Annotated in this window: 198 protein-coding genes, 1 tRNA gene, 1 other RNA gene and 5 pseudogenes (2 of these 205 running past the window's edge); 99 read left to right on the top strand and 106 right to left on the bottom strand. The window is 67.7% G+C overall.

Annotation, left to right across the window (positions count from 1 at the left end; all coding sequences use genetic code 11):
• The 7 genes from IPI67_41815 to ysxC all read left to right on the top strand — a co-directional run.
• Positions 1–631 carry the 3' portion of a Crp/Fnr family transcriptional regulator gene (locus IPI67_41815; GenBank protein ID MBK7586712.1) on the top strand. It extends 80 nt beyond the left edge of the window, so 631 of the gene's 711 nt are visible here — the last part of the coding sequence; the start codon falls outside the window, past its left edge; it ends in the stop codon at positions 629–631.
• A 53-nt stretch (positions 632–684) separates the two neighbouring features.
• Entirely contained in the window at positions 685–1485 is an 801-nt protein-coding gene (locus IPI67_41810) for a tetratricopeptide repeat protein (protein MBK7586711.1), read from the top strand.
• A gap of 12 nt (positions 1486–1497) precedes the next feature.
• Entirely contained in the window at positions 1498–1929 is a 432-nt protein-coding gene (locus IPI67_41805; GenBank protein ID MBK7586710.1) for a helix-turn-helix domain-containing protein, read from the top strand.
• Between the two features lie 23 nt (positions 1930–1952).
• Positions 1953–2663: a DNA repair protein RecO gene (gene recO / locus IPI67_41800; protein MBK7586709.1), complete on the top strand. Its 711-nt coding sequence runs from the start codon at positions 1953–1955 to the stop codon at positions 2661–2663.
• 22 nt (positions 2664–2685) lie between these two features.
• Positions 2686–3207, top strand: coding sequence for a hypothetical protein (locus tag IPI67_41795; GenBank protein ID MBK7586708.1), 522 nt, complete (start codon positions 2686–2688; stop codon positions 3205–3207).
• Positions 3208–3428: 221 nt separating this feature from the next.
• On the top strand, positions 3429–5036 hold the full coding sequence (gene murJ / locus IPI67_41790) for a murein biosynthesis integral membrane protein MurJ (protein MBK7586707.1): 1608 nt from the start codon (positions 3429–3431) through the stop codon (positions 5034–5036).
• A 45-nt stretch (positions 5037–5081) separates the two neighbouring features.
• Complete coding sequence (gene ysxC / locus IPI67_41785; GenBank protein ID MBK7586706.1) at positions 5082–5762, top strand: ribosome biogenesis GTP-binding protein YsxC; 681 nt, start codon at positions 5082–5084, stop codon at positions 5760–5762.
• Here the strand turns inward: ysxC and IPI67_41780 are convergent.
• The gene (locus IPI67_41780; GenBank protein MBK7586705.1) at positions 5723–6439 is read right to left on the bottom strand and encodes a hypothetical protein; all 717 of its coding nucleotides are present in this window, start codon (positions 6437–6439) and stop codon (positions 5723–5725) included. The two genes, ysxC and IPI67_41780, sit on opposite strands and share 40 nt — an antisense overlap.
• A 196-nt stretch (positions 6440–6635) precedes the next feature.
• Between IPI67_41780 and IPI67_41775 the strand changes: the two genes are divergently transcribed.
• Both IPI67_41775 and IPI67_41770 read left to right on the top strand, forming a co-directional pair.
• Positions 6636–6710, top strand: a tRNA-Val gene (locus IPI67_41775).
• Positions 6711–6951: 241 nt separating this feature from the next.
• Positions 6952–7623 (top strand): metallophosphatase domain-containing protein, encoded by a 672-nt coding sequence (locus IPI67_41770; GenBank protein MBK7586704.1) that lies wholly within the window; start codon positions 6952–6954, stop codon positions 7621–7623.
• Between the two features lie 109 nt (positions 7624–7732).
• Here IPI67_41770 and IPI67_41765 read toward each other — a convergent pair whose 3' ends face one another.
• Positions 7733–8083, bottom strand: a complete 351-nt coding sequence (locus tag IPI67_41765) for a hypothetical protein (protein MBK7586703.1) — start codon at positions 8081–8083, stop codon at positions 7733–7735.
• Between the two features lie 116 nt (positions 8084–8199).
• The gene (locus IPI67_41760; protein ID MBK7586702.1) at positions 8200–9144 is read right to left on the bottom strand and encodes a LysR family transcriptional regulator; all 945 of its coding nucleotides are present in this window, start codon (positions 9142–9144) and stop codon (positions 8200–8202) included.
• Positions 9145–9236: 92 nt separating this feature from the next.
• Here IPI67_41760 and IPI67_41755 point away from each other — a divergent pair, with 92 nt between their 5' ends.
• On the top strand, positions 9237–9860 hold the full coding sequence (locus IPI67_41755) for a pyridoxamine 5'-phosphate oxidase family protein (GenBank protein MBK7586701.1): 624 nt from the start codon (positions 9237–9239) through the stop codon (positions 9858–9860).
• Between the two features lie 31 nt (positions 9861–9891).
• On the opposite strand, the gene IPI67_41750 is transcribed toward IPI67_41755, so the two are convergent.
• The 10 genes from IPI67_41750 to amrA all read right to left on the bottom strand — a co-directional run bounded on the left by IPI67_41750 (position 9892) and on the right by amrA (position 19347).
• On the bottom strand, positions 9892–11475 hold the full coding sequence (locus tag IPI67_41750) for a serine/threonine protein kinase (GenBank protein ID MBK7586700.1): 1584 nt from the start codon (positions 11473–11475) through the stop codon (positions 9892–9894).
• Between the two features lie 161 nt (positions 11476–11636).
• Positions 11637–13127 (bottom strand): TolC family protein, encoded by a 1491-nt coding sequence (locus IPI67_41745; protein MBK7586699.1) that lies wholly within the window; start codon positions 13125–13127, stop codon positions 11637–11639.
• Positions 13120–14325: an ABC transporter permease gene (locus IPI67_41740; GenBank protein ID MBK7586698.1), complete on the bottom strand. Its 1206-nt coding sequence runs from the start codon at positions 14323–14325 to the stop codon at positions 13120–13122. The genes IPI67_41745 and IPI67_41740 overlap by 8 nt, the downstream gene beginning before the upstream one ends.
• Positions 14322–15092 (bottom strand): ABC transporter ATP-binding protein, encoded by a 771-nt coding sequence (locus tag IPI67_41735; protein ID MBK7586697.1) that lies wholly within the window; start codon positions 15090–15092, stop codon positions 14322–14324. The genes IPI67_41740 and IPI67_41735 overlap by 4 nt, the downstream gene beginning before the upstream one ends.
• On the bottom strand, positions 15089–16369 hold the full coding sequence (locus IPI67_41730; protein MBK7586696.1) for an efflux RND transporter periplasmic adaptor subunit: 1281 nt from the start codon (positions 16367–16369) through the stop codon (positions 15089–15091). Before IPI67_41730 ends, IPI67_41735 begins: the two co-directional genes overlap by 4 nt.
• A gap of 67 nt (positions 16370–16436) precedes the next feature.
• Positions 16437–16847: a hypothetical protein gene (locus tag IPI67_41725; GenBank protein MBK7586695.1), complete on the bottom strand. Its 411-nt coding sequence runs from the start codon at positions 16845–16847 to the stop codon at positions 16437–16439.
• Entirely contained in the window at positions 16844–17110 is a 267-nt protein-coding gene (locus IPI67_41720; protein MBK7586694.1) for a hypothetical protein, read from the bottom strand. The genes IPI67_41725 and IPI67_41720 overlap by 4 nt, the downstream gene beginning before the upstream one ends.
• A complete protein-coding gene (locus IPI67_41715) occupies positions 17103–17645 on the bottom strand; it encodes a sigma-70 family RNA polymerase sigma factor (protein MBK7586693.1) in 543 nt (180 codons plus the stop codon). Before IPI67_41715 ends, IPI67_41720 begins: the two co-directional genes overlap by 8 nt.
• 67 nt (positions 17646–17712) lie before the next feature.
• Positions 17713–18741, bottom strand: a complete 1029-nt coding sequence (locus IPI67_41710) for a Spy/CpxP family protein refolding chaperone (protein ID MBK7586692.1) — start codon at positions 18739–18741, stop codon at positions 17713–17715.
• A gap of 84 nt (positions 18742–18825) precedes the next feature.
• Complete coding sequence (gene amrA, locus IPI67_41705) at positions 18826–19347, bottom strand: AmmeMemoRadiSam system protein A (GenBank protein MBK7586691.1); 522 nt, start codon at positions 19345–19347, stop codon at positions 18826–18828.
• A gap of 77 nt (positions 19348–19424) precedes the next feature.
• Here amrA and IPI67_41700 point away from each other — a divergent pair, with 77 nt between their 5' ends.
• The 5 genes from IPI67_41700 to IPI67_41680 all read left to right on the top strand — a co-directional run bounded on the left by IPI67_41700 (position 19425) and on the right by IPI67_41680 (position 21487).
• Complete coding sequence (locus tag IPI67_41700) at positions 19425–19748, top strand: hypothetical protein (protein MBK7586690.1); 324 nt, start codon at positions 19425–19427, stop codon at positions 19746–19748.
• Positions 19745–20140 carry a hypothetical protein gene (locus tag IPI67_41695; protein MBK7586689.1) on the top strand — a complete coding sequence of 132 codons (396 nt, stop codon included), beginning with the start codon at positions 19745–19747 and terminating at the stop codon, positions 20138–20140. The genes IPI67_41700 and IPI67_41695 overlap by 4 nt, the downstream gene beginning before the upstream one ends.
• Before the next feature lie 79 nt (positions 20141–20219).
• On the top strand, positions 20220–21005 hold the full coding sequence (locus IPI67_41690) for an enoyl-CoA hydratase/isomerase family protein (protein ID MBK7586688.1): 786 nt from the start codon (positions 20220–20222) through the stop codon (positions 21003–21005).
• Positions 21006–21068: 63 nt separating this feature from the next.
• Positions 21069–21338, top strand: a complete 270-nt coding sequence (locus tag IPI67_41685; GenBank protein ID MBK7586687.1) for a hypothetical protein — start codon at positions 21069–21071, stop codon at positions 21336–21338.
• Complete coding sequence (locus IPI67_41680; GenBank protein ID MBK7586686.1) at positions 21338–21487, top strand: hypothetical protein; 150 nt, start codon at positions 21338–21340, stop codon at positions 21485–21487. Before IPI67_41685 ends, IPI67_41680 begins: the two co-directional genes overlap by 1 nt.
• Positions 21488–21617: 130 nt before the next feature.
• Here the strand turns inward: IPI67_41680 and IPI67_41675 are convergent, their stop codons facing one another.
• Positions 21618–22049: a hypothetical protein gene (locus IPI67_41675; GenBank protein MBK7586685.1), complete on the bottom strand. Its 432-nt coding sequence runs from the start codon at positions 22047–22049 to the stop codon at positions 21618–21620.
• 98 nt (positions 22050–22147) lie between these two features.
• Here IPI67_41675 and IPI67_41670 point away from each other — a divergent pair, with 98 nt between their 5' ends.
• Positions 22148–23005 (top strand): DUF4349 domain-containing protein, encoded by an 858-nt coding sequence (locus IPI67_41670; GenBank protein MBK7586684.1) that lies wholly within the window; start codon positions 22148–22150, stop codon positions 23003–23005.
• Positions 23006–23032: 27 nt separating this feature from the next.
• Here IPI67_41670 and IPI67_41665 read toward each other — a convergent pair whose 3' ends face one another.
• From IPI67_41665 to IPI67_41630, 8 genes are all read right to left on the bottom strand, one after another.
• Positions 23033–25000, bottom strand: a complete 1968-nt coding sequence (locus IPI67_41665) for a sulfatase (protein ID MBK7586683.1) — start codon at positions 24998–25000, stop codon at positions 23033–23035.
• Between the two features lie 160 nt (positions 25001–25160).
• A complete protein-coding gene (locus IPI67_41660) occupies positions 25161–25412 on the bottom strand; it encodes a hypothetical protein (GenBank protein ID MBK7586682.1) in 252 nt (83 codons plus the stop codon).
• Positions 25413–25518: 106 nt separating this feature from the next.
• Positions 25519–27978 (bottom strand): hypothetical protein, encoded by a 2460-nt coding sequence (locus IPI67_41655; protein MBK7586681.1) that lies wholly within the window; start codon positions 27976–27978, stop codon positions 25519–25521.
• 119 nt (positions 27979–28097) lie between these two features.
• Positions 28098–29309: an MFS transporter gene (locus tag IPI67_41650; protein MBK7586680.1), complete on the bottom strand. Its 1212-nt coding sequence runs from the start codon at positions 29307–29309 to the stop codon at positions 28098–28100.
• A 667-nt stretch (positions 29310–29976) separates the two neighbouring features.
• Positions 29977–30828 (bottom strand): hypothetical protein, encoded by an 852-nt coding sequence (locus tag IPI67_41645; GenBank protein ID MBK7586679.1) that lies wholly within the window; start codon positions 30826–30828, stop codon positions 29977–29979.
• A 46-nt stretch (positions 30829–30874) separates the two neighbouring features.
• Positions 30875–33085, bottom strand: a complete 2211-nt coding sequence (locus IPI67_41640; protein MBK7586678.1) for a hypothetical protein — start codon at positions 33083–33085, stop codon at positions 30875–30877.
• A 57-nt stretch (positions 33086–33142) separates the two neighbouring features.
• Entirely contained in the window at positions 33143–34099 is a 957-nt protein-coding gene (locus IPI67_41635; GenBank protein ID MBK7586677.1) for a radical SAM protein, read from the bottom strand.
• Entirely contained in the window at positions 34096–34923 is an 828-nt protein-coding gene (locus IPI67_41630) for a PaaX family transcriptional regulator (protein MBK7586676.1), read from the bottom strand. Before IPI67_41630 ends, IPI67_41635 begins: the two co-directional genes overlap by 4 nt.
• 255 nt (positions 34924–35178) lie before the next feature.
• Here IPI67_41630 and IPI67_41625 point away from each other — a divergent pair, with 255 nt between their 5' ends.
• Complete coding sequence (locus IPI67_41625; GenBank protein ID MBK7586675.1) at positions 35179–35559, top strand: acyltransferase; 381 nt, start codon at positions 35179–35181, stop codon at positions 35557–35559.
• Between the two features lie 4 nt (positions 35560–35563).
• Here IPI67_41625 and IPI67_41620 read toward each other — a convergent pair whose 3' ends face one another.
• Positions 35564–35914 carry a four helix bundle protein gene (locus IPI67_41620; protein ID MBK7586674.1) on the bottom strand — a complete coding sequence of 117 codons (351 nt, stop codon included), beginning with the start codon at positions 35912–35914 and terminating at the stop codon, positions 35564–35566.
• A 448-nt stretch (positions 35915–36362) separates the two neighbouring features.
• Positions 36363–37901, bottom strand: a complete 1539-nt coding sequence (gene hutH, locus IPI67_41615; protein ID MBK7586673.1) for a histidine ammonia-lyase — start codon at positions 37899–37901, stop codon at positions 36363–36365.
• 121 nt (positions 37902–38022) lie between these two features.
• On the opposite strand from hutH, the gene IPI67_41610 reads away from it, so the two are divergent.
• From IPI67_41610 to IPI67_41590, 5 genes are all read left to right on the top strand, one after another.
• Positions 38023–39741 (top strand): hypothetical protein, encoded by a 1719-nt coding sequence (locus IPI67_41610; GenBank protein MBK7586672.1) that lies wholly within the window; start codon positions 38023–38025, stop codon positions 39739–39741.
• Between the two features lie 14 nt (positions 39742–39755).
• Complete coding sequence (locus IPI67_41605) at positions 39756–43478, top strand: hypothetical protein (GenBank protein ID MBK7586671.1); 3723 nt, start codon at positions 39756–39758, stop codon at positions 43476–43478.
• A gap of 139 nt (positions 43479–43617) precedes the next feature.
• Positions 43618–44199 (top strand): SurA N-terminal domain-containing protein, encoded by a 582-nt coding sequence (locus tag IPI67_41600; GenBank protein MBK7586670.1) that lies wholly within the window; start codon positions 43618–43620, stop codon positions 44197–44199.
• Complete coding sequence (locus tag IPI67_41595) at positions 44172–45278, top strand: hypothetical protein (GenBank protein MBK7586669.1); 1107 nt, start codon at positions 44172–44174, stop codon at positions 45276–45278. The genes IPI67_41600 and IPI67_41595 overlap by 28 nt, the downstream gene beginning before the upstream one ends.
• Positions 45275–46564, top strand: coding sequence for a M48 family metalloprotease (locus tag IPI67_41590; GenBank protein MBK7586668.1), 1290 nt, complete (start codon positions 45275–45277; stop codon positions 46562–46564). Before IPI67_41595 ends, IPI67_41590 begins: the two co-directional genes overlap by 4 nt.
• Before the next feature lie 51 nt (positions 46565–46615).
• Here the strand turns inward: IPI67_41590 and IPI67_41585 are convergent, their stop codons facing one another.
• The gene (locus IPI67_41585; GenBank protein MBK7586667.1) at positions 46616–47167 is read right to left on the bottom strand and encodes a hypothetical protein; all 552 of its coding nucleotides are present in this window, start codon (positions 47165–47167) and stop codon (positions 46616–46618) included.
• Between the two features lie 207 nt (positions 47168–47374).
• On the opposite strand from IPI67_41585, the gene IPI67_41580 reads away from it, so the two are divergent.
• From IPI67_41580 to IPI67_41570, 3 genes are read left to right on the top strand one after another with little or no spacing between them, the layout of a single operon-like run.
• A complete protein-coding gene (locus IPI67_41580; protein ID MBK7586666.1) occupies positions 47375–47902 on the top strand; it encodes a hypothetical protein in 528 nt (175 codons plus the stop codon).
• Positions 47902–48909, top strand: coding sequence for a D-cysteine desulfhydrase family protein (locus tag IPI67_41575; GenBank protein MBK7586665.1), 1008 nt, complete (start codon positions 47902–47904; stop codon positions 48907–48909). Before IPI67_41580 ends, IPI67_41575 begins: the two co-directional genes overlap by 1 nt.
• Positions 48910–48963: 54 nt before the next feature.
• The gene (locus IPI67_41570) at positions 48964–49944 is read left to right on the top strand and encodes a flippase-like domain-containing protein (protein MBK7586664.1); all 981 of its coding nucleotides are present in this window, start codon (positions 48964–48966) and stop codon (positions 49942–49944) included.
• 153 nt (positions 49945–50097) lie between these two features.
• On the opposite strand, the gene IPI67_41565 is transcribed toward IPI67_41570, so the two are convergent.
• From IPI67_41565 to IPI67_41540, 6 genes are all read right to left on the bottom strand, one after another.
• Positions 50098–52353 carry a sulfatase-like hydrolase/transferase gene (locus tag IPI67_41565; GenBank protein MBK7586663.1) on the bottom strand — a complete coding sequence of 752 codons (2256 nt, stop codon included), beginning with the start codon at positions 52351–52353 and terminating at the stop codon, positions 50098–50100.
• A complete protein-coding gene (locus IPI67_41560; protein MBK7586662.1) occupies positions 52346–53323 on the bottom strand; it encodes a tyrosine recombinase XerC in 978 nt (325 codons plus the stop codon). The genes IPI67_41565 and IPI67_41560 overlap by 8 nt, the downstream gene beginning before the upstream one ends.
• A complete protein-coding gene (locus IPI67_41555; protein ID MBK7586661.1) occupies positions 53320–53865 on the bottom strand; it encodes a hypothetical protein in 546 nt (181 codons plus the stop codon). The genes IPI67_41560 and IPI67_41555 overlap by 4 nt, the downstream gene beginning before the upstream one ends.
• Before the next feature lie 101 nt (positions 53866–53966).
• Positions 53967–54899 carry an ABC transporter permease subunit gene (locus IPI67_41550; protein ID MBK7586660.1) on the bottom strand — a complete coding sequence of 311 codons (933 nt, stop codon included), beginning with the start codon at positions 54897–54899 and terminating at the stop codon, positions 53967–53969.
• 62 nt (positions 54900–54961) lie between these two features.
• Positions 54962–55672, bottom strand: coding sequence for an SRPBCC family protein (locus IPI67_41545; protein MBK7586659.1), 711 nt, complete (start codon positions 55670–55672; stop codon positions 54962–54964).
• Positions 55673–55699: 27 nt separating this feature from the next.
• Positions 55700–57862, bottom strand: a complete 2163-nt coding sequence (locus IPI67_41540; protein MBK7586658.1) for a putative metal-binding motif-containing protein — start codon at positions 57860–57862, stop codon at positions 55700–55702.
• Positions 57863–57956: 94 nt separating this feature from the next.
• Between IPI67_41540 and IPI67_41535 the strand changes: the two genes are divergently transcribed.
• Together IPI67_41535 and IPI67_41530 are read left to right on the top strand one after the other, a co-directional pair.
• Positions 57957–59336, top strand: a complete 1380-nt coding sequence (locus IPI67_41535; GenBank protein ID MBK7586657.1) for a sensor histidine kinase — start codon at positions 57957–57959, stop codon at positions 59334–59336.
• A 64-nt stretch (positions 59337–59400) separates the two neighbouring features.
• Positions 59401–59778 (top strand): response regulator, encoded by a 378-nt coding sequence (locus IPI67_41530; protein MBK7586656.1) that lies wholly within the window; start codon positions 59401–59403, stop codon positions 59776–59778.
• Between the two features lie 77 nt (positions 59779–59855).
• On the opposite strand, the gene IPI67_41525 is transcribed toward IPI67_41530, so the two are convergent.
• From IPI67_41525 to hisF, 3 genes are all read right to left on the bottom strand, one after another.
• Positions 59856–60239 carry a TerB family tellurite resistance protein gene (locus IPI67_41525; protein MBK7586655.1) on the bottom strand — a complete coding sequence of 128 codons (384 nt, stop codon included), beginning with the start codon at positions 60237–60239 and terminating at the stop codon, positions 59856–59858.
• Between the two features lie 77 nt (positions 60240–60316).
• Entirely contained in the window at positions 60317–62428 is a 2112-nt protein-coding gene (locus tag IPI67_41520) for a hypothetical protein (GenBank protein ID MBK7586654.1), read from the bottom strand.
• Positions 62425–63192: an imidazole glycerol phosphate synthase subunit HisF gene (gene hisF / locus IPI67_41515; protein ID MBK7586653.1), complete on the bottom strand. Its 768-nt coding sequence runs from the start codon at positions 63190–63192 to the stop codon at positions 62425–62427. Before hisF ends, IPI67_41520 begins: the two co-directional genes overlap by 4 nt.
• Positions 63193–63393: 201 nt before the next feature.
• On the opposite strand from hisF, the gene IPI67_41510 reads away from it, so the two are divergent.
• The 3 genes from IPI67_41510 to IPI67_41500 are packed head-to-tail and all read left to right on the top strand — an operon-like array spanning position 63394 to position 68334.
• Positions 63394–64998 carry a zinc ribbon domain-containing protein gene (locus IPI67_41510; GenBank protein MBK7586652.1) on the top strand — a complete coding sequence of 535 codons (1605 nt, stop codon included), beginning with the start codon at positions 63394–63396 and terminating at the stop codon, positions 64996–64998.
• Positions 64995–67151, top strand: a complete 2157-nt coding sequence (locus IPI67_41505; GenBank protein ID MBK7586651.1) for a protein kinase — start codon at positions 64995–64997, stop codon at positions 67149–67151. Before IPI67_41510 ends, IPI67_41505 begins: the two co-directional genes overlap by 4 nt.
• A gap of 10 nt (positions 67152–67161) precedes the next feature.
• Positions 67162–68334: a hypothetical protein gene (locus IPI67_41500; protein ID MBK7586650.1), complete on the top strand. Its 1173-nt coding sequence runs from the start codon at positions 67162–67164 to the stop codon at positions 68332–68334.
• On the opposite strand, the gene IPI67_41495 is transcribed toward IPI67_41500, so the two are convergent.
• From IPI67_41495 to IPI67_41475, 5 genes are all read right to left on the bottom strand, one after another.
• Complete coding sequence (locus IPI67_41495) at positions 68328–69182, bottom strand: hypothetical protein (protein MBK7586649.1); 855 nt, start codon at positions 69180–69182, stop codon at positions 68328–68330. The two genes, IPI67_41500 and IPI67_41495, sit on opposite strands and share 7 nt — an antisense overlap.
• A 104-nt stretch (positions 69183–69286) precedes the next feature.
• The gene (locus IPI67_41490) at positions 69287–70117 is read right to left on the bottom strand and encodes a hypothetical protein (protein ID MBK7586648.1); all 831 of its coding nucleotides are present in this window, start codon (positions 70115–70117) and stop codon (positions 69287–69289) included.
• A gap of 140 nt (positions 70118–70257) precedes the next feature.
• The gene (locus IPI67_41485) at positions 70258–72291 is read right to left on the bottom strand and encodes a hypothetical protein (protein ID MBK7586647.1); all 2034 of its coding nucleotides are present in this window, start codon (positions 72289–72291) and stop codon (positions 70258–70260) included.
• A complete protein-coding gene (locus tag IPI67_41480; protein MBK7586646.1) occupies positions 72288–73118 on the bottom strand; it encodes a hypothetical protein in 831 nt (276 codons plus the stop codon). Before IPI67_41480 ends, IPI67_41485 begins: the two co-directional genes overlap by 4 nt.
• Positions 73115–75136, bottom strand: a complete 2022-nt coding sequence (locus IPI67_41475; GenBank protein ID MBK7586645.1) for a hypothetical protein — start codon at positions 75134–75136, stop codon at positions 73115–73117. The genes IPI67_41480 and IPI67_41475 overlap by 4 nt, the downstream gene beginning before the upstream one ends.
• Before the next feature lie 72 nt (positions 75137–75208).
• Here IPI67_41475 and IPI67_41470 point away from each other — a divergent pair, with 72 nt between their 5' ends.
• Positions 75209–76321 carry a radical SAM protein gene (locus IPI67_41470; GenBank protein MBK7586644.1) on the top strand — a complete coding sequence of 371 codons (1113 nt, stop codon included), beginning with the start codon at positions 75209–75211 and terminating at the stop codon, positions 76319–76321.
• Positions 76322–76332: 11 nt separating this feature from the next.
• Entirely contained in the window at positions 76333–78510 is a 2178-nt protein-coding gene (locus tag IPI67_41465) for a cobalamin-dependent protein (GenBank protein ID MBK7586643.1), read from the top strand.
• On the opposite strand, the gene IPI67_41460 is transcribed toward IPI67_41465, so the two are convergent.
• Positions 78493–79320, bottom strand: a complete 828-nt coding sequence (locus IPI67_41460) for a hypothetical protein (GenBank protein MBK7586642.1) — start codon at positions 79318–79320, stop codon at positions 78493–78495. The genes IPI67_41465 and IPI67_41460 overlap by 18 nt on opposite strands.
• 147 nt (positions 79321–79467) lie before the next feature.
• On the opposite strand from IPI67_41460, the gene erpA reads away from it, so the two are divergent.
• The 3 genes from erpA to rnpB all read left to right on the top strand — a co-directional run bounded on the left by erpA (position 79468) and on the right by rnpB (position 81396).
• Positions 79468–79791 (top strand): iron-sulfur cluster insertion protein ErpA, encoded by a 324-nt coding sequence (gene erpA, locus IPI67_41455; protein ID MBK7586641.1) that lies wholly within the window; start codon positions 79468–79470, stop codon positions 79789–79791.
• A gap of 303 nt (positions 79792–80094) precedes the next feature.
• Positions 80095–80976 (top strand): RNA polymerase factor sigma-32, encoded by an 882-nt coding sequence (locus tag IPI67_41450; GenBank protein ID MBK7586640.1) that lies wholly within the window; start codon positions 80095–80097, stop codon positions 80974–80976.
• A 48-nt stretch (positions 80977–81024) separates the two neighbouring features.
• Positions 81025–81396, top strand: an RNA gene (rnpB, locus tag IPI67_41445) — RNase P RNA component class A.
• 29 nt (positions 81397–81425) lie between these two features.
• On the opposite strand, the gene IPI67_41440 is transcribed toward rnpB, so the two are convergent.
• Complete coding sequence (locus IPI67_41440; GenBank protein MBK7586639.1) at positions 81426–83132, bottom strand: zinc-ribbon domain-containing protein; 1707 nt, start codon at positions 83130–83132, stop codon at positions 81426–81428.
• A gap of 70 nt (positions 83133–83202) precedes the next feature.
• On the bottom strand, positions 83203–84699 hold the full coding sequence (locus tag IPI67_41435) for a response regulator (GenBank protein ID MBK7586638.1): 1497 nt from the start codon (positions 84697–84699) through the stop codon (positions 83203–83205).
• Positions 84700–84982: 283 nt separating this feature from the next.
• Between IPI67_41435 and IPI67_41430 the strand changes: the two genes are divergently transcribed.
• The 5 genes from IPI67_41430 to IPI67_41410 all read left to right on the top strand — a co-directional run bounded on the left by IPI67_41430 (position 84983) and on the right by IPI67_41410 (position 92058).
• Positions 84983–86296, top strand: coding sequence for a sigma-54-dependent Fis family transcriptional regulator (locus IPI67_41430; GenBank protein ID MBK7586637.1), 1314 nt, complete (start codon positions 84983–84985; stop codon positions 86294–86296).
• 65 nt (positions 86297–86361) lie between these two features.
• Complete coding sequence (gene queA / locus IPI67_41425; GenBank protein ID MBK7586636.1) at positions 86362–87423, top strand: tRNA preQ1(34) S-adenosylmethionine ribosyltransferase-isomerase QueA; 1062 nt, start codon at positions 86362–86364, stop codon at positions 87421–87423.
• Positions 87420–88556, top strand: a complete 1137-nt coding sequence (gene tgt, locus IPI67_41420) for a tRNA guanosine(34) transglycosylase Tgt (protein MBK7586635.1) — start codon at positions 87420–87422, stop codon at positions 88554–88556. Before queA ends, tgt begins: the two co-directional genes overlap by 4 nt.
• A gap of 486 nt (positions 88557–89042) precedes the next feature.
• Positions 89043–89363, top strand: coding sequence for a four helix bundle protein (locus IPI67_41415; GenBank protein MBK7586634.1), 321 nt, complete (start codon positions 89043–89045; stop codon positions 89361–89363).
• A 700-nt stretch (positions 89364–90063) separates the two neighbouring features.
• Positions 90064–92058: a hypothetical protein gene (locus tag IPI67_41410; protein ID MBK7586633.1), complete on the top strand. Its 1995-nt coding sequence runs from the start codon at positions 90064–90066 to the stop codon at positions 92056–92058.
• Between the two features lie 326 nt (positions 92059–92384).
• On the opposite strand, the gene IPI67_41405 is transcribed toward IPI67_41410, so the two are convergent.
• Positions 92385–93350 carry a hypothetical protein gene (locus IPI67_41405; GenBank protein MBK7586632.1) on the bottom strand — a complete coding sequence of 322 codons (966 nt, stop codon included), beginning with the start codon at positions 93348–93350 and terminating at the stop codon, positions 92385–92387.
• A 54-nt stretch (positions 93351–93404) separates the two neighbouring features.
• On the opposite strand from IPI67_41405, the gene IPI67_41400 reads away from it, so the two are divergent.
• Complete coding sequence (locus IPI67_41400; GenBank protein ID MBK7586631.1) at positions 93405–94664, top strand: hypothetical protein; 1260 nt, start codon at positions 93405–93407, stop codon at positions 94662–94664.
• Positions 94665–94687: 23 nt separating this feature from the next.
• On the opposite strand, the gene IPI67_41395 is transcribed toward IPI67_41400, so the two are convergent.
• Positions 94688–96343, bottom strand: coding sequence for a serine/threonine protein kinase (locus IPI67_41395; GenBank protein ID MBK7586630.1), 1656 nt, complete (start codon positions 96341–96343; stop codon positions 94688–94690).
• A 188-nt stretch (positions 96344–96531) separates the two neighbouring features.
• Here IPI67_41395 and IPI67_41390 point away from each other — a divergent pair, with 188 nt between their 5' ends.
• The 4 genes from IPI67_41390 to IPI67_41375 all read left to right on the top strand — a co-directional run bounded on the left by IPI67_41390 (position 96532) and on the right by IPI67_41375 (position 100261).
• Complete coding sequence (locus tag IPI67_41390) at positions 96532–96978, top strand: hypothetical protein (protein MBK7586629.1); 447 nt, start codon at positions 96532–96534, stop codon at positions 96976–96978.
• A 182-nt stretch (positions 96979–97160) separates the two neighbouring features.
• Positions 97161–99032, top strand: coding sequence for a 2-oxoacid:acceptor oxidoreductase subunit alpha (locus IPI67_41385; GenBank protein MBK7586628.1), 1872 nt, complete (start codon positions 97161–97163; stop codon positions 99030–99032).
• A gap of 7 nt (positions 99033–99039) precedes the next feature.
• Positions 99040–100059 (top strand): 2-oxoacid:ferredoxin oxidoreductase subunit beta, encoded by a 1020-nt coding sequence (locus IPI67_41380; protein ID MBK7586627.1) that lies wholly within the window; start codon positions 99040–99042, stop codon positions 100057–100059.
• A gap of 61 nt (positions 100060–100120) precedes the next feature.
• A complete protein-coding gene (locus IPI67_41375; GenBank protein ID MBK7586626.1) occupies positions 100121–100261 on the top strand; it encodes a hypothetical protein in 141 nt (46 codons plus the stop codon).
• 20 nt (positions 100262–100281) lie between these two features.
• Here the strand turns inward: IPI67_41375 and meaB are convergent, their stop codons facing one another.
• Together meaB and IPI67_41365 are read right to left on the bottom strand one after the other, a co-directional pair.
• Positions 100282–101178, bottom strand: coding sequence for a methylmalonyl Co-A mutase-associated GTPase MeaB (gene meaB, locus IPI67_41370; protein ID MBK7586625.1), 897 nt, complete (start codon positions 101176–101178; stop codon positions 100282–100284).
• Positions 101179–101255: 77 nt separating this feature from the next.
• Entirely contained in the window at positions 101256–103232 is a 1977-nt protein-coding gene (locus tag IPI67_41365; GenBank protein ID MBK7586624.1) for a protein meaA, read from the bottom strand.
• Between the two features lie 144 nt (positions 103233–103376).
• Between IPI67_41365 and IPI67_41360 the strand changes: the two genes are divergently transcribed.
• From IPI67_41360 to IPI67_41345, 4 genes are all read left to right on the top strand, one after another.
• A complete protein-coding gene (locus IPI67_41360; protein ID MBK7586623.1) occupies positions 103377–104078 on the top strand; it encodes a zf-TFIIB domain-containing protein in 702 nt (233 codons plus the stop codon).
• A 107-nt stretch (positions 104079–104185) separates the two neighbouring features.
• Positions 104186–104539 carry an ATP-dependent Clp protease adaptor ClpS gene (locus IPI67_41355; GenBank protein MBK7586622.1) on the top strand — a complete coding sequence of 118 codons (354 nt, stop codon included), beginning with the start codon at positions 104186–104188 and terminating at the stop codon, positions 104537–104539.
• A complete protein-coding gene (clpA, locus tag IPI67_41350; protein MBK7586621.1) occupies positions 104536–106806 on the top strand; it encodes an ATP-dependent Clp protease ATP-binding subunit ClpA in 2271 nt (756 codons plus the stop codon). The genes IPI67_41355 and clpA overlap by 4 nt, the downstream gene beginning before the upstream one ends.
• Before the next feature lie 149 nt (positions 106807–106955).
• Positions 106956–107096, top strand: coding sequence for a hypothetical protein (locus IPI67_41345; GenBank protein ID MBK7586620.1), 141 nt, complete (start codon positions 106956–106958; stop codon positions 107094–107096).
• 90 nt (positions 107097–107186) lie between these two features.
• Here IPI67_41345 and ccrA read toward each other — a convergent pair whose 3' ends face one another.
• A complete protein-coding gene (ccrA, locus tag IPI67_41340; GenBank protein ID MBK7586619.1) occupies positions 107187–108449 on the bottom strand; it encodes a crotonyl-CoA carboxylase/reductase in 1263 nt (420 codons plus the stop codon).
• Positions 108450–108561: 112 nt separating this feature from the next.
• Here ccrA and IPI67_41335 point away from each other — a divergent pair, with 112 nt between their 5' ends.
• From IPI67_41335 to IPI67_41320, 4 genes and pseudogenes are all read left to right on the top strand, one after another.
• Positions 108562–110256, top strand: a complete 1695-nt coding sequence (locus IPI67_41335; GenBank protein ID MBK7586618.1) for an acyl-CoA/acyl-ACP dehydrogenase — start codon at positions 108562–108564, stop codon at positions 110254–110256.
• A gap of 2 nt (positions 110257–110258) precedes the next feature.
• Positions 110259–111350, top strand: coding sequence for a MaoC family dehydratase (locus IPI67_41330; GenBank protein MBK7586617.1), 1092 nt, complete (start codon positions 110259–110261; stop codon positions 111348–111350).
• Positions 111351–111405: 55 nt separating this feature from the next.
• Positions 111406–112362, top strand: coding sequence for a hypothetical protein (locus IPI67_41325; GenBank protein MBK7586616.1), 957 nt, complete (start codon positions 111406–111408; stop codon positions 112360–112362).
• 72 nt (positions 112363–112434) lie between these two features.
• Positions 112435–116039: pseudogene (locus IPI67_41320) on the top strand (hydantoinase B/oxoprolinase family protein).
• Here the strand turns inward: IPI67_41320 and IPI67_41315 are convergent.
• The 4 genes from IPI67_41315 to IPI67_41300 all read right to left on the bottom strand — a co-directional run bounded on the left by IPI67_41315 (position 116030) and on the right by IPI67_41300 (position 119168).
• Complete coding sequence (locus tag IPI67_41315; GenBank protein MBK7586615.1) at positions 116030–117208, bottom strand: hypothetical protein; 1179 nt, start codon at positions 117206–117208, stop codon at positions 116030–116032. The pseudogene IPI67_41320 and the gene IPI67_41315 overlap by 10 nt on opposite strands.
• 79 nt (positions 117209–117287) lie before the next feature.
• The gene (locus IPI67_41310) at positions 117288–117800 is read right to left on the bottom strand and encodes a biopolymer transporter ExbD (protein MBK7586614.1); all 513 of its coding nucleotides are present in this window, start codon (positions 117798–117800) and stop codon (positions 117288–117290) included.
• A 70-nt stretch (positions 117801–117870) separates the two neighbouring features.
• A complete protein-coding gene (locus IPI67_41305) occupies positions 117871–118431 on the bottom strand; it encodes a biopolymer transporter ExbD (protein ID MBK7586613.1) in 561 nt (186 codons plus the stop codon).
• Between the two features lie 77 nt (positions 118432–118508).
• The gene (locus IPI67_41300) at positions 118509–119168 is read right to left on the bottom strand and encodes a MotA/TolQ/ExbB proton channel family protein (GenBank protein MBK7586612.1); all 660 of its coding nucleotides are present in this window, start codon (positions 119166–119168) and stop codon (positions 118509–118511) included.
• Between the two features lie 612 nt (positions 119169–119780).
• Here IPI67_41300 and IPI67_41295 point away from each other — a divergent pair.
• From IPI67_41295 to IPI67_41275, 5 genes and pseudogenes are all read left to right on the top strand, one after another.
• A complete protein-coding gene (locus IPI67_41295) occupies positions 119781–120413 on the top strand; it encodes a MotA/TolQ/ExbB proton channel family protein (protein MBK7586611.1) in 633 nt (210 codons plus the stop codon).
• A 25-nt stretch (positions 120414–120438) separates the two neighbouring features.
• Positions 120439–120999 (top strand): biopolymer transporter ExbD, encoded by a 561-nt coding sequence (locus tag IPI67_41290; protein ID MBK7586610.1) that lies wholly within the window; start codon positions 120439–120441, stop codon positions 120997–120999.
• On the top strand, positions 120996–121592 hold the full coding sequence (locus IPI67_41285) for a biopolymer transporter ExbD (protein MBK7586609.1): 597 nt from the start codon (positions 120996–120998) through the stop codon (positions 121590–121592). The genes IPI67_41290 and IPI67_41285 overlap by 4 nt, the downstream gene beginning before the upstream one ends.
• Before the next feature lie 267 nt (positions 121593–121859).
• Positions 121860–124034: a sodium/proton-translocating pyrophosphatase gene (locus IPI67_41280; GenBank protein ID MBK7586608.1), complete on the top strand. Its 2175-nt coding sequence runs from the start codon at positions 121860–121862 to the stop codon at positions 124032–124034.
• A 44-nt stretch (positions 124035–124078) separates the two neighbouring features.
• A pseudogene (locus IPI67_41275) lies at positions 124079–127395 on the top strand (SNF2 helicase associated domain-containing protein).
• Positions 127396–127470: 75 nt separating this feature from the next.
• On the opposite strand, the gene IPI67_41270 reads toward IPI67_41275, so the two are convergent.
• Positions 127471–127968, bottom strand: coding sequence for a hypothetical protein (locus IPI67_41270; GenBank protein ID MBK7586607.1), 498 nt, complete (start codon positions 127966–127968; stop codon positions 127471–127473).
• Positions 127969–128047: 79 nt separating this feature from the next.
• Here IPI67_41270 and IPI67_41265 point away from each other — a divergent pair, with 79 nt between their 5' ends.
• Positions 128048–129925, top strand: coding sequence for a hypothetical protein (locus IPI67_41265; protein ID MBK7586606.1), 1878 nt, complete (start codon positions 128048–128050; stop codon positions 129923–129925).
• A gap of 300 nt (positions 129926–130225) precedes the next feature.
• On the opposite strand, the gene rodA is transcribed toward IPI67_41265, so the two are convergent.
• The 6 genes from rodA to IPI67_41235 form a co-directional block, all read right to left on the bottom strand.
• The gene (gene rodA / locus IPI67_41260; protein MBK7586605.1) at positions 130226–131347 is read right to left on the bottom strand and encodes a rod shape-determining protein RodA; all 1122 of its coding nucleotides are present in this window, start codon (positions 131345–131347) and stop codon (positions 130226–130228) included.
• On the bottom strand, positions 131334–133274 hold the full coding sequence (mrdA, locus tag IPI67_41255) for a penicillin-binding protein 2 (GenBank protein MBK7586604.1): 1941 nt from the start codon (positions 133272–133274) through the stop codon (positions 131334–131336). The genes rodA and mrdA overlap by 14 nt, the downstream gene beginning before the upstream one ends.
• Positions 133271–133798, bottom strand: coding sequence for a hypothetical protein (locus IPI67_41250; GenBank protein MBK7586603.1), 528 nt, complete (start codon positions 133796–133798; stop codon positions 133271–133273). The genes mrdA and IPI67_41250 overlap by 4 nt, the downstream gene beginning before the upstream one ends.
• Positions 133799–133805: 7 nt before the next feature.
• A complete protein-coding gene (gene mreC / locus IPI67_41245; GenBank protein MBK7586602.1) occupies positions 133806–134684 on the bottom strand; it encodes a rod shape-determining protein MreC in 879 nt (292 codons plus the stop codon).
• Positions 134685–134721: 37 nt separating this feature from the next.
• Positions 134722–135756, bottom strand: coding sequence for a rod shape-determining protein (locus IPI67_41240; GenBank protein ID MBK7586601.1), 1035 nt, complete (start codon positions 135754–135756; stop codon positions 134722–134724).
• Positions 135757–136015: 259 nt separating this feature from the next.
• Complete coding sequence (locus IPI67_41235) at positions 136016–136873, bottom strand: hypothetical protein (GenBank protein MBK7586600.1); 858 nt, start codon at positions 136871–136873, stop codon at positions 136016–136018.
• A gap of 201 nt (positions 136874–137074) precedes the next feature.
• On the opposite strand from IPI67_41235, the gene IPI67_41230 reads away from it, so the two are divergent.
• On the top strand, positions 137075–138001 hold the full coding sequence (locus IPI67_41230; GenBank protein ID MBK7586599.1) for a diacylglycerol kinase family lipid kinase: 927 nt from the start codon (positions 137075–137077) through the stop codon (positions 137999–138001).
• On the opposite strand, the gene IPI67_41225 is transcribed toward IPI67_41230, so the two are convergent.
• From IPI67_41225 to IPI67_41200, 6 genes are read right to left on the bottom strand one after another with little or no spacing between them, the layout of a single operon-like run.
• Complete coding sequence (locus IPI67_41225; GenBank protein ID MBK7586598.1) at positions 137985–138857, bottom strand: prolipoprotein diacylglyceryl transferase; 873 nt, start codon at positions 138855–138857, stop codon at positions 137985–137987. The genes IPI67_41230 and IPI67_41225 overlap by 17 nt on opposite strands.
• Positions 138854–139822: a hypothetical protein gene (locus IPI67_41220; protein MBK7586597.1), complete on the bottom strand. Its 969-nt coding sequence runs from the start codon at positions 139820–139822 to the stop codon at positions 138854–138856. The genes IPI67_41225 and IPI67_41220 overlap by 4 nt, the downstream gene beginning before the upstream one ends.
• Positions 139819–140220, bottom strand: a complete 402-nt coding sequence (locus IPI67_41215) for a hypothetical protein (GenBank protein MBK7586596.1) — start codon at positions 140218–140220, stop codon at positions 139819–139821. Before IPI67_41215 ends, IPI67_41220 begins: the two co-directional genes overlap by 4 nt.
• Positions 140217–140861 (bottom strand): hypothetical protein, encoded by a 645-nt coding sequence (locus IPI67_41210; GenBank protein MBK7586595.1) that lies wholly within the window; start codon positions 140859–140861, stop codon positions 140217–140219. Before IPI67_41210 ends, IPI67_41215 begins: the two co-directional genes overlap by 4 nt.
• Positions 140830–142125, bottom strand: a complete 1296-nt coding sequence (locus tag IPI67_41205; GenBank protein MBK7586594.1) for an aminopeptidase P N-terminal domain-containing protein — start codon at positions 142123–142125, stop codon at positions 140830–140832. The genes IPI67_41210 and IPI67_41205 overlap by 32 nt, the downstream gene beginning before the upstream one ends.
• A gap of 47 nt (positions 142126–142172) precedes the next feature.
• Positions 142173–142787: a hypothetical protein gene (locus IPI67_41200; protein ID MBK7586593.1), complete on the bottom strand. Its 615-nt coding sequence runs from the start codon at positions 142785–142787 to the stop codon at positions 142173–142175.
• Positions 142788–142877: 90 nt separating this feature from the next.
• On the opposite strand from IPI67_41200, the pseudogene IPI67_41195 reads away from it, so the two are divergent.
• From IPI67_41195 to IPI67_41180, 4 genes and pseudogenes are all read left to right on the top strand, one after another.
• Positions 142878–143276: pseudogene (locus IPI67_41195) on the top strand (hypothetical protein).
• A 65-nt stretch (positions 143277–143341) separates the two neighbouring features.
• On the top strand, positions 143342–143800 hold the full coding sequence (locus IPI67_41190; protein ID MBK7586592.1) for a hypothetical protein: 459 nt from the start codon (positions 143342–143344) through the stop codon (positions 143798–143800).
• A 47-nt stretch (positions 143801–143847) separates the two neighbouring features.
• Positions 143848–146559, top strand: a complete 2712-nt coding sequence (locus IPI67_41185) for a hypothetical protein (GenBank protein ID MBK7586591.1) — start codon at positions 143848–143850, stop codon at positions 146557–146559.
• Between the two features lie 39 nt (positions 146560–146598).
• Positions 146599–147231: a DUF2238 domain-containing protein gene (locus IPI67_41180; GenBank protein ID MBK7586590.1), complete on the top strand. Its 633-nt coding sequence runs from the start codon at positions 146599–146601 to the stop codon at positions 147229–147231.
• Here IPI67_41180 and IPI67_41175 read toward each other — a convergent pair.
• Genes IPI67_41175 through IPI67_41165 form a run of 3 tightly spaced genes read right to left on the bottom strand, consistent with a single transcriptional unit; the run spans position 147185 to position 149875 of the window.
• On the bottom strand, positions 147185–148363 hold the full coding sequence (locus IPI67_41175) for a pseudouridine synthase (GenBank protein MBK7586589.1): 1179 nt from the start codon (positions 148361–148363) through the stop codon (positions 147185–147187). The two genes, IPI67_41180 and IPI67_41175, sit on opposite strands and share 47 nt — an antisense overlap.
• A gap of 4 nt (positions 148364–148367) precedes the next feature.
• On the bottom strand, positions 148368–149132 hold the full coding sequence (locus IPI67_41170; protein ID MBK7586588.1) for a hypothetical protein: 765 nt from the start codon (positions 149130–149132) through the stop codon (positions 148368–148370).
• Positions 149129–149875 carry a hypothetical protein gene (locus IPI67_41165; GenBank protein ID MBK7586587.1) on the bottom strand — a complete coding sequence of 249 codons (747 nt, stop codon included), beginning with the start codon at positions 149873–149875 and terminating at the stop codon, positions 149129–149131. Before IPI67_41165 ends, IPI67_41170 begins: the two co-directional genes overlap by 4 nt.
• A gap of 255 nt (positions 149876–150130) precedes the next feature.
• On the opposite strand from IPI67_41165, the gene IPI67_41160 reads away from it, so the two are divergent.
• The 4 genes from IPI67_41160 to IPI67_41145 all read left to right on the top strand — a co-directional run bounded on the left by IPI67_41160 (position 150131) and on the right by IPI67_41145 (position 154964).
• Positions 150131–150337, top strand: coding sequence for a ribbon-helix-helix domain-containing protein (locus tag IPI67_41160; protein MBK7586586.1), 207 nt, complete (start codon positions 150131–150133; stop codon positions 150335–150337).
• 83 nt (positions 150338–150420) lie between these two features.
• Positions 150421–152229, top strand: a complete 1809-nt coding sequence (lepA, locus tag IPI67_41155) for an elongation factor 4 (protein MBK7586585.1) — start codon at positions 150421–150423, stop codon at positions 152227–152229.
• A 51-nt stretch (positions 152230–152280) separates the two neighbouring features.
• Positions 152281–153660: an insulinase family protein gene (locus IPI67_41150; protein ID MBK7586584.1), complete on the top strand. Its 1380-nt coding sequence runs from the start codon at positions 152281–152283 to the stop codon at positions 153658–153660.
• Entirely contained in the window at positions 153657–154964 is a 1308-nt protein-coding gene (locus IPI67_41145) for an insulinase family protein (GenBank protein MBK7586583.1), read from the top strand. The genes IPI67_41150 and IPI67_41145 overlap by 4 nt, the downstream gene beginning before the upstream one ends.
• 342 nt (positions 154965–155306) lie before the next feature.
• Here the strand turns inward: IPI67_41145 and IPI67_41140 are convergent, their stop codons facing one another.
• From IPI67_41140 to mazG, 4 genes are all read right to left on the bottom strand, one after another.
• Positions 155307–155960 carry a hypothetical protein gene (locus IPI67_41140; protein MBK7586582.1) on the bottom strand — a complete coding sequence of 218 codons (654 nt, stop codon included), beginning with the start codon at positions 155958–155960 and terminating at the stop codon, positions 155307–155309.
• 26 nt (positions 155961–155986) lie between these two features.
• Positions 155987–157720: a phospho-sugar mutase gene (locus IPI67_41135; GenBank protein MBK7586581.1), complete on the bottom strand. Its 1734-nt coding sequence runs from the start codon at positions 157718–157720 to the stop codon at positions 155987–155989.
• Between the two features lie 94 nt (positions 157721–157814).
• Positions 157815–158951: a 23S rRNA (adenine(2503)-C(2))-methyltransferase RlmN gene (gene rlmN / locus IPI67_41130; protein ID MBK7586580.1), complete on the bottom strand. Its 1137-nt coding sequence runs from the start codon at positions 158949–158951 to the stop codon at positions 157815–157817.
• A gap of 71 nt (positions 158952–159022) precedes the next feature.
• On the bottom strand, positions 159023–159868 hold the full coding sequence (mazG, locus tag IPI67_41125) for a nucleoside triphosphate pyrophosphohydrolase (protein MBK7586579.1): 846 nt from the start codon (positions 159866–159868) through the stop codon (positions 159023–159025).
• A gap of 84 nt (positions 159869–159952) precedes the next feature.
• Here mazG and IPI67_41120 point away from each other — a divergent pair, with 84 nt between their 5' ends.
• Entirely contained in the window at positions 159953–160738 is a 786-nt protein-coding gene (locus IPI67_41120) for an enoyl-CoA hydratase/isomerase family protein (protein MBK7586578.1), read from the top strand.
• An 18-nt stretch (positions 160739–160756) separates the two neighbouring features.
• On the opposite strand, the gene cysK is transcribed toward IPI67_41120, so the two are convergent.
• From cysK to IPI67_41100, 4 genes are all read right to left on the bottom strand, one after another.
• Positions 160757–161734: a cysteine synthase A gene (gene cysK / locus IPI67_41115; GenBank protein ID MBK7586577.1), complete on the bottom strand. Its 978-nt coding sequence runs from the start codon at positions 161732–161734 to the stop codon at positions 160757–160759.
• Between the two features lie 103 nt (positions 161735–161837).
• Positions 161838–162764: a folate-binding protein YgfZ gene (locus IPI67_41110; protein ID MBK7586576.1), complete on the bottom strand. Its 927-nt coding sequence runs from the start codon at positions 162762–162764 to the stop codon at positions 161838–161840.
• A 5-nt stretch (positions 162765–162769) separates the two neighbouring features.
• Positions 162770–163588: a PDZ domain-containing protein gene (locus tag IPI67_41105; GenBank protein ID MBK7586575.1), complete on the bottom strand. Its 819-nt coding sequence runs from the start codon at positions 163586–163588 to the stop codon at positions 162770–162772.
• Between the two features lie 48 nt (positions 163589–163636).
• Positions 163637–164392: an iron-containing redox enzyme family protein gene (locus IPI67_41100; GenBank protein MBK7586574.1), complete on the bottom strand. Its 756-nt coding sequence runs from the start codon at positions 164390–164392 to the stop codon at positions 163637–163639.
• A 173-nt stretch (positions 164393–164565) separates the two neighbouring features.
• On the opposite strand from IPI67_41100, the gene IPI67_41095 reads away from it, so the two are divergent.
• Both IPI67_41095 and IPI67_41090 read left to right on the top strand, forming a co-directional pair.
• On the top strand, positions 164566–165396 hold the full coding sequence (locus IPI67_41095) for a class II glutamine amidotransferase (protein MBK7586573.1): 831 nt from the start codon (positions 164566–164568) through the stop codon (positions 165394–165396).
• A complete protein-coding gene (locus IPI67_41090) occupies positions 165371–166033 on the top strand; it encodes a hypothetical protein (protein ID MBK7586572.1) in 663 nt (220 codons plus the stop codon). The genes IPI67_41095 and IPI67_41090 overlap by 26 nt, the downstream gene beginning before the upstream one ends.
• Before the next feature lie 167 nt (positions 166034–166200).
• Here the strand turns inward: IPI67_41090 and IPI67_41085 are convergent, their stop codons facing one another.
• From IPI67_41085 to IPI67_41065, 5 genes are all read right to left on the bottom strand, one after another.
• Positions 166201–167121: a patatin-like phospholipase family protein gene (locus IPI67_41085; GenBank protein ID MBK7586571.1), complete on the bottom strand. Its 921-nt coding sequence runs from the start codon at positions 167119–167121 to the stop codon at positions 166201–166203.
• Between the two features lie 97 nt (positions 167122–167218).
• Complete coding sequence (locus tag IPI67_41080) at positions 167219–167701, bottom strand: hypothetical protein (protein MBK7586570.1); 483 nt, start codon at positions 167699–167701, stop codon at positions 167219–167221.
• 112 nt (positions 167702–167813) lie between these two features.
• Positions 167814–169664, bottom strand: a complete 1851-nt coding sequence (locus IPI67_41075) for a 3-oxoacyl-ACP synthase (GenBank protein MBK7586569.1) — start codon at positions 169662–169664, stop codon at positions 167814–167816.
• Positions 169661–171835, bottom strand: coding sequence for a beta-ketoacyl synthase chain length factor (locus tag IPI67_41070; GenBank protein ID MBK7586568.1), 2175 nt, complete (start codon positions 171833–171835; stop codon positions 169661–169663). The genes IPI67_41075 and IPI67_41070 overlap by 4 nt, the downstream gene beginning before the upstream one ends.
• The gene (locus IPI67_41065) at positions 171832–172062 is read right to left on the bottom strand and encodes a hypothetical protein (GenBank protein MBK7586567.1); all 231 of its coding nucleotides are present in this window, start codon (positions 172060–172062) and stop codon (positions 171832–171834) included. Before IPI67_41065 ends, IPI67_41070 begins: the two co-directional genes overlap by 4 nt.
• Positions 172063–172377: 315 nt before the next feature.
• Here IPI67_41065 and IPI67_41060 point away from each other — a divergent pair, with 315 nt between their 5' ends.
• Positions 172378–173172 carry an enoyl-CoA hydratase/isomerase family protein gene (locus IPI67_41060; GenBank protein ID MBK7586566.1) on the top strand — a complete coding sequence of 265 codons (795 nt, stop codon included), beginning with the start codon at positions 172378–172380 and terminating at the stop codon, positions 173170–173172.
• 18 nt (positions 173173–173190) lie between these two features.
• Here the strand turns inward: IPI67_41060 and IPI67_41055 are convergent, their stop codons facing one another.
• The gene (locus IPI67_41055; GenBank protein MBK7586565.1) at positions 173191–174216 is read right to left on the bottom strand and encodes a MoxR family ATPase; all 1026 of its coding nucleotides are present in this window, start codon (positions 174214–174216) and stop codon (positions 173191–173193) included.
• 151 nt (positions 174217–174367) lie between these two features.
• On the opposite strand from IPI67_41055, the gene IPI67_41050 reads away from it, so the two are divergent.
• Positions 174368–174562, top strand: a complete 195-nt coding sequence (locus IPI67_41050) for a hypothetical protein (GenBank protein ID MBK7586564.1) — start codon at positions 174368–174370, stop codon at positions 174560–174562.
• Entirely contained in the window at positions 174559–175545 is a 987-nt protein-coding gene (locus IPI67_41045; protein ID MBK7586563.1) for a flippase-like domain-containing protein, read from the top strand. The genes IPI67_41050 and IPI67_41045 overlap by 4 nt, the downstream gene beginning before the upstream one ends.
• A 217-nt stretch (positions 175546–175762) precedes the next feature.
• On the opposite strand, the gene IPI67_41040 is transcribed toward IPI67_41045, so the two are convergent.
• From IPI67_41040 to maf, 5 genes and pseudogenes are all read right to left on the bottom strand, one after another.
• On the bottom strand, positions 175763–176590 hold the full coding sequence (locus IPI67_41040; GenBank protein ID MBK7586562.1) for an RluA family pseudouridine synthase: 828 nt from the start codon (positions 176588–176590) through the stop codon (positions 175763–175765).
• Positions 176554–176727, bottom strand: a complete 174-nt coding sequence (locus tag IPI67_41035; GenBank protein ID MBK7586561.1) for a hypothetical protein — start codon at positions 176725–176727, stop codon at positions 176554–176556. The genes IPI67_41040 and IPI67_41035 overlap by 37 nt, the downstream gene beginning before the upstream one ends.
• Positions 176728–176737: 10 nt before the next feature.
• Complete coding sequence (locus IPI67_41030; GenBank protein ID MBK7586560.1) at positions 176738–177001, bottom strand: hypothetical protein; 264 nt, start codon at positions 176999–177001, stop codon at positions 176738–176740.
• Between the two features lie 50 nt (positions 177002–177051).
• On the bottom strand, positions 177052–178395 hold the full coding sequence (locus tag IPI67_41025) for a glycosyltransferase family 39 protein (GenBank protein ID MBK7586559.1): 1344 nt from the start codon (positions 178393–178395) through the stop codon (positions 177052–177054).
• Between the two features lie 65 nt (positions 178396–178460).
• Positions 178461–179080, bottom strand: a pseudogene (maf, locus tag IPI67_41020) (septum formation protein Maf).
• A 75-nt stretch (positions 179081–179155) separates the two neighbouring features.
• Between maf and IPI67_41015 the strand changes: the two are divergent.
• A complete protein-coding gene (locus tag IPI67_41015; GenBank protein MBK7586558.1) occupies positions 179156–180217 on the top strand; it encodes a hypothetical protein in 1062 nt (353 codons plus the stop codon).
• Between the two features lie 514 nt (positions 180218–180731).
• Here the strand turns inward: IPI67_41015 and IPI67_41010 are convergent.
• The 10 genes and pseudogenes from IPI67_41010 to IPI67_40965 all read right to left on the bottom strand — a co-directional run bounded on the left by IPI67_41010 (position 180732) and on the right by IPI67_40965 (position 194895).
• Positions 180732–181358 carry a polysaccharide export protein gene (locus IPI67_41010; GenBank protein MBK7586557.1) on the bottom strand — a complete coding sequence of 209 codons (627 nt, stop codon included), beginning with the start codon at positions 181356–181358 and terminating at the stop codon, positions 180732–180734.
• Between the two features lie 83 nt (positions 181359–181441).
• The gene (locus IPI67_41005; GenBank protein ID MBK7586556.1) at positions 181442–182800 is read right to left on the bottom strand and encodes a hypothetical protein; all 1359 of its coding nucleotides are present in this window, start codon (positions 182798–182800) and stop codon (positions 181442–181444) included.
• Positions 182801–182867: 67 nt separating this feature from the next.
• On the bottom strand, positions 182868–183431 hold the full coding sequence (locus IPI67_41000; protein ID MBK7586555.1) for a hypothetical protein: 564 nt from the start codon (positions 183429–183431) through the stop codon (positions 182868–182870).
• A gap of 240 nt (positions 183432–183671) precedes the next feature.
• The gene (locus IPI67_40995) at positions 183672–185084 is read right to left on the bottom strand and encodes an AgmX/PglI C-terminal domain-containing protein (protein MBK7586554.1); all 1413 of its coding nucleotides are present in this window, start codon (positions 185082–185084) and stop codon (positions 183672–183674) included.
• A 99-nt stretch (positions 185085–185183) separates the two neighbouring features.
• A complete protein-coding gene (locus IPI67_40990) occupies positions 185184–185765 on the bottom strand; it encodes a hypothetical protein (protein MBK7586553.1) in 582 nt (193 codons plus the stop codon).
• A gap of 18 nt (positions 185766–185783) precedes the next feature.
• Positions 185784–186023: a hypothetical protein gene (locus tag IPI67_40985; protein ID MBK7586552.1), complete on the bottom strand. Its 240-nt coding sequence runs from the start codon at positions 186021–186023 to the stop codon at positions 185784–185786.
• A complete protein-coding gene (locus tag IPI67_40980; GenBank protein ID MBK7586551.1) occupies positions 186020–187414 on the bottom strand; it encodes a tetratricopeptide repeat protein in 1395 nt (464 codons plus the stop codon). Before IPI67_40980 ends, IPI67_40985 begins: the two co-directional genes overlap by 4 nt.
• Before the next feature lie 13 nt (positions 187415–187427).
• Positions 187428–191645 (bottom strand): tetratricopeptide repeat protein, encoded by a 4218-nt coding sequence (locus IPI67_40975; GenBank protein ID MBK7586550.1) that lies wholly within the window; start codon positions 191643–191645, stop codon positions 187428–187430.
• Complete coding sequence (locus IPI67_40970; GenBank protein ID MBK7586549.1) at positions 191642–194107, bottom strand: tetratricopeptide repeat protein; 2466 nt, start codon at positions 194105–194107, stop codon at positions 191642–191644. The genes IPI67_40975 and IPI67_40970 overlap by 4 nt, the downstream gene beginning before the upstream one ends.
• Positions 194108–194112: 5 nt before the next feature.
• Positions 194113–194895 (bottom strand): annotated as a pseudogene (locus tag IPI67_40965) (hypothetical protein).
• 580 nt (positions 194896–195475) lie between these two features.
• On the opposite strand from IPI67_40965, the gene IPI67_40960 reads away from it, so the two are divergent.
• Entirely contained in the window at positions 195476–196096 is a 621-nt protein-coding gene (locus IPI67_40960; protein ID MBK7586548.1) for an RNA polymerase sigma factor, read from the top strand.
• 14 nt (positions 196097–196110) lie between these two features.
• Positions 196111–197229: a hypothetical protein gene (locus IPI67_40955; GenBank protein ID MBK7586547.1), complete on the top strand. Its 1119-nt coding sequence runs from the start codon at positions 196111–196113 to the stop codon at positions 197227–197229.
• Between the two features lie 51 nt (positions 197230–197280).
• Here the strand turns inward: IPI67_40955 and IPI67_40950 are convergent, their stop codons facing one another.
• Together IPI67_40950 and IPI67_40945 are read right to left on the bottom strand one after the other, a co-directional pair.
• A complete protein-coding gene (locus IPI67_40950; GenBank protein ID MBK7586546.1) occupies positions 197281–197682 on the bottom strand; it encodes a TIGR02266 family protein in 402 nt (133 codons plus the stop codon).
• A gap of 68 nt (positions 197683–197750) precedes the next feature.
• Entirely contained in the window at positions 197751–200327 is a 2577-nt protein-coding gene (locus IPI67_40945) for a glycosyltransferase family 39 protein (protein MBK7586545.1), read from the bottom strand.
• A gap of 254 nt (positions 200328–200581) precedes the next feature.
• Between IPI67_40945 and era the strand changes: the two genes are divergently transcribed.
• Together era and der are read left to right on the top strand one after the other, a co-directional pair.
• On the top strand, positions 200582–201547 hold the full coding sequence (gene era, locus IPI67_40940) for a GTPase Era (protein ID MBK7586544.1): 966 nt from the start codon (positions 200582–200584) through the stop codon (positions 201545–201547).
• Positions 201544–202881 carry a ribosome biogenesis GTPase Der gene (der, locus tag IPI67_40935; protein ID MBK7586543.1) on the top strand — a complete coding sequence of 446 codons (1338 nt, stop codon included), beginning with the start codon at positions 201544–201546 and terminating at the stop codon, positions 202879–202881. The genes era and der overlap by 4 nt, the downstream gene beginning before the upstream one ends.
• A gap of 41 nt (positions 202882–202922) precedes the next feature.
• Here der and IPI67_40930 read toward each other — a convergent pair whose 3' ends face one another.
• On the bottom strand, positions 202923–204077 hold the full coding sequence (locus IPI67_40930; protein MBK7586542.1) for an ArsA family ATPase: 1155 nt from the start codon (positions 204075–204077) through the stop codon (positions 202923–202925).
• 121 nt (positions 204078–204198) lie between these two features.
• Here IPI67_40930 and IPI67_40925 point away from each other — a divergent pair, with 121 nt between their 5' ends.
• From IPI67_40925 to IPI67_40880, 10 genes are all read left to right on the top strand, one after another.
• Complete coding sequence (locus IPI67_40925) at positions 204199–204606, top strand: hypothetical protein (protein ID MBK7586541.1); 408 nt, start codon at positions 204199–204201, stop codon at positions 204604–204606.
• Between the two features lie 46 nt (positions 204607–204652).
• Entirely contained in the window at positions 204653–205375 is a 723-nt protein-coding gene (locus tag IPI67_40920) for a protein tyrosine phosphatase (protein ID MBK7586540.1), read from the top strand.
• The gene (locus IPI67_40915; GenBank protein ID MBK7586539.1) at positions 205372–206460 is read left to right on the top strand and encodes a flippase-like domain-containing protein; all 1089 of its coding nucleotides are present in this window, start codon (positions 205372–205374) and stop codon (positions 206458–206460) included. Before IPI67_40920 ends, IPI67_40915 begins: the two co-directional genes overlap by 4 nt.
• Before the next feature lie 83 nt (positions 206461–206543).
• Entirely contained in the window at positions 206544–207029 is a 486-nt protein-coding gene (locus IPI67_40910) for a hypothetical protein (protein MBK7586538.1), read from the top strand.
• A 17-nt stretch (positions 207030–207046) separates the two neighbouring features.
• Positions 207047–208249: a serine/threonine protein kinase gene (locus IPI67_40905; protein MBK7586537.1), complete on the top strand. Its 1203-nt coding sequence runs from the start codon at positions 207047–207049 to the stop codon at positions 208247–208249.
• Between the two features lie 55 nt (positions 208250–208304).
• Positions 208305–208922 carry a hypothetical protein gene (locus IPI67_40900; protein MBK7586536.1) on the top strand — a complete coding sequence of 206 codons (618 nt, stop codon included), beginning with the start codon at positions 208305–208307 and terminating at the stop codon, positions 208920–208922.
• Positions 208923–208926: 4 nt separating this feature from the next.
• Positions 208927–209892, top strand: coding sequence for an SUMF1/EgtB/PvdO family nonheme iron enzyme (locus tag IPI67_40895; GenBank protein ID MBK7586535.1), 966 nt, complete (start codon positions 208927–208929; stop codon positions 209890–209892).
• Positions 209889–210458 (top strand): RNA methyltransferase, encoded by a 570-nt coding sequence (locus IPI67_40890; GenBank protein ID MBK7586534.1) that lies wholly within the window; start codon positions 209889–209891, stop codon positions 210456–210458. The genes IPI67_40895 and IPI67_40890 overlap by 4 nt, the downstream gene beginning before the upstream one ends.
• Before the next feature lie 35 nt (positions 210459–210493).
• Positions 210494–211537, top strand: a complete 1044-nt coding sequence (locus IPI67_40885; protein MBK7586533.1) for an aminotransferase class I/II-fold pyridoxal phosphate-dependent enzyme — start codon at positions 210494–210496, stop codon at positions 211535–211537.
• A 2-nt stretch (positions 211538–211539) separates the two neighbouring features.
• A complete protein-coding gene (locus IPI67_40880; GenBank protein ID MBK7586532.1) occupies positions 211540–212616 on the top strand; it encodes a tetratricopeptide repeat protein in 1077 nt (358 codons plus the stop codon).
• Positions 212617–212637: 21 nt separating this feature from the next.
• Here the strand turns inward: IPI67_40880 and IPI67_40875 are convergent, their stop codons facing one another.
• On the bottom strand, positions 212638–213039 hold the full coding sequence (locus IPI67_40875) for a hypothetical protein (protein MBK7586531.1): 402 nt from the start codon (positions 213037–213039) through the stop codon (positions 212638–212640).
• Positions 213040–213200: 161 nt separating this feature from the next.
• Between IPI67_40875 and IPI67_40870 the strand changes: the two genes are divergently transcribed.
• The 6 genes from IPI67_40870 to trxA all read left to right on the top strand — a co-directional run bounded on the left by IPI67_40870 (position 213201) and on the right by trxA (position 219605).
• Positions 213201–213842, top strand: a complete 642-nt coding sequence (locus IPI67_40870) for a hypothetical protein (GenBank protein MBK7586530.1) — start codon at positions 213201–213203, stop codon at positions 213840–213842.
• Between the two features lie 213 nt (positions 213843–214055).
• Positions 214056–215222, top strand: a complete 1167-nt coding sequence (locus IPI67_40865) for an FHA domain-containing protein (GenBank protein ID MBK7586529.1) — start codon at positions 214056–214058, stop codon at positions 215220–215222.
• A 1-nt stretch (position 215223) separates the two neighbouring features.
• Positions 215224–216432, top strand: a complete 1209-nt coding sequence (locus IPI67_40860) for a Stp1/IreP family PP2C-type Ser/Thr phosphatase (protein ID MBK7586528.1) — start codon at positions 215224–215226, stop codon at positions 216430–216432.
• Between the two features lie 13 nt (positions 216433–216445).
• Positions 216446–217957 carry an ABC transporter permease gene (locus IPI67_40855; protein MBK7586527.1) on the top strand — a complete coding sequence of 504 codons (1512 nt, stop codon included), beginning with the start codon at positions 216446–216448 and terminating at the stop codon, positions 217955–217957.
• Positions 217954–218904, top strand: a complete 951-nt coding sequence (locus tag IPI67_40850; GenBank protein MBK7586526.1) for an ABC transporter permease — start codon at positions 217954–217956, stop codon at positions 218902–218904. The genes IPI67_40855 and IPI67_40850 overlap by 4 nt, the downstream gene beginning before the upstream one ends.
• 59 nt (positions 218905–218963) lie before the next feature.
• Positions 218964–219605 carry a thioredoxin gene (trxA, locus tag IPI67_40845; protein MBK7586525.1) on the top strand — a complete coding sequence of 214 codons (642 nt, stop codon included), beginning with the start codon at positions 218964–218966 and terminating at the stop codon, positions 219603–219605.
• On the opposite strand, the gene larC is transcribed toward trxA, so the two are convergent.
• Positions 219606–220934, bottom strand: a complete 1329-nt coding sequence (gene larC / locus IPI67_40840; protein ID MBK7586524.1) for a nickel pincer cofactor biosynthesis protein LarC — start codon at positions 220932–220934, stop codon at positions 219606–219608.
• On the bottom strand, positions 220931–221698 hold the full coding sequence (gene larB / locus IPI67_40835; protein MBK7586523.1) for a nickel pincer cofactor biosynthesis protein LarB: 768 nt from the start codon (positions 221696–221698) through the stop codon (positions 220931–220933). Before larB ends, larC begins: the two co-directional genes overlap by 4 nt.
• A gap of 166 nt (positions 221699–221864) precedes the next feature.
• Here larB and IPI67_40830 point away from each other — a divergent pair, with 166 nt between their 5' ends.
• Both IPI67_40830 and IPI67_40825 read left to right on the top strand, forming a co-directional pair.
• Positions 221865–222419 carry a hypothetical protein gene (locus IPI67_40830; protein MBK7586522.1) on the top strand — a complete coding sequence of 185 codons (555 nt, stop codon included), beginning with the start codon at positions 221865–221867 and terminating at the stop codon, positions 222417–222419.
• A gap of 67 nt (positions 222420–222486) precedes the next feature.
• Positions 222487–223824, top strand: coding sequence for a TldD/PmbA family protein (locus IPI67_40825; GenBank protein MBK7586521.1), 1338 nt, complete (start codon positions 222487–222489; stop codon positions 223822–223824).
• A gap of 2 nt (positions 223825–223826) precedes the next feature.
• Here IPI67_40825 and IPI67_40820 read toward each other — a convergent pair whose 3' ends face one another.
• Positions 223827–225155, bottom strand: coding sequence for a lamin tail domain-containing protein (locus tag IPI67_40820; GenBank protein ID MBK7586520.1), 1329 nt, complete (start codon positions 225153–225155; stop codon positions 223827–223829).
• Between the two features lie 320 nt (positions 225156–225475).
• On the opposite strand from IPI67_40820, the gene IPI67_40815 reads away from it, so the two are divergent.
• The gene (locus IPI67_40815) at positions 225476–225814 is read left to right on the top strand and encodes an XRE family transcriptional regulator (GenBank protein ID MBK7586519.1); all 339 of its coding nucleotides are present in this window, start codon (positions 225476–225478) and stop codon (positions 225812–225814) included.
• 459 nt (positions 225815–226273) lie between these two features.
• Here IPI67_40815 and scpB read toward each other — a convergent pair whose 3' ends face one another.
• The 3 genes from scpB to IPI67_40800 form a co-directional block, all read right to left on the bottom strand.
• Positions 226274–227815: an SMC-Scp complex subunit ScpB gene (scpB, locus tag IPI67_40810; protein ID MBK7586518.1), complete on the bottom strand. Its 1542-nt coding sequence runs from the start codon at positions 227813–227815 to the stop codon at positions 226274–226276.
• The gene (locus tag IPI67_40805) at positions 227815–228801 is read right to left on the bottom strand and encodes a segregation/condensation protein A (protein MBK7586517.1); all 987 of its coding nucleotides are present in this window, start codon (positions 228799–228801) and stop codon (positions 227815–227817) included. The genes scpB and IPI67_40805 overlap by 1 nt, the downstream gene beginning before the upstream one ends.
• Positions 228802–228986: 185 nt before the next feature.
• Positions 228987–229670, bottom strand: coding sequence for a site-2 protease family protein (locus IPI67_40800; protein MBK7586516.1), 684 nt, complete (start codon positions 229668–229670; stop codon positions 228987–228989).
• A 92-nt stretch (positions 229671–229762) separates the two neighbouring features.
• On the opposite strand from IPI67_40800, the gene IPI67_40795 reads away from it, so the two are divergent.
• Positions 229763–230686: the 5' portion of a serine/threonine protein kinase gene (locus IPI67_40795; GenBank protein ID MBK7586515.1), read on the top strand. It continues 381 nt past the right edge of the window; only the first 924 of its 1305 coding nucleotides appear in the window; it begins with the start codon at positions 229763–229765; the stop codon falls past the right edge of the window.

Here is a 230686-nt window from a genome sequence, read left to right as displayed (position 1 = left end):
AGACGGCTCGCCCGCCGTCGAGGCCTACTTGCTGCAGGACGGACGGGTCCGCTTGATCAAACAGGTCGGGGCGGTCGAGCGGAGCTTGCGCGTACTTCGGCCCGGCGACCTGTTTGGAGAATCTGCCCTGGTGCGGGGCGCACCGCACAACTCGACCGCCGTGGCCCTCTCGGACGGCCTGGCTCTGGCCCTGGATCACTCGACCTTTCAGCAGGTTCTCTCCAGCAACGCCGCCGTCGGCAGCCGGGTGCTCCAGCAGCTCATTCGCCGGCTTCGAGACGCCGAAGATCAGATCGAGATCCTGATGCTGCGGGACTCCCACTCCAAGGTCGTCGTCTCCCTGATCAAGCTGGCTCAGCTCGCGATCGCGGCCAGCCCCGAAGGGGAAGGGCCGGTGCAAATCGCCATTTCCCCGCTGGAGCTGTCGGCTCGGGTGGGCCTCGACGTCGACAGCGTCAAGAGCATCATCCAAGAGCTGAGGGACCGAGGCTACGTACAGATCACGGACGAGAGCGTCGCGCTGCCGGACCCTGACGCCCTACGCGAGCTGTATGGTCTGCTCGGTGTCCGTGACCAAATCCGCGGCGACGACGACTCCCCGGGCAAGACCGCTGCGATCTCCGGCACCTAGGCCGACCCCGCGGCGTTGACGCATCCCGGGCCGTGCGCTATCGCGAGCCGCGCATGAAAGCCTCGTATGCTGCGGTCGTCGGGTTGCTCCTCGCTCTGGGCAGCTGTGCAGGCCAGAGCAGCAAGAACCCGGGGGGCGGTGATCCGGAACGCATGAGCGAGTCCGAGTACGACATCGCGCGCGACGCGTTCCTGCGACAGAAGAATCCCCGCCAGGCGCTGGAGCACGCGCTGAAAGCCCTGGACTTGAACGACGAAAATCACGAGGCCGCGCACCTCGTGGCGCTGATTTACCTGGCCATGTGCAGCACCGGCAACGACGAATGCCGGCTCCCCGAGGCCGAGAAATACGCGAAGGCCGCGCTCAAGGTGAAACCGGACTTCCGCGAAGCGACCAACACGCTGGGAGTGGTCCTGATTCACGAGAAGAAGTACGCCGAGGCGATCGCGGTCCTGAAACCCCTGTCGGAGGACATGCTGTACCAGACCCCCGAAAATGCTTGGGGAAATCTGGGCTGGGCGTTTCTCGAGAAGGGGCAGCTCGATGCCGCCATCGATGCACTCTCGCGCAGCGTTGCCGCTCAACCGTTGTTCTGCGTCGGCAACTACCGGTTGGGCGTGGCACACGAGAAGAAGAAGCAATACACGGAGGCCAACGAGGCCTTCAGCCGGGCCCTCGCGACCGAGGCGCCGGCGTGCAAGGGCCTGCAAGACGCCTACCTCGGGCGGGGACGGGTGCTGGTGAAACTCGGACGCGGCGCTGACGCCGAGGCCGATCTGCGCAAATGCAAGGAGCTCTACCCGACCTCTCCGGCGGGAAAAGAATGCAGCTCCATCCTGGCCAATCTCAAGTAGGCTCCGGCCCACATGGAGACGGTGGGACAGCTCCTGCGCCGAAGCCGTTTGGAAAAACGGATGAGCGCGGAAGAGATCAGCCGCGCGACGCGCGTGCCGATGTCCAGCCTCGAGCGCATCGAGGCCGACCGCTTCGACGAACTGCCGGGTGAAGTCTTCGTCCGCGGATTCTTGAAGGCGTACGCGCGCGCGGTGGGTCTGGCACCGGAAGAGGTGCTCGCGCTCTACACGGCCAGTCGGCGAGTGGCCTGGGTCACCCCCCTGCCCCTGTCCAGCGGCAATCCCGCGGTGAAGCCGGCCCGCGGCAAACGCTACGGCGTAGCCCTCGCGTTCGTGCTGTTGCTCATCCTGTTCACGCTCGCCCTCAGCATCGTGCTGAAGCCTCGCGGCGACGACATGCCGCAAGAGCTGAGCGCGCTGCCCTGCCCCGCGGCCCGCGCCTGACCGTGGCGGCCGCTCGCGCGCGCATCGCTCACAAGACGCACGACACCCGAGCCTGGCTCTTGCGCCGGGTCGAGTACGGCGAGAGTGATCTGGTCCTCACGCTCTTCACCGAGACGCTGGGCAGAGTCAGCGCGCTCGCGCGGGGAGCGAAGAAGAGTCAGCGGCGCTTTGGCAGCGCACTCGAACCAATGCACACGCTTCGGGTGCGACTCGACGAACGCGCTGGTGCGGAGCTGCTGCAGCTCCGGGAGGCGAAGCTCGAGACCCCGCGTGCCATGCTCTTGACCAGTCTGGAGCGCATGGAGGTCGCGGGCCGCGCGCTCGGTTGGGTGCGCCGCGCCGCGCCGCCGCGCACGGCAGAGCCAGCGGTGTGGCGTGCGCTCGAGGTGTTCTTCTCGCGGCTCGAGCTACCGGATCCGGCATTGTCAGCGCGCGCGGAGCTCGCCCACGCAGGCCTCTCGTTACTGGTTGCGTTCGGCTGGGGGCTGGACCTCGCACGCTGTGTTTCCTGCGGGAAAGCCTGCCCAACGGCACAAACTGCCCTGGTGGACGTCGCTCGCGGCGGGCTGATCTGCGTGAGCTGCGGCGGCGCACGGCTGCGCCTTGGCGCCGGGCCACGGGCGCGAATGATCCGCGCGGCGGAGGGAGAGAGCGGCGTACTCGAGCCGGGAGACGTCGACGCCGCCCTCACACTGATCGACCGCGCCCTGTCTGTGCACCTGGGCTTCGAGTGACGGGGTCTGATACGCTCCCCCCATGGTCCTCGACGCCCGTCTCAGGAAGATCGCAACTGGAGTCACTGCGGGCGAAGCCGCCCACGCACTCGCGCGCAGCCTGCGCCCAGGTGAGTTGCTCGACGACAAGGTGAAGGCACAGGCCGCCGAGTTCGAGGCGACGCTCGAGACCATGTTTCTGATGGCGGCCGTCGACGGCGTGGTGCAGCGCGACGAGCTCGAGCAACTCGCGGCCAGCTTCCAGGCCGTGGTGGACATGCACCACGTCAAGGGCATCGATCTGCAAGCGCTGCTCGATCGCTTCAATGAGAAGCTTGCGCGGGACGGCTGGCGAGCCCGCCTCGACGCCTGCGCCCAACGCATCCCGTCGGCCGATGCGCGGGCGTTCTGTTTCCGTTTGGCCGCGGGCGTTGCGTTCGTCGACGACCACGTCGCGCACGCGGAAGCCGCTGCCATCGAGGCGCTGTCGAGCGTGTTCGAGCTGACGCGAGAGGAGACCCAAGAGATCCTCGACGAGGTCCACGCCGAGCTGTTCGGCGGCTGAAGGCCGGTCGAAGATTGGCCGATCGCACGCCGGCAGAGCCGGCCGGCGTGGGGTGGGGCCAGCTCTCGAGCGCACCTCACCCCAGCTGGGCGAGCAGCCGGAGCTCATGACCTGGCGCGTTGGCGGGCGGCCGAGGAAAGACCTGCACGAACTCGCTACAGCCCGACAATTCGGTGCCGAGAAGGTGCAGATCCCTGCCCGCTGATGCTACTCGCGAGGGGATGGCCGGCGAAGGCCCGAGCTCGGCGGAGGCCGAGCGCAAGAAGATCACGGGTCGCGCCGGCATCGTCGCTGCCGGTACGCTGTTCAGCCGCGTCTTCGGCCTGGTCCGGGACCAGGTTCTGGCCGCGGTCTTCAGCCGTGCCGCAACCGACGCCTTCTTCGTTGCGTTCACCATCCCGAACGTGTTGCGGCAACTCCTGGCTGAGGGCGCCGTTCAGAACGCCGTCCTGCCGGTGCTGGCCAAGACCCGTGAGCAAGAGGGCGACGAGGCGGCGCTCCGGGTCTTTCGTGCGCTGCGCGGGCTCTCGCTCGCGATCTTGCTGGTGGTGACCATCGCGGGAGTGCTCCTGGCTCCCCAGCTGGTGGAGCTGTTCGCCGGCGGCTTCCACGCTCACGAGGGTCAGTACGAGCGCACCGTGACCCTGACTCGTTGGGTGTTCCCGTACATCTTCTTCATGGGCACTGCCGCCCTCGGGGTCGCCGCCCTCAACGTACATCAGCGCTTCGTGGCAACCAGCTTTGCTCCGGCGCTGCTCAACGTCGCGTTCATCGTGTGCGCCCTCGGGCTGCCGGATCTCATTGGTGCGCGGGGACACGACCGCACGCTGGCGTTGGCCGCGGGGGTGCTGCTCGGTGGTGTGCTGCAGGTCGTGGCCCAGTGGCCGAGCCTGCGCAGAATCGGTTACCTGGTTGCACCGACCTTTCGTTTCAACGACCCCGGCGTGAAGGACGCACTCCGGCGCATGGGGCCGGTGTTGATCGGGCTCGGCGTCTATTACGTGGACGTCGTGCTGGCGCGGCGCTTTCTCTCGGACCTCGGGGTCGGCGCCCAGAGTTATTTCGGCTGGGCGCTCCGGCTGTGTGATTTTCCGCAAGGCATCTTCGTGATGGCACTGCAGAGCGCCACCCTGCCCAGCCTCGCGCTCCTGGTCGCGCGCGGAGACAAGGCCGAGGTCGGACGCACGTTCGCGTTCGGCATGCGGCTCGCGCTGTTCGTGGCGCTCCCGGCCAGCGTGCTCCTGGTCGTTCTCGCCGAGCCCATCGTCGTGCTGATCTTCCAGCGGGGTCAGTTCGATGCCGAGTCCGCCCGCGAGACCGCGAAAGCGCTGGCGGCCCAGGGTCTCGGGATCTGGATGGTCGCAGCCGTTCGCCAGCTGGTCGGGGTGTACTACGCCCTCGGTGACACCCGAACGCCGGTCGTCGTGGCCGCGCTCGATCTGGGGGTGTTCATCGCGCTGTCCCTGTCCCTGCGGGGCTCGCTGGGCCACGTCGGCATCAGCCTCGCGGTCAGCGGGGCCAGCGGCGCCCAGATGATCTTGTTGTGGATCGGACTCCGGCGGCGACTCGCAGACACCCATCTGTTCGAGATCGTGAAGTCCGGAGCCAAGACCCTGGTCGCGGCGGCACCCGCGGCCGCGGCCGGACTCGGCGCCGTCCACCTGTTGCAGGCCCCGGCTGGCGCAGGACCGATACAGCGGCTCTTGCCGGGCCTGGCCGCCGTTGCGAGCTACGGCGTGGTGTTTCTGCTCGCCGCCTGGTTCCTCCGGAGCGAGGAGCTTCGCAACTTGGCCGACGCAGTCCGGCGGCGTGGCAAGGCAAAGAGCTGATTAATCGTGGCGTGCCCTCGGCTGACGCGGCAAGCTCCGCGTCCCATGAGCCGAGTGAGCCCCGACACCACCCGCGTCATCGGCGCCGATTTCTCCGCGGCCGCTGCCGCGGTGGACCAACTCCCTGCACCGACCTCGATCGAGGTCGCGTTCGCCGGGCGCTCGAACGTGGGCAAGAGCAGCCTGATCAACTGCCTGATGTCGAGGAAGAACCTGGTCCGCACCAGCGGAACGCCCGGCTGCACGCGCAAGATCGGTTTCTACGACGTGCGCCTCGCCGACGACGCGCGCCTCACGCTGGTCGATCTTCCCGGTTACGGCTTCGCGCGACGCAGCAAGACCGAGCGTGACGCGTGGGCCGAGCTGATCGAGGGCTACCTGCTCGGGCGTGCCACGCTCCGGGCGGTCGTGACCATCGTCGACGTGCGGCGCGGCCTCGAGTCGGACGACCGAGATCTGCTGGAGATGATCGCGTCGCCCCCGCGCGCGTCGCGCCCTCCGCTCACCTCGCTGGTCGTGGCCACCAAGCTCGACAAACTCCCGCTCTCGAAGCAGAAGCTCGAGCTCGCCGGGGCCCAGAAAAAGGCCGGCCTGCCGCTGCTCGGGTTCTCCGCAGAGACGGGGCTCGGCCGTGACGCGCTCTGGCTACGGCTCCGCGCCGCCGCGTCGCTCTCGACGCCGGAGCTTCAGGGTGCAGCGGTGAACGCTTCGTCCTCGTCGAGCTGACGACCACAGTCGCCGTACAGCGCGAACTTGTGAGTCGTGCCCGGGATCTCGAAGCGCCACGCGGGTCCGGCCTTCGCGCGATAGTACTCGATGCGCGCCATGCGATCGCTCGGCGCGCCCTGTTTGATGGCGTGCGCCCAGACCTCTTTGAGGTCACAGCGAGGCGGCTCGGGCAGCGGATCGAGGACCGCGGTTGGGCAGGGATAGTCGGTGACGTCGGGGTCGGCGATCAGGCCTTCCTTCTTGAGATGTACGGTTTGTTTTCCGCAGTAGTGGCGGCGGGGCAGCGTGCCCGGCTCACGCGCCGGCTGCGGCCCCTCGCCCTCCAGGCTCTGGAACATGTAGCGCGCGCGGCCCGAGATCGCGTTGACGTCGATGCTGCCGTCGCTCTTGACGCCTTCAGCCCAGATGCTGTGCAGGATCTTGCGCTGGGTGACGGCCCGGGCTCCGGACAATGACCCGACGACGTCGACGGCGTTGGGGAACCCGACGATGCCCCCGGTCGTCGGCGGCGGCGGTGGCACCGCAACCTCGGGGCGCGAGGCCTTCTTGGCCCACAAGGAGAGCCCGATCCCGGCCATGAACGCGACCACGATGACCATGAGTCCGATCACACGATCGCGCCTGCGCGCGGCTTCCACCTCGGCGAGGAGCGCTGTCAGGTCGGGCTCGGACATCGGGGGCGACCCTATATCATGAAGTCGCGGGAGCGCCGCTAGCGCCGGCCCAGGCGCTCGCGGACGCCGTCCGCGGCGGACCGGACGACAGGGGCATTGCCCTACGCCGCCGAGCGCGCTATCTACGGCCGCTCCCGCGAACCACCCACAGGGTGGGTGTCACGGGTGGAACCGGCGGCCCTCGGACCGCCGGATCGGGCGCATAACTCAGCGGTAGAGTGCGACCTTCACACGGTCGAAGTCGCAGGTTCAAATCCTGCTGCGCCCACCATCCTCTGCATCGGAGCACCAGGCGTGGCACGCCGGAGAGCCCCGCCCGCAAGGACAGGCGCCGGCAGCACCCAGCTCTCTCGACGCATGCCTGCCCATTCCGAATCCGCGCTCGCGACCGCCTGCACTCGTTGTGGGGCAACGGTCCCCGTCGTCTTGTCCGCCACCTCACCGGCGTGTCGCTACTGCGGCAGCGACTCACCCATCGATGCGGCTGACCGTTCGAGTGGTACTCTGCCGCCGTGCGCATCGTCGCAATGGCGGATACCCACCTGTATCATCGTGAGCTCGTGGTTCCCGATGGCGACGTCCTGATCCACGCCGGCGATCTGTGTCGCGGGGGTCAGCTGCGGGAGCTTGCCATCGCACTGGACTGGCTCGGAGAGCTGCCACATCGTGAAAAGCTCGTGGTGGCCGGCAATCACGACTGGGCGTTCTTGCGTGAGCGGGAGAGCGCAAAACGCCTGTTGCCGCCCCGGGTCAGCTATCTCGAGGACTCGGCTGTGAGCCTGCGCGGCGTCCGCTTCTGGGGCAGCCCGTGGCAACCCGAATTCTGCGACTGGGCCTTCAACCTGCCGCGGGGCGCTGCGCTGGCCGAAGTGTGGGCTCGAATGCCGGAGGACACCAACGTGCTGATCACCCACGGTCCGCCCGCGGGCATCGGCGACGCGGTCTCCGTGGCTCGCCGCGAGGGCTGCGCCGACTTGCTCGCTCGCGTGCGGGGGGTCCGCCCCGCGCTGCACGTGTTTGGCCACATCCACGAGGATGGTGGCGCCTGGCAGATCGGCGAGACGCTTTTTGCCAACGTGACGACCTGGGAGTGCGAGCGCCCGCCGACGGTGATCGATCTGGATCCCACCACGAAGACCGTGACCCCGGTGAGCGTTCCGCCGGCGCGCGGCGGAGCAGCCTGATGCGAAGTGGGGCGGTCCGTCGATGGCATGTCAGCCTGGCCCGTGCCCTCGTGCTGTCCCCTCTCCTTTTGGCCTGCGGGCGCACCCCACCGAACTGCGCTTCGCTCACTCACATGAGCCCGGTTCCAGACTGCAGCGGCATCAGGTGGGCGCCCCACGCATTGTCGATTCCACCCGGTCCATCGGTTCGAATCGCGGCCGCGCTCGGGCCCGGTTGGGTCTTGCAGTGCTTCGCTTCCGAGCCGTTGGAAACGAGACCATCCAGATCACGCCCGTAATTTTTCCAGGCGTCTGGATCGGGCGTGAGCTCGCGATCTGTTTCGCCCATGAACACCCGACGCACTACCAGCGTTTGGTTCGATGGCAGGGTCGTGCCGGCGCCGCCCGCCCCATCCGACTCGGTTTCGCCGCCGCAGCTCGTGACCACGAGGAGCAGCAACGCGGTGCCCAGCTTCGTCATGCGCTTTCTTCAGCGTAGCGAACTGGCCCGCGGGCGTGCGAAAAAAGGTCGCGGGCGTCCTGGCGCGTTACCGAGCACAGGACTGACCTCGGATGGGCGCGCGTCGCACGAACGAGTCAACCTCCCGGAGCCTCGAGCTCCACGAACCGCCAGCTGCAGGTGCTGATGACCAGCTCCGCGAACACGCGAACCTTCGCCGAGAGCAGTCGGGTGGTCGGATACACGATGTGGATCGGAAGCGGGGGCGGTTCGTAGTCAGCGAAGAGGATCTGAAGTCGTCCCGCACGCACGGCCTCCGCGATCTGATAGCTCAAGACCATCGTCAAACCACCGCCGAGCTCGGCGTGGCCAATGGCAGCGTCGGCGCTGTTGCTGACGTATCGGGGACTGATCGGCACCCGCAGCTCCTTGCCCCGCCGCACAAAGCGCCACTCGGGGCGCGGCGTGAGTCCGGTGAACTGGATCACGTCGGCGCGGCTGCCGGGCTTCGACAGCTCCGCTGGAGTCTTCAGCGACCGGGCGCCATGGCGTTTCTCGTGACGAGCGACGTACGCGGGCGATGCTACGACCACCCGCCGCGTCGCCCCGACGTTGCGCGCTACCAAGCTCGAGTCGAGCAGGTTGCCGATGCGCACCGCCGCATCGATCCCATCTTCCACGAGGTTCTCCACGCGATCCGAGAGCGTCAGCTCGGCGACGACCTCGGGATAATGCAGCAGGTAGCGGGAGACGGCGGGCGCCACGTGCATGCGGCCGAACACACTCGGCGCCGCCAGAACCAAACGCCCGGATGGCTCGGTCCGCTCGGCCTGTGCCGCGGCCTCGGCTTCGCTGATGTCGGCGAGGATCCCGCGCGCTCGCTCCAGATAGCGCGTGCCCGCATCAGTCAGCGTCACGGAGCGAGTCGTACGCTGGAGCAAGCGGGTGCCGAGCCGCTCCTCGAGCCCGGCAACCAGTCGCGTGACGGCCGGTGGCGAGAGCTGAAGCTTGCGCGCGGCCGCGGCAAATCCCCGCAGGTCGGCCACGGCTACGAACGCGACCATCGCCTCGATCCGGTCCACCTCACTATTGCATCATTTGCAATAGTGCAGTGCAACGGGAGCGTATTGTTGCAGCACCCAATGGGGAGCAAGTTGGGGTCCGAAAGGCACTCATGCCCGAAACAGACCCGACCAAGCTGGCGAGTGACATCGCCTTCACCCCGGCCGTCAAGGCGCTTCAGGTCCAGCGAGGTTCTCGCTCGGCGTACGCACGAATGGAGGCGGGCGGCGGTTGGGCGCGTGGCATCAGCGATGAGCTCAGGGCGTTCATCGGCGAACAGACGAGTGTGTTTCTGGGCACCGCGAACGCAGAGGGTCAGCCGTACATCCAGCACCGCGGCGGGCCGCGAGGGTTCTTGCGTGTGCTGGACGAGCACACCCTGGCGTTCGCCGACTTCCGCGGCAACCGTCAGTTCATCTCGCTTGGTAACCTGTCCGAGAACCCGAAGATCCACCTGTTCCTGATCGACTACGCCCAGCAACGCCGGATCAAGCTCTGGGGACGGGCGAAGGTCGTCGACGACGACCCCCAGCTCTTGGCTGACCTCATGCCAGCGGGCTACGCTGCGAAGCCGGAGCAGGCCATCGTGATCGAGGTGCACGCCTGGGACGTGAACTGCCCACAGCACATTCCCCAGCGGCTCGAGGCGGCGGACGTGGCCGAGGCGCTGGCCGAACGTGACCGCCGCATCAGCGAGCTGGAAGAGCGGCTACGGCAGGCCGAATCGGAACGATGACTCGGGCTGGTTCGATGGTGCGCTCGGCGTGTCACTCCGGGCTGCGCTGGGTGACCTCGATCGTCCGGGCACTCGCGGGATCGGACTCAGGATCGAACGTGGCATTGGTGGCGACGCCGTGGGCCTCCCACCAGACCCGAGCGTCGTGCTGACTCCAGGCTGCAATGTCACAGGCGGCGAGTGACTCGCGGAGCGCCGCGGCGCTCAGCGGCCGATCGCCGGGCTTCTTCTGCAGGCCCTGCATGATGAGCGCCTCCAGATCGGCGGGCACCGGACGCCCCAACCGAGTGTGAACCGGGATCGGCGCGGTGTGCAGGTGGTCGGCGCAGACCTCGATCACCGTCTTTGCCTCGAACACGTGTTTGCCCGTCAACATGTAATAACCGACGGCCGCGACCGCGTAGAGGTCGCTGGCCGCCTCGGCGCCGTCCGGCGTCGAGATCAGCTCCGGCGCCATGTAGAGCGGCGTACCGGTCAGCTCGTCGGCTTGCGACAAGGAGTCGCCCTGAGCCTTCGTGAGGGTCTTGACCAGGCCAAAGTCCAGGACCTTGACGTGGTCGTAGGCCGCGGTGTGCCCGATGACCATGATATTCGCGGGCTTGATGTCGCGATGAACGAGCCCGAGTTGATGCGCCTCGGCGAGCGACGCGCACACCTGGGACAACAGCCAGATCACGCGGCCGGGCGGGAGCGGGCCCTCTCGCTCGACCAGCTCGTCGATGGTCAAACCGTCCAGGTACTCCATCGCGTAGTAAAAGACGCCCTCCGGCGTGCGGCCGTAGTCGAAGATGGCCACCGTGTTCGGGTGACGAAGGCGCGCGGTCTGAACGACCTCGCGCTCGAAGCGGCGCACCGATTGCGCGTCGATCCGGTCGGGCGGCAGCAGCTTGAGCGCGGTCTCGCGCCGCAGCATGGCGTGGGTCGCGCGGTACACGATTCCCATTCCGCCCTCGCCGATCTTCGCGCCCAGCGTGTACTGACCGAGCTTTTGCGCCTCGCTCACCTCGCGGCGTAGACCAAAGATGACCCGCGACGCCAGCGTGGCCGTCGCCAGCAGACAGCCGAGCCAGAGCAGCAGGCTGATGAGCTGGAACGGGAGTGGCCAGTCCGCGGGGCCCGTCTGATGCACGGGCCAGCGCGGGTGGAGCGCCGACAGGAAGAACACGAGCACCGCGAAGGCGCCGGTGATCACGCCCAGCGTCAGGGTACGTCGAGCCGTGCTCGGCACGACCACCGCTCGAAGCACGGCGGCGGTTGCGGTGGTCAGCACCAGGTTGAACACGGCGACCGTTCGAATCGGAAACAGGGCCCCGTTGAGGTGCAACAGGATCGAGAGTCCGACGATGCCGACGGCATCGACCCACTCCAGGGTCCGGAAGGGCAGCGGTCTGCCGCGTAGGACGAGCCACAAGCCACCCGTGACCAGCGTCGCGAGGATGTGAAACCAGCGGGAGGCCGAGCGGAGCTCGGTCATCACGTCCCCGCCGATCAGCCCACGCACGACGACGACGCCGAGCAGAAAAGCAAGACTCAGCGCAAAGCCCACGCGGTACATCAGCGCGAGACGCTTCTGCAAGAAGCCCCGGGCGTGGGTTGACGGCGCGGTCGAGCTCACCTTCGCCCACTAGCATACCGAAGACTTCCGGCTGTCGCGCTATGGTTGCGCGAGCGATGCCCCGACTTGCTGTCCCGCAAAGGAGCACCGGCACGCCGGAGGGCTGAACTCCGAGCAGCTCGAGCCGGGCACCGCGCAGGACGACTGCCGTCCTTCGCGGCTCACCCGCTCGGCGCCGCTGCGTACGCGTCGAGCAGGCGCCCGGCCAAGTGCAGCACCACGGTCTGTTCTTGGACGAGGTCGACGCGAGCTCGCGCGACGCGGAGCTTGGCGCGCCGCAGATCGTCCTCCGCCTGCTGGACCACGATGGCCAAGGTCTGACCCAGCTCGAAGCGGGCCTTCTCCGCGGCGTGAGCCTTCTGCGTGATCGTCAGCGTCTTCTCCGCCAGCGCCACCCGACGCGACGCCACACTCTCGTTCGTCACTGCCAGCGCGGCCTCTGCGGTGATGCGGTCTCGTCCCGCCTTCAGGTTGTGCTCGCTGATGCGCGCGCTGAGCAACGCCGCGCGCTTCTCGGCATTGCGCCTCGAGTCATCCAGAGGCAGCTCGAACACCACCCCTACGTGTAGCGTGAGCCAGCCGAGTTGCCCGGCTCGGGCGGCGGCCCGCGGGATGCGTTCACTCACGCCCTGCGACTCCACGAACCCTTCGAGATCGAGGCGCGGCCGCGTGGACTCCCCCGCGACTTCGGCCCGCGTGCGCGCGAGCTTCACCTGGGCCTCGAGCTCCGCCAGTTCCACCGACCCCTTGCGCAGCGCCGCTTCGACGTCGGCGCGTGTGGCGCTCGGCCCCGCGGCGGGCGGTGCGGTCGCGCTGGCCGCGAGCTGACGCTCGGGATCCGGAGAACCAATCAGCCGGGCGAGCTCCAGGGCGCGCTGGCGCTGGGTCAAATCCGCCGCCACCACCGACTCCTCGAGCTGCGCGACGCGGCTCGAGAAGGTGAACACGTCGCTCTCCGCCGCGGCACCCTGGAGCACGCGGGCCTGTGTGTCCGCCTCTTGTTGCTTGGCGAGCGCCAGGGCTGCGCGCTCGATGCGCCGCGCTTCGTCCGAATACCAGAGCTCCCAGTACTGGAGGACCACGTCTCGGACGAGCTCGCTCTTCACCCGGTCGCGGGTCTTGCCAGACAGATCCTTCTGCACGCGCGCCGTTCGGAGGTCGGCCTCGCCGACCCGCGTGCCCGCGCCGCGCAACAGGGGCTGGGTCAGGGACGCCCGCGTGCTGACTCCGTAGCCATTCGCCGACCCGCCGCCCAACGCACCCGTCGTCGCGTCGTTCTCGAAGCGCTCGCCTTGCACGCGGATCTCGGCGCTCGTACCCAGCGGAAAACTGCGCCGGAGCGCCGAGCCGACGGTGTAGCTCCGGGAGACCGAGCCCGTCACGGTGTCCCCCGTCCCAAGCCGAGGCGTCTTCTGCCGGGTGTACCCGGCGTCCGCGATGAACACGTACGAGTAGCGGCCTTCTTCCGACAGCACACCCTGTCGGGCGCGTTCCACCTCGAGCTCCGACGCTAGGCGAGACGGGCTGTCGACGAGCGCCCGCGCCACCGCGGCCCGCACGTCGATGCGTTGCTCCTCGGCCTGGGCCAGGGGCGAGCTCAGCGCCGCGCACAAGAGACTGGCCAGGAACACATGATGACGCTTTTCACTCATGCCGCAGTGCCTCGATGGGGTTGAGCCGCGCTGCCTTGTGCGCGGGCAGGTAGCCGAACAGCACGCCGACCAACGCCGAGAACAAGAAGGCGACGACCAGAATGTTCGGTAACACGACGAAGGGGACGCCCAACGCGCGAGTCGCGGCGTAGGAACCAGCGAGGCCGATGCCGATCCCGAGCGCCCCGCCGATCATCGACAGCACGACGGCCTCGACCAAGAACTGCAACAAGACCTCGCGCGCCATCGCGCCAATCGCCAGGCGGATGCCGATCTCCCGTGTGCGCTCGGTCACGTTGACCAGCATGATGTTCATGATCCCGATGCCACCCACCAACAGACTCACCGCCGCGATGGCGCCGAGCAGCGCGGTCAGAGCGCCGGTCGCGCTGCTGACGGTTTGAGCAATTTCTTGCATGTCGCGCACGTTGAAGTCGTCCTCGGCGCCCGCGGCGACCTGGCGCCGCTCGCGCAACAAAGCCTCGATCTGTTCCTTCACCCGCGTCGTGCTCTTGGCGCTCGAGGCCGTCACGAACACCGAGTTGATGTCGTTGCTGCCCGCGAGCCGCCGTTGCACCGCGCGCAGCGGCAGGAGCACGACGTCGTCTTGATCTTGGCCCATGCCGGACTGGCCCTTGGCGGCCAGCACTCCGATGACCTCACACGAGAGCTTGTCGAGGCGGATGGCCTCGCCGATGGCGTCAATCGAACCAAAGAGCTCCTTTTTCACCGAAGCGCCCAGCAGACAAAGCGGCTGCCCCGCCGTGATCTCCGCGTCGGTGAAGCTGCGCCCTTCTGCGATGGCGTAGGCGCGGACCTCGATGTACTCCGCCGTCGTGCCCGTCACGGACGTGCGCCAGTTGCGGTTGCCCCAGACCGCGAGCGCCTGGCGCCCCGCGGTCGGCGCCACCTTCTCGGCGCCCGGAACGTCCCGACGGATCGCGTCCACGTCTTCTTTGGTGAAGCCCGACGCCGCGGAGAATCCGCTCGAACGACGACTCCCACCCGGGGAGACGATCAGCAGGTTGTTGCCGAGTTTGCCGATGTCGGAGGTGACCTTTGCGGTGGCGCCCTCCCCGATGGTCACGAGCGCGATGACCGCGCCGACGCCGATCACGATCCCCAGCATGGTCAGGAACGACCGCATGGTGTTACGGCGGATCTCCCGGAGCGCCATGATCAGCGTGAGGCGGATCACGAGACACCCCGTTGAGACAGTGGGCGCCGGGAGGTTGGGCCGAAGAACTCGACGTCCTCCGGACGCCCTTGGTCCACGATCAAGCCGTCCTTGAACATCACCACCCGCGACACGTAGACACTCATGTCCGGCTCGTGCGTGACCATGGCAATGGTGATGCCGCGCTCCTTGTTCAGGCGCACGAGCAGCTCCATGGTCTCGTGCTTGCGGGCCGAGTCGAGGTTGCCCGTCGGCTCATCGGCCAAGAGCAGCGACGGTTCGCTGACGAGCGCCCGGGCGATGGCCACGCGCTGCTGTTGACCGCCAGACAGCTCGGCCGGGGTGTGATCCCTGCGATCCGCGAGCCCCACGGCGTCGAGCGCTGCCAGGGCACGTTCGTGGCGTTCCCGCACCGGCACACGTCGGTAAACCAGGGGCAACTCGACGTTCTCGATGGCGGTGGTGCGCGCCAGGAGGTTGTAACCTTGGAAGACGAACCCCACGTAATGTCGTCGCAAGAGGGCGCGTTGATCTTGGTCGAGCGAGCCGACATCGACGCCGCGAAACAGGTAAGCGCCATGACTGGGAGCGTCGAGGCAACCGATGATGTTCATTGCCGTCGACTTGCCGGAGCCGCTCGAGCCCATGATCGCGACGAACTCTCCGCGGTCGATGCGCATATCGACCCCGTTGAGGGCACGAACCTCGGTGTCTCCCTCGCCATAAATCTTGTAGACCTGCTCGAACTCGACGACGCTGGCGCTCTGGCTGGGCGCGGGCGCGCTCATGGCGCGTCCTCGATGTCGGTGATCACATCGGCGCCGGCGGGCAGCTCACCGGAGCGCACCTCCGTGCGTTTGCCATCCGTGGCTCCGATCTCGATCGGTACCCGCGCCGGGGCGCCGTCGCGTAGCACGAACACCGTGTCGCGCGGCTGCCGCGGCGCGGCCGGCTCGCCGCTGGAGCTCGCGGGGCGAGGCCCACCCCCGCCGCCGGGGCCGAAACCTCTGCCCCGACCGAGACCGGGCATCGGCAGCCCCCCACCCTTGCTGGCCGCCGCACCGCCCTTGGCCTTGGGACGAAATCTGAGGGCCGCGTTCGGCACCGAGAGCACGCCCTTGATGTCCTGGGTGATGACGGTCGCGGTGGCCGTCATGCCGGGGCGCAACAAACGTTCCGAGTTGTCGACGGTCAGGAGCCCTTCGTAGGTGACCACCGTCGTTCCCGCCTTGGGCAGGTTGTTCAGCCTCACGACCTTCGAGCGGAACTGGCGCTTCGGGTGGGCGTCGACGACGAAGGTGGCAACTTGTCCTTCTTTCACCTTGCCCACGTCGGCCTCGTCGACATCCACCTTGAGCTGCATCTCGGTGATGTCGCGCGCCAGCGTGAACAGCACCGGCGTCTGAAACCCTGCTGTCACGGTCTGCCCGGGCTCCACGCTGCGGGCCAGCACGATGCCGTCGATGGGAGACTTCACCACCGCCTTGCCCTGGTTCGTTTTCGCGGTCTTCAGCCCCGCGCGCGCGACGGTGACCTGCGCGGACGCCGTCGCGACCGACGCCCGCGCGCGCTCCAGGGTCGCCTCCGCGGTCTCCAGCTCCTGGGCTGAAGCAAGACCCTTCTTGTTCAGCTCACGAATGCGCACCGCCTTGAGCTCCGCCTCCTTCACGCTGGCGCGGGCGTTCCGCGACGACGCCCCCGCACTGCGCAGCTGAGCGGCCGACTCCTCGACCCGGGCCACGAGCGCCTCTTGATCGATCTCGACCAGCTCTTGCCCGGCCTTGACCCGATCGTTCACGTCCACGTTCACCTTGAGCACACGACCGGAGACCTCCGCGCCAACCTCGACGGCGTCGAGCGGTGTGAGGGTGCCCGTTGCGATCACTGTCTCGCGCAGATCCGACGCCTCGACCTTGGCAGTGACGTAGGTTTCTTTCTTCGCGCTGCTGACCCGTGCGCGCCAGACGTAGAACCCGGCCGCGACCCCGAGCAGCACCAGAAGCGCGCCGATGCGCCACAGCCAGCGACGAGCGCCGCGGCCCTTCCCAACGCCCAGTTGTGCCATGACCTGCGGGTCCGCCGATCGATTCTGTGGTTCCACGAAGACTCCTGAAGTGAAGGACGAGCCGAGCTCAGCCAGGCGACGGGCCGGACGGCGGGCCTTCACCCGGCGGCCGATCGAACCTGCGGCGCAGCGCATCGTGTTTGATCCGCTGATCCGGCGTCAAGATCTCCCGGATCTCGGCGTCGATCTTCTCGCGCAGCGCCCGGTGCTCCGGCTCACAGCGCTCGAAGGCACGGCGCCGCTCGTCCTCGTGGCGCTCGAACACCTGTTTCACCTTCTCGCGCTGAGCAGAGTCCAGATCGAGCGCTCGGGTCATGGCCTCGATACGAAACCCCATGCGGGCGCGCCCCGGCGGGCCGCCGAAACGCTCGGCAAAGCGGTGCAGAACGAAGGACTTCGTGCCGAAGCCCCCCGCCACCGCACCCAGGCCGAACGCCACCACCAGCGCGAGCACCGCTCCCATCCGCTGTTTGTTCATTGTTCCAGCTCGACGACGTCGAACGACGACAGGGCGTCGCGGTCCAGCTCGCTCTGCGCCGACGACGACACCCAGATCGAGAGCGCAGCGGCCGCCGCAAACAGCCCGAGTACGATGCCGCGCGCGCCCCACGGCTCGCGCTCCAGCTTCTCGCGCTCCACGCGCAGCATGACCCGATCAGCGAGCCCTGAAGGCGGCGCGAGAGCCTCAGTGGCCGCCGCCAGGCGAGCGAGCTTCGCAGCGTGATCTTCGAAGTCAGTCATCGTTTCCTCTTCGGCCCCTGAGCGTGGCCCGAGCCCGAACCAAGCGCTGCTCGATCGCGCCCGCACTCACGCCGAGCACCTCGGCGGCTTCCGGGTTGGTCAACCCTTCGACGCTGCACAGTACCACCGCGGCGCGTTGTTCGGCGGGTAGCTCGTCCAGCCAGCGTCCAAGCTCCGCCAGGGCCAGGCGCGCTTCGGGGTCGTTGCCAGCATCGCCGACGAGCTTCTCGAGTGCCGAGTCGTCACCCCGCGGCCGGGCTTTCCTCCGCCGGAGCGCATCGAGGGCGGTGTTGGTGACGACCCGATACAGCCAGGTCTGAACCTGCGCGCGACCGTCGAAGCTGCCGTCCGTCAGTGCGGTGAACGCTTTCACGTAGGCCTCTTGGAGAACTTCCTCCGCGTCCGCCTCGTTACCCAGGAGGCGGGCGGCGAGCCGGAATAGAGCGCGCTCGGTGCGCTCGACCAAGGTCCGATACGCAGCGCGATCGCCGGCGCGGACCTTCTTGGCCACCAAGCTGAGGTCGGGCTCTGACACGGCTCGAAGGTCATACTCGTCGAAAGCGGCGGAAGGAACGCAGGTTGTTCCTCCCGCCGGCCTTCCTTCATGGTTTGTCGCGGGGCGGGCCTTGTTCGACCCGCGCGGCCAGCTTCTCCCGCTGCGCTGGCTCGAGCACTCCCATCAGGACCCGCAGCTGCTCGACATGGCCTTCCGCTTGACGGTGAGCGCGCTCGGCCACCTCCGCAGAGGCAACCAACTTCGTCGCGTCGAACGTGTCGGTCGCGAAGGCAGTGAGGAGCGCTTTCCTCGCCTCCTGATGTTTTTCCATGCCGGCCTTCCAGTCGCCGCGTTCCTCGCGCTTGGCGTCGTGCGCCGCACGGAGCGCGGTCTTCTGAGCGTCCGTCAGCTCGAGATCGCGCAGCATGCCAAGACCTGGACCCGCATGACGCGAGAACCCGGGCCCCCCGTGTCGGCGGTGGGGGCGCGCCTCGGCGCCGTCCTCTCCGGCCTCGTTGTCAGCGCCGTCCGCTCCCGGCGCACACCCGGGCTCATCCATGCCCGGCGGAGGCCCAAACCCCATGCGGCGACCCGCGTGTTTGCCAAAGCCCTTCTCGTGGCGTTTCTGGACCTCGGCGACCAGCTGCTTGCGCTGGTCGGCGTCCAAGGTCTGGTGCAGCTTGTTCAGTGCCGTGTGCACACGCTGGCTCATCGTCGTGGCGTCGCGCTCGAGCGCGGTGAAATGCGGCGCGAGCGTTGCAGCGTCGAGCTTGCCCGCTCGTACGCCGGACGCGAGCGCTTGTTCGAAAGCACGGTGCGCCGCGCTGTCCATCGGGCGCGCTTGTTTCAGCTCTACCATCAGCCCTTCGATGATGGTCTTCTGCTCGGGCCGGAGCTCGAGTTTGTCGAGCGCCGCGCGGAGCAAGAAGGCCGGGCCGCCGGGGCCCCGCATGCCGTGTCGCCCTTCCGGCGAGGCCACTGCCCGCGGAGTCTCCACCTTGGGGGCCTCGACCGCCGGTTCCTGCGCGGTCCCCTCGGGGATCTTGTCGCTCGGTACCTCCTCAGAACAAGCGACCAAAAAGAGCGCGGCGGCGCAGCCCAGCAACGTTCGGTTTCTCAGGTTCAGCTTCTTCATCTCGGGATACCTCGTAGAGAGTCCGTCTCTCAGGGCTCCGACGGGTGGCCGCCGCGATCCCTACGCGGAACGCCGAGTTTTTTTCTACTCGTGCAGCTTCGTGACGCAAAACCGCCGCAGAACCAGCGGCTGACCGGCTTCGATGCCGGCCTTCTGGCGGGCAATGCCCACCTGCGTGCCAACGTCGTCGATGCCCTCGATGCCGGGCAAGAGCAGCCCACGGCGTCCGTGCGCGTCACTGACGATGACGCCGTATCTTCGGGGATCGAGGTCGGCGAGCTCCGCTGGCTCGTCGGGCCCGAGCACGCTCACCTCGATCGATAGCCCGCCGAGCTCTGCTGGGGTGACGGGTTCGAAGCGCGGATCTCGCGTGGCGGCGAGCACGGCGCTGCGCACGGTCTCCGCGAGCACGTCCCGCTCTACTGGGTGAATCGACCCGATGCACCCGCGGAGGCTTCCGTCCTGCCGGCGCAAGGTGACGAACACACCCGCGGCTGGCGCCCCCGCGCGTTCTGCGCGGACGAAGCGCTGTTCGGCCAGGAAGGTTCCAATGGCACGTCGCGCGAGGGGCACGAGCTCGGGGCCGATGTCGTCGAGCGTGGACATCGCACGCGAGTATGCCATGGGCGGGACGGGAATTTCTTGGCAGCAATTGCGCGCGAGCGGCGCTAGCGTCGGAACCCATGACGCAAGGTCTGCGCAAAATGGAGCGGCTCGTCGCGGCTCTCGCGCTGACCGTTTGCGGTTGTGCGACGACATTTCGCGATGCCCGCGCGCCCGCGGGCGTGGAGCGGAGCGAGTGGGCGAATTTCTATCTGATCGGGCTCGTGGGTGAGGCAGAGGTCGATGTGCGAGACCACTGCCCGACCGGCCGAGCCCGCGAGGTCTGGATCGGCGAGGACGTGCTGACCCTGGGTGTGAGCCTGATCACGCTCGGGATCTACACGCCTCGCAAGGTTGCGATCACCTGCGCAGCGCCGCCGACCGAGCGCGGGGCCCGGCGATGAGGGCGCGAAACTTGGGCTTCATCCTGGTCACCGCCGGGCTCAGCTCCGGCTGCTTCCGCTGTGTCGTGCGCTCCGGTGAACCCCCGGGGGACGCGCCCACTGCCTACGACGAGCGCTGGCACAGCGGCTGGGTCGGCGGGTTGATCGAGGCCAGCGGACCTCATGCCCTCGACCAGGCCTGCCCCGAAGGTTGGGCCGAGGTGCGCGTCGAGACCGACCCGCTCCACGCCTTCTTGAACGTCGTCACGCTCTACATCTACTCGCCGCAGGCCGTGACGGTGGTCTGCGCCGCCAAGGACGGACGCGAAACTCCTGCGCAGACCGCGTCGGGCGCGTACCCGCCGAAGACTCAGGGTTATCCACCCGCCGCGCTTCCGCCGCCAGGGGACTGACGCGACGTTCGACTCGCGTGCGACGACTCCGGCGCTGCGCGGGATCCGCCCGGCGCCCGGCTGAGTTATAGCCAACGCCATGAGCTCCCCGCCCGTCCGCGTCGAAGTCGGTCCAATCGCCCGCATCGTGCTCGACCGCCCGGACAAACAGAACGCCATGACGGTCGAGATGGGCCGTTTGATGACGGCGGCGGTGTCGACGCTCAACGCGTCGAACGCGCCCCGGGTCGTGCTGCTCGAGGGGGAAGGCCGTGCGTTCTGCGCGGGCGGAGATTTCTCGCTGATCGAGGAGAACTCCAAGAAGTCTCCGGAGGACAACCGGCGCGACATGCTCGCTTTCTATTCGAGCTTTCTCGCTATCGCGCGGCTCCGGGTTCCAAGCATCGCCGTGCTGCATGGCGCGGCCGTTGGTGCCGGGCTGTGTCTCGCGATGGCCGCCGACCTTCGGTTCGCCGCGCGCGAAGCCAAGCTCGGCGCCAACTTCGTGAGGGTGGGGCTGCACCCGGGCATGGGTTGCACGCTGCTCTTGCCGCGGCTGGTTGGAGCAGCAAAGGCGGCCGAGCTGATCTTGACGGGCAAGCTGATCTCCGGTGAGGAAGCGCTGCGCATCGGACTGGTCAACCTGGCGGTGCCGCGTGAGCAACTGCGCGGCGCGGTGACGGAAGCCGCGCACCAGATCGAGAGCGCCGCGCCGATCGCGGTCGCGCAGGCGAAGGAAACACTCGCGGCCTCGCTGTTGTCGGAGCTCGATGCGGCCCTCGAGCGCGAAGCGGCCTGTCAGGCCCTCGACTTCACCACGCGCGACCTCAAAGAAGCCGTCGCAGCTTTTTCAGAAGGCCGCGCGCCGCTATTTCAGGGCGCGTGAGCCGCGAGACCGCGGCACGCCGGACCCGCCCTCGCGCGCGCGCGCATGTGGTGGGTTCGCCCGATGAAGCACGTCGCTCTCAGCCTGCTCATTTCGAGCCTTGTCGTGGCGGGTTGTTCCAGCGATGAGTCCACCGCGAAGTCCAGCCCCGGGGACGCGGGGAGCGACGCTTTTCAGAGCGGCTGCGACAACACGAGCGCCGCCACGCTGCGCAGCTGTGTGAAACAAGACGCCGTCGAGGCCGACCTGAAGTTCATCGCGCAACCTCGAACGCCCGGCTCGCCGCACTGGCAGGCGGTCCAGGATCTCTGGACCAGGACATTCCGGCGCTGATGCTCACGGACACGAGCGAGTTTCGTAACCCGAACTACCACTGTCGGAACGGCACCGCGGACACCATCGACACCCTCGACATGGCGTTCTTGGCGGACAACACCCGGGTCACGGTCGGCTCTGCGGTGGACTTGCTGGAGCTTCGCTGAGAATGGGCAGTCCTCGACCAACTAGGTCGAGAAGACCTTCGGCCTGTTCGACGCAAACTGGCAGCTCAAACCCGCTGGGCAGGTCGTCAAGGATCAAGCATCAAAGAGCTGGTGAGCGTCGCGGCGGGCCTCATTCACCCTTGGCCTCTTTCAACACCTGCTCGGCGATGCCCGCCTGCTCTTGCACGATCTTCTCCGGCGCGTCCTTGTCGCACTTGCTGGGATCACCCAGGCCGCCGGCCTCCTGGCAGCTCAGATTGATGCTCAGGGTGCCGCCGTTGGTCTGGACCTTCCATACGTAACGGAACTTGTTCTGGCCGATCTCCGAGCCGAGCAAGGTGCGGGGCTCGGTCACCAGCGTGAGGCCCGCCGGGTCGCGCTTCTCGATCAAGTACCCTCGGTCGAGCAACGTGCCCTCGGCGGCGTCGTACAGCTTCTTGGCCTCGATATCGGTCTTTTTTTCGAGCGGGGTGTAGGGCACGAAGCGCGTCCCGGAACAGGCGCCGAGCGCCGCGACGAGTGCGACCCGTGCCACGAGCCGAGTGATCGATCCGCGTTGCATGCCGCAGACGCTAGCCGCGGGCGGCGCCCGGGTCGAGTGTAAGGCCCGGGCGAGACCCGCGTTGTCCCTGGCGGACCGACGTTTGTCGGAGATCGAGCATGCAAAACCATCGTCGCCTCGTCGCCAGTCTCGTGCTCTCGATTCTCTTGGCCACCGCCGTCTCGGCCTGCAAGAAGGACGGCTCCTTCGGCGGTGCCCCCTCTGCCGCCGCAGCCCCTGCCGAGCCGAGCTCCGGCGTCGACGTGGCCAAGCTCAACCGTAAGCTGATCAGGAACGCCGAGCTGTCGGTAACGGTGGCGTCCCCGAGTCTCGCGCAGAGCGAGGCGCTGAAGATCGCAGCGGCGAACGGCGGATACCTGGCCCAGAGTGAGGTCAGGGGACAGCACGGCGACGATGGCGAAGAGCCCGCGGAGGTCGAGGTCGTGCTGCGAGTTGCCAGCGACAAACTCGACGCCGCGCTGGACGCCCTCGGCCGGCTGGGCAAACGCGTCGGGAGCGAGAAGATCACCAGTCGCGACGTCACCGAGGAGTGGATCGACGTCGATGCCCGGATCCGCACCCAGAAGAAGCTGGAAGAGCAGTACCTGGAGATCCTGAAGGGTGCCAGCAAGGTCGACGACCTCCTGAGCGTGCAGAAGCAGCTCGCCGAGGTGCGCGGAGAGCTCGAGAAGCTCGAAGGGAAGAAGCGCCTGCTCGACAACCAGATCGAGCTCTCGACCATCACGGTGACGTTTCACGGCGAGCGCCCGCTCGTCGCCATATCGTCGGGCGCGTTCGGCCGTGCGGCGAAACAGGCCGGTGCCGACGCGGTCAACGTCGGGGCCGCCATCGTGACCGGAGGCATCCGGCTCTTCGGTGTGCTCTTGCCGGTCGCCCTGTTGATCTTCCTGCCGTTGCTGCTGCTCGGGCGTGTGATCGTTCGGCGCTTCGTGGGGCAAAAACCTGCCCACGCCTGACTCGGGATCGGCGCGGGCCGCGAGCGCTCACTCGTCGTCGCCCGACGGCTCGAGCGTCATGGCCTGGGCCTGGAAGAACAACGACATCGCGCCGAGCATGCGTGTGTCTTCCCCGGCGAGCAGTCCCACGAGGTTGCGGGTCTCGCCGGGATCCGAGCGAAGATCGTAGACCTCGCGCGTGCGTTTGCGTTCGTCCAGCATCACCTTGAAACGACCGAGCACCATCATCTTCACGTTCACCTGATCGGCGGCGACGGGCCGAACGAGTCGCGGGGTGTGGCCGCGCAGGTACGGTACCAAGCTCTCTCCCAGCATCTCTCCGGGTGTCTCCACGCCGACCAGATCGGCCAGCGTCGGCGCGAGATCGAGCAACGAAACCGTGTCGTCGACGACACGTGGCATGACACCCGGCACGCGGATCAGAAATGGCACCCGCACCAGCACGTCGTACAGCGAGACTCCATGGTTCGGAATGCCGTGCTGACCGAAGCCCTCGCCGTGATCACTGCTGACGACCAGGATCACCCGCTCCGCGAGCCCCCGCCGCGCGAGCTCCGAATCCAGTCGTCCGAGCTCCCGATCCACCAGCGCCACCTCACCCCACCAGCGTTCGTAGGCGGAGCCACTCAGCCCGGCAGCGTCGTACGGCTCGTGGGGATCCATCAGGTGCGCATAGGCGAACTGCGCGCCCGCGGCGCGTGTATCGATCTCCGCCAACAGTTCGTCGACCATGCGGTCGCTGAGGGCATATTTTTGCCCCGGTCGGCGGGGTGTGACCAAGCGTTCGGAGTCGAAGCGCCCGACCAGTCCCGAACCGTCGCCGAGCGCCGGAAAACTCGCGAGGTGGAGGGTGAAGAGTCCCGCCTGGCGCATCAAGTCGGGGATGCGCGGCGAGGGATCTCGGCGCAAGCTGCGTCCAAACCGGGGGTCCATGGCCCAGCCGAGCTGACACGAGAGCTTGGAGGCGAAGATCGAACCCAGCGAGTTCCGGGTCGACGCGCCCGGCACCCGAGCCTGACGGAACGCGACGCTCGAGTGCGCGATGCGGGTCAGGTTCGGGGTTCGCCCAGCCGCGACAGTCTCGTCCAGCACCTCCGCGCGCAGCGCGTCGATGGTGATCAGGATCACGATCGGGAGGCGCGGGGCGAGCCGCGGAGAGCTCGCGGGGATGGCCGGCCGACCCGGCGCTTTCGCGAGGTACGCGGGCGCGACGTAGGCTGCCGCGACCTCGGGGGACACGACCACACCCCGGGCCACCGACGCCCGACCGCGGGCGAGGAAGGGAAACAGAAACGTCCCAGGCACCTCGAAGGCCTCGATGATCACCGGGGGCGGCGGCCAGAGCCCGAGGCTCAGCACACCGGCACATGAACCCATCACACCGGCAACGACCGCCATCCGACGCGACAGAGAGAGCCACGCCGGCAGCGTCGCGCCGATCAGCGCGGCGGTCGCCAGCGTGGCCGCCCCAAGGACCAGGCCGAGGTGCACGCCCGGGTAGCCTCCCTGCAGCACGGCGTGGTGTAGACCCAGGACGGCGAGCCCGACGCCGAGCCCCAGCACCCGCAGACGACCGCGCGCAACGAGACTGCCGAGCGCGCCTGCAATCGGCACGGCGAGCGCAAACCCGAGCGCCAGGCCCAGCGCCAGACTCGGATTGCCCTTGCGCTCGGCAAACGAGCGGAAGTCGGGCCTGAGCGCCAACGCCAGCAGCGGAGTGATCAGCGCAGCGTGCAGCAAGCGACCCGCGATCGGCCGCATGCGGAGCCGACGAAACGCGAGCGCGAGCAGCGCGCCGACGACGGCGATGGCGGCGACGTGGCCCAGCTCGAACCCCAGATGCAGCAGGCGCGCGCTCAGGCCCCCGCCCGATGGCGGTCGCAGGGCGAACACGACGGAGTCGACGGCACCGACCCCCGACCACGCGAGCACATGGGCAAACGCCGGCGAAATCCGGGGCTCGTCGCTGGCGGCGGGATCGGCGAGTGCGTCCACGAGCCCAGCATCCTGGCACAGCCGTGCACCGGTCCGATCCAGAACGGCGATGCGAACGACTCACAGGTCGAGGAGCCCTGCTCTGCCCATGCGCTCGAGCCTCATTTCGCTGACCTTCGCCGCGTTCGCGACCTCGGGCTGCAGCGCGCTGCTGGTCGGCTCAACGACCGCGGGCCTCGGCGGCGCCGCGGCGCTCAGCTTCGAGTGCCCGGGCTACGTCGTCGTCACCTTGCGTGATGAGCTGACCGGCGCCGAGCTGTGTGGAGAGCCCATCCACGCGCGCGACCGCACCCAGGACCGCGAGCGCACGCTGGTTGCGTGTGCGCCGTCGACGTTGCCCCCCGGCAACTGGGAGCTCACCGCAGCCCGCGGCGGCGAGCCTGGTCAGCTCGTCGTCGAACAACCCGATCATTGTCAGCGCTGGGTCTACGCGCTCGAGCTGACGCTGCCGGCCCCTGCTCTGGTCTTGGCCTCGGGCCGCGCGCAACGTCCGCGTCGAGCTCGGCGTCAAGCCTGGCTCAGTACCGACTATCGCGCTTCGCGGGCCACGTGTGGAGATAGAGCTGATACACCCGCGGCTGAAGCTCCGCGAAGCGCGCGCGCCGGAACGTCGCGTCGATGCAGCGCGCCAGCCCGGGCGGCGGGTGCCCGTCGGAGAGCTTGGTGCTCCCCACCCGACCGCCGCTTGCCACCGCGACGTCGAAGTCCCAGCGATCACTGATGACCTTCGGAGCCGCACGCTGCGCTTCCTCGAGGCAGCCGTTCAGCTCCGGCAGCAGCGCGTCGAAGGCCCTGGGATGTGCGCCTGATTCACGGTTGCTGAAAGTGATGCGCGGGACTCGAAACGCGAGCTCGAGGTCACACGTGAGAGTCGCGGGGGGGTTCGCCGGGATTGACCAACGCTCGGCGGCCAGCGCGCCCCGCAGACACGACAGCTCCGCCGCACCGGCACGGCTGGCATGCCATTGCCACACGTCGCTCGTCGCTCCTTCCGCATCGACCGCAACCGCCAGCTGAAGGGTGAACGACTCGAGTTGCCGGGTCGCGTCCTTCCAGCAACCGCGGGCGGCGCGCTCGATCTTCGCGGCGGCCTCGGCTTCGAGCGCAGGCTCGCTCGCGCTGACCCGCGCCCGCGCACTGAAGTGGGACAACAGCGGGTTCGTGACCGCGGCCGCGGGAGCCGGAGCGGGCGCAGGTCGAGCCACCGCGACCGCGAGCCCGACGCTGGGCAGCCTGCGGGTCGCACTGAGCGCGAAATCGATGCCTCGCCCGCTGTCGTCGTCCGCACGAGCGAGGAACAGCGCCGCGTGCACGCCTCGCATCGAAGTTCCCGAGCGCCAGGTGAGGGACGTGTCGCGATCCGAAGGCAATCGCAGCCCCCATGGGCGTCCGTCGAAGAACGCGGCGGTCGCGTCGGGGTAACCTGCCACCGCGTCGTTGGTGTGCCCGCGCCAGCCGATGATGCGCGCGGCGTGGTCGTCGACGACCGTCAGCCGAACTGGGGCGTCGTTCGCGCACTGACCACCGTCGTAGCTCACGCGCAGACAGGTGGGCCAGATCGGTCTTGCACCGCGCGGCGCCGAGCTCGCGATTAAGGTGAGCGGGCAGCGCCGTTCCTCACCCCAAGCCTTGACGCGAGCGAGCGAGGACAACAGGCAGGCGAGCGGCGCGGCGTCGAGGGAGTCGTCCATGGCAAGCTTCGGCTCCTCGGTCTCGAGGAGCGCGGCGGCGACGCGCGCGCATGCGGCTTCCGAGACGAGCTCGCCGACGCTACCGAGCGTCCGCTCGCCAAGGTGGATCAGCGACGGCCCGATGAAGAGCACGTCGCGCGGACGGAGCCCTTCGCAACGCGGAGCGCCGAGCGGCGCCGAAGCGACCACAAACCCGACCGGCGTTGCCTGCGGCCAAGCGTAGGCCGCGCGTTCTGCCGCCTGCCAATACCTGACGTGGAAGAGCGAGCCGAGAGCTAAGAGGCTCACGAGCCAGACGGAGAGCCCGACTGCGCTCTCTTTGAGGCGCGCCGAAAGCCCACGCGGCCCTGCCTGCACGAGCCAGCTCAGGAAAACACCGGCGCTCGCGGCGGCCAGGAAGCGAAGCTGCGAAGAGGCTCGCTCGAGCAACTCCGCGAGCGCGATCACCTCTGATGCGCGCGGCAAGGGGCCCGTGCTCTCTTCGCCATCGTATCCACCCGCCCACCACGGCGCCTCGGGACCGGGCACGTAGCGCAAGCCGCTGTACTGGAAGCCTCGCGGCGCCAGCGCGGCGGCCAGCGCGAACAGAAGCGTGGCGCCGAGCGCGAGGGCAACCATCAACGCCGCCGCCTCTCGTGCCTCGCGCGCGCGGGTTTGCCCGCTGGAGACCGCGATCGCGACGATGCCGAGCGCCGTCGGCGGCCACCACGCCACGCTGTAACCGCGCTTGGCAGCGAAGCCAACGCCCACCCCGGCGACGAGCAGGCCGAGTACGACGGCCAGAGCACTGCGCCACGCGGGCGCGGTCTCATCGGCACGGCTGCGGCTCAGCCACCCGAGCACGGCGATCGCCACGCACGCGAGCATCGCCGACGCAAACAGTCCCGCGCACCAGACAACCGTTGCCGAGAGCACCTGGCCCAGCTCTTCTTTGCCGAAGGCGCTCGGCAGGCGTGGCAACGAGAGCGCGCCGGCGAGCGGTGCCAAGACGACGAGCGGGAGCGTCCAGAGGAGACGCGGCACCCGGCGGCTGAGCATCGTGATCAACGCGAGCACGGCGAGCCCGGCGGCCAAGCCGACGCCAGTCCCCGAGCGCGCGCTCGGCGCGACGTACGGCCAGGCGAAGCTCAGCCGATGGGACAGGGCGTCCGCCAGTTGGCGTTCGTCGACCTTGCTCCACAGCGCGCCCAGGAGCAGGAGCCCAACCGCAAAAGCGAGCGCGATGCGCACTGAGCCGCGCGCGGCGGGCGGGTCTTCTGCCGCTCTGGGTTGCAGTCCGTTGCTCATGCGCTCGCTGCTTGGATTTCGTGGCGCGCGATCACTCTGCCCGGGCGGGCTGACCCCGCCTCAGCATACCCCGGCTCGATCGCGTTCCGAGCAAGATCTGCCTCGGTCTCTGCTCTGGCTCAGCCCGACGGGACCGCGAGCGCCGCCCGCGCCGGGTCGTCGCGGCGAAACACCAGCGTGAAGGCCACGAACGCGAGCCACAGGGCCGTCAGATGGTAGAGCATCGACGCACCCCCGCGTTGAGCGAAGAGTGCGCTCGAGACCGGCGGTCCGAGCAACATACCGGCGGCATAGAACGCATTGTAGAAGGCCGTAGCGCGGCTCACGTCGGCCGGGAGACTCACCACCCCCTGGAGCGCCAGGCTCAACGGAGAAATGCTCGCGAGCGAGGCCCCCGCGACGAAGACCGCAGCGCACATGACCGGATAGGTCTCGATCAGCGCAAAACCGAGGACCATCAGCATGCCGACGCTGCCGAGCACGCGCATCACCAGAAGATGTCCGAAACGATCACCGAGGCGGCCCGCAAAATTCGAGAACAAGAGCATCCCGGCGGCGAAGAAGGCGGGGATCAGAATCGTCTGAGTCTTGTCGATGCCCCGCTCTTGAATCAAGAAGAGTGGCAGGAACAAGACCACGCTGGCCTGGAAGTAACCGTAGCTGAAGGTTGCGAGGCAGCTGGTCTTGATCCGCCACAGCACCAGAGTTGCTGGCGTGGTTCGCGGCGTGTCGTGCTCTTGCTCGTCACGCGGGTCGCTCGCGCGCGTGTCGCCGTCCAGTCGAGCGAGCACGAACAGCGCGGCCCCCAGGGCGATCGCGGCCGAGAGCACGAACGCAAACGGGAGCGGCGCGACGGCGACGAAAGCCCGCGCCAAGAGCGGACCGATGACGTAGCCCAGCGCCAGCGAGATGGCGTACAGGCTCGTGACGAAGGCTTTGTCTTTGGAGGGAGCGCGGGTCAGCAGGATCGTCTCCGAGCTCACCCACACTCCTGCTGAAAACGCGCCGTCCAGCGTGCGAACGGCGGCGATGCCTGCGTAGCCACCCACGAACGGAAACGCGGCGACGGCGCAAGCGTACCCGAGCAGGCAAGCCACGAGCACGGACTTGGCGGAGTACTTTCGGACCAGCGCCCCGACGGGAAGGGCGGCCAGCGCGATGCCGCCAGCAAACCAAGCCGCCAGTGAGCCGATGGCCTGTTTGCCGAAGCCGCGCCCGTCCAGGAACACCGCGATCAACGAGATCACGACGCCGTACGAAATCCCGAGTGCCAGGATCGTGGCGTAGATGCGCACGATGTTCGCGTCTCGGATGCGACCGCCAAAGCTCATCAGGGGCCGGCTCGATACGTTACCGGACCAAGCGCGGTCAAGCCCCGGGTTCTCGAGCTGCAAAGTGCCGAGTCGGCAGGGGGCGACCCTAGTTCCGGTGGCGAAAAATCTGGATCATGTCGATCGCCTGCACGAATGGGTTGTGTACGGCGCCAAAGGTGCGGTGGATGGCCGGGACGCGGGTGCCTCGTCCGGGGAATGCTTGCCATGACAAGCTCTTTGCGGAGACGAGGACCCCCCAGCGCGCGGTCGGGAGCGCGTAAGGAGTGCGCGAGCGAGCGCGGAGCTTCGCCGCCGGCCCCCCGGCGGGCGCCGGCTAGTCTTGCTGCTTCGGCTTTTCGAAGAGCGCGCCCGGCATCAACATCGCGCCCATGAAGGCTCCGTAGGACCCGGCGACCGCCGGGTTGCACAAGATGCCTCAGGTCCCACCGATGCGTGAATAGAGCACGCCGACGCCGAGCAGCGCGCCACCGCCGAGCGCGCCTGCGAGCGCTTTCAGGACCAAGGTACGAACCACGAGCTTGGGTCGCTCACTCATTGGTCGTGAGCGTAGCGCCCGGAGCACACTTGTCGATGGCCGCGCTCGCGCCGGGTCCGTCTCGCGGCTCGAGCGCGCGCGAAGCCACGCGAGTCCACGCCACGGATTGCGCCTCATCCAGAGCGCATCTCACACCGGGCAGGTGTTGTCCGCGTACCAGACAGCACCGCTCTTGATCAGATCACACTCGGGCTTGCAGCTCGTGGCCTTGCAGGCGCGGGTGCTCGGACCGATCAGGATCGTGGGACAATTCGCAGGCAGCCCCCAGCAGGTTCCCGACGCGTCCGAGACGTTGCACATGCTCGAGCTCGAAACGGCGTAGTTGCAGTACGTGTTGGTGGGGCACTGGGTCCCCACGAACCCACCGCAGGTCTTGCCACCCGTGCTGCAGGCGCCGGACCCCTTCACGCTCATGGACGCGTGCGCCGCGACCGACGTGTTCCAGTAGGTCACGCCGTCACAGCCGCAGACCGGGGTCTTGCCGTCGGTCTCGCTGGGGATCTTCACGCACTTGCCCGCGCCGCAGCCGGGCGCTTCGCAGTACTCCCCGCTCGGGCACTGGGTCGTTCCCCAGGTGCAAGCTTGGCCACCGCTGCCGCCGCTGCCGCCGCTACCGCCCGTGCTGCCACCGCTGCCGCCGCTGCCACCCGTGCTGCCTCCGGTGCCACCCGCGCTACCGCCGGTGCCGGCTGCTCCGCCCGTGTTGCCGCCGGCTCCGCCGGTGCCCGCTGCTCCGCCGGAATTACCGCCGGCTCCGCTGGCGCCGCCCGTGCCCGCTGCGCCGCCGCCGCTGCCGCCACTCGCGCTGCTGCCGCCGCTGCCGCCACTCGCGCTGCTGCCGCCGCTGCCGCCACTCGCGCTACTGCCGCCGCTGCCGCCACTCGCGCTGCTGACGCCGCCGCCGCTCGATGAGCTGGAGTCGTCGCCCCCGCACGCCGCGAGCACGGAAACCGCAATCACACCCAAGGTTCGCCGGAACATGCGCGGAGTGTAGCATCGTCCGCTCTGCCGCGGAACGACTGCCCGTTCACTTCTGCTTGGGATTGAGGGGCGCCGCGTCGTCCGCGTCGAGCGCGCCGTCCCCATCGAAATCTGCGACCGGTGGGGCTGTCACCTCGACCACGGCCTTGCCCGCGTTGGCGCTCTTCAGGAACGCCGCCAGCTGGCGCGAGTGTTCGCGGATCGGCATCTCGAAGTTGAACTGCGCCGGCAGCCGCGGGAAGCGCTCCTCTCCGTCGAAGGGCACACCCGGCATGAACTCGCGCAGGTCGTAGCGCCCGTATCCGAGCCCGTGATTCGCCGGAGAATACTGGACCGCGACGGCCGTACGCCCGCTCAGGTTGCCGCTGACCGGCGACGCGCGCTCGGCAATGCCCGGCACGCCCACCAGAGACGGCGTGGCGATCTCCAGGCCCATGGCGCGGATCAGCGCAATGGTCGCGATGTTGGGCAGCACCTCGTCGCCGAGCGCATACGTGATCATCACGTCGGGCACCGCGCGCCCCGAGATCGAGTCCCGCATGATGTGAGGCGCGTAGGCGATGGGATCCCCGGCCTCCGTCAGCGTCGCCAAGAGGGCGGCGAGCGGATGAAACTCGTCGAGCACCTCCTCGCCTTGGCCACCGAACGCGCCCAGGGCGATGCTGGTCACGAGCGGCGCGACCTTTGCGGAGCTGGTGGTGATGAGCTGAACGAAGCTGGCGCCGGGAACCTGGAGCGCGGCCCCGCGGATCTCTGGCTCCACCGCCAGCGTCATCGTGCCCATGATCCCGCCCAGCGAACCCCCGCTCCAGTAGATGCGTTTGGGGTCGAGCTTCGGCACGCTGCCGGCCGTCGCAAGCTTGGACAGATCGAGCTTCGCGCTCTGGATCAGCCGCACCAGGCTGGTCTGATCGAGGATGGTCTGCCGAAAATTGTCGCGCACCGCCACGAAGTCGGAGAACCCAGCAAAGAACTTGATGGCAATCGGTTTGTCGTCGGGGATCCCGTCCGGCCCGTCGTACCCGCCCGCGTAGTTGTTCTTGACGTCGGGAATGCCGCCGCGCGCGCCGTGCAACACGTCGTCGATGCCGATCACGGCAAACCCCGCGCGGCACAGCTCGTTGGCGACGGACAGCATGCTGCCACGATCGTTCGAGAGGCCGTGACCGTTGATGACGACGGGGTACCCGGTTGCCGGCGCGGCCGCCTTCGGGATCACCAGCGTCACCGGGATGCTCGCGTTCGGGGCGGCGAGCACGTACTCGCCGCTCGCGTCCTTTTCGAAGTGGCGCGAGACAGGATCGAGAAAACTCGGTGCGACAAACGCGGCATGCGCCACGGCAGCGATCTGATCGTGGGCAATGCCGCCGGGGTTGTCGCCACCCGGCCACTCGATTCCCTGTTCGTCTTTCTCCGGCTTGCCGAGCCATGCGTCCAAGCTGACCTCACCCACCGGCCCGAAGACCTTCGAGGTGTAGGGCGCGGCATCCGCGCCGAAGATCAGCGCCGGAGCCGGCTGCCCGCGCAGGCGTTCGCGCAAGATCGGCAGCTCGCGCACCCGCGCCGACGTGCGAAAGACCGCGAGGCTCGCCAGCTCGTCGAGCTCGCTGATGGCCCCGCTCTCGAGCAGCGCATCGATGGCGTCGGCATACAGCCGAACGGCAGCGGTGTTGCGCTCGGGTTTCGGAGTCTCGGCGATGGCCCGCAGCTCCGGCGACGCGACCAGCGGAACCCCGCTCGTGCTGCGCACGCGTGAGGTCAGGACGACGGCGTGTCGAACACCCGGCGGGAGCACGACGCCCGGCACCGGGATGACGGCGACCGCACCGAGACTCGGTAGCGGCTTGCCGTACGCAGGATAACGTTTGCCGAAGAGCGGGGACTCACGGTCGACGTCGACGATGCGCGCGCTCGCGGTCCACTCGACGGCCGCGTCCCAGGTGCGCGGCAGGCTCTCGGGGTCCAGGGGCTCGCCCACGAAAAACAGTGCGCCCGTCGAGCGCCCGAAGCCGTCGAGCGCACGCAGACCTTCCTCGATCGGTCCCGCTTGCGTGGCGACGCGCTCGAGCCCGGGCACGACTCCGACCGAGCCCGACGCATCGAGGTAGAGATCACTCGGCCACGGCACGTCACCAAAGGCGGGCAACCCGCTCGGCGGCACGAGGAACGGGACCTCGACCCCTCCCGCGAGGCGTTCATCCTCACCACAAGCGACGCTGCACGCCCCAAGCAGCACCAGCCAGGTCATCGCGCGCACGAGGCCAGCCTAGCAGGGATCTCCCCGCCCTCGGGCGCGGCTGAATGTGGCCGCCGCTCACGCCGTCATGAAATACATCGCGAGCGGGCTCGCAGCCTCGGTCGGCGGCACGATGGCATCCCAGGGTCCCTCCAGCTTTGCCGCGTGGGCAAACACCACCCAACCGCCGCAGCGATCACAGTCCGCGTTGTTGCCGTAGCAGCACTTGGGGTTGGTGAAGGCGCCTGCCTCGACGTAGAGCGGGAGCACGGTCTTGACCGCCGGGCAGCGATCGGTGACCAGGCGCGCCGTCGCCGGCCGCATCAGCTCCAGCGCCCGCGTCGAGTTCCAGACGAAGGTCGGGTAGCGGCGTTTGAGCTCGAGCACACGCTCCACCGCCGCTTCGCGCTCCTCCACGTCGCGCCACGCCAGCTCCGAGACCTCACCCTCGTTGGGCACGTGGAACGAAAACACCAGGCCGTCGGCCTGGGAATCGACGAAGTCGAGCACCAGCTCCTCGAGTCGGTCCTGATTCTCCTTGGTCACGACACACTGCAACTGCAGCGTGGGCACGAAGTCGTCCGGAACCGCGTTGATGGTGCGCTTCGCTCGGGCGTAGACCCCCTCCCCGCGCACCTTGTCGTTCAGATCCTGAGGCCCATCCAGCGAAACGACATACGTCACACTGGCACCGAAGTCCTTGAGACCAACCGTGCCGTTGGTGGTGATGACGTTGCGCTGAAACAACTTCACGCCACGCTCGAGCAGTCGCCAGCGCAGCATGGGCTCGCCGCCCATCCAGAGCATGCCGAACAATCCATGCCGGTCACGCACCCGCACGAGCTCGGCCAAGAGCTCGTCGTCGGGGATGTCGTGAGACGGGTCGTTCGGGTTGCCGTCGGTGTAGACGAAGCAGTGAGAGCAGGTGAGGTTGCAGCGGTTCGTGACGTTGAGCATCGCGCCCGGAAACCGCTGGGGCGGCTCCGCACCCAGGCGATCGTAGGCGACAGGCCGGGAATACATCGGCAGTTTCATGCAAAAACCTCCCCTTTTGTCAGCTCCAGCAGCGACTCGATCAGCGGGGCCCGTTCGGCCCTCAGGAACCGCCGCCACACGCGGCGGCCCTTGCGATCGTAAGCGCGCATCTCCCGCACCAGGGCAACGCGCGGTTCGGCCCGCACGATGGGCTCGGGCAACAGCGGATCAAAGGCCAGCTGCCGAATGGCACGCCCGCCCAGGCTGAAACACTCGGCGAGGGCCCGGTCGATCGGCAAGCTCTCCAGTCGCGCACCACTCAGCTCGAGCGAGCGCGAGAGTTTGTCATACTGCCGCTCGAGGCTGCGCCCGTCCCACAAGCTGCGCGCGCGGGACTCCGTCGCGGAATCGAGCTCGCCGAGGCTTGCGACCACTGCCTCGGGCTCGAGGCCGAGTCCGCTCAGGGCGAACCGAACGCCGGCAACACCGCCGGTGAGGTTGTCCGGCCGCACCTGCAGCGACGGGCCCAGCTCGGCGAAGCCGAGAAACCGGAGCGCGCGTTGTCGGCGCCGCTGGTTTGCTCGCGGCAGCCCAGCGACGTGAAGCACCACCCAGCCCCCGCGCCACGGCGTCATGCGCTCCTCGAGCCTCGACCACGCCGCAACGTGCTCTTGCACGGCCCGCGCGCCGCTCGCGAGCCCGTAGTATCCCCGCGAGCTCTGCTCCAGCTTGCCTTGGGCCAGCAGCCGAGTCAGCGCGACCCGGAGCGCGTTGCCCGAGATGCCCAGCCCCTCCGCAGCGCGCACGAGCGCGCGCACCGGCATGGGCTCTCCGCCCACCGCCGAGAGCAGATCGAGCACCAGGGCCTGCGGTCGGAGCACCACGGTCTGAATATTACCGGTTAACGCATGTCGTGTCTACAGTGGTAATATTCGGTCATGGGATTCTTTCGGCGCCCAGCGCAGCGGCGCGAGCGCTCCGAGCCGGGTCGCCGCCCGTGGGCCTGAGCCCAGGCTCCGGCCTTTCGCGCAGAGAATCCCGCGAAACGGCCGGTGTGACCTGGCGCGGCGGCCCCGCGAGTTTGGCGCAAGCGATGTCGGCGTGCGATGCTCGCGCGCAGTCGAGCCCCTTGGAGGCACATGCGAGCATCCCGATCTCTCACGACAATCATCCTTGGTTTCGCGGCTCCGCTGGTGATGGCGGGCGGCTGCAACAAGTGCCAGAAGGACGAGGCGCCACCTCCGCTGCCCACGGCCACGGCCACCGAGACACCCGACGCAGCCCTGGTGCTCGAGGTGGAGGACGCGGCCCCCGACGCCCCCGAGGACGCCGACGCGGATGCAAAGAAGGTCGGCGGCGGCAGCTCGGCCAGCATGAAGAAGTGTTGCCAGGCGGTCTCGCAGAACGCGGAGAACGCACCCGAGCCAACCAAGACCTACATGAAACAGATGGCGGCAGCCTGTTTCGCCGCAGCCGCGTCTGGTACCGGCTGGGCCGGCGGCGGCTTCAGCTGCAAGTGAGCGCTCACCCGCGCCCGGCCAGACTCAGGCGATAGAGCATGCCCGACAGTCGGCTCCCGAGCGCCGTCACGCGCTCGACGTCGGCGGCCGCACAGGCCCCGGTCGCACCCGCGAGCTCGATGCTGGCCACGCACTCGCCGCACTCGCCGCGAGCGATGGCGTAGACGCGAGCCTTGTCGGCGCGCGACGTTCGCCCGGCCCCTTCGGCAACGTTGCGTGCGCAGCTCTTGGCGGCCCTGCGGGTTTCGCGCCGATCATCTGCGTCCGAGATGCGGATCGCGAACACGAGCCGCACGAGCTCGGCCGCGAGGTGCCAGGCCAACAGTCGGTGATGAGGAAGCGATGCTGAGTTCATGTTTTTCTCCAGTCCTTTCACCCCGTGAAGGACTGGAGAAAAAGCCGCCTCCCCAATCACACTCCCGCACATCGCTCACGCCGACACCCACAACAAATTCCAAGCAGCGCTGCACGCGCCAGTGCCAGCTCCCGCTGGCACGCGTGTGCGAGCCTCACGCAACCGGCATGCTCGTCGCAAACCGCCACAACTCCCCCGCCCGCGCTTCGCTCCCGCTCGGTCTCCGTCTCCCTCTCCCGCTCCCGCCCCCGCTGCGTCTCCCGCTCCGTCTCCCGCTCCCGCTCCGCCTCCCGCTCCCGCGCCGTCCCGCTCCCTCTCCCTCGCCCCGCTCCCGCCCCCGCTGCGTCTCCCGCTCCCGCCCCCGCTGCGTCTCCCGCTCCCGCCCCCGCTGCGTCTCGCGCTCCGCCTCCCGCTCCCGCTCCGTCCCGCTCCCGCTCCCGCTCCCGGCCTACCCCAACCCCGAAATCGCCCCCGCCACCGCCTCCACCATCGACCCATCCCGAATCAACCCCACCACCGCCTCGATGTCGCGATAGAGCGGCCGGTCGTCATCGAGCGGCGCGACCACCTGGCGCACCGCCCCGCGCGCCGCCTCGACCCCGCGCCCACCGCGCAGCGGCAACCGCTGCTCGAGTCCCTGCGCCGCGGTCATCAGCTCGATCGCCAGACAGCGCCGCACGTTCTCGACCACCTGCTCCAGCTTGCGCGCGCCGATGCTGCCCATGCTGACGTGATCCTCTCGACCCGCGCTCGACGGAATCGAATCCACGCTGGCCGGATGGCACAGCACCTTGTTCTCGCTCACCAGCGAAGCGCTGGCGACCTGAGCGATCATGAAACCGCTCTCGAGTCCGCTGTTCTTGGCCAAGAACGGCGTGAGCCCGCTCGACAACGCCGGATTGACCAGCTGCTCGACCCGCCGCTCGCTGATGTTCCCGAGCTCGGCCAGCGCAATGGCCGCCAGATCCAGAGCGTAGGCCACCGGCTGGCCGTGGAAGTTCCCCCCGCTGACCACATCGGCGCTGCCATCGTCGGCCACGAACACGCTGGGGTTGTCCGTGGCGCTGTTGATCTCCCGCTCCAGCACCTCGCGCACCCAGGCGAGCGCATCCCGCGACGCCCCATGCACCTGCGGCATGCAGCGGAGGGAATACGGATCTTGCACCTTGTTGCAGTCGTGGTGGCTCTCCATGATCGCGCTGTCGGCCAGCAGCTTGCGCAGGTTCTCGGCGACCCTGGCCTGGCCCGGGTGGGGTCGCAGCTTCATCAGGCGGTCTTCGAACGGTCGCGCAGAGCCCTTGAGCGCGTCCAGGCTCATGGCGCCGGCAACATCCGCGATCCGCAAGAGCTGCTCCGCGTCGCACAGCGCGAGGACGCCGTACGACGTCATGAACTGCGTGCCGTTGATCAGCGCCAGCCCTTCCTTGGCCTCGAGCTCGAGCGGCGTCAGTCCCGCGCCGGCCAGCGCCTCCGCGCCGGTCATGAGCACGCCTGCCAGTCGCGCCTCACCTTCGCCGATCATCACCAGCGCCAGATGAGCCAGCGGCGCCAGATCACCGGACGCACCGACGGAGCCCTGCGCTGGCACACGCGGCACGACGTTCCGTCCGAGCATGCCGAGCAACAGTTCGATGACCACAGGGCGCACCCCCGAGTGACCGAGAGCGAGCGTCTGCGCGCGGAGCAACATCATGCCGCGAACGGCGGCCTCCGGCATGTCCGGCCCCACACCCGTCGAGTGGCTGCGGACCAGATTGCGTTGCAAGCGCCGCACTTCAGCAGAGTTGATGCGGGTCTCCGCCAGCGCGCCAAAACCGGTGTTCACGCCGTAGACCCGGGGTGCTTCGTCCCCGGCGGCCGCGATCTGCTCGATCGCACGCCGTGACCCGATCACACGCTCACGCGCGGCAGCGCACAGCTCGACCGGGCGCAGTCCTCGGGCGACCTGCCCCAGGTCCTCCGGAGTCAGCCACGTGCCGAGCTGCACTGGATCCGCGACGGTTTCCACGTCGCCTCTATAGCTCGATTTCCGCGCGGGCTCACCGAGCCGAGGATCACGCCGAAAGCGCTTGTCGCAGCCTCCCGCTGACCCCTATCCTCGCCGGCCAGTGGGCCGCCGGATTCGTTTGGGACTTCTGGGCTTGTGCGGAAGCGGCGCTGCCGCGCCCGTACTTTTGTTCACCTTTGGCGCTGGCGCTCAGCCGGCACCGGGCACGGCTCCGCCGGCTCCTGCGCCGGTGGAGGCAGCGGAGACCCCGGTACCGCCGCCGCCGCCGCCCTCCGACGAAGCAGCGGGAACGGAGTTCAAGCCGCGCTTTCTGCTCGAGACCGGTCGTGTGCCTGTCGCGCCGCCCGACCCGGAGCAGCTCAGAGTTCAGCTCCACGGCGAGTATCAGGTTCGCGGAACGCTGCTGTCGGATCTCGCGCTCCGGCCGTTCGGCAACGACCCGAGCACCAGCAAGCTCGGGCAAACGGCCCGCGTGGAGCACTGGCTCCGGTTCACGCCGCGGGTCTCGTATCGAGATACGCTGACGCTGATCGGCCAGCTCGACGTTCCCACCGGCTTCTTCGCCGGGCAGGAGACCCAGCACGTCGACTCGGCGCAGCGCCCCTACGACGAGCGCCAGCCCCTCGGCATCGAACCCCGCTGGTTGTACCTCGAGTATCTGTCGCCCATCGGGCTGTTCCGGGTGGGTCAGCAGCCGTCGCACTGGGGCATGGGCATGCTGGCAAACGACGGCGACCACCCGTCCCTGTTCGGCGATTACCACGGCGGCTCCATCACCGAACGCATCGCCTTTGCGACCAAGCCCGCAGGCAAAGAGTCCCCGTTCACGGTCGCCGTCGCTGGCGACCTCGTGTTCAAGGATCAGACCGCCGATCTCACCGGCGACGACCAGGCGTTTCAGGGCGTTCTGGCGGCGTTTTACGCCGACAAACACGACAACATGCTGGGCTTCTACGGGGTCTACCGCCACCAGCGCCGCACCCGCGAGTCGCTCGCGGGACGCGAGTTCGATGAGACGCTGCGCGTGTGGGCGCTCGACTCGTCCGGCAAGTTCAACGCCAAGATCCCGGGCATCAACGGCCACGTGTTCGGCGAGTACGAGATCGCCTACCTGCTCGGCGACACCAGTTACGTGCGGACCATCAGCCAGACGCGCAACAACGATCGCGAGGACATCCGCGCCCTCGGAGCCGCCGCCAGACTCGGCGCCGTCACGACCTCCGGCAGCGGCGACCAGCGCTGGGGCAATTTCGTGGCGTCCCTCGAGTGGGGCTGGACCTCGGGTGATGCAAACCCGAACGACGGTGTGTCGCGCCGCTTTCGTTTCGACCCGAACCACAACGTCGGCCTGATCTTGTTCGACGAGGTGCTGGCCTGGAAGACCGCACGAGCCGCCAGCATCGCGGAGGATCCCGGCTTGACGGCGCGCCCTCCCGCAGGCTCGGACTTCTTGCCGTCGAACGGCGCGGTCTTCGGCGCGACCTACCTGAACCCGACCGTGGTCTTCCGCCCGACCCGCCCCCTCGACCTGAAGCTCGGCGCAGTGATCGCCCAGACCACGGCGGACTTCGTCGACCCGGTTCAGGTCGCGACCGACGGCAAGTACCGCAACTACGACGGCGGCGACCCACGCAGTCACGACCTCGGTGTGGAGCTCGATCTCGGCGTCGAGTACCGCTTGGCCCTCGACTACGACATGAAACTCGAGCTCGGGGCCCAAGCTGGGGCCTTTTTCCCGGGGAACGCCTTCGCCGACGCCGCGGGTGACAAGCTCGGCAAACAGTACCTGGCCGCGCTGCGGCTCGGCCTTCAATATTGAGGATGGGCGGAAACATGACGACGCGAAACTTCAACGCCTCGGTCGCATTGGTTGCGCTCTTCGCCCTCGGGTGCAGCGTGGACGAGATCCCGGACGGGCTCGGCAAATCCGCCGAAGGCGACAGCGCCACCGTCAAGTGGGACCTGTACCACAAGCCTCTCCCGGACATCCCCTTCCCCAACGACCAGGCCATGTGGCCCGACCCGACCAGTCGCACGGGGCTCCGGGTCAACGCCAGCACCGTCGCACCGACCAACATCGAGGAGACGGCGCGGCGAAAATTCGATCAGCTGGAGGGTTTCGGAACCTACGCTCCAATCACGATCGGCTTCCAGAAGCGGAAAGACAACCCCGCGCAGCCGGCCCTCGATCTCGGCAACATCGCCAAGCGTCACCAGGGGGACGACTACGAGCTGGCCAACGATGCCGTCTACGTCGTGAACCTCGACACGGGTGTACCGGCCCTCATCGATCTGGGCGAGGGCGCGTTTCAGTACGTGGTGCGCGAGAAGGGCAAGTACTGGCGCAACGACACGCGTCGCCTCGAGCAGAACCTGATGTGGGACACCGCGGACGAGAGCATCGATCCGACCACCGGGAAACGCCGCCCCGCCGCCCTCATCGACGGAGTGCCGCAGTACAAACCGGAGTGGGACACCGACTTCGACGGCGCGCTCGATCTGCCCAACTTCCAGAGCCAGGATGCGTGTCCGTCGCAGGTCGACGTGACCCTGGGCAAGGTGAGCGAGCGCGAGCGCGACCGCTGTGTGACGGACAACCTGCTCAGCTACTACGAGCGCGAGACGGACACGCTGATCATGCGCCCGCTGATCCCGCTCCAGGAGAAGACCCAGTACGCGGTGGTGGTCACGGACCGCATGCTCGACTGCGGCAAAGATCGCACGAAATGCGCCGGCGGTGAGCCGGTGCGCTCCCCGTTCGATTTCGTCTACCACCCGGCCCAAGAGGAGGCGATGGCGCGGCTCAAATCGCACCTCGCGAACGCCGACCTCAGCTCCTACTACGGCGACATCGGTGGGACGGGCCTGGCCCACGTGCGGTTCGCCTGGACCTTCACGACCCAACCGGTCCAGGAAGACCTACGCATCATCCGCGATGGTCTGTACGGCAAGGGCCCGCTCGCCAAGCTCTCGAAGGAGTACCCCGCACGGGCGGAGCTGGCGCGGGCCGCTGGCAAGATCGACCTCGAGGCCCTCGTCGACAACAACTACGAGGAGCCCCCCGATTGGGAGAAGTCCGGCAAGTGCGTCGAGACCAACAAGAATTTTCACATCGTGAAGTTCGACGTCGTCAAGGACACGCTGCAAGAGCTCGCAAAACAAGGCTTTGGCTTCGAAGGCCCCTCTCTCGCCACACTGATCGGTTCGTTCGATTCGATCAGCCACATCGGCATCGGCGAGTTCGACAGCCCGTTCTTCATCGACGGTGGGCCCAAGGGCACCGACCCGAACGCCTCGTTCGACATGGATTTCCGCACGGGCCAGGGCAAGATCTACCGCGACAAGGTCCAGTTTCTGATCGTGGTGCCCAAGAACACCAAGGAGCACGCCCAGCCCTTCCCGGTCGCGTACTACGGCCATGGCTACACCTCGAGCTCGCTCGAGGTGCTCGGGTTCGCGGGCCACCTCGCCGCCCACGGCATCGCGTCGGTCGGCATGAACGCCACGTTCCATGGCCTGGAGATGGGCGAGACCGAGCTGCAGCTCGCGCGCAACCTGTTCAAGAGCGCATGTGAGGGACCGTTCGCCAGCGCGCTTCTGACCGGCCGCGCCCGCGATCTGGACGGCAACGGCACCAGGGACTCCGGCGGTGACTACTGGACGAGCTACCTGTTCCACACCCGCGACGTGGTGCGCCAGAGCGCGGTGGATCTGTTGCAGATGTTCCGCGTCTTCAAGGGCTTCGACGGCAAGAACCTGGCGGTGCAGACCAAGGACCCCCACAGCGGCCGCTTGATGCAGGACTACAACGGCAACGGCGAGCCGGACGATCTGGCGGGGGACTTCGACGGCGACGGCACTCCGGACGTGGGCGGCCCGAGCTCGGAGTACTACGCCTGGGGCCAGTCCCTCGGCGGCATCCTCGCGCCGTTCGTCGCAGCCCTCGATCCGAACGTCGTTGCCTCGGCGCCAACCTCGGGCGCAGGCGGGCTCTTGGACGTCGGGGCGCGCACCTTTCAGGGCGGCGCCTTCGAGGGCATCTACCTGAGAAATTTCGGCCCGCTGGTGGTCGGGCTGCCGGCCAAGGAAGAGTTCTTCGACCAGAACAAGGCCAATGAGACCAAGTGTATGGAGAGCCAGATCTCACTGCGCTTCGTGCTGATCGACGTGAACAACGACCGCGAGGTCGAGTTCGGCTGTGTCGATAAGGCCGCGTTCGCCAAGGCGGGCGGCACGGTGATGGTTTCGAATGGCAAGAACGGTGAGGTGCGCTGTGCCCGCATGGACACCGACGGGCGCTTCCGCATCGGCATCCCGTCGAGCATCGGCGACAAACTCGAGGTCCAGATGTACGACGAGCCCGACGTCGTGGACAGTTACGACCCCGACTCGGGCTGCAACATCAGCGCCGACGACAGCCACCGCATCGAACTGATCAACACCTGGGGTGAGGGCCTGATCCCGACCGGCGGCAAGGATCCGGTGACCGGTGCCGAGGTCTGCCCGACCGAGGGCGGGTGCGCGAAGTTCCAGGACAAGTACTTTGCCAAGGGCACACCGCTGGTCTCTCCGGCCGAAGGTTTTGGCCACATTCGCCAGACGCCCTCGCTCCGGCGTTTCATGAACCTGGCCTCGAACATCGTGGATCCCGGCGATCCGGTGAACTTCGTCCCCTACTACGGCGTGCGCACGATGACGGATCCCGACGGCAAGCCGATGCCACCGAAGGGCATGCTGAACATCATCACCGTCGGGGACATGAACGTGCCGTTGAACTCCGGCGTAGCGCTGGGACGGGTCGCCGGCGCACTGCCCTTCCTCACGCCGGACGCGGCGGATCGGTATCCGGCCTATGCGGACTACGTCACACCGAACGCGCTGTACGTTCAGCTCGGCGGGGTCACGCCAAACCGAGCGCTGATCGACGCCCACGTGCTCGAAGGGGTCAGCCGGCTGGCCCGGAACCCGCCGAGCGACCTCAAATCGTGCAAGCCCAACGAGCTACCGGTGACCGTCGAAGACGTCGTGTGTCACCCGAACTGCACCGATACCGACACCAAGGCCTGTTTGAGCGGGCAATCCTGCATCAGCGGCCGCTGCTCCAAGAACCCCATCAGCGAGGACGACTGCGCGCAGGCGCTCTACGACATCGACGTGCTCGACGAGGGCACGAGCTTGTTCGGCGAGAACGAGGCCGCCATCCCGTTGCGCACTGGCCGCATCGCAATCCCAGCATCGCCCGAGAGCATCGACGCGGTGTGGGAGCCTCGGCTCGAGGGCAAACCCTACGCGCCGGATCTGGGCGCCTGGAAGGCCGACAAACGCGTGCTGTCGCAGCTGCAGGCCTACATCGCGCCGCGCGGCATCCACGGCTTCGACCCCTCGGACCCGTGCCAGAACTGGGACTCCGGTCAGTACATGACCAACCTCATCGGGCGCTTCTTCACGTCGAGTGGGAGCGACGTCTATTACCTGTCGCACCCGTCGAGCCATCAGTGCCTGGGCAAGGCGACGGGCAAGGGCTCGTGTTCGTTCGTGCAAGTTCCATCGAAGTGACGGGACCGCGGCCTCGGCGCGGGTGACGCAAACGCGGCACACCCGAGCGGTGTGAACGCGACTTCATTCGAACACCGGAAGCGGCGGCTCCGCAGGGCTTCGCCCGGGCGGCATGGGGTTTGCTGAGCTCTCTGTTCCCGTGTGCACCCCACGTCTCTCGCGCTTGGCTGGCGCCCTCGCCCCCTTGTTCATCTCGGGGCTGCTCCACGCCGAGCCCCTGGTCGTCGAGCGGGTCGTGGCTCGTGTGAACGGCACTCCGATCTTGCTCTCGGATCTGCGGCAGCGCGCCGAACCCTTCGTGCGGCGGCTCTCCGAACTACGGAGCTGGGAGCGACCCGCTAGACACCGAGCGCTGCTGGCTGAAGCCCGAGAAGCGGCGATCGAGGCGGCGCTCTTCGAAGGCCTGGCGCAGCGGCGCAAGCTCGAGATCGGGCAAGGCGACATTGACGAGGCGCTGGCCCGGATCGCGGCGGACCAGGCGCTCGACGTCGAGACCTTGCTCGCGACGGCCACGGTCGCCGGATACCCGCCCGCGCGTTATCGGGCGGAGCTCGCCCGCCAGCTCACCGAGCAGCGGCTGCTCGTCAGTGAACCGCACGGCAAGCTGGGCAAACCTCCGAGCGACCCCACTGAGAAAGCGCGCTGGTTCACCGCGCGGCGCAAGCTGCTCCTGTCGGAGCTCCGGAGGCGCGCGTGGGTCGAACGCTTGGGGCGCTTCTGAGCGGCGTGCTGCTGATTTCGGCGACGGCTTGCAGCGGGCCGCCGCCCCGGGTTCCCCGCGCCCTCGGCGTGTGCGACGGGCCCGAGGAGAAGACCGCGCCCGAGCCGCTGCCGATCACGACGCCGGCGTGGGGTGAACGGGTGCTCGACGTCGAGATCACGGGTGCGCCTGGGGTTCCGCGGTCGTTGCTGCAAGCGCGCATCGGTACGAAAGTCGACGACCCGCTCGACGAGGCGCAGCTCGCCGCAGACGTGAGGGCGCTGCTCGAGCTGGAGATCTTCGACGATGTCGGGGTCGAGACCGAGCCACACCCCGGCGGCGTCAGCCTGCGTTATCGGCTGACCCCGCGGCGAGTCGTCGGCGAGGTCGTCTACCTGGGCCCACTGCCCAAAGGACGCCATCTGCCGCTCACCCCGGGCGAGCTGCACGATGCGGCGCGCGTGCACCGTGCGGCGTGGGGGCTGAAGAACCATCTGCTTCAGGACGGCCACCTCGACGCCCGGGTCGACACCCGAAGCCGGATCCACGCGGGGCGCGTCGACGTGTGTTTTCGCGTGAACCCCGGACCCCGCTACCTGATCTCGAAGCTCACGCTAGCGGGCAACCAACGTTTGTCGGAGCGCGAGCTCTCCGAGCTCATCGACGACCGGGACGGCAAGGTGAACAAACTCGGGGCGCCGTTTCGGCCCGACCTCTTCTCCGCCGATCAGCTGCGGATGCAGGCCTTGTACTACGAGCGCGGTTTTCTCGAAGCGACCGTGGACGAGGCAGAGAGCACCCGCGACTTGGCGACGAAGACCGTTCGAGTCGTCATCCCGATCCACGAGGGGGAGCGGTATCGTCTGGGGAAGCTCAGCGTCTCGGGCCGGCTACGCGCGCCGCCCAAACGCTACCGTGAGCTGCTCGGGATGAAGTCCGGCGAGATCTTCGCGCGAAGTCGTTTTGCTGCCGGCCTCGCCGAGATCACTCGCTTCCACGCGAGCCTCGGGCACACCGCCGTGGTCACGCCGTCGACCACGCTCGATGCCAATGCCCACCGCATCGACGTCGAGCTTCAGATCGAGGAGGCGTCCGAGTGACCGCGCGGTTTCTGCTCTCGCTGTTCGCCGGGCTCGCCCTGGCCTGTGCCTCGCGAGCGCCGGGCGCGCGGGCGCCGACTCCGGATGCCGCCGACTCGGCCACCGGCCAGCTCGTGTCCGAGCTCATGCTCGGCGGCAGCGGCCCCGTCGCCGATCCCGATCTCGAGCGCTACATCGCCCGGGTGGGCACCCGCGTGGCGCTGGCGGGACCGCGCCTGCCTCGACCGCTACGCTTTCGTGTCACCGACGACGCATCCCCCACCGCCTACTCACTGCCTGGCGGCGAGGTACTGGTGTCGCGAGGCGCCCTCGTCTACCTCGACTCGGAGGCCGAGCTCGCGGCGGTGCTGGCGCACGAGATCGCCCACGCGGCTCGCGGCCACACCGACGTCGCTCGAAGTGCTCTGCCCGCCGACGCTCGCGACGGCGACACGGAGGCCGCTCTGCTCGATCGCGACGAAGAACGACAAGCGGATGCGCTGGCGGTGTCGTACCTGGCAAGCGCGGGATACGACCCACACGCCGTCGGCCGCGCCTTCGACGCGCTCGCGAGGGCAGTGCGGGTCGCCTGCTGGCACGACACGTCGCGGACCGATTGCGACACCGCGCACGATCCGGACGATCCTCACCCAAGCGCGCTGGCGCGTCGGGCCCGTGCCGAGCTGCTGGCGGGGGCGGGGCGCGGTCGAGTGGAGCGCGCGCGCTACCTGCAGGCCATCGAGGGTCTGCTCGTCGGGGCCCGCGAAGCGAAGCTCGAGTCCGGGCGCTTTTTCACCGCTGATGGCCTGAGCTTCCCGCTGCCGCCGGGGCTCACGCCACTCTGGTCGGGTCACCTGTTCACGGCCACGGGCGTCGGCACCGAGCTGTTGATCGCGCGCTTCTACGGCCGTTTCCTGCGCGAAGCGCTGAAGTCGAGCCTGCGAGCGGCGCCGTACACGACCCGGACGGTTGCCGGGCGTCGGGTGCTCATCGGAGCGCTCTCCGACGATCACGATCACGCGGTAGCGCTACTCGAAGCTGGTCCGTTCGTGCACCTGGTCGCCGTCTCCGGATTGGAACGCGATGCGCTGCTCGAACGCTTGCTGGCGGGCGCCAGCGCTGCGCCCGCTCCTGCGGACGAGCGTGTGCTCAGCATCGTGCCGGTTCGGGAAGCGGGTCGCTTCTCGGCATGGCTTGCGCGTCACTGCCCGGGCACGGAAGCTCAGTTCGCCGCTGCTCTCAACGGCATCGCACCTGGAGCGCGCCTGGCAACCGGGCAGCTCGTCAAGTGCACGCGGCCCAAATGAAACACGGCGCAGGCCCACGTGGGAACCGCGCCGTGCCAAGCATCAACTAGCTCAAAGATTGCAGGTCGTGAATCCCGCCGCGTGTCCGCAATGGACCGAGGTCTTCGAGTCCACTAGCTTGATGTGAATGTTGACGCAGTCCTTGGTGGCCGCGTTGAACTTCGCGTAACTGGCCTTGCACTCCCCGCTCGATGCGAAGTGGTCGGTGCCGCTGAACCCGCACTGGGTCTCGTAGCTGGCGCAGAAGGCCTCCGCCGTCAGGTTGCCGCTGCCGCCGCCGGTGCCGCCCGTGGCCGCGCCGCCGGTGCCCGAGCCTGCTGCGCCGCCGGTGGACGAGCCTGCTGCGCCACCCGTCGAAGAGCCGGCGCTGCCGCCGCTCGCGGTGCCCGCGCTGCCGCCGCTCGCGGTGCCCGCGCTGCCGCCGCTCGAAGATCCAGCAGCCCCGCCGGTGCTCGCGCCGCCGCTGCCGCCCGTGCTACCGCCGCCGGTGCCGCCGCCGCCCGTGCTCGAGCCGCCGCTGCCGCCGCCGCTGTCGTCACTGCCGCAGGCCGTGAGTGCCATCGAACCCGCAACGCCAAGGATAAGAAGTGATCGAAGTTTCATGTGTTTTCCAAACCTCCAAACGCCAAGCATTCGCTAGACCCTCACGTTTCGTCAACTTCGCGGCGGGCGGACGCCGGCCATCAGCGCATAATTTGCGGGTTTTTCTGGGATCCAGCGGAGCACGAAAACAACCGGACCGAGCCCTTCCAACGGCGCTCCGCCCCCCGCTCGCCAGCCCCGTGGGGTTGGGGTAGTTTCCGCGACCCCATGCGCTACTTCGTCAAGATCGACGGGGCCGAGCACGTGGTCGAAGTCTCGGAGCTTCCGGGCGGACGCCACCAGGTTCGGCTGCTCGACTCCGCCGAGGGGGATGCTTCGACCGCCGAGGTGCTCCCGGCTCGATTCACTCACACGGGCAACGCACGCACCATCGATCTGAACGGCCGCGTGTTCGACGTCGTGCTCGAGGGAGAGCTGCCCAACGTCGGCGCCTGGGTGAGTGGGCGCCGGGCCGCGCTCGAGGTCGAGAGCGCGCGCATGCGTGCGGCGGCCAGTGTTCGCTCCCGTCCGTCTGCGTCCGACAGTGGCGCGCTCACGTCACCGATGCCAGGCAAGGTCGTGAAGGTCCTGGTCAATGAAGGCGACGAGGTCGCGGTGGGCGAGCCGCTCGTGGTCGTCGAGGCCATGAAGATGGAGAACGAGCTCGTCGCGACGCGCGCCGGTTCGGTCAAGAAGGTCCACGTCCAACCTGGTGACACCGTCGAGGGCGCAGCCCAGCTCATCACGGTCGAGTGATGCGGACGGAGACCTCGCGCAGCTCTCCCCCCGACAAGCTCTCGCTCTGTCACCTACCCACGCCACTCTGGCGCTCGGACGCGCTGGACGCGCTGGTGGGCACGGAGATCTGGGTCAAACGCGACGACATGACCGGCGGTGCGGAGGCCGGCAACAAGCTCCGCAAGCTCGAATATCTGATGGCCGAGGCCCGCGAGAATCACGCCAGCGTGGTCATCACCTGCGGCGGTCTGCAGTCGAATCACGCCCGGGCCACGGCCATCGTCGCTGCGCGGCTGGGTCTCGGCTCGTGTCTCTTCTTGCGTACGAGCACCCCGAGCGTGGCGCCGACCCCGACTGGCAACCTGCTCCTCGACCGCATGGTCGGCGCGGACCTCCGCCTGATTTCGCCCGCCGACTGGCTGCGCCGAAACGAGCTCCTGGCCCAGGCGGCCGACGAGCTCCGGGCCCGGGGCGAACGCCCCTACGTGATCCCCGAGGGCGGCTCGAACGCGCTCGGCTCGCTCGGTTACGTCGACGCCATGCGCGAGGTGCGCACCCAACTCGATCTCGGGCTCGGCGGCGGCCCGGCAAGCTTCGACGCCGTGGCGTTCGCCTGCGGCTCTGGCGGCACGGCGGCAGGCATCGTGCTGGGCGCTGCCCTGTGGAACGTTGCGCCACGCGTGCTCGCGATGGCGGTCTGCGACGATCGCGCGTACTTCGAGTCCGTCATCGGCCGCATCGCCATCGAGGCTCAAGAGCTCGTGCCCGAGTCCGGCAAGCTAGCCCAGCTCGTGGTGCAGGACCGCGACAAGGGGCCCGGTTACGCCGTCGCCAGCGGCGAACAGCGGCGCTTCATCATCGAGGTGGCTCGTCGCACCGGGCTGTTGCTCGATCCCGTGTACACCGGAAAGGCTCTGTTCGCGCTCTCGCGACTCGAGCCGCGCCCGCAGCGTGTGTTGTTCATTCACACCGGCGGCCTGCCGGGACTGCTGGCACAAGCGGATGTCTTCGCAGACGAGCTCTGAGACAATGTCGCCGCACCGCGCCACATACGACGAAGCTCCCGGGGCTCCCCCCGCATGAGCGACTCGGCGTCGGAGTCAGAACGACCGGCTGAACGCCAGCCGGTAGCGCCGCGAAAACGCCTCCGCACCTGGCTCAGCTGGCTGTTGCCCTACCTGATCGCGGGGCTCGTCATCCTGTTCATCAGCCAGCGCTATTCGCTGAGCGCCATTCGCGCCGAGATGGCCAAGGGCCAGACCCTGCCGCTGATCCCCCTCGCGTTCCTGACCTACGTCATCTCTCTTGCTTGGGTCGCGCTGGCAGATCGCACGGTGCTCCGCGGCCTGCTCCCGGAGCAGGACACGCCCAGTTATTTTCAGATGGCTCGAGGCAAAGCGGCGGCCGTCCTCCTGCACATCGTGCACTACGCCCTGGGCCAGGGCATGTACGCCACCTGGCTCGCCCGACGCACCGGGCTCAAGCTCGCCCGCGCGGGTGGCCTGTTGCTCTACATCGTCGCCGCCGAGCTGACCTCGGTGTGTCTGTACGCCAGCATCGTCATTGCGGTGGGCAGACCCGCTGTTCCGGGCGCGGTGTTCCCGGTGGTGCTCGGGATCTCACTGTCCCTGGTGGGGCTCATGTTGCTGGTGCCCGCGACGCGGCTCGATCGCTTCGGCATGATCCAGATCTGGGTCGAGATCGGCCGCAAGCGCGGCCTGGCTCAGCTCGCGGTGCGCCTGTGTCAGCACGCGACCACGACGACGGCCACCTGGCTCGCCGCGCGCTGGTTCGGGCTCGACATCCCGCTGTTCGTGATGCTGTCGTACATGCCGGTGATCCTGGTGGTCGCGTCGCTACCGATCAACGTGGCCGGGTTCGGCGCGGTACAGGGTGCGTGGCTCCTGCTCTCCCCCTGGGCGAGCCCGGAGCGCATCCTGGCGTTCAGCGTCGTGTGGCAAGCAGTGAGCGCCCTGGCACTGGTCGCCCGCGGCCTGCCCTTCCTGCGCCGGGTGCTGGCCGAGATCCGACAGGGCCACCCCACCGCCCCACCGCCCTAAACCCCGCTCCCCACACCCACTCCCCGCACCCGCACCCGCACCCGCTCCCGCTCCCCGCACCCGCTCCCCGCACCCGCACCCGCACCCGCTCCCCGCACCCGCACCCGCACCCGCACCCGCTCCCCGCTCCCCGCTCCCCGCCCCGCTCCCCTCTCACTGCGGCTTGACCTTCACCTCCCGCAGCTCCTTCAGAAACGCCCGATACCGCCCCATGATCTTCTCTTTCTTCTCGGCGTCGTCGAGCAAGTCCTTCTTCTCCGCCGCGTCCGCCTCGAGATCGTAGAGCCCGAGCGGACGACCATCGCTCGTAATCAGCTTGAGCCCTCCGTCGATGAACGCCTGGCGATCGGCGTTGTTGGGCCCGGCGGTCATGTGGGAAAAGACGATGCGCTCCTTGGGTTCGTGGCCGGCCGGCTGCACGAGATCCAGGAGCAGCGACACTCCGCTCACGAAGTCCGAGCCCTCACCGCTCGGCATGGGTTGGCGGTAGAGCTCGAGCAGCGTCGGCACGAGGTCGATGGCGCCGCGTCGCACGTTCACCCGCCTCGGCTCGAGCCCGGGAATGTACACGACGAACGGCACCCGGATCAGCTCCTCCCACAGCTCGAATCCGTGCCGCAGCATTCCGTGCTCACCGAATGCCTCACCGTGATCACTGGTCACCACGATGGCCGTTCGCTTGGCGAAGGGGCTCTTCTCGATCGCCGCGATCACGCGGCCGACCTGCTGATCGACGTAGGCAACTTCGCTGTCGTAGAGGTCCCGCCCCTTGCCGCCGAAATCGAAGCCCTCGTGTTTCACGTACTCGGCATGGGGGTCGACGTAGTGGACCCACATGAACAGCTGCTGCTCTCGGTTCTCGGGTTTTTCCAGCTGACTGATGGCCGCATCCGAGATCTTCTCGGAGTTGTAGCTGCGGTCCCCCTCGACCTGGATGCCCTTCGCCGCAGCGGAGGTGTCGATCACGTCGAAGCCTCGCTCGAAGCCGGCGCCCGGCTGGAAGAAGTACCAGTAGCCCTGCACACTGACGGTGCGGATCCCGGCCTTCTGCAGGCGCTCAGCCAGAAAGATGTCCGACTTCTCGAAGCGGTTGAAGTGCGCCCAACCGCGGTGGGTCTCGTTCGGGTACTTGCCGATCAACGCGGGGGCCAGGCTCTTGCTGGTGTACGACGCGAGCGCGTACGCACGCTCGAACACGACAGCCTTCTTCGCCAGCGCATCGATGTTCGGCGAGACCGGCCGCGGATTGCCCGCGTAGCCGAGATCGGCGCGCAGCGTGTCGATGCTGAGCAGCACGACGTTGAGCTTCTCGGGCACCTTGCCGAGCGCCGCAGCGCGAATGTCCTTCGGGGCAGCGGGCTCGGCCTGCTCGAGCTTCACCTCTTCGGCGTCCTTGCCCGAGCAGTCCTCGTCCACACCGTTGCCGGGCACGTCCTCTCTACTCGGGTTCAGCGCCGGATCCGCGTCGTTGCAGTCGCCGCCGCCAAAGCGCGCGGAGAACCCGTCCTTGTCGGCGTCCGCGAGCTTGCGCAGGCGCCCGAGCACGAGCTTGCCGAGCGGCGCGCTTCGCTCGACCGTGAGCGCCACGCGTCGCTCCGCCAGCCCCGGACCCGACGCGCGCCACAAGAGGGCCGCGGGACCACAGGCCAGGCCCACGAGCACGACCCCCCATCCGCGAGCGAGCACTGCGGGCGCGAGGTAGGCCACGGCCGCAAACAGCGCTAGCAGCCCGGGCGCGCGCAGATCCAGCTCGTCACGCTTGAGCACGCCGAAGATTGCCAGCGTGCCTCCGGCGCCACTGGTCGTGCCACTCGCCACGGCGTAGAGGATCAACCCACCCGTCAACCCGACACCGAGCCCGAGGGCGGCGGTCGGACCGAAGGGAGCACGCGCCGCCCTCGCCCCGAGCGCTCGAGTCGCCGCGAGCACGAGCACGAACAGACCGAGCGCTGCGAGCCCGGTCGCCAACGCTCCGGCCGAGCCCGCAGGTTTCGGCGCGACCTCCGACGCCAAGAATCCAAGCCCGATGCGCGACGCCGTGACCAACCAGAGCCCACACGCGATGGGCGCGGTGAGACCCATCACGACCCGTTCGCCTCGGCCTTCGCTCGCGTCGAGCCGTTGCCGAAGTCGGCCGAGCGCTGGCGCGTGCTCCGGATGCAAGAACAGCGACGCCACGCCGACACAGACGCCAACGACCAGCGCGACGGGCCAGATGACCCCCGCGTCGGCGAGGAAGACAGCCGCAAATGGCGGCGGCTCCTGACTCGCGCGCCGCGCCCAACTTGCCTCCGCGAGGGCGCCGACCAAGCCCGCGAGCACGCCCCCGAACGCGGACGCCGCGACGCGCTGCAGTACCCTTGCAAAGCCGAGTGTCGGCTCGTCGCCGTCGGACTTCGGTTCAGCCATTGGGACCACTGTTCTTCTTCTTCTTCTTCTTCGCGAGCGGGTGCGCGCGATCGTAGACGCCGAGGAGCTGCTCCAGCGACACGTGAGTGTAACGCTGTGTGGTCGAGAGACTCGAGTGGCCGAGCATCTCCTGGATCGCACGCAGATCCGCGCCGCCCTCCAGCATGTGCGTGGCGCAGGTGTGACGGAGCGCATGGGGGTGCAGATCGGGACGCCCCGCACCGAGCGCCCCGTAGCGCTGCACGAGCAACTGAACCCGGCGCACTCCGAGGCGCGTCCCACGCCGGGTCAAGAACAGAGCAGCCGGATCCTGCGCCCCGGTCCGCTTGTGTTTGAGCGTCGGACGCTCGGCGAGGTAGCGCGCGATGGCGGCGCGCGCCTGCTGGCCCACGGGCACGATTCGCTCCTTGCGACCCTTGCCCAGCACTCGCAGCTCGTCTCCGCCCGCGGAGATGTCGTTCAGCTCCAGGCTCGCGAGCTCGCTGACCCGCAGCCCCGATCCGTAGAGCAGCTCGACCATGGCCTGATCACGGGCGCGCTCGGCGACCGTGCCGAGCTCCAGCTCCACGGGTGCGGTCATGACCTGAGCCGCAGCATCGACCGAGAGAAACGCCGGCAGCTTCTTGCGCACCTTCGGCGTCGCCACGAGGTCGGCCGGGTTCTCACTCACCTCACCCTCCCGAGCAAGGTAGCGGAAGAACGCCCTCACACTCGAGAGCTTGCGGGCGATGCTGCCCGCCGAGCGCGAGCGACTCAGCTCACCGAGCCACGCGCGCAACATCAACTTGTCGATGTCTCGTGGAGTCACGCCGCCCTTCAGCTTCGAGCGCACGAACAGCGTGAGCTGCCCGAGGTCGCTCTGGTAGGCGGTCACGGTGTGCTTCGAGGCGTGGCGTTCCCCGGCAAGGTGCTGCACGAAGCGGGCGACGCTACGCTCGAGACGGTCGGGAGAAACGCGTTCGCTCATCATGCCTTCCAGACGGCGAGCGTCCACACGAGCGCACCAAAGAGCGACAGCGCGATGCCGAGCTTGGCGCGACCGAACACCAGTTGACCGCGAGGCGTGACGCCCCAGAACCCGACCGTGGCCAGGCCCGCCGCCGCCAGCGCAAAACCCAGCGAGAGCCCGATGACCCAGGCCGCGCTCGGCGCGTCATCGCGGGCCAGCTCAGCCTTGGCCCGCTCGAGCGCGAGCCGTGGGTCGCCCGACATGTCCGGCTGCTCACCGAGCTGGGACAGCCGCGCAAGGTTGTCGTCGGCGCGGTCGAGCTCGGCGCGGTGCACGACCCACAGGTGGCGTGTCTCGAGGGCGGCGCCGCGCACCGCGCGCCAGGCCGACTCGGCGATGCGACGCTGCCCGGCGGCCTCCGCTCCCGTCGCGATGGCGATCAGCCGGTCGTAGGCCCGCTGCACGTGGGGAGCACCCGGCGCATACAGCACGGCCGCCGCGCGCGCGTGGAGCGTGGCGGTCGGAAGATCTGCGCGGTTGAAGGCGGCGTCGCTCTCGCGCATCTGGCGTTCGCCGTGGTTGATCGCCCGTTAGGTCATGGCCGTGGTTGCGAGTATTGCGAGCATCAAACCAATGGCGACGCTCTGGAGGACGCGTGCGCGGTTCATAAGAAGTCGCGCCGCTGAAAGACCAGACTGGCGCCCGCCAGGAGCCCCACCGCCCACGCCAAGGCGGACAGCGCCGCCCAGCCCAGATAGGGCCCGAGTGCGGCGTTGGCGCTCTCACCGGTGAGCAACGCCCGCGGAGGGGCGTACAGCATCAGGTTCGGGACGATGTGACTGAGAAACTCGCCCGCCGCCTGGATGGTGCGCCCGAACACGCGGTGAGGAAGCCGCGCCAACGTATCCGCCGAACGACCGACGATGAAGACCCCGAAGGTGAACACGGCCGTGAGGAAGGGCGAAGAGAACGAGGCAAACAGCGTCGCGACCGCCGCCACGATGCCGACCTCACACACCGTCAACGCCGCGGCGCCGGCGATCACCCGGCGGTCGTCCAGCGCTCCGTCGGCGAGAAACCAACCACTGACGAGCACCACGAGTGCCCAGGCAATGGGCACGTAGGTACCCAAGCGCGGCTGCTTCCAGGCGAGCAGCCCGGCGACGGCCGCGCTGCCGACCCCAGCGCCGAGAGCGAGCCCCAGCCGGCCGCCGGATAGCGCAGCGAGCGCGAGCAGCAACGCGCCGGCGTTGGCCGCGACGAACACCATCAAAGTCAGCAGTGTGCCCAGATATTTTCCGACCAGGTACTCCCAGCGCCGGATCGGTCGCGCAAGGATCGGGAAGATCGTCTTCAGCTCGAGCTCGCGATACAGGCTGGTTGCCCCGAGCACGATCGCCACCACCACGGCGTAGAGGGAGATCGAGGCCGCACCGAGATCGCTCACCACGCGCAGGGTGTCGCGCAGCGCAAACTGGCCGACCACCAAGGCGTAGGCGCCGGTCGCGATGGCTAGGCCGAACAGCCCGTGCAACACGCGCGCGCGCACCGCTTCGCGGTAGGTGTTGAGCGCAATGGCAGCGATTCGGGCCAGCATGGCGAGCCGGCTCTTCTATAACCGGAGCTGGGCCTGCATGGAAAGATCGCGGGGATCGCGCCTCACATGCCGCGGGCTTCCGCCGGGGGCTCGGCGGGTGTTGCCCGGGCCAGCGCGCGAGGCTCCAGGTAGTCCCGAATGTGGCGCGGGGTAGCCAGGATCGCCCGCTGGATGCGGTCTTCAAACAGCGTCCGCATGATTCCAGGCCCCACGTCCAGCGCCACGGCCACCGTGACCAGGGTCCGACCCTGGCCCATCGCCCGGACCTTCAGATACCCCCAGAGGTCGCGAATTCCGTGAGGGCGGCTCTCGTCGAGCCGGAATCGGAGCTCGCTCGCCCCGACGCGGCGCAGTCGCACGGTGTAGCTGGTGTCGACCAGCGCCGTGCCCTGACAGAGCTCGATGCGCGCACCCCGCGAGGTCACGTCGACGAGGCGGGCCGACTTGGTCCGCGGCAACATGTTGGGCAGCTCCCTCACGTCACCGAAGGCCGCCAGAACCTCCGCCGGTGCCGCGCGCACCAGCTGATAGGACACCCCGCCGACGTAGCGGCCCTCTCCCTTGGAGAGCGCCATGGGGCGGGAGACGGTCTGACCCCCAACGAGCGACGCGCGCTCCGCGTCGGTGAAACTCTCGGCACGAGCGCTGCGGCGAGCAATGGCGTCCACCCGACCCGGAGCCGGCCGGGGCCCGCTATCGGCCCGCGCGAGCCCGGCGTCGCCGGCCAAAACGCCGACGATTGTCAGCGCGATCTTCCACCACCCTGCCCGCATCGGCGGACAGCATACCGAATCTTCGGCTCAAGGATCGACAACGAAGACATCCAGGAACCACTGCCCGGAATTGCCTGCATAGCCGTCGACTTGGACGAAGTAGGAACCCGCGTCGAGGGTCAGGTCGAGGAAACTCTTGTCCGGGTAGTACCCCGCCGCGCAGGCCTTCGTGACCTCGGGCCCGGGGCAGCCCTCGGCCCTCCGCACCACGAGCAGCGTGCTGTAAGCACTGCCCTTCATATCCAGGACGACGCGTTTCTTCTTGGTCAGATCGAGGCGCAGCATCTGCTCGGGCGCGCCTCCTGGGCCCTGGCTCCCGAGATCACACCCGGCGTCGTAGTCGGCGTTGGCGTTGGCGGTGTTGCCTTGGAAGAATCCTCCAGCTGGCGGCACCTTCACGGCGGTCGCGCAGGTATCCGCGAACGGCACCAAGATCGGCGGCGTCTGCGGCCGCGTGAACGCGCTCAGGATCGTGGGGGCGGCGTTGGTGGTCTCGATCACGACCCGGTAGCTTCCGGCGGCGACCTTGTGGGCGCGGGCGCGAACGGGGGTCTGAGGGGACACTCCACACACGATGGTGTCCGACTTGGTCGCGCACGCCGGCTTCACCAGCGACACCCCGCCGGTGTCATTGTCCGAGATGCGGCCGACCAGCAGCACGTCACTCGCGACGGGGAGGTCGAGGGAATACACGGCGTCGATGGCGCCCGCCATGCAACCCAGACTCACGTCGTCAGTGTGCCCTGACAGCGGCACGGCGACACTCTGGTTTGCGACGAGCACAGCTCCACTCGCACACGTCTCGTCAGCGGGCTCGGCCGTCGGCGGGAACAGCTCGACCAAGAGATCCAGATCGCTGGGCACCGTGGCCGACAGGGCTACGACGTATTTGCCCGCGGGCAGCGCTCGCTCGAAGACATGCGCCTGGGTGGCGACGTTGCAGCCGAGCTCCTGTTTCTTGTCGCTGCAGTCGGGTTGCCACAGCGCGACGGCGGGTTTGCCCAGGCCATCGAGTGACGTCGCCCAGACGTGTACGTCCCGGGGCTCGGTCAGCGTGACCTCGTAGGTGAGCTCCCCGAGCGGCGCGTCGCAGACGCTGCTCAGGTCTTCCACCGCGTCGATCACGCTGGCCTTGACCGAGACCCCGGGCACGACTGGCAACGCGGTGCCGCAGGTCTCGTTCGTCGGTTGTGTGCTGGCAGGCTGATAGCTGACCTTCAAGGTGACGTTGCCGGCCTGCCCGAAGACGTAGAGCGGATGGGCGCCGGGGCTGAGGGAGCGCAACCGCACTCGCGCCATCACGCCGCCCTTTTCCAGAGAGTAGCCGGCGCCGCACGCAGTCTCGGTCCCGGCAACGCCGCACTGGGCGACACTGGCGAGAGCCAGCGTCCCCGCGCCCGCCGTCGCGATCACGTCCACGTCCATGGCTGGCCCGGGCGGCACGATGATCGCCGCGACCACGTCTCGATCCGCGGCACCCGAGGTCGCACAGCTCGCGGCATAGTCACTCGCGGCGGCGGTCAGCGACATCACGTACTGTCCGGACTTCTCGATCTTCAATGCGTCGGCGCACTTGTCGTATTTGGGTGAGACACAGCCGGCCTCGTCCACCGCCCCGTCGCAGTCGTCGTCGGCGGAGTTGCCGCAGATCTCGGACTGCTTGCCGGAGACGGCTGGATCGGTGTCGTTGCAGTCGCTGCCGCCGCAGCTCCAATCCGGGTCGCCATCGCCGTCGACGTCGCGCGCCTCGTTGATGCAACTCTTGCTCGCCTCGATGCAGGTATCGATGGTGCAGGTTGCGTTGTCGTCGCACGCGATCGCGGTACCTTCACGACAGCCGAGCTTCGGATCACACACCTCGAGCCCGTCGCAGAACACACTGTCCTGGCAGGTCGAGTCGTCGGGAGTGAAGCGACAGCGTCCGAGCGTCTGATCACAGGCGTCGAACGTGCAATCGATGCCGTCGTCGCACTGGGGGTCGTCGACGCACGGGGGCCCGAGCAGTGGATCGATCACATCGGCGCTGTCGCCCCCCCCTTCGGCGGCATCCACGTCGGCGCCGGCGTCTTCTTTGAAGGGGCTCGGCACCGAAGAGCTCCCGCAGCCGCTCACCGCCGCAAGCCCTGCACCGGCGATCACGACGGAGAGGGCGAGGGCACGCGCCACGGGACGGGGTCGCATCGGCCCCATGCTAGCGCGTCCCGCTCGGTCTGCCGCGCCCCGGCCTGCTGGCCGAGGTCGCGATAGCAACAGCGGGCGGAGCGTGGCATGATGCCGGCTCCGCTTGTCCCAGGAACGCCTCACCCGCCAAGAGCTGAGCTGGCTCTTGGCCCAAGAAGCCCGCGGCGCTGCACGCGCCCTGCGGCAGGGCGTTCAGCAGCTCACGCAGCCGCCGCCGGGGCCACCGATCGAGATCCGCACGGCGCCAGCCGTCGAGACCAACCTCGACACGCTCGACGAGGCCATCGCCCGGCTCGGTGAGTTGCAGATGGGTTCGCGCGTCGCCGCGCGCCGCGGCCGGATCGATCTGGCCGCCCTGGTCTGCGAGGTGATGCCGAACGCGCGAGTCGCGATGGAGACCGGCGCCGGCACGGAAGTGTTCGGTGAGGAGCAAGAGCTCCGGCGCATGATCCACCTGTTGGTGAGCCAGACCAACTCGAGTCCAGTGGACAGTGAGTCGGCGCGCACGGACGTCGAGATCAAGCGGGACGGCGACTGGGTCCGCATCAGCGTCGAGCTCGGCCCCGATAGCTCCGCCACCGCCGAGCTCGAGCGGCGTTGGCTCAGCCGCATGGCAACGCGCCACGGCGGGCGCCTCGAGCTCGAGGGTGGAACCGAGACGCTGCTCTTGCCGGCGGACCGCGCGACGGACGAAATGGCCGAGCTCCGCCGGGAGCTCGAGCAGGCCCAGCAGCTCGGCGAAGCCTACGCCCGCGAGCTTGCGGCAGCCTTCGCGGACACCAAGAGTCTACCCAGCGAGCCGCGCGCGGCGTCGGTGCCCCCCCCCGCCGGCAGTGATCGCCTGGAGCTCCTGGTCAGCACGTCCAGCGCCCTCACTCGTATGATGCGTGGCTGGCTCGACCAGACCCGAACCGACGTTGCCGATGCGTCGCACGCCCTGGACGCCGAGTCGGAGCTCAGCGAGCGGCTGACGCGGCGGATCTCGGGGGTGCAAGAGGTCTTCGCCGAGCTCGATCGCCTCGCCGCGTGCCCCTTGGGCGAAGCCGAGCGCGTCGTGGACTTGGCGGCGACGCTGCGCGAGCTGGCCGCTCAGGCGGATACCCGCGCGTCCCGGCACGGCGTTCAGGTCGAGGTCATCGCACCCGACGCGAGTGAGCTGTCGACGCGGGTCGAGACGTTCTCGCTGATCGCGCGCAGCTTGATCGATCACGCGATCGCAGCCACTCCGCGAGACGGCCAGGTGACCCTGCGCCTCACGGTCCACGAGAGCGCCTTCGCGCTGGCGATCGAAGACGGCGGCCCGGCAGTTCCTGCGCCGGCCCGCGATGACGTCCTCAGACGCCGCACCGATCCAACCGCATTTGGGCGCCCCGAGGGGCTCTGGTTGCTCGTGGCGGAGGTTGCGGCCCCCGTGCTCGGCGCCTCGCTCTCGCTCGGGGAAACCCCATCCGGGCGCTGCGAAGTCGTGCTGTTCATCAACTAATCCGCGCACGTCGCGCGAACACGCTTTCCAAACCCGCGGCCCGCTGGGCTATGCTCACTGGAGCATGCGTATTTTGGTCGTCGAAGATCAGGACTCGATCCGACGGATGATCGAGGCCCTGATTCAGGCGCGGGGCTATGAGGTCACCGCGGTCGCAAATGGCGCCAAAGCGATTGATGCGTTCATGACGCAGACGTTCGACCTGGTGCTCCTGGATTTGATGCTGCCGGGGCAGTACGACGGTTTCGAGGTCTGCCAGCGGTTGCGCTCCGATCCAGGCACACGCAACGTGCCCGTGGTGATCATCAGCGCGCTCGACGATCCGGACTCGCGGCGCAAAGCCGCCGACGCCGGCGCCTCCGCCTACTACACCAAACCCTTCAGCCCGATCGCGCTGCTCAAGGAAATCGAGCGCTTGAAGGCCGCGCAAACCGCGACCTGAGTCCGCGGGCCGAGCCCGGGGCTTGCGCGATCCGAAAAGGGCAGACGGCCCTTGCGGAAACGATCCGACCCGCCTGCTCAGAGCAGGTTCAGGAAACCCTTGGCGCGCTCGGAGGCCGTCTCGACGATGCCCTTGGCCTCTTGGGAAGGGATCCGCAGCTTCTCGCACAAGTCTTCCAGCAGCTTCTTCTCTTGCTCGTGCTGCTCTCCGTCGATGTACGTCAGCAACACCGCGTGCTGGAGCAGTACACGACGGTCGTCGTAGCTCAGATCAGTGAGTGGAATGTCATCCACCGTTTTTGGGGTCTTTGCGTACGTGCGCAGCTCGTGAGCCTCGCTGGTGCTCGCTCCGAACGCGTCGAGCAGCGCCTCGATGACCTCGAGCTCTTCGTCCGCGACACGCCCGTCGGCCCAAGCCACACTCACTAGGCCCTTGAGGATGGCCATGTTCTGGTCGTGCATGGGGCGAGAGGATGGCATGGCGCCCCGGCGCCCTGCAACGCCGAAGAAGGCCGGCTTTTTCCCGGCGCTCCGCCGCCTCAGCGCACCGCGACGGTGTAACGCACGAGGCTCGGGGCGTCCGCGCTCGGAGAGAGCGACTCGGCGCTGATCGGGATCCGTACCCAGCGCGCGCGGCCCGGAAGCTCCACGGTGACCTCGGCGCTCTGGCGACAACTGAGGCCTTCGAAGACGGCGTCCCGCCCCACGATCCGGCTGGGGCTGACGACACTCCCGTCGGGGCCCGTTCGGACGCGCGGGCGTCCGCGCTCCGGCACCTGACGGACCGTCAGCTCCGCCGTGCACGCCGCCCGGGGCTCCGAAGGTTCCATGATTGGAACCGCTGCAGCCGCCGCGACCGACTCGGACTCGGCACCGCGGGTCGGGATGCTGCCGAGACCGATCCCGGCGACGATCAGCGCGGCTGACACTGCGCCGGCGAGCACTCGGGCGCTGGAACCTTCGCTCGCGGCAGCCTTCGGCACCGCCCCGGCGTCGACCTCGCAGACCGCCACGGGTGGCGGTGTCTCGCTCAGCTCGACGACCTCGGGCGGTCGAGCCGTCGCGTCGACCCCGGCCAGCGTCTTCAGATCCGAGCAAAGCTCGCGGTCGCTCATGCGCCCGGCTACGCCAAAGCCGGACAGCAGCTCGTCGATGTCGCTTCGCCTCGGTGCGTAGCGCGGCGGTGCGTACTCGTGGCGGGGTGGACGCGGCGGCAGATTTTCGGGGATCGGCAGCGCGCGCGCGGGCGGCGGAGACGCGGAAGGCACAGCGAGGCTCCAGCCGACCTCCGCAGCAAGAGGCGACACCTCGGCGGCGGGCGCGGACGGCGACGGAGCCAGCGGCGCGCTCGACACCTCAGCGGCGGGCGCGGACGGCGGCGGAGTCAGCGGCGCGCTCGACACCTCAGCGGCGGGCGCGGACGGCGGCGGAGTCAGCGGCGCGCTCGCCTCGATCGCGGGCCCCTCGAGGGTCTCAGCCTCGGCGCGGCTCACCGGTGAGCGTGAGGCCGGCGGTGGATCCACCGTTTGAAGCTCGGCGGGCGCGTCGCTTGGGGACGAGTCGCTGCGAGCGAAGCCCGGCGGAGGAGTCTGCGGGCGTCCGGCGAAATCCCCGGTCAGCTCAATGACCGGCGGCATGCGCTCGGTGGCGTCGTCGGCGACCAACGTCAGCACGCCCGGAGTTGGCTCGGAGATCTCGAGAGGGCCAAGGCTCTCGGGTGCGCCAGTCACTGCCACGCCCGTGCCGAAGACCGGCGTGCGCGCCGTCGTGCCCTCGGCCGGTTGCGACGCGAACACCGCTTGCTGCTGCTTCGGTTTGACCCGCGGCTGCGGCACGGTGATCTGCTCGGCGGCGACACGCGCTTGTGTCGTCGGCGCGCCGGGACTCGCAGGCACCTCGAGATCGGGCACGAAGGGAATGGCCGCCATCGCTTCGACGGGCTCCTCGACGAAGACCGGAATTCGCGTGAGCAGCTCCTCTGCATCAGCGAGCTCGGACTGGACGGGCCACTGCACCACAGCAACGGGCAGCGCAGCACCCGAGCGCACCGGCGCCGCGGGGGGCTCACTCTGTCGAGCCAGCACCGAGGGCAGATCAACGCTCGCGGAGAGCTCGTGAGGCTCGGGCTCGGTTCGCGGCGAGGGCGCCATTGGGCTCTGGGACTCGCTCACCCTCGGCGGCTCGGCCACGGGACGCTCCGGTTTGGCGCTCGGAGGGCTCCAGGCGGGCAAACGTCCGGCGTCGCGGGCCCGCACGACATCGCGATAGAGTCGCGCCAGCGCCCGGCGCGCGGCCGCGCGATTGACCGGAACCAGCGCGACCTCGATCTCTCGAATCACCGCCTCCACCCCCGACCCGCTGGATTTATGCGCCGCGCGCAGCAGCCCCGGCGTGACCGAGCTGGCTTCGAGCAGCATCAACCCGAGCATCTCTCTGAGTACCTGCTCGGCGTGTTCATCCTCCGCGGGTGAGCCTCCGGTGATCTTCACCTGGCCTTCTTCGGACAGCCCCACGTCGCCGAAGCCCACGCTGCGAGGTGCGCCCGCCACCTGATCGGCCGTCGCCAGGATCAGATAACCCGCTACCTCTGCGGCCAATGACGCACTTCGTGCGTGTGCAGCGCCCATGATCTCGTGCAGCTTGACGGTCATGCCTCACCTCCGCGTACCAGCACGCCGTGAGCGCGAAGAAACGCCTTCGCCTCGTCGATCGTGTGGACGCCGTCGTGGAAAATCGAAGCCGCGAGCGCCGCATCGGCCCCGCCCTCTTTCAAACCCTCGAGCAAGTGCTCGAGCGTTCCAACCCCGCCGGATGCAATGACCGGCACGGACACCACGTCCGCCACCGCCCGTAGCAACTCGATGTCGTAACCTTGCCGCGTGCCGTCGCGGTCCATGCTCGTGAGCAAGATCTCCCCCGCCCCCAGCTCGACTGAACGCTCGGCCCACTCGAGTGCATCGAGGCCCGTCGCGCGGCGCCCGCCGTGGGTGTAGACCTCGAAGCCGCCCGCGGCCCGGCGTTTGGCGTCGATCGCAATCACGACGGCCTGCGAACCCCAAGCGGATGCTATTTCGGCAACCAGCTCGGGACGCTCGACCGCAGCGGTGTTCACGCTGACCTTGTCCGCGCCGGCGTGCAGCAGATCCCGTACGTCTTCGCCGACGCGCACTCCGCCACCCACTGTCAGCGGTGCGAACACGACGTCTGCCGTGCGCTCGATGACCGAGAGCAGCGCACTTCTTCGCTCGTGCGAAGCGGTGATGTCGAGGAACGTGATCTCGTCCGCCCCCGCAGCGTCGTACCGTCGCGCGCACTCGACCGGGTCCCCGGCGTCGCGAATGCCCACGAAGTTGACGCCCTTCACCACCCGACCGTCACGGACGTCGAGGCAGGGAATGATGCGCTTGGCCAACATGGGATCTGATGCCCCATAGCGGACCGGCGGATTTCTGGACAAATGCCTTGCGACTCGGCCGCCCCGCCCCCCCGGCAGGCGCTGGCGCCGCGCGGGCCGCGCTGGACGCGGTCCCCGGAGCTCGGCCGCGCCAGGCAATCCGGGAAATCGGGCCTCCCGCGGCCCCCCGCGGGCCCGCGCGTCGGTTATAGTCCGAAGCCAATGGCCGCGTGTCTGCGCTGCGGTGCAGTGTCGGAAGAGGGCGCCGCCGCCTGCCCCACTTGCGGGGCTCCAAACCCCGACAACCGCGAGACGGCTGCGCTCGGGAGCGCGGGGGAGCGCCCGCTGGCGACCGGGACACTGGTGCTGGGCAGCGGCATCCCGCTCGATGGTCCCCTTCCCGTGGCCGCGCGTTCGGCTCCCAGCCGTGACGTGGCCGAGCCCATCCCCGCTCCGCGCGAGAGCCAACGCCCACCCCGGGCCGCCGTGGAGCCGCGCCCGCGCCGACGCCCTCGGCGCGATCCCGCCGAAGTGGCGGCTGAGCTCGACGAGGCCGGCAAGGAGCTGCGCAAGCGACTGCGGCCCCGCCTCGACTCGACGAGCGCGTCCGGGGCGATCGCTGCCGACGGCACAGCCCGTCCAATCTGGCGTCGCACACCCGTGCTGCTCTCCGCCTTCGCCCTCGCGCTGCTCGCGGCGGGCAGCGTGGCGCTGCTCGTGAAACGCCAGCCCACGCTCTCCGGTGAGCCGCGCTTCGACGCTGGTGGGCAGCCCGAGCTCCAGATCGCGTGTCCCAAATGCGCGGACGGTACCCAGCTGGAGCTCGGCGCCAACAGCGCGATCGTCAAGGCTGGGCGGGCCGTCCTCAGGCTCACGCCGCCCCTACCCCTCGGGCGCAACCGCGCCGCGGTCACCGTTCACGCGCCGGGGCAGACCAGCTCGCGCCAGGAAGAGGTCGAGTACGAGGTCGACTTCGTGGTCAGTGCCGATCAGGCGGGGCTGTCGCATCCCGAGCCCACCCTCGCCCTCGTGGCAGACGCAAGACCCGACGTCTCTCTGATCGTGGACGGTCGTGTCGTTCCCAAGAATGAGAGCGGCATTCGACGCTACGAGATCCCCGTACGCGCTCAGCTCACGGGTCCGGCCAAGGGCACACAGCGCCTGGTGCGAACGATCCCCTACGTCGTGCAGCGCGCCAACGGGGTCAGCCAGCGAGGTGAGCTCGAGTTCCGCGTCGACATCGTCCCGCTGAGCGTCGACGCGCCCGGCGAGAGCATCGTGATCGAGACGTCCAGCTTCGTGCTCGCCGGCGTGACGGAGCGCGACGGCATGGTCACGGTCGAGGGTCGCCCGATCACGGTCGATCCTCAAGGGCGTTTTGCCCAGCTCATGAGTGTGTCTGCGGTCGGCGACACCACCATCAGCGTACGCGCGACAGCCCCGGGACGCGCACCGCGCTTCTTCCCGATCCGAGTCCACCGGGTCGCAAGCCTCACGACCGAGGCCGTCGAGTTCGAACGCCGCGCGCAGACCTCGTTCGCCGCGATCGCGGGCGATCTGGAGCAGAAGCGTGGCTGGGCGGTCGCACTCGAGGGCAAGCTGACCGAGGTGAAGTCCGACGGCTACCGGAGCTCTCTGCTCCTGGAGGTCACCCGCGGCTGTACCGCGCCGCCGTGTCTTGCGCGCCTGGAGTACGGCGCGCGGGTGAGCTTCGCCGTGGGCGCCGAGCTCACCGCATACGGCTATTTGACCGGAAAATCCCCGGAGTCGAGCAGCGGGCGCGAGCTGCCCCAAGTCCGAGTAGAGTTCTTGCGAGGCCGACCGTGAGCGAGGGCGAGAGCAAGGCGAACGTGGGAGCCCCGTCGGTGAGCGAGATCCGTTGCCCGTCGTGCGAGCACGGCAACACGGCTGAAGCCCGCTACTGCTCCGCGTGTGGCGTTCGCCTGGGCACGGCCAGCCTCGACGAGCTGGAAGGTCCCGCGTCGAAGCGCGCGACGGGCTTCGGCACACTGAGTGAAGTGCGGGAGACCCACTCGACCGAGCTGCCCATCGCCGACCCCTTGATCGGCACCACGGTGGCAGGACGTTATCGCATCATCGAGCTGCTCGGTCGCGGCGGCATGGGTGTCGTGTACCGCGTCGAGCATGCCCGCATCGGCAAACTCATGGCGCTGAAGCTCCTGACCGGAGAGCTCGGCCGCGACGAGGAGATCGTCGCGCGTTTCAAGCGGGAAGCGCTGATGGTCAGCAAGCTCAGCCATCCAAACACCGTGCAAGTCTTCGACTTCGGTGTCTCGGACGGGCTCACCTACCTGGCCATGGAGTACCTGCGCGGCGACGACCTCGGTCACCTCGTGCGCAAACACGGCCCCCTCGACCCGGACCGTTGCGCCAAGATCATCATCCAGGTCTGCAGCTCGCTCGGGGAAGCGCATGGCCTCGGCATCGTGCATCGCGACCTGAAGCCCGAGAACATCTTCATCTTGAGCGGCCACTCCGAGAGCGACGTGGTGAAGGTGCTCGACTTTGGCCTGGCCAAGCTGCGCGAATCGCCAGAGCTCGGCGAGGTCACCTCACGCGGGGCCATCGTCGGAACGCCGTACTACATGTCGCCCGAGCAGATCCGTGGCGAGGCCGCCGACCCACGCAGCGACGTGTACGCCATTGGTGCGTTGATGCACGCTGTGCTCACCGGCCAGCCGGTGTTCGATGCGCCGCGCCCGATGGGCGTGCTCACCAAACACCTGACGGACCTGCCTGCGTCTCCCAGCTCGCGCTTTCCAGAGCTGGCGATCCCGAGGGGCATCAGCGGGGTCATCATGCGCGCGCTCGAGAAGGACCCAGCCCGACGCTTCCAATCGGTTCAGGAGCTGCAGTTCGCGCTGATCAGCGAGCTGCGCGGGGCCGGTGCTACGAGCAGCGTCGAGATCTTGCTGGACTCGGGCCAGATGCACGCCCTCACCCGCAGCGCCGACGACGCCGTCACGCGCGGTGAGGTCGAGCGGTACGAGAAGAAGCTACGCCGCCGCGGTCTGTACGTGTGGGCCGTGTTGGCGCTGTTCATGCTCGTGACCGGCGTCGTGGTGTGGCAGGTAATGAAACACACCGGCGAGCGTGAGGCCTTCGACGGCCGCGAGCGCGAGCCAAACAACGTAGCCAGCGAGGCCACCCCGCTGCCGTTCGGCGAGCTGATCCGAGGCCAGATCGGCCGCCGGATGGATCCCGAGCGCAGTGATCGAGACTTCTACCGTGTGCAGGTCCCCCAAGGCACCCGTTCGATCAGCATCAAGACCACCAGCCTGCCCAACATGGCGCTCTGCACCTATCTGTACCGGGTGGGGATCGAGTCACCACTCGGCCGCTACTGCACCGGTGGCGCCGCGCGACCGCTCAACGTGCTGGCCCTCGAGTCCGAGCCCGGAGAGTACTTGCTCGCCGTGATGCAGGACCGTGACTCGTACGCGGCTGCCAACGAACAGGGGCCGGTGCTCGAGAACGTCTCCGACAACTACGAGCTCAGCATCTCGTCGGCAGAACTGACGTCCGGCAGCGAGAGTGAGCCCAACGACACGCCGCGCGACGGCGCGCGCGTCGCACTCGGCGGCGAATTCCGCGGCCGCCTGGCCTGGGTTCGCGACGTCGACTACGTGTGCGCCGAACCCGGCAGCGGCAGCGCCCGGTTCATCGTGGAAGACTCGCCGAATCTCGCGCGGCCCCGCCACTCGGTGCTGCAGGTCACGCCTGCGGGGGGCCCCGCTGACGGGATCCCGATCCGCCTGCACCGCAAGGGCACCGCTCTCCCACCGGAGTCGAAACACGACGTCGCCGGCGCCTGGCAGAGCCCCGCGGCGCCGCGCGGGGTTGGGGATGCTTGTGTCAAACTGGAGCTCGTTCCAAACCCGCACGCTCCGCTACCTCACCCCGTGATCGCTCCAGCCAGCGACGAGGAGTACACCGTCCGTGTCGAAGCCGCGCCCTGAGAAAAGCCGAGTGGCGTTGCTCTTTGCAGCGCTCGTGGCGCTCGGTCCGAGCGCCCACGCCGAACGCGTCGACCCCACCGTCCCGCTGCGCCGCGTGGTGGGTGCGCCGGCGGGTGCACAGCCGGCCTATCGGGTCGACTCCGCGCGCACCGGCCGCGCGAAGCAGCCGCTACCCTCCACGCCGCGCGTGCTGTGGCGCGCGCGCGTCACGGGCGGGCTCGAGCTCCCGCTGGCGGTCGACGCGAGCGGTCACTGCATCGCGGCGAGCCCGATGTCGCAGCTGGTCGAGCTGAACGAAAAGGGCAAGCTCGCCTGGACACTCAAGACCGGAAGCTCGCCGCCCGTGCTCGGCCCGGTCATCACGACCGACGGCACCCGTGTCGTGGTCACGTCCACCGCCGAGATCTGGGGCGCCGCGCCGAACGGCGCGCTTCGCATCCACCGCTCGCTGCCGGTCGCAAACGTGCGCGGCGGTGTGCCCCCGCTTCCGACTCGCGATGGCGGCATCGTGTTCGCGGTGACGGGTGCACTCTTTTACGTGGACGCAAGCGGCGAGGTCCAGGCGCGCGCCAAGCTGGACGACGCGCCGGCCGGCTTGCTCGAGAACGCCGCGCGCACGCTGGTGGTGACGGAGCGCGGCGACGTATTCGAGTGGAAGCCTCCCGCCGAACCGACCAAGCTCGGAAGTTTTGGCGGGCGCCTCGACGAGGGCGCAGCCCTCTCGAGCCCCAATCACCTAGCGGCCGTCGTCGACCACCAGCGACTCGTGGACTTCAACCTCACGACCAAGACACGCCACATCCGGCTGGACTCCAGCGATCTGCTCCAGGGTCCGCCCGCCATCCTCGTGAGCGGCGAGACGCGCGTGGCGTCGTTCTCGGGTCTGCTCTTGGGCCACGATCGCACCGGCATCGAGACCTCGCGAGCGCAGCTCGAACCAACGACGGGCGGTGCACTTCCGAGCACACCGGGACTCTCACTGCCGCCCCCGCTGCTGGTCGACGCCGAAGGCCGAGTGGCGTTCGTCCGGCCCGGCCTCGACGCCGGCGTCGTGCTCGCGAGCGGCGAGACCCGCAGCGCTGCCGGCGCTGCGTGTGGGGATCCGTTGGCCCTGGTCCCGGCAGGAAAACAGCGCATGGCGCTGGCCTGCCGCTCCGGGCTGATCCTGCTGCTCGGTCAGTGATAGAGGGCGGAAAAGAGCACCGAGAAGGCCCAGCTCGTCGCCTTCTCTTCGACCTTGGTCGAGCCCACGTCCAGCTCGCGTTTGCCGATCGCACCCAGAAACCGTGCGTACCCGCCCAGCGACCAGTTCGGTGAGATCCAGGCGTCGTAACCCGTGAGCACGAGCACCCCGCCACCCTTGAACGGTTCTTCGTCGAAGTCCGCTTTGTCGTCCGGCTTGACCTCCAAGCTCGTGAGGCCAATCGCTCCGCCCACGTGGAAGCCGCCGCTTGGGTCGAAGAACCCGTCGACAAACGGTCCGATCAGGCTGAGCGACGCGCTGCCGTCGAGGTCTTGCGACTTTCCGCCGGACTCGACCCGCGGTTTGTCGCCGCCTTCCACGAACACTCCACCACCGATCACCAGACCGGGGGTTGGAGTGCCACCCATCAACAGATCGAGACAAGCCCCTCCGCCCGCAAGGCGGACGTCAGCGACACTCGAGCGCTCCGACTCGACGCGCGACGACGCATAACCCCCGCCCAAGGACATGCGCAGGTAGAACGTGTCGTGCAAGTGGTAGCCCGGTTCGTCCTCTTCGCGCTTGGGCACCGGGGGCGCGGCCACCACGTACATGCCGGTTGGCGGCGGAGCATTCACGTAGGCCGGAGCCACGTACCCGGGCGGTGGCTGTGCGGGGTAAGCGGGTGCAGGGGCGACGGGAGCCGCGCCCGTGGCGGGTGCCGGCGCGGCCGCAGCAGGAGGCGGCGGAGGCGGCGGAGGTGGCGCGTCGGGTGCAGGAGCCGGAGCGGGAGCCGGTGCAGGCCCCGGCGGCGCACCCTGCGCGCTCGCGCGAGAGACGACGCACACTGCGCACAAGACCCCCAGAGCGCCCAAGGCGCGCCCAGAACTTCGCTTCCCGCACCAACCGCGAGTCTGCATGCGGAAACGAGAGCGCGCCTCGAGGCGCGGCGTCAAGGCTTCGACGGCAACGGACGGCCAAAACGCGTCGTTTCGCGGAGCACGCGCAGGGCGGCGTTGGCTCGAGAGAGAATTTCTGCGCGCGGCGCCCCCGCCTTCAACGAGCGTGGTTTGTTCGACACCGCCGCCCGAAGCGCGGCGTCGTCAATCAGGGTGCGGGTACCGTCGGCATCGAACGAGGTCACGAACAGACACGGACGGTGCTCCATCTTCGGCGCGACGACCTGGTAGTGGCACCAACCCCGCTCGTCGACTTCGGTGCTCACCGCCCCCACATCGGCCGCGGTGACGACGATGGGCCCCGTGCACTGAATGAGTGACACCACCGTCAACGTACAATCAGAGGTCGGTGGTTTGGCCCACACGGAGACCTCGACGTCGGCCTCGCCGGGCCCCGCTGCGAGGGCAATCAACGACGAGCCCGGGGTCAGCACTCCGCAGGTCACGCCGGAACGGCAGAGCCCCCCCGTCTCGCGCGCAAGTGGGGCTTCCCCCGAGCCTGCCACTCTGCGCCAGCCGTACTGGCCGGACGAGCTGCTCAGCTCGAAGTCACCGTCCACGAGCAGGTTGAGCGGCTCCGCGTGCCCGAATGGGTTGCGCTGCTCTACCACGCGCACCGGCAGGCCAGCCTCGGCTGCGGCGTCGGAGGCCGCGTCACCGTCTGGACCCGCATCAGCGCTGCCGGTCGCAACCCCGACGGCTTCGTCGGCGCCGCAGCCGGCGCTCGTGCTCAGGGCCAGCAGCACTAGAGCGCCGAACAGGTTGAACGTCGTTTGTTTTCCGGGACTTGCAAGGTGTTCGGCGCTCGCGCGCGGAGCGCGCACGGCCGAAGGCCGGGGGTTTGGGGCGCAGCCCCAACGTAAAGGTCCTAGAACACGAGCAGCGCAAGCTGATCGGTGTTCTAGCGCCGTCCGCGCCATGGCACGGCGAACGCATCTTCTAGCCCACCTCGAAGCGCGCGCGATCATGGCTTCAGGTTTCCCTTCACCCAGGCGAGCGCGGCATCGAACGGCGCGTCCTTGCCTTGCAAGAGCGACGACTGGGTGTGCTCCACCACGACGTCCGGTGAAACCCCGTGGCCAATCAGCGCGCTGCCATCGTCGAGGTACATGTCACCACTGGCGAGCTGGAAATCGAAGCGCGACCAGTAGCCGAACTGATAAAACGACGAGAACGCCCCGGCCGTCTGGTGCGGACCGAAGATCTTCACCTTCGGCGCGCCCTTCATGCCCAGTGGAAGCCAATCCGAGGCCGACCCATCGCGGTGGATGATCAGCGCAACCGGCAGCGTCAGATCCGCGTCCACGCTGCCCACCTGGAAGCTCCCCTGTCCGAGCGAAATGAGCTTTTTTACCCACTCCACGGCCAGAGCAGCCGCATCCGGTCCGGTGTCGCCGGCGACGAGCGGGAAGACCGGCCCGACCCCTGCCAAGGCCGGCGGTCGCACGAGCGCGGTGATGGCCTCGGGCGCATCGATGGTCCCGCCGTTGCCGGCGCGATGATCGAGGATCACTCCGCGCGCGTTCTGTTTGAAGAACGTATTCGCGTCCAGGAACGACTGCGTCAGCCCGCCTGGCCCTCCGTACAGAGTGTCGAAGGTCATGCCGAAGATCTTGTCAGCCGGAGCACTCTCGAGCACCGCCTCGCGCCAGGGCTGAAACGGCACCCAGTGAAAGCTGCTGATCTGACCCGGGAACTGCTCGGGCGGGTTGGCCAGGTGATAACTGGGTCGGTTGTCGCAGCCGGGGGCCTGCACGTCCGTCTCGATGGCCTCGATGCTCAGCGTCTCGACGACGTTCTGGCACGTCGTCGACTGCGGATCGCAGCGGATCACGCTGAAGCTCTGGGCAAAGCGCGGGATCAGATCCCGCATCGACTCGACCAACTCCGCGTCGACTCCGGGATCGGTAGCCACGTGCCCCCCGAAGCCAGTCCCGACGAGCCCCGCGACCCAGTCGATGGGATGTTTGCCGTCGATCGCCACGAGCCGATCGCCGGGCACGAGACCCAGTGTGCCCTTGGGCCCGACGTGGGACACGAGCACGTCACTGCGCCCGGCCTGGCTCGGCCAGACCGCCTGGGTGAGATCGGCGTGACCCTCGATGAAACACAGGCCGAGGCGGCGCGAGCTGCCTTGCCCTTCGATGGCCGTCGTGGCGGACGTATGCCAGTCGTGGAGCTTCTGCACACTTCGGCCGAACGCACTCCAGTACTGCCATGCGGACTCGGCCGCGGTCATCTTGCTCATCTCGGCGAGGGCCGCCGGCATGTACGCCTTGCGACTGAAGCGACCGCCATAAAAGTGCTGCACTCGCGACGCGAGGTAGGCCGCGACACTCTGCCGGTGCTCCGGCGGCGGCAGCGGTGGCACGTAGCGCGCACCCTGACGACAACGCTCGCCGACACACACCGCCTCCGGCCCGCAAATCGGATCACTCACCCCGAGACAGACGCCGCCGGCAGAGTAGGCTCCGTCGGCCCTCGCCTCGAGTGCGTCCACGTCCACGTTCGAACCCTCGACCCTCAAGAACGCCCGCACCAGATCACGACCGGTCACACTCACCGAGTTGGACGCGAGCTCGACCCAACCATCGCTCGTGACCCGGCCGGTGGGAAACATCCACCCGGCCTCGGTACCGCGCTTCGGATCGTCGTGTTCGAAGACCATACGCACGTGCCCGCGGCCATGCCGCAGCCAGACACGAAACACGTAGGACCGATTCAGCTTCGGCAGCGGCAACTCGAGCTCGAAGGCGTTCTGGCCGGTGCTCACCCGCACGAAGCGCTCGCCATCGAGGGCGAGCTCGTCGGCTGCGAGCTTCGACTCCCAGGCGCAGTCCTTCTCACACACGAGGCCCTTCGGCGTAGCGACCTCGAACGACTCCGTCGCGACCGCAGCCGCATCGAAGTGATGGCGCCCCTCCGCATCGAAGCTGCCCGCGCGCGCGACCCCTGCCTGAGCGAGCACGAACAGCAACGGCGCGAGCTCGAGCCTCATCGAGCCCTCTGCATCCAGGCCTCGAACGCGACGCGCACCGGCGTGGGCGCCGCCGGCGCCGGGCGCAAGCGTTCCCGTAGCCGAGCCCGCGTCCGACCCAGCTCTGCGCGCGCGCTGGCGGACGGCGCGGAGCCCTTGTTTGCCAGCGAGCCCGACACGCCACGCACCACGGCGTCGTCCACCAGCGCCTCACCCTCGTCGAAGCGGCTCTCCACGTACAGACACGTGGCCCGCTCTCGCGGCCCGCCGACCGCTTCGAGATGACACCATCCGCTCGCATCGGGCAGGCCGTCCGCGTCCGCCAGCTCCACGTCGGCGTCGACGTCGTAGTCACACGAGATCAGCGTTGCTCCGACCTCCGAGCACGCGCCCCCGGGAGGTTTGACCCAGACACTCGCGGCCACACTCTGACCGGCGGCGGGTGCGACCCCGACCGCCGCGATGCGCTGGCTCTGGGTCATGAAGCCGCACTTGAGCCCGCTGCGGCAGGCGCTGTCGGGTCGGATCTGATCGAACGCGCTGTACGTCACCACGATCGTGGCGTTCACCCAGCCGTACTGCTGCGCGAACGCGCTGGACCACTCGAAGTCCCCGTCCCAGAGCAGGTTGTCGGTCACCGCCACGTTGCCAAATGGATTTCGGGTGCTGACGCTACGCTTCGCTTTCGTCGGCAATGACGCATCCAGCACCGGAGCCGGGAGTGGGGCCGTCGCTCCGGCGTCCGGCGCGGCGACGCTCGGGTTCGCGGGCGTCAGCGACTCGTCGGCGCCACACGCCGCCGGCAGCGCCCAAGCGAGCGCGAGCAGCATGGCGTACTGGCGCCTCACGGTTTGAGCCCCTTCCTCACCCAGGCCAGCGCCGCGTCGTAGACACTGTCCTTGCCCGCGAGCAGATCGGACTGCAGCGGCAGGACCACCACGTCGGGCACCACACCGTGACCGTTCAACATCTGCCCATCGAAGTGCACGGTGTCCCCGATCGCGATCGAGTAACCAATGCCGAACCAGTAGCCGAAGCTGAACAGAGTCGAGAATGCGCCGGCCGTCTCGAATGGGCCGAACACCTTGGCGTTGGGCGCGCCCTTCATGCCGAGCGGTAACCAGTCACTCGCCGAGCCGTCGAGGTGAACGAGCAGCGCCACCGGGAGCGCCAGATCCGGGTTCGAGCTGCCTGCGATCTCGACGTTTCCCGCCGCGGCGAGCTGATCGAACAGGAGCTTGCCCTTAGCCAGGCTGAGCGGCGCTTGATCCGCGCGATTTCGCAGCTGGAATGCGTCCAGCGCGGTCGGCTCTCGCACCAGGTCCCAGAAGATCCCGGAGCCCGCGGTGGTGCCCCCGAAACCCGTCCGATGATCGAGGATCACACCCCGGGCCTGAGCGCGAAAATCCGCGACAGCCGCCTCCAGGAGCGGCCCGACACTGCTGCCGCCACCGACGTTGAGCGTGCTCCACTGCAGACCGTAGATGCGCTCGGTCGCGTCGCTCTCCTTGACGATGCCACTCACGATGCCGCCCTGCGGGTGGCCGTCGCCGCCGGGCACGTGGTTCAGGGGCCGATTGTCGCAGCTGGCCCCGCCGCCAGTTCCGGGTGGCGAGGCAGCAATTGACGAGATCGAGATCGTCTCGACGTTCGCGGCGCAGGTTTTGGTCGCCGCGTCACAGCGCAGCACGCTGATCTGATCGGCGAAGGCGGAGATCAGTCGATTCAGCCGCGCCACGACCTCGGCATGCGTGTTGTGATTCGAGGCGCTCTCGTAGCCGAAGTCGACGCTGATCAACGAACGAGCCCACTCGATGGGGTGCTTGCCGTCGACGGCAATCAGGCGGTCGCCCGGGCCAAGGCCGAACGAGTTCGTCTTGCCGACGTGGGAGACCAGCACGTCCAGATAACCCGGGGTCGACGCGAAACCGGCGGACACATCCGCCTTGCCCTCGATGAAACAGATCCCGATCGGGCGCGGGCTCTGCACACTGAAACCAGCCGAGTCACTGCCGCGGGTGTGCCAGTCGTGCAGCCGATGGATGGCAACACGGAACGCCCTCCAGAACGACCAGGCGTCCGCCGCGCTCTTCATCGACGCGATCTCGAGGCGGGCGTTGGGCAGATCCAGCTTGCGATTCTCGAATGGCCCGTAGAGCAGGGCAAAGCGTTGATCGAGATAGTCCACCAGGTCATCCCGGTAGGCCGGCGGCGGCAGCGGGGGCACCCGAGCCGCGAAATCGCGACAGCGTCCCCACATGCAGACTTGTGACGGTGCGCAGGCGGCCTTGTCGTCCGCGCCCGAGCAGTCGTGAGCCGGGACGGCGGATCCGGCCGCCACCAATTCGACGGCGTCGATCTGCGCGCCCGCCGGCGAGAACACTCCAAGCGCCAGGCCCGTAACGCGCCCGACGTCGATGCTCATGGCAGTCAGCTCGAGCTCGTACCAACCGTCGCTGGTCACCCGACCGGTCGGATAGAACGCGCCGAAATCGTCCACCCGTCCGCCGAACTGGGTCTCGAGCGACGCCACCACCTCGCCCCGTGCCCAGAGTCGCGCGCGCACGGTCTGTGTCTTCGACGGCAGTGGGATCGGAACGTCGATGCCCTTGAGGCTCGCAAGCTCGAGCACACGCGTGCCGTGCAGTGGGTTCGGGTCATCCGTGCCAGCCGGCCCCGCGTCCGCGCCGGCCTCGACGCCGGCGTCCGGCGCGTCCTCGAAGCTGTTGGTGTAGAGCGCCGCCGAATCGAACGAAAACTCCCCGTTCGCGTCGAAGCCCGCAGCTCGCGCCAGGCTCGGTGAGAGCAGAACGCTCGCGGAAACGCTCAGCAGCGTGAAGGGCAAGACGACGCGGGGAGCGCGCACGAGGGCTCGCTCGTATCACGGACATGCAGCGAGGACCAGCGCACCCAGCCGCGTGGTGATATGTTCGCGAACATGTCCGAAAGCGGCGGGGCACGTCCGAAGCTCTATAGCGTGGCCATCGAGACCACCGCGTACTGCAATCAGAAGTGCGACTACTGCTACAACGAGTGGCGCGAGGACGGCGGCGCGTCGCTCGACAAGGGCGACCGCGACAAGCTGCTCTTGCGCGTCCAGCGTCTGCTCGAAGCCTTCGAAATCGATCACGTCACCGTGACCGGCGGTGAGCCGTTCTCCTACTCCCGTGTGTTCGAGCTGTTCGACCTGCTGCGCGAACACGGCGTGGGCGTGCAGATCATCTCGAACGGCGGGCTCATCACCCAGGCGCTGGCCGAGCGCCTGGCGCCCTATCGCCTGCGCTACGTGCAGATCACGCTCAACGGCCCCGACGAGGCGCTGCACGCGGCGCACGTTGGTGCCGGTCACTTCGAGCGGACGCTCGCCGGGATCCGGGCCCTCGGCGCCGCCAAGGTCCCAGTGGTCGGCTGCGTCGTCGTCACCAAGAAGAACGCACCCCACCTCGGTGAGACGCTGGAGCTCTTCCGTTCCCTCGGAGTCCGCCAGATTTCCCTGAGCCGGTTCAGCCCGGCCGGGTACGCCGCCCGGCACGCGGCTCAGCTGCTGCCCTCGCGCAGCGACCTGATCACCGCCTTCGGCCAGGCTGCACCCTTCGGTCGCGACCACGGCATGACCCTGATCTGCACGATGCCGGTGCCACCCTGCGCCGTCGAGGTCGAGCAGTTCGCCCCGATCCAGTTCGGCACCTGCGCCATCGGCACGAGCATGCAAGAGATCGCGCTCGGCCCCGACGGGCGCCTCAAGAACTGCACGCTGCACCGCACTGCGCTCGGCGGCGTCGCCGACATCCTCGATCCCAGCGTCGACGTCGCAAGCCTCATCACCTCACCCGAGGTCGTCGAGTACAAGCGCGAAACACCCGAGTTTTGCCACGGTTGTTTGCACGAGCACAGCTGCGGCGGCGGCTGCGGCGCGGCCGCCGAGTGGGTGATGGGTCACGCCCGACGCTTCGTGGATCCGTTCGTCTCGCAGCACGTCGATGACGATCTGGCTGCGCGCCTCGAGAAGCAGCGCCGCGACGGCAAGACTCACCTCGAGCTGATCCTCTGAGCTCGAAGGCCATGACCAGGCCCGACCGCCCGCGCGTGCTCCTGCTGTGGCCCGGTGGCCTGTTCGGTGGCGGCGCCAATTTCGGCGTACCGCAGCTGTTGATGATCGCCTCGGCGATCCGCCAGCGAGCCGACGTCGAGGTCGACGTGGTCGACCTCGACATGGAACGAGGCCTCGGCCGGGTCGACCTCGCCCGCGTGGTGCAGGGCGGCTACGACCTGGTCGGCATCAGCTGTTATTCGTCCTACGACTACCTCAAGGTGATGGCGATCGCCGCGCGCCTGCGCGAGCTTCTGCCGAAGGCTTGGCTCGTCACCGGCGGGTATCACGCGAGCGCGCGCCCACAAGAGTTCACGGGGGACGACTCGGTGTTCGACTTCGTGGTGGTCGGCGACGGCGAGCTTCCCCTCGCCCGCCTGGCCGAGGCGCTCGTCACCGGCAAGCGCCCGCTGATGCGCGTGCTCGGGCCGGACGCCGTTCCCGCGCCGAAGGACCTGATGCCCTACGACTGGTCGCTGCTCGAGCGCTACCGACCCGTCGCGCGCAAGCTGGCGTCCCAGGCCGAGATCTACCTGTCCCGCGGCTGCCCGTACGACTGCGCGTTCTGCATGGAGCGCGCAAAGCGGGATGTGAGCTGGCGCGCCCTCGAGCCCCTGGGCGCCGTGGAAGAGCTGCATCGGCTCGACAGTTTCCTCGATCTCCGGAGCTGGACGCTGTTCATCGCCGATGCGCTGTTCGGCATGAAACGCGGCTGGCGCCGTGAGTTCTTGGAGGAGCTTGCCCGCCGGCCGATCCGCGCGAAGAAGAGCTGGCTCCTGATCCGCATCGACCTGGTCGAAAAGGAAGACTTCGCGCTGATGGCCCGCGCCAACGTCAGCCCCGGATTTGGCCTCGAGTCCGGCGATCCCGCGCAGCTCAGGCGGATCCGCAAGGCCGGCAAGCTCGAGGGTTACCTCGACAAGATGCTGACGATCGCCGAGTGGGCGCGCGAGTACGAGGTCCCCTTCGGGGCCAATATCATCGTGGGCCACCCCGGCGAGACCGAGGCCAGCCTGCGCACCACCGCTAAGTACATGCACAAACTCTTCGTCGCACACCCGCGCGGCACGCATGGATTCTTGTCGGTGGATCCGTTCCGGCTTTACCCGGGTTCACCCATCGACGAAGAGCGCGAAGTGTGGGAGCGCGACACGGGCATGCGAGTGCATCGCTACCCGTGGTGGCAGGACGGGGACCAAGACTTCTTGGCGGAGTGGATCGACCCGAGTGGTGATTTGGATTTCCGAACAGCCAACAGCCTGCGCTTCGAGCTCTTCGGCCCAATTGTCAGCGCAATCCGCGAGCGTTTTGCGTACACCGGTCCTGCGCGCGACTACTACCTGCGCGCGGTGAACGAGCAGATCCAGCTGCTCGCGCCCCGCCCACGCCTCCGCACCCTGGGCCTGCACCAGCTCTGGCGCGGGCTCTCGGGACAGGTCGCACCCGAGGGGCGACGCGCCGAGCTCTTGGCAGACCGGGAGCTCGAAGACGTGGCGCGACTCGCGCGCGAAACTACCCTCGACGAGCGGCAGCTGAACGCGACGGATCTCGTGGGCCAGGCCCTGCTCCGCGTGCCGCGTGAACGCTTCGTGCCCACCGAGAGCATCGCCGAGTCGGCACACGACCGCGCGCTCGCCTTGAGCGAAGACGGCGGCTCCACCATCTCGGCGCTGCACGCCTACGCCCTGGCGTATCGCGCGCTCGGGCTCGAGCCGGGCGCACACTTCGTGGATCTAGGAGGTGGAACCGGCTACGGCGCCGCGCTCGCCGCCGAGATCGTGGGAGCGGAAGGCAGTGTGCTCAGCCTCGAGCTCGATCCGGCGATGGCCGCCCTCGCGCGGGAAAACCTGGCGCAGTATCCCCAGGCCCGGCTGCTCGAGAACGACGCGCACTCGGTCGAGCTCTGGCGTGGGTCGGCGCGAGTGTACGCGGGCTTCGCCGTCGCCGACATTCCAACGAGCTGGCTCGACGCGCTGCCGGTCGGCGGTGTGCTCGTTGCCCCCGTCGGAGATGCAACCCAGCAGGTCATGACGCGCATCGAGCGTCGCGCCGAAGGATTCGCTCGTCAATCGCTCGGCCCCGTGCGTTACGTTCCGGACCGCACGCAGACACGCGGCGCTGCACCCGAGTCTTCAACGGTCGAGCAGTAGTCTTCGCACCACGACGGCCTGTTCGTCCGGCAACGCCTCGAGCCGAGCAGCGGGCGCGTTTGGACCGAAGTGCGCGAGCCAGGTCGCGTGCTCGCGTTCGAGTTGCGCACGCTCGGCACGCAGGTTCATCAGCACGACGGCCATGTGCTCCACGCGTCGTTCCGCGGCGACCGCCGCACGCCCGACCTCTCGCACCGTCGCTTCGTGAGCCGCTTGCCACGCAACGTGTTCGGTGCTGGGTCCGTGCTCGCGGTGTGGGGCCCCGATCCAGATCTGCGCGCCCCGCACGCGCCCGCGCAAGCGAAGCGGGCGCACGACGGCGACCCCTGAGCTCGCGAGCTCGGGCGCCGCAGCCGTCACCCGTTCGAGCTCGACTTCGAGCGCCGACCAGTCGACCTCCTCCCGCGGCAGAGCCTCGAAGTAGGGGCGCTCGATCTCGGCGGCCAGACGCAGGAGCTCCACCCCCGGACCGCACCGGGCGAGGGGCTCGAGCAGCTCCGGCGCGTCGACCTGGTCCGCGGTAAGCGATCCGAGCTCCCCCGGCAGGCTCGAGGAGGCCCGGCGCACGTCCTCGAACAGCCAGGCCAAAAGCTGGGCGGATGCGAGCTCCGAGTGCCCAGGAAGCAACCGCCCCAGCGCGAGAGCATCCTCGGCGAGCGTGCGATTCGCGGCATCGCCCAGCCGGACCGCACAGTAGCGGATCCAGGCGGGGTCGTAGACAGACGCCGGTAGAGCCGCCGTTTCGGCGACGTGGCAGAGCACATGAAACACCAGCTCCGGGTAGGTCTTGAGGCTTCGGTCGACGCGCATCGGCTGCCTTCGCTACCACGACCCCGACTTGCGGCCCGTTCGCCGCCCGGCGGGGCGCCACGGCAACGGGGGAGGCTAGCGATGTGGGGTTGGGTCGCTTATACTGTGCCGCGGCGGGTCGCCCCCGTCTGAAACGAGCGGAGCAAGATGATCGCGATTACATCGACGGCAGCAGAAAAGGTGAAGGAAATCGCCGACGCAGAGGGCCTCGCGGGCCAGGGCCTCAGACTTCGCGTGATTGGTGGCGGCTGTGCGGGGTTCCAGTATGACCTCTACTTCGAGGACAAACCCACGGACATGGACGAGCAGTTCGAGTCCAACGGCGTGCTCTTGTTCGTCGACCCCCTGAGCTATCAATACTTGGATGGGACCGAGATCGACTACGTCGACGGCGTGCACGGGGCGGGCTTCAAGTTCGGAAACCCGAACGTGACCGGCTCGTGTGGCTGCGGGTCTTCGTTCAGCGCCTAGTTTCGCGGCGCTTCGGGGCCCCCCCGCCGGGTCGACTGTCCTAGCGGCGTCCAACCGGCTTCAACTCGACGCCTGGCTCTTTAGCCGGGCGTCTGCGTTTTGTGCTCCTGAATCCGAGCGAGCAACCCGAGGCCCAACTCCCCCGTAGTTCCGAGCAGCCACGGGGAATTACCGCCCGAGCCCCGGGTTGACAAAAAGTTACGTAAGGTGATGTTGTGGCAGCCCGGCAGCGACTCCGACCCGAAGGGAGCGCGCCGCACTGGGCTTGGACAGCGAGTAGACGAAGCCGACCCCCGGAGAAACATGGCACGCGAATCTGACCCCTCACTTTCCCGCTATATCTCGCAGGTTCACCAGTATCCGAAGCTGACCCGCGAGGAGGAGCTCGTGCTCACGCTGCGCTGGGCCAAGACCGCCGACGAACGGGCGGCGGATCAGCTGATCCGGGCGCATTTGCGCTACGTGGTGGCCATCGCCCTCAAGTATCGCCGCTACGGGGTGCCGCTCTCGGAGCTGATCGCCGAGGGCAACTTCGGCATCGTGCACGCCCTGAAGAAGTTCGAGCCGAAACGGGGAAACCGCTTCGTGACCTATGCGGCCTACTGGATCCGAGCCTACGTGCTCGGTTACGTGATCCGCTCCTGGAGCCTGGTCGGCGTCGGCTCGGGCGCGCTGCGCTCGAAGCTCTTTTTCAAGCTGCGACGCGAGCGCACCCGCGTGATGAACTTGATCGGCGACGAGGAGAAGACGGACGAGATCTTGGCGGTGAAGTTCGGCGTCACACCAACTCAGATCTCGTCGATGGTGCGACGGCTCGACACCCGTGATCTGTCCCTGGACGGTAAGGTCTTCGACGACTCCGCCACCAGCCTGGTGGACACCCTCGTCTCTCCGAGCACCGACCAAGAGACATCACTCTCCTTCGACGAGTCACGTGACGAGGTGAAGGTCGCCGTGCGTCGTGCGGTTCAAGATCTTGACGTGCGCGAGCGGTACATCGTCGAGAAGCGGATGATGGCGGACGCCGAAGACGAGCTCTCTCTGGCCGAGATTGGTCGCCGCCTCGGGGTCTCTCGCGAGCGCGCTCGTCAGCTCGAAGAGCGGGCCAAGCGCAAGCTGCGCCACCGAATCGCAGAGATCTCGAAGGAGACGGGCTCGCGGCTCGATCTCGAACACGCCGCCTGAACGCGAGGGCCCCCACACGCGCGGCTACAGTGTTATGCTGCGCGGGTCAGAGTGGACCTGACGATCGCCCGGGCCTTCTGGTCCGGGAGGAAAGTCCGGGCTCCGTAGGGCAGGATGCCGGGTAACGCCCGGTGAGGGTGATCTCGAGGAAAGTGCCACAGAAAATCAGACCGCCCGGGGATCCCCGGGTAAGGGTGAAAAGGTGGGGTAAGAGCCCACCGCGCGGCCGGTAACGGTCGTGGCAAGGCAAACCCCATCCGGAGCAAGGCCACGTACAGGGGCGACTGAGGGCTGCCCGCCCGAGCCCCGGGGTAGGCCGCACGAGGCTCGCGGCGACGCGGGTCCCAGAGGAATGATCGTCACGCCGATCGGGGGCAACTCCGCCGGCACACAGAACCCGGCTTATGGGCCACTCTGACCGCGCCATCGGGCAACCGCTGGCGCGTTTTTCATTGTGACGCAAAGACGAACGGCACGTTGACGGTCGTCGAACCGCTCGAGGCCGGGAACTGCCAGGACTTGACCCGCGCCGCGATGCAGCCAGCGAGTCCCGGGTAACCCTTGGGGTCACCGCTCGTCGAGACGCTCTGAACACTCCCGCTCGGCGACACGACGATCGCCACGTTGACCCGTGCGGATGTCGGCGCGTCTTTGCTGCGTGCGTCCAGCGCCGGCTGCCAGCAGCTGCGCTTCACGCTGCCGGTGTACTTGCCCACGGTCTTTTGAATTTCTCCCGAGTCGAGCGGCTGTCCACTGCTGCCGCCTGCGGTCGTCCCCGACCCCGGTCCGCTCGAAGGCCCGCTGCCCTGAAGACCCTGGAGTCCAGACAGCCCCGTGAGGGGCTTTTCCTCGCCCTTGTCGCCGGGAGTCTTCCCGGCCGCGGCCACGGCGCCGCCGGTGCGGATGGTCTTGCCACCGCCCGCATCGACTTCGACGGCGACCTCGCCGATCTCGGCAGGCCCCCCGGTGTTCGCGCCAACCGGTGCCTCGCCAGCCTTGGCCGGGACCTCGACGTACTTCACGATCGGCTCCGGCGGTTTGCGGCTGAACATCACGAACCCGATCGTCAGGCCCAGCATCAGGGCGATCCCGACGGCGATCCAGGCGAAGGCAGAGGAGCTGCGCCGGGGGACTCCGAGGACCACGTCTTCGGAGTCGACGCGGGGTGCCTCGACGGGCAACACCGCGCCGCCCGGGCCAAACGGCGATGCCGCGGGCACCTGCAGACCGAAGCCTGCGACCTGCTCCGGCACAGGCTGCGAGGGACGCAGCATTTCTTGGAACGGATCCTGGGCAACGACCGGCGTTCCGCCGGGCAAAGCGAAGGGATCATACACCTCCGGGCGTGGGGCCGATGGCGGTGCGGGATGCGGCGACACGGCGGGGCTGAGTGGTGTCAGCGACGCACGGGCGCTCGAGAAACCCTCTTCGACGATGGCAACGAGCTCTGGGAAATTGGACAGCGGCAGCCACTGCTCGAAGCCCTCTCTCCAGACCAGCGATTCGTTCGAAATCGATCCCGACGCTGCTTTCGAGCGCAGCTCGCTCAGGCGGATCGGACCCACCGGAACCCCGTTGATGCCGACGTACCACTCGTCGGTTGCAGCGAGCGATGCCGCCAACGTGCTCGATTCGGGACCAGCGACGCTCTCGCTGAAGGCCGAGGACAACGCGCCGAGCCCCGCGATGACGGTCCGCTCATCTTCGTCGCGGTGCACGGGCGGCGCTTCCACACGAAACGCGTGACGCGCACCCGCCCCATTGCCGTTCTTGGGTGAGTGCGGAAGAGGAGCGTGACCGTAACTTCCGGTCGTCTCCATGCCAGCTCCGCCCGACGCGCCCCGCGGGGGTGCCACCGGTCCAGCGCCAGGCCGCGGCCTCGGCGGCGGTCGCGCCGGCGGCGATGGTTGGGATGAGCGGGCGCCGGGCTCGTTCCAACCGGCAGCCGGCGCGTGCGATGGAGCCGCGGACTCGGGCTCGTCGTCCGCGGGCGGCGCCATGCTCGAGTCTTTGCGCGACACCGAGCCCTCGGTCACCGCCTTCCCGATGCTGATCAAGTACCCGCACTTGCGGCACTTCATCCGGACCGACCGACCGGCGACCTTCTCGTCGGCGATTTGGTACTTCGCCTTGCAGGACGGGCAGAGGAATTTCATTGGGGGGCCGGCGACGGGCCTCAGGTGGTGGACAGGATAGCGCGGGGCTCCTTGCGGCGCGAAAGCTCTTTCACAACAGGTTCAGGATGTTCTGCTTGATGCTGGTCCGCGTCGGCTCGTCCGGCGCGAGCTTCAGCGCCCGCTCCCACATTTCAGCAGCTTTGTTCCGAAAACCGGCCTTCTGGTAGAGGATGGCCAGATTCTTGACGGCCGGGAAATGGCGGTCGTTGATGTCCACCGCGGTCTCGAGCTCGCTGATCGCCTCGTAAACCTGGCCCTGTTTTCCGTACAGGAGGCCCAGGTGGAGGTGGAGGCGGTAGGCCAGCGGGTCGATGGCCAGGCCCTGCTGGAGGTGCGCAATGGCCACCTCCACCTGCCCGGCCTGATAGGCCTTAACCCCCGCCTCCAGGCAGGCCTCAGCCTCCTCACTGCTCTGAGCGCGGGCCTCCGACCTCGGCGCAGTCTGCTGTTGAGAGAGGGCCACCTCGACGCCGCGGAGGACGTCGGCAATCCGGAATGGCTTCTCCAGATAGAAGTCGACGCCGCAGCTCTGCTTCAGATCCTCGGCATACCGCCAGCCGCGATAGACGGCGCTGATCATGATGATCGGGATGTGACCGTAACGCGCGCTGCCCTTGATGCGCCGAGCAATGTCGAACCCGTGCACCTCCGGCAGCATGGCATCCAAGATGATCAGGTCCGGGGTCTGCTCCTTGACCAGGTGCAATGCCGCGAGCCCACGATCCGCCTCGAGCACGCGGTAGCCGTGACTCGTCAGCAGGCGCTTGAGCATCTTTCGGATGTCGTCCTCGTCGTCGACGACGAGCACCGTCTTGGCGCCCGCCGGCGTCTGGCCGGGCGCCGAATCGGGAATGGCCTCGGGCAACATCGCGACGACGCTCAGCTCCCTCGAGGTCTCCCCGAAGTGGTCGTCCTCCACCTCCCGCGACTGGGAGACGCGGCCGATCTGGTCGTCGACCACCACGCCCGGCGCCGTCAGCGGCGAAAACGTCTCGTCTGGCGGCGGAATGCTGGCAGCGCTCGGCGGGATGCTGCCCGCCTGCTCGACGCTCTCGAGTCCGTACTTCTTCAGCACCTCGGGCGGACAGCGCGGACCAATGTAGTACGCCTCCCCGCGCGCCTTACGCGTGTACGCCTCCTGGATCACCTTCGTCAGTGAGGTCTCGAGGGCGACGTACGGGTAGGCCTTCTTCCCGGTCACGAACTCGAGCTCGTCGAGCACCGTGCGCTCCCGCGGATTGGCCATGGCGATGAACAAGCGATCTTCTCGGACCAGCACCGGCAAGATCAGATGTTTCTCGGCGATCTCCCGCGGCAAGAGCTCGAGATCCTCGAGTCGCAGGCAGAGCTGGGCCAGGTCGATACCTGGGATCCCGTGTTGTTCGCTCAACGCCTTGAGCGCTGCGACATCGGTGATGGTCCCGGACTCGATGAGCCGCGACGCGAGCCGGCCTCCGCCCTCGGACAACGCCCGCTCGAGCTGTTCCGGCGTCAGCGCGCGCTGCTGAAGAAGGATCCTCCCGATCTGCTTTTTGCCCTGGCTCATCGGTGACCCGCCATTTTATGCCAGCTCCCGCCCGCTAGCGACAAAACGTGAAGTTCTGGAAACCGAAGTCCGACGCGACTAGCCTCAACGAGGCATGATCGAACGAAGGTGGCCGCAAAGTCGGTCCCAGTCAGCATCGGGGTAATCGGCAGTGGCAGCGGGCAGCTCACGGGGATCGGAGCCGGAGGCGGCGTCAGCGGCGGCGGGTAAACCCGGCGCCCGGCTGAGCGCCGGGGCAGAGGAACGCCCCGGGAAGATCTTGGTGGTCGACGACCAGCGCAACATGCGCACCACCCTGGCGATGATGCTGCGGGGAGGCGGCTACGAGGTCGACGAGGCGAGCGACGGCGCACAGGGTCGCGAGCTCGGGTCGACCGGAGCCTACGACGTCGTCATCACCGATCTGCGCATGGGTGAGTTCGACGGCATCGACGTGCTCAGGACGATCAAAGAGTCACAGCCGATGACGGAGGTCATCGTGATGACCGCCTACGGCACCATCGAGAGCGCCGTCGAGGCCATGCGGCTGGGCGCCTTCGACTACATTCAGAAGCCCTTCGGCGAGCAAGAGCTGATCGTCAAGGTGTCGAAGGCCCTCGAGAGCCGGCGCCTGCATGGGCAGGTTCAGCTGTTCGCGCAGGAGTTCAAGGAGCGCTACCACTTCGAGAACATCATCGGGCGCTCACAATCCATTCGCGACGTCATGACCCGCGTGACGAAGATCGCACCCACCGATGCCATCGTACTCATCACGGGCGAGAGCGGGACCGGCAAGGAGCTGGTGGCCCGCGCGGTCCACGCCAACAGCAAGCGCGCCGACCGCCCCTTCGTCACGGTCAACTGCGCTGCCATCACGGAGACCCTGCTCGAGAGCGAGCTGTTCGGGCACGCCCGCGGTGCGTTCACGGGCGCCGCTCACGCCCGCAAGGGTTTGTTCGAGGAAGCGGACGGAGGCACGTTCTTCTTCGACGAGATCGCCGAGACCACGCTGGCTTTCCAGGCCAAGCTGCTGCGCGCGCTGCAAGAGGGTGAGATCCGCAGAATCGGCGAAAACCGGCCGATTGCGGTCGATCTTCGCGTGCTCGCCGCGACCAACATCGACCTGTCCGAGGCCGTCGAGGAGCGCCGCTTTCGTCAGGACCTCTACTACCGCTTGAACGTCGCACGCTTCCACCTGCCGCCGTTGCGCGACCGCCGAGAAGACGTGCCGCTCCTGTTCCAGTTTTTCCTGGAGAAGTACACGCGCAAGATGAACAAGCGGGCCTTGCTCGGTGAAGGCGTGATGGAGCAGCTCGTTCAATACGACTACCCGGGCAACGTGCGCGAGCTCGAAAACATGGTGGAGCAAGCCGTCGCGCTGGCCTCGAACGGCGTCATCACGTCCGACGACATCTTGCCGCAGTCGCCCAAGAAGCAAGCCCGGGCCACCGGCGAGACGCTGTCTGACATCGTGGACGAGGCCGAACGCCAGGCAGTGCTCGGGGCGCTCCGGGGGTCCGACGGCAGCCGAGAGCGCGCAGCGGTCGCGCTCGACATCAGTCCGACGACGTTGTGGCGCAAGATGACCCGGCTCGGCATCACCTACGACGCGAAGTGAACCCGATGCGGGCCCACGCCGCCTGGCTCACGCCGTGCTGACCAGCCCACGAGATTGAGTCGACCGTGCGCACGCAGCTCCTGGACTACGACCTGCCCCCCGAGCTCATCGCGGTGTACCCACCCAAAGAGCGCGACGCGGCGCGCCTGCTCTGCCTCGAGGGCCCTCGGCTCGAGCACCGGCTGCTGACCGACCTCCCGGAGCTCGTTCCGGAGGGCGCGCTCCTGGTGCTGAACGACACCCGGGTCTTCCGGGCGCGTCTGGTGGGCCAGCGCCCGGGCGGCGGACACGCGGAGCTGCTCCTACTGCGTCGCCGCGGCCCCGCCGGGTCGGCGGAGACCTGGACGGCCCTCGGCCGACCTGCCAAGCGCTTCAAGCTCGAGAGCCACCTCAATTTCGGCGAGCTCACGGCCCGGGTCGCGGCCCGCCTGCCCGAGGGTGAGCTCGAGGTCCAGCTCGAAGCGGCGGGGCCGATCGCCGACGCCATCGAACGGGTGGGCCGGGTCCCGATCCCACCCTACCTCCGGAGGGAGGACGAGCCAGCGGATGCCGAGCGCTACCAGACCTTGTTCGCTCGGAGCACGGGCTCGGTGGCCGCCCCCACGGCGGGCCTCCACCTGACCCAAGCGCTGTTCGAGCGACTGGAACGACGAGGCGTCGAGCTCGCGCACGTCACGCTGCACGTCGGTCCTGGCACCTTCAAACCCGTGAGCAGCGATGATCTCGATGAGCACCCGATGCACTCCGAGGCGATCTCGGTCGGCGAGGACCTGGTCGAGGCCGTCGCCGGCGCGCGCCTCCGCGGCGCGCCGATCGTTGCTGTGGGCACCACCGTCGTGCGCGCGCTCGAGAGCGCCAGAGACGCGGCTCACCCTGGCCACGTCCGCGCGTTCCAGGGTGACACCCGCCTGCTCATCCAGCCCGGCTACCGCTTTGGTGTCGTCGACGCGCTGTTGACCAATTTCCACATGCCGAAGAGCACCCTCTTGGCGTTGGTGGCGGCCTTTGCTGGGCTCGAACCGACCCTGGCGGCGTATCGCGCCGCGGTCTCGCAAAAATACCGGTTCCTGTCCTACGGTGACGCCATGTGGATCCCGATCCGACGACCCGAGCCGCGGCCAGCATGAGCTCACCGATCCGCTTCTCGCTCGCTGGGACCGATGGCCACGCACGGGCCGGAACGCTCGCAACGGCGCACGGTGACGTCCCCACACCCGCGTTCATGCCGGTCGGGACCCAGGCCAGCGTGAAGGCGCTGTCACCGGACGAAGTCGCCGACACCGGCGCGCGCATGCTGATCATGAACACGTACCACCTGTGGCTGCGGCCCGGCCCCGAGGTGGTGGCCGCGCACGGAGGTTTGCATGGGTTTTCGCGCTGGCCGCACGCCATTGCCACCGACTCGGGAGGTTTCCAGGCGTTCTCCCTGGCGTCGCGCTGCAAGCTGAGCGAAGAGGGCTTCGAGTTTTCGTCGCACCTCGACGGCGACCGCAAGCTCTTGTCGCCGGAAGAGAGCATGCGCGTTCAAGCGCTGCTCGGCTCGGACATCGCCATGCAGCTCGACGTCTGCCCACCGGGCGGGTCGCCCCGTGCCACCCTGCTCGAAGCGGTCGAGCGCACCACGCGCTGGGCGAAACGCTGCCTGGCGACCCGAGCGCCGGCACAAGCGCTGTTTGGCATCGTGCAGGGCGGCACGGAAGTCGAGCTGCGTTTGTCCCACGCGCGCCAGCTCTCCGAGCTGCCACTCGACGGCATCGCGCTCGGCGGGTTCAGCGTCGGCGAGCCACCCGCGGACATGCACCGCACACTCGAACAGATCGGCCCGCAGCTGGATCCGCAACGTCCCCACTACCTGATGGGTGTCGGCACTCCCATCGACCTCTTGATCGCCATCGGGTCCGGCGTCGACATCTTCGATTGTGTGATGCCGACCCGCAACGGCCGCAACGGCCAGGCCTTCGTGCAGGATGGCAGGATCGTGATCAAACAGGCCAAGTACCGCTCGGACACTCGCCCGTTGCAGGAGGACTGCCCGTGTCCTGCATGCCGCGGTGGCTTCAGTCGCGCGTACCTGAGACACCTGTATCTGGCCCGAGAAATCCTGGTTCATCGCTTGCTTTCGCTGCACAACATCTGTTTCTACGAGACCCTCGTCGCCGACGCGCGGCGGGCGATCTTGGAGCGGCGCTTTGCCCAGTTCGCCGCCGACACACGCGCGCGGCTCGAGCCCCGCTTGGTGGTCGGGCCGGCTGAGCGCTGAGAAGGCACGCTTGTCCGATCACTTGAGGGCGAACGCGTGGCGGCCGCGGCGGCAGGCGCAAATTCGCAACGGCGATTGATGTGATGCCCCCGCCTCGTCCGTCCTCGGCCGCTGCGCGGCCTGCGGGCGGCCGTTCCCCCCCTTGCGTCGGTCCTCGGCCGCCACGCGGCCTGCGGGTCGCCGCGGGGGGGAACCCGGCGCCCGGCAGCCGTGAGGGCGAGGGCGAGGGCGAGGGCGAGGGCGAGGGCGAGGGCGAGGGCGAGGGCGAGGGCGAGGGCGAGGGCGAGGGCGAGGGCGAGGGCGAGGGCGAGGGCGAGGGCGAGGGGAACAGCTCGCTCGGCTTTCTCATTCTCTCGCCGTGCTCGCGCGCATCAAGGCCAAGCCGCGGCTGCGCCGCGGTCGCGCGCTCTCGCGCGCGAGCCTTGACCCGCGCTGTGCGCGGCGAGGCTGCCTTGGCCGTCGGCTGCGCCGACAAGGAGAAGAACCATGTTGCGTATCTATCCGCTCATTCTCGATGTCCTCCGCGAGCTCCGCGCACTCATCGCAAAGCTCGAACGTCGCGATCCCGATCTCACCCGTCAGCTGCGGCGCTGTGCCACCAGCATTGCGCTCAACGTCGGTGAAGGCATGGGGTCGCGCGGCAAGCTCCGACAGGTGCGCTATCACACCGCTCTCGGCTCAGCGCGAGAGACTCTCGCGTGCCTCGAGGTCGCTTGCGCTCTCGGTTACATCGCAGCGCTCGACCCCGCTCTCATCGCCAAGCTCAATCGCATTATCGGTACTCTCGTCCGCCTGGTCGGCGCCTGAGCGCTCCGCCCGGCGCCGCGCTCGTCCCGGCGCCGGGCTGTTTCATCGAATGTCTGACGCTGCATTCGCGTCAGATCGAGCGCACAGCGGGCGATTGTGAATGGGCTTCGCCCGCGTCGTGCTCACCACGAAGGAGCTCACATGGCACAATCCGCACGCACCAAACTCAGAATCATGGGCATGCTGGTCAAACGGATCGGCGACAATCGCCTCGACGAGGTCACCGACTCGCGTGACCCACGCGGGCGCCGCTGGGAGCTCGAGACGCTGCTCACGGGCGCGTTGCCAGAGCTTGAGGCAGGTCGAGCAACTGACCGAGGAATTGACCCCGGCAGTCCGCGCGAAGCAGCGCACGGCGCCCGCACCGGCTCCCGCCGCTTCCCGCCTAGAACACCGATCAGCTTGCGCTGCTCGTGTTCTAGGACACTTACGTTGGGGCTGCGCCCCAAACCCCCGGCCTTCGGCCGTGCGCGCTCCGCGCGCGAGCGCCGAACACATTGCAAGTCGCTGAAAACAAACGACGTTCAACCTGTTCGGCGCTCTAGCCGTAGCCCAGGCCCTCGCGCCGACTCGGTCTTTGACACATCCCGCCACGGCCTTACCCGGCCGGCCACCGCTCCCGCTGTGGCTCTGGCCGGGGCGCGCCGCGCGCGGCTCGAGCCCGCTTGCGGCGGCCCGCGTGAGCAGTGAAGATCGCCCCATGAGACGCTTCGCTGTCCCGCTCTTGGCGTTGACCTCGCAGTTTGCCACCGCCTGTGCAGGCGACGACTCGGCGACCGACACCCAGCTGGCGGTGCCGGACGACGGGTTGCCCGCCACCTGTCACCCCTTCCGCGCCAGCGGCGCCTGCAGCACCCCCTATCCGTCCGATGTCTGGTCAGTCGAAGACACGGAGACCGAGACTGGAAGGCGCCAAGCGCTGCCGGTGGACCTGGTGCCACCTGCGGCAAAGTCGAAGACCCCCTTCGAGCCCGCACGCTGGAATCGTCGCGACGGATTTTCACCCGCCACCCCCATCGTCGCGTATTTTCCCGAGCGGCTCGACGCGGCGTCGCTGCCATCCCAGTCCATGTACGATCAGAGCACGGCGCCAACGAGCGCCACACTGATCGTCGATCTCGAGACGGGCGAGTTCGTCCCGCACATGAGCGAGCTCGATCTCTCCGCCGACATCGCTGACACCGATCGCCAGCCGCTGATCATCCGACCGGCGCGGCACCTGCGCCCCAACCGACACTACGCCGTCGCGATCACCAGGTCGCTGCGGACGCTGGCGGGTGGCGAGCCCGAGACCCCGGTGGGGTTCAAGAGCGCGCTCCGCGGAGCCAAGAGCGCTGACCCCCTGGCGCGTCGCGCGCTCGATGCACTGCCGACGGTCTTGACGGCGCTCGAGGCGAAGGGCGTCAAGAAGAGCGACCTGCTGCTGGCCTGGGACTTTCACACCGCCAGCCTCAACCAGGGCATCAAGACGGTGCTCCAGCTGCGCGACCAGGCCCTCGCAAAGGTGGGCGACGCAGGGCTTGGTTTCAAGATTGACAGCGTCGAGGCAGATCCCAACGCGGAAATTCACGCGCGAGTGCGCGGCACCTTCAAGGCACCGAGCTGTTTGTCCAACGACGACCGCTCCGTGGCCGAGACGGAGCTGGTGTTCGACGCTGCGGGCAAACCAGTGATCCAGCGCGACACGGACTATCCCTTCGAGCTCGTGATCCCGAAGAGCGCCGTGGACAAAGGCCCCTACCCGCTCCTGGTGTACGGACACGGCCTGCTCGGCTCCGCCGGCGAGGTCTCGGGCAGCCACGTGCGCGGGCTGTGCAATGACAAGGGCTACGTCTGCGTGGCGACGGACTGGTTGGGGTTGAGCGAGAAAGAAGAAGCGGGCATTGGCCAGAGCGCCGCCGCGGTCAAGGGCATCGAAGACGTCAACCGCATTTACTGGGTCACCGACCGCCTGCAACAAGCGCTGGTGAACTTCATGGTGCTGACGCGGGTCGCCCCGCTGATTGCCGCAGACGCGCAGGTGTTGCTCCCGAACGGCAAAAGCGCGATCGCCGCCGGCACCAAGCCCGTCTACTACGGCATCTCGCAGGGCGGCATCATGGGTTCGAGTCTGCTTGCGTACTCACCCGACATCGAGCGCGGAGTCACACAGGTCGGCGGCACCGCCTACTCCGTGATGATTCAGCGCAGCGTGAACTGGAACCAGTTTCTGCCAGCCATTCGCAACGCCTATCCCGATCGGATCACCCAACAGGTCTTGATGGCGGTCTGGCAACCCCTGTTCGACGACTCCGAGGGGTCCGGCACCGCCTGGGCACAGGGCGTGAACCCCGGGCTGCCCGGCACCCCCGAAAAACACATGCTGATGCAGATCGCCGTGGGCGACTCCCAGGTGGCGAACCTCGCCGCCGAGATCCAGGCGCGCACCCTGGAGTTGCCGCTGCTTTCCCCGAGCTCGAAGTCCGTCTGGGGCCTGAGCGAGAGCAGCGGCGGAGTCGACAACGCGATCGCGTTCTGGGACCTGGTTCGCGAGCCACCGCCGGAAACCAACGCCACTCCGACGACCGACAACAAGGTACACGGTGACATTCGCAAGCACCCGCTCAACCAGGAACAAACGGACGTGTTCTTGAAGACCGGCAAGGCCACGAATCCCTGCGGGGGGCCGTGTTCGTTTCCCGGATTCGTGCCTTGAAGTCCCTTGGAAAACCCCGGCTAGAGCGCCGAACAGGTTGAACGTCGTTTGTTTTCAGCGACTTGCAAGGTGTTCGGCGCTCGCGCGCGGAGCGCGCACGGCCGAAGGCCGGGGGTTTGGGGCGCAGGCCCAACGTAAAGGTCCTAGAACACGAGCAGCGCAAGCTGATCGGTGTTCTAGCGGAGCTCACAGGAAGCACTGCTCGTGCTTGGGATGAGTCGCGAGTTTCTGGCAGATCGCGCTTCGCGGTTGACCTCGAAGAAACCCCTTCGCTGCGCTGATTTCGCCGAGCGCAACCGCACGAGTCTAGGCCAGGTGCTGATCGCTCAGAACTGGCCGACACCAAAAATCGCACCGCCGCCCGGTAGCGGAGTCACGCCAACGTTGGGCAGACGTGCGCGAGGGGCGCTCTTTTCCGCCGGGACCTTGCGCCCCAGATCGGTGATGAGCAGGTACGTTCCGACCGCGGCAGAGACCCCCGCAACGCCGATGGCAATGTTCGTGTAGAGCTTGTTCGAGTTGAAGCGGTCGTACTGTTCGCGCGTGGGTTTGTCGTCGAACTTCTTCTCTGCGTCGTTGACCTGCAGACCAAAGTACACCGCACCCCCGGCCGCCACGGCAGTGAGCCCGAGCAGGATCAAGGTCGGAGCGCGAACGCCTCCGGATTTCGTCGGGCCGGGATCCCGCGTGGGTTGCTCGTCGGGGTCGGCGTCGGGTTTGCCCGGCTCCGCGCTGGGGTCATCGTCCGCGCCGGGCTTGAGCGTCGCGAGTGCCACCGTGCGCGACGCACCCGCGGCCAGATCGACCTTCCGCTCCTTGGCGCCGTCCACGTCGAGCAACGTCACGACGTGTTCGCCCGGCGTCACGTAGACACGGTCGCCCCCCACGAACTCCTCCTGGTCCACCCGGGCGCGCTGACTGCTCTCGCCGTCCAGCTCGATGATCGCCAGCTTCGGCGTGAGCTTGGTCAGACGCTCCGTCGCGTCCGCACGGTCCTGCTCACCCGACTGCTCGAGCTTGAGCACGCGCTGAAAGATCCGGGCGGCCAGGGCGAGGTCGCCAGATTTCTCCCAGGCATCACCGGCGTTGATCAGCGCGAAGGGGTGCGGTTTGAGGCGAAACGCCTCCTCGAAGGCCTTCGCCGCCTCGGTGAACCGCCCGGCCTGGAACGCCTTCTGCCCCGCGTTGAAAAAGCGCCGCGCCTCGTCCTTGCCACCCTTCTGGCCCAACGCCGGTGACGCGACCGTGAAGGCCAGACAGAGCGCGAGCGCGAAGCGATGGGGATGCGTCACCTGGGCGTGGTCTCCGATGACTCGATGCTATCATGATGGCGTCGAGTTTTCCGCATGCCGAGCCGATCCCCGCTGCGTGCTACCGCCCTGCTCGGTCTCGCGGGCCTGTCGGCGGTCGGCTGTTTCAAGTCTCTGGACGAGTCGCGCATCGAGGCGACCGGCGGGGTCGGGGCCGCCGGCAGCGGCGGGACGTCGGCAACGGGCGGGGTCGGGGCCGCCGGGGGCACGACGGGCGGAGGAGGCAGCGGCGGGGGCTCTGCGGGGGGCGGAGGCGCGGACAGCGGGGGCGACGCGGGCGGGACTTCCGGAGGCGGAGGCAGCGGCGGAGGCAGCGCGGATGCCTCGGACGCCTCGGACGGCGGCGGCATCATCGCCTACGATCCAAAGAAGTACCCGGTCACGAACCTGGGCAGCGGACCGGCTCCAGTGATCATCGGCGCCGATGACAGCAGCGTCTTCCGCACCACGAAGAACGCAATCGACGCCGTGGTCGTGAGCCAGCCGACCGCCGGCGGCAGCGGCACGACCCTTCCGAGCATGGAGCGCCCCCAGGCGCTCGGCGTCGGCGCAGAGTATTTGTTCGTGGCGGGCGGGCGGAACACAACCACCGAAGGCAGCATCAACCGGGTGCCGAAGGCTGGCGGCCTCAAGGAAGCGATCGGACTCGGCTCGCCCATCGGGCTTGCCGTCGGACTGCACGTCGCCGCTGACGGGTTCGTCTACGTCAGCGTCAACGCCGTCAACCCGAACGACGTCGGCCTCCTGCGCTTCCCCGTGGCGTCGACCACGGCGCAGTCGCTCTACACCAGCACCGCAGGCGGCGAGAGCAGCGGGGACGTGGTCATGCAGAGTGGCTGTGTGTACTGGATCAGCAATGGCGCGATCTGGGTTGCAACGACCTCCGGGGGTTCACGCGCAAGCGCGCTCACGACCGCCGTCAGTGACGCGGTCGGTCTCACGGCAGATCCGAAGAGCTTCTATTTCACGCGCGCAAACGGCAGCGTGTGGCGGCGCGCACTCTCGTCGAGCGCCTGTGACGGCGCGGGACCGACAGAGGTCGAGCTCAGCGCTGGCTTCCTGACGCTCGGTGACCTCATCAACTACGACGGCAAGCTCGCGTTCACGGCGCTGGGCGACAAAGCGCAGAACTATGCTGGGGGTGGTGTGTTCATGCTGCCAACGGGCGGCGGCACGGTCACGCAGATCGCGCCGTCCGACCTCGGTCCCATCGACATCGAACCGAGCGGTGCGTTCGTGGTCTACGCCACCGACCTGGGGCCGGTCCGGAAGCTGCTGAAGCTCCCGCAGAACTGATTGCCATCAGGACCCGCTGCCGTTCACTCGTAAGGGTTCTTGCGCGGCGGCGCAGCGGTGTTCGGCGGCGGCGGCGCGGGGATCGCGGGGCCGGGTTTCACGAAGCGATTGCGAAAGCCTCCGGCCGGCGGCGGCGCCGCGGGCGCAGCGGATGCACTGCCGAGCGCGTCCACCTGGACCGAGGGGATCCCGTCGTCTTTCGCCGCAGGCGGCGCTTCGACGGGTTTGTCGGGCGGGAGTGTCGCCGGAACCTCGGCGGGTCTTGGCGCCTGGAGGTTGACGACTGTGGTCTTGCGACTCGGCCCGTAGAGCACGAACAGCACCGCTGCCAGGGCCACTGCGAGCCCGATGACACCAATCACGAGCCCGACCATGCCGCCGCGCTTCACTACGACGGTCGCCTGGGTGTAGCCCGGCTCCATCGGGTAGCCAACGTGGGAGACCGCGCTTGGATTCGAGGCGTCCGCCGGCAGCGGCGTTGCGATGCTGGGTCGGGGGTGGCTGAGTCCGCTGGGGCTCGACCCCGGCGACGGCGTCACGCTGCTGACGCCGCTGACACCGCTGCCGCTGGTGATCGCGCTGACCCCCGTGACACTCACCGGCTCACCCGGCACGGGAACGAACTGGGCGTCCGGCACCTCGCGCTGCGAGAGACCCGATGGTGTGTCGAGCCCTTTGAGGACGGAGCGAATCGCTTTTCGCCGCTGCTCGATGCGCTCTCCGAGGACTTTTTTCAGCAGGTTCGCGATGCCCGCCGCGGGCACCACGACGCGCTCGCTCTTCAGATATCCGTCGAGCGCGCGCTGGAACTCCTGAGCGGTTTGATAACGCTTGGTTGGATCCCGCGTCAGCGCCCTGAGCACGATCTCTTCGAGCTCCGGCGGGTACTTCGGATCGACGCTCGTCGGCCTGGGGATCTTGCCGGAGACGACCATGTGAAGGGTCTCTGCGTCGTGCTCGCCGCGGAACAGCCGCCGTCCAGTCGTCAGCTCGAACAGCACGATTCCAAGCGCGAACACGTCGCTCCGGCGATCGACCCGCTTGGCCATCGCCTGCTCGGGCGACATGTATCCGAACTTGCCCTTGAGCTGCCCCGCGCTGGTCACCTCGGACAGACGACCCATCGCTTTGGCAACGCCGAAGTCCACCAGCTTCACGGCGCCGTCCACGCCGATCAGGATGTTGTGAGGCGACACGTCCCGATGAACCACGTTCATCGGATTACCCTTTTCGTCCGTCAGCTCGTGGGCCGCGTGCAAGCCCGCCGCGGCGTCGGAGATGATGCGCACGGCCATCTCCGGCGGGATCGGTCGGCGCTTGCCGGCCTCGGCAATGATGGCGTGCAACGAGTCGCCCTCGACCCACTCCATCGCGATGTAGCCGATGCCGCCGTCTTCCGACGACTCGTACACGTTCACGACGTTGGGATGCTGGATCATGCCGATGATCCGCCCTTCGTCGACGAACATCTTCGAGAACTCCTGGTCGTTCGCCAGGTCGGTGAGGATGGCCTTGACAGCTACCAACCGCTGACGCGCCGGGTCGTCAGTGTCTTCGCGTGCGACCCAGACCGTGGCCATGCCGCCCCGACCAATCCGAAGCAAAAGCTGAAACCGACCCAGGCGCGAACCGCGCTGGAGGTCTTCGGGCAGAGGTTTGGCGAGATCGGCGGACAACAACGTTCGCTCCGGAGGTTCAACCTCGGATACGCACGACAACGGAAATGGGCCTTCCGGCTCCGTATAACTGTAGCTTATTTCAACCCATTTCGGTGCTTTCCCGCCGCGGGCTGCCCCCCCCCATTCCCCTACATTGGCGAGCTGAAGCAGGCGGTGGTAATGGCGCGACGGAAACTGCAGAGGAAATCATGCCCAGCCTCCGAGAAATCGCCGATGGCGGCGACAAACGCCCCCTCATCGTGGATGACGCCTGCAAGGTCCTGGACCTCGAGGTCGCGGACAAGTCGGGCCTCAGTGGCATGGCCATCAAGGCCGGATACAAGCTCGTGCAAGGCGTGAAACCGGGCTTCGTCCGGCAAGCGGTCGACGACCTGCTCGACGACTTCCTGGACGCCCTCGATCCCATCTACCAGGAGGCCATTTCCAAGGGCGTTCGCCCGAGCGACCACCTCAAGGCCAACAGCCCCCAAATGGCTGACGCGCTGCTCGGCATCACCGATCGCAGGGCAGAAAAGGCGCAGCGGGCGACGATTCGGGGCATGTACGACAAACTCCGACCGACCGCGAAGAAACACGTCGAGGCGGCTGCGCCGCGGCTGGCGGACCTGCTGCAGAAGCACGCACCGCCTGCGTGACCCGGCCCGGGACCCCCAAGATCCGCGCCGAAAATGCGCGGTTCACTTGACAAGTTCCCGTCACCGGAGCAAGTGACGCCCGTGTCAGCGTGGCCTCGGCGCAACGTCCCGCGGCCAGCGACCTAGTCCCTCGCGCCCGCCCACAGACCGACGCGAGAACGAGAAAGCGAGTACGAGCGAGGATGGCACAGCAGGCACAACCGGTGTCCGACATCTCATCGGGCGAAAAACCCACCCTGCTGCGCGGGGCCATCGTGCGCTTCGCCGGAGACTCCGGCGACGGCATGCAGGTGACGGGAAACCAGTTCACCGTGGCCGCCGCCCTGGCGGGCAACGACCTTGCTACGTTCCCGGACTTCCCCGCCGAGATCCGCGCCCCCGCCGGCACCACCTACGGCGTGTCCGGATTTCAGATCAACTTCGCCTCCGAGAACGTATTCACGCCCGGAGATGCTCCGGACGTGCTCGTCGCGATGAATCCGGCCGCACTGAAGACCAACCTCAAGGATCTGAAGCGCAGTGGGCTCCTGATCGTGAACAGCGGCGCATTCACCACCGCCAACCTGAAGAAGGCGGGGTACAACGAGAACCCGCTCGAGACTGGCGCGCTCGATGGCTACAACGTGCTCGCCATCGACATCAGCAAGAACACGCAGACCGCGGTCAAGGAGTCCGGGGTCAGCACCAAAGAGGCGAACCGCTGCAAGAACTTCTGGACGCTCGGCTTGATGTTCTGGATCTACGGGCGCGACCTCGACTCGACCATCAAGTGGATCGAGATGAAGTTCAAGAAAGATGGCGCCGTCGCCCGCGCCAACATCCTGGCCTTGCGCGGTGGGTACGCCTACGGCGATGTCGCTGAAATCGCCCATTATCGCTTCGAGGTCCCGGCCGCGCCGGTGGCCAAAGGCACCTACCGCAACATCGGCGGTAACCAGGCCACGGCGCTCGGCATCCTGGCAGCGGCTCAGCTGTCCGGCGTGCCGGTCATGTTCGGCGCCTACCCCATCACGCCCGCCAGCGACATTCTTCACGAGCTGTCGCGCTACAAGAACTACGGCGTGACGACCGTGCAGGCAGAGGACGAGATCGCGGCTGTTTGCGTTGCGATCGGCTCCTCCTACGCCGGACACATCGGCATCACCGCCTCGAGCGGCCCGGGCATCGCACTCAAAACCGAGGCGATGGGGCTCGCGATCGCGACCGAGCTGCCGCTGGTGATCATCAACGTGCAGCGCGGTGGACCGAGCACGGGGCTGCCGACCAAGACGGAGCAGGCCGACCTGCTGCAGGCCGTGTACGGCCGCAACGGCGAGGCCCCACTGTGTGTGGTGGCGGCGGCGTCGCCGGGTGATTGTTTTCACATGGTGCTCGAGGCGGTCCGCTTGACGGTCAAGTTCATGACGCCCGTCGTGCTGCTCACCGATGGGTATCTGGCAAACGGCGCTGAGCCGTGGGCGGTGCCGAACGTGGCAGACCTGCCCAAGATCGAGGTCGAGTTCCGGAAAGACCCCGAGGGTTTCCACCCGTTCTTGCGCAACCCGGAGACCCTCGCACGCGCCTGGGCCATTCCAGGCACGCCGGGCCTGTTGCACCGCATCGGCGGCATCGAAAAAGACTACGATTCGGGCCACATTTCCTACGATCCAGCCAACCACGAGCGGATGAGCAAGACCCGTGCGGCCAAGGTCGCCGGCATCGCCAACCACATTCCCGAGCAGACCATCGAGCTCGGTAATGACAGCGGCAAGCTCCTGGTGCTCGGTTGGGGCTCGACCTACGGGGCGATCCGCGAGGCCGTTCAGCGCGGCCGCGATCGCGGGCTCGACGTCAGCCACGCGCACGTCCGCTACATCAACCCGTTCCCGAAGAACCTGGGGGACCTGTTGAAGCGCTTCGAGCGCGTGTTGATCCCCGAGATGAACCTGGGCCAGCTGGTCAAGCTCATCCGCAGCGACTTTTTGATCCCCGCCGAGAGCTTCCCGAAGATCACAGGGCAACCGTTCAAGATTGACGAGATCGAAGAGAAGATCCGCCAGTTGATGGAGAGCTGAGTCAGCCATGTCGAACATCGTCCCGACCCCGAAGCTCACGAAGAAGGACTTCGAGTCCGACCAGGACGTCCGCTGGTGTCCTGGTTGCGGTGACTACTCGATCCTCGCCAACGTGCAGCGCATGATGCCCGACCTGGGCATAGCGCCCGAGGACGTCGTCTGGGTGAGCGGAATCGGCTGCTCCAGCCGCTTCCCCTACTACATGAACACCTATGGCTTTCACACCATTCACGGCCGCGCGCCCGCCATTGCGATGGGCATCAAGGTCGCCAACCCGAAGTTGAGTGTGTGGCTCGTGACGGGGGACGGAGACGGGCTCTCGATCGGCGGCAATCACCTGATGCACGCGCTCCGGCGCAACCTCGACATCAAGATGTTGATGTTCAACAACCGCATCTACGGCCTGACCAAGGGGCAGTACTCCCCCACCAGCGAGGTCGGCAAGACCACCAAGAGCACGCCCAGCGGTGCGCCGGACTTTCCGGTCGATCCGGCGGCGTTCGCCCTGGGCTGCAACGCGACCTTCGTCGCGCGCAGCATCGATACGGATGCAAAACACCTGAACGAGATGCTGCTCCGCGCCGCAAAACACCGCGGGACGGCGTTCATGGAAATCTACCAGAACTGCCCGGTCTTCAACGACGGCGCCTTCGAACCCTTCACCGCGAAGGACCAGAAAGAGGAGCAGCAGCTGCGGGTGGCCCACGGCCAACCCCTGCTGTTCGGCGCTCAGCGCAACAAAGGCCTGCGCATCGACCCGCGCACGTTGGCGCTCGAGGTGGCGACGCTGGGAGAGAACGGCGTCGAGGAGAAGGACATCCTGATCCACGACGAGACGAACTCCACGCTGGCGGTCATGCTCACCCACATGCCCTTTCCGCAGTTCCCGGTGGCCGTCGGCGTGCTCTATGCGACCCAGCGACCGACCTACGACGGGACGGTACACGAACAGGCCGAGGCCGCCCGCGCCAAGGGCGCGCCGGATCTGCAGCGGCTCCTGGCTTCCGGCAACACCTGGACCGTCTGAGTCACGGGGACCGTTTTTTGCCTGGTCAGTGGCGTCGATTCGATCTAATGACTGCGCCGCCATGGGAACACCGCAAGATCCACGCGCACGCCACCGCCAGAAGGCGCGCCGCGCCAAGAAGAACGTCGAATGGGAGCTGAAGCGCGCGGCGGAGAACCGAGAAGCCGCCAAGCCGAAGGCCCCGGCCAAGAAGACGACCTGAGGGTCCTCGACGACCAGCGCTCAGTCGGTCGGTGCGGCCGCGGCGCTCACGGCCTCGAGCAGCGTCGCGCCGCCAGCCAGCGCCTTGCCTAGGCTGGCTCGCAGCGCCGGTCGGCCGCCGGCCACCTCGACGCCGCGTTCCCCGTACTGTTCGACGAAGAGCCGCACCGCCCAGGCCACGCTCTTGTCGTGACGCCGCGCGCTCAGCGTTCCACTCGCGCGCAGCTCCGCGCTGTGCTCGTTCAACGCCGACAGCAGCTCGTCGACGCCAGCACCCGTCGTGGCGCTGGTCAGAATGACGCGAGGCGGGACCCGGCCGTCCACCGTCGCTGACACTCGGAGCGCGCTCTCGAGCTCCGCTCGTGCGCGTTCGGCAACGGCGCCGAGATCCGCCTTGTTGACGGCGAGCAGGTCCGGGATCTCCAAGATGCCGGCCTTGATGAACTGAAGCACGTCGCCCGAGGCTGGCTGCACCACCAAGAGCACGCTGTCGGCCACGTGCTCGACGTCGGTCTCACTCTGGCCCACCCCTACCGTCTCGATCAACACCACGTCGAAGGTCGAGCTCAGCACCTCGACCGCCGCGCCGGCCGCCCGCGCGAGCCCGCCGAGTTGGCCACCTGACGCCATCGAACGCACGAACACCTCGGTGTCATCCGGATCGAGCTCGATGCGCGCGCGATCACCCAGCAGCGCCCCACCACTGCGTGGGCTCGAGGGATCGACGGCCAACACACCCACGCTCTTGTCGCTGGCGCGAAACCTTCGAATCAGCGCCGAGACCAGCGAGCTCTTGCCCACGCCCGGCGGTCCCGTGACTCCGATCCGCTGGCAGGCGGCGCTCCTGCCGCTTTTGTTCAAGGCGCGCAGCAAGAGTGCCGCGGGGCCCTCTGCCTCCGGGCGACGATCTTCGACCATCGAAATGGCACGCGCGACGCCGGCAGGGTCGCGCGAGAACACACGCAGGGCAAGCGGCTCCGGATCGAAGCCGAGTTTCACGCCCCAACCTCGTCCACGATGTCCAAGAGCTCGTTCAAGATCTGACCGACTCGAAAGTCCTTCGGCGTGTAGACCGCACGCACCCCGGCTGCGGTGAGCAGCGGCCGGTCGGCCTCCGGGATGATGCCACCCAGCACGACCGGAACCTGTACGCCTCGCGCTCGGAGCTCGGCCAGCACCTCCCGGGTGAGCTCGAGGTGCGCGCCGGATAGGATGCTGAGGCCGACGACGTGCACACTCTCGTCCGCCGCGGCGCGGGCGATCTCCCGCGGAGTCACGCGAATGCCCTCGTAGACCACCTCGAACCCCGCATCGCGAGCCCTGAGTGCAATCTGCTCCGCGCCGTTCGAGTGGCCATCGAGCCCGGGCTTTCCAACCAGCAACTTGGGGCGGCGGCCAATGCGCTTCGCAACTTCTGCCACGCGCGTGCGCAGGACCGTCAGGCTCTCCCCCAGCTCCGGAGTCCGTGCCCCGCCAACGCCGGTCGGCGCGCGGTACTCACCAAACACCTCCCTCAACACCCCGCCCCACTCCCCCGTGGTCACCGAAGCGCGAGCCGCGTCGATTGACGCCGGCATCAGGCTCACCCCGCTCGACGCCGCTTCGCGAAGTGTGTCGAGCGCGCGCGCAACGGCGGATGCGTCCCGCGCCGCACGCCAGGCCACGAGGCGCTCGATCTGTTCAGCCTCGGCAGCAGGATCCACCTGCAGGATGGCGTCCGCGCCGCCGCCCGCAGTCAGCGGGCTCGGCGCGCTCTCGGTGTGGCAGTTCACGCCGACCACCGGCTGCTGACCGCTCTCGATGGCTGCCAGCCGGGCGGCGTTGGCCGCCACGAGCTGTTGTTTGATGTAGCCACTCTCGACGCCCGCGACCGCACCGCCGCGCTCGAGCACCAGCTGCACTTCGGCCCACGCGGCCTCCTCGATCTCCCGAGTCCGGGCCGCGACGACCGGCGAGCCATCGAATAGATCGCCGTACTCGAGCAGGTCGCTCTCGAGCGCGAGGATCTGCTGTGTGCGCAAGGACAGCTGTTGGTCCCAGGGTCGGGGCAGACCCAGCGCCTCGTTCCAAGCTGGCAGCTGAATGGCGCGTGCGCGTGCGTTCTTGCTCAGGGTGACTCCGAGCATCTCGAGCGCGATGCGCACCAGGTTGTTCTCGGGTTGCGCCTCGGTGAGACCCAACGAGTTCACCTGCACGCCGTAGCGGAAGCGCCGCAGCTTGGGCTCCGTGACAGCGTAGCGCTCCTTCCCCAAACGATCCCAGAGTGCGCTGAAAGCCCGCAGCTTGCAGGTCTCCTCGACGAAACGGATGCCCGCGTTGACGAAGAACGACAGCCGACCAAACACCTTGGCCAGCCTCTCCCCTTCGATCCCACGCTCGCGTAGCAGATCGAGCACCGCAATCGCCGTGGTCAGCGAATAGGCGATCTCTTGCTCGGGAGTCGCTCCGGCTTCTTGCAGATGGTAGCTCGATATGTTGATCGGGTTCCAGTCGGGAACGTGCTCGACCGTGTACAGAATCGTATCCACGGTCAGGCGCAGGCTAGGGCCCGGAGGGAACACGTAGGTGCCGCGGGAGAGGTACTCCTTGACGATGTCGTTCTGCGTCGTGCCGCGCAGCGCCCGCGGGTCGACACCGCGTTTTTCCGCCGCGGCAATGTACAGACTGAGCAACCACGCCGCGGTGGCGTTGATCGTCATCGAGGTATTCATGCGTGCGAGATCGATGCCCTCGAACAGAGCTTCGAGGTCAGCAAGATGCCCGATGGGCACGCCAGTTCTGCCCACCTCACCTCGCGAGAGCGGGTGGTCCGCGTCGTAGCCAGTCTGAGTCGGCAGATCGAACGCGACGCTGAGTCCGGTCTGGCCCCGAGCGAGGTTCGCGCGATAGAGCGCGTTCGATGCGGCCGGTGTCGAGTGCCCGGAGTAAGTCCGCATGATCCAGGGGGGGTCTTTGGACGCCATGCTCGCCATCCTTGCCGCGCGAGGACCGCCGCGGCAAGCTCCGTCACTGCCTTCAGTGGAGCCGAGATGAGCGGTCCGTATCGCAGCGGCAGGCCCGGCCCGGATAGCCGCGGCTCGGGAGCCAAGCTGGAATGTCCCGGCTGCCTGACAGTCGTGGACAGCTCGGTGCGAGCGTGCCCGAAGTGCGGTGCGCCGATCGCGACGGTGCGCTGCGCCCACTGCTTCCAGATGAATCCCCCGAGTGAGTCGTTCTGTGGGGGCTGTCAGCGCGAGCTGGGCCTCGAACCCATCGGCGAGCCGGATTCGTACGCCTGCCCGGACTGCAAGCTTGGATTTCAGGTCTTCCGAGGCGGGCCAGGCGTACTTCACGACTGCGGGCGCTGCGGCGGCCAGTTCGTCGACCACGCGCTGCTCAAGGACTTGCTGGACCAACGCGAGCTCTACGGCCAGGTCGCCCCCCGGCCCCCGCCGCGGCACAACCCGCTCGACGGGCCGATGCGCTACGTCGCCTGCCCGATCTGTACCGAGATCATGCTGCGCAAGAATTTCGGCAGGTCGAGCGGTGTGATCATCGACGTCTGCACCAAACACGGCGTCTGGTTCGACCGCGGCGAGCTGCCGAGGGTGCTCGAGTTCGTGGAGGCGGGCGGGCTCGAGCTCGCGCGCACACGTCAGGCTGACGAACAACGCGCGAGTCAGCGCGCCTCGCGCGTCCGGCAGGTCGAGGGCTCGCTCGAGGCGCTCAGCCGCAAGAATAGTTACAGCCCCTTCGAGCGCATGCGCCGTGACCTCGAGTTCGGCGACGCCGCCCTGTCGCTCGTCGGCTATCTCTCGGATTTGATGCGAGATGACTGACCTTTTCAGCTCGGGGGCCACCGGGGACCGACGCCGGGCCGGAAATCTCGGAGCATGAGCCCTCGACAGCGCCCGCCGTCGGGTCAAAGATCCCGCACGATCCCCGCATGAGCACCGAGCGCCCGAGAGCGAACCAGGATCCGGACCGCGAGGGTGACCTCGCTGTTCAGGAGAAACAAAAGACCCGCCGGGCTCGGCCCTACAACGTGGTGTTTCACAACGACGACTACACGACGATGGAGTTCGTGATCCACGTCCTGATGCAGTTTTTCCACAAGAGCGAGACCGAATCGACGCAGATCATGCTGGAGATCCACCATCGCGGGTTCGGCGTGGTCGGGGCGTTCACGCGGGATGTCGCCGAGACCAAGGCGGAACAGGTCATGAGCTACGCAAAGAAGCACGGTCACCCGCTCCGGGCCACGGCCGAGCCGGCTGACGACGCGGAGGACGAAGCGTGAAGGTCAGCCCAGAGGTCGAGATCGCCTGCACCCTCGCGCTGCGGGAGGCAGACCGCCGCCACCACGAGTTGATGACCGTCGAGCACCTGCTCTACGCGCTCCTGCACGACGAAGGCACCGCGAAGGTCGTCGCCAAATCCGGCGGCAACGTGCCCAAGATCAAGCGGGACCTCGAGCGCATCCTCGACGAAGACATGCCGAAGACCCCGGACGAGAGCGCGACGCCAGCGCCGTCGCGGGGGTTCCAGCGGGTGCTTCAGCGCGCCGCGATCCACGTCGAGTCGAGCGGCAAGGAAGAGCTGAAAGGCCAGAACCTCCTGATCGCGATCTTCGCGGAGGTCGACTCGCCGGCGGTGCAGGTGCTGACCGAGAACGGCGTGACGCGTTATGACGTGGTCAGCTACGTGTCGCACGGTGTCGCCAAGGACGGCGACGACGATCCCGATGTCTCGACGCCCGGCGTCGACCCGGATGCCGATGGGGACGAAGAGGCAGAGCCCCAGGCTGGTAACGCCCTCGAAAAATTCGCGATCAACCTGAATGCGCGCGCCAAGGCCGGCGACATCGAGCCGCTGGTGGGACGCGAGCGCGAGCTTCGCCGCGCCATTCAGGTGCTGGCGCGCCGCAAGAAGAACAACCCGCTCTTCGTCGGCGACGCCGGCGTGGGCAAGACCGCCATCGTCGAGGGGCTCGCCGCCAAGATCGTGGCGGAGGAAGTGCCGAAGCAGCTGTTCGGCGCGGAGATCTTCGCGCTCGACATGGGGGCGCTCGTGGCGGGCACCAAGTTCCGCGGGGACTTCGAGAACCGCGTCAAGGCCGTGTTGAAGCAGCTCGAGAAGCTGCCCGGCGCCATCCTGTTCGTCGACGAGATCCATACCGTCGTGGGTGCGGGCGCAGCCAGCGGCGGCACCCTGGACGCGGCGAACCTGCTCAAGCCCGCCCTGTCCAGCGGACATTTGCGCTGCATCGGCGCCACGACGTTCGAGGAGTACCGCAGCCACCTCGAACGCGACCGAGCGCTGGCGCGTCGTTTCCAGAAGATCGAGGTGCTCGAACCGAGCCTCGAGGAGACCTTGCTGATCTTGAAGGGCCTCAAGCCGCGCTACGAGGAGTTCCACCTCGTCAGCTACAGCGACGAGGCACTCGAAGCAGCGGTCAAGCTCTCCCAGCGATATCTGCACGATCGAAAATTGCCGGACAAGGCCATCGACTTGATGGATGAGGCCGGCGCCGACGCCAAGCTCGAAGAGGGAGACGGCGCCAAGGTCGGCGTCGACCGCATCGAGGTCGTGGTCGCTCGCATGGCGCAAATCCCGCCGCGCCAGGTGTCGAGCAGTGACAAGACCGCGCTCAAGAACCTGGAGGAGGATCTGCGCCAGGCGGTGTTCGGACAAGATCGCGCGCTCGCAGAGCTGGCCTCGGCGGTGAAACTCTCACGCGCGGGCCTGAGACCACCGGAGAAACCCATCGGGTGTTACCTCTTCACCGGGCCCACCGGCGTGGGCAAGACCGAGGCGGCCAAACAGCTGGCCAAGACCCTTGGCATCGAGCTCGTGCGCTTCGACATGAGTGAGTACCAGGAGCGCCACACCGTCTCGCGTCTGATTGGCGCGCCCCCGGGCTACGTTGGCTTCGATCGCGGCGGCCTGCTGACCGAGGCGCTGGCGAAGACCCCGCACGCGGTGCTCTTACTCGACGAGATCGAGAAGGCGCACCCGGACGTGTTCAACGTGCTCCTCCAGGTGATGGATCACGGCACACTGACGGACAACAACGGCAAGAAGACCGACTTCAGGCACGTGGTCGTGATCATGACGAGCAACGTCGGCGCTTCGGAGCTGGCGCGACGCCAGGTTGGTTTCGGCGAGCACACGAGCGCCGGTCGCGACGATGTCGCGTTCAAGAACACCTTCAGCCCCGAGTTCCGGAATCGGCTCGACGCGCGCATTTCGTTCGACAGCCTGTCGGCCGACGTCATGAGCAAGGTGGTCGACAAGTTCTTCGCCGAGCTCGCAACTCAGCTCGAGGACCGCAACGTCACGCTCGAGCTGACCGCCGGGGCCCGCGGCTACCTGGCCGAGAAGGGTTATGACCGGGACATGGGCGCTCGCCCCCTTGCGCGCTTGATTCAAGACGAGGTGAAACGTCCCCTCGGCGACGAGCTCCTGTTCGGGCAGCTCGAGGGCGGTGGGCACGTGGTCATCGACCACCGGGATGGGAAGATCGTGTTCGATTGCCGCCCCGCGGACGGACCGGCGAAGAACTGAGCCGGCGCTGTGACGGCGGGTGGTCGGGGTCACCGTCAACTCTCCGCGACACCTGTGCCTGTGCCACCCCGCTCTCACGGCTGGCACAGCGATATCAGCCTGAAATTGCGCCGCGGTCCGGCGGCACGAGCCTTGCTAAATGCCACCGCATGTTGCCGGTCGCCCCCAAGAAGATCCTCCGTGACACCCTCATCGGCTTTGGCATCGGCTTGGTGCTGATGCTGGGAATCACCTACGGCGCATCGACGCTGGCTGGCTCGCCGACCGCAGCGGCGACGTCAACCCAGTAACGGTCTGCGTCAGTTCAACGTCGCCAGGTGCTCCGATGTGGGCCCCTCGCCCACAGTGTCGTTGCCGGCGAGTGGCTCGGTCTGCCCGCCTCAATGTGCAGCGCGGCTCTGAGCTAGATCCCGAAGCCCACGCCGCGGAGCGTTCACCAGGATCGACATGTTGCCGTTCGGGTGGCGATTCTCGCGCATCAGCTGGTGAGACTCACCCGTCTCGCTGAACTCGAAGCTGCGCGACAGACACGGGTCGACCTTCTCGGCAATCACCAGATCGTTGATGCCCCTGGCCTGCTCGTCGTTTGCGAAGTGCGAGCCCTGGAAGCGCTTCTGCCGCATCCAGTGGTAGCGCAGATCGAGGGTGGCGTTGTAGCCGGTGGTGCCCGCGCAAATCACGACCATGCCGCCAGTCTCACACATGAAGATGCTGGTGGGAATCGTCGCCTCCCCCGGGTGCTCGAACACGATGGCCGGATTCTGTTTGTCGCCCAGTGCGTCCCAGAACGCCCGCCCGAACGCCCGAGCCTGGCCGAGCCACTCGGCATAACCGGCGTCGTCGGTCCAGTGCGGCAGCATGCCCCAGTGGTGAAACGTCTTACGGTTGAGCATGCCGACTGCGCCGAGCTTCTTGCAATACTCGAACTTGTCTTCGCTGTTCACGACGACAACGGCGCGGCCGCCCTGCGCGCGGACCAGCTGGGTTGCCATCGATCCCAGACCGCCGGCGCCACCCCAGATCAAGACCGGATCACCGGGTTGAACGCTGTTCGGCGGCCAGCCCATCAACATGCGATACGCCGTCGCCCCAACCAACATGTACGCCGCCGCTTCTTCCCACGACAGGTGCGCAGGTTTCGGCAGACACTGATGATCCTGAACCTTGGCGTACTGGGCAAAGCTCCCCCAGTTGGTCTCGTAGCCCCAGATCCTCTGCGACGGCGCGAACATCGGATCCTTCCCCGCGACGACCAGCGGATCATCGGGCTCCCAGTGGCCGCAGTGCACGACGACCTCGTCGCCGACGGCGACGTTCGTCACCTCGGACCCGACCTTCCACACGACGCCGCTCGCGTCGGAGCCCCCAATGTGAAAGTTCTCCTTCGCTCCCGCCTTGAGCCGAGCCTTGATCACGTCGATGGGCACCCCGAGCGCCGCCCAGACGTTGTTGTAGTTGACGCCGGCCGCCATCACGTAGACGAGCACGTCGCGCTTGCCGATTTCGGGGACTGGAACCTCTTCGATCTTGAAGGCATCACGCGGCTCACCGAAGCGCTCGGGGCGAATCAGCTGAGCCAGCATGCGCTCCGGGACCACTCCCACGTCCGGTACCTCACCGAGCCCATAGACTTGCTTGGTCATGACGTCGCCGGATCCTATGACACAGCGCGCCAACCGGCCAGGTCGGTTGGGCCTGTGCGCAGGAATTTCGGGGCTTGTTCTACAGCTTGACGCGATGCATGAAGGATCCGCCATGAAGAGCCCAGAGCTCGATGAAACCGAGTCCGATACCAAGTCCGTCTCCCCGCACACCCTGCGCGGAGACGACCTCGCGCCGGCGATCGCCGCTCTCGGCGACCTGTACGGAAGAGCGAAGACCCGCGCCCTGTTGCACGTGACCGAGGCGGGACGCATCTCGTCACGTTTGCTCGACCGCCATCAGCTCGCGGCGCACGCGCTGGCCTACCTGGGCACGGAGGTCGAAGCCGCGCGCCAGCTCGCGATCTGGTCCGAACGCGTCGGGGGTGATCTCGAGCGGCTGATCGCAGGAACGTACATCGGTGAGCTCTGCAGACAGCTGGTAGGCGGCATCGACCTCGGTCCCTGTGAGTCCATCGGACTCGGTCAGCTCTGGCTCGAGCAAGAAGACGTCCAGCAGACGCTGGGCCAACCTGCCGTGCAGGCCCTCGCGGAGCGTTATGGCTCGGGCGACGTGGTGTGCGAGCTCGCGCGTCTGGCCCAGGAGCGCCGCAGCTTCGGCGACTTTGGCCTCGACGACGAGGTCTTGAGCGCGGTCCAGTCGGAGTTTCGGCGCTTCGTCGAGCAGGAGGTCATGCCCATTGCGCAAGACATCCACCGCAAGGACGAACTGATCCCGATGACGCTGATCAAGAAGATGGCAGAGCTCGGAGTGTTCGGCCTGACCATCCCGGAGGAGTACGGCGGGCAGGGACTGGGCAAGGTTGCCATGTGCCTCGTCACGGAGGAGCTCAGTCGCGGGTACATCGGCGTCGGCTCGCTCGGCACACGCTCCGAGATCGCCGCGGAGTTGATCCTGGGCGCGGGGACCGACGATCAGAAGCGCGACTGGCTACCGCGGCTGGCGGCCGGGGAGGTGCTCTCCACTGCGGTATTCACGGAGCCCAACTACGGCTCCGATCTGGCTCACATCAAGAGCCGCGCGGACAAACAGCCGGACGGTAGCTACACCGTACACGGTCAGAAGACCTGGATCACCCACGCCACCCGCGCCGACTTGATGACGTTGCTCGCGCGCACGGATGCCAACGACAGCGGTTACGGCGGGCTCAGCATGTTCCTGGCGCCCAAGACCCGCGGCAAGGACGAGGCCGTCGAGACCGAGGGGTTCCCCGACGCCGGCATCACCGGCACCGAGATCAAGGTCCTCGGTTATCGCGGCATGAAGGAGTTCGAGATTGCCTTCGACGGCTTCGTGATCCCCGACGGCTGTCTGCTCGGGGGCGTCGAGGGCCAAGGTTTCAAACAGCTGATGGTGACCTTCGAGAGCGCACGCATTCAGACAGCGGCTCGCGGCGTCGGAGTCGCGCAAGCGGCGCTCGACCAGGCGATGCGTTACGCCGAGGAGCGGGTGCAGTTTGGAGTGCCGATCTTCAATTTTCCGCGCGTGCAACGCAAACTCGGGCGCATGGTCGCGCGCATCATGGCGGCGCGGCAGCTCACCTTCTTTGCTGCTCGAGCCAAGGACAGCGGGAAGCGCTGCGACCTCGAGGCGGGCATGGCAAAACTGCTCGCGACGCGGGCGGCCTGGGAAGCGGCCGACGCCGGCGTGCAAATCCACGGCGGCAACGGCTACGCGGAGGAGTACGTCGCATCACGGCTGCTGGTCGACGCGCGGGTGCTGAGCATTTTCGAGGGGGCCAACGAGATCCAGGCGCACGTCATCGCGCGGCGCCTACTGGAGGAGTGAGCATGACCACGCTACGGAAACCCGAGTACGGCAGGCGCCTGGATGACTTCGAGGTCGGCGACGTCTACGAACATCCCTGGGACGTGACCGTCGATGACGGCATGGTGGCGCTCTTCGCAGCTGCATTTCAGGACGCGACGCCAACCTACGCAAGTCGCGCACGAGCGGAAGCGCTTGGCTTCGCGGGGCGGCCGGTGCACCCGTGTCTGCTCCTGAACCTCGGGCTCAGCTTCAGCGTGCACGACGTCAGCGAGCAGGCCATTGCCCACCTTGCTTACATCGACGTGCGCTTTCCCGAGGCCTGCTACGCGGGGGACACCCTCACTGCATCCAGCAGGGTGCTTGGCAAAAAACCGACCACGAAGGGTGACCGGGGAGTGATCGAGGTGCGGACCCTGCTGGTCAACCAGCGCAACGAGGTGGTGTGTCGCTTCGATCGGCGCGCGCTGGTTCGCGGCGGCAAGGTGTCGGGGCGTCCGGCGCCAGCCTGGCCCAGCAGCGTGCAAGCCGAGGCTCCCGACCAGTGGCTGCCTTCACCCCTCGCGAAGGGCGTCAGCCCCAGCAGCCGCAGCGGGGGGTTTTCCGGCTTCTTCGAGGACTACTCGGTGGGAGACGTCTTTTTCCACAGCGTCGGCAAGACCGTCGGCGACTCGGAGCACATGCTGCTGACGCAGCTCTGCAGGAATTCTCACCCCATCCACTTCGACGAGGTCTACTGCAAGGACAACTCGTTCGCCAAGACGCGCGTGGTGTACGGGGGTCTGGTGCTGTCGTGGGTGCTGTCGCTCACGAGCCGGGACATGACCGGCAACGCCATCTGGGACGTGGGCCTCGACGCCGGCGCGCACCCGAACGGGACGCTGGCGGGCGACACGCTCTACGCGGCCTCACAGGTGCTGGAGAAAGAAGAGCACGGCCCGCACGCAGGGACGATCACCCTGAGGGTCGTCGGCACCAAGAACACTCCGCCCGAGACCCTCTATGCCGGGGGCCAACTGTTCACGCCGGAGCTCGAGAAGACCGAAGGCAAGCTGGCCGAGAAGGTCGTGGAAATCACGCGCAAGGTGCTGGTGCGGAAGAAACCCGCGCCCTGAACCGGAGGGCGGGAAGGCTCGCCCGCCCCCGATCAATGTGGGATAAGACTAGTTGATGACCGACTGGCTGGTCCGCCAATCCGGCAGCGAGCCCATCGGTCCGGTGTCGACCGATCTGGTGATCCGCGGCCTGCAGGCGGGGCGAGTCGAGGCGACCGCGGTGGTTTGCCGCGTGGGGACCGGCGACTGGCGGTTGGTCTCCGAGTTCGCGGAGTTTGCTCAGTTCGTTTTCGACGACGCCGAGACGAACGTGACGGACTCGCCGTGGTTCGACCACAACGGGCCCCCGAGCCGAGCTCCCGCAACACAGGCGCTGGGCGCGCCGCCGACGCGGCAGAGCGCCGGCATAACCGCTCCCCGGCAGGGGCTGGGACTGCCAGCGCCCCCTCAGGCAGCGGCCGCGCGCAGTGCTCCGATGCCACCTTCACGCCCATCGAGGGGGTTAGTCGCGGGACAGCGCGGCTACGATGAGGTCGACGACGACGCCGAGACACGCGTGGCTCAGCCGCCCAGCGAGATGATGCCAACGCCTCCACCGTACGCGGTCGACGACGAGACGATGACACGCGTCGCCGCGGGCAACCGACCCGCGCCTGCACCGCAGCGTGCCGGCGTGCTGCCAACGGTCCCCATGCCGGAGGTACCGGACTTCCAGGCGACTCGCGCGGACATGCCCCAACCCCGACCTGCCGCCGGGCAACGTGATCCGCGAAACGATGCCATGCCGCCGACCCAGCCGTTCATCCAGGTTGGGAATTTTCCAAATCCCACAGGCCCCGGATTGCCACCCGTCATGCCGCCCCACGATCCCAACGCACAATACGGCTACGGGGCGGCGCCACCTCAGTTCGGTTCGGGCAGCTATCCACCCTACACACGCGACTATCCACCCCAGCAGCCCCCCTACCCGGCCGACAGCAGCGAGCAGGGTCTCAAGGCGCTGGTAGGCTTGATTGTTTTTCTCGCGGTTGCGCTGGCCATCGTGCTGATCCTGCTGCTCATCCGCCACTAGCCTCGACTTGGGCAGTCTTGTGATGCTCAGATCGCGATCGCCCACACAAGTCGAGGCTAGAAAGAGCTCGTGATGGCTCAGCGCTGGCAGATCGCCATCGACCGGGGCGGGACCTTCACCGATTGTGTTGGCGTCGACCCGGCGGGGCGGCTGCACGTCGTCAAGGTGCTCTCCAACGATCGAGCGCCGCTCGACGGGATCCGGCGGCTGATGGGCCTCTCGGCTCGCGCACCCATTCCCGCGTGCGATGTGCGCATGGGCACGACCCTCGCGACGAACGCGCTGCTCGAGCGACGGGGTCGGCGGACGGCGCTCTTGATCACGCGAGGCTTCGGCGATCTGTTGGAGATCGGCACCCAGGCCCGCAGCGACCTGTTTGCGATCGAAATACGAAAACCTCGCCCCCTCCCCGAACGAGTCATCGAGGTCGACGCACGGCACGATGCGCGCGGCTTGGTGCTGCTCCGGCCCGAAACGTCAGCGGTGCTGGAGACGCTCGCCGAGACCAGGGCGCTCGGCATCACGAGTCTGGCCGTCGTCGTTCTGAACGCCCACCGGAACCCCGAGCTCGAGCTGCTCTTGGGGTCGCTCGCCGAGCGCATCGGCTTCGAGCACATTGCGCTCTCGCATCGGGTGTCACCGGAGCTCGGGCTCCTCGCCCGCGCGGACACGACCGTGCTCGACGCCTACCTGACACCGGTGCTCCGCGAGTACATCGACGCGCTGCGCGAGGAGTTGCCGGGCTCGACGTTGCTCGGCATGCAATCAGGGGGTGGGCTGGTCGACGCGCGCCACCTCTCGGGGCCGAACGCGATCTTCTCGGGGCCGGCCGGAGGCCTGGTTGCGCTAGGCGAGGTGACGACGCGCTCCGGTCGCGCGCCCGCCATCGGTTTCGACATGGGCGGCACCTCCACCGACGTCTCGCGCTTCGCAGGTGAGTTACCGCGGCTCTACGAGACCGAGGTCGCAGGCGTCCGTGTGCGCTCGCCCATGATGGACGTACACACCATCGCCGCCGGCGGCGGTTCGATTTGCCGCTTCGAAGCCGGGCGGCTGTCGGTCGGTCCCGACAGCGCCGGCGCACGCCCGGGGCCGCTTGCCTATGGAGATCCCGCCGCGACCGAGCTGACTCTGACCGACGTGAACATCTTGCTCGGGCGCCTTCCGAGTGCTCACTTCCCATTTTCGCTCGACGCCGCCCGCGCCGAGGCCAAACTCGCTGCGCTGTTGAAGCATGGCGGCGCGGGGGCCGCGCTTTCGGCGCTCGAGCTGCTCGAGGGTTTCGTTCAGGTCGCGAACAGCGCCATGGCGGAGGCGATTCGCCGCGTCTCCATCGCCCGCGGACATGACGTCCGAGACCACACCCTCGTGGTATTCGGAGGCGCGGGCGGCCAACACGCTTGCGGGGTCGCGCGCCACCTGGGCATTCATCAGATCGTGTTTCACCCGCTCGCGGGCGTGCTCTCCGCTGTCGGGATCGGTCTGGCGGATCGATTCGCGCACAGCGAAGCAGACGGCGCGGGCAGTCGCCTCGATGCCGCGAGCTTTGAGGAGCTCGGGCCACGTTTGGCCGCGCTCGAGCTCGACGCCCGGGCTGCCCTCGAGCGCGACGGCGCATTGGCGACCTCCGTCGACTGCGTACACCGGATCGATCTGCGCTACGTCGGCAGCGACGCTCGCTTGACTCTCGGCGCCACGAGCGCTCCCGAGCTCGAGCGCACATTTCACGGCGAACACCAGCGCGAGTTCGGTCACGCCCGTCCGGGGCACCCGATCGAAATCGTCGCGCTCCGCGTCGAAGCGCGGGCACCTGCGCCGGGCTTTGCACGCGCTCTCGAAGTCCCACCGAGATCCGCGACGCGAACCGCCGGCGAACCGCGACGGGTGTGTGTGGCGGGGCATTGGCTCGACTCGGTCCCGTGTCTCGAGCGCGAGGCGCTCGAGCCGGGAACCCGGGTCGCAGGCCCGCTGCTCGTGGTCGAGCCAACCGGCACGATCTTCGTCGAACCCGGGTTCGAGCTGAACGTGACCTCCGACGGCCTGGTCGAGCTCTCGGCCACTCCCCTGACGCTCGCACGGACACAGCACTCGGCGGTCGATGCCGCGACCGTGCCACACGAGCTAGACTCACTCGGCGCGGTGGACCCCGTGCTGCTCGAGATCATGAGCGGGCTCTACATGTCCATCGCCGAGCAGATGGGCGAGGCGCTGCGAAGAACCGCGTTCAGCACCAACATCCGGGAGCGCCTCGATTTTTCCTGCGCGGTCTTCGACGCGGCGGGGGGGCTGGTCGCAAACGCGCCGCACATTCCAGTGCACCTGGGAGCGATGAGCGAATCGGTTCGCGCGATCCTGCTCGCACACCCGGAGCTCCACCCCGGGGACGTCTTCGCGACCAACGATCCGAGCGCCGGAGGCTCACACCTGCCGGACATCACCGTCGTCAGCCCGGTCCACGACGCACAGGGCGAGCTGGTCTTCTTCACGGCATGTCGAGGCCACCACGCGGACGTGGGCGGCATCACGCCGGGCTCCATGCCCGCGTTTTCGACCTCACTCGAACAGGAGGGGGTCGTGCTCTCGGGACTCCGCATCGTGAACGACGGCGTGTTCGACGAGCGCGCAGTGCGCGCGGCGCTCGCGGCGGGACCCCACCCCGCTCGAGACCCGGACGCCAACGTGCGCGATCTGCAGGCGCAGATCGCAGCGAACGCGACCGGTGCTCGGCTGCTCGGGAACCTGGTACGCGCCCAGGGCCTAGGCCGGGTGCGCGCGTACATGCGGCACGTGCAAGACGACGCCGCCGCGCACGTCGCGTCCCAGATAGAGCGCATCGAAGACGGCATCCATCGTTTCACTGACGAGCTCGACGACGGCACCCGACTCGAGGTCGCGATCACGGTCACCGGGCCGCGCATGCTCATCGACTTCAGCGGCACGGCCGCGGAGGTCCCGGGCAATCTCAACGCTCCGCGCGCGGTCACGGTCGCTGCCGTGCTCTATTTCCTGCGCAGCCTGGTGGGGGCTTCCATCCCGCTGAACGGGGGCTGCCTGCGGCCGGTGGAGCTGCGCATCTTGCCGGGAAGCCTGCTGGATCCCAGCCCAGGTCGCGCCGTCTGCGGCGGCAACGTCGAGACCAGCCAGCGAGTCGTCGACGTGCTCTTCGGCGCGCTCGGTTTGGCCGCGGCCAGCCAGGGCACGATGAACAACCTCACGTTCGGTGGCTCCGGATTCTCGTACTACGAGACCATCGCCGGGGGTGCGGGCGCGACCGCTGCATGCCGCGGCGCCTCGGCCGTTCACACTCACATGACCAACACTCGCATCACCGACGCCGAGGTGCTCGAGGGTCGCTACCCGGTGCGCCTGTGGCGCTTTCAAGTACGCCGCGGCTCTGGGGTTCGGGGCAGCAACCGGGCGGCGACGGCGTGCTTCGGGAGCTAGAGTTCCTAAAGCCCGCTCAGGTCGCGATCCTGTCGGAGCGCCGCGCGCGCGCGCCCTTCGGACTCGCCGGGGGTTTGCCGGGCGCACCGGGGCAGAACCTGCTCGACGGGCGGGACGTCGGCGGGCACACGAGCTTCGACGTACGAGCTGGCGCCCGCTTGCTCATCGCAACCCCAGGCGGCGGCGGCTATGGGCCGCCCAGGGGGAGCTCAGAGCAGCCCGATCAAGGCTGAGCGGCGTCCGTCTCGACGGCTGGAGCGGGAGCCCCCGAGTCGGTCGCCGCGCCTGCGGTGCCGGCGTCCGCCGCAGCCTCGGCTCCCGCGTCCCCTGCCCCCGCGTCGGCCAGATCGGTGCTCGGTGCCGGCTTCGGCGCCAGCGCGCCGCGGGCGGCGAAGGCCAGATCACAGCTGTTGACCTGGCGCTGTTGCGCGAACTTCGACTCCTCGCGCTCGACGACGTTCTGCCCCACCGGAATGTAACGGGCGTCGGCGCGCCGCCGAATCCGCGCCCACAGCTCACCACTCCGCAGGTCCCACACTCCGATGCGAGCGAAGTGCGGCAGGCGCTGCACGCGCTCGGCCTCGGACTCCCCGGCATCACTCGTGGGCAGACCCTCCGGCGGGTCCTCGTCGAGCAAGGTCACGAAGAATCGCGCGCGGGCCAGGATCCCCGCAGCCACCGGCACATCTTCTTTGGTCACACGGTCGAGGTCGCGCTCGTAGGCCGCGATTGCCAGCTCGCTCGAGGTCTCGTGCAGCTCGTCGGTCCAAGCGCTCGACAAGACCCTGAGCGCCCGGTAAGCGAGGCGCATGTTGAAGGGCTCCGGCGGCGGAGCACACACGTCCCACTCGTTGCACAGCTGACCCGGCTCGCAGTCCGCTAGTGCCTTGCACGGCGGTCCCTTGGTCGGGTCCGGGGCGCCCTTCTTCTGATAAAAACACGAGGTGAACCCGTCGTGCAGCGAGCGCAACGACGCCTTGCGAATGGCGGCGTCGTCCTTGGTGTCCGCGATTCGCAGCCGCAGGTAGACCCCCGCAGAGGTCTCGACGGCGGCCAGTGACGCCTTCGGGTTCACGAAGTCACCGGGGAACTCGGCGCCAAGCGCCTTGACCCAACCCTCCACGCGGTCGCGGAACGGCAAGATCTTCGGCCCAAGCGACACGGCCACCGCGCGCTGTTTGGCCATCACCTGGCCCTTCTTGCCCTCGACCTTGCCCTGCTCGACCTTGTAAAAAATCACGATCACTGCGGCGAGCACGGCCGCCGCCCAGAGCCAGAACTGCGGCGGCAACGAGCGCAGCCGCACCTTGCCCCCGACCAGGGCACGGCGTCGCTCCGCCCGGGCTTCCGTCAGCGACGGTAGACCGCGGGTATGGTCACGCTTGCGTTTTTTGGCTGCCATGGAACGAAACGAGCGCCGGGGCCCTTACCCCGGCGCTCTCTCCGCCAATCATGCACTGCACGGTGGGTTCTGGACGGGCTCAGCCGGCCTCGCCGCCTAGCCGCCCCACCATGAAGCTGATGTTCGGGTAGCCAGCGAACGCTGCGGTCTGGAACACACTCTTCACGACCAGAGCCGGGACCTTCTTGTCCACCTGGAGAATCGCGATTCCGGGAAACTCCTTGCCCGGGTTGATTTGCTTCCAGAGCTCCCGCTTGTTCTTCAGGATGTTGAAGAGCTCGTCGATACGCTGAAGGCGGTTTGCCTCTTCGATTGCCCGGGTGTTTCCGGCGGCCACCCCGTCGACCAGGATCTGGGTGCCGGTGATCGCAACCATCGGTGCCTCGGCCATGTCGAGCACGTTCTCGGCCTTTGGCAGCTGCACGTTCTTGTCGATCGGGAGCTCACCGGTAGCGGAGAAACTCGCGAGCAAGAAGAGCACGATGCAGAGCAAGAAGTCGATGAACGGAATCAGCGGGATCTCGTGGTTCGAGGCCCGCTGACCGCCGCCGGTCACCTTCTTCAGCACGAAGTTCAGCGGGACGTGGTGCATGAGGCGTCGCCCCGGCACGCTGATTGGCTGGTGAAATCTGGATAGCGCTTTGTCGGACATGGCGTGTCGCTCAGTTCACCGCGAAGGTGACGTTGAAGGCCGGGATTTTCTTGACGGCGCTGCCGACGACCCAGTCGCGCTGGGGCTTGTAGATTGCGTCGATCACCGCAACCACGTCCGAGAACTGCGTCGAGTTGTCACAGTGCAGAATGGCCTGATCGATCTTGGTATCCGTCCCGGCTCGATGTCCGCCGTTGGCGGTCCACTCTTCTTCGATCTTCTTGCCGAGATCCGGGAAGCTCGTCTCTTCCCCCACCTTCACCGGCTTGCGCTCGACGTCGATGGTGTTGACGACCGTACTGCCCTCCTTCCAAACGAGCTGGAACTTGCGCTCGCCGCGCATCTCCACGTGCAGCTGCTTTTCCTTCTGCTGCTTCTCGATCTCCTCGTCCGGCTTGGGCGGGCCGGGCACTCGAGCGTCCGCGTTGATGCGGGCCATCTGCGACCAGACCGCCGTCACCAACAGGAACGCCACGAGGCAGAGGAGGAAGTCGATGAACGGGATCAGGGGGATCTCGTGATTGGTGGCGCGGCCTTTGCCATGTCCACCACCTGTATCGATACCAGCCATTTCGGCTCCTAACGCCTAGAGAGAGTTCGCGAGAGCACGGGGGAAGGCACCAGCCCTCCCCCGCCTCGATGGGGAAATCAGGCCGCCTGCTCGAGACCTTGCAGGCTCACCTTTTGGCGATTTGCGACAACCAAGTTGAGCACCTGAACCGAGGCCTCGTTGATGTCGTCTTCCAAGCTCTGCGTCTTGCCGTTGAGGAAGGCGAAGCCGACGAGCGCGATGATGGCCGAGATCAGACCGAAGGCCGTGCAGTTCATCGCTTCGGAAATTCCTTCTGCGAGAATGCGCGCCTTCTGGCTCGGATCGACGGACTCACCACCGACGGCGCCGAACGCCTTGATCAGACCGATGATCGTGCCGAACAGGCCCGAGAGCATCGCGAGGTTGGCGAACAGGGCGAGGTAGCCCGTGCGCCGGTTGATCTTCGGCATTTCGCGGAGGGCCGCCTCGTCCATGGCCGCCTGAACTTCCTCGTCGGGTCGGTTCACCTTGACGAGACCGGCTTGAACGATGCGCGCCAGCGGCGCGTTGGCAGCGGACGCCATCTTGACGGCCTTGGCGACGTCACCCGCCAAGATGCACTTCTGCATCGTGGCCAGGAAGACCTCCTTGTTGATGGAGGCCCCGTACAGATAGACGGCGCGCTCGGCGATGATGGCGATGCTGCAGATCAGCCAGAAAAGGATGATCCACATCGCCCACCCGCCCGCTTGATAGTGATGCCACATTTTCGACATTGCTGGTTTTACCTTCCCCTGTGCTCTCGGGATTTGCTGGTCGACTGGTGGCCCGCGCCGCAGAGACGGTTTGGACCGGAACGCCTAGGGACCGACGGCTTTGGATCTCCTCCGCACGCCGGCCCGATTTTGGCCCCGACATCTTGCTGAAGCTGACCCAAGACAGTCAAGAGAGTTTGGGAGAATTGGCACGTTTCGCGCAGCGGCAGAAAGTTGCAAGGTCAGATGAATTAGCGCGCTGCGTTGTGGGTACCCGCTCCGGCGCCGCTGGAAGCTTAGCGAAACGCTTCGCCAAGCGGCCTCCGGTCCGACCCAAGAACCGCCCCGTCGCTTGGGTGCCCGGCGGCCGATTCCAACCGGAGGCCGCGCCGCCCTCGAGCACCGGTTTTCTCTCCGGAGCCTCCCGGCCTCACCCGTCGGGCGGGCGGCGGACGACGAAACTCGCCGAAAACGTTCGAACATCGTCTTCGTTCACGAGCTTGCGCTTGCTGAGACGCGGCGGCTATAGTCGCCAGCGCTTCAGCGGGGCGGTGAGCATCCGTCTGAAGACGAGTCGAGAGGTCCTGAATGCAACTCTTCGTTCTTGCAGCACAGACAGGCGCTTCCAGCCAGCTGGTCGAGGCTTTCAAGCACAACCCGACCTTCATGGTTTTGAACCTGATCACTTCCGCGATCGTGTTGACGATCGTCGTGGAGCGGTTCGCCTTCCAAATGACCCGCTACCGCGTGAACTCGAAGGAGTTCTTCGCGCAGGTCAAGAAGCTGGTGACCGCGGGCAACATCGATCGCGCCATCAAGCTGTGTGAAGCCAGCGACTTCCCCATCTTGCAGCTGGTGAAATCCGGGCTAACCCAGGCCAACAAGAGCGCGGACGAGATTGACGCCTCGCTGAGCGAGAAGCTCTCCGAGCTCAAGCCTCAGGCCGAGAAGCGAGTTGGCGCGCTGTGGTCGCTGGCCAACATCGCAACGCTGATTGGGCTGCTCGGCACGGTGAGCGGCTTGATCACGACATTCGCATCAATTTCGGCGCCGGGTCTGGGCCAAGCCGACAAACAGCGCATGCTCTCCAACGGCATCGCGGAGGCCATGTACAACACCGCCCTCGGCCTCGGCATCGCGGTGTTCTGCATGATCACTCACATCATCCTGCACACGCGAGCGAAGGCGATTCAGCACGACCTCGAAGGCACGATGGAGCGCACGTTCAATCTGCTGACGATTCAGCAGCGCCCGGGTCAGGTCTGATTCGAACCGAGGCCGCGCGGCGAACATGCAACAGACCGCCCCGCTAACCGCTGCTCAGCGCGGCAAGATCCGCCGTATGAGCCAGCAGCGCGAGCTGTCGCCCGACGAAGAGGGTGGCGAGCTCAACATCATCCCGTTCCTCGACATCATCATGAACGTGTTGATCTTCGTGCTCGCGACGATCGCTGTCACGTTCACCGCCACGGTCGACACCACTCCACCCGCCTCCCAATCCGGTGGCGTGAGGCAGAACGTCGAGAGCACGGCGCTGAACCTGACGGTGTTCATCGTGAACGAAGGGTTCTCGCTCAAGGCATCGGGCGGAAACATCGCGCCGGGGTGCGAGGGCGCGGGCCCCGGGATCACCATCCCGAAGAAGGGCAACCTCTACGACTTCGAGACGTTGAACAGCTGCGCGGCGCGGCTGAAGAAGGCGTCCCCGGACTTCGCCGACGAGACCCAGGTGTTCATCACGGCGAACCCAGGCACGGACTACCAGACCATCATTCAGGTTCTCGACGCCGTGCGGGCGACCCCGCAGGGCGAGATGCTCTTCACCGACGCGAACTTCAAGGTGCCGCGATGACCCAGCCGTATCGCTCGCAACCGCCGAAGGCGAAGGCTTCGGTCGTGCGCTACAAGGCCGAGCTTCGCAAGGCCATCCGGCGCAACGCGGCGGAGCCCGAGGTCAACTTCCTCAACATCACCGCGATGCTCGACATCATGACGATCATCTTGGTCTTCTTGTTGAAGACGCTGGGGGAGTCGAGCGCGAGCATCCCACAGAGCGACGATCTCCGGATGCCGGTCTCAAACGTGAAGACCCAGCCGGCCGACGACGGCGTCGTGGTGACGGTGTCCAAGAGCCAGATCCTGGTCGGCAACGACCGGGTGCTGTCGCTGCCCAACCGCGAGAGCATGGCGCAGACCGGCGTCGGCGCCCGCTACAAGCGCAGCGGTCCGAACGACATGTACATCGTGCCCCTCGGCGAAGCTCTGAAGAGCGCCCGTCGCACGGACAAGCTGGTTCGGCAGGCCAAAGGGCTCGATCCGAGCTCGTCCGAAGCCATCATCGTGGCGGACAAGACCACCCCCTACCGCCTGCTCATCGAGGTGCTCTTCACGCTCGGGCAGAGTGAATACGGCAAGTACCACATGATGGTGGTCCAGGGCAGCTGAGCCCCGGAAAGTCCGTCCGAACGGGCACCGACCTCCCCCAGGAAGGAATTCGCACGGCGCTTCCCCAAAAGGGGTGCACCGCCCGTTGATTCGCGCCGAGACAGCGTGGTAGACCCGGGGTCGAGCTGTCGCTCCTTGCGGGGGAGCGTCCCGGCAGCACCCGGCTGCCTCGGAGGCGAACCACCGCCAAGACCCGAGCCGGATCGTCCGGCCGGACCCCGCCGCTGACGGCCCGTGGCCGCACGCGGCGCTCGAAAAGGCTCCCTTTTGACTGAGCTTGGCTTGCTCATCGCGCTTCACACGAGCGGACTCGTCTTCGCGGCCGTGCTCGCGCGTTTCCTCGCTGGTGCGGACGTGCTCGGCGCGGAGCTGCATCGACTCGGCAGCGCCCTATCTCGGGCTGCGGACGCCTTCCTCGCTCAAGAGTTCCGCATCACCGCCCTGCTTGTAGGAGTCCTGTCGCCCATCGCGTTTGCGCTGTACGCCACGCTCTTGCACCCCGGCGCTGGGCTCGGCGGGCTCGAGACCGGGTTCTGGGCAGCCGTCGGCATGGCGCTCGGCGCGGCAAACGCCTGCTTGGTGGCGCGCGTCGGCGCTCGCCTTGCCGTGCGCGCCAGTCTGAGGCTCGTCTCCGCCGCCCAGCACAGCATGGACCGCGCGCTCAGCGCGTCGGTGCGCACGGGCGGCGCCATCGGCCTGTGCGCCGAATCGATCAGCGTGATTGGGATCAGCATCGTGTTCGGGCTGCTGTTTGCCATGAAGGGCGGCTTCCACTCGTCAGGCGAAAACGCGGGTCCCCTCGCCCGGGCCATCGTGCTCTTACTCCCGAGTCACGCCCTTGGTGTGGCCACCGCTGCGCTCGTCATTCAGCGGGGCGGCGCGACCTACCACGCGGCTGGCGACGTCGCTGCGGATCTGGCTGGCGAACGCGACGCCGGGCTCGAGCACGACGACGCGCGCAACCCCGCCGTGATCGCCGACCTGGTGGGTGATCACGTCGGGCCGGCTGCCGGTCGCGCCATCGACCTGTTGCTGTGCGCGACCGTGAGCAACGTCACGGCGGTCGTGATCGGCGTCAGCGTGGTGGAGGCGGCCCGAGGTCAAGGTGTTGCGGCCGCACTCTCGCTCGCGGCCTTTCCGCTCGTCGCCCGCGCCTTCGGTGTGATCGCGTCGGCGTTTGGGGTGATGGTCGTACGTACCGACGACGTCGGCAGTCCGTCGATGGCGCTGTGGCGCGGGCAGATCACGACCGCGGTGATCTCGCTGGGAGGCCTGCTCGGCAGCGCGCTCTGGCTGATCGGCGATCCGGGCGCCTTGCGTATGTTCTGGACCGGGGCGCTCGGACTTGGCGCCGCAACGACCGCCGCGCACCTGGCTCGGTTCGGTATCGATCGCCGCGTGGGTCCGCTGCGCGAGCTGCTCGAGACACAACGAGTGGCCGACGCGCCCGCCATGGCCTTCGGTCTTGCCGCTGGACTCTCCGCGGCCGCGCTGCCGATGGGTGTGCTCGCGATCGCCATCGTCGGCGCGTACGAGCTCGGTGCCTCCACGGGCCTACCCGCCGGCGGTTTGCTCGGTGCGCTCACCGCGCTGATGACGATGTCCGCGTCCGGACCGTACTTGCTCGCGCTCGGCACCTTCGGTCCGGTCGCCGACGGCGCACGCGGTGTGGGCAGCGTCAACGCCGCGTCGGCCGAAGCCCAACGCAGGGCCCTGCGGTTGGACGAGACCGGCTTCACCGCTGCGACCGTCGCCCAGGTGTACGCGGTGGTGACGAGCAGCTTGGCGGCAGTGCTGGCGGCGAGTGCGCTGCCGATCTTGTCTCGCCCTGCAGGAGCCCCGAGCGCCGGGGTCGATCTACTCAGGCCGCTCGTGGCACTGAGTGGCGCCCTCGGCCTCGCCCTCGTGCTCGGGTACTCGGCCAGCGCCGCGCGCTCCGCGGCCCGCGGCGCGCGCGGCGTTGCCCAGGAGGTCGAGCGCCAGCTCCGGGGATTTCCCCGGGAGAAAGGCCGGCCGGTCATCCCCGCCGATTACACACCGAGCTACCGAGCCTGCGTCGAACTCACGGCCCGCGCGGCGCTGCACCCGCTGGCGGTGCCGGTGGCCGTTGCGCTCGCGGTCCCCCTCGCCCTCGGTCTCGTGCTCCGGACCCTGTTTCGTACTTCGGACCGGCTCGTCCCCACTGACGCGCTGGTCGCGTTCGTCGTCGTCGGAGCCCTGGGCGCCCTGGGCATGTCCCTCACGGCGGGCGGCGCCAAGAACCTGCTCGCCGCCGCGCGGCGTGCGACCCGAAGGAACACCCCATCCGGCGGCTTCGACGCCGCAGTCTCCGGCGACGCCGTCGCCGATCTCATGGGCAACGCGGCTGGACCCGCGGCCCAGCTCTTGATCAAGGCCGCCGCGGTCGTCGCGCTGGTCGTCGCTCCCTTCTTAGCCACCTGACGCACCCCGCGTGCGGCTTCACCCCCAACGAATCCGAGTCACCCATCGTGTCGTCTCTCGCTGACGCTCTCTCCACATTGTCCGATCGCGGCCTCCGGCGCCTGCTCGGTGCGCGAACCTTCTTGCGCGGCCTCGACTACGAAAAACGCAAAGTCGTCGAAGAGGTCGGCGTCAACGAGGCCACCGCCACCGGCCGCGTGAAGGGTTCGGACCCCGAACCCTACGAGGTCACCATCCGGCTGGGCGGCGAAGGCATTACGTCGCACTGCACTTGCCCGGCGTTCCAGAAGACCGGGCAGCACTGCAAACACGTCGCTGCGCTCCTGATCACGGTACGCAACCAGGCGCGCTGCGCTGCCAAGACGCGAACCCCAGCAACAGAGCGCGCAGCAGCCCTCGACGAACAATGCCGCCAACTCCGCGCAGAATCAGCCCGGCGACAGCAAATCGAGCCGGCGGCGTGATCGCCGGCGGCGGGCGCAGCAGCAGCAGCACGTCGTGCCGCCGGGCTTTTCCCCGCCTCCCTCCCCGGACGCGAGCGCCCGGGCCACGGGGCTCGGCGCGTGGCTAGCCCCCGAAGGCACCCCGCGCCCTCAGAACCTCGAGTTCCGCGTGCACGTTCGGCAAGGTGGCCTCACCGTCACCGTGCTCGACACCGAGGCGCGCGTGCCGCTCTTGCCCAGCGTGGCGTTGAACTGGCAGGCGCTCACCCCCACCGCGGACCGAGCCGCGCTGCGTGTGCTCTGCCGGTTCGAGAGCGGCAACCCCCGGCATCCTGCGGTGGACATTCGCGGGGAGGACGCCGCGGAGCTCCTGCCGCTGCTCAAAGATCGGCGTGTGCTGCTCGAGCCCGCGCTGATGCAGCTCCGCTTCGGCAACGAAGCGCTGAAGGCGCGCTTCGATCTGGAGATGGTCGGCGCCGACACCATCGTCGCGAAGTGCACGTTCGAACGCCCAGGCGACGGGCGGCGGTTTGCGCTCACCAGCGGCGGTTGGTTCGAGGGCGCGCCGGGTTGGCACATCGACATCAATGAGGGGGTTGCGCGCCCGATCGATCATCGGGTCTCGCCGGCCGCCCTGCGCCGCCTGCTCCGCAGCCCCACGATTGCGGAGCCGGCCAACGAGTTGATCAACCTGATCGTGCAGGGCTTGCCGCGCGTGGCGGGCGAAATCGGCGCCGAGTTGCCCGATCTCTCACAGGTCGCGGACGTCATCGATCTCGCGCCCACGTTCCGTCTGCGCGCCGGCGGCGGTATCACAGAGGCTCAGGTCTACCTGAAGGCGGCCTACCGCGACCTCGAGGTCGAGGTGCGCGCGGACGGCATTTCACCACCGATCATGGTGCTGCCGCCCGTCGAGGGGCAGAAGCGCGCGACCTGCATCCGAACCGACATCGCGGGCCAGCAAGATGCAGTGCAGCGCCTGCTCGATCTCGGCCTCTTGCCCGACGAGAGTGGCGAGGTGTTCATCGCGGCCGGCCAGAAGGCCATTCAGTTCTGGTCGGATGGCGTCGCTCAGCTGCCCGAAGACTGGGATCTCTACGTGCCGGAAGAGCTCGTCGGAACGACGGTGCGCGCCAACCCGGTGACGATGAACGCACGGGTCTCGAGCGGCGTGGACTGGCTGGCGGTGAAGGTCATCTACGAGAGTGATGGCGTGGGGGTGGACCGCGACGAGCTGGTTCGCTGCCTGCGCGAAGGCAAGAAGTACGTCCGCCTCTCGGACAATACCTACGCCGAGATCGACCCGGACAAGGTGCAGGCGATGATCGACCGCGAGATCGAGCTGCTGTCCGCCGCGGGAAAGAACGGCAAGGTTCCGCTCTCACAGGCTGGCCGCATCCAGGAGCTGCTGGAGCACGCTACTGACGTCAACGTGGCGCCCGGCGCCAAGGCACTGTTCGAACGCCTCGCCGGCATCGACGAGATCAAGGCCGCCAAAAAGCCAAGAACGCTCAAGGCGGTCCTGCGCCCGTATCAGGAACAAGGCCTGTCGTGGCTGCGTTTCATCCACGAGATCGGCTCGGGTGGCGTGCTCGCCGACGACATGGGTCTCGGCAAGACCGTTCAGACCATCGCGCTCTTGCTGTCCCTCAAACAGGAGAAGAAGGAGCAACCTCTTCGCGCGCTGATCGTCGCGCCCACCAGCGTGGTCCCCAACTGGATCCGCGAGATCGAGCGCTTCGGACCCGCGCTCACCACCGCGCTCTGGCACGGCGCGGGGCGAAAAGACCAGATGGACGAGCTGGAGAGCGCCAACGTCATCATCACGAGCTACGCCTTGCTCCGGCGGGACATCGATCTCTTGAAGAAGCTCGACCTCGACTACGCGATCCTGGACGAGGCACAGAACATCAAGAACCCGATGTCCGCCACCGCCGCCGCAGCACGCGACCTGGGCGCCAAGCGGCGACTGGCTCACCGGTACCCCGATCGAGAACCGGCTCAGCGAAATCTGGAGCATCTTCGATTTCGTCAGTCCCGGTCTGCTCGGGCCGCTGAACAAGTTCGAAGAGCGCTACGCAAAACCCATCGACCAGGGTGACTCGAAGGCTGCGGTGCGGCTCCGCGCCACCATCCACCCATTCATCCTCCGGCGCACGAAGCTGGAGGTCGCCAAGGACCTTCCGCCGAAGATCGAGATCGACAAGGTCGTCGACCTTCCGCCGGACCAGCGCGCGATCTACGTCCAGGTGTTGCGCGAAGTTCGCGCGCAGGTCCTGGGAGAAGTGGAGCGCGTCGGCGTTGCCAAGAGCCAGCTTCACATTCTGGCGGGGCTCACCAAGCTGCGCCAAGCCGCATGTGATCCGCGGCTACTCGGACTTCCGCGCCAGTTCTCCCACGACGACAGCGGCAAACTCGCGGCTCTCCGCGAGCTGGTCGAGGAGGTCGACAGCGGCGGCCACAAGGTGCTGATCTTCAGCCAGTTCGTCAGCATGCTGAAGCTGGTGAAAGAGGCGCTCGACGAGGACAAGATCCGCTACGAGTACCTCGACGGCAGCACCGTCGATCGCTCGGAGCGGATCGACAATTTCCAGAACGATCCGACGATTCCTGTGTTCCTCATCAGCCTCAAGGCCGGCGGCTCCGGCTTGAACCTGACCGCCGCCGACACGGTGATCCACTTCGATCCGTGGTGGAACCCCGCGGTCGAGGATCAGGCATCCGACCGGGCGCACCGGATCGGTCAGAAGAAGGTCGTGACCGTCTACCGGTTGGTGGCGGCCGGCACGATTGAAGAGAAGATCCTGCAGCTGAAGCAGAAAAAGAAGGACCTGGTCTCCGTCGTTTTGACCGAGGACAGCGGTGGCGCCAAGAAGCTCACCAAGGACGACATCGACGATCTGTTCCGGCTCGACTGAACGCCCAAACGAAAAGGGCGCGCACGATCTCTCGTACGCGCCCTGGTCTTGGCTCGTTTCGGAGCCGCGCTGAACTCAGATGTCGCCGGTCTGCGGGACCTGACAGCCTGCGCCCTGCTTGTAGTCGACGCCGCACGGCCCGTTGGCCGTCACGCAACACTTCACCGCCGGCGCAGCCGGGGTCGGGCAGGTCTGCGGGTTGCAGGTGCCCGTGCTACCGCCAGTGCCGCCGCCACCGGTGCCGCCGGTCGTGCCGCCGCCGCCGCCAGCGCCGCCGCCGCCAGTCGTCACGCCGCCGCTACCGCCGCCACTCGGGAAGCCCCCGCTGGCACCACTGCCGCTGGAGCCACCGCCACCCTTGTCGGGCTGGGCGTCCAACTTACCGCCGGACCCACCGGTGAACACGCTGTCGTTCTCGTCGCTGGAAGCGCAAGAGGAGGTCGTGATCAATGGCATGCCGACGAACGCTGTAAAGCAAACTCCGATGACGCGGGCGAGACTCGACCTCACGTGGGCCTCCTTGAAGCAATGCACGAACCCGAGCGACTGACTCGAGCTTACGGAAGTGTACATCACAGCAGGCAGCCCGGCGAGAAAACTTCCGGGCTGCCCCACCGCCGCCGGGTCGGACCGTGGCAGGATCCCCAGCCGGATGAGCGCAAAGCCCCCTCCCCCGGTGGCCGAGGCACGTCGACTGACGACCTTCGGCCTCGCCCTGCTGCTGGGGTTGGTCGGTGTTTTCGCGGCGTTCGCGGTCCCCCGGCTGACCAACAACGCCATCGGAGACGTGGAGTTCAGCGGCTGGTCCGGCCCCATCGCCCGCTACTTCTTCTCCGGGCAGCGCCCCTACATCGACTTTGTCCTGCCCATCCCGCCGGGGAGCATGCTGCTCTTGGCGGCGCTCCGTCACCTCGGCGGCGAGGCGCGCCTGCTCGACGAGCTGGGGCTGATCGCGGTCTGCCAGATCGCAATGGCCCTGCTCGGCTACACGATCACCCGGCCCTTCACCACCCGCGAGAACGCTCTGCTCGTTGCATTTGCTTCCGCGGTGGTGCTGTTCCGCGGGTTGAAAGAGTGCGCGTACGACCAGACTGCTGCGCTCGTTGTCTGGACCAGCGTTGCCTTCGGCGCGCGTGCCCTCACCCATGCCCGGGACCGGACGCGAAAGAACGCCTGGGTGATGGCCGGCGCCCTCGCCGCCATCACGGTGTTCTTCAAACAGAGCACCGCGGTCGGAGCACTCCTGGGTTTTCCGTGCGTGTTCGTCTACCGCCTGCTGTTTGCCCGAGTCGAGCGACGAACGGTCAAGCGAGAAACCCTCGCCTGGTGCCTGGGTGTCGGCGTTGGCCTCGCTTGCGTCGGGGCGGCGCTCGTCCTCATCGACAGCTCGCCCTTGGCGTTTTATCGCGCGGCCTTCGCGGACGGCCCCGCGCTGAAAGGCGGCAGCCGTTCGGTGATGGCAAACCTGGGACACTACGTGCTGGGCGCGCCGGCCTACCCCGCGTCCCTGCTGCTCACGGTCGCCATCGCGTTCGTGCTGGTCCGACTCGTGCGCAGCCCCGACGGCCTGCACCTCGGAGCGCACGACACGGAGCAAACCCTCACCCGCCGGCGCGCGGCCCTGGTGTTCGGCTTCGCGACGCTCGCGTTCGGGACGGCGACCGCGCTCCTGGCGGCCCACGTCCGCAGCCTGCCGCCAGCGCTCGCCTACTGGACCGAGCAGCTACGGCTGGTGCCGAATTTCGGGCTCTTTTTCCTGGCCCTCAGCTTCGTCGCGCATTTGAACCGCCCCGAGCGGTTGGACGCGAACGAGAGCCAACGACACAGCAGGGGGCACGCCCTCAATTGCATCGCGGCCATCGCGCTCTCGATTGCCCTCGCGCACAACCTGTCGTCCCCCGAGTTTCGTCCGTTCTACGATCCCAACCCGATCATTCCGGTCGCCCTCGCGTTCCTGTTCATGGCGTTCGATCAGGCCGGCCTGCCGCGGGCCAAGCTCGGCGTGTTCTGCCTCGCCCTGGCGGCGCTGTTCTCCCCCAAGCTAGATCGCATGCTCGCGGCAGACACCGCCATCGGCCCCGGAGGCAACTGGGGCGGGCTGTTCGTCCGGGAGTCGGCCCTGCCGATCGTGAAGGCGGCGCTCCGCGCACGGGAGCTCACCCGCGAGACGGACACCGTGCTGGTCTTGCCCGAGGACCTGGAGATCGCGGCCCTGATCGGGCGCCCCCGGCCAAAACTGCGGGGGGCGGTGGTGTTCGTCGATCAGTATGCGCCGCGCCTGCTGGAAGCGGACCTCGCGGAGCTCGAACGCCATCTGCCGCGGGTCGTCGTCATCCGCCCTGCCGAGCGCGAGCTCTGGGCAATCGTGTTCGCCCACTGGAACAGCAACAGCGCCGCGGGCAGCGTGGTGAAGCGCTTCCTCGACGACTGGCTACCTCGCCACTATCGGCGCGATTCGAGCTATCGGACACCCTACGGGCAACACATGGGCACCCTCGAACTGTGGGTCCGAACCGACCCCGGCGACTGAGCCCCGCAGCACAGGGTGAAATCGAAGAAGCAGAGATTTTACAGGAAGGCGGAAGACGAGAGATTTGAATTCGAGCAGAGCAGAGCAGAGCAGAGCAGAGCAGAGCAGAGCAGAGCAGAGCAGAGCAGAGCAGAGCAGAGCAGAGCGCCTTGCTCTGAGTCGTTTTGAATCTCGGCCCTTCCGCCTTCCTGTAACTCTCTCCGACTGATCAGCAGCGCAGAGCAGAGCGTCTTGCTGAGTGTCGTTTTGAATCTCGGGCCTTCTGGCGTCCTGTAATTGACGCGGACCGACCACACAGCGTCAGCGGCGCATGGACACACTCATCAGGAGCCCCAAACCGATCAACATCGTGACGACGCTGGAGCCGCCGTAGGAAAACAGCGGCAGCGTGATCCCGACCACCGGCAAGATGCCGACGGCCATGCCGATGTTGAACACGGTGTGCCAGAAGAACAGAGCGCCGACACCAACGGCCACCGCGGCACCGAATCGATCCTTGGACTGCGAGGCGACGTGCACCGCCCAGATGCACACGAAACAATAGGTCGCGAGCAGGAGCACGGAGCCCAGGAGCCCCCAGTCTTCGGCAAACACGGCGAATGGGAAATCCGAGACCTGATCGGGCACGAACCCAAACTGGTTCTGCGTGCCCTGCATGAACCCCTCGCCACTCAGCCCCCCGTTGCCGATGGCGGTTCGCGACTGGAAGGCGTGCCAGCCGATGCCGGTCTTGTCGTGCTCGGGGTCGAGGAAGCTGGTGATGCGGTTCTTCTGGTAGTCCCGGAGCACGTACTTCCACGCCAGCGGGATCGATGTGCCGGCAGCCACCACCAACGTCACGACGCTCTGCGTGCGGACCTTGGTCATCGCCAACATGCTGGCCGCCGTCAGCAAGTAGATGAGTGACGTCCCCAGATCGGGCTGCGCCATCACCAACACGACCGGCAGGGCGACCAGCCCCGCCGCCGGGGCCAGATCGATCAGCGTGCGCGGTTCGGTCTTCGGATCGTCGTGCAGGTACTTGGCGACCACCAAGATGATCAGGATCTTGATGAACTCGCTGGGCTGAAAATTGAAGCTGCCGATCTGGATCCAGCGTGAAGACCCCCGGATGTCGGCACCCAGGACGAACACCAGCCCGAGGGAGATGATCCCACCGACGTAGAAGAAGTAGGCGAGGCGCTCGAAGTGCCGGTAGTCGACCGCCGCGACCACGAGCGCCAGGAGTCCCCCCACGACGAACCAGTAGACCTGCGAGACGTAGATGTCGGCCAGGGCCGCGCGCCGGCCGGCGTCGACGTACACGCTGGTCGCGCTGTAGAGATTGACCACGCCCATGGTGGCCACCGCCACGATGACCAAGAGCAGCGGCATGTCGATCTGCGTGCCGCCTCGAAACGAGACCCGGTCACCGCGTGCCATCTGGATCACCCTTTTTCGAAGGCGGTCGGCGCGCCGAGGCGCGGGCCGTCGCGCGCTTCTCTTTGAGTTTGTCCCAGTCGCGCACCAGGCGGGAGCCGATTGGCACGGCGTTCTTGCCGCCGGCCCCGCCGTGCTCGACCAGCACGACGAAGGCGATCTCTGGCGAGCGCGCGGGCGCGTAACCGGCGAACCAGGCGTGGTCGCGGTTGAAATACCAGACCTTACCGGGATCGACACCACGCGGCGTCACGTGACTCACCTGCGCGGTGCCGGTCTTTCCGGCCATGTCCGTGCCGGGCAGAGTCTCGTGGTAAGCCGTCCCCTCGCGCTCGACGACGACCCCCGTCAGCCCTGCTTTCACGCTCGTGAGGTTGCTCTCCGAGACGCTTACCATGCGACGAACCCGCGGCGGGAACTCCTGCACCACGGTGCCGTCGCTGGTCTCGATGCTGCGCACGACCTGTGGCTGATACAACGTGCCGCCGTTGGCGAGGGCCCCGTACGCCAGCGCGAGCTGCAGCGCAGTCACGGTCGCGGCTCCCTGACCGATGGAGGCCAGCAGGGTGAAACCGCCACGGAACGCACCCTTGTAGCGTCGGGTGTACCAAGCGCGGGTGGGCATGCGGCCGCGCGCCTCCGGGTTCACACCGATGCCGGTCTTGACCCCGAAGCCGAAGTCCATCCCGATCCTGGCGAGGCTGTCGATCTGGATGTTCTCACCCACGTGGTAGAAATACGTGTTGCACGAGCGGACGATGGCCTCGTGCAGCCCGACGGTTCCGTGCACGCCGGTGCAGCGGAAGAAGCGCCGACCGTATTCGTAGCCGCCGCGACAGTCGAAGCGAGTGTTCGGTGTGATCACGCCCTCGGCGAGCGCAGCCAGGGCGGAGAATGGTTTGTAGGTCGACCCAGGCGGATACGCAGCGGAGATGGTCTTGTCCAATGTCGGGCGAAGCGGGTCTGCGTACAGCCGCCGAAAGCTGTCTCGCACCGCGCGCAGGCCGCTGCCGCCCGAGACGATGTTGGGGTCGAAGCTCGGCTTGGACACCGCAGCCAGCAAGCGGCCGGTTCGCACATCGATCACCACGACCGCGCCAGCCAGCTGGCCACGCATGGCTTTTTCGATGGCCCGTTCGAGCTCGATGTCGACCGTGAGCGAAACGTCCCGCCCAGGCACGGGCTCGAGCCGCCGCGGCTCTTCGAGGTACTTGGGTTCGAGGTCCTCTCGAGCCGCGCGTTTGTTGATGCCACGCAGCACCTTGCGCCACCCTCGCTGACCCCTCAGGTAACTCTCCCAGCGCCGCTCGACACCCACCGCGCCCAGCTGATCCCCCGCGCGGTAGCCCCGCCCCTCGTAGCGGGCCAACGTGTCCGGGTCGATCTCGCGCATGTATCCGATCAGATGAGCGCCGAGCTCGCCATGCGGGTAATAACGCACCGGGACCGGCACCACCTCGACGCCCTTGAGGTCATCCTCGTGGGTCTTCAACGCCGCCACGACGTCGCGATCGACGTCCACCCGTAGCAGGGTCTGCTGACTGGGCCGCGTTCCTTCGGCGGCGCGCGCGTCCATGAGCTTCTTGGTGAGCTCCTCTCTCTCGCCGTCGTCGAGGGCCATCAGCTGCATCACGCGCGGCCAGGTCTTCTCCATGTCGACCTGCTCCGGTACCGCATACACGTTGTACGAGGGACGGTTGGCCGCGAGCACCTTCCCGAAAGCGTCCCGGATCACACCGCGGGTCGTCGCCAGCGAGAGCTCGCCGATGATGTTCTTGCGGGCCTGCGCCCGGTGCAGATCCCCCTCCAGCACCTGCAGCTGCAAGAGGCGGCCGAACAGCGCGAGAAATCCGGCCAGAATCACCAGCACCATCCAACGGTAACGCCGCCGGAATTCCCCCACGTCCGAACGCTGGACGAGGATGGTCACCGCTGCGTCCCCTCGGCGCTGCCGTGCACCGGTTGTGTGCTCTGGTGCAGGCGCTGAGCGATGTAGAAGACAAGCGGGGCAAACAGCGCGGTGGCGACTGCGCGCGGAAAGACGATGCGGCCGATCTCGAGCGGGCGTCGCGTGTCGGCACCAAAAACGGCGAGCAGGATCAAGACGATGCCGGCCTCGATCAGGGCAAACACGAAACCCAGCGACATCCGCGTCACGAAGGTCTGTGCCGTGAGCCGAACCCCAGCCATGCGGCTCAACCACCAGATGGCCACCGTCACGAAGGTGAACAGCCACATCGGCGCGGAACCCACGATGTCGAGGAAGTAGCCGAGGGCAAAGGCGAGCAACGCGCCCCGCGCCATCGAGCTCTCGTGCACGCCCAGGAAGATGATCAACGGCAGGATCAGGCTCGGCGTCGCGCCATTGACGTGCAGCCAGCCCAGCAGTCGGTACAGGTTGGCCTGAATCAGGATCAGGACAATGCCTATGGCGAGGAAGGCGGCGTTGCGCATGTCCGCCTCAAAGCTTTGCCCGGGGACGGCGCTGGCTCCCGCCCTTCGCCTCGCAGTCCTTGGAGTCGGAGAGCACGATCAGCACCTCTTCGAGACGCGAGAAGTCCACCGTCGGCTCGGCGTCGACGCTCTGGTACATGCCGAAGTCGCGCTTCACGACCTTGTTCACCCGCGCCACCGGCACACCCTTGGGGAACCGACAGCCAACCCCGCTGGTCAGGAGCACGTCACCGACGTCGACCTCGTCGCTGCGCTGCACGTACTCGACGCGTACGCCGTAACGGCTGCGATCGCCGATGCCGCGCACGAAGCCCCGAGCGCCGGTCCGCTCCACGACCACGTCGACCCCGAACCCGCTGTCGACGGTCAGCTCCACATCGACCTTGTCGCCGGCCACCCGCAGCACGGTGCCAACGGTGCCGTCGAACGACAGCACCGGCATGCCGGGTTTCACCTGCACCCCCGGGTTGTCGAGCGTGACGTGGGCCACACGGAAGAACTCCGTGGCGTCCTTGCCGATCACGACGGCGCTAGCCGTCTCCGAGCTGATGGTGTCGCGCAGGTTCAGCAGACGCCGCAAGCGTACGTTCTCGGCCTCGGCGCTCTTCAGCTGGCGCACCTCGGAGCGCAGGCGCGCGTTTTCGTAGGCCAGCTTGTCGTTGTCCTTCTTCACGTCCACCAGGTAGACGTAGTCGCCGAACAAACCGGAGACACCGCGGGCCAGGGCCGCGGACACGTACTCGAGCGGTGCAGCCACACGCATGATGGCGCGGTCCACCACGCTCATGTCTTCTGGACGGCGGATGCTGGCGCGGAGAAAGAAGAACGGCACCGCGAGCAGGAGCACCACGATCAGGATGTCGCGGTAGCGGCGAAACGAGCTCACTTCGGCCTCCTCGAGCTGCGAATACGGCTCGTGACGATCAACCGATCGTCACTTCTTTCAACAGCTCGATGTGATCGAGGGTCTTGCCGCTGCCGAGCACGACGGCGCTGATTGGATCGTCGGCCACCATCACGGGAAGCCCGGTTTCGTCGCGCAATAGTACGTCGATGTTCTTGAGCAGCGCCCCGCCGCCGGTCAGCACCACACCCTTGTCGACGATGTCCGCGGCCAGCTCCGGCGGCGTTCGCTCGAGGGCAACGAGCACGGCCTCGACGATGGCGTTGATGGGCTCGGCCAGTGCCTCGCGGATCTCGTCGGAGTTCACGACCACCGTCTTGGGGATACCCGCCACCATGTCTCGACCCTTCACCTCCATGGTGAGCTGCTGGTCGAGCGGGTAGGCGTTGCCGATGGTGATCTTGATGCGTTCGGCGGACTGCTCACCGATCGCGAGGTTGTACTTCCGCTTCATGTACGCGACGATCGCCTCGTCCATCTTGTCGCCGCCGACGCGCACACTTTGGGAGTAGACGATGCCCGCGAGGGAGATCACCGCGACCTCGGTGGTGCCGCCGCCGATGTCCACGACCATGTTGCCGCTCGGCTCGGTGATGGGCAGGCCGGCGCCGATCGCAGCGGCCATCGGCTCTTCGATCAGATACACCTCGCGGGCGCCGGCACTCTCGGCGCTCTCCTTGACGGCCCGCTTCTCGACCTCGGTGATGCCGAAGGGCACACAGATGATGATGCGGGGTTTGACCAGCGTCCGGCGGTTGTGGGCCCGAGCGATGAAATATCGCAACATCGCCTCGGTGATCTCGAAGTCCGCGATGACACCATCGCGGAGCGGCCGGATGGCCTGAATGTTCCCTGGAGTGCGGCCGAGCATCTCTTTGGCCTCGCGGCCGACAGCCAGGACCTTCTTGTCACCCCGGGCGTCCCTCTGCACCGCAACGACGCTGGGCTCACAGCTGACGATGCCTTTACCCTTCACGTAGATGAGCGTCGTCGCCGTCCCCAGATCGATGGCGAGGTCGTTCGAGAACAGGCCGTAGAGCCAGTCGAAAATCATCGGTTTCTCTCGGGAGGACGCGGACGGGAATGTCCCACCCGGACCTCCCTACACGAGGGGAATCGGGGCACCGTACGTAGCACGGTCGGAACTCGCGGTGCAATCGCCCATGATTGAAGCGACGGCCCGCCGGCCGGCACACTCGACGGCCTGGTTTTTGCGGCGAACCGCAACGTCCGGGGCCTCGTTGACCGGACCGGAGTCGAGGCATGAGACCAGGGTTTGGCCGGCAGAAGGGGTGGCGAGGCCCGGAACGACCTCAGTCGTCGTCCCAGTCTTTCCAGTCCTTCTTGTTTTCGCGGCCCTTCTTGGCGCCGCCCTGATCGAGCTTACCCTTCTTCTTTTTCTTCTTGTCCCAGTCGGTAGCGGGCCCGGGGGGAGGGCCTGCCCGACGTTCGCCCCCGCCCCTGCCGAGCTCCGGTGGGGGACCTGGCGCGAAGTCAGGGTAGCCACCTCCGCCGCTTGGCGGTCCGCTGCGCGGCGGGCCGCCGCCGTATCCGCCGCCGCCATAGCTCGGCCGGTCGCCGCCGGGCGCGCCCGGCGGCCGGTCGCCGCGCGGATGAGCGATGTTCACCATCAACGCGCGGCCTTTCATCTCCACACCGCGCAGCGCAGTGATGGCCGCGTTCGCAGCCTCGGCGCTGCCCATGGTGACGAAGCCAAAACCGCGCATCCGTCCATCCGGCCCAACCGGCAGGTGAATGCGCACAACGGGCGTGACGCCGACTTCGTTGAACACCGTCTCGAGATCGGTCTGCGCGGCGTCGTAAGGGAGATTCCCCACGTACAGCGTGCGATCTCCGGTGTTTCCGCTGGCCGGCCCAGGCGCGACGCTGGTGGCATCACGCCGCGGCGGCTCCGACTGGAATGGACGCACGGATATGGAGCGGCCCTCCTGCAGCGACCCATCGAGCTGGTCGCGCGCGGCGGCTGCTTGTTCGGACGTCGCGAGGGTGACGAACCCGAAGCCCCTTGGGCGTCCGGTGTCACGGTGCTTTGGCAGCGTCACGTTGACGACCGTTCCACCGGTCGCCTCGAAGAGCTGCCGCAGCACGTCCTCGGTCATGGAATCCGGCAAGCCCGCAATAAAGAGCTTGCGCTCATCCTCGGTCGACATGCTTCGCGATCCTCGTTCAGCCCTTTCTAGGAGTTCCCCTCGAACAGACACCGTTCGACGAGCTGGGGGCACGATATCGTCCGCTAGTCGCAGGTTCAAGTCACGACTTGCCCAATCGCGCGTTCGAGACAACGGGCCGCACCGCAGGGCAGCGGAAGGCCGACACCCCGGCGCCCAGCTGGGTTATAGCTCTGGCGACCCGTGAAGCTCCGAGTCCTCGTCAACCCGAAAGCCGGCGCGGGGGTCGCTTCCCGCAAGATCCCGGAGATTTCCCGCGCACTGGACCAGGCCGACCTGCCGCACGATGTGCGGGAGACCCGAGGGCCGGGCGATGCCCGGAGGCTGCTCGACCAGGCTCGAATGGAGGGTGTGACCTGCGTCGCCGTCGTGGGTGGCGACGGAACAATCAACGAGGTCAGCCAGGCCTACATCGACCGGGAGGGCAACCCCGTCCCGGGTCCGGAGCTCGCGCTCGTCCCCGCTGGGACCGGCGGCGACTTTCGGAAGACCTTCGGGCTGACCGATGGCGTGGCCGAGGCGGTCCAAAGAATTCGTGATGCAGCGCCGCGCCCCCTCGACCTGGGCGTGCTGCATCTGATCGCCGACGATGGTGCGCCCGTCGTGCGTGCGTTCTTGAACATCACGAGCTTTGGCATCGGCGGCCTGACCGACCGCATCGTCAACAACACGCCCAAGTGGATGGGCGGCCGCGCGGCGTTCTACACCGGGACACTGCGGGCGATGGTCGCGTATCGAAATGCGCCGGTACGCGTGCTCGTGGACGGCGAGCCGTTCCACGAAGGGCCGATCTTCAACGTCGCCATCGCGAACGGGCGCTTCTTCGGCGGCGGCATGCAGATCGCGCCGGATGCCGACCCCTCCGACGGCCTGTTCGATGTCGTGGTGCTCGGCGACCTGAATCCGCTCGAGACCCTGGGGCTGTCGTCCGCGATCTACCAGGGCAAACACCTGGGCCGAAACAAGGTTCACTTCATCCGCGGTGCGCGGGTCGAAGCGGAACCGCTCCGCAGCAGGAGCCCGGTGCTCATCGACATGGACGGAGAGACGCCGGGGCGGCTCGCACTCAGCGCGAACATCGCCAAGGGCGCACTCACGATTCGGGCGTGACCGCCTCGGGCGCTTCCGGCTCCGCCTCGGAGGGCGCTGGGTCAGGCGGCCGAAGCGGAGTCCTGAGGGCGCGCCAGAGCACGACGGCGCCGGCGGTGAACAACAGAAACGCCCCCCACTGCGCGGGCGTGAGCCCGAAATAGCGCGCGTCCGCCGTCACTCCCTGGCGGATCCGCAGGAAGTCCAGACCGAAGCGGATTGGCGAGTAGGCCACACACATGCTCCCCAGGTAGAACCCCCAGGGGCGCGGTTTTCTCTGCAGGTACAGGAAGCCGAGGGCGAGCGGGACCGTGAGCACCATTTCGATCAGGCCCAGGTCGAGGCGTCCACCATCCGGGTAACGCACCGCGAGCCACAGGTTGCTCGCGATCCCGGGGTGATCGTGCGCGACGCTGCAACCCAGACGCCCGAACCACCAGCCGACCGGAAAACAGCTGGCAACGACGTCCGCATAGTGGAGCGCCTTCTGTTTGTGGATGACCTTCCACACCACGAGGCCGATGGTCGCGCCGGCAAACCCGCCGAAGCTGCTGAGCCCTTCCCAGAGCCGGATCAGCGAGAGCGGGTCGGCCATGATCCGCTCCGGGAAATAGAAGATGGTGTCGAAGACGTGACCGCCGAGAAATCCGATGCCACCGCACCACATCATGAAGCTCATGAGCTTCTTGTCGTCGAGCCCGCGGCGCTTGCCGTGTTTGATCATCAGGTAGGAGGCGACGTACACCCCGATGGCGACCAGCGTGCCGAAGGGTTTGAACGAGAACGGCGCCGGCGGAAAAGTACCTCCGAAAAAACCCTGCGGGATCAGCTCGAAATCGGGCAGCTGAATGAAGGGGATGCGCGGCTCGCCGATCATGGAACAGTCCTCGGGATGGGTTCGACCACCAGCTCGTCATCGACGTCGGGCGTGGGGGCGGCCAGCATTTGCACGCGCACACCGCGGCACTCGCGGGCAAGCACCACCGGGCTCACCGCCTCACGCTGGCATTCGTTCGGCGCATAACTCGTGCCCAGCGCCGATTCGACGATCTGAACGGCACGGGCGATGGCGTAGGTTCGGGCCTGGGCATCGTCGGGGCGAACTGGGACACGTTCCGATGCTTCGTACAAGCGATTCCAGAGCTCCGGACCCGCGAGCCGAGCCTTCACGACCGTGCCGCGATAGAGCACGAGCTCGACGTCGAACACCATCTTGCGGGTAGCAAGGCGCCGCGATTCGGGGATGGAATACGACAAGATCACGCTCTTCAGGCAGCGCTCGTCGGCGCAGCGCGCCGCGGGCGCCTCGACCCGATAATGGTGGATCAGCTCGTGGTGCAGCTCGCTGGTGGGCTTTCCAAAGCTCGTGACGCCAGACAGGCTGGCGCTCCACTCGGCGATGGCTCGGACGGCCACCTTCCTCGACTGGTCGGCATCGGCGAGCCGCTGTTCGACTCCAAGCGCGTCCTCGAGCACCTCGGCGTCGCGCTGGCGCGTGGCGCGGCGGCTCGAGCGAAGCTCGTTGATCCGCTCGGCTGCGAGCTTGCCGTGGGGACCGTCGGGCAGCGTGCCGAGATAACGCTCGAGCGCGGGGACCGAATCGCGGGCGCGCTCGTAATAGAGCGGCTCGGCCCGGTCGAACCAGCTCTTCACCTGATCACGCCAGCGGCCGTCGGGCACCTGCTCCAGGTACTCGAAGCTCGCCCGGAGGCGCGCCTCGCTGGTCTCGGCGGTGCGGGTGCGCCGGAACTTGTCGTAGTCGACCGGATCGGCGGTCAACGCCTCGGACGCCGCACCGCAGCCGAGCGAGAGCCCTGCCAGAAGCACGAGCGAGCGCCTCATGGTCCTTTGTCCGGAGGGCAAAAATTACACTCGCTCGGCGCGCTGGGGGCGACGTCATCGACGTAGGTCTCGTAGTCGCCGCAGGCGGCGTAGCGGAGCGCGCGCAAACAGACCTCGCCGTCGTGAACCAGCGGGAAGCAGTCCTTGGGAAACGCGGTGGCGACGGGGAACTCGTCATCACATGCGTTGGTGCAGCTATCTGTCGCGAACCCGCACTCGTCGCAGCGGGAACAATCGATCAATTTCTTGTTGCCGAAGAAGGTCGTGGGAGACAAAAGCTCGGGGCTCTGCCCGCAGCCGCCGATGTCGCCCGGCGTGGGGGCGATGCAGAAGACGAGCAAGAGCGCGGCGACGCCGAGCTTCTCCCAGCTGGTCGGACGTGGATCTGCGGGCCTCACGGCAGCACCTCGAAGTCGATTACTGCGCCAAGCTGGAAGGATAAGATGGGGATCACCGTCAGCGCCTGATCTTGGGTCGCTGCGCCATAGAATACGTCACCGATCAGCTCCGCCGTCACCCCGAGCCCCGCGCTCACCAGAAATACTCCACCCGCTGCCAGCTCGTATCCCAGGTTCGGGTCCGGCGTCAGCACGATGGGGAGGCCTGCGCGGCCGAACAGCCAGAAGCGCGGCGGCAAGCGCTGGATCAGCAAGTAGGACGGGGTCAATACCTCCTGCGGTACGCCCTGGAGCGCGGCGGAAAAGTGCACGCTCGCGCCGTGCTGAAAACCGTCCGGTGGTCCGAACGCCACGCTGCCGGCGGCGTCCAGATAGGTCGCGGTGAGCGAGAGGGATTCGGCGTCATCGCCGAGCGGCGTGGCCAGGCGGTACGGATTGTTGAAGCGCAGCCCTCGCCCGAGCGAGAGCGCGCCCATCAGGTGCAGGTAGCTGCCGTCCACCGGCGCGAGGGCCGCCGATGGCTCTTCTTTGCGAGCGTCTTCGGCGCCCGCCACGCCGCAGGTGATCGAACATGCGACCGCCAGCAACAGCGCGCGGCGGACGTTCGGCTCAGGCACACGCACGTTCGACGTCGTCGACACTGCGCGGGACGTCGGACGTGAGTACGCTCGGGCCTTCACTCGAGACCAAGACGTCGTCCTCGATGCGGACGCCGATGCCGCGATACTGTTCGGGTACGCCTTCCGCATTTTCGGCTACGTAGATGCCCGGCTCTACCGTGATCACCACACCCGTGTCGAGTGGGCGTGCCTTGCCGGCGACGAAGTAGCGGCCGACATCGTGTACGTCCATGCCCAGGTAGTGGCTGGTCCGGTGCATGAAGAACTTCTTGTAAGTCTGCTTTTCGAGCACCTGCTCCAGCGGCCCCTCGAGCAGCCCGAGCTGGACCAAGCCCCGCGCGATGACCTGAACGCTGGCATCGTGGATCTGCTCCAGCGTCGCGCCGGGTCGGGTGGCATCGATGCTGGCGCGCTGCGCCTCCAGCACGAGCTCGTAGATGGCCCGCTGCGGAGCGCTGAACTTTCCCGCGATCGGGAAGGTGCGGGTGACATCGGAGGCGTAGTAGCCGTATTCACAGCCGGCATCGACCAGCAACAGATCGCCAGCCACCATCTTGCGATCGTTCTTGCGATAGTGCAGCACGGTGGCGTTGGGCCCCGAGCCGACGATGGACCCGTACGCAGGTCGCTCCGAGCCGTGCCGCCGGAACACCGCCGAGATCTCCGCTTCGACCTCGTACTCGTACACGCCGGGCTTGGCCTTGGCCATCGCCGCCAGGTGCGCGTCACGGGTGATCTCCGCCGCGCGACGCATGAGGCTGAGCTCGTCGCGGGCCTTCACCCGACGCAGCTCGTGGATGATTGTCGCCGGGTCCACGATCTCTACGGGCCACGAGACACCGAGCTTGGCCCGGGCGCGCACGCGATCGATGGCCGACAGTACCACTTCGTCGAAGCTCCGCTCGAGACCGAGCCGGTAGTACAGCCGCTCGCTGTTCTCGAGCAGCTCGGGCAGCTTCTGAGCCAGCTCCGCGATCGGATGGGCCACGTCGGCGCCCAGATCTCTCACCGCGCCCTCGACGCCGGCGCGCGGGCCGTCCCACACCTCGCGCTCGGGATCCCGCGGACGCACGAACAAGGTCATCGGCGCGTCCTTGCCGCCGCGGAGGCAAAATACACTCTCGGGCTCGTCGAAACCGGTCAGGTAAAAGAAGTCCGAGTCCTGCCGGTATTCGTGCTCCACGTCGTTGTTGCGAATCGCAAGCGGCGCCGCGGGGAGGAGGAGGACCGCCGAACCAAGCGCGTCGAGCACGCGCCGCCGGCGCTCGCCAAAGGGGCTCATCATTCCGATATCCTAGTCCGGGGATGGCCGGGGCGGGAGTGCCCGTCGAGTCAGTGCAGACGCCAGATCTCGATCGCGTAGCGTCCATGCCCGCGCTGGGCTCGAACGACGCTGCGATACTCCCCGGCCTCGAACACACAAAACGGGCCGTCCGGCTTGACGATCGGCCAGCGATCGTCGCTGGTGTCGAATGCGATCTTTGCTCCGCTCGGGGCAAACACCTCGACGTCGAGATCCTCGACACTGGGTTCGGCGACCGCAAAAATCCGATAACACTCGCCGGCCTCGGCCTTGAAGCGGTGCTCCCGCTGCTTGCCGGCTGCGCTCAGCTCGGAGCCTCGGCTCTCGGTCGCCTTGCGCATGCCGTTCGACGGCCCGCACATCAGCCCGAGCCGCAGCACGTCGGTATCCGGCTGCGTCCGCGGTTGGAAGTTGGCGTAACACTTGAGCCAGTTCCCGCCCACCGGCGCTGGTGATCCCGCGTCCGACGGCAGTGGAGGCGCGGACTCCACCACAGCGGGCTCGCCCTTTTCACTCGCGGCCGGCGGCGCTGCCGCCGCTGCACTCGCCGGGGCGCTGGCGCTCGTCGCGGCGGGATCGGTGGACGGCGCCCGGCACCCTGCGAGCAACAGCCCCAGTCCCAGACAAATCAGCGGCTGGCGCATCACCTCGCACATAGCCGATCGGCGCGACTCGCCCAAACGATTGACTGACGCAGTGCGCCAGGCTAACCCGGCGCCGTGGCCCACAGCGACATGCCCCCTCCGGACGGCGACGACCCGCCCGAAGAGAAAGAGCGCGAGCGGCGGCGCCTCGAGCGACTGTTGCCCGAGCTGATCAAGCGCATCGTCGAGGCGGGCTACGTGAAGCTGAGCGAAGGTCCGGAGAACGTCCGGGAGTTCGTGCGAGACATGAAGCTGCCGAAGGAGGTACTTGCCCTCCTGCTCACGCAGATCGACGAGACCAAGAACGGGCTCTACCGGGTCGTCGCCAAGGAGATCCGAGATTTCTTGGAGCACACCAACTTCTCGGAGGAGATGGCCAAGGTGCTCACGATGCTGTCATTCGAGATCAAGACGGAGGTACGTTTCATCCCCAACGACGAGCGCCTCGGCATGCCGAAACCCGAGGTTCGGTCCAAAGTCAAAGTGAAACGAGAGGCGCGCTCGGAGCCGCCCGCGCCACATACAGACCCAGAGGGAGCGGAGGAGGATTCCGCGTGAATGCGCTGACAGCTGGAAGTGAAATCGATTCTTGGTGCACCAAGTGCCGCATGGACCTTGGCCACCGCATCATCGCCATGTTGGAAGGACGACCCAAACGGGTCATCTGCCAGACCTGCGGCTCGCAGCACAACTACCGTGCGCCGCAGTCAGAACGGACTCGAGTGGTAAAAAAGACAGGAAGCACCGCCCCGCGCAAGGGCTCGGTCGCACAACGCGTGACCGAAAAGGCCAAAGCCGAAGCGGAGCGCGTCAACAGCTGGGAAAAGCGCATCGCAGGCCAAGCGGTGGACGCTTTCACCCGCTACTCCATCGACAAGATCTACTCGCCGGGTGAGCTCGTGACTCACAAGAAGTTCGGCGAGGGTTTCGTGGCCGAGGTGCTCGACGGCGGAAAGGTCAGCATCATGTTCCGCGATGGCGCGCGCATGCTGGCACACGGACAGAGCGCGTGAGCCTGGCGACGGCTCGAGGCCCGGACGGTTCGGGCCGAGCCCGTCGCATGACAGTCGTGGCGCTCGCCTTCGGGCTGGCCGTTCTAGCTGGCGCGACCACCGCCCGTTCGGAGGTGGCGATCACGCCGGCAGCTGACGGTCAGCTCGGCGCGTGGCTCTTGGCCGGTCCGCTGAAGAAGGACCTCGCGTGGAAGCTCGCCGAGAGTGAGCTCCGCGCGTATGCAGACAAGAGCGCCAGCGGCGCGCCCGCGTTCCGGGTGCTCGCTGTGAGAGACGGGGCCCTCGATCTCGACAAGAGCCTGGGCACGGGGAGGAAATCCGGCGCGGCAGCACTGCTGGCCGGCAGCCTCGTGCTCGAAGCCGCACTCGATGGCTGGCTGCTCGCGTCTGTGGATGGTGCGTTCCGTGTCTCGGTCGATGGCAAGGCGCTGTTCGAGCGGAACTCGCGCTCGCTCAGGGGCAGCGCAGTGGACGCCATCCCACTCCGGCTCGACCCGGGCAAACACAGCGTGGTCCTGGCCCTCGAGCACCCGGGCGCCTGGTGGGCCGTCGAGGTTCGCCTGCTCGATGCCCGCGACCTGCTGCCACCTCGCGGCGCGCGATTGCTCCTTCCCGGCACCACGCCGGAGGACGAGCGCCGGCTGGCGAGCGACATGTTGACGGTGAGCCTCGACGCTGGCGTCAGCGCCGCCGCGCTCAGGCCCCGTCTCGGCCTGGAGTACCGCCGCGGCGCGCCAATCGCTGCACCGCTCAACGTGCAGGCTCGGGTCCTCCACGCCAAGCGCTCCGTCGAGCTCGCGCTGGGGCAGCTGCCCCTCGGGCCCCGCGGTGTTCCGCCGTTCGAGGCCAGCTTGCCGAAGCTGGACGCTGAGCAGGAAAAGTCCACCGGATCGCTGTCGGTCGACGTGAGCGTGGGCAGTGTGAAGCGCACCGTCTCTGCACGGGTCGACGCCGAACTGCTCGCTGTCTTGCGCCAGGCGCGCGAGGCGCGGGTGCGCCTCGGCCGCCACGAGCCGCGCAGCCTCGACGAACGCAGCCTGAGCGCGACGCTCGATTTCGCGATGGGCGCGGTCGTCGCCAATGAAGCCGGCGCACTCGGGCGCCTGCGCAGCTTGCTCGGGACGTTGAGCGCCGGGACCGATCCCCTCGCCCGTCCCGGAGTCGTGTCCTTCGCACGGAAATCTGCGGTCGATGGCGAGCCGGACCCAGCGGTGCTCCACATTCCCGCGGGCTTCGAGCCCGGTGGCACTCGGCGCTTCCCGTTGGTCGTACTGCTGCACGGTCTCAACGGCACGGCCGAGCGGATCGTGGAAGTGTTTCTGGACAGCAAGAGTACGGGGCCGAGCGTCGACGCCTTCGTGCTCGCCCCCTACGCACACGGCAACGCGTTTTACCGCGGACCGGGTGAGCGCGAGGTCATGGACGCCGTCGCGTGGGCGCTCGCCACCTACCCCATCGATCCCACGCGGGTCTCCCTCAGTGGCGTGAGCATGGGCGGCACGGGCACGGGCCACCTTGGCCTCCGCTACGCGGACCAGTTCTCCGCGGCTGCACCCCTGTGCGGTTACCACAGTTTTTTTGTCCGTCGGGACACCAAGGGCCGACCGATCCGTCCCTGGGAACACGAGCGCATGCACCACTGGTCACCAGCCAGCTGGGCCGAGCGCGGCAAGAACCTTCCGCTGTGGGTCGCCCACGGTACGCGGGACTTTCCTCTGGAGAATTCCCGCGTGCTGGTCGATCGCTACAGACAGCTCGGTTACACCATCACGGACGAGTGGCCCGACACGGGCCACGACGTCTGGACGAAGGCCTACGCCGGCGCCCGACTGGTGCCGTGGCTGACACGAGCAAGACACGACGCGGCAGCCCCGCACATCGTCGTGAAGACGGATCAGCTGCGCTTCGGGCGCATCGACTGGGTGACAATCACCGAGCTCGAGACCAGCAGCCACATGGGCAGCCTCGACGTCGATGCCACGAAGCCCGAGCTCGTCGTCGTCAAGACCGACGGCATCGTCGGGTTCAAACTCGAGCGCGGCCCTCGCCTGCCGAAGACCGGAAAACTCGAGCTCTCGATCGATGGTTCGAAGCTCGAGCTGGGTGTGGACCAGGCCGTGGAGCTCTCGAAGCGGAGCGGCCACTGGCAACTCGGCGCAGACAAGCCGCGAGCAAAGCGCGCGGGGCTCGAGGGTCCGATCCGAGACGTCTACCTCGAGCCGGTCGTGTTCAGCTTCGGCAGCGGTGATCCGCGCACCACGCTCGCAAATCGCGAGGTCGCCATTGCGCTCTCGCGACGCTACGGGCCCGACGTTGCGTACCGCGTGCTGCCGGACACCGATCTCGACCAGGCGACCGTCGACAGCCACGCCGTCTTCGCGGTCGGCTCGGCCACCGACCACGTCTTGCTCCGCCGCGTCGCCACGCGACTCCCGATCCGATTCGATGCCAAGGGTGTGCAGCTGGGCGAGCAGAGGTTCGATGCGCCCGGCGCTGGTGCAGCGTTCGTCTACCCGAACCCGGAGGCTCCGAGCCGCTACCTGGTGGTCGTGACCGGCGCGGACGCGAGCGGGATCTGGCGTGCGCTGTCCTTGCCGCAGCTCCTGCCCGACTTCGTCGTGTACGACGCGGCGCTCGGCCCCGCCGCCGCGGAGGTCATCTTGAGTGGCCAGGCCAGGGTCAGCGCTGCCGGCTTCTTCGACAAGGACTGGAAGCTGCCCCAGAGCTTCGCCGATCCCGAGGCCACGAAGCCGCGCTGAACTCGGCCCACGCCGGCCGGCACGGGTACCCTCTCGAGCATGCAAAGCTCGACCCCCGGTCACCGTCTCCCGTTGGTGCTCGCGGTGACTGCAGCGCTGCTCTGCATCGCAACGCTCTGGAGCCCGCCCGCGGGGCGAGTCAGCTGGCTGCTCGAGGTGGGCCCCGGGCTGGCCGGCATCGCCGCGCTCGCCGCCGTCTATCGACGCTTTCGCATGTCCAACCTGGTCTACGTCTGTGTGTTCGTACACCTGACCATCCTGATCTACGGCGGCTACTACACCTACGCGCTCACCCCCTTGGGCGACTGGGCACGCGACCACTTCCACCTCTCACGCAACCACTACGATAGGATCGGACATCTCGCGCTCGGGTTCTTTCCCGCGCTGTACGCGCGCGAAATCTTGCTGCGCACCTCTCCGCTCACGCGCGGCAAGTGGCTCGCGTTCATCGTGTGCAACATCTGCCTGTCGTTCGGCGCGTTCTGGGAGCTGATCGAGTGGTGGACCACGCTGCTCGTTGCCTCGGACGTTGGGCAAGCGTTCCTCGGCAGCCAGGGCGACGTCTGGGACGCCCAGTGGGACATGTTCCTCGCCCTGGTCGGCTCGGTGATCGCGCTCGTCTTCGTCAGCCGCGCCCACGACCGCTCGATGAAGCGCGTTTGTGACGCTTGACGGGCGCCGCGCCGGGCCGTGCCCGCTCCGGCGCCGAACGTGATCCGGTTCCGGTCGGGCGAGCCGAACGCTCCGTCGAAGGCCGCGCGCGATCGCGCTCCGCGCCGGCACGCGCGCGCGAACCGGGTCCCGTTGCATGCGGAGACCGCTCGGGACGACGTTCGTCCGCCGTGCGCCAGGGTCCACCGCCGCGCGTCGCGCGGGGGTCGCGTTCGTCGGCCCGGGGGTAGCTGTTCGCGCCCCAGCCCTTCGCCCGCTCCGACTCGTCACCCCGGCCGCGCCGCGCCGCCTGCGCCTCGGCCTGGCGTTTGCGATCTCCGGTCGGAGCGCGCGTCGCAAGCTTACCGTGCACGCCGGCGACCATCTCCACACCGCGCACACGCTTCGGTACGCCGAACTCGCGCTTGATCTCCGTCAGCTCGTCCACCGTCAGGTGCCGCCACTCACCCGGGCGAAGGCCTGCCGCGTCGACGCCCGCAAAACTCTGGCGCACCAGCCGCAGCACCGGCAGTCCCGCGCTGTCACCCAGACGCCGGACCTGCCGATTGCGGCCTTCGCGCAGCGTCACCTCGATCCAGCTCTTGTCCCCCTCGAGTCGAATGAGGGTCACCGACGCGGGGCGTGTCGCGCGACCGTCGATCTCGATGCTCTCGCCGAGTCGCGCCAGGGCATCGGCATCGACGACCCCGCGCACCTTGGCGACGTAGGTCTTCGGCGCTTCTTTGCTCGGGTGACCCAGCACAGCGGCGAAATCACCGTCGTTGGTCAGGAGCAGCACCCCGCTCGTGTGAAAGTCGAGACGGCCGACGGGCACGACTCGCGCGCCGACGCCGCGCACGAGCTCCGCCACCGTGGGGCGCCCTTCCGGATCACTCATGGTGCACATCACCCCCCGGGGTTTGTGCAGCACGATGTACGCGCGCTGTTCGGCGATCAGCCGTTTGCCATCGAGCTCGACGCGATCGTGCTCGGGGTCGACCCGCGTGCCGAGCTCGGTCACGACCCGTCCCCCGACCCGCACTCGGCCAGCCAGGATCAGCTCCTCGGCCTTGCGACGCGAGGCGACGCCGGCTCGGCTCAGCACCTTCTGCAAGCGCTCGAGCCTCGACCGAGTGGGTCCAGGCGTTTTCATCGGCTCAACGCTTCCGCGCGCTCACGTGGGCGTCGGTGGCCGCATCCGAGGCGCCGGCCTCGGATGCCCCGGCATCCGCCGCGGCTTCCTTCGCCTGCTTCTCCTCTTCGTCGCGCTCCGCCTGCTCGGCGGCTCGCGCCGCCTCTTCATCGCGGTCCCAGCGATCGACGTGGCCGTCGTGATCGAGGTCGACACCCATGCGCTGCAGTCGACCCTTTTCGTAGATCTCCCAGACGTCGGGTTTGCCGTTGTGGTTGGTGTCGCGCTGCACGCGGCTCAGCTGACCGTCGACGTAGAACCGGATCTCGTCCGGTAGCCCATCGCCACTCGTATCTTGCTCCACCTTCGCGATGCGACCGCGGGCAAACTGGATCCAGGTGTCGACGCGGCCGTCGCCGTCGGTGTCGGCCTTCTCCGCGATGGCCTCGCCCTTGTCGTTGTACACGCGCACGACGTCCTTCAACCCGTCGAGGTTGGTGTCGACCTCCCGGCACAGGAGCACACGACGCGCGTCTTCACCGATGCCAATGATGGCGAACACGCGGCGAATGTTGGGCTGGATCGCACCCGGGCCCGTCGTCTCCTGGACGTCGCGATCCTTGCGACCCTTGAAGTCACACTGCGAACGGTCGTCCGAGCCGCGTTTGTCGACGGCGCTGCCGCGATCTTTGACGTTCTTCGGGCGGGGTGGCTCGCTGCCGCCGCAGGCGACGAAGAGACCCGCCGCCGCGCAGGCGGCGAGCGCACCGAAGCTGAGGAGCGGTCTCACTTCTTCTGCTCTTTCTTCGGTGTTTCGCCACCGGACGGGTCCGGCGCTTCCTTGTTTTCCATTTCCTCCGGCAGCCCACCGGGGCGCTCGAAGGTGTGTTTGGTCGTGGCCGCTCCACCACGCGACGGCGGCACGTAGCCCGTCTGTTTGCAGTAGTCGATGGTGGCGCCCGGATCCGGGCGGCCATCGCCATCGACGTCGGAGTGGATCATCGGGCACTTGTCGTTGCTCTGGGTGAACTCCCACCACTGATCGACGATCGCGTCGCCGTCGGAGTCGCGCTCGGTCCGAGTCAGCTTGCCACCCTGGAAGAACGCCCAGGTGTCGAGCCTGTCGGCCAGGGTCGTGGAGCGCTGCTGCTCGACGAGCGCGCCACCCTTGTAGAGCGAGATCTCTTCGATCTTCCCGTCGCGGTCGTAGTCACGCTCGCGACGCACGAGCTGGCCCGCGCCGTCGAAGTACGAGTAGCCGTCGATCTTTCCGTCGAAGTTCAGGTCCACGGCCCGGCACACCTCACGCCCACCGCTCTTGACCATCCACACGTCCGGCTTGCCGTCCGCGTTTGCGTCGAGCTTCTCCGCAGACTTGATGTCGCAGTCCTCGTGCACGATTCGTGTGTCGCGTCGCTGCGGACTGCCGTCGGCGGACTTGGCCCCGGCTTGTACTGACTGACTACAGCCTGACTGAAACGCGAGCATGCAGAGCGCCGCGATTGCGGACCCAGCCCGCCGAATGCTTTTCATGTTCGAGTTCCGTTCAAGAAACACCAAGCGCGAGCCCCCGACTTAGCACCACGAAGCGCGACATCCTACCTCAGCCCGCGAGGCCGGGACACCGGATCCCGGTTGGCATTTCCGACGGGCGAATGGCCGGCCAGCAGGCCGCAATTTCGCTGTTTTTTCTTTTAAATTCCGACAATTGATGCCCCTCCGGCCGATTGACAACCGACATATTGGCATCTATTGTAACGGCTGGCACTTGCGCCCGGATCTCGCACGATGTCGCGTAAGAAGATTTCAACGACCGTCTACATCACGCCCGAGCAGAACGAGCGCCTGCATCTCTTGCACAACCGCACGAAAGTCCCGGTGGCTGTGTACATTCGCGAAGGCATCGATCTCGTGCTGAAACGCTACGAGCACGCCTTGCCCGGGCAAATGACACTGGCCGACGCGCCGGCGGGCAAGACCGGCAAGAAGGGCTGACGGAAACTCGCCGAAGGTCTGGTCGGGAGTGGCCCGACGGGCTAAACGCGCGAGTCCTTCTCTCTTCGCCAGAACGGCGGCGCATGCCCACCCCGACCCGCAGAATCAGGAATTTTTCGATCATCGCCCACGTCGACCACGGAAAGTCGACGCTGGCTGATCGCATCCTCGAGGTCACCGGCGCCATCACGCAGCGGGAGAAGGTCGACCAGTTTCTCGACAAGCTGGAGCTCGAGCGCGAGCGCGGAATCACCATCAAAGCCCAGAGCGTACGCCTGCGCTTCAAGGCCGCCGACGGCGAGGACTATCAGCTTCAGCTCATCGACACACCCGGCCATGTCGACTTCAGTTACGAAGTCAGCCGCAGCCTGGCAGCAGGCGAAGGCGCGCTGCTGATCGTGGATGCAACGCAGGGTGTTCAGGCTCAGACGGTCGCCAACGTCTATCTCGCGCTCGACAATCACCTCGAAATTATCCCGGTCCTCAACAAGATCGACCTGCCTTCGGCCGACGTCGATCGCGCCGCGCAGATGGTGGAGGACGTCATCGGTCTCGACTGCAGCGGCGCCATTCTGGCGAGCGGCAAGACCGGCCTGGGCGTGCCGGAGATCTTGCAGGCCGTCGTCGACCGCATCCCGCCGCCGAAGGGCGACCCCGAAAAACCCCTGGCAGCCCTGATCTTCGACAGCTGGTACGACAGCTACCGCGGCGCCGTGGTGATGGTCCGGGTCATCGACGGTGTGCTCAACCGAGGCGACAAGATCCAGTTCATGGCCACCGGGCGCAACTACGAGGTGACGGCCATCGGCTGTTTCAACCCCCACCCCGTCGCGCTCGACGCCCTCGGCCCAGGCGAGGTCGGGTTCGTTGCGGCCAACATCAAGACCACTGAAGACACCAAGATCGGCGACACCATCACCCTCGCTGCGCGCCCCACCGACAAGGCGCTCGCGGGGTTCAAGGAGGTCAAGCCGATGGTCTTCGCCGGCATCTTCCCGACCGACTCGGCCGAGTACGAGAACCTACGCGACGCACTCTCGAAGCTGCACATGAACGACGCCTCGTTCCACTTCGAGCCCGACACCTCCGACGCCCTCGGGTTTGGCTTTCGCTGCGGTTTCCTCGGCCTGCTCCACATGGAAATCATCCAGGAGCGGCTGGAGCGCGAGTACAACCTCGACCTCATCACCACCGCCCCCAGCGTGGTCTATCGCGCCACGAAGCGGAACGGCGACGTGGTGATGGTGGACAATCCGAGCAAGATGCCGCCCGTCGGCGACCTCGCGCAGATCGAGGAGCCGATCATGAAGGTCACGCTGCACACCCCCGCCGAGTTCGTCGGCGCGGCAGTGGCGCTGTGTGAAGATCGGCGCGGCGTGCAGAAGGGCATCCACTTCGCCGCTCAGACCCACGTCGTGATCACCTACGAGCTGCCGCTGGCCGAGGTGATCCTGGATTTTCACGACAAACTGAAGAGCGCGACGCGGGGCTACGCGAGCATGGACTACGAGTTCGTGGGGTACACCCAGGACGATCTGGTGAAGCTCGACATGCTATTGAACGGCGAGGCCCTCGACGCACTCAGCGTGATCGTCCACCGAGCGAACGCCTACGCGCGCGGTCGGGCGCTGGCGAAGAAGCTCAAGGAGCTGGTCCCGCAGCAGCAGTACGAGGTCGCCATCCAGGCGGCGATCGGCAGCAAGGTGATCAGCCGCGAGACCGTGCGCGCACTGCGCAAGGACGTCACGGCCAAGTGTTATGGCGGTGACATCAGCCGCAAGCGCAAGCTCCTGGAGAAGCAAAAAGAGGGCAAACGCCGGATGAAGTCCGTGGGCAGCGTCGAGGTGCCCCAGGAAGCGTTCCTCGCGATCCTCAAGCTCGACGACGACTGAGACTGCCGCGCCGAGGCACGCTCGCCCCTTCCCGAGCGGCCGTCTTGGACTATGTTGCGGGAGATGTCGAACCGCGCCCGAGAAAGACGGCTGGCCCTGCTCAACGCGGGCAAGCCCGAAAACGCTCAGCTGCGTCACGTGCAGAGCTCCGCCTTCGGCCCGGCGCTCTGGGTCGAGCGCTTCCGCCTCGGCAACGGCCTCGAGGTCTTGCTGTCCGAGGACCACTCTGCGCCGGTCGTCGCCTACCACACGTGGTACCGCGTGGGCTCGCGCCACGAGCGCGAGGGCAAGACCGGGCTCGCTCACCTGTTCGAGCACCTGATGTTCAACGAGCTCGAGGGTCTGCGGGCCGGCGAGTTCGATCGCAAGCTGGAAGAGGCCGGTGCGGAGAGCAACGCTGCAACCTGGCTCGACTGGACTCAGTACAACATCGCGGTCCCGAAAGATCAGCTCGCTCTGGTGATTCGCCTGGAGGCCGAGCGGATGTCGCGCCTGGTACTCCGGGACCCGCAGGTCACCAGTGAAAAAGAGGTGGTCGCTAACGAGCGCCGCTACCGTGTGGATGACGACGTCGAGGGCTCCGTGAGCGAGGTGCTGTGGTCGACGGCCTTCCGTGAGCACTCGTACAAGTGGCCGACCATTGGCTGGATGGCGGACATCGAGGGTTTCACGACCGACGACTGCGAGGAGTTCTATCGCACGTATTACTCACCGAACAACGCCTGCATCGTCGTGGTCGGAGACGTGACGGAGGCGAAGCTGTTGCCGCGGATTCAGAAGGCGTACGGGCACCTGCCGGCGTCGAAGTTACCGCTCGAGGACGTGCGTCCGGAGCCGCCACAGGTGGAAGAGCGCCGGGCGGAGGTGATGAAACCCACCGCCACCGAGAAGCTGACCGTGGGCTACCACTGCCCCGCCATGGGGGACTTCGATCACCCGGCGCTGACGCTGCTGAGCGAGGTGCTCTTCGGCGGGCGGGCCAGCCGACTGCACCAGCTCCTGATCCGCAAGCTCGAGATCGCCAGCGACGTGCGGGTGTTCGTGGGTCCGTTTCGCGATCCCGGCCTGATGGAGATCTTCGCCTCGGCGCGCGGCGACGTGAAGGCCGAGGCGCTGCTCGAGGCGGTCGACAGCGAGTTCGACCGTGTGCAGACCGAGGCGATCGGGGATGACGAAATCGAACGAGCCCGCGCCCGGCTCGAGCTCTCCGTGATCGCGGGCCTCGACAGCGCGGACGGCAAGGCCTCGACGATCGGGTTCTACGACACGGTGCTGGGCCGCCCCGGGGCCGCGTTCGAGCGCCTCGACGATCTGTCCCGGGTCACCGCGAGTGACCTCAGACGCGTGGCGCGTCGTTATCTGCGCCGCGAGCAGCGAACCGTGATCTTGGTGCGCGCCCAGATGGGCGACAAGAAAGAGGCAGCAGAGTGAGCGGGACCGCGATTGAAGTGAACGGCACACCGGTGCTCCTGGAGACGAGCCGGGCGCTGCCCTTGGTCCACATGAGTGCGTCGCTCTTCACCGGCGCCATCGAAGATCCGGCCGGAAAAGAGGGGCTGACGCGGCTCATGACCCGCGCCATGCGCCGAACCGGCGGCGGACTCACCCAACAGGAGCTCGACACCCGCGTCGACTCGCTCGGCGGCTCCCTGGGCGCGGACATCGCCCACAGCACGCTCTCCTTCAACGGCACGGTGATCGCGCGGAACCTGGAACCCTTCATCGATCTCTGCATCGACGTGATCGCCCGCCCGGGTTTCGCGGACGAGGAGCTTGCGCACTTGCGTCGCGAGACCGAGGCCGAGATCGTCGAGTCCCGTGACAACGACCGGGCGCTGGCGCGGCGCTGGTTCCAGCGCCGGATGTTCGCCGGCCATGCCTACGGCCGCTCCGTCAGCGGGCGACTCTCGACGCTGCCCGGCATGAACGGCGACGACGTGCGTTCGCTGCACGCGCGAGCGTTCGTGCGCAAGAACCTGGTGCTGGCGTTCTCGGGTGACATCGACGAGGAGCGCGCGAAGGCCGTGGCGGCGCGCCTCTTGGCGGCGCTGCCGGACGGCGCCCCGCTGGAAGACAAGGTCGCCGATCCGGAGGGTCCGCGCGGCCGCAGCCTGGTGCTCGTGGACAAACCCGAGCGCACGCAGACTCAGATCCTGATTGGCGGCCTCGGCACTCACCCGAAGGATGCCGACCACATCGCCCTGCACGTGGCCAACACGGTGTTCGGCGGAACCTTCACGGCACGTCTGATGAAGGAGATCCGCAGCAAGCGCGGCTGGTCGTATGGCGCGTACTCGAGCCTGCCCATCGATCGCCACCGCCAGGCCTTCAGCCTCTGGACCTTCCCCAAGGCCAGCGACGCGGAGGCCTGCATCAAGGTCGAGCTCGGCCTGCTCCGCGCTTGGTGGGAGAAAGGCATCACGGAGCGGGAGCTCTCGTGGGCCAAGCGTTACCTGGTTCGCAGCCACGCCTTCTCGGTGGATACACCCAGCAAGCGCGTCGGCCTGCTGCTCGACACACTCATCTACGGGCTGCCCGCCGGCTACTACGAGGGTTACCTGGAGAACGTGGCGGCTGTAACCCTCGACCAGGTCAACAGCGCGATCCGCGAGCGCATCTCGCCCGACAACCTGCTGTTTAGCGTGGTGGGCACCGCGAGCGAGATTGGCGACGGAGTGCGCTCCGCCATCGACGGCCTCGGCGAGCACGAGGTGGTTTCGTTCGACGCGGATTAGGGCGTGTTGCTGGTTCTCACTCCGTTGACGACCGCAAACGCCACGCGACGCTTCCACACGGTCAAGATAGCCGGCGCGAAGGCGCTGCGAAAATCGGTCAATCACACTCGTGACCGGTGAGCAGATTTCTTGGCGCGACGTGCGAAGGGACTAGCGCGCGGGCCGGGTCCGGCCCGCGCGTTCTCCCGAGCCAGCGCCCGTCACTTTCGCCAGCACAAGCGCCCGCCGACGCGCTCACGTCCGCCAGCGCGCGCCCTCTACCGCGCTCGAAAACGGCTGGCTGCGCGCGCACTGCTGCGACGCAGCCCCGAGCCGCTACTACTCAGCAAGTTTCGCGGCGAACTAGAACCAGCCCAGGAGCCCCACCTGGATCCCGAAGGACCGATAGCGGAGTTTGCAGTCGTCGGAGTTGTTGGGGCCACCGCACTCGGTCTTGCCCATGAAGTCGATGTCGAACGTCGGGCCGACCATGAAGGCGAAGTGCTCGGTCGGGGCGATGGTGAAGTTGGCCTCGAGGGTCAGGGCCAGACCCCACCGATTGTTGTTGCCGCCGTCGGGATCGAGGCTGTGATAGGTGAACCCGCCGCGGGGCCAGAAGCCGAAGACGTCGGTGAAGCCGATGAAGTACCCGACCCGCGGTGCGAACAGGAATGCGTCTCCGGAACCACCGGGCCCGTTGTCGTCCACGTCGTAGCTTGCGTAAGCAAGCGCACCCCCGATGCTGAGCTGGTCGATGACGAAATAGTCGAAGCCGAGGCGCGGCACGTTGAACGGGTAGGACTCCGCGCCCCACCCGAAGCCGAGTCCCGACGAGCTGTAGTCGTCCTCGTTGCCGTTCGGCGCCTCGAAGCTGACCTTCTGTTTGTAAAACGCAAACAGGCGTTCCGCACCAAACGCAAAGGTGCCGGACTTGCCGAAGGTCTGGGCCTGGGCAAACGCAGCGCTGCCGCCGAACATGACCGCCGAGAACGTCAGGATACCGATTGCTCTTCGCATGAAACCTCCGTTGATTGTGCTTCGCGTCAGCTCAGGCCGACCAGAATTGCCGCTTCGTTCGCCAGCTGCTGGGCCTCCGCCATGGCCGCTTCTTCTTTCACCGACAGCCGCTCGCCGTCGCCCAGGCTCACCGAGAGATCGACGTAGATCTTCAGCTTCGGCTCGGTGCCGCTCGGCCGCACCAGCACCCGGGCCCCGCTCTCGAGCGTGAGCGAGACCAGGCTCGTCTTGCCCAGCCAGCGCGGGCGCGAGTCGGCGCCATCTCGAAAATCGACGAGCTGTTTGACCCGCGCTCCAGCGAGCTCGGTCGGAGGCTGGTCCTTGAGCACCTGCATCGCGCGGGCGATCTCGGCCAGTCCCTCGCTGCCCGGCCGGGTGATGCTCTTCTGCACACTCACCCAGAGCCCGTGTTTGCGGTACAGGCCCTCGAGGCGCTCCCAGAGCCCTCGCCCGAGCGTGCGCTCGTGGGCCGCGAGATCCGCCAGCAAGAGCGCGGCGCTGATCCCGTCCTTGTCGCGCACGATCCGACCGACGGAGTAACCGAGGGCCTCTTCGTAACCGAAGGCGAAGCGCACGCCTTCGCTGGCTTCGAGATCCAGCGCGGCGTTCCAGATCCACTTGAACCCCGTGAGGGTCTGCTCGAAACGGGCGCCGTGGGCCTCCGCGATCGACCCGAGCATCGGCGACGAGACGATGCTCGACCCCACCATGGCCCGGGGCGCCGCGAGCGCGTGCTCGAGCATGAAGTCAGCGAGCAACACCCCGACCTGGTTGCCCGTGAGCTGTCGGTAGCGGCCGGCGGCGGTGCACACACACACCGCGAGACGATCCGCGTCGGGGTCGTTCGCCAGGATCAAATCGGCGTTTTTCTCGCTGGCCAGCGCGGTAGCCAGATCGAGGGCGCCGGGTTCTTCCGGGTTCGGGAAATTCACCGTCGGGAAACGTCCGTCCGGCTCGGCTTGCTCCGGGACCACGTGTACGTTCGGGTAGCCCGCGCGTGCGAAGGTCTGCTGGACGAAGCGCCAGCCGACGCCGTGCATCGGTGTGTATACGATGCACAAACTCTGATCCCGTTCGATGCGCGGGCGCACGGCGTCCACCTCGGCCAGGTAACGATCGAAGAACGCATCCGGTACGCGCTCGGCGCGCGGGTGATTGCCCGTGAGCACGTCGGCCTCGAGGGGGACCTCCCGCGCGCTGCCTACGGCGCTGATGCGCTCCGAGATCTCGGTGTCTACCGGCTGCACGATCTGCGCTGCATTGGCCGCGTAGACCTTGTAGCCGTTGTACTCCGGCGGATTGTGGCTGGCGGTGATCACCACGGCCGCCGTCGCAGCGAGCTGGCGGGCCGCGTACGCAACGACGGGCGTCGGCACCGGCGCATCGAAAAATCGCACTGGCAGCCCGGCACCGACCAGCACACCCACGGTGTCTTCGGCAAACTGACGACTGCTGAGCCGTCCGTCGTAGCCAACCACGACCGGCAGACTGCGGGCTTCGGGGTGGCGAGCGAGCAGGTAGTCCGCGAGCCCGCGGGTTGCGCGGATCACGACCGCGCGGTTCATGCGCCCGAGGCCCGCGCCCACCAAGCCTCGAAGCCCGGCCGTGCCGAACTCGAGCGGCGCCCCCATGCGTTCGTGGAGCTCGGCCGAGTCCTCCGCAGCGATCAGCGCCTCGAGCTCGGCGCGCGTCTCCGGATCTGGGTCTTCCTCAATCCACTTGCGCGCGGCGGCGACGATTGCGGTGTCGGCTTCGACCATGACGACAGCATAACGGCATCCGGTTCTCGGGAAAATTGGTGCCGACCCTGAGCCAAGAGCCCGGCCCATCGGCCCACCCGTTAGAGCGCGCCGATCAGGGGGCGCGCTTGCTGCGTACCAGCTCGCCGGAGAACGCCAGCTGACCACACGCGGCGGCAACGTCGCCGCCACGGCGCTTGCGCACGAACGCCGACAACCCGCCGCCGGCGAGCACACTCTGAAAGGCCTCGACCCGCGAGTTCGACGATGCGCCCAATGACGACGCGGAGATGGAGTTCATCGGGATCAGGTTCACCTTGACCCGCAACCCCGCCAGCGTTCGCACGAGCGCGCGGGCTTGCTCCGGCGCGTCGTTGACCCCTTCGATCATGGTGTACTCGATGGTGATGCGACGGCGGCGCGGCAACGGATATCGGCGCAGGGCATCCAGCAGCTCTCGCATCGGGTAACGACGGTTGATCGGGATGATCTTCCCGCGCGTCGTGTCATCCGGCGCGTGCAACGAGATCGCCAGGCCCACCTTGCCACCGAAGTCTTCGCCAAGGCGTCGGATCCCCGGCGGGAGTCCCACGGTGCTGATCGTGATGCGACGCGGCCCCATGTTCAGCCCATCGGGGTGGGTGATCAGGCGAATCGCCCGCGCCGTCTCCTCGTAGTGGTGCAGCGGCTCCCCCATGCCCATGAACACGAGGTTCCGCAGGTACTCGTGCTTGTCGAGGTATTTGCGGGCGATCAAGATCTGACTGACGATCTCCGCGGCGGACAGTCCTCGCACGAGCCCCGCCTGCCCGCTGGCGCAGAATACACAACCCATCGCGCAGCCGAACTGCGTGGAGATGCAGAGCGTGACCCGTTGTTTCGGCTCGTCCGGCTCCAACTCTTCGTCGTCTTCGTCGTCCGTGGCTGCGCCGGCGTCGGCGTCTTCGGTGTCCGCGTCCGACTTCGTCATCGGGATCACCACACACTCGACGCGCGCTCCTCCGGCGAGGGTGAGCAGCAGCTTGCGGGTTCCGTCGGCGGAGCGGTGCACCTCGGTCACGACCGCCGGGGGCACGAAGCCCGCGGTCTTCAGCTGATTCCGAAGCTCCAGCGACAGCTCCGTCATCTCATCCGGGTCGAGCACACCCCGACCGTGAATCGCTCTGAAGATCTGTCCGGAGCGATATGGTCGTTCACCCAGCCCGGAGAGCACCGCGTGCCACTCCTCGGGCAGGCGTGCGACCGGATGGATGTCGCCGGGACCCTTTGCGCCGGTCACGGCACCCTCGGCGCGAAGCGCCGTGCTCTCCGGATCAGGCCGAGTCACGCGCCACCCCGCTTGGCTTCTTCCCAGAATCCATCGAGCTCATCGAGGGCCAGGCCGCGCGCTGGTTTTTCATCCGACCCCTTCGGCCAGCCGCCGTGTTTCTCGCGCACACGCCGCTCGACGTGGGCAAAACGCTCCTTGAAACGGTCCGCAGATTTTCTCAAGGCAAGCTCGGCATCGACGCCCTGATGTCGCGCGAGGTTCACCAGTGCAAACAGCAGATCCCCGAGCTCGTGCTCGACCTCTGCCTTGTCGCCCCCGACAATGGCTTCGTCCAGCTCGCGCACCTCTTCGTCCACCTTGGCGCGAGAGCCGGACGGGTCCGGCCAGTCGAACCCAACGCGGCTGACCTTCTCGCTCATGCGCTGGGCGCGGGAGAGGGCCGGCATGGAGCGCGGAACGCCGTCCAGGATGCCTCGGTTCTGTTTCTCGTTGGCCTTGATGGCCTCCCAGTTCCGCAAGACCTCCGCCGAGCCATCGACGACCACGTCCTCGAACACGTGGGGATGACGACGCACGAGTTTCTCGACGACGCCGCGCAGCACGTCGTCGGGACCGAACTTCCCTTCGCGCCGCAAGAGCTCCGCCAGAAAGACGACCTGTAACGCCAGATCGCCCAGCTCGTCCGCCAGCTGTTCGTGATCGTTTGCCTCGATGGCGTCGATGACCTCGCAGGCCTCCTCGAGCACGTAGCGCCGCACCGAGGCGAAATCCTGCTCCCGATCCCAGGGACAGCCATCGGGCGCGAGCAGCCGCTGCATCAAGGTAACGAGGCTCGGGAAGGTCTGGCCGCGCTGCTCGGCGAGCGGAAGCTTCGGAGGGATATCGAACGGCTCACCCATTTCGCGGGGTTCATTAGGACGGCACGGGGCTTCGAGCAACTCCGGGCTCGAATTCCCAGGCCTGCCGGTTATGCTCGCCGCCGCATGGAAAGCGCATCTCCGCTCGTGGTGCAGGAAAACGGGGCCGTTGCCACCCTGACCTTGAACCGCCCAGCTACCAAGAACGCCCTCAACCGGGAGCTCGTCGTTGCGCTCGGTGAGAGCTTGAAAGAACTCGAGGCCAAGCCGAGCGTGCGGGCGCTGGTGTTGACCGGTGCTGGCGAGGCGTTTTGTTCCGGGGCCGACCTGAAAGCGGGCATGGCGGACCTGAACGAGGTCAGCATGGACACTCGCATCGACGAGTTTCATGCCGTCATTCGCGCCATCGTTCACAGCAAGAAAGCCTTCGTCGCAGCGGTCGACGGCGCGGCCGTGGGTTTCGGAGCGGATCTCGCCCTGGCGTGTGATCTGAGGGTGCTGTCGACGCGCGCCTACCTGCAGGAAAAATTCGTCAAGATCGGCCTGATGCCCGACGGCGGCGGCACGTTCTGGTTGCCCCGGATGATCGGCGTGGGTCGCGCCCTCGAGTACCTGCTACTCGGCGAGAAGATCGAGGCGCCGCTGGCCCTCGAACTCGGGCTCGCCAACCGGCTGGTCGAACCCGGTGAGCTCGAAGTGTCCGCACGCGGCCTCGCCGAGGCGTTGGCGGCGGGGCCACCCTTGGCCATCGCGCAGATCCGAGCGGCGGTGCGGGAGAGCTTCGGAGGCAGCATCGACGACGCCCTCGGGCGCGAGCGCACGGGGCAGCTCGGTCTGCTCGGCTCCGCCGATCTGATGGAAGGCGTGATGGCCTGGGCCGCCCGGCGCACACCGGAGTTTCAGGGCAAATGACAGCCCCGCCCCGACCACTCAGAATAGGTAACGCTCGCCGGAGTCGCACAAGATTGTGACGACCGTGCCGGTGCCGACCGCCAGCGCAACCTCCGCGGCGGCGTGCACGTTGGCGCCGGAGCTCGGGCCCACGAGTAGCCCTTCCTCGCGCGCCAAGCGACGCGCCATTCGCTCGGCCGCGACGTCGCTGACGACAACGACTTGATCGACCACCGAGCGGTCGAAAGTTTTGGGCACGAAGCCAGCACCCAACCCCTGAATGCCGTGGGGGCCGGGCGACTTTCCGCTGAGCACCGCGCTTGCTTGCGGCTCGACCGCGACCACCCGGACTGACGGAAGAGTCGCCTTGAGCACCCGACCCACTCCCGAGACGGTGCCGCCCGTCCCCACCCCGGCGACGAACGCTGCGATCTGGCCGCCGGTCTGCTCGATGAGCTCGAGCGCGGTGCTCCGGGCGTGGCTCTCGGGATTGTCCGGGTTGTCGAACTGACTGGGCATGAACGCGCCGGGAGTCTGCGCGAGCAGCTCGAGCGCTTTGGCCACCGCGGCGCTCATGCCACCCGCGGCCTGGGTCAGAACGATCTCGGCGCCGTAGGCGCGCAAGATGTAGCGTCGCTCCAAGCTCATGTCCTCCGGCATGACGAGCACACAGCGGTAGCCGCGGACCGCCGCGATCATTGCCAGGCTGATGCCCGTGTTGCCACTCGTGGCTTCGATCAACGTCGCGCCGGGTGCGAGCTTGGCGGTCCGCTCGGCGCCGAGCACCATGCCGAGCGCCGGGCGGTCCTTGACGCTCCCGGCAGGATTGAGGAGCTCACACTTGCCAAACAGCGTGGCGCCCCCCTCGGGGCTGAGCCGCCCGAGGCGCACCAGCGGCGTCGACCCGATCAGGCCGAGCACGTCGTCAGCGACGCGAAATCCGCCGGCCGTGCGCCGCGCCTGCGTGGGCTCACCCAAGCCTGCTGGCGGGCCGGAAGCTTCGCGACGCGCAGCCATCGCGGCACCGTAGAGCGATTTGGGGCGCGATGGAACCGGCGAGCGCGCCTTCTGTTGGCGCACGCGACCGCTGCCCCGGCGGGCTGCTCCCGAGCACGACCTGTCAGCTGGGATCTGGGCGCGCCACGAGCGTAGCGGGAACACCGCCCACCTGGAGCGGTGCGGCCGCATCCAGGGCGGCGCCGTCGACGCGCGCGAGCGCGACGACCGCACCAACACGTACACTCGTCGCTGCGCTCGTGATCTCGCCCACGGCTTCGGTACCGCCGGCAAGCTCGACCGGCGCTCCGCGCGCCGGCACATCCGAGCCGGCGAGGGTGAGCGAGACGAGCCGTCGCTTCAGCTTGCCGCGCATGCCCTGCATACAGACCACCTCTTGCCCGAGGTAACAGCCCTTGCTCCACGAGACTGCGCGCTGATCGAGCCCCGCCTCGTGGGGATTGTCGGTCAGCCCGAAATCGACGTCGTAGGTCGCAACACCCCGCTCGAGCCGGAGCAGCTCCCAGTCTGCGGCAGTCGCGTGCACGGCGCGCGGCTCCTGCACCGTGATCGCGGCGTGCGCCGCGGCGAGGGCGTCACGCCGCACCACCAGCGCCGCACCGCCCAGCCCGGTCCAGTCGAGGGCACCACTCGCGCCGCCGAGCTGCTCGGCCACCGCGCCGCCAACATCCACGGCTTCGGGTCCGTGCAGCATGATCCAGACGTGGTCCGCGGTCTCTTCACTGACCTCCGCGTCCTCCATCACCAGCATCTTGTCGAGGTAGCCGTGGAGCTCCGCCGCCTTGCCCGGAGCCACCGAGACGAACACCACCTCCGGCGCTGCAACGACGAACAGATCACTCATGACCTTGCCGGTCTTGGACAGGATCAGGCTGTGAACACCCTGCCCCGGCGTCACCTTGCTGACGTCGCCGGTCACGATGCCGTTCAGCCAGCCCAGGCGATCGGGCCCGTTTACGCGCAGCGTGCCACGCTCCGGCGCGTCGACGACGAGCACGCTGCTTCGCGCGGCTTCCTCGGCAGTCGGCATGTCGCCTACTCGAGCGGAATGTCGTCGTCGAGGACCGGGTAGATGGGCCCCGACCTGAGGCTGACGTCTTGCGTCGAGCCGTCGGCCTTCTTCACCGTCAGCGAGAGGCCCGAGTCTGCGTTGGCGTTGATGAGGCTTCGCGTCTCGAGCTCATCGAGTGTCTTGACCTCCTTGCCCTGAATGCGCGTGATCTCTTCCCCGCCCCTGAGTCCGATCCGCCCGGCGGGAGACTCGAGGGCCACCCGCGTCACGTGGACGCTCTGGGTGCGGAACTCGTAGCGCATGCCCAGACCCACTCGGGCGTGGGCGGGCTCTGCGATCAGCGAGATCTTCGCGCCGCTCTCACAGTCGATGTCAATCACGCCGCTGCGCGCCTCTTCGCGGAACGCGCGCAGCACCCGGACACAAATCGGATGATTGTTGATCGGGTTGGCGTCCCAGAGCTCGACCTTGACGACCGTGCCGTGCGGGATGCGATAGTTCGCGCGCACAGCGTCCGGCCAGGTGGGGGTAAGCGTGTTTTCCTGCGTGGGCGTCCGTGCGATCTCCTTGTCGTTCGCGGTGATCTTCACGAATGGATCCGGCGCCGAACCACCGACCGCGTCCCACTTGCGGCCGTCGCGCGTCATCTCCGGAATGGTCGCGCCGCTCACCCGGATGAAAAACAGGTCGTCCGGCGCGGCCGGGGACAGGTTCGCCCCGGCGGGCGGAGGCCGCACGGGCGTCTGCACCTCGGGATACACGGCGGTACAGGCGAGGCTGGTCAGAGGGACGAGCACGAGCACGAGCCGCGCTCCGATCTTCCGGACTTCGGTGGACAGCATCTTGGGCGCGGAGGCTAGCACATCCGGACCGCTCGGCGGGCTACGGGGCTAGGGCGAGCCGGCCCTCCGGGGCACGCCATCCGGCCCGCGTTCGAGGCCTACGGCGGCCGCAACGGCGTCCCGGTAGGCGAGCCAGGCGTGCAGCGCCCGCTGCATGGCCTGGACGACCTCTGCGCGGCGCTCGCTCGACACGTGCTCGAGCACGACACGCCACGCCGCGGCCCGGTGTGACCCTTCGACCTTTCGATGCGCACGGGTCAGCGCGAGGCTCTCGTGGGGCAAGCCGTAGTGCAGCACGAGTGGGTGCTGCGCCAGCGGCGGTTCGGGACGGCGAGGTGCCGCGGGGTCGAGCTCCCCACGCTCGAAGCGAGTCCCCTCCACGAACAGCGTCGTGACGGCCGCAGCTACCTCCCAGCCCTCCCGCAGCGTAGCGTCGTCGAGCACCGCGCGGTAACTGCGCGCGGCAGGCAGGAGCTCGACGTCCTCGAAACGCGCGAGGTCCATGCCGAGTCCGCGCGGATACTCCAGAAACAGCTCGGGGTGCGGGCGCCCCGCGTGGAGTGCGCCTGTCTCCTCTTCGTACACGTTCTCGATCAGCTCGCGGCGCGCGGCGGCGATCGGACACAAAACGTACGCTCGGCCCACGAGCACCGGGAAGTCCCGAACGTAGCTGGCGTATTCCTGCTCGAGATGGACGTGAAGGCGGGCCTTCGCGACGAGCCCTCGAGTAAAGCCCGGCCAAGCCCAGTGCTCCTTCTGGTCCATGACGGAGAGCAGGGCCTCGCGAAACCTCTCGTGCTCCATGAGAGATTGGTATCGCGGTCTCGTGTGCGTGACGAATTTCCTGGCGGCCCGGCGGCCTGAGGGCCGACTCGCGTGAACACTGCGGCAGGCGACTCCACGAAAGGTGTGACAACTGCGCGCGGACGCCCCATGCTTGAGCATCAACGCCGACATACGCGGCGGGAGCGAAGACCATGGCACGGATGTTCGGGTTCATTGGAAACCGCGCGGACTTGGGCAGTCGGGTGCTGGAGATGCACTCCGAAGTCCTCACTGCGCGCTCCGACCCCGAACACCCCCTCGGTTGGGGCATCGGTTTCTATCAATCCGGTGAAGTCCTGTTGCGAAGACGTCCGGTGGACGACCGCAGCGTGATCGAGCTTGCCGAGGCGGCGCGGGGCCTGCGCACGGACGTCATGCTCGGGCACGTACGCTGCGCAACCGTGGGGGAGCTGCGGACCGAGAACACCCACCCTTTCCGCTATCGGTCGTGGTTACTCGGGCAAACGGGCACGATCTGCGGCTTCGAGCAGCTGCGCGACCGACTGCTCGAGTCGTTGCCCGAGTTCTTGCGGCGGAACGTCCGGGGCGAGACCGACAGTGAGATCTTCTTTCACCTGTTCCTGTCGTTCCTGCACGACTCCGGTCACCTCAACGACGGTAGTGTCCCGACCCCGCACGTGGTCGGCGCCCTTCGCTCCAGCATCGCCCTGGTGGACCGGCTGTCGGCGGAAGAGGGTCAGGGCCAGAACACCGGTGACACCCTGGTCACCAACGGTGAGCTGATGGTGGCGGTGCATCGCAACGGCGGAATGGCGTATCGGGTGCTTCGGGGCCGCTACGACATCGAGGAGCTCCTGGGGGCCGAGAGCCGGATGCACCTCAGGATCCCTGCCATCGAGAGCACGCATTTCACTCTGATCGCCTCGGAGCTCGATGCCACTCCGTCGGGCTGGACAGCGGTGCCGAGCCCGAGCATCGTGACGCTCTCGCGGACGGATGACCCTCTCGTGGAAGCGATCTGACTGCGCCATTGCGGCGCTGATCTCGAGCCTCGGGCTCGGCGCGGGCGGCTGTGCGTCCGCGGGCCACGGCGCGCTCGACACCACGGCGCAGCTCGACTCGGCCCCACGACGTGCTCCGGGTGTTGCCGTCGACCCGGCGTCCGAATTGCCGGCGCCTGCCTCGACCGCGCACAGCGAACAGGGTGTCGTCGTGCTGAAGACTCCCGCCGATCCTGCGGCGGCACGTGAGCTCGTCCGCAGCTTCTTCCGCGCCGTGAGCCACGCTTCGTTGCCCGAGCTCGAGCCGCTACTCTCGGACGACGCCTGGCTCAGCGCCGGACCCATGACCGGACGCCAGAAGGCACGCCAATACTGGCAGCTCCGGCTGTCTCGCCTCGACTACGGTTCACTCGCCGCCGGCTCGGTCTATCGCGATAGTGAGATCGAGACCTATCGCGCCGTGGATCTTGGGTCGCTGCGCCCGCCGCGCGCGCTCGGTGTGGTGGCACAACCAGACGACGTCGTGGTGCGCGTGCCCATCGCCAACCCCCGGGGCGGAAAGACCCGCCTGTTCGGCGACGAAATCGTGTTCGTGCTCAGGCCGGCCGGAGGCAACTACCGCATCGTGGACATGGCGGAAGATTTCAGCCTGCCCTGAGTCGAGCCCAGAACACCGATCAGCTTGCGCTGCTCGTGTTCTAGGACACTTACGTTGGGGCTGCGCCCCAAACCCCCGGCCTTCGGCCGTGCGCGCTCCGCGCGCGAGCGCCGAACACATTGCAAGTCGCTGAAAACAAACGACGTTCAACCTGTTCGGCGCTCTAGCTAGTTCAGTCGACCGGATGCACTGACGCGCGGAGCCGCGAAGACGCCGCGCTCCTTGGCCGAGGCCAGGGTCTGCAGGGCCGCGCGGTACCCGCGCAGAACCAGGGATCGGGCCGCGAATCGGTTGAGATAGCCAAAACGCCCGATGTCCGGGGCAATGTCGATGAACGTGCAGCGGGGGTTCGCCTGAGTGTAGAGCGCGATGCCGCGACGCTCTTTCTCGGTGAGCAGGATGTTCAGGGACTGATTCATGACCTGAAGCGGGCCCCGGCGCGCCATGCTGCGACGCTCTTGTTCGCCCTCCGCGGGGCGGTAGATGTTCGAGACGATGACGATGTCAGCGCCAGCCTCCAGCGCGACGTCGGCGGACAGTGTGCGGGCGATCTCGCCGTCGAGGTGGTAGCGGCCGTTGATCTCGAACGGACGGAACAATCCGGGCACCGAGCACGAGGCGGCGACCGCTCGACTGATCGGCGTGTCGGAGTCGTATCCCTTTCCGAACAACACCCGCTCCGCGCGGTCGATGTCGACTGCGGTGATGATCAGGCGATTGTCGATCTTGCGGAAGTCGTTGACCGGCAGGTGATGGCGCAGGTAGCGCTCGAGCTTCTCGAGGGAAAAGAGGCCACTCGTCAGATAGCCCGGGTCGAACAGCTGGCGCAGGGTGGGGAGCCCGAAGAAGGTGTTCATGTGAAAACGCGGGCCGTCATGCCTGCGCTTCCAGGGCAGTCGGTACCCGTCGAGCAGCACGTCGAGTGGGATGCCCTGCCCGTAGGTCGCCGCCACGACCGCGCCGGCGCTCGCCCCCACGAAGATCGTGGGTCGGATCCCAAGCTCCTCGCACGCCTTGAGCACACCCAAGTGCGCGATGCCTCGCGCCGCTCCCCCCGTCCCGACGAATGCCACGGTGGGCTTTTTCATGCTGAGCGCTCTTTCTGTCCCCCAGCAATAATCTGACGGACGAACGCTCGTTGCACCAACTTCCGCGCTGACGCGGCGTGTCAAACCGAGCGAAGGCTCACATTCCCGAGATGATCTTGAAGCTGTCCCCGACCGGCAAGAGCTCCAGGCGGTTGTCGGCAACGACGTGCCGCCAGACGTCTCCCCCGTCGCTCGGGATCTTGTAGCTGGCGCTGTAGGTGTAGTCGACCAGGAGGGTGTCCTTGCGACCCTTGGCCACCCGCCGATAGCGGATCTCGTAGCGGATCCCCTTCGTCTTTGCGAAGCGGTCCTCCAGGTACGACCGCAGCCCGGCGTAGTCCAGGTCGTCGGTGGCGTCGTTGTTGCCGCCGTCCTCGTAGTAACTCGGGTCGGCAAGCTGGAGCAGGAAGCCGATCTTCTTCCCCTCGACCGCGCGGCGATACTCCTCGCAGAACGTGACGACCTTGCGATTGTCGTCGGTATCGTCCACGTCGGTATTGGGGATGGTGTGACCCCCGCACGCCGCCAGGGACACCAACAAGAGCCAACGGTATCTGAAGATCGACTCGTTCAAGCGCATGGGTTCGGGTGGGTCTCGAGGTCAACGCGCCGGTGGCCCGGGGCAATTCCCAACGGCACACTGCCAAACGAAAATGGTCGGGGCAAGCTCTTCCCGACCGAGGCGGACCCGTTCAGGGGCCGAGGCCCGCCAACGCTTCGAGAAACGTGGGCCACCCCGGAAGCCGGCCACCGAGGGCTCCGTCCGCCGCCTGCGCGGCCCTGGCGGCGTCCGCCAGACGCTGCCGGGCAAGGGGCGTTTGTGTCGTCGCAACCCCCAGGACCGCCGCCGCCGCGCCGTGTGCGGGGAGAGGCCAACCGGCTGCCTGCCAGAGCCCCGATGCCACGACGCCGACGGACTCGGCAGCGATGACCACCAGCTGGTCCGCCCAGCCGGAGGCGATCCAATCGTGGGCCACGAGTAGCGCTTCGAGCGAGGCGCTCGGCCCCGCGCCGACGCTGAAGCTCGGACCGTGGAGCCCGAGCGCGATGCTGACTTCCCCCGCACACAGGTTGGGCGAGGTCGCGGGAAAGCGCCGAGGTTCGGCTCCCCGTGCCAGGCGCTGGCGCTCGAAGGCGGCGTTCTGCTCGAGGGTCGCCATGGCGGTCCCCACGATGACCCCCGCGGCCGGCCCGAGTGGACACCGGTCGCTGACCCCGAGTGCCGCGCCCACACTGAGGAGCGACAGAGGATCCATGCGCCGGAGTTTCATCGGCTCGGTCAGGACTCGACCCGTCAAGCTCGCTGCATCTGCGGATTCGACGGCAGGCGCAACCGCCAAAAGTGCTACCTGCCGGAGGGGCGCGATGGGCGCGGGCGCAGCGTCTCTGCCGAGCACGAGTGCCGCGTTCGCACCACCGAAGGCGCTCGAGAGCTTCAAACACAAACCGTCGCTTGCGGCTTCGGTGCGGTCGAGCAGTCGCGCGCGGAGCGCAGGCTCAACTTCACCCGAACCGTGGGTGGCAGGCGCGAGCCTGCGCTCGAGCGCGTCGATTGCGGACAACACCTCGAGCACTCCGGCCGCACCCAGGGTGTGGCCGAGCGTGCCCTTGAGCGCGTGCACGACGGCCGCGCTCGCGTTCGTCCCCAGCGCCCGGTCGATCGCCAACGCTTCGGCGGCGTCGTTGTAGGACGTCCCGGTTCCATGGGCGTTGACCAGGCGCAGCCGTTCGCCGCCGCAACCGGCCCGGGTTAGCGCCTGCTCTGCCGCGCGGGCCAAGCCTGAACCCGTGCGGTCCGGCGCGGTAACGTGCACGGCATCACTCGACGCGCCGAAGCCGAGCACCCAGCCCTTCGGCGCGGACGCAGTCGGCACCAACGCAACCAGCGCGGCCCCCTCCCCGAGCGCGAGGCCGGCACGAGAGAGTCGAAACGGCGTCGGGGTCGCGCAGGTGGCGCCCAGGGCCTCGAAGCCCGCAGCGATGAAGGACGAGAGCGCGTCGTAACCGCCGGCAATCACCAACTCTGCAACGCCGCTCTCGAGCCATGCGAGCGCGTGCCCCAGCGCAAACGTCGACGACGCGCAGGCCGCGAGGATCTGCACGCGCAACGCCGGATCGACCGGGAACACGGCATCGATCGCCGAGAGCGGGCCGAAGTAGGGCGTAGCGCGCGCAAGCTCGGTCGACAGCGTGCGCCCGAGTGAGAGCTCCAGCATCGCGCGCTGAAAGCTCGGCATGCCGCCGCCCGAGGTCCCGATCACCAGACCCACACGCCGCGAGCGGTAGTCCGGCAGCTCGCGCTCCAGCTGAGTGCGCAGCTCGAGGGCCGCAATGCGCAGGAGCTCTCGAGCGCGGTCGTGGGTCTCGGGGAGCGACAAGTCCGGCACACGCGCGGCAAACGGCTTGCACAGACCCGCGGCTGCGAGCTCCGGGTCGCGGGCAACGAGACACTTCGCGGGCTCACCCGCATCACCGCAGGCAAACGCCGCGCGCCCTCGCCCCTGAGCGGATACGGCCCCGAACGCCACGATGGCTGCGGTCATCCGTTCCCGTCGCCGAGGTTCTCGCGTTTGAACACGAAAGCGTAGCTCTTGCCCTTGCCCACCGCCGCGACGAGGGCCTCGTCGGCCTCGCCAGCGAAGAGCAATGCGACCGCATGGGCCAGTGCGAATCCGCCGCGCGCTTCGTGGGGAATTCCGTCCATGGCCGGCGCGAAACAGCGTACCCCCCGCCAGCCCGAAGCAGCGACAAAAGCCTCGTTTTCAGCGCCGCCGCTCCGCACCACCACGGAGCGGGCGCCTGCGGGGATGGGCAAGGAGCCTGGCTTCGCGGCATCGGACCAGTAGACAACCTCGACGCCACCCGGCTCTCGACCGCGGGCGAGGAGCACGAAACTCCCACCCTCACCCCGGCGGGTACCCTCTGGCGGTTGGTCCAGACACAGCGGTCCGAGCACGCGTTCGACCACGCCGTCGTGCGGCTCGACCGATGCACTCACGATGGCGTCGGCCTGTTCATCTTCGAGCAAGCTGAGCGCCACGGTGAAGGCGGACTCCGCGCTGGTCACCAGATCTGCGACGGCCAGCACCGGGCCCACCAGCTGATGGTAGATCGACGCATTGCCGACGGCAGCCGAGGGCACGAGGTGCGGAAAATCCGCAGGACTGGCGAAACGTGGCCCCTGCCTGAAGAGGCGTTGAAGGAAGACGACCGAGCGCTCGACGTTGCCGTAGGCGGAGCCTGCGACCAACCCGACTTCCTTGTCGGGTCGAGCTACTTCCCTCAGGGTCTCGCCGGCGCCAACGGTCATCATCGCCGACGCGGAATCGAAGCGGCGTGAACGCGCCGCTTCCAACGACTCCACCCAAGGTCGCTGCGGCTCTACAGCCTTCATGTCGGCGCGACTCAGTACGTCTTGGTCCCGGCGCACGCCGACAGCCGACAACGTCGCGACCGAGACCACGCGCAGCGGGATATTCGTTTCCCTGGCCTGCGTGAGCTCACGGTCCGGATGGCTGAACAAGAGCACGGTGCCCGCACCACCAAAACCGAACGAGGTCGAGACCGCAGTCCGAATCGCCACGGGAACCGCCCGACCCATCACGTGGCGAAGGTGAAGCTCCGGATCCGGGGTGACGAGCCCACCGGTTGGAGGCGCCATCCCGGCGTCGATCGCCATGACAGTGAAGGCTGCCTCCAGCGCGCCAGCCGCGCCGAGGGTGTGTCCTACCTGTCCCTTGGAGGACGAGACGTAGATGCGCCCGGCATCGTCACCGAACGCCCGCGCAAATGCCCGAGCCTCTGCCGCGTCATTTTGCGCGGTCGCGGTACCGTGGGCGTTGACGTAGTCGAGCTCCGCGATCTCGACTCCGCCGCGACGGAGCGCCCGCATCAGCAGCCGAGCCGCCGTCTCGGCCGAAGGCTCCGGGTGGGTGATGTGATGGGCTTCGGCTCCCACACTCCAGCCGTCGAGCCAAGCCAAGATCCTGGCACCGCGCCGCCGCGCCTCGGTCTCGGACTCGAGCACGAGGAACGCCGCGCCCTCCCCCAGCACGAGTCCCGTGCGCTGCACGTCGAACGGTCGGCACGCTTCCGGTGCCATCACACCCAGGGCGTTGAAGCCGGAGAACGTCAGCCGACACAGTGCGTCCGTGCCGCCGCACAGTGCCCGCGCCGTGCGACCCGAAGCGATCGAGCCGGCCCCGAGCGCGAGCGCGTTGGCGCCGCTCGAGCAAGCGCTGCACAGCGACGCCCCACTCGCCCCGGTGCCGAGTGCCTGCATCAGCTGCTCGGCCGAGGTCGACAGCGGATAGGACAACAGCCGCCGAGCCGCGCTCTGACTGAGCCGCTGCGGATCACCTGCCAGCAGGGTCTCCGCCTCCCGCATCCCGCCGGTCGTCCCCCCGACGACCAGCGCCGTGTCGCTGAGTGATCCCGTCAAGCCGGCGCTCGCGATGGCCTCCCGCGCGGCTGCGAGGGCAAGGATGTCGCTCCGCGACCAGTCTTCTCGAGCCTCGAGAGCCCGGAGGTTCGCCGCGAGCTCACCCACTTCGGCGGCCAGCTGCCCCCGTTGCCCTCCGACGTCGAAGGCCGTGAGCGGGCCGATCCCAGTCTCACCGGCGCACAGGCGGGCGAAGCTCCGTGGCAGTGTACCGCCCAACGCCGAGATCCCGCCGAGCCCGGTCACACACACGCGTTCGGCTCGACCCCTCATTCGGTGCCCGTACGTGAGCGCGCTACCTCCCCGGCGAGAGCCGACACGGACGCGAACACCGGGCGAGCCGCCTCACCCTCGGGCAGACGCACGCCAAAACGCTCCTCGATGGCCATGGCGAGCTGCAGGGCGTCGAGTGAATCGAGCCCGAGGCCGGCACCGAAGAGCGGCGCGTCGTCGCCGATGTCTTCCGGGGTGTGGTCCCTCAAATCTAGCTCCTCGACGATGAGCTGTTTGATTGATCGCTTGAGGTCTTCTTGATCCACGGCAGGCCCAGGGGCGCTTCTCTCGCAGCATAGCGCGAACTCGCAGGAACAGAAGCTCCGGCACAGTACCCCGGCCAGAGGGCCGCCGCCGCCACGATCGTGGGCCTGGGAGTCGGCGGCGGATGGCCGCCTGCACGCAGCGGCCCGGTCAACGTGGCCCTTTGCTGGGTGAAATCTGCAGGGCGCACGTCCGGGGTGAGAGCCGCGGCGCGGCGGGCGATCGGATCGTACTCTCCCGGTGCGCGGTTCTCGCGTAAATTGGAGGCGGAGCGGGAGATGGGCAACCTCGTCGGCTACGAGACGGACCGCGGCGTCGCGGTCCTCACACTGAACGATCCGCCGGTCAACGCCTACACCCACGAGATGATGAAGGAGCTCGACGACGCGATCGTCGAGGCGCGCTTCGACCCGGACGTGCACGTGATCGTGCTCACGGGCTCGGGTGACCGCCACTTCTCGGCCGGCGCGGATCTCGACATGCTCCGCGAGAGCGACTCGACCTTCAAGTACTACTTCTCCCTGCACGCGCACGAGACCTTGCAGCGGCTGGAAGCGACCCCGAAGCTGTGCATTGCCGCGCTGAATGGCCACGCGACGGGCGGCGGCTTCGAGATCGCAATGGCCTGCGACATTCGCATCGCGAGGCTCGGGCCGTTTCGGATCGGGCTCCCCGAGGTCAAGCTCGGTGTGCTGCCGGTCACGGGCGGCACCCAGCGCCTGACGCGCCTCGTTGGCCAGCCGCGCGCGATGCAGATCCTGATCGAAGGCGAGGACTTCTCCCTCGATCAGGGCCTCGAGTGGGGGCTGCTGCACTACATCTGGGAGACCGACTCGCTCGAGTCGTTCCGCGCGCGGGTCTCCGAGTACGCCCACGAGTTCACCCCGCCACGCAAAGCCGCGCTGGCCGTCGGCCGCATCAAGCGCGCGGTTCAAGCCGCGGTGGACCTGCCCCTCGACCAGGGGCTCGCTCTCGAGCGTGAGCTCGCCGCGGGGCTCGCCGCCACCGACGATGCCACGGAAGGGCTCGCCGCCCACAGCAGCAAACGCCAGGCGAATTTCCGGGCCCGCTGACGCGCAAGCGGAGCGAGCTCAGACTCCGAGCTTGCGCTTCACGGCGGCCAGCACATCGGAGTCGCGCACCCGATCGGCGTCCGCGCGGTAGGACAGAACCATGCGGTGGCGCAGCGCGGGCAGGGTCAGTGCGATCACGTCATCCACGTCCGCCGCCGGCTCGCCGCGCAGCGCAGCCCGCGCCTTGGAGGCGAGCACCAAGGCCTGGCTGCCGCGGGGGCCCGCGCCGAATCGCACATAAGAGCGCACCGCGTCGGGCGCGTCCGGTCCATCGGGGCGCGTGGCACGCGCGAGGCGCACCGCCAGATCGACGGCCTCGTCCGTCACAGGAATGCGCGGGACCAGCGCCCCCAGCTCGCGGATCTCGTCGGCGCTGAGCACCGGTTCGATCTCGGCCATCGGCCCCGAGGTGGTGCGGCGTGCGATCTCCCGCTCCTCGACCTCGCTCGGATAGTCGACGTGGACCTCCAGCAGGAAACGATCGAGCTGCGCCTCGGGCAGCGGGTAGGTTCCCTCCTGTTCGATGGGATTCTGCGTCGCAAATACCTGGAACGGATCCGGCAACGCATGCGTCGCTCCGCCGACCGTCACCTGGCGCTCTTGCATGGCCTGCAAGAGCGCAGCCTGAGTCTTGGGCGGTGTGCGATTGATCTCGTCGGCGAGGACCAGATGTTTGAAGATGGGCCCCGGCATGAAGCGCACCTCGCGGCGCAGCGCCCCGCCGATCTCGACCTCGTTCAACACGTCGGTGCCCGTGATATCCGCCGGCAAGAGATCGGGGGTGAACTGAACCCGGCCGAAGCTCAGACTCAGCGCACGGGCAACGCTGGATACGAGGAGCGTCTTGGCGAGACCGGGGACGCCGACCAAGAGCGCGTGCCCGCGCCCCAGCAGCGTGATCAGCATGAACTCGACCACGTCTTCCTGGCCCACGACCACCCGCGCGACCTGCTGGGTCAGGCGCTGACATGCTTTCGCGCAGCTCTCGAGGAGCTCTCGGTCGCTGGGGCGGTCAGTCGCGGAGCGTGAAGAAGTCTCGGTCACGGTGCATCAGTGCCGACCCGTGGCCGGCAAGGGGCGCGAGCATAGCTTGGATCAGCCGGACTCGCCCCCCCGAGAAAAGCCTCGATCGGCCAGCGAACGGACGCTGACTTTCGGTTGCCCCTGATCCTCGGAGCGTGGTAGCCGGCGTCTCGTGCAGAGCGAGGGCAGCGACGCGGGCGAAGCGCCGGCTCGGACGAGCCGGATCATCGTCGAACGCCCCCCGCCGGGGCTGGCGCGCGGGAAGTACGCCTGGCCCGCCTGGGGCATCGGGCTCCTGGGCGGCAGCATCGTGCTCCTGGGCCTCGTCTACTTCGTGCTCCGCAAGAGGCGGCGACGCGCTCGATGAAACGATTCCTGCGCCGCATCGTGATCGCGATGTTGCTCGGCGTCGCTGTCTACGGCGTCTTCGTCGCGTGGGCGGGCTTTCACTCGATCCGTGAGTCGCTGACCAGCTTCCGTTGGAGCGCCTTCTTGCTCGCCCTCGGCCTGGCCACGGCGAACTACGGCCTGCGCTTCCTCAAGTGGGAGTACTACCTCGCTCGGCTCGAGATCCGCGGCATCCCCAAGCTCGACAGCCTGCTCGTCTTCCTCTCGGGGTTCGTGCTCACCGTCACTCCCGGCAAGGTCGGTGAGGTGTTCAAGAGCGCGGTGCTCGCGGAGACCCACGGCGTGGCCGCTGCGCGCACCGCTCCCATCGTCGTGGCTGAACGCTTGACGGACGTCATCGGCGTCATCGTGTTGATCGTGGTTGGCAGCCTCGGTTTTTCTGGCGGCCTCGTGTGGGCGGGGATCGGCAGCGTCGCGGTGTGTCTGGGCTTGCTGTTCGTGATCTGGCGCGCCCCGGGCGAAGCGCTGCTCCGCTGCCTCGAACGCCGTCCGGGCCGCGCGGCGGCCGCAGCACCGAAGCTGCGCGAGTCTTTCGACAGCTTGCGCATCGTGGCCAGCCCCGGCGCGCTTTTGTATCCGAGTTTGCTGTCGGTCCTCGGCTGGGGTGGAGAGGGCCTTGCGCTCTACATCCTGGTCCGAGGTTTTGGCGTGGATCTCCCCGCCCCGCTCGCGATGTTCTTCTACGCCACGGCCACGCTGGCGGGCGCGGTGATCCCGGTGCCCGGCGGTCTGGGCGTGGCCGAGGCGATGATCCAAGAGCAGCTGGTCCGGCTCGCGAGAGTGCCCCACAGCGCCGCGACCAGCGCCATGATCCTGATCCGATTCGCGACGCTGTGGTGGGCCGTGCTGGTTGGATTTCTTGCCCTGGCCGTGCTCCGCGCGCGCTTTCCGAAGTTGATGCGCGAAGGCGCCGACACCGAGATCGAGGTTCCCGGCGCTTGACCGCGCCTAGAACACATTGCAAGTCGCTGAGAACAGACGACGTTCAACCTGTTTCGACGCTCTAGAACACCGCTCAGCTTGCGCTGCTCGTGTTCTAGGACCTTTACGTTGGGGCTGCGCCCCAAACCCCCGGCCTTCGGCCGTGCGCGCTCCGCGCGCGAGCGCCGAACACCTTGCAAATCCCCGAAAACAAACGACGTTCAACCTGTTCGGCGCTCTAGCGCCGCGCGTCCAACTGGCGCAGCGCCGCGAGGGCGCGCTGCATGTCCGCGGGTAACGCCGACTCGAAGCGCAGCGTCTCGCCGCTATCGGGATGAACGAAGCCCAAGGTCGTTGCGTGCAACGCCTGGCGCCCGAGCCCCGTCGCGATCTCCGCGATGCGAGAGTCCGCCGGGCGCCGGCCGTACAGGCTGTCCGCGAGGATCGGGTTCTTCGCGCACTCCGACAGGTGAACGCGGATCTGGTGCGTGCGACCGGTCTCCAGGCGGCAGACGACCAGCGCCGCGCCGCCGCCCGCAAGTACCTCTCGCACCGAAACGTGAGTCACGGCCCCGCGCCCGCGCTCGACCCGCGTGGTGAAGCGCAGTCGCGACTTCGGATCGCGCCCGTGCAGCGTCTCGATCCGCCCCGCCGCCGGCACGCCCAGGGTCAGGGCCAGGTACTCCCGCTCCATGGCGTGACTCGCCAGCTGTTCTTTCAAGCCTTCGCGCGTTGTCGTGTCCTTCGCCACCACCAAGATCCCGCTGGTGTCCTTGTCGATGCGATGCACGATCCCCGGGCGCAGGCCGCCGGCCGGATCGAGGGGATCACCGGGCGCGCCGCTGAAACCTTCCCGCGCCAGCAGCCCGTTGACCAAGGTTCCCTGCCAGTGACCTCGAGCCGGGTGGACGACGACCCCTGCCGGTTTGTCGACGACGCACAGGAACGCGTCCTCGTAGATCACGCTGTACGGGACGCTCGGATCGGGTGTGGCCTCGCTCGGCGGCGCGGCCCCCGGCTCCACTTCGATCACGCCGCCGGCGCGCACGACGTCCTGGCCCGGCACACGGTCCCGTCGACCTGCACGCGGTCCTCGGCGATCCACCGCTGGATCGTCGCGCGCGAAATCCCACCCATCAGGCGCGTGAGCAGTTTGTCGACTCGCTCCCCCGCCTGCTCCGCATCGATCTCGAAGCGGGGCATTCGCCGCCCGCTACCAGATCACGCTCTTGATGTGCCCCTTCGACTTCACCAAGATGTCCACGAGCGCCCGGTCGTAGAAATTCTTTTGGTACAGATCCGGGGCGACACGGCTCTTGTAGAGCGCGCGTCCCTCCTCGATCTCCTCGGCGAGCTCGTCGAACAGGGAGTCTTTTTCGATGCCGCGCACGATCTTTTCCTCGTTGTAGAGCGAAAGATCACTGGCGATGGCGCGGGCCAGCCGGCGGGCGGCTTCTTCGGTCTCGATGAGCGGCATCTCGGGGCGTCCCTTTCGGAGAGAAGTATCACCCGGCGGCTCTTGGAATGTCAAAACGCGGGGGCTTCCGCCGCCCGACGGGGGGCCAGGGCAAGTCCGGCCGCCGCCGCGACCAGCGGGAAGAGGACGAGCGAATATCGACCGGCACCGAAGAACACGGCGTGGGTCGCGAGCGTCGCGAGCGTTGCGGCCGCCGCCACGGCCATGGGTGGGTGGCCGCCGAGCGTCCGCCCCAGGCTGAGCGCCCCGAGGCAGTACAACACGTGGGCCAGCCAGGACACGGGCGACAGCAGGGTCAGCCCCCCCGCCACCGTGAGCCCCAGCCGCAAACCGCGCCGCGAGCCCGGCGCGCGCGCCACGCCGAGCAGCGCGAGCAAGACCAAAGCACGCTCGAACCCCGTCTCGAGCACCCCCAGCGCCCGCTCCCGTTCGGCCGAGAAGGCCTCGGGGTTCGCGGCGTGCAGATACCAACCCGCCGCTCCCGAGTACTCGAAGGTGTAAGCGAGCTTCTTCGGTACGAGGGCCAGCCATCGCCCGGGGTGCTGACGGATCGCGCCGAGCGCCGCTCGCGTAAAACAGCTGTCCTTCGCCGCTTCGCCAAAAATCTGACGACACCCCTCGGGCACCGTCTCTCCTGCGATGGGCACGAATGTGCCGGTGGCGCTCTCCGTCGCACCGATCAGCAAGTTCCAGCCGAGGTTCGCGCTGACGACTACACAGCGGTCCATGCGCCGACAATTTCGCAGCGTCCACGGCAACACGGTGAGCGACGCCACGCTGGTCACGAGCAGCGCGCCGCCAACGACCCGCCGCACCTCCCGACTTCGCCACGCAGCCAGCGCGCCGAAGAGCGGCGCAACGAGCAACGTCTGACCGCGCACCAGCGTACCGACTCCGAGGATCAAACCGAGGAGGATCCAGGACCGAAGTGGGCGTCGAGCATCGCGCGCGTGCACTGCCACCCAGGCGGCGATCGCCAGGAGCGAGGCCGTGATGCCTTCGGTCATCAGCGCCGGGGTGTAGAACAAGAGCGCGGGGTGCAGCGCAACCGCGAGCGCGGCAACCAGCGCCCCCAGACGCGCCGCCCCCCGCGCCGCGATGCGATGCACGGCCAGCACCGAGACCGCGCCGAACGCGGCGTTCAGCGCCATCGCAACGCCTGGCTCCGCCCCGAACACGCGGTACACCCCCGCAATCAGCGCTGGGTAACCCACCGGGTAGTGAGCAACGTAGGTCACCACTCCATCCGCCCACTGCCAGGTGTAACCAAGCCCCTGACTCAGGCGTGTGGCGAGGTGGTGATAGAAGCCCGCGTCGGCCACGGGCGGAAATCGGCCGGCGGCCCAGCCCACCAACGCCGCTCGCAAGGCCAGCGCGAACCAACCGATCAACACGCCATCTCGGAGCGGCGCCGGCGCCCTTGCCCAGGCGCGAAGCGCCACAGCTCGGCGGCGCGGCGTCACGGGTATCGCTCGAGGAGCTCCAGACGGCAGAGGTCCTGCACCAGCTCACACGCCGGCAAGCCGACGACGTTCGTGTAGGAGCCGTCGAGGCGTTCGATCAGGAAGGAGCCAATGCCCTGAGCCGCGTACGCGCCAGCCTTGTCCAAGCCTTCACCGGTTGCCGCATAGGCGTGGAGCTCCGCGGTCGAGAGCGCCCTCATCGTGACTTCCGTGGGCACCGTGCGAGCGCACACCGCTACGGCCGGCTGTGTCGGCAGCGCCAGGGCGTAGCGCGTGAACACGGTGTGGGTGCGCCCGACGATGCGCCCGAGCAGGGTCCGTGCATCCGCTTCGTCGCTGGGTTTGCCCAGGATCTCGTCGTCCACGACGACGATGGTGTCAGCGACGAGAATGGCGGCGACGGACAGATCGCGCGCGAGCGGCGCGACCCCGGCGAGTTTGTCCGCCACGATGCGCTCCAGGAACTCACTCGGGGTTTCCCCCGGCGCGTGGACTCGTCGGAGCTCCCCGCCCGCTGCAGCGCAAAAATCCCGAGATCCGCCAGGATCTGCCGCCGCCGGGGCGAGGCCGATCCCAGGAGCAAGGGGCAATGCTCGGCAATCACGGGGCCTCGCATACCACAGCCCATCACCCGCCGTCCGCGTGGTCCCCGGGCGCGCCGCGGGCGCGCTTCGTTTATAACGGACCGAACATGTCGTCCGGCCGGTTCCCCACCTTCCGCGCGCTCTCGGTGGTGGCCGCCACCCTCAGCCTCTCTGCCACCGTGCGACCCGCGCAGGCGGACGGCTGCGCTCCGGCATCCGGTGTGTCGACCTGTTTCGACACCAACAACGTCTGGGTTCACGCCGGGCCAACCCGATTCGTGAGCATCGCTCCCGCAGAGCCGATCGAGCATCGGACCCTCGCCCTCGCCGCGCTCTCGAGTTACCTCGATCGCCCGGTGCAACTCCGTGCCCCGTCGCCGGATCCCGACGGGCGTGACATCCCGGTCGTGCGCGGCGTGGTCGACCTGTCGCTGGCCTACGCCTATGGCCTCACACCCGACCTGGAGCTCTCCCTGGCGACGCCCATCGTGCTCCACCAGACCGGTTCGGGCGCGGAGGGCATCACATCCCAGAGCGCTCCGCCCCTGGGCTCTGCCGCCGTGCGTGATCCCCGCGTCGGCGCCGGGTTCACGCTGCCCTTCGGTCACGACAACGCAGGACCGCGCTCGTTCGCAAAGCTGCGGCTCGAGCTCGGGGTGCCGCTCGGGGACGATCACCGCTACGCGGGTGCGGGCAACTTCACGCTCGCGCCGTCCTTCTCGATGTCGACGGAGCAGGGCCCCATCCACTTTGCCGGCGAGCTCGCCGCGCGCTTGCGGCCGTCGGTCCCGTTTGCGACCGCGCGCATCGGCTCCGCGCTGCTGACCGCCGTTGGTGTGGGCGTCGATGTGTTTCGCGAGTACCTGTCCATCGAGGCCGAAGCCTTCATGTTGCCATCGCTGGTGTCACAGCCGGGCCAGACGAGCTCGGCCTCTCGCACCCACGATGGCGTGCTGGTGCCCGCCGAGTGGCTGCTCAGCCTGCGCTCGGTACCCACGCAAGACCCGGCCTTCTCCCTCAGCCTGGGCGGCGGCACTGGCCTGCCCCTCTCGAGCGAGACCCGAGAGACCCCCGATCAAGCCGCCACCGAACGCTTTGCCGGCGTGACCACCCCGCGCTTCCGCCTCTTCTTCGGCGCGCGCTACACACCAGCTAACGCAAAAGAATAACCCTCGCCCAGGGCACGCCTGCGCGGGACCTCGTGAGCAGGAGCCGCACCGCGGCATTGGGAGAGCCGCAGATCCGCAGAGACGCAGAGGACGAGGAGGACGCGGAGGACGCAGAGGACGAGGAGGGACTCTTCGTTGAAGCGGTGGGGGGCGTTCCCAAGCTCGGCGAGCTGCGTTGGCTAGCAGAAGGCACTCCAAGAATTTCTCTGCGCTCTTTGCGCTCTCTGCGTCTCCGCGGCTCTGCGTCTCTGCGCCTTCTGCCTCGCACGCCAGTCGGTGCGCCGCCGCCCCCCTCACTCGCATTTTGCCACGCACGCGTCGTGCTCGACGGCGCAGCTGTCGGGGTGCGTTGGATGCCCGCAGCGGGTCCCCTCCTCGTCACAACGGTCGACGCACCGATCCGCGCTCGTCTTCGGACCCGTGGTGCGCACGGACGCGCAAGCTAAGGTCAGCAGCGTCGCGCCGAACAGCAACACCGGAAAGCTCGCTCGGCGCAAGAGGGTCGGTTCGGCGCTCAGAACACGCGCTCGTGTACGTAGATTGAGTCCCCAGCCTGAAGCGCGATGTCCGGCGAGCGCCCATCCGTGATCGCGTCGACGCTGATCACCACCGTCGTACGCCCGGTCTTGGTCTGCCGGGTCATGTTGATGCGATCGTGATTGGCGATGGCGTTCAGCCCGCCCGCCAACGACAGCGCCTGGATCAAGGTCAGCCCGGGCGTGAGCGGAAAGCTTCCGGGTTTGGCCACCTGCCCCAGCACCGTGATGCGCTTGCTGTTGTATTCCTTGATCGAGACGACGACGCTCGGATCGCTGAGGATCTTCTCCTCCATCAGCCGCTTGCGTACCAGGCGAGCGACCTCCTGCGGCTCGAGCCCGGCAACCTTCAAGCTGTGGATGTAGGGCAGGTCGACCGTGCCGTCGGAGGCGATCTGGTACTCGGTGGGCAACTCCTTTTCGCCGACCACCTGCAGCGAAAACACGTCCCCAGGACCGAGCGTCGTGCTCTCGATCGGCGGCGGCAGCTTCACCTTCGAGTTGTCCTGCCCCGAGGTACACGCGCCCAGCGCGCTCACCCCGTAGACCGCGAGCAAGACGCTCGCGAAGAGGCAGCGCAGGCGGTGAAGAAGCTCGGGGCGCATGGGCGAAACGACCGCCGCAAGCGGCCCGGGTGTCAGATGTGTCCGCGACCGGAAACGTTCGTCCGGCGCGGCCCCGCGCCCGGTCACATGAACCAGCGAGCGCCGAGCCACACTTCGTAGCGGTTGTACTGAAGGTTGTCCTGGTTGAGCCCCGCCGGATCGATCGGCACCCGCTCGTTGCCGAGGGAGGCGTCGTAGCGGAAGGTGGTGTTGATGCCGATGCTATCGCTCGGGCGGTACTCACCAAACAGCGTCGCGTCAGCCCGAGACTGGCTGAAGGCGGTCTTGCGCGGCGCGCCGTTGGGGAAGAACGTCGGCGAGTGGCTCAGGTACGAGTACCCACCCTCGAGGCTGACCAGGAACGAGCCGGCGATGAAGTAGGAGAAGTTCGCGTAGCCGCGATCTCGGCGGTAGAAGTCAGCCAGATAGCTGTTGGTGTAGTCGCGGACGTAACCGACGGCCAAGGTCGACAGGCCGACCGTCGCCTGGTCCGGCGCCAGCGTCGGCGCCGGCAGGAGGAACCACTTGAGCTCCGCCTGCCCGATGGGGCCGTCGTAGTTGCGCACCGGCACGCCGCCGCGGGACTCGTAGAAGCTGGCAGCCCAGCCAGCCATTGCCAGGAGCGCGAAGTGGTTGGTGATGAGCCCGTTCACGCCGATCTTGCTGCGCACGACCTGAGCGTCGTGCTGCAGGTTCGTCGCGTCGGTGTAACGGATGAAACCGACGTCTCCATCGTAGAGCAACGCCGTGCGCGGCAAGAAGCGCCAGCGACCGCGCGTCTTCAGGTAGTGCTGATAGTTGTTCAGGCTCTTGTAGGCGTCGCGCTCGAAGAAGTTGTAGTTGACCTCGTAGCCGAGGCGCCACTCGAACAGGCCGCCACCCGGCCGCCAGTTGAGCCCTGCACCCAGGCGCAGGCTGTCGCGATCGAAAGCGAAGCTGTCCTGGATCGAGTTCGACGGCTCCGCGCTGCGCACGAAGTCGCCGTACATGTCGAAACCCCACGGCTTCTGCGGCAACACGTCGAGGATGAAGTTCACGCCCGCGTTGACGGCGTTGTCGTTGTCCTTGACCGCGGTGTCGTTCTTGGAGTCGGTCGCGAACAGCTTGTTGTACGAGAGGAAGGTGCCCGCGCGGAAGGTGAGCTTCGGTGGATCTCCCCCACCCTCGCGGCGCTGCGGGCCGAGGGTCGAGAGCGACAGCGACGGCGTGACACGAAAGCGGATGACGCTGATGGGGTCACCCTCGTCGTCCGCAGTCAGGAAGTAGTTCGAGTCGTAGCCGAGCTCGGCGCCTACTCCGGGATGCAACTCGAGGTTACCGGTGCGATAGCCCATGCCCTCGCCGTAACGCCGATCTTTGATCCACGGCTGCGTCTGCGCAGTCGCGGACAGGCTCACGGTGGCGGCGACCAGGGTCGTCGCAAGGAAGGCACGAAGTCGCATTTCGGGTCAGCGTCCGGAAAGGTCGGAACAGGGTGATAGTCGATCCAGCGGCCCGACGCGAGCGCGCTTACTTGGTCGGGCTGGCGATGACTGGGGGCTGGGAGAGGATGGGGTCGTTCGGGTAAATAGACGGGTCGTCCGGGAGGGTCGGATCGACGTCGACGGTCACCTGGGTGTCTCCGACGAAGCCCGTCTCCTCACCAATACATTGATTGGCCTCGGCAACCAGGCTCCGGACGCGATCCCGCAAGACCTGGATGACGGTGAACTCGTGGCGCGCGCTGTCAGAGTTGTTCTTCTCGGCCGCGCCGCGCAGGTTGGGCATGCGGTCCCGAGCAGAGCGCGTCGCCACGTCGACCTGGTTGAGCTTGTCGTTCAGGCAGAGCACCTTGACCACGTCGCGTTTTTCTCGCGCGCCGCTCAGTTGCCGCCGCACGGTGCTCGCGCCGCGTTCCATTTCCGGCAGGTAGGTCTCGGCCTCGTCCCGCATCTGAGTGGGGGACAGCTTGACGTCGCGCTGGGTGGTAACGTCCGCCGGCGGGGCCGGCGCTGTCTCCTGCGCGGCGGCAACGCCGAACGCTCCCCAGATCGCGATTGCGACCCCGATCCCCCACAGTCGCTTTGAAAGCATCGACGCGGTCCTCCCTCTAACCTGCTGCAAAGTCGGGCCAGTATAGAAACCTGACCGACCCCTGTCAACGCGCCTGCGATTCGGGATAAGCGTCATATTTTCGAGGCCTTCGCGCCCGCACGCCGGGACGTCCAGGTGGTTTCGATGCAGTGGGGCCAACGGGTATTCAGAGCCCGGGCCACGGGGCCGCCGTTATGGGGGCCCGGTGAGCCGCCACTCGTAGGACGGGGGGGCGTCTGCCTACTGCTTCACGAAGCTGACCGGCACCACGATGACGGCACTCCCGCCCTCAGGCGGGTCGAACTGCGCTGCCTGGGCGCGCGACTGCACACAGCTCGCGACCGACCCGGGAAGATTGCCGCTGGCCGACGCCGTCACACCCTGCACCTCGCCGCCGGGGCCGACGCGGATGCTCAGGCGAATGCTGCCCTGAGCGTCCGGGTTCTCCGCCAGCCCGCGGTTGTAACAAGAGCGGAAGCCCGCTCGCATCCCCGCAACCACGCGGGCCGCGTTGCTGACGTTGCCACCGCTCACGTTCGGACCGCCGACGTTGGCGCTGCCCTTCGGGCCCTGGACCTTCTTCACCTCGCCGGTGCCCTCGGTGCCGCCGGCCTTTCCGGTCTGACCCATACCAGCGAGGCCTGAGCCACCCATGCCGGGGCGGATCGTCCCGCCGCCCGTTCCCAGGTTCAGTCCACCGATGCCGCCTGCCGACACACCCGCGCCGCTCGCTGCAGCAGCGTCCAGCGCGCCGGTCGGCACCTCGCCACCCTTCAGCACCCCGGCCGTCGCCGGGCCCTGGCTCGACAGCGCGCCAATCGTCGCCATCTCCAGGTTGTCGAGCTCTTTGCTCAGCGCTGCCTGTTGCGCGGAGGACATCGCACCTTTGGCGGGCGCGCCGGCGCCCTTGCCGGGGTCCTTGGGCGCAGCCTTCTCCGCTGCCTTCTCGGTCTTCTCGGACTTGTCGTCCGTTGCATCGTCCTTGGTCTCGAGCGGTGGTGGCGGCGGCAACGCCTTCATCGAATCAATCAGGCCAGCGACGCTCACTTCGTCGTCGAACACCGGATCGAGCCAATCCGAATACACCGCACCGATGGCGAGGAAATGCAGCAAGAACGAGAACGCCGCGATCATCGTGGTCGGCCAGTCGAAGCTCGTTGCACCCTGCGTGACGGAGACCGGGAGCTGCGGCTTCGGCTGCACCGGCGGCGGCGCTACGAACTGGAAGAGGATGGTGGTGTTGCCCACGACCACCTTGCCGCGCGAGTCCTCGGTGACGCGGATCTGATACGCGCCCTGCGGCGTGCGTCGCGCCTGGCCCTTGAGCATGGACAGATCGGAGATGCCGGTCGGCAGCGCGATGCGGCCGCTCATGCCGTCCAGAAAATTCAGGCAGTAGTCGTTGCCGACGAGCTCGAACAGGCGGAACGTCGGCGGCAGGTTCTGGGTGGCGATGACGAACATCGCTTTTTCGCTTGGGCCGACCGTGACGTGAGTGCGCTGCTTGACGATGCGCTCCTCGATGATTCGCCCACCTTGAACGACACCGATGCGCAGCACCTTGGGGCCGCTCAGGGCAACGGCGCGCATCACTGCCGTCATTTGCCCGGGTCGTTGACTGCCTGGCTGCTGGTACGGCGTCTGCTGGGTCATCGACTCTCGTTCTCCGCTGGCCACGTCGTGGGAAGACCCCACGCCGGCTGATTCCGACAGCCCCGGGGTTCCGGAAGTTCCCAGCGGGCGGAAGAAAGACTAGTCGGCGGTCGGGCTCGGGTCCACTCGCTGCGAACCCGAGCGCTCGCCCACATTGTCCGACTCCGTGAGCTGTCGCTCGAGGATCCGCCCCAGCCGGTCCCAGCCATCTCGGCTTCGACGGGCCTTTTCGGCGGCAGATCGGCCGATCAGGGTACAAACGATCGAACCGGCGATGCCCACGGCAGCGGCCGGCAGCGCGGTCCCAGCGGCCGCGGCGCCTTCGTCAGGCAGCCGCCGCGCCAGTTCGACCAGCGCGACCAGCATGCCCCAGGCCAGGCTCACGCGGGCGGCGCTCTGGGGAACCTCCCGGCTCACGTCCAGTTCCCGCGCAATCTCGCCGAGGGTTTCGTTGAGGGTGGCAACAGCCGCGGGGCGACTCGGGCAAGCGAGCACCTCGCGCGCGGTGCGCCCCAGTGCGGAGTCCTCGCTCAGCTTCGCGAGCAGGCGCTCGCGGTTCGCCCGCTCGAGCCCGTCACTCAGGATCGCCTCGCGTTCGACGCGCGCCACCGAGGCCCAACGCCGCACGCTCAACCGGACACACAGGCCGGCTACTACCACCACCAGGAAGACGGAGATCACGGCGCCCGGACAGGCGGCTCAGAACGGATCTTGATAGATCGCCTTCTCGATTCGATGCAGGAACGGCTGCCGCAGTTCCGCCAAGGTCAGCTTGGGTTGGATGCGACTCACGTCGACCGCGGCGATCGGCTTCTGCACGCGCCCAACGATCGTCACCTCGCTGATGGTGACCACGCGACTCTTGCCTTGAGCGAACGCAAGCGACGGGGTCGCGAGCACCAATGCCACCAGAGCGAGTTTGACTGACGTCTTCATCATTTGCCTCCTGCGGGCTTGGGCGGAGTGGTGGGCGGCGGCAGCTTGCCGGTCGAGCCAGTGCCGGCAGGCGGCGTTGCGGCCCCGCCGGTCGCTGCCGGTTTGGCCTTCTTGGCCTTCTCGGCCTCTTCCAGCAGTGCCTTCTTGGTCTTGGCGCGGGTGATGAGCTCATCAGTGTCGTCGCGCTCCCCCGGCTTGCCCTTCGGCTTCATCTTCTTGTAGAGCTCGAACTCACTCATGGCCTTGTCCATCGCAGCCTTGGGAGCGATGCCGGCGATGTTGTCGCTGAACAGGTAGAGCAAGCCCAGGTTGTAGTGGACCTGCGCCAGCGTGCTGTCCTTGCTCGCGACCCACTCGAGCTCCTTCTTCGCCTGCTCCGCCTTGCCGAGCAGCCGGTACGCATCGCCGAGGTTCAGGCGCGCGAGCACGTGGTTCTTGTCGTATTTTAGCGCGCCCTCGAGCAGGTTCGCGGCTTCGAAGGCGTTGCCCGCTTCGAGCACGTAGCTTGCCAGTTGAACGCGGGCCTCCACCAGGTCCGGGCGAATTTCGACGGCGCGCTTGAAGTCGTCGAGTGCGTCGCCCTTGTTGCCCTGCTCACGGTAGATGAGCCCACGCAGCAGACGCGCCTCGGCGTTGTTCTTGTCCCGCGCGGGGTTCTCGTCGCCGAAGCCCGTGAGGATGGCCTTCAGGGTGTAGAGCGCAAGGTCGAGGCGCCGTTTGCGATAGTGGTCGCGAGCGATGGTGACCATTGCCGGGCGATAATCCGGGTTCTTCTTCAGCGCTTCCTTCGCCAGCTCCTGCGCCTCGGTCGAGTCGCCCTGGATGCTCTTGACCTCGGCGAGCGCCGCCACGACCGCCGCGCTCTTCGGCATCTTGGCCATCTTGCCCTTCAACAGGCTCTCCGCCTCGCTGGCCTTGCCGTCCCGGGCCAGGAGCACGCCAAGGGAGTAGATGGCCGGCTCGTAATCGGAGACGACCGAGACGGCGCTCTTGTAAGCGGACGCCGCACCGCTCGACTCGCCCAAGCGTTCCTTGACCACGCCCAGGGAATAGAAGCCTTGGTAAGATTGGGAGTCGGCCTCCGTGGCCTTCGTGAACTGATCACGCGCGGCCTGCAGATCCCCGACTTTGAACGCCTCCATGCCGGCGGCATAGGCCTGAGCGGCGGAGGCGTTCATCTTCGGCCGATTGCTGGCGTCCGCACCGCTCGATGGCGCGTCGGTCACCGCGAACTGCTGTCCCTGGGGCGTGTAGACCGCGCCCGGGCCACCGTGAGTCGACTGATCGATCTTACCGACGCCGCCCGGGTACTTCGCGTCCTTCTTGTCGCCGCCGCAGGCCACCGTGGCGAGCGCGGCGACCATGCACAGGGCTGTTCCGATTCGACGCATCATCATTCGATTCTCCTCACTGCGACAGAACCGGCAGCGGGCGCGGCATGCCATCCGGATCGGGACGCGTGACCTGGCCCGGACGCATCTTGAGGAACATGCCCTCGGTGTAGTTGAGATCCTTCACCTTGGAGGTGAACTGTTTCATCTTCGCCTCGCCAATCACGTCGGTGAAGAAGGCCAGCCGGCGGAGCGCGTGGATGATGCCGGGATTCGACACGTTGTAGCGTCGCGACAGCATGATGGCGTTGCCGTACCGATCGACCATGATCTCGTCGGCGCCGTTGATCTCCTTGTCGCGGGCGTCACGCCAGGCCTGCTGCACCTTGACGCGGATGGCGTCGACCTTCTCTTGCAGGTCGGGGTTGTCACTCTCCTCCGCCTTCTTGAGCATGGCCTCTTGTTTCTTGTCGAACATCTGAAGCTCGGGCGGCCGCACGTTGTAGAGCCCGGTGCGGAGCGAGTCGTACAGCGTGCCCTGGCGGGAAATCGCGACCGTCGACCACTCCGGCGAGACGTATTTGTTGATGATGGTCTCGAGCTTGTCGTACCACTGCTTCGCGACCGTAGCGTCCTTGCGGTAGGCCTCGATCACCTTGACCGGCGTGCCCTTGTAACGGTGGTGGCCCGACTCGTAGTCGAACTTCTTGGTGATCTCGTCGTCGAGCATCGTGTACTCGGCCTGAGCCGCCATGCCGGCTTCGACCGAGCCGAGCGCGCTGTTCTTGCCGTCCTTCGACGGCGCCACCTTCTTGTAGGCATCGAAGGCGTCCATCGTCGCCTTCCACCACTTGTTGGTGTCCCCGGAGCTGACCGCGTCCTTGGTCTTCGCGACGTGATAGGCCGCGTGCACCACGTACTGCGCCGCCTCGGACCGCTTCCGGTTGGCGTCGTAGTAGTTCATCATCGAGTTCTGCGCCTGCTTGCGCGCCGAGGCGTTGCCCCCGGTGTCGGGGCTGTACTCGTCCCACTTCTTCAGATCGCTCGAGGCGATGATGAAGTCCGCCTCCGCCGTCTCCTTGGGTGAGGCGCCGAGGTTCTTGAAGCGATCGCGGGACTTCTGCATGCCCGTCTGGTCACCCAGGCTCGAGTAGAGCGAGAGGGATTGGCGGGCCGCTTCGCGCCGGGCGTTCGGCTGAAAATGCTCGATGCTGCTGATCTTGTCGAAGGTCGCCGCCGCCTTCGGATAGTCGAAGAAGAGCACGTACGAGCTGGCCAGCGCGTCGTACGCCGTCTTCAGGTACTTGACGCGGTCTTCATACTTCTTCGGCTCGGCGGCGACCGGAGGTTTGGCCTTCGGATCACCGTTCTTGAGCTTCTGGATGATGGTCTCGCTGCCGTACTTCGAGATGAACAGCTCGTACATCTCGATGGCCTTGTCGTACTCACCGACCTGTTTGTAGGCGAAGGCGCCGTTCATCGCGGCTTCCGGCGCCTCGTCGCGATCCGGGGCCGCATCGAGGGCGGTCTTGTAGGCCGCCGCCGCCTGGCGCCAGGTCTTCTGGCGTTCGGGGCCGTCGGGCATGCCCTCGGCCTTCTTGAACAGCTTCGCGGCCTCCTGGAAGGCGGCGGTCTGCATGATGGGCTTGCGGCGCCCTTCCTCCTCCCTCTTGGTCTCTTCGCTGTACGCGCAGCTCTTGCCCTGAGCAAGCTTGGTCGCCGCATCGGCGTCGCGCTCGAGCGCCGCCATGCTGACCAGTTTGTCCCAGGACTTGTAGCCCCACTCGTTCTTGCCGCAGTACTGGTCGTAGAGCGCCTGGTAGCGCGGACGGGCGCCGGCAAAGTCGCCGTAGACGAAGAAGTACTCGGCGTTCTGGAAGGCGTAGAGCAGCCCGTTCTGCTTCGCGTCGCGGTCGACGGGGATGCGTGCGTTGTACTCGTCGCGCGCCTTCACCGCTTCCAGCACCTGCGCCGGGAGGGGATCCTTGATCACGGTGCGCGTGTTCGGATCCTCGCCGTTGAAGCGGATCTCTTCCCGCTTCTGAACGCCCTGCGCTCCCTTGCTCTCCTCGTGTTTCCGGTACTCGTCCTCGAGGACTTTTTCGGCGATGGTGACGACGTAGTAGCCGGTGGGCTGCATGTACTTGTCGTCTTCGTTGGAGTCGCGCACGGCGACCGCCGCTTCTCGCGCGCGCTGCACCTCCGCCGTCGCCGGCGAGCGGTTGATCGCCACCTGCAGCACGACCACCCAGTAACGAGCGTCCGCCAGCCAGAACTTGCTCTCGTAGGCATCGAGCGCGTTCGGGTCCTGGTTCAGGAAGCCCGCCCAGCCGGTCTCTGCGAGCCGGTACTCGTCGACGGCCTTCTCGATCTGGGCCCGCTGCTCGGCGGGGTTACTCAGCTCGAGCGCCTTGTTGTAGAAAATCCTCGCGGCGTTGGTGTGGTCAGCGGCCGCGCGGCGTAGGCCGCCCTTGACCAGCTGTTCCGCCTGGGCGAGCGCCTCGGGATCGTCACGGTTCGCGTCGGTCCAGGGGGTCGTCCCGACGTACGCCGCCAGCTTGGTACGGGCTTCCAGGGCCTTGCCCGAGTACTCGGCCTTCGCGGGCGAGTTCTCGGGCGCGAGGCGCGTCAGCTGATCGTAGAGCTCCGCGACCCGGTTCTGCATCACCGGCGCATCCCGATCCATCGGGAACTTCTTGAGCGTCAGCTCGAGCGTCGCGATGGCGTTCCGGTTCTGGGTGATCTCGATGTATTCCTGCGCCAACGCCTTGTAGATCTCGACGGTCCACTTCTTGTCTTGCGGAAGCAGCGCGGGGTCCTGAACCCGCGCGATGCCGATGGCCATCTTCTCTTCGGCGACCACCGGGTTCGGCTCGGTGTCGAGCACGTCGTTGCGCGGGATGTAGGGCAGATCGCCGGGCGGCCCGTCGAAGTCGACGTAGGTCAGCGAGCCGGCGATGTACGTGAACGCTTCCTGGCGGAAGTCCGCGCCGGGGTCGCCGGTCTTGGCCTCCATCTCGTCAGCCAGTTGCAGCAGCTTTACGAACTCGTCGACTGCGGTCTTGTAGCGCTGCTGCTTGAAGTAGGTCCAAGCCAGCTTGTACATCGAGACGCCGTAGACGGGCGGCTTCTTGAACTCCATCGAGTGCTGATAGGCACTGACGGCGCGGTTCAAGTTGTAGGGGCCACCGTTGGGGTCGACCTGATCGAAGTGGTTGTTGCCGATCTGCCACCAGACTTCTGCCAGGTAGCGCGGGTCCTCGCCGGACCGCAGCTCCTGGGGCAGCGGCTTGCAGTCGAGCGGATACGGGTCGCGGTAGGCCAGCTCTTCTTCAGCCGTCCCTCCCGGTTGGTCCTTCTTGCCCTTGGCGGCGGGCTTGGGCGCGGGCTTCTTCTTCATGCCCTTGCCCAGCGCGCCAGCGTCGAGCGGCACCGGGTGTTTGTTGTTCCAGTCGGTCCAGAACTTGTCGTCGTGATCCTGCTCCAGCGGCTGGAGCTCGATCTTGGACGAGTCCTTCTTGTCGGGCTTGACCTGATACCGGTTACTGCAGACCAGGGTGCGCCAGGCCTGCTGACCCTCTTCGATCTTGGCCGAGTCGGTGTAGGCGTGACCCAGGAAGTAGTGCACCGCAGCCATCTCTTCGTACTGCGGGTACTCGTCGATGATGCGACGATACAGGGCGATTGCGGTCTCGAGACCCGCCGCGAGATCGCCTTCTTGGGCTTCACGCGCGCGCTCTTCGTAGAGCGCCGCGAGCCGGAACATCGCGTCCGGCGTCGCTGACGGGTGGGCGTTGTCCCCGCTGTAGAGCGCGATGAACTTCTCGAGGCGCTTGATGGCCTCGAGTCGCGCTTCCTTCAGGCCCTTGCGCTCGATGCCGATCTCGCGATCGAGGGTGTTGAGGATCCGGCGGCGCCGCTCCTCGTAGTGGTGGCGCACGATCATGGTGAGCGTGTCGCGGAACTCTTTGGCGCCCTGCTCGTAGTCCTTCGCCTCTTGTTTGAGGATCTCGAAGGCCTTGAGCTGAGCGGCGCTCGGGGGCGGCGGCGGCGGCGCGCCCTTGCGGATCTTGATGTCCGGAGCTTTCGTGGCGGGTGCACCGGGGGTGACCGCTGCGGCCGACGCAGCTGGCAGTGCCCCCGAGCTTGCCGGGGCCGCCGAACCGGCTGCTGACGCCGAGCTTGCGGGCGCGGGCGCCTTGGGTGCGGCAGGCTGCGACACGGCGATGGACGGCGCCACGAGCGCAAGGCAGAGGACGGAAGCCCAGATTGCCGGCGTGAATCGGCGGCTCACAGCTCACCTCCGGCGTCATCGATCACTTCTCGCAGCTCGTCGTTGAGGTTTTGTTCTTCGCGGGCCCGCTCACGCTGGAGGTTTCGGACCCGCATCAGTTGCTCTTCACGCAGCTCCCAGGCCTGTTGGACGATGCCGACGTCCGCTCGAAGCACGATGCTCTTGAGCCGATCTCGAACGAGCGCGAAGTTCTTCATCGCCAGCTCACCGACGAGCAGCCGTGCCTGCTGGTCCAGGTCGTCGAGATCGCTGGCGTACTTCTCGAGGTTCTGCGCCTCTTTCTCGACCTGCTCGCGCAGGCTCTGGGCCTGCGCCTCGGCCTCGCGCTCCAGGCGCGACTTGGTCTTTTCGAGGGTGTCCTCGACCGTATCCGCCCGCCGGAGGATGGGCTGGATCTGACGTGCGTAGTCGGCAGCGCCCGGGTCCCCGCCCCCGACGACCAGCTCGACCTCGCGGCTGAACAACTCCCGGAACCGGTGTCGGATCTGGTCGTCCTCGACGAAACGCTGGTCGCCGAAGCCGATCTGGACCCGTCCCATGTCCACCAGCTCGCGGTACTCGGTGATGCGCTTCTTGTAAGTCTCGAGATCTTTCTCGTTGGCGCTGATCTCGGCCTGAAAGCGCTGGCGACTGGTGGCGTCACTGGTCACGCCGAACTTGTCCGCGTCCTTGAGCACCCGCTTGAGACCATTGACGATGGCGTGAAGTTTGTCGGCTTCGAGCTCCAGCTGCTGCAGGCGCTGGCTCACCTTGTTCCACTGCCGATCACCCGAGGCCTCACGCTGGGAGAAGTCGCCCGGCGTGACCGGCAGATACTCCATGCGTTTCATCAGCGCCCGGCGCTCGGAGCGGACGCGGCTCAGCTCGCCGCCGGCGTTGCCAGCCTCGTCATCCATGCCTTGCGCCAGAGTGCGTCGTGCCTGGCCGGACTTGTTCAGGAGCGACAGCGTCTGCTCCATGGCCGCAACCAGCTCCGGGAACGCCCGCATGCGTGTGCCGGAGCCGAGCACCGCGTTCAGCTTGACCACGAGGCGCTTGGATTTCTTGATCAGGCTGCGCGACGCCGTGACGTCATCGATCACGGCAAACGCGCGATCGTTCTCGGCCTCTTCCCGTGCCCACTGGATCACCACCGGGGACAGGGCCCCCTTCTCGCTGTCGAGCTGCTCACTCACCAGCTTGTCGTAGTAGACGGCCGGGTCCTGGGTGTCGGCGAGGAAGGTGCTCACCTGCTCGCGGATCGGGTCGAAGCGGCTGCGCACGGTCTTGTACAGCGTGAGCGCCTTCTCGAACTGGCCGGAGCGAAGCATCAAGTCGGCGCGGAGCAGCGAGCCGTCGGCAAACCGCAGGTTCTCCGGATCGGTGATGCTCAAGACCTCGAGCGAGCGCTGCGCGCGCTGGTAGTCGCCGAGCCGCACGTAGACCCAGGCCAGCTCGTAGAGCATGCCGGAGAACTCGGGGCTCTTGCGATCGACGTGGCTGTAGGCGTCCGCCGCGTCGAGGAAGTTGTCGGTCTCGTAGAACAAACGCCCGATGGCCATCCACGCCAGATCGATCACCTGGCGCTGACCGTCGGTCTCGGCCTTCAGCCGGGTCACACGCCGGAACTGCTCGATGGCCGCGGCGTAGCGTGACGTCGGTATGGCTGCGACCGAGCCCTTGGTCACGATGCTGGGCTGATCCAGCTTTTCGTCCTTGGCTTTGGCCTCTTCGGCCTCGGGCGCCGTTGGCGTCGCTTGTTTCACCAAAATGACGCCGAGCAGGTACTGCGCCTGCGGCGCCCAACCGCTCGACACTCCGACGTTGCCGAGGGACGCACGAGCCGCGTCGTAGTCCTTCTTTGCGTACAGAGCCTTACCACGCGCGTACTGCAACGACCCGGTCGAGTCGGACGTCGGCAACGAGCTCAGCTTGGCGATGATCTCGTCGATGCTGTCGTAGTTCTGAGTGCGGAGGGCGATGTCGACCAGACGGCTGACCGCGCGCCCCGCGTAGCTGTCGTACGGGCTGGCCGACGACTTCTCGAGGATCTCACGGTAGGCGCGCCGCGCCGAGAGGTACTGTTTGCTCTTGAGGTAACTCTCACCCAGGAAGAACTGCGCGTCCGCGATGGACGCGGTGTCGGCGCGCCCTTGCCGGCCGAGCTCGACGACCTGCGAAAACACCTCGATGGCGCGCTCGTAGTCCTTGTTGCGGAACAGGATGTCTCCGGCCGCGATTCGCTGGGCCGAGGTGAGCTTCTGGCGATTGGCCCGTGCGGCCGCCTTCTGCACGTTCCCGACGCCATTTTCCACCGACACGATGGCAGCTTGAGCTCGGTTCCGCGCCTCGCTCGCGGACACGGCCGAGGCCGGCGCGCTCACGGACAGCGCGGCGAGCACCGCTCCAACAGCAAGGAAGCGCGGCGCACACACGCCAAGCGAGAAGAGCCAGCCGCGCGGCGGCGGGGCTCCGCGACCCATGGGCATCACTTTCCTCCGGAGCCGAACGAGAACGAGCCGGACGCGCCGGACTTCTGATTGTTACCACCCGAGCTCGGAGCCGCGGAGGCGCCACCGGTCCGGAGCTTCTCCACGAAGCGGACGGCGGGACGTTGTTCCACCGGGGTCGTGACTCCACCCTTCTCGTAGGCGACCGCCTGGAGCTCCATCGTCTTGCCTTCGGTTACGGTGAACGAATGGCTCGACTTCACCTCGAAGCGATAACCCCGGAGGTAGGAGAAGACGCCGTAGCCATAGCCCTGGAACTGAAGCAACGCCTGCAGCGTGTGATCTCCCGGCGGAACCGAGCCGCTGAAGATCGGGATTTCTTTCTGCGCGGCGAGCGCGCCGCTGTCGTCTTGCTTGTTGTACTGGACGGCGCCATCGAGCACGAAAAGTGCGCGATTCAGCCGGAAGACGCTGCTCATCTCGTTGACGAACTTGACCTCCGCGCGGGCGCCACCGACTCCGCCCGAGAGGATGGTCTCGCTCAGCAAACTGAGACGCGTGTGGCTGCGGCGGATCTGTTCCTTCAGCTCGTCGACGCGCTGCTCGAGCTCGCGCAGTCGGACCTGGTACGTCGCGCCATCCATGCCGCCGCCCGCCGCGGCCTTCGGCGCGCTGGGTTTGTCGTCGGGCTTCGCGTCGGTGGCGGCCTCCGCTTTCTTCTCACCTTCCGCCGGCTTCGCGGCGTCCGCGGGTTTCGCGGCGTCCGCGGGTTTCGCGGCGTCCGCGGGTTTCGCGGCGTCCGCGGGCTTCGCAGCGTCGCCTTCCTTCTTCGGATCTGCCTTCGGGTCCGCGGGCTTCGCCGCGTCCGCGGCTCCTGCTTTCGGCGGAGTCGCCGGTTGAGCTGCGGCCACGGGAGCGATTGTGAGCGCCGCGATCATCGGCAACGCGAATGCCATCCAAAGTCGCATCGTTGTCCCTCTCTCGAGTGTTGAGACGGTGGATGAGGCCATTTCGGATCAGCGACCCCGCCCCGAGCGTCGAGGGGAGACATCGAATCCGTCCGGCACCATCCCGGCTCAGCTGTAACGCCCTCTTATGTTCGGGATTTGGCGAGGGTGCAACTGGCGACCCCGTTCTTCCGCGGGGGCGTCTCCCCCCGGAGCGAAGAAGCCACCTCGCCGCTGGTCGGCCTGTTGGCCGGTCAAGGCCTACGCTCAACCGCTGGAGCAGTCCTTGCCGGCGCGTCCGACCGGGGAGTAGCGTTCCTGCCGGCCGCAGATCGAATCCCGTGCTGGGACGTCCGACAGAGGTGAGGGTCCCGGGTAACCCTTCCCGGGAGCTCTTCGGAACCAAACCAAGAACGTGGGCCGACGTCCATTCCCCAGCCGGGTCGGGGTGAGGATGGCGACTGCACGAGGCGAGACGACGGACGAAATGCTCATGGTGCGCTACCAGAGAGGCGACCGTGAGGCGTTCGCGGAGCTGGTGCGGCGACACAAGACGCCAATCTACAACTTCGTGCTGCGCCAGGTACGCCAGACCAACACCGCGGAAGACGTGACTCAGGACGTCTTCATGCGCGTCGTGCAGAGCGCCAGCGAGTTCAAGCACGAGGCGCGATTTTCGACCTGGGCCTACACCATCGCGCGAAACCTGTGTGTCGACCACTTGCGCAAACAGAGCCACCGCCGGCACCCGTCGCTGGATCAACCCATCACCGCCAACGGCGAGGAGTCTCGCCCGCTGCTCGAGAGCGTCGCGGACGCCCACCCCCGGGCGAGCGTGGAGCGCAGCGCGGCCGCGGGGGAAATGGCCGGCCGCATCGTGGAGGCCGTCGAGCGGCTACCCGAGGACCAGCGCGAGGTCTTTCTGCTGCGCGAGATCGGCAACCTGCCGTTCAAAGAAATCGCCGACATCACCGGTGTCGGTGAGAACACGGTCAAGAGCCGCATGCGGTATGCGCTCGACCGCCTGCAAGAGGCACTGAGCGACTTCGAGGAGTATGCGCGCGCATTGCGCTGAACGAGGACCCAGCCGTGGATTGCGAGAAGTTCGACCGAATCGTGCTCGACCTGCTCTACGACGAGCTGGACGAGCTCACGAGCGCCGCGGCCCGCCGGCACATGGAGCACTGCGCGCGCTGCCGTGGCATCGGCTCCGGCCTGAAAGCGACCCGACAAATCGGCGCAATTCCCCAGGTCGAAGCGCCCGCGGGGCTCGAAGCGCGCATCCTCGAGGCCGAGCGTCGGGCGCGCGCGGCGTTGCCGCTCCGCCAGCGACTTGGACGCAGCATCTCGGTGCTTGCCGGGTATGCCATGCGACCGCAGCTCGCCATGGCGGCGCTCTTGCTCCTCATGATCGGGTCGAGCCTGCTGTTCCTGCGTGCCAAGCCCGGTGCGAGAGAGCGCGTACGGATCACCGAACGCGGCGTGCCGGAGAGTGAGAACGAGACCGTCACCGTCGTGCCCATGCCGGCCAAGGCGCGCGCCGGCGAGCCGGAGAGTGAAGCGCGACCTGCCGTGCCAGCCGACCGAGAGGCCAAGCGGGAGAAGACTAGCGCGGGTCTGGCGGAGGAGGCGGAGCCGACCTTCGCCCCATCGCCGCCTGCGGCGGCACAGGCAGAGACCAAGGACGAGATCGCGGCGCTCGGCAAGGCAAAGGACGGCAACACCGGCGGCGCCGACGACAGCTACGAGCAGGGCATGGCCGATTACCGAGCCGGTCGTTACGCGGAGGCCCAGAAGAACTTCGACTCCGTTGCGACGCGCGGCGGCGACAAGGCTGCTTCGGCCGAGCTCTTCGCCGCACAGGCAGTGCGCAACCAGGCTGGGTGTGGCAGCGCGGCCCCGCGCTTCGAGTCCATCAACGCGCGCCACAAGGGCAGCGGGATCGGCAACGAGGCGCTCTGGCAGGCGGGTGACTGTTACCGGGCCCTGGGGCAAGAAGAGAACGCGCGGCGCAACTACAAACAGCTGCTCGGCGTGGCGGGCTACGATGATCGGGCGCAGCGCGCGCTGGCCAGCCTAGACCAGCAGCCGGTTGCTGCGCGCAAGGCGGCCGCCAAACCCGCACCGCCCAAAACCGCCGCGGGGGCCAAACCCGCCGAAAAAACCCCGCCCAAAGCCAAACCGCCCGGGACCAGCGACGCGTTCTGAAGTCCGGGTTCGAAACCTGACGCGCGCCTTCGCAGGCGCCGGGACCGCGGCTCAGTTCTTCGCGGCGTCGCGCACGTAAGCGATGGTCCGGATGATATCGACGATGCGCTCGCGTTCGTCCGGCGCCAGTTCCACGAAACGGATCCCCATGCCCGGGTTGAGATTCTCGGCCAGCAAGTGCAGCGGGTTGACCCACTGCACCACACCCGAGAGCACGAAGGTCTCACTCGAGCGCGGCTCGGAGAAACGCAAGGTCAAGCGCGTTCCAACCTGTAGCGGTTCGTTCGTACGCACGAAGATCCCCAGCTCGGAGATGTTGGTGATCGACGCGTACAGAAAGGTCTCGTCGGTCTCGCAGTCGACGGACCAGACGACCTCGAACCGATCCGCGCTGCGGCGATCGGAGCGCAGGCGCCGCTCCGAGAAGTCCGGGGGATCGTCGTCGTCGCCCACGCCCGGGCCTTAGCCCCGAATTGCACGGGTGTCCAAAGCGGGCGATGGCGCGGCAGAATCAGGCAGAATCAGCGGACCCGGAGGTGCCCACCCTCCAGTCGGTTGTCGTTGTGGCGCCCGCGCTTGACCTCCAGCCGGCGGCTGCCGATGAACAGCCCAAAGAACACGTCGTAGTCCCCAGGCGTGAAGTTCGGCTCGAGCGAGAACGGGTAGACGTCCACGATGAAGTCCCCGACCCGCCACAGGTGAAACGGGTACTTGCTCTCGAGGGTCGGGTGGTCGCCGTTGAAACGGCGCTGGAAGCCGTCGATGTGAATGAAGGTCTCCCAGTTGCCCGAGATGCTGGCGACAACCTTGTAGTAAGTGCGAAACTGGTACTGCTTCTGTGGCACCACCGAGTCCAGAGCATTGCCCGACAGATCACTGACCTCCCAGCCGAGCACGTCCAGCTGCCCGCCGAGGTTGGCGTCCATCGGCATGCGCGGCGTGGGCGCGCGATCGAGCACCCAGTTGGCGAACGGGTTCTCGTTCTTCTCGCCGGGTCCGAGCTGGTTCGACAGCAGCAAGATCTCGCTGGAGCGCGCGTCGAGCACCGGCACGTTCCCGGGTGCGCTGGGCATACCCCGGAACAGGGAGTTGACCTGCGGCAGATCGCCGGAGCGCAGCACCAGCCAACGTCGATCGGTTGCCTCGGTGAGCCAGGTGAACGCGGCATTCGCGTTCTCGAAGGTCGGCACGTTGCGCCCGGCATAGTAGGTCGCGGCCCCCGTCCCGACGCCGACGATGCCCAGCGCCTCACCGGCCTTGGCGTGGGTCTTGTAGGAATCGAAGACCTCCTTGGGTGAGATCTGCGCGGTGAGCTTGGGGTAGTAAGCGAAGGACAGCACGCTGCCGGACAACGCCACCGAGAAGGTCGCGACGGTCGCGCGGGAGACCGGCGCGCGCACGAAGATCTCGCGCAGCAGGTCCCGCGCGAACAGCGCGGCGGCCGGGAGCACGTACACGAGCACCGGCAGCGCGATGTAACCAAAGCTGGCGAGCTGTCGCCCGAGGGGGCCGACCTGATCGAACTGTTTCCAGTGGAAGAACGAGCGACTGGCCCAGGTCAGCACGGCGTAACCGACCAGCGCCGCCTCGGACACGAGGAAGGAGAACCAGAGGTTACCGGACCAGAGCGACTTCGAGAGTTTGGGCCAGGCCAGGTACTCCTCACGCGAGAAGCGCCGAGCCTTCGCGGAGGTCGTCTCGTAGAACGCGCCGCAGAACCCGACCAACAGCGCGAGGGTCGCAATCTTCAGCAGCGTGTGCGCCGGCTCCTTGAAGCTGTCCGGGAAGCGGGGATCGTCGACCACGAAGGCCGAGAGGCCCTTCTCGGGGTAGGTCTTCAGGTCCTCGTAAAACAGGATTGCAAAGGCCGCGACGCCCATGGCAAGCGTGCGGGAGCCTGGGGCACCCCGATCGAAATCCCGCAACGACACACCGGCGATCGCGGCCAGCATGCACACGCCGGCAAACGGCAAGAGGCCGACCACGGACGCCGAAAGGGCCTGCACGCCGAACGTCAAGGTAGCGATCAAGATCAGGATGATGCGGAGCGCCGTCTCCGACTCCGCCGCGCGCGGGTCGACACCATGGGGTGGCCGGAACAGGCGCCCGATCGCGAACGGCAGCACCGCGCTCCAGGGGAACAACCCGTGCCCCAAGTAGGCGATGACCGTGTCGTAGGTCGGGAGCATGCGGGTTGGCTTCACCGATGCGCCCAGGAGCTGAGAAAACTGGGCTGGATCGTCGCCGGCTCGGCCGAGCACCCGCAGCCCCACCACCAGCGCGGTCACGCCGAGCGCGAGGCAGCACGCGCCGATGCCATCGCGAAAGCGCTGGCCGATCGCACCTGGGCGGCTGCGCAAGAGCGCCCAACCAAGACCGATTCCCACCGCCGGCGTGGCCACACCGAGCAGCACTCCGCGCGCGCCAAAACCCGCACCCAGCCCCGCGAGCCCGAGCACGAGCCAGCCGCTGCGGCGCACCGGACTCAGCTCCCGATCGAACGTCGCGATCCCCAGGCCCGCGGCCGCAACCGCCAGCGACGACATCGTGACGATGTCGCCCAGCATGGTGCGTGCATGCAGGAAAAACAGCGGCATCGTCGCTAGAGCCAGCACGGAGAATGCGCCGGCCACGCGATCGGCCAGGCGCGCGACGAGCGCGTACGTCGCGAGCGCACCCACGACTCCCCAGAGGGCAAGGGGCAGGCGCCCAGCCCACTCGTGCAGACCAAAGAGCTTGAAACCGAGGGCGATGGAGGTGAACGGGAGCTGACCGCGCGAGAGCTCACCCAGCGTGGGGACGGAGTTGGTTGCGCCCTCGATGCCGAGGCCGGTGGCGCCCAGCAGGGTCAGCGCGATCCGCCGCGAGAGATCCGCCACGCGCAGCTCGAAGGGATCCCAGATGCCACTCGCCCTGAGGGGTCCGAACAGACTCGCGAAGAGCAGCAGGAACGCGAGCAGCGGCAGCCAGCGACTCAGGCGCGCAGCGGCGCCCGGCCGCGCGGCGACCGGCGCCAATTCCGCGGCGGGGGCGGCCTGCTCCACGCTCGCTTTCGGCGGGTCGCGGTCCGCGCTTTGCTCGGCTTCCGTTGCGCTCATGGCAGAATGCGGGCGGGACCTTAGCAGAACTCCACCGACCCGAAGTGGCATCTTGGAGCCAGATCCGGGGCTCGGTGCCGGCGTGAAGCCGAGGGCCGGTCAGGCCAGCGCCCGCGCGCGCGCGGCGCGCACGAGCCCCGGCGGCTGGGCGAGGTTCCCCGGGAAACGCGCCATGCCTCGGCAAGCGGCTTGCGGTCCCCGATCCGCTCGTGAGAAGACCCGGGCCGTCCATCCCGCCCCTTGATCGAGAGAGCATGCGTTTCGGTACTGTCGCCCTGCTCGGCCGCACCAATGTCGGAAAATCGACATTCCTGAATGCCGCCCTAGGCGAGCAGCTGGCGGTGGTGTCTCCGATCCCCCAGACCACCCGCGAGGCCTTGCTGGGGGTCGTGCACCGACCGGACGGTCAGTTGGCGTTCATCGACACGCCAGGGCTGCACCGACCGAAGAGTGAGCTCGGGCGCCGCATGAACGCAACCGCGCTGGAGGTAGCGCGTTCGGCAGACGTGCTGTGTGTGATGACGGATGTCGACCCGAGACTGGCAAAAGACACGGCTGCGCTGCTGGAGCGGGATCGGGAAGTGCTCGAGCTCTTGCCGAAAGGGCCGCGCTCGTTGCTGGTGATCAACAAGGTCGACCTGCTGCGCGACAAACAGAAGCTGTTGCCCGCGCTCGTTGCTTACGAACAGTCCCACCCGTTCGCCGCGCTCGTGCCGGCGAGCTTGCGCTCCGGCGACGACGTCGCTCGGGTACTCGATGCCATCGTCGGCCTGCTGCCGGAGGGCGACGCGGCGTACGCCGCCGACACCCTGACCGATCGCACGACGCCGTTCTTCGTCCGGGAGTACGTGCGAGAGCAGGTGCTCGAGCTGACCAAGGGTGAAGTCCCCCACGCCGTCGCGGTGAGCATCGACGTGATCGAGGAGCGCGACCGCCTACTGGCGGTGAAGGCCACCATTCACGTCGAGAAGGACGGTCAGCGTCGCATCTTGATCGGGAAAGGCGGCGCATCGATCAAGGCCATCGGGACCGGGGCGCGGCTCCGACTCGAAGAGCTGTTTGGTCGCAAGCTGTTCCTGGAGCTGTTCGTGCGCGTGACTCCAAAGTGGAAGAACGTGCCGCGTCAGCTGGCCGAGCTCGGTTACGAGCCGCCCGCCGAGCGCCGCCTGTTGTCGGCCCTGCCCGACGCGCCCAAGCGCGGGCACCGGGGGCGAAAGTGAGGCCGATCGTCGCGATCGTGGGCCGACCCAACGTCGGCAAGAGCACCCTCTTCAATCGCCTGGCCGGCAAGCGTCTGGCGATCGTGCACGACACACCGGGGGTGACCCGCGACCGCAATTACGCCGACGTTCACCTGGCGGGGCGCGAGCTGGTGCTGGTCGACACGGGAGGCTTCGACCCGACCGATGACGATCCGATGCGGAAGGGCATCGCGCGTCAGGTCCGAGCCGCCCTCGCGGAAGCCGACGTCATCGTGTGTGTGCTCGACGGCTCCATGTCACCGACGCTGGCCGACCGCGAAGCCATCAAGCTGCTGCGAAAGAGCGCCAAGCCCGTGCTCTACGTGGCCAACAAGGCCGACGACAAACAGCGCGCGCTGGCGGCCAACGAGCTGTACGAAATGGGGCTGCCGGAGCTGCTCCCGGTCTCCGCGCTGCACGGGCGCGGCACTGCGGAGCTGCTCACTGCGCTCGCCGCGGCGATGCCGCCGCACGAGCCGAGTGAGCCGGAGCCCGCCCAGGATCCGGCGATCCGCGTGGCGGTGATCGGCCGCCCGAACGCCGGCAAGTCGTCCTTGGTCAACCGCCTCGCCCAGACCGAGCGTGCGCTGGTCGATGCAAAGCCCGGCACGACGCGTGATCCGACGGATACGCGGGTGGTGGTCGACGGCCATGCTTTCATCGTGATCGACACCGCGGGGATCCGGCGGAAATCCCGGGTCGACACCGGAGTCGAGACGGCGAGCGTGCTCCGAGCACTGCGCACCATGGAGCGGGCCGAAGTGGTGATCTTGCTGTGTGAAGCCAACGAGGGTGTGACCGATCAGGACGCGCGACTGATGGGCCTGTGCGCCGAGCGCGGGCGCGCGGTCGTGATCGGGCTGAACAAGACCGACCTTCTGGACAAGGCAGGGCGCAAACAAACCGAACAGCAGATCAAAGAGGCGCTGCGGTTTGCGCCCTGGGCCCCGGTGATCCAGGTGTCCGCCAAGAACGGCTGGGGGGTCTCCGAACTGATGAGCACCGTGCGCCGAGCCGCCGACGAGTTCGGGCGGCGGGTCGGCACGGCCGAGCTGAACCGGTTCTTCGAGCAGGTGCTCGAGCGCCGGGCTCCGCCGACGCAGGGTGGTAGAGCCCCTCGGATCTACTACATCACTCAGGTACACACGGCGCCGCCCGTGTTCATCGCCATCTCGAGCGCTCCGGATCACATCAAGGAGAGCTACAAACGCTACGTGGTGAACCAGATCCGCAAGACCTTCGGCTTCCAGTGTGTGCCGATCGAGCTGAAGTTCCGCGGCAAGGGCAAGCGCGGGCGAACTGAGAGCGCGTAGCGCCCGACCGGGACTGCGCCGCCCTGCGCCGCCCTGCCCGCTCAGCCGGGGCACAAAAGCTGCGCGACACCGTTCAGGGTGCCGAGATCGTGAACGTCGCTCGGTAGCGCCGGGATGTCGACACGCGTGGGCTTGGCTCCCTGCGCGTCCTGCCCCAGCACTCGATCCAGATTGGTGAGCTCCACCGCGTCGGTCTCGGCGAGCTCCACTTCTTCTTCGAGCGCACGAGCGAGCCGTTCGGCGCCGTCGGCCTCGAGCTCGATCCGATGTTTGCCCAGCGAACCCTTGATTTGCTCGAGCGTGGGGTGGGCCCGGGGCTTGCGGTGCACCCGGTTCACCACCAATGCGTCGCGACGCATGCCCTGCTCCACCAGGCGGTCGGAGAAGAACAGCGCCTCCCGCACCGCAGCGGGTGCCGGTGTGGTCACGAGCACGTAGGCGAACTCCGGGCCGCGAAACGCAGCCGCGACCTCGGATGCGCGCTGGCGAAAACCGCCAAACAGGTCGTTGAGGTCGGTGATGAAGGCGGCCATCTGCTCGAGGAATCCGCCGCCTGTGAGCTTGGCGATCCCGCGCAACACCACCGCTACACTCTTGGCGACCAGGTTCATGCTGAAGCGCCCCGACTGCTCGAACGCCTGCATCATCCAGCGGATCGCCGCGCTGTCCAGCGCGCTGATCAGTCGCTCGGGCGCATCGAGGAAGTCCAGCGCGTTGCTGGTCGGCGGCGTGTCGAGCACGATCAGGTCGTAGCCGCCGTCCCGCTTGACCGAGAGAAGCTTCTCCATCGCCATGTACTCCTGGGTACCGGCCAAGTTGGTCGACACGTACTGGTACAGCCGATTCGTCAAGATCCGGTCGCGCGCCTCGGGACTCGAGGCGTGCCGCGTGACGAGCTCGTCGAAGGTTCGCTTGGTGTCCAGCATCATGACGCTGAGGCGGCCTGGCACGGTCAAGCCCACCCGCGTAAATAGCTCGGGAGCCACGACCTGCTCGTCCCCCGTCATGCGGGACAGCCCCAGACTGTTGGCGAGACGCTGGGCCGGGTCGATCGTCAAACACAGCACGCGTTTGCCTCGCTCCGCCGCCGCGAGCCCGAGTGCGGCGGTGACGGTGGTCTTGCCGACTCCACCGCTGCCCACACACAAGACGACCCGGTGTTGATCGATGAGGGGCGCGAGCGACGGGGCGGTCATGTTCCGATCGGGAGCGTGAACTACCACCCTCCCGGCTGAATGGGTCGATTTTTCCGTGCCGATCGGGGCGCGGCCCAAAACTTGGCCCCCACCCTCCCGCTCTGGCACCCAGCAAGGGAAAATGCTTGGCCAATCCGACAGCTCCCCGACCAGCCTCGATCGAACGGAGCGTCGCAAGCTCGCACCCCGCGACACCCTCTCTGCGCTGAGCCAGCTCCTGGACGGCGTGCGGCGGGACGGCGCCTTCCGGACGCTGCTCCTGGCGGATCCCCAAGGGGTGCTGGTCGCCGGCGCCGGCGTGTTCTCCGAATGTGAGGAGCTGGCGGCATACGCCCCGCTGGTGGCGCGAAACGTCGCCAATGACACGGTTCCCACCCGCCTCGACGTGGTGGCGCGCAAGATGGAAGTGCGCCGGCTCACCATCGACGGCATCGAAGTGCTCCTGTGTGGCGAAGGCGGAGAAGCCGACGCCCTGCGGCGCGCCGCGGCGGGCTGCGCCCGGATCCTCGGCAGCCGCAACCGTCGCTGAGCACCATTCGCGAACCGAGCCACTCGAGGCTAGGCTGCGGCCGAGCATGCGTGGCTTCGTGGATCTGCACTGTCACTGGGTCGCTGGCATCGACGACGGCGCCAAGACCCCCGAAGACGGGGTGGCCATGCTGCGCGCCCTGGGGCAGATCGGCTTTTCACGCGTCGTGGCGACGCCGCACATGCGACCGGGGCTGTTCGACAACTCCCGCGAAGCGTTGCTCAGCGCCTACGCCCGGATGCAGCCGCACCTGACCGCCGATCTTCCGGTCGTCGACGTCTCGAGCGAGCACTACTTCGACGACGTGGTGTTCGGCCGGCTGATGAACGACGAGGGACTGCCCTACCCGGGCGGGCACGCAGTCTTGCTCGAGTTCTACGAGAGTGATTTCCCGTACAGCATCGACCGCCGGTTCGCCGACCTCCGACTCAAGAAACAACTGATTCCGGTGATTGCGCACCCGGAGCGCTATCAACGGATCTGGCGCGACCCCGATGTGCTCGAACGTCTGGTGGACGCCGGTGCAGCCGCGCTGCTCGACACCGCAGCCCTCGTGGGAAAATACGGCCGAAAGCCCAAAAAAGCGGCCGAAGCGCTGCTGGAGCGCGGGCTCTATCATGCGGCCTGCAGCGACGCCCACCGGGTCGCCGACGTCGCCGAGGTCGCCGCCGGCATCGAACGCATCGAGGGGGCGTACGGCCCAGAAGAGGTCGATTTCCTGTTCCGCGAAGGTCCGCTTGCGCTACTGAGCGGCCGGATCCCGGAATGAGCGACGGACGGACCAGCTGGCTGCGGCGCCACGGGCTCAAGCTGTTCGGCTCACTGCTGATCGCCGCCGGCTTCGTGTGGCTGCTGCACAAGGGCGCCCTGCCGATCCTGCCGGGCGCGAGCGCGTTCTCCAAGATGCGCTGGTGGACACTGCCGGTCTACATCGGCATGTGGTCGACGGTTCACGTGATCCGCGCCATGCGTTGGCACTGGCTGCTGGCGCCGATCCATCCCGTGCCACTGCGCCGCATCGTGGCGGTGGCGTTCATCGGCTTCGCCGCGATATTGCTCTTGCCGTTTCGCACTGGGGAGGTGGTTCGCCCGGTGTTGATCCGCAAAAAAGGCCACTTGTCCGGCTGGGCTGCCACGGGAACGGTGGCCGCAGAGCGGGTGATCGACGGCCTGTGCATGAGCGTGATGCTGCTGGTCGCGCTGCTCCTGTCGACGCCTCTCGATCCCTTGCCAACCTCGATCGGCGCGCTGCCCATCCCGGCGTCGGTCGTACCCCGGGCGGCCTACAGCGCGCTGGCCCTGTTCGCGGTCGCGTTCAGCGTGATGGGCATCTTCTACTGGCGCCGCGACTTCGCCCGCTCGGTCACGGAGCGCGTCGTCGGCATCGTCTCGAAGCGCCTGGCGGCGTGGCTCGCGGAGCGCGTGGAGAAGGTCGCGAGCGGGCTCTCGTTCCTACCGCAGTGGCGGTACACCGTGCCGTTCTTGCTGGTGACGGTGTGCTACTGGCTGCTCAACGCGGCGGCTTCCTGGCTCCTGTGCTGGGGCGCCGGATTCGATCAGATCACCTATGTCGAGGCCTGCGTGAGCATGGGTGTGCTGGCGTTGGGAATTCTCTTGCCCAACGCGCCCGGCTTCTTCGGCGCGTTCCAGATCTCCATCTACGCGGGCCTCGCGATGTTCTTTCCGCCGGAGCTGGTGGTCGGTCCCGGCGCGGCGTTCGTGCTCCTCATCTACCTGTCCCAGCTGGCCATCACGGCATCGGGGGCCGCGCTCGGTCTGTACTGGGAACGGACCAGCGTCGGTGAGGCGCTGGACTCGCGCGCCGAAGAGCTGGGCGACGACCTCGCCGGGTGATCTGCGGATACCTCCGGACTTTGCCCAGGCACCCCCGCCCAGAACTTGGCCGAGCCGCGCGGACGGCGTTACCGAAGTGGACCATGAAGAGGTCGCGCGGGCTGTGGCTCGCTGCCGGGGTATTGCTGGTCGGCAGCGCGGTGTTCTCGAGCCGCGGGGCCTCGGCTCGGGTCGAGGGTGACTCCGACTACAGCAAGGCACAGACCTACAACGCCGCGCTCCGCTACGTGAGGGTCGATCTCGGCTACGAGATCGTGGAGAAGGATCCGGACGTCGGCTACCTGCTCTTCCGTTACGAGCCGCCCGGGCGCAAGAACAACCCGACCAACGGCTCGATCGAGGTCATCGAGAGCAAAGAGCGGGTCAAGATCGTGATCCAGCTGCCGCAGATGCCGACCTACCACGAGGCCACACTCCGGGACGGGCTCTTGAAGAAGCTCCGCACGGAGTACGGCGAGCCGCCGCGCAAGAAGAAACCCGAAGACAAACCCGCGCAGCCGGGCGCTGACGGCGGAGTCGAAGGCGGCGCTGGCAACGACGAGAGTTCGCGGGACCCGCGCGCGGAGTAGTATCACGGCCAATCGCCGTGAACCCCGACGACCCCGCCTCTGTCATTCCCGAGCTGGTCGGGCGCTACCGTGTGCTCGGCTCGCTGGGACACGGCGCGATGGGACGCGTGTTCCTGGCGCGAGACCCGAACCTCGACCGCGACGTCGCGGTCAAGCTCTTGCGCCAGGACCTCAAGCTCACGCGCGGCGAGCTGTCGGCGCTCTACGACCGCATGCGGCAAGAAGCCCGCGCCAGCGCCCGCCTCGCACATCCCAACATCGTCGCCCTGTACGACATTGGTGAAGAGCCGGAGCTCGGTCTGTTCTTGGTGTTCGAGCTGGTCGAGGGACCCACGCTGGAGGACCAAATCGCCGCCGGCCCGGTTGGCCCGACCCGGACTGCACAGCTCGCTCGCGAGCTCGGCGCTGCGCTCGCGGCAGCGCACCAAGCCTCCGTTCTGCACCGGGACATCAAACCGGCGAACGTCATCCTGGCGGCGACGGGCGCCAAGATCGCGGACTTCGGCATCGCCCGCGTGCCCGGCTCGACGCTGAGCCTCGACGGGGGCGTGCTCGGCACACCGGCCTACAGCGCGCCCGAGTCGATCACGAGCGGAGAGTTCTCGCCCGCCTCGGATCAGTTTTCCTTGGCCGCCACGCTGTACGAGGCGCTGTCGGGGCGACGCGCATTTCCTGGCGATGACGCCGTGAGTGTCGCCAAGAACATCAACACGACCGAACCCCCGCCGATCGCCGCGCAAGCCGGCGTCGATCCCCATGTCGACGTCGTTCTCGCCCGCGGGCTCGCGAAGGATCCCAAACGTCGCTACGGCTCGGCGGAGGAGCTCGGCAACCGGCTCGCCGAGGCACTCGAGCTCAGGCCGCGCACGCAGATGCCGACACTGCCGGACCAACGCACCGAGCGAGCGTACGAAGCTCGCCAGAGCCAACGCGAGCTGACGGTGCTCGCGCTCGGGGTCGTGCTCGGAGCCTCGTTGATGGCCGCGGGCTTCCTGCTCTGGCCCCGGGAGAGTGGGCGGGAGCCGCACTCCCTCGAAACACCCGTCTCGGACGCCGTGCCGGCGCTCGACGCCGCGCCCACCCCCGACGCGGCAGCGAGCTTCAGCGCCAGGCCGGAGAAGAACCCGCGCCCACACGAGCGCAGCCGACCTGCCGCGCCCGTGCGGGCAGAGAGCCACGATCGCGCGTCCGACCCGGCGGAAGCCGGACCTCCGCCCTGAGCCCCGGCGATCGGGAGGGCGAGACGCCCCGAATCGAGCTAGGGTTCTCCGGCCCATGCCCACGCGACGCCTCCTTTCGTGGCTCTTTCTTCTCTCCTCCATCGCCCTCGCTGCACCGGCCTGTTCGTCGAGCAGCGACGCGGGCGGCGGTAGTACCGGGGATGGAAGGTACGTCGGTCCCCAAGGCTGCTCGGCCGCGCCGGACTGCGGCAAGTGCGGTGCATGTTTCGACACCTGCTTGTGCAACAACGGCACGCCGGAAGGCTGCCTCGCTCAGTGTGTGGGCGGTGCCGGCGCCGGCGGCAGCGGCGGCGCGCCCGCGGGCGGCGGTGGAGTGCCCGCCGGCGGTGGAGCGCCCGCCGGCGGTGGAGCGCCCGCTGGTGGCGGAGCCCCAGGCGGCGGCGGCGGCGGTGGCGGCAGCTGCACGCAGCTCAGCACGGGCAATCCCACCTGTGACGCCTGCGCGCACTCGGCCTGCTGTTCGGCCATCGACGGCTGCCTCGCGAACGGTGCCTGTGTCGGGTTCTTGAACTGCCTGAGCAAGAACTGCGCGAACGCGGGCTCCAACCTCAACGCCTGCGCGCAGCAGTACTGTGCGCAGTATTCCTCGGGCATCAGCGCTTACAACGCCATGGCCGGATGTTTGGCGAACAACTGCGCCGGCTCCTGCTGACACAATGAGTGCATCGGCGGGGTGTCAGCGTCTGCCCGCGGCTCTTCTCGGGCTGGCCGCGCTCGCACTGCTCGTGCTCGGGGTGCCGCGTGCCCGCGCCGAGTCACGCCTGGCAACGGCCGCGGATCCTTTCGGCGCCGCCCCCCCAGCGGAGCGCGGCCTCACCGGCGGTGTCGTGACGTTGCGGCAGCCGCGCTCGCTGATGTTGCGTGTGCCCAAGAGCATCTTCGACATGGGCTCGACGCCCGACGACGTGCTCGATGCGCTGACCGAGTGTGCGCGAGAACCACTCGGCGGGCGCTGCCGGGAAGAGATGTTCTCCGACGAGTTGCCGGAGCACCGGGTCACCCTCTCGTCCTTCTGGCTCGATCGAACCGAGGTCACGGTGCAGGAGTACACGCGCTGCGTCGTGCTCAGGCGCTGTCGCGCCGTGCCGTTCGCGCAGGGTGGGAAACGCTTCGATCGACCACGAAATCCGGTGTCACTGGTGAGACAGCCGGATGCCCGGGCCTACTGCAAGTTCCGTGGCGCACGCCTGCCGACGGAAGCGGAGTTCGAGCGTGCCGCGCGGGGCACGCGCCGCCGGCTCTACCCATGGGGACAGCTCTACAACAGCCACGCCGCGAATCACGGACGCCTCGGCCTCGACAGCACCGACGCGCGCGACGGCTTCGCCGAGCTCGCGCCGGTCGGGTCGTTTCCGTCCGGGCGCACCCCAGAGGGATTCCTCGACCTGGCTGGCAACGTTGCGGAGTGGGTCGCTGATCGCTACGCCGGCTCCTACCCGCCTGGCCCGGCGCTCAATCCAACTGGGCCTCCGGTCGGGGGAGGCAGCGGGGGATATGTGGTGCGGGGCGGCCACTATTCGAGCGCGGGCTCGTGGCTGCGAGGCGCTTCGCGCTCGAGCGCCGACCCAGAGACGCGCTCGCCGACGCTGGGGTTTCGCTGCGCGCGCACGGCAACGCCATGAAGCCGGGTGATTTTCAGGAGCACACGCCGACTCCCGACCTCGTGCTGCCGATCCATACGACGACGACCTTCGTCTTGGTAAGAGCCCACTACCCCGAGAACGTCGGCGCCGCGGCGCGCGCCATCAAGACCATGGGGTTCTTGAAGCTCGCGCTGGTCAAACCGGGACGACTCGCCCAACCCGACCACGAGATGGCGCAGAAGATGGCCGTCAAATCCAAGGATGTGCTGGGCGCGGCTCCGGTCCTCGAGAGCTTGGCGCAAGCGGTGGCCGGCATCGACTGGGTGGTGGGGACAACCTCGCGGCGTGGGGTGTCCGGAGTGTTGACCGCCCGGGAGCTCGGACAGAAGGCCGTGCTCGCCGCGGCTCGTGGCGAGACCCTCGCCATCGTGTTCGGCAACGAGAAGACCGGCTTGGGCGAGGCGGAGCGGGCGCTGGCGCGGGACTTCGTCCGCATCCCGATGGCCGCCGATCAGCCCTCGATCAACCTGGCGCAAGCCACACAAATCATCGCCTACGAGCTGCTGATCTCCGCCTTCGAGGCCAAGGGCCGCAGCATCGGCTGACGCCGCTCCGCGGACTCTTGATAAGCTCCCGACCCATGCTGCCCATCGATCTGCGCTCCGACACCGTCACCCGACCTTCGACGGCAATGCGCCAGGCGATGGCCACTGCCGAGGTCGGAGACGACGTGTACGGCGAGGACCCGACGGTCAAGCGACTCGAGCGGCGAGTAGCGGAGATGCTCGGCAAAGAGAGCGCGCTGTTCGTTCCGTCCGGCACCATGGCCAATCAGATCGCGCTCATGCTCCACACACGGCCGGGCGACGAGATCGTGATCGGAGAGGGCACACACTGCGCGCTGTTCGAGGCCGGAGCCGCCAGCGCGCTCTCCGGCGTGCAACTCGCGAGCGTCGGCCAGGGCGGGCTGTTCGACGTCGACGAGCTGGAGGCGGCCATCCAGCCGAGTGCCTACTGGCTGCCGCACACCAGCTTGTGTGTGGTCGAGAACACCCACAACCGCGGCGGCGGTCGGGTCTTCCCCATCGATCGATTGCGGCGCGTGACCTCCCACGCGCGGAAACGCGGGCTCGCCGTGCACATGGACGGAGCGCGGCTGTGGAACGCCGCCGCGGCCAGCGGCGTCAGCCTCGCAGATTTCGCAGCGACGGCGGACACGGTCAGTGTGTGTTTCTCCAAAGGCCTCGGCGCCCCGGTCGGCTCGGCGCTGGTTGGCCCAACGGAGCTTCTGACACGCGGGCTCAGGTTGAGGCGCATGCTCGGCGGCTCGATGCGCCAGAGCGGCATTCTCGCCGCCGCCGCGCTGTTTGGCCTCGACCAGAACCTGCCCAAACTGGCGGAAGATCACGCGAAGGCCAGGGCGCTCGCCGCGGCGCTTGCACGAGTCGAGGGTGGGCGGGTCGACGAAGGCGCGGTCGAGACGAACATCGTCAACATCCAGCTGCTCGGCCCGAGTGCGGAGGACGTGATCGCCGCGGCCAAGTCCCGCGGAGTGCTCCTCGGCAGCATCGCGAAGAACACCCTGCGTGCGGTCACTCACCTGGACGTGTCGTTGGAAGCGGCGAAGCGCGCGGGGGCGCTGCTGGCCGAAGCCATCACCCAAGCTCCCCGAGGCGGAGGCTGAGCTTGCGCCCCTTCGCGCTCGCGTTGTTGCTCGCGGTCGCCTGCGCGCCGAGCTTGCCCCGCGCTTTTGCGGAGGAGCGAGCGGCGGCGGAGCGCGCCTACGCAGCCGGCCGCTACGACGAGGCCGCGGTGCACTGGGAGAAGGCCGAGGCCGCGGCGAAGCGGCGCAGGGATCAGACCGAAGCGCGCTACCGCCGGGCCGCGGCGTTGATCCGCGCGGGGCGGCACACCGAGGCACAAACGCTGCTGACCGCCCTTCGCACCGACCGACCCAAGAGCTCCCGCGCGGCCCGAGCAGCGTTCGACGCCGCCAGCATCGAGATCGAGCACGGCGATCCCGCGCGGGGTTGGGCGAGCCTGGAAGCGGCGATCTTCGCGTACCCCGAGTCCGGAGTCGCGCTGGCGGCGCTCCGCCGAGTCGCCGACGAGCGCGGTCGACGCCAGGGCAGCGATGCGGCTCTGAGTTTCCTGCGCCAAGTCGAGAAAAGGACCGGCAGCGCCGGCCTCAGAGAGCAGGCGGGTTACGACAGCGCAAAGTTGCTCGAGAGCCTGGGGCGCGACGAAGCGGCGCTCGCCGAGTACCTGCGGGTCGCAGCGAGCTTCCCCTACCCCGAAGGCGCGCTGTGGGACGATGCGCTCTTCGCTGCGTCCTTGCTCGAGGAGAAGCTCGGCCGACCGAAGCTCGCGATAGAGCGTCTGGAGCGCATGCTCGCCGAACGTGAGCCCTCGTCGCTACAGGGTTCGTATGAGCGCCCGCGCTACGCGGCCGCTCGACTGCGAATTGCCGAGCTCTATCGAGACCGCATCGGCGACAAACAGCGCGCCGCCGCCGAGTTTCATCGGGTCTGGGACGAACACCCGACCAGTTTGTTGAAGGACGACGCGCTGTGGCAGGCCGCGCGCATCGAGCGCGAGCTCGGTCGGGAAGACCTGGCCTGCAAGACCTTACGCACACTGACCGAGGACGCGCCCGATTCGCGCTTTGCACGCTGCGCTCCAGCGCTCTGTCCTTCGGTCCCACCGGTCAAGGGGGAGTGCCACGCCTACGTGCTCAGACAGCTGACCAGCGGACACGACTGAGCCGGCGGTCGGTCACGACGCTCACTCGTCGTCGTCCGCTTCTTCCTCTTCGTCGTCGTCGTCGTCGTCGTCGTCTTCGTCGTCGTCGTCGTCATCGAAGTCATCGTCCGCGCCCTCGGCGTCTTCGTCGTCGTCGTCTTCGTTCTTCACTTCGGTCTTCAGATCGATGCCCACCTCACCGAGTTGAGTCTCGAGCAGCTCGAAGAGCTCGTCCACGTCGTCGCCGTTCCACTCGTCGATGACGTCTGTCAGAAACTCGTAAAAGTCCCCGGTATCGAGGCGGCGCTCGATTTCCTCGACCTGCTCTTCTTTGAAGGCTTCGAGGATGTCCTCGCGCAAGGACTCGGTATCGCCTTCTTCGATCGCCTCTTGAGCCGAGAGCCGAATTTGTCGGGCAGCGCGCCTGTCGAGGTAAATATCCATCTCAGCTCAGTTCTCCAAAGCCAGCGCCCCCGGCAATAGACGATGGTTGCAAAGCAAGTCAAGGCCGCTCGAAGATTCGAGCGTCGGGCGCCCTCCAACCTGGGCCACGAAGCTCGGGTTCCGCGGCGTAGCGGCCGATCTGAGATATATACGAAGACACCGTGCGCTTCGCCGTGCCCTTCCTGGCCGTGGTCGGATGGCCTGCCCTTTTGCACGCCCAGGAGGCGGCGGACCGGCGGGTCCCGCCGCCGTCGAGCTTCGACTACATCCAGTACGGGGTGGCGTTCGTGGCCGAGAGTGTCGCTTCGCCGGGAGATGTGTGCCCGTCGAGCGCCGTCGACCCCTGCATCCTGCGCTCCGGGGGTGGGTTGGCGGTGCGCGTCGGCTACCGCTCTCGCGGCGCTTGGTACGTCGGCGGGGCCTACGAGTCCTCGCGGCATGACTCGTCCAACCTCCTGCGCCTTGCCATCCTTCAGCAACTTCGGGCCGAGAGTCGCCTGTATCTCGACGAGGGTCGCCGTTTCACTCCCTACTTCTCGGGCGGCGGCGGCGTGGCGGTGTACGGAAGTGAGTGGGGGTCCGATACCGGGGGGATCACCACTTTTCTGGGTGCCGGCTTCGAGCTCCAGCTGAGCCGCGCGGCCGTCGTCGGGGCCAGCGTGGCCTACCGGCCGTTCTTGCTCCGCGGCTGGACGGACGGCGCCAACCAACGGCGGGCCGACCGGTATTTGGGGTTTGGGCTTGCGCATCTGGTGGCGCTGGAGCTGGTTTTCGAGATCCGAGAACCGCTCCCCAGGTGGTGAGTCGCGCGGCCAAATGGCATTCCGGACCCCGGCCCGGCCGGTGGTCCCGAACAGCGCTCTTGACGGCGAAGTCCTCGCAGGGTTCCGTTTGCCTCCGTGAAGTGCGACCGCTGCGGGCGGGACAATCCCCCGAGCCTCAGGTTCTGCCAGGACTGCGGCAATCGCTTGCAAGCCGTACCCGCCCGTCCGGTGGAGGCTACGCCGCCGCGCGGCGTGCCTGTTGCGGAACCGCCGCGACCGGACGGTGTGCGTGCCCGACCCGCCGCGCCCGACTTCGATTTCGGTCCGCGCGGTGACGCGCACGGAGACGCCCGCTGCGGACGCTGCAACGCCGCCAATCCAGCCGGTTCGCGCTTCTGCGCCGAGTGCGGCGGAAACCTGGATCCGCCGCCAGACCAGAGCCCGATGGAGGTCGTGAGCAGAGGAGCGCAACCGATGTACGGCGCACCGGTCGTGGGCCTCTCGGCGGGCGCGACCCCGCAGCCAGCGCCCGTGGTCTGCCCGCGCTGCCGTGGCAGCAACGGGGCTCACATGACGTACTGCCAGTACTGTGGCGGGCGCCTGCTCGAAGGCGGTCCGATGCGCGAGCCTCCGGCCACCAGCCCCGAGACGCCGGTGAGCCAGCGAATGCCGCCGTCTCGTCCCCCGCCCCCTCCCGTCCGTCGGGAGGGCCCGGGCGCGGCCGGCGTCGGCGAACCGCCCTGGGCGGCACCCGCGGCAGCCGCCCCCGCACGCCTGATCGTCGTGGCCCAGGATGGCAGCCCGGGCCGGGACTACCCGCTGGGACCGACGCAGACCGACATCGGCCGGACGGAAGGCACGATATTGCTGCCCAACGATCCCTACGTGTCCCCGCGGCACGCGAGGATTTCCCGCAGAGATGGCCGCTTTCGCATCCGCGACCTGGGCAGCACCAACGGGGTCTTCGTCCGGCTCCGGGCACCCGCAAAGTTGCATTCTGGGGACTTGGTGTTGATCGGCCTTGAGGTGTTAAGGTTCGAGCTGGTGAACGCCGCTGAGAAAGGCCTGGGCCCTGCCGAGGACGGGGACACGCAGGTTTTCGGATCTCCGATGCTGCCCAGATATGCCCGGCTCTGCCAGCGAACCGTCGAGGGTGTGACGCGTGATGTCTACTACATCGCAAAGGACGAGCTCGTTGTCGGGCGCGAGGCGGGCGACGTAGTGTTCACCACGGACCCGTTCATGAGTCGCCGACACGCCGCCTTCACGCGCGAACGCGACGGCTCGTTCACTTTGAAAGACTTGGGCTCTTCCAACGGAACCTACTTGGCGATACGAGACGAAGTGGCGCTGACGGACGGCGATCACGTCCGAGTCGGCCAGCACCTTTTCCGGCTGGAGAGCCGCGGCCAGAGCTGAGATGGCGGAAACTTCATCGGAAATTCGCCTGCACCTCTTCGGACGCACCGATGTCGGGCAGATCCGCGAGCACAACGAGGACAACTTCCTCGTCGCCGATCTGACGCGCCGTAGCCGGAGTCTGCTCGAGTCCGACCGGCACCAGATCGTTGGTGCGCGCGGCACGGTGCTGGGCGTGTGCGACGGCATGGGGGGCGCCGCCGCGGGCGAGGTCGCGAGCCAACTCGCCGTCGACATCATTTACGAGAAGCTGACCCAGGGCGACGCGCCGCTGGATCGCGACGACCTCGCGCGCCGGCTGGTGCAATCGGTCGAAGACGCCGGCATGCGCATATTCAACGAAGCGCGCGCCGATCGGACCCGTCGCGGCATGGGCACGACGTCCACAGTGGCGGCCTTGCTCGATGACCGCCTGTTCGTCGCTCAGGTCGGCGACAGCCGCGCCTACATTCTGAGGAACGGCCAGCTGGCGCAGGTCACCCGGGATCAGTCCCTGGTAAACCAGCTGATCGAGGCTGGGCAGCTGACCGAGGAAGAGGCCGAGACCTTCGAGCACAACAACATCATCCTGCAGGCCCTGGGCACCGCAGACACCGTCCAGGTGGACCTCACGTACGTCGACCTGTGCAAGAACGACACGCTGCTGCTCTGCTCCGACGGGCTCTCGGGCATGATCCGCGCGGACGAGATCCGAGAGATCTTGCACACGGTTCCGGACCCGCTCGAGGCGTGCAAGGTGCTCACCGAGCGAGCCAATCTGGCGGGAGGGCACGACAACATCACCGTGATCGTCGCGCGCTTCGACGGCGACACGTTGCACGCCGCCAAACCCGAGAACATCGTCAAGTACACGAAGTACGCGCTGCCGGACTCCACTGCGGAGCCCGGCGCGCGCGCGTCGATCAAATCCGTCGAGGACATCGCGGTGGCGCCGCTCTCGGACGAAGCTCAGCGTGAGTCACGCCAGCTCAAGGTCGGGCACACACTGGTTGGCATGACCACCGCAGCGCTGGAGGCCGAGGCCGCCGCCGCGCGCGACGCGGCCCCCGCCGCGGCCCCTCGCCACCCATCCAATCCCCCACCGCAGTTCAACCTGGACGACGAACCAGTCCTGATCCCCACGACCGGCCTGCCGCCTTCGGCGGTCGGTGCGATCGTGGTGGGCGCACTGGTCGCCGTGTCGGTGATCGGCTTCCTCCTGCTCCGCTGAGCAAGGTACACCGATGCGCCACGCGCTCCGGCGGATCCTGTGGATCGTGCCGACGCTTTTTCTGGTGTCGATCGCCGCGTTCTGGGTGCTCACGGCGACGCCGACCCCGGGCGGCCGCGCGGAAGCCGGGGAGCACGGCGCACACCCGTTCTTCGGCCCCCACAGCCCCCCCCGGTTCTTGAACCCCCATCCGACGAGCGTCCGCGAGCTCACGGAGCAGGCGATGAACAGCATCGCCAGCGACGACACACGGGCGGCCGCAGCGCGCGTCGAGCTCGCGCGCCTCGGGGGAGCCGCGTTGCCCCATCTGCTCCCCAAGCTCGACTCCGTCGAGCCGATCGGTCGAGGCCGCATCGCGCTGGCCCTCGCGCCGATCGGCCAGCGCATGAACGTCGGCACGCCAGAGGAGCGCGGATCGCCCGAGGGCGCGGCCCTGTACTGGTCGCGCTTCTGGCAAGATCGAGCCATCGATTTTCGTCCCGCGGTGGTCAAACGCGCGGTGGGTCGCCTTGCGGAGAAGTCGACCGCCGGTCGCCGTCAGGACGTGACCGAGCTCGACACGTTCGCCCTCCCGGAGCTGATCGACATGATGGCGCCGGTCAATCGGCAGGCGGACGTCAAGCGCGCGACGCGCATGGCCGCCGCTGCCTCACGCATCACCGGTGAGCCGTGGAAAGTTCCCAAAGACGCCAGCGTGGACCAGGCCCGTGCGGTGGTCCGCACCTGGCAGCGCTGGTGGGTCAAGCACCGCTCCGACTACGTCACCTTCGACGGCGCCGGACGCGCGCTGGCGATGGTGAGTGAGACCCAGTACGCTCACTGGGCGACCGACGCCGTGCAGAATCGACTCGGGACCACCGCGAGCGACGAGCGCGTGCTCGACGTGCTCGTGCGGCGCGGCCCGCTCACACTCTGGTTGCTCGCCGTCGGACTTTTCGCCGGCTTCGCCCTGGGCATGCTGGTCGGGGTCGCCGGCGCGGCTCGCGCTCGCCGCGGCGTCGATACGCTGACGAGCGCGGTCGCCGTCGGGATCGCGGCGCTGCCCATCGCGGCGCTGTCCGCCTGGGCCGCTCCCGCTCAGGGCAGTGGAGCGCGATATTTCACCGCCGCCCTCTTGATGACGCTCGCGGCGGCAGCGCTGACCTCACGCTACCAGCGGGCCTCGTCGCGAGTGGCCATGGACCAGGAGTATTCTCGGACCGCTCGCGCGTTCGGTGCGAGCCCTTGGCGCCTGGCGCGTTGGACCTTTCGCGCGTCCAGCGTGGCGTCGATTTCACTGATGGGTGCGCACCTGGCCCAGCTCCTGACCGTCGCGTTCGTCATCGAACACGCGCTCGGGCTCGACGGGCTCGGGGCCACCACGCTGCGCGCGATCGTCGCCAAGGACCTGGCCTGGCTGATGGCGCTCTCCCTGGTCATCGCCACGGCCCTCGCGTTGGTGCAGATCGCGAGCGACGCGCTGCTCGCCGCGCTCGACCCACGGGTGAGGCTCGGCTTCATGCGCAAGCGAGGGGCCGCGGAATGATGACGCGCGCGCGACTGCCCGTGCGAATCGCCGCACTGGTCTTGGGGCTGCTCGGCCTCGTGGCGGTGTTTGCCGACGTCATTGCATCGGAGGCGCCGCTCCTGGCCCGAGACAGCACGGGCTTTCGGGTGCTGCCCGGCATCACCCACTCCGCGAGCCGGGCCAGTGGCGAGCGGGCGCAGAGCGCCGAGCAGGGTTGGGCGATCTGGGCGCCCGTGCGCGCCGGCACCGCTCCGAGCAGCGCGGCGCCGGAGGGAGCGCCCCCGGTTCGACATTTCCTCGGAGTGGATGCCCAGGGCCGCGACGTGCTCGCCGTCACGATTCACGGCGCGCGCAGCGTGGTCCTGACCACCCTGGGAGTCCTCGCGCTCGCGCTCTTTTTCGGCGTACCGCTCGGCGCCTTCGCCGGACGGGACAACGTCGCAGACGGGCTGCTCAGCCGACTCGTCGAGCTCACCGGTGCGCTACCCTCGTTGGTGCTCTTGGCGGCTCTCCACGCCGGCGGCATCACTCCGAGCTGGGGCGGCGTCGTGCTCGTGCTCGGTGCGCTTCGCGCTGTGGAGGTCGCGCGCCTGGTCCGCGGCGAAGTGCTGCGCGTCAGCGGGACCGAATTCGTCTTGGCGGCGCGCGCGCTCGGGGCCTCCGGCAGCGGCGTGGTCATCCGGCACGTGATGCCGCATGTCTGGGGGCCGGTGATCGTCAACGCGGCGTTCGGCGCAACAGCGGTCGTGTCACTCGAGGCGGCGCTGTCGTTCGTGGGCATCGGTCTACCGGCGGACGTTCCGAGCTGGGGCCAGCTTCTGGGGCAATTCAGCGGTGGTGGCCTCTCCGCCTCGGTCCTCGCACCGGTCATTGGCATCGTGGTGACGACGGCGAGCCTCTACGTGGTCGCCGACGCCCTCGACGACCACGTCTCCGCCCGGCGCCAAGCTCCGAGCCGAGTTTGAAGACCAGTGCCGGCCTCGGGCTTGCGCCCGTGGCCCGCTGGATGAATATTGCCGCCCCCATGGCCCTGAAAGCGGTTACCGAGAAGAACTTCGAGCAAGAGGTGATGGCGAGCGAGCTGCCGGTCTTGCTCGAATTTGGCGCCGAGTGGTGCGGGCCCTGCAAGGTCGTCGCCCCCGAGCTAGAGGCGCTGGCCCGAGAGCTCGAAGGCAAGGCCAAGGTCGTGAGCGTCGACATCGACAAGGCTCCCGCACTGGCACGAGAGATGGGGGTGCAGTCGGTGCCCACGTTCGTCGTCTTTCATCAGGGTCGCCCCGCCGACGGTCGTGTCGGCGCCCTCAAGAAGGCGCAGCTCCGGGAGATGATCGAGCCGTTCCTGCCCCGTGCAGCGGGGGCGCTCAAACCCGAAGAGGTCGCCGCGCTCTTGGCGCGCCGCGAGGTGAGCCCGGTCGACACGCGGGAGCTCGCAGCGTTCGCTCGCGCGCACGTACCGGGGGCGGTCCACATGCCGCTCGAGGAGATCCGCACTCGCTTGGCCGAGCTTCACATGCTGCCTGGCGCGCCCGTGCTCTACTGCCGCGCCGGCGACAAGACCAAGGAGCTGGCGAGAGAGCTCGCCGAGCAGGGTGTGCCCGTGCATTTCCTGGACGGGGGGCTGCTCGGCTGGGAGGCGTCCTCACTCCCCATCGAACGCCCGGACTGATCAGGACACCGCGCGACTGGCCAGAGCGAAGGCCTCCGCGATGACCTCGCGGACGGGGGTGCCGGCTGCCTGCGCCGCGCGCACACACGCGTCGAACTCCGGCTTGATCTGCGGCGGCCCGTAGGGGCCTTCGGAGATCTTCACCGGGATTTTTCCGAAGCGGGTCTGCACCTCCAGCATACGGCGCGGGCGCTCGAGTCGGTCGGCATCCGTCCAGCGCACTCCGATGGTGCTGGTCTCGCGCAAGAGGACCTCCGCGATGCGCGTCTCGGCGCCGCGATCGGCCAACGCCGACAGGGTCAAGCCGGGTCGCCCTTTTTTCATCGTGATGGGAACCGCCCACGCATCCCGCGCCCCGGCGCTGAGCAGCGCGCTGATGGTGTGGGCCGCGAGCTCGCCGGTCATGTCGTCGACGTTACACTCCACGAGTACGTGACCGAGCTCTGCGGGCGCCCGGACGACTGGCGAGCCGAGCACGACGCGCAGCGCGTTGGGGCGATCCGGCAAGTCCATCGTGCCGCGACCCCAACCAATGCGCTCCGGCGTCATCTCGGGCCAGCGAGCAAAACGCTCGGCCACGGCGCCGATGATCGCGGCGCCTGTCGGAGTGACGAGCTCGGCGTCGATGCCTGCGTCGTAGGTCGGGACCCCCGCCAGGCACTCAACCGTGGCCGGCGCGGGCAGCGGCAACACTCCGTGCCGACAAGTCACGGTTCCTCGTCCCATGGGCAGCGGAGTCGACACGACCGTCGCGCCCAGATGGACGAGGCAGGCCGCCGCCCCCACGACGTCGACGATGGCGTCGAGGGCACCGACCTCGTGAAAGTGGACCTTGTCGACGGAGATGCGGTGAACGCGGGCTTCGGCCTCAGCCAGGCGGCGGAAAATGCGGAGCGACAGGGTCTTCACTCGCACATCGAGGCTCGACCCGGTGATGAGCTGCTCGATTTCGGAGTAACTTCGCTCTCCGCTTGCAGCCTCGAAGCGCAGCTCGAGCTGTCGAGCGCCGATCGCACCTGCCATGCGAGTGGGCGCCGCGATCTGGATCCCGGCGATACCGAGGCATGCGACCGCATCGACCACGACCTCCAGCGGCACTCCGAGATCAACGAGCGCCGCAATGGTCATGTCGCCGGCGACGCCCGAGAACGCATCGAAGAACAGCGTCTTGCCAATCCCCGCCCCCTCCGCCAGGGCTCCCCGCTCTGCTTCCCCGTGCTCTTCCCCGTGCTCTTCCCCGTGCCCGTGCCCGTGCTCTTCCCCGTGCCCGTGCCCGTGCCCGTGCCCGTGCCCGTGCCCGTGCCCGTGCCCGTGCCCGTGCCCGCTCATCCGTTGCCCCGCTCGCCGGCCTGGACGATGCGCAGCACCGCCATCGCCGCACCGAACCCGTTGTCGATATTGACGACGGTTACGCCGGACGCACACCCGGTCAGCATGCCGAACAGCGCCGTCATCCCACCCAGCGCGACGCCGTAACCCACGGAGGTGGGCACCGCCACGATCGGCGATCGGATCAAGCCACCCACGACACTCGGCAGCGCACCCTCCATCCCCGCCACCACGATCACCGCGGGAGCCTCGCGGAGCGCCGGCAGCTCGCCGAAGATCCGGTGGATGCCGGCAACACCGACGTCGAACACCCGCTCGAACGGGATCCCCGCCATGCGCAGCGTCTCCGCTGCCTCCTCCGCGACGGGGAGATCACTCGTCCCCGCCGTGACGACCGCGACCGGGCGACCCGCTCGCGGCACGATCGGCTCTCGCTCGTGAGTGAGGACCCGGGCCACCGCCGCGTGACCGAGCTCGGGAACCAGCGCCCGCACCTCGCCCACCTTCTCGGGGTCCACCCGGGTGATCAGCACGTTCTGCCCGACGGAGATCAGCCTGCGGGCGATGCCGGCGATCTGCTCGGGGGTCTTGGACTGGCCAAGCACGACCTCCGGCATCCCCATTCGCAGCGCGCGGTGGTGATCGACGCGGGCGTAGCCGAGGTCCGCATACGGCAGGTGTTCGAGCTCACCGATCGCGGCCTGGACGTCGGTCTCTCCCGCCTGGACGCGCTCGAGCAAGGCCTTCAGTCGATCGGGGTCCATCCGGGTCACTTCTCAGGGTGAAGGCGCGCCGCTCTGCCGCGGCCAGCGCCGAGTCGGGAACTCATAGTGCAAGGAATCGACGGCGTCGACCTCACGCTGCTCCCGAAGCGGCCGGTCAGCGCCGCCAGCGGTGACGTCGCCGGCCGCGCATGTAATCCTCGCTGGCGTGCCTGCTCCCGTCGCGCCGCTCATCGGTTTCATCCTCGGCCTGACCTTCGCCTGGCTCGGCGCCGAAGAGCTGGCGCAAAGCGGCGGGTTGGGTGCGCGAGCGCTGACCGTGGTCGGTCTATTCAGCTTGCTGGTCTACGCCCCCATCGCGGGCTACTTCCTCGCGTTCGCGCCGGACTGGGCCTATGCCTACGCCATCGACAGCCAACGTTTGCCCGGCGCGGTGGACACGGCGTGGGTGCTGTGTGACGCGGCGAGTATTCCCGCGGGCTTTGCTGCGGCGGCGCGGCACGCGCGCGTGAAACGTGTCGCCCCACTGTTGCGCCTCGGTGCCCTGCCGGCCGTACTTGCCGTGGGGTTCATCTTGGCGGTCTTACCGCGCCTGGGTGTCCACGCGAGCTACGCGCAGTTTCACGGCGACTTCGGCGTGCGGCCCGTCTCCGGCAGCCCGCTCGGGTTTGCCCTGCTCTCGATGACGCTGATCTTGCTCGCCGGAATCGGCGTCACGGTCGTCTGGCTGCGGCGCTCGAGTCGCGCGGCGCGCAGCGATTGACTCGAACCCGAGGAGCCTGCCAGGCTCCGGCCCGAAAAACATGACGAACGAAGACGTTCAAGGACTCGTGCAGTTGGCGTCCGAGCTGGTCGAGCGCGCGCGCGGTCTGGGCGCCGACGTGGCGGAGGCCACCGCACGCGCGGGCTGGGAGCTGAGCACGAAGGTCCGCCTGGGCGAGGCCGAGCTGGTCGAAGAGGCCGGACACCGCGGCGTCTCGCTGCGAGTCATCCGCAATCAGCGCGTCGCCGTCACGTCGACCAGTGATCTCTCGAAACCGGGCCTCGAGCGCTGCGTGAGCGACGCTTTGATGCTCGCAGAGCTCTCGGAACCCGACCCCTTCGCGGGTCCGGCGGATCCGGCCGAGCTCGGCTCTCCGCCCTTTCCCGAGCTCGATCTGTACGACGAATCCGTCGAGAAGGTCATGGCGGACGTCGCGCTCGAGCGTGCCACACGGGCCGAGCGCGCCGCCCTCGATTTCGATCCGCGCATGACGCTGAGTGAGGGCGCGACCTTCTCTCGTACCACCGGCGCGAGCGCACGGGTCATCTCAACCGGGTTCACCGGAACCCTGCGCGGGTCGTACGCCTCGCTGGTGGTCTCGCCAGTCGTCGAAGACGAAGGCGGCAAGCGCCGCCGTGGATACTACTGGAGCGCCCGGCGCCACCTCGCGGAGATGGACGACGATGCCGAGGTCGGACGCGAGGCCGCGCGACGCACACTCGCCAAGCTCGGAGCACGCAAGGTCCCGACTGCCGAGGCGCCGATTGTGTTCGATCCCGATGTCGCACGCTCGATCATCGGGACGTTCGCCGGCTGCATCATGGGCGGCGCCATTTGGCGCAAGTCCAGCTACCTGGTCGAGCGAGAGGGCACGGAGGTCGCGAGCGAGCTGGTGAATCTGGTCGATGACCCGTTGATCCAGAAAGCCCCGGGCTCACGCCCGTACGACGGCGAGGGGCTCACTTCCCGACGCAACGTCGTCGTGGAGGCGGGCCAGCTCCGCACGTACCTGCTCGACTCCTACTCGGCGCGCAAGCTCGGAAGAAAGAGCACCGCCAGCGCAGCGGTCTCCGGCGGCTCCATCACCTCGAGCACTTCGAACTTCATCTTGTCGCCCGGCCCTCTCAGCCGTGAAGAGATCATCGCGAGCACGAAGCGCGGGCTCTACGTCACCGAGATGATGGGCTTCGGCTTCAACGCCATCACCGGTGATTTTTCCCGCGGCGCCGCCGGTTTCTGGATCGAAGATGGCAAGCTCGCGTTTCCCGTGAGTGAGGTCACGATTTCTTCGAACCTGGACACGATGCTGAAGAACATCGACGCGGTCGGCGACGATCTCGACCTGAAGACCAGCACTGCTGCGCCGACATTCCGGATCTCCAAGATGACGATCGCCGGCACCTGACGTCAGTCGGAAACCAGGTTGGCCGCGCCCGGCGACGAGCCGGGCGGTGCGTGATGTGCAAAACCCGTGGGGTCATCGGCCCGACTGTCCGGCCGGCGCCGCGCCACACTGACTCCGGCCTTCGGTTTGGGCACGGCGGGGAACCAGCTGAGTCGCTCGCCAGCTGGGTCCACGAGCTCGAGGGGTTCACCGCTGTTCGACAGGCCGTTCTTTCCCAGAGCGGCAACCCGGAGAATCGTCGTCGTCGCCGGCGGCACGACATCGGCCCCCAGCGTCGCGACGTAGTCCTCCCGCGCCAGGATCGCGAACTCGCCAGGAGCGAGGAGATACGGAGGCAGCGCCGTCTCACCACCCGAGTCACGCAAGCGGAGCGTGCCGAGCTCGGCGGCAGCGAGCCCGTCATTGTAGAGCTCGACCCATTCCTGTGCGGGCTCAGCGCCCAGCGGGTCGGCGTACACTTCGTTGATGACCACGTGCGGCCGGGGGGGTCCGGTGGTCACGGAGATCGCGCCGGCAAAGAGCTCGCCCGCGCTCGTCCGCACGGACACCGCGAGGGTCGAGTGCGACGCTGGGGCCAGCCCGCGGAGCGTGAGCCTGCCATCCGGCGGCACCGACCCGAGTACTTCGAGCGAGCCGCCGGACACCCGCCACAACGTCGGAACGTCCGGCCCTCGCACCCAGGCGCGATCGTCCTCGAGCTCGACGCAACCGGGGCCAAATTGGAGCTCTGCGGCCCCGCAGCTGACCGGCAGGGGCGCGGGGCTGTCCCCTGCGAGGATCAGCGTCGGTTCGAGGACTCGACCAAAGACCTCGATCGGCGGCAACAGCGGACGCGCTGATGAGACCGGTGAATCAGCCACGAGCGCGACGCAGAAATCGGAACCCAGCACCGGGACCAGCTCGCGCATGGCCCACGCAGCCGGCCCCGCGGGGTCGAAGGACACGAGCGTCGGCGACGTGCCAAAGTCCACCACCCCCGCGCCACAGAACAGACAAAACTCCGCCGAAGCGCCCAACCCCTGCGGCAACTTCGGCGGCCAGATGCGCGTGAGCGGCGCGGCTCCATCGGCTTCGATCTCGAACACTGCAAGCAAACCGCGGTCCGGGTGGGCAACGCTGTAGTGCTCCGTCGGCACGAGCGCGGAAGTGGGCGCGACCACACTTTCATCCGGGGTGTCCCAGGACAACACCGGAACCAGCCGCGCCACGAGCGTGCCCGGCAAGTTGCGATCGCGGATCTTCCGCAGGTGGTACTCACTCAGCTCACCGCGCACGAGCAACGTGTCCTCGAGGGCCGCACCATCCGGTAGAGTCAGATGGAAGCGCGACACAGCTTTTATCCGGCCGTCCGCCGCCGGCGCCGGCTCCGCGATTACGGTCACTTCGGAGGCGTGACCGTCCGCGCGAGGTCCGGGGTCCGGAAGGGGCGCGCGGCATGACGCGATCAACAGGGCGCTCGACGCCAGGACAAGACGCATGGGCGCGCTTCGGCCAACGTCCGCTCGGGTTGCGCGAGATCCCGGGTCGCGGTGCGGGTTTGCCCGCACGATTGCGCAACCGCAGCCAGCCGAGACAGACAGGGCTGCGCCCACGGCGACTGGCTGAAGGCCACCTGGCGAGGTGGCGGTCTACTGGGCTAGGCTGCGCGTCCGTGTCCCCCGAAGACGTCAAGGCGCTACGCAAGGAGCTCAGCTGCTCGATTGGGGAGCTCGCCCGCGCCCTGGAGGTCGAGGCCAAGCTCGTGGTGCAGTGGGAATCCGGGGCGCTTTTTCCAACCAAGCGCCACGTCGAGCGGATGAAGGCGCTTGAGCTCGGCGGCCCGGGGAAGATGCCCAGGATCGCTCGGAGCAAGGCCGCGAGCACGACGGGGCTTGCACGCCTGGCAGATCCGAAGCTCTGGGAAATCGTGCAGAAGCTCGCGGCACACCCGGCATTCTTCGAGCAGGTGGCAAAGCTCGCGGAAGCGGAGCCCGATCCGCAAGACGAGTGAGCACGCGGCACCACGTCGTGTCCCCCAACACCTTCGGACAGCTGCTCGCGCTATTCCCAGGAATGGCGCTCGCAGCTCGAGCCAACGCGCTCCCGCGCTCCCGCGCTATTCCCAGGAATAGCGTGCCCAGCCGGCTCCGCGCTATTCCCAGGAATGGCGCGCCCAGCATGAGCCAACGCGCTCCCGCGCTATTCCCAGGAATGGCGCGCCCAGCATGAGCCAACGCGCTCCCGCGCTATTCCCAGGAATGGCGCGCCCAGCATGAGCCAACGCGCTCCCGCGCTATTCCCAGGAATGGCGCGCCCAGCATGAGCCGCCGCGCTCCCGCGCTATTCCCAGGAATGGCGCGCCCAGCATGAGCCAACGCGCTCCCGCGCTATTCCCAGGAATAGCGTGCCCAGCCGGCTCCGCGCTATTCCCAGGAATGGCGCGCCCAGCATGAGCCGCCGCGCACCCGCGCTATTCCCAGGAATGGCGCGCCCAGCGTGAGCCAACGCGCTCCCGCGCGTCGTCATCGTCGTCGTCGTCGTCATCGTCGTCGTCGTCGTCATCGTCGTCGTCGTCGTCGTCATCATCGTCGTCGGCGGCGGCGGCTCCGCCCGAAGCCTCCCCCTCCTCGGCTTCGTCGCCTTTCACGGGCGCCGCGGCGGCGGCGGCGTCATCGTCGTCATCGTCATCGTCGTCATCGTCGTCATCGTCATCGTCGTCATCGTCGTCATCGTCATCGTCGTCATCGTCGTCGTCATCGTCGTCGTCGTCGTCGTCGTCGTCATCGTCGGCGTCGGCGTCGTCGTCGTCGTCGTCGCCAGCATCGTCGCCGCCGTCGCCGGTTCCGCGCTCGTCGTCACCCTCGTCATCGGTGCTCGCTGGTTCCGCAGCATCACCCCCGGCGTCGCCCTCGCCAGGCGAATCAACCGCCGCGGGCCCGCCCGCCTCGCCGCCGCCCGGCTCGCCCGCCGTCGCAGCCTCGACGCTCTCGTCGTCGTCGCCCCGGAACCCGAGATCGATCGGCCCGTCGGGCGCGTCCTCCCCGATTTCCCGCTCGAAGACCGAGCGCGACTCCTCGTTCAGCTCCGTGAACTCCTTCAACGTCGGCAGATCGCGCAGCGACTGCATGCTGAAGAGCTCGAGGAACGTGGGCGTGGTGCCGTACAGCATCGGCCGCCCCGGCTCGTCCTTCTTCCCCAAGATCTTCACCAGATCACGCTCGAGCAGACCCTTGAGCACCGGGCCGGAGTCGACCCCTCGAATGTCGTCGACCTCGGGACGAGTCAGCGGTTGCCGGTACGCGATGATGGATAGGGTCTCGAGCTGCGCGCGGGACAGCCGGACCGGGCGCATCGCGATGAAGTTGCGAACGTAGGTAGCGTACGTGGGGTTCGAACGCAGCACGAGCCCGCCGGCGACCTCCTCGATGCGCACGCCGCGCAGCTGATTCTCGGTGGTCAGCTCGGCCACCAGCTCCTCGGTTCGCTTCTTGTCAATCTTTGCCGCGCGCGCGAGCTCTTTGACCGTGAGCGGGCGATCACTCACGAAGATCAGCGCCTCGAGCAGCCCTTTCAGGAAGGCGCGGGTGTCTTCCACGCCCGCCTCGTCGACCGTCGGTGCGTCGAGATCCGCGGCCAGCGCAGGGGTTGGCTCGACCGGTTCTTCGGCAACCGGCGCCTCCACCGCCTCGTCGAGCTCGAGCTCGGCCGGAACGGTCTCCGGCGCCTCGGCTTCTACGACCTTCACGGGTGGAGCGGCAGCGCGTCGCTTGGCCTTGGCCAGCGCGGGCTGCGATCGCCCGGACGCCTTGGACTTCGCCCGCCTGCTCTCGCCGCTCTCGGGGCTCGGCTCCTCGACCGGAGCGCTCGCTTTCCTGGTCACTCGGGGCCGTTTGGGGGCGGGCTTGTGCTTGGCGCCGTTCGCACGCTTGCCTTTGGCCGGCTGCGCGGCCTTCGCGCGGGCAGCCTTCGCGCCGACGCGCTTGAGCGCCTTCGCCGTGTTCTTGCTCGCCATCAATCGCTGTCCTCTCGCTCTTCTTCGTCGGGAACTTCAGGCTGCGGTTCGTCGCCGCCGTCGCTCAGGTCGGGGGCTGCCTCAGCGCTCTCGTTCAGGGTCGTCTCGCCGGCTGGTTCCGTGGTCACGTCAGGGCCCGACTCCGCGCCCGCTTCGCCACCCACGTCCCCGCCCGCTTCGTCGTTCGGATCCGCGTCCGCTTCCCCGCTCGCATCTGCGCCCGCTTCGCCACTCTCGTCCGCGTTCGCTTCGCCGCTGGCCTCCGCGGCGGCATCGCCCGCCAGCGGCGGCATCGAACCCCCGCCGCCCAGACTCAGGGTCGCCGCCTCGGCCAGCGCCATGGCCTCGTCTTCCCGCACCGCCAGCTCGACGAAGATCGGAGCAAGCGCGTCGCTCTGGAGCAGCCGGGTCATGCGCAGCCGGGTCATCTCGAGCAGTGCCAGGAAGGTGACGACCAGCTCGGCTCGGGTCCTCTGACCCTCGAACAGATCTTCGAAGGCCAGCGTCGCGCGCTCACGCAGCAGGTCCGCCAGCTGATTGATGCGGTCGCTGATGCTGAGCCGATCGAGCTGGATCTCGTGGTCGATCTGGGTGTGGGCCCGCTTGAGCACCGCCTGAAACGAGTCCAGCAGCTTGAACAGGCTGATGGGCGCGAGCGGCGCCTGGCTCTCCGACTCCGGAGCCGCAAGCCCTCGACCGAACACGTCACGACCGTAGATGCTGCGAGCCGCCAGCTGATCCGCGACCAGTTTGTACTTCTGATACTCGAGCAGTCGGCGCACGAGCTCCAGGCGGGGATCTTCCTCCGGCTCCTCGGTCTCGTCGTCGACCTGATTCGGGTCAGGCGGCAAGAGCATCTTGCTCTTGATGTGGGTGAGCGTCGCCGCCATCACCAGGTACTCGCTGGCAATGTCGATGTTCAGCTCCTGCATCAACATGATGTATTCGACGTACTTCTCCGTGACGAACGCGATGGGGATGTTCATCACATCCAGCTCGTGCTGCTGGATCAGGTGCAAGAGCAGGTCGAGCGGCCCCTCGAAGTTCTCGAGCCGAACCCGGTAGGCGTGGGCGCCGCGCTCGGCCGCGAGCTCTTCGGCCAGCTGGCGAGCCGCGTCGCCCGCGACGGCCAGCGGTGACTCCGCCTCGGGCCGCGGGTCGTCCGCGCCGCTCACGAGAGGCTCCTCACACTGAGACCGAACAGCGACTCGAGCCCGCCGCCGACGAAGCGGACCGGACGCTCGAGCAGCACACTGCGCAGGGTGTCGCTGTACAGGACCAAGAGCAGCACCATGATCGACATCGGCGCGATGGACTCCAGCACGGAGTCGAAGCGACGCGGCAGCAGCCTGCTGCCATCCAGCGGTGGGATCGGCAGCAGGTTGAAGACGAAAAGGCCGACGTTCAACACGTACATCGCGCGCAGCAGATACACCAAGGCGCCCCGGCCGTCCTGCGCAAACGCCATCTCGGGTTTCACCCGCAAGATCAGCGCGAGCAACGCCACCGAGACCGTCGCCAGGAGCAGGTTCGAGAGCGGGCCGGCGATCGCAACCAAGGCCATGCCCGTGCGCATGGAGACCCTGCGAGAGAACGCCGTGGGTGAGACCTGGACCGGCCGCGCCCAGCCGATGAAGGAAAACCCACCAAAGATCACCGCGGCGACCGGGACGACGATCGTGCCAAACACATCGTAGTGCTCGAGCGGGGAGAGGGTCAGACGGCCCTGTCTGCGCGGTGTGTCGTCTCCCAGCTTGTCCGCTACGAGGGCGTGGGAATACTCGTGGACGCTGAGCGACAGCACCATGGGCACCAGGTTCAGCACGATGTTGCGGAAGAGATCCGGGGACAGCACGAGCGCCGCGGTATAACAGCCCGTCTGCCGGTAGAAAAATCCGGCCGTGCCGGGCCGACGAATTCGGCCGCTGCCGTGCTACCTTCCGGGAGATGGCCGAGCCCGACCGGGTCTGCTCCCGCTGCGGCGCGCGCTACGACGGCGGAGTCATCTTCTGCCCGAGCGATGGCACGCCGCTCGGCGCAAAGAAGCTGAAGGTGGGCGAGGACGCTTACCTGGGGCTCACGATCGGCGACGATCTCAGGATCGAACAGCTGATCGGAATTGGAGCGATGGGCAGAGTCTATCGTGCCCACCAGCTAGGGGTTGCGCGGGACGTCGCGATCAAGATCCTGCACCGCGATCTGCTCGACAGCCCGAGTGTGGTCGCGCGCTTCGAGCGTGAGGCCCGGATCGCCAGCCGCCTCGCCCACCCCAACGTGGTGCAGATGCTGACCACCGGGCGACTGCCGCCCGTGAACGCGGAGGTCGGGGGCGAGGCGTACCTCGTCATGGAGCACCTGGACGGGATCTCACTCCGGTCCGCCCTGGCCGCGTCCGGCGGTGCAATGCCGCTGCCGCGTGCGCTGCACGTGGTCTTGCAAGCGTCGGACGCCACCGGCGAGGCCCACGCCCAGGGCATCGTGCACCGCGACATCAAGCCGGAGAACGTGATGCTGGTGAAGCGCGGGGAGGACCCGGATTTCGTCAAGGTGCTCGACTTCGGCGTGGCGCGCATCGAGCGTTCCGACACGTCCATCGCAACCCAGGCCGGCGCCATCTTCGGCACCGCGCGCTACGTCTCACCCGAAGGCGCGCAAGGCAAGACGGTCACTCCCGAGAGCGACGTGTACTCGCTGGCCGTGCTCTTGTTCGAGTGCCTCGCCGGGCGGACTCCCTTCGAGGACGACAGCCCCGTTGCGATCTTGATCAAACACACGAAGGAGCCCCCGCCCGACGTGCGCAGTGTGCCCCGCGCCAGCTACGTGCCGGAGCCACTCGCCCGGGTCATCGGGAAGAACCTGGCAAAAAACCCA

The organism is Myxococcales bacterium, assembly GCA_016706225.1.
Lineage (GTDB): Bacteria > Myxococcota_A > Polyangia > Polyangiales > Polyangiaceae > JADJKB01.
Note: the sequence above shows the minus strand (reverse complement) of the source record. Positions and strands in the feature narration are given on the sequence as shown.

What these genes read in the sequence shown, in the direction of transcription:
- IPI67_41810 (MBK7586711.1), top strand. Translation starts at nt 685, where the DNA reads ATGAAAGCCTCGTATGCTGCGGTCGTCGGGTTGCTCCTCGCTCTGGGC.
- IPI67_41805 (MBK7586710.1), top strand. Translation starts at nt 1,498, where the DNA reads ATGGAGACGGTGGGACAGCTCCTGCGCCGAAGCCGTTTGGAAAAACGG.
- IPI67_41795 (MBK7586708.1), top strand. Translation starts at nt 2,686, where the DNA reads ATGGTCCTCGACGCCCGTCTCAGGAAGATCGCAACTGGAGTCACTGCG.
- murJ (MBK7586707.1), top strand. Translation starts at nt 3,429, where the DNA reads ATGGCCGGCGAAGGCCCGAGCTCGGCGGAGGCCGAGCGCAAGAAGATC.
- ysxC (MBK7586706.1), top strand. Translation starts at nt 5,082, where the DNA reads ATGAGCCGAGTGAGCCCCGACACCACCCGCGTCATCGGCGCCGATTTC.
- IPI67_41780 (MBK7586705.1), bottom strand. Translation starts at nt 6,439, where the DNA reads ATGTCCGAGCCCGACCTGACAGCGCTCCTCGCCGAGGTGGAAGCCGCG.
- IPI67_41765 (MBK7586703.1), bottom strand. Translation starts at nt 8,083, where the DNA reads ATGACGAAGCTGGGCACCGCGTTGCTGCTCCTCGTGGTCACGAGCTGC.
- IPI67_41755 (MBK7586701.1), top strand. Translation starts at nt 9,237, where the DNA reads ATGCCCGAAACAGACCCGACCAAGCTGGCGAGTGACATCGCCTTCACC.
- IPI67_41745 (MBK7586699.1), bottom strand. Translation starts at nt 13,127, where the DNA reads ATGAGTGAAAAGCGTCATCATGTGTTCCTGGCCAGTCTCTTGTGCGCG.
- IPI67_41735 (MBK7586697.1), bottom strand. Translation starts at nt 15,092, where the DNA reads ATGAGCGCGCCCGCGCCCAGCCAGAGCGCCAGCGTCGTCGAGTTCGAG.
- IPI67_41730 (MBK7586696.1), bottom strand. Translation starts at nt 16,369, where the DNA reads ATGGCACAACTGGGCGTTGGGAAGGGCCGCGGCGCTCGTCGCTGGCTG.
- IPI67_41725 (MBK7586695.1), bottom strand. Translation starts at nt 16,847, where the DNA reads ATGAACAAACAGCGGATGGGAGCGGTGCTCGCGCTGGTGGTGGCGTTC.
- IPI67_41720 (MBK7586694.1), bottom strand. Translation starts at nt 17,110, where the DNA reads ATGACTGACTTCGAAGATCACGCTGCGAAGCTCGCTCGCCTGGCGGCG.
- IPI67_41710 (MBK7586692.1), bottom strand. Translation starts at nt 18,741, where the DNA reads ATGAAGAAGCTGAACCTGAGAAACCGAACGTTGCTGGGCTGCGCCGCC.
- amrA (MBK7586691.1), bottom strand. Translation starts at nt 19,347, where the DNA reads ATGTCCACGCTCGACGACATCGGCCCCGAGCTCGTGCCCCTCGCGCGA.
- IPI67_41700 (MBK7586690.1), top strand. Translation starts at nt 19,425, where the DNA reads ATGACGCAAGGTCTGCGCAAAATGGAGCGGCTCGTCGCGGCTCTCGCG.
- IPI67_41695 (MBK7586689.1), top strand. Translation starts at nt 19,745, where the DNA reads ATGAGGGCGCGAAACTTGGGCTTCATCCTGGTCACCGCCGGGCTCAGC.
- IPI67_41690 (MBK7586688.1), top strand. Translation starts at nt 20,220, where the DNA reads ATGAGCTCCCCGCCCGTCCGCGTCGAAGTCGGTCCAATCGCCCGCATC.
- IPI67_41685 (MBK7586687.1), top strand. Translation starts at nt 21,069, where the DNA reads ATGAAGCACGTCGCTCTCAGCCTGCTCATTTCGAGCCTTGTCGTGGCG.
- IPI67_41680 (MBK7586686.1), top strand. Translation starts at nt 21,338, where the DNA reads ATGCTCACGGACACGAGCGAGTTTCGTAACCCGAACTACCACTGTCGG.
- IPI67_41675 (MBK7586685.1), bottom strand. Translation starts at nt 22,049, where the DNA reads ATGCAACGCGGATCGATCACTCGGCTCGTGGCACGGGTCGCACTCGTC.
- IPI67_41670 (MBK7586684.1), top strand. Translation starts at nt 22,148, where the DNA reads ATGCAAAACCATCGTCGCCTCGTCGCCAGTCTCGTGCTCTCGATTCTC.
- IPI67_41660 (MBK7586682.1), bottom strand. Translation starts at nt 25,412, where the DNA reads ATGATCGGGTTGTTCGACGACGAGCTGACCAGGCTCGCCGCCGCGGGC.
- IPI67_41655 (MBK7586681.1), bottom strand. Translation starts at nt 27,978, where the DNA reads ATGAGCAACGGACTGCAACCCAGAGCGGCAGAAGACCCGCCCGCCGCG.
- IPI67_41650 (MBK7586680.1), bottom strand. Translation starts at nt 29,309, where the DNA reads ATGAGCTTTGGCGGTCGCATCCGAGACGCGAACATCGTGCGCATCTAC.
- IPI67_41645 (MBK7586679.1), bottom strand. Translation starts at nt 30,828, where the DNA reads ATGTTCCGGCGAACCTTGGGTGTGATTGCGGTTTCCGTGCTCGCGGCG.
- IPI67_41635 (MBK7586677.1), bottom strand. Translation starts at nt 34,099, where the DNA reads ATGAAACTGCCGATGTATTCCCGGCCTGTCGCCTACGATCGCCTGGGT.
- IPI67_41625 (MBK7586675.1), top strand. Translation starts at nt 35,179, where the DNA reads ATGCGAGCATCCCGATCTCTCACGACAATCATCCTTGGTTTCGCGGCT.
- IPI67_41620 (MBK7586674.1), bottom strand. Translation starts at nt 35,914, where the DNA reads ATGAACTCAGCATCGCTTCCTCATCACCGACTGTTGGCCTGGCACCTC.
- IPI67_41605 (MBK7586671.1), top strand. Translation starts at nt 39,756, where the DNA reads ATGACGACGCGAAACTTCAACGCCTCGGTCGCATTGGTTGCGCTCTTC.
- IPI67_41585 (MBK7586667.1), bottom strand. Translation starts at nt 47,167, where the DNA reads ATGAAACTTCGATCACTTCTTATCCTTGGCGTTGCGGGTTCGATGGCA.
- IPI67_41580 (MBK7586666.1), top strand. Translation starts at nt 47,375, where the DNA reads ATGCGCTACTTCGTCAAGATCGACGGGGCCGAGCACGTGGTCGAAGTC.
- IPI67_41575 (MBK7586665.1), top strand. Translation starts at nt 47,902, where the DNA reads ATGCGGACGGAGACCTCGCGCAGCTCTCCCCCCGACAAGCTCTCGCTC.
- IPI67_41570 (MBK7586664.1), top strand. Translation starts at nt 48,964, where the DNA reads ATGAGCGACTCGGCGTCGGAGTCAGAACGACCGGCTGAACGCCAGCCG.
- IPI67_41565 (MBK7586663.1), bottom strand. Translation starts at nt 52,353, where the DNA reads ATGGCTGAACCGAAGTCCGACGGCGACGAGCCGACACTCGGCTTTGCA.
- IPI67_41560 (MBK7586662.1), bottom strand. Translation starts at nt 53,323, where the DNA reads ATGATGAGCGAACGCGTTTCTCCCGACCGTCTCGAGCGTAGCGTCGCC.
- IPI67_41555 (MBK7586661.1), bottom strand. Translation starts at nt 53,865, where the DNA reads ATGCGCGAGAGCGACGCCGCCTTCAACCGCGCAGATCTTCCGACCGCC.
- IPI67_41550 (MBK7586660.1), bottom strand. Translation starts at nt 54,899, where the DNA reads ATGCTGGCCCGAATCGCTGCCATTGCGCTCAACACCTACCGCGAAGCG.
- IPI67_41545 (MBK7586659.1), bottom strand. Translation starts at nt 55,672, where the DNA reads ATGCGGGCAGGGTGGTGGAAGATCGCGCTGACAATCGTCGGCGTTTTG.
- IPI67_41540 (MBK7586658.1), bottom strand. Translation starts at nt 57,862, where the DNA reads ATGGGGCCGATGCGACCCCGTCCCGTGGCGCGTGCCCTCGCCCTCTCC.
- IPI67_41530 (MBK7586656.1), top strand. Translation starts at nt 59,401, where the DNA reads ATGCGTATTTTGGTCGTCGAAGATCAGGACTCGATCCGACGGATGATC.
- IPI67_41525 (MBK7586655.1), bottom strand. Translation starts at nt 60,239, where the DNA reads ATGCACGACCAGAACATGGCCATCCTCAAGGGCCTAGTGAGTGTGGCT.
- IPI67_41520 (MBK7586654.1), bottom strand. Translation starts at nt 62,428, where the DNA reads ATGACCGTCAAGCTGCACGAGATCATGGGCGCTGCACACGCACGAAGT.
- hisF (MBK7586653.1), bottom strand. Translation starts at nt 63,192, where the DNA reads ATGTTGGCCAAGCGCATCATTCCCTGCCTCGACGTCCGTGACGGTCGG.
- IPI67_41510 (MBK7586652.1), top strand. Translation starts at nt 63,394, where the DNA reads ATGGCCGCGTGTCTGCGCTGCGGTGCAGTGTCGGAAGAGGGCGCCGCC.
- IPI67_41485 (MBK7586647.1), bottom strand. Translation starts at nt 72,291, where the DNA reads ATGAGGCTCGAGCTCGCGCCGTTGCTGTTCGTGCTCGCTCAGGCAGGG.
- IPI67_41470 (MBK7586644.1), top strand. Translation starts at nt 75,209, where the DNA reads ATGTCCGAAAGCGGCGGGGCACGTCCGAAGCTCTATAGCGTGGCCATC.
- IPI67_41465 (MBK7586643.1), top strand. Translation starts at nt 76,333, where the DNA reads ATGACCAGGCCCGACCGCCCGCGCGTGCTCCTGCTGTGGCCCGGTGGC.
- IPI67_41460 (MBK7586642.1), bottom strand. Translation starts at nt 79,320, where the DNA reads ATGCGCGTCGACCGAAGCCTCAAGACCTACCCGGAGCTGGTGTTTCAT.
- erpA (MBK7586641.1), top strand. Translation starts at nt 79,468, where the DNA reads ATGATCGCGATTACATCGACGGCAGCAGAAAAGGTGAAGGAAATCGCC.
- IPI67_41450 (MBK7586640.1), top strand. Translation starts at nt 80,095, where the DNA reads ATGGCACGCGAATCTGACCCCTCACTTTCCCGCTATATCTCGCAGGTT.
- IPI67_41440 (MBK7586639.1), bottom strand. Translation starts at nt 83,132, where the DNA reads ATGAAATTCCTCTGCCCGTCCTGCAAGGCGAAGTACCAAATCGCCGAC.
- IPI67_41435 (MBK7586638.1), bottom strand. Translation starts at nt 84,699, where the DNA reads ATGAGCCAGGGCAAAAAGCAGATCGGGAGGATCCTTCTTCAGCAGCGC.
- IPI67_41430 (MBK7586637.1), top strand. Translation starts at nt 84,983, where the DNA reads ATGCGCACCACCCTGGCGATGATGCTGCGGGGAGGCGGCTACGAGGTC.
- tgt (MBK7586635.1), top strand. Translation starts at nt 87,420, where the DNA reads ATGAGCTCACCGATCCGCTTCTCGCTCGCTGGGACCGATGGCCACGCA.
- IPI67_41415 (MBK7586634.1), top strand. Translation starts at nt 89,043, where the DNA reads ATGTTGCGTATCTATCCGCTCATTCTCGATGTCCTCCGCGAGCTCCGC.
- IPI67_41410 (MBK7586633.1), top strand. Translation starts at nt 90,064, where the DNA reads ATGAGACGCTTCGCTGTCCCGCTCTTGGCGTTGACCTCGCAGTTTGCC.
- IPI67_41400 (MBK7586631.1), top strand. Translation starts at nt 93,405, where the DNA reads ATGCCGAGCCGATCCCCGCTGCGTGCTACCGCCCTGCTCGGTCTCGCG.
- IPI67_41390 (MBK7586629.1), top strand. Translation starts at nt 96,532, where the DNA reads ATGCCCAGCCTCCGAGAAATCGCCGATGGCGGCGACAAACGCCCCCTC.
- IPI67_41385 (MBK7586628.1), top strand. Translation starts at nt 97,161, where the DNA reads ATGGCACAGCAGGCACAACCGGTGTCCGACATCTCATCGGGCGAAAAA.
- IPI67_41380 (MBK7586627.1), top strand. Translation starts at nt 99,040, where the DNA reads ATGTCGAACATCGTCCCGACCCCGAAGCTCACGAAGAAGGACTTCGAG.
- IPI67_41375 (MBK7586626.1), top strand. Translation starts at nt 100,121, where the DNA reads ATGGGAACACCGCAAGATCCACGCGCACGCCACCGCCAGAAGGCGCGC.
- meaB (MBK7586625.1), bottom strand. Translation starts at nt 101,178, where the DNA reads ATGGTCGAAGATCGTCGCCCGGAGGCAGAGGGCCCCGCGGCACTCTTG.
- IPI67_41365 (MBK7586624.1), bottom strand. Translation starts at nt 103,232, where the DNA reads ATGGCGAGCATGGCGTCCAAAGACCCCCCCTGGATCATGCGGACTTAC.
- IPI67_41355 (MBK7586622.1), top strand. Translation starts at nt 104,186, where the DNA reads ATGAGCACCGAGCGCCCGAGAGCGAACCAGGATCCGGACCGCGAGGGT.
- IPI67_41345 (MBK7586620.1), top strand. Translation starts at nt 106,956, where the DNA reads ATGTTGCCGGTCGCCCCCAAGAAGATCCTCCGTGACACCCTCATCGGC.
- ccrA (MBK7586619.1), bottom strand. Translation starts at nt 108,449, where the DNA reads ATGACCAAGCAAGTCTATGGGCTCGGTGAGGTACCGGACGTGGGAGTG.
- IPI67_41335 (MBK7586618.1), top strand. Translation starts at nt 108,562, where the DNA reads ATGAAGAGCCCAGAGCTCGATGAAACCGAGTCCGATACCAAGTCCGTC.
- IPI67_41330 (MBK7586617.1), top strand. Translation starts at nt 110,259, where the DNA reads ATGACCACGCTACGGAAACCCGAGTACGGCAGGCGCCTGGATGACTTC.
- IPI67_41325 (MBK7586616.1), top strand. Translation starts at nt 111,406, where the DNA reads ATGACCGACTGGCTGGTCCGCCAATCCGGCAGCGAGCCCATCGGTCCG.
- IPI67_41315 (MBK7586615.1), bottom strand. Translation starts at nt 117,208, where the DNA reads ATGGCAGCCAAAAAACGCAAGCGTGACCATACCCGCGGTCTACCGTCG.
- IPI67_41310 (MBK7586614.1), bottom strand. Translation starts at nt 117,800, where the DNA reads ATGCACCACGTCCCGCTGAACTTCGTGCTGAAGAAGGTGACCGGCGGC.
- IPI67_41305 (MBK7586613.1), bottom strand. Translation starts at nt 118,431, where the DNA reads ATGGCTGGTATCGATACAGGTGGTGGACATGGCAAAGGCCGCGCCACC.
- IPI67_41300 (MBK7586612.1), bottom strand. Translation starts at nt 119,168, where the DNA reads ATGTCGAAAATGTGGCATCACTATCAAGCGGGCGGGTGGGCGATGTGG.
- IPI67_41290 (MBK7586610.1), top strand. Translation starts at nt 120,439, where the DNA reads ATGCAACAGACCGCCCCGCTAACCGCTGCTCAGCGCGGCAAGATCCGC.
- IPI67_41285 (MBK7586609.1), top strand. Translation starts at nt 120,996, where the DNA reads ATGACCCAGCCGTATCGCTCGCAACCGCCGAAGGCGAAGGCTTCGGTC.
- IPI67_41270 (MBK7586607.1), bottom strand. Translation starts at nt 127,968, where the DNA reads ATGTACACTTCCGTAAGCTCGAGTCAGTCGCTCGGGTTCGTGCATTGC.
- IPI67_41265 (MBK7586606.1), top strand. Translation starts at nt 128,048, where the DNA reads ATGAGCGCAAAGCCCCCTCCCCCGGTGGCCGAGGCACGTCGACTGACG.
- rodA (MBK7586605.1), bottom strand. Translation starts at nt 131,347, where the DNA reads ATGGCACGCGGTGACCGGGTCTCGTTTCGAGGCGGCACGCAGATCGAC.
- IPI67_41250 (MBK7586603.1), bottom strand. Translation starts at nt 133,798, where the DNA reads ATGCGCAACGCCGCCTTCCTCGCCATAGGCATTGTCCTGATCCTGATT.
- IPI67_41240 (MBK7586601.1), bottom strand. Translation starts at nt 135,756, where the DNA reads ATGATTTTCGACTGGCTCTACGGCCTGTTCTCGAACGACCTCGCCATC.
- IPI67_41235 (MBK7586600.1), bottom strand. Translation starts at nt 136,873, where the DNA reads ATGTCGACCGAGGATGAGCGCAAGCTCTTTATTGCGGGCTTGCCGGAT.
- IPI67_41225 (MBK7586598.1), bottom strand. Translation starts at nt 138,857, where the DNA reads ATGATCGGCGAGCCGCGCATCCCCTTCATTCAGCTGCCCGATTTCGAG.
- IPI67_41220 (MBK7586597.1), bottom strand. Translation starts at nt 139,822, where the DNA reads ATGAGGCGCTCGCTCGTGCTTCTGGCAGGGCTCTCGCTCGGCTGCGGT.
- IPI67_41205 (MBK7586594.1), bottom strand. Translation starts at nt 142,125, where the DNA reads ATGATGAGCCCCTTTGGCGAGCGCCGGCGGCGCGTGCTCGACGCGCTT.
- IPI67_41200 (MBK7586593.1), bottom strand. Translation starts at nt 142,787, where the DNA reads ATGCGCCAGCCGCTGATTTGTCTGGGACTGGGGCTGTTGCTCGCAGGG.
- IPI67_41185 (MBK7586591.1), top strand. Translation starts at nt 143,848, where the DNA reads ATGACAGTCGTGGCGCTCGCCTTCGGGCTGGCCGTTCTAGCTGGCGCG.
- IPI67_41180 (MBK7586590.1), top strand. Translation starts at nt 146,599, where the DNA reads ATGCAAAGCTCGACCCCCGGTCACCGTCTCCCGTTGGTGCTCGCGGTG.
- IPI67_41175 (MBK7586589.1), bottom strand. Translation starts at nt 148,363, where the DNA reads ATGAAAACGCCTGGACCCACTCGGTCGAGGCTCGAGCGCTTGCAGAAG.
- IPI67_41165 (MBK7586587.1), bottom strand. Translation starts at nt 149,875, where the DNA reads ATGAAAAGCATTCGGCGGGCTGGGTCCGCAATCGCGGCGCTCTGCATG.
- IPI67_41160 (MBK7586586.1), top strand. Translation starts at nt 150,131, where the DNA reads ATGTCGCGTAAGAAGATTTCAACGACCGTCTACATCACGCCCGAGCAG.
- lepA (MBK7586585.1), top strand. Translation starts at nt 150,421, where the DNA reads ATGCCCACCCCGACCCGCAGAATCAGGAATTTTTCGATCATCGCCCAC.
- IPI67_41150 (MBK7586584.1), top strand. Translation starts at nt 152,281, where the DNA reads ATGTTGCGGGAGATGTCGAACCGCGCCCGAGAAAGACGGCTGGCCCTG.
- IPI67_41140 (MBK7586582.1), bottom strand. Translation starts at nt 155,960, where the DNA reads ATGCGAAGAGCAATCGGTATCCTGACGTTCTCGGCGGTCATGTTCGGC.
- IPI67_41135 (MBK7586581.1), bottom strand. Translation starts at nt 157,720, where the DNA reads ATGGTCGAAGCCGACACCGCAATCGTCGCCGCCGCGCGCAAGTGGATT.
- mazG (MBK7586579.1), bottom strand. Translation starts at nt 159,868, where the DNA reads ATGGGTGAGCCGTTCGATATCCCTCCGAAGCTTCCGCTCGCCGAGCAG.
- IPI67_41120 (MBK7586578.1), top strand. Translation starts at nt 159,953, where the DNA reads ATGGAAAGCGCATCTCCGCTCGTGGTGCAGGAAAACGGGGCCGTTGCC.
- cysK (MBK7586577.1), bottom strand. Translation starts at nt 161,734, where the DNA reads ATGGCTGCGCGTCGCGAAGCTTCCGGCCCGCCAGCAGGCTTGGGTGAG.
- IPI67_41110 (MBK7586576.1), bottom strand. Translation starts at nt 162,764, where the DNA reads ATGCCGACTGCCGAGGAAGCCGCGCGAAGCAGCGTGCTCGTCGTCGAC.
- IPI67_41105 (MBK7586575.1), bottom strand. Translation starts at nt 163,588, where the DNA reads ATGCTGTCCACCGAAGTCCGGAAGATCGGAGCGCGGCTCGTGCTCGTG.
- IPI67_41100 (MBK7586574.1), bottom strand. Translation starts at nt 164,392, where the DNA reads ATGGAGCACGAGAGGTTTCGCGAGGCCCTGCTCTCCGTCATGGACCAG.
- IPI67_41095 (MBK7586573.1), top strand. Translation starts at nt 164,566, where the DNA reads ATGGCACGGATGTTCGGGTTCATTGGAAACCGCGCGGACTTGGGCAGT.
- IPI67_41090 (MBK7586572.1), top strand. Translation starts at nt 165,371, where the DNA reads ATGACCCTCTCGTGGAAGCGATCTGACTGCGCCATTGCGGCGCTGATC.
- IPI67_41085 (MBK7586571.1), bottom strand. Translation starts at nt 167,121, where the DNA reads ATGAAAAAGCCCACCGTGGCATTCGTCGGGACGGGGGGAGCGGCGCGA.
- IPI67_41080 (MBK7586570.1), bottom strand. Translation starts at nt 167,701, where the DNA reads ATGCGCTTGAACGAGTCGATCTTCAGATACCGTTGGCTCTTGTTGGTG.
- IPI67_41075 (MBK7586569.1), bottom strand. Translation starts at nt 169,664, where the DNA reads ATGACCGCAGCCATCGTGGCGTTCGGGGCCGTATCCGCTCAGGGGCGA.
- IPI67_41070 (MBK7586568.1), bottom strand. Translation starts at nt 171,835, where the DNA reads ATGAGGGGTCGAGCCGAACGCGTGTGTGTGACCGGGCTCGGCGGGATC.
- IPI67_41060 (MBK7586566.1), top strand. Translation starts at nt 172,378, where the DNA reads ATGGGCAACCTCGTCGGCTACGAGACGGACCGCGGCGTCGCGGTCCTC.
- IPI67_41045 (MBK7586563.1), top strand. Translation starts at nt 174,559, where the DNA reads ATGAAACGATTCCTGCGCCGCATCGTGATCGCGATGTTGCTCGGCGTC.
- IPI67_41035 (MBK7586561.1), bottom strand. Translation starts at nt 176,727, where the DNA reads ATGCCCCGCTTCGAGATCGATGCGGAGCAGGCGGGGGAGCGAGTCGAC.
- IPI67_41030 (MBK7586560.1), bottom strand. Translation starts at nt 177,001, where the DNA reads ATGCCGCTCATCGAGACCGAAGAAGCCGCCCGCCGGCTGGCCCGCGCC.
- IPI67_41015 (MBK7586558.1), top strand. Translation starts at nt 179,156, where the DNA reads ATGTCGTCCGGCCGGTTCCCCACCTTCCGCGCGCTCTCGGTGGTGGCC.
- IPI67_41010 (MBK7586557.1), bottom strand. Translation starts at nt 181,358, where the DNA reads ATGCGCCCCGAGCTTCTTCACCGCCTGCGCTGCCTCTTCGCGAGCGTC.
- IPI67_41005 (MBK7586556.1), bottom strand. Translation starts at nt 182,800, where the DNA reads ATGCGACTTCGTGCCTTCCTTGCGACGACCCTGGTCGCCGCCACCGTG.
- IPI67_41000 (MBK7586555.1), bottom strand. Translation starts at nt 183,431, where the DNA reads ATGCTTTCAAAGCGACTGTGGGGGATCGGGGTCGCAATCGCGATCTGG.
- IPI67_40995 (MBK7586554.1), bottom strand. Translation starts at nt 185,084, where the DNA reads ATGACCCAGCAGACGCCGTACCAGCAGCCAGGCAGTCAACGACCCGGG.
- IPI67_40985 (MBK7586552.1), bottom strand. Translation starts at nt 186,023, where the DNA reads ATGATGAAGACGTCAGTCAAACTCGCTCTGGTGGCATTGGTGCTCGCG.
- IPI67_40980 (MBK7586551.1), bottom strand. Translation starts at nt 187,414, where the DNA reads ATGATGCGTCGAATCGGAACAGCCCTGTGCATGGTCGCCGCGCTCGCC.
- IPI67_40970 (MBK7586549.1), bottom strand. Translation starts at nt 194,107, where the DNA reads ATGGGTCGCGGAGCCCCGCCGCCGCGCGGCTGGCTCTTCTCGCTTGGC.
- IPI67_40960 (MBK7586548.1), top strand. Translation starts at nt 195,476, where the DNA reads ATGGCGACTGCACGAGGCGAGACGACGGACGAAATGCTCATGGTGCGC.
- IPI67_40945 (MBK7586545.1), bottom strand. Translation starts at nt 200,327, where the DNA reads ATGAGCGCAACGGAAGCCGAGCAAAGCGCGGACCGCGACCCGCCGAAA.
- era (MBK7586544.1), top strand. Translation starts at nt 200,582, where the DNA reads ATGCGTTTCGGTACTGTCGCCCTGCTCGGCCGCACCAATGTCGGAAAA.
- IPI67_40930 (MBK7586542.1), bottom strand. Translation starts at nt 204,077, where the DNA reads ATGACCGCCCCGTCGCTCGCGCCCCTCATCGATCAACACCGGGTCGTC.
- IPI67_40925 (MBK7586541.1), top strand. Translation starts at nt 204,199, where the DNA reads ATGCTTGGCCAATCCGACAGCTCCCCGACCAGCCTCGATCGAACGGAG.
- IPI67_40920 (MBK7586540.1), top strand. Translation starts at nt 204,653, where the DNA reads ATGCGTGGCTTCGTGGATCTGCACTGTCACTGGGTCGCTGGCATCGAC.
- IPI67_40915 (MBK7586539.1), top strand. Translation starts at nt 205,372, where the DNA reads ATGAGCGACGGACGGACCAGCTGGCTGCGGCGCCACGGGCTCAAGCTG.
- IPI67_40910 (MBK7586538.1), top strand. Translation starts at nt 206,544, where the DNA reads ATGAAGAGGTCGCGCGGGCTGTGGCTCGCTGCCGGGGTATTGCTGGTC.
- IPI67_40900 (MBK7586536.1), top strand. Translation starts at nt 208,305, where the DNA reads ATGCCCACGCGACGCCTCCTTTCGTGGCTCTTTCTTCTCTCCTCCATC.
- IPI67_40895 (MBK7586535.1), top strand. Translation starts at nt 208,927, where the DNA reads ATGAGTGCATCGGCGGGGTGTCAGCGTCTGCCCGCGGCTCTTCTCGGG.
- IPI67_40890 (MBK7586534.1), top strand. Translation starts at nt 209,889, where the DNA reads ATGAAGCCGGGTGATTTTCAGGAGCACACGCCGACTCCCGACCTCGTG.
- IPI67_40885 (MBK7586533.1), top strand. Translation starts at nt 210,494, where the DNA reads ATGCTGCCCATCGATCTGCGCTCCGACACCGTCACCCGACCTTCGACG.
- IPI67_40875 (MBK7586531.1), bottom strand. Translation starts at nt 213,039, where the DNA reads ATGGATATTTACCTCGACAGGCGCGCTGCCCGACAAATTCGGCTCTCG.
- IPI67_40860 (MBK7586528.1), top strand. Translation starts at nt 215,224, where the DNA reads ATGGCGGAAACTTCATCGGAAATTCGCCTGCACCTCTTCGGACGCACC.
- IPI67_40855 (MBK7586527.1), top strand. Translation starts at nt 216,446, where the DNA reads ATGCGCCACGCGCTCCGGCGGATCCTGTGGATCGTGCCGACGCTTTTT.
- IPI67_40850 (MBK7586526.1), top strand. Translation starts at nt 217,954, where the DNA reads ATGATGACGCGCGCGCGACTGCCCGTGCGAATCGCCGCACTGGTCTTG.
- trxA (MBK7586525.1), top strand. Translation starts at nt 218,964, where the DNA reads ATGGCCCTGAAAGCGGTTACCGAGAAGAACTTCGAGCAAGAGGTGATG.
- larC (MBK7586524.1), bottom strand. Translation starts at nt 220,934, where the DNA reads ATGAGCGGGCACGGGCACGGGCACGGGCACGGGCACGGGCACGGGCAC.
- larB (MBK7586523.1), bottom strand. Translation starts at nt 221,698, where the DNA reads ATGGACCCCGATCGACTGAAGGCCTTGCTCGAGCGCGTCCAGGCGGGA.
- scpB (MBK7586518.1), bottom strand. Translation starts at nt 227,815, where the DNA reads ATGGCGAGCAAGAACACGGCGAAGGCGCTCAAGCGCGTCGGCGCGAAG.
- IPI67_40805 (MBK7586517.1), bottom strand. Translation starts at nt 228,801, where the DNA reads ATGAACATCCCCATCGCGTTCGTCACGGAGAAGTACGTCGAATACATC.